At 64.5% G+C, this 229,945-nt stretch carries 205 protein-coding genes and 3 pseudogenes (1 of these 208 cut by a window edge); 141 read left to right on the top strand and 67 right to left on the bottom strand.

Features of this window, described 5'->3' with window-relative positions; all coding sequences use genetic code 11:
- The 6 genes from ACIPUB_RS01040 to ACIPUB_RS01015 form a co-directional block, all read left to right on the top strand.
- Positions 1 to 711: the 3' portion of an ABC transporter permease gene (locus ACIPUB_RS01040; RefSeq protein WP_264268593.1), read on the top strand. Its footprint begins 276 nt before the window's first position; 711 of the gene's 987 nt are visible here — the last part of the coding sequence; the start codon falls outside the window, past its left edge; its stop codon occupies positions 709 to 711.
- A gap of 4 nt (positions 712 to 715) precedes the next feature.
- On the top strand, positions 716 to 2,416 hold the full coding sequence (locus ACIPUB_RS01035; protein WP_407605724.1) for a dipeptide ABC transporter ATP-binding protein: 1,701 nt from the start codon (positions 716 to 718) through the stop codon (positions 2,414 to 2,416).
- Positions 2,417 to 2,866: 450 nt separating this feature from the next.
- Entirely contained in the window at positions 2,867 to 4,669 is a 1,803-nt protein-coding gene (locus ACIPUB_RS01030) for an ABC transporter family substrate-binding protein (RefSeq protein ID WP_407605723.1), read from the top strand.
- A 113-nt stretch (positions 4,670 to 4,782) separates the two neighbouring features.
- Positions 4,783 to 6,300: an ABC transporter permease gene (locus ACIPUB_RS01025; RefSeq protein ID WP_407605722.1), complete on the top strand. Its 1,518-nt coding sequence runs from the start codon at positions 4,783 to 4,785 to the stop codon at positions 6,298 to 6,300.
- Positions 6,301 to 6,340: 40 nt separating this feature from the next.
- The gene (locus ACIPUB_RS01020) at positions 6,341 to 7,381 is read left to right on the top strand and encodes an ABC transporter permease (RefSeq protein ID WP_407605721.1); all 1,041 of its coding nucleotides are present in this window, start codon (positions 6,341 to 6,343) and stop codon (positions 7,379 to 7,381) included.
- A complete protein-coding gene (locus ACIPUB_RS01015; RefSeq protein ID WP_407605720.1) occupies positions 7,378 to 9,081 on the top strand; it encodes an ABC transporter ATP-binding protein in 1,704 nt (567 codons plus the stop codon). Before ACIPUB_RS01020 ends, ACIPUB_RS01015 begins: the two co-directional genes overlap by 4 nt.
- Positions 9,082 to 9,179: 98 nt before the next feature.
- On the opposite strand, the gene ACIPUB_RS01010 is transcribed toward ACIPUB_RS01015, so the two are convergent.
- Together ACIPUB_RS01010 and ACIPUB_RS01005 are read right to left on the bottom strand one after the other, a co-directional pair.
- Complete coding sequence (locus ACIPUB_RS01010; RefSeq protein WP_264268091.1) at positions 9,180 to 9,644, bottom strand: GNAT family N-acetyltransferase; 465 nt, start codon at positions 9,642 to 9,644, stop codon at positions 9,180 to 9,182.
- Positions 9,645 to 9,681: 37 nt separating this feature from the next.
- Positions 9,682 to 10,296 carry a TetR/AcrR family transcriptional regulator gene (locus ACIPUB_RS01005; RefSeq protein WP_407605719.1) on the bottom strand — a complete coding sequence of 205 codons (615 nt, stop codon included), beginning with the start codon at positions 10,294 to 10,296 and terminating at the stop codon, positions 9,682 to 9,684.
- A 243-nt stretch (positions 10,297 to 10,539) separates the two neighbouring features.
- Here ACIPUB_RS01005 and ACIPUB_RS01000 point away from each other — a divergent pair, with 243 nt between their 5' ends.
- On the top strand, positions 10,540 to 11,703 hold the full coding sequence (locus ACIPUB_RS01000; protein ID WP_407605718.1) for an acyl-CoA dehydrogenase family protein: 1,164 nt from the start codon (positions 10,540 to 10,542) through the stop codon (positions 11,701 to 11,703).
- A gap of 109 nt (positions 11,704 to 11,812) precedes the next feature.
- Complete coding sequence (locus ACIPUB_RS00995; protein WP_264268088.1) at positions 11,813 to 12,343, top strand: MaoC family dehydratase; 531 nt, start codon at positions 11,813 to 11,815, stop codon at positions 12,341 to 12,343.
- Between the two features lie 6 nt (positions 12,344 to 12,349).
- On the opposite strand, the gene ACIPUB_RS00990 is transcribed toward ACIPUB_RS00995, so the two are convergent.
- Both ACIPUB_RS00990 and ACIPUB_RS00985 read right to left on the bottom strand, forming a co-directional pair.
- Complete coding sequence (locus ACIPUB_RS00990; RefSeq protein WP_407605717.1) at positions 12,350 to 13,021, bottom strand: response regulator; 672 nt, start codon at positions 13,019 to 13,021, stop codon at positions 12,350 to 12,352.
- The gene (locus ACIPUB_RS00985; protein ID WP_407605741.1) at positions 13,018 to 14,592 is read right to left on the bottom strand and encodes an ATP-binding protein; all 1,575 of its coding nucleotides are present in this window, start codon (positions 14,590 to 14,592) and stop codon (positions 13,018 to 13,020) included. Before ACIPUB_RS00985 ends, ACIPUB_RS00990 begins: the two co-directional genes overlap by 4 nt.
- Positions 14,593 to 14,850: 258 nt before the next feature.
- Between ACIPUB_RS00985 and ACIPUB_RS00980 the strand changes: the two genes are divergently transcribed.
- From ACIPUB_RS00980 to ACIPUB_RS00960, 5 genes are all read left to right on the top strand, one after another.
- Complete coding sequence (locus tag ACIPUB_RS00980; protein WP_407605716.1) at positions 14,851 to 15,858, top strand: Bug family tripartite tricarboxylate transporter substrate binding protein; 1,008 nt, start codon at positions 14,851 to 14,853, stop codon at positions 15,856 to 15,858.
- Entirely contained in the window at positions 15,855 to 16,358 is a 504-nt protein-coding gene (locus ACIPUB_RS00975) for a tripartite tricarboxylate transporter TctB family protein (protein ID WP_407605715.1), read from the top strand. The genes ACIPUB_RS00980 and ACIPUB_RS00975 overlap by 4 nt, the downstream gene beginning before the upstream one ends.
- 21 nt (positions 16,359 to 16,379) lie before the next feature.
- Positions 16,380 to 17,990 carry a tripartite tricarboxylate transporter permease gene (locus ACIPUB_RS00970; RefSeq protein WP_407605740.1) on the top strand — a complete coding sequence of 537 codons (1,611 nt, stop codon included), beginning with the start codon at positions 16,380 to 16,382 and terminating at the stop codon, positions 17,988 to 17,990.
- Positions 17,991 to 18,132: 142 nt separating this feature from the next.
- Positions 18,133 to 19,383, top strand: coding sequence for a 1-deoxy-D-xylulose-5-phosphate reductoisomerase (gene dxr, locus ACIPUB_RS00965; protein WP_407605714.1), 1,251 nt, complete (start codon positions 18,133 to 18,135; stop codon positions 19,381 to 19,383).
- On the top strand, positions 19,380 to 20,759 hold the full coding sequence (locus ACIPUB_RS00960; protein WP_407605713.1) for a M50 family metallopeptidase: 1,380 nt from the start codon (positions 19,380 to 19,382) through the stop codon (positions 20,757 to 20,759). The genes dxr and ACIPUB_RS00960 overlap by 4 nt, the downstream gene beginning before the upstream one ends.
- Before the next feature lie 346 nt (positions 20,760 to 21,105).
- On the opposite strand, the gene ACIPUB_RS00955 is transcribed toward ACIPUB_RS00960, so the two are convergent.
- Positions 21,106 to 22,500, bottom strand: a complete 1,395-nt coding sequence (locus tag ACIPUB_RS00955) for an NtaA/DmoA family FMN-dependent monooxygenase (protein ID WP_407605712.1) — start codon at positions 22,498 to 22,500, stop codon at positions 21,106 to 21,108.
- Positions 22,497 to 23,933, bottom strand: coding sequence for an amino acid permease (locus ACIPUB_RS00950; protein ID WP_407605739.1), 1,437 nt, complete (start codon positions 23,931 to 23,933; stop codon positions 22,497 to 22,499). Before ACIPUB_RS00950 ends, ACIPUB_RS00955 begins: the two co-directional genes overlap by 4 nt.
- 786 nt (positions 23,934 to 24,719) lie before the next feature.
- Between ACIPUB_RS00950 and ACIPUB_RS00945 the strand changes: the two genes are divergently transcribed.
- From ACIPUB_RS00945 to ACIPUB_RS00905, 9 genes are all read left to right on the top strand, one after another.
- Entirely contained in the window at positions 24,720 to 25,010 is a 291-nt protein-coding gene (locus tag ACIPUB_RS00945) for a YciI family protein (RefSeq protein WP_310288738.1), read from the top strand.
- Between the two features lie 164 nt (positions 25,011 to 25,174).
- On the top strand, positions 25,175 to 26,320 hold the full coding sequence (gene ispG / locus ACIPUB_RS00940; RefSeq protein WP_377700276.1) for a flavodoxin-dependent (E)-4-hydroxy-3-methylbut-2-enyl-diphosphate synthase: 1,146 nt from the start codon (positions 25,175 to 25,177) through the stop codon (positions 26,318 to 26,320).
- On the top strand, positions 26,274 to 27,182 hold the full coding sequence (locus ACIPUB_RS00935; RefSeq protein ID WP_407605711.1) for a GNAT family N-acetyltransferase: 909 nt from the start codon (positions 26,274 to 26,276) through the stop codon (positions 27,180 to 27,182). Before ispG ends, ACIPUB_RS00935 begins: the two co-directional genes overlap by 47 nt.
- A gap of 87 nt (positions 27,183 to 27,269) precedes the next feature.
- Entirely contained in the window at positions 27,270 to 28,070 is an 801-nt protein-coding gene (locus ACIPUB_RS00930) for a hypothetical protein (RefSeq protein WP_407605710.1), read from the top strand.
- 294 nt (positions 28,071 to 28,364) lie between these two features.
- The gene (locus ACIPUB_RS00925) at positions 28,365 to 30,164 is read left to right on the top strand and encodes a proline--tRNA ligase (protein WP_407605709.1); all 1,800 of its coding nucleotides are present in this window, start codon (positions 28,365 to 28,367) and stop codon (positions 30,162 to 30,164) included.
- A gap of 2 nt (positions 30,165 to 30,166) precedes the next feature.
- Positions 30,167 to 30,982 carry a sulfite exporter TauE/SafE family protein gene (locus tag ACIPUB_RS00920; protein ID WP_407605708.1) on the top strand — a complete coding sequence of 272 codons (816 nt, stop codon included), beginning with the start codon at positions 30,167 to 30,169 and terminating at the stop codon, positions 30,980 to 30,982.
- A gap of 649 nt (positions 30,983 to 31,631) precedes the next feature.
- Positions 31,632 to 32,996, top strand: a complete 1,365-nt coding sequence (locus ACIPUB_RS00915; RefSeq protein WP_407605707.1) for an aspartate kinase — start codon at positions 31,632 to 31,634, stop codon at positions 32,994 to 32,996.
- Positions 32,997 to 33,293: 297 nt separating this feature from the next.
- Positions 33,294 to 34,691 (top strand): diaminobutyrate--2-oxoglutarate transaminase family protein, encoded by a 1,398-nt coding sequence (locus ACIPUB_RS00910; protein WP_407605706.1) that lies wholly within the window; start codon positions 33,294 to 33,296, stop codon positions 34,689 to 34,691.
- 28 nt (positions 34,692 to 34,719) lie between these two features.
- Entirely contained in the window at positions 34,720 to 38,841 is a 4,122-nt protein-coding gene (locus ACIPUB_RS00905; protein WP_407605705.1) for a Pls/PosA family non-ribosomal peptide synthetase, read from the top strand.
- Positions 38,842 to 38,997: 156 nt separating this feature from the next.
- Here ACIPUB_RS00905 and ggt read toward each other — a convergent pair whose 3' ends face one another.
- From ggt to ACIPUB_RS00890, 3 genes are all read right to left on the bottom strand, one after another.
- Positions 38,998 to 40,821: a gamma-glutamyltransferase gene (ggt, locus tag ACIPUB_RS00900; RefSeq protein WP_407605704.1), complete on the bottom strand. Its 1,824-nt coding sequence runs from the start codon at positions 40,819 to 40,821 to the stop codon at positions 38,998 to 39,000.
- A gap of 407 nt (positions 40,822 to 41,228) precedes the next feature.
- Positions 41,229 to 41,873, bottom strand: a complete 645-nt coding sequence (locus ACIPUB_RS00895) for an Ltp family lipoprotein (protein WP_407605703.1) — start codon at positions 41,871 to 41,873, stop codon at positions 41,229 to 41,231.
- Between the two features lie 621 nt (positions 41,874 to 42,494).
- On the bottom strand, positions 42,495 to 43,706 hold the full coding sequence (locus tag ACIPUB_RS00890; RefSeq protein ID WP_407605702.1) for a hypothetical protein: 1,212 nt from the start codon (positions 43,704 to 43,706) through the stop codon (positions 42,495 to 42,497).
- 118 nt (positions 43,707 to 43,824) lie between these two features.
- On the opposite strand from ACIPUB_RS00890, the gene rimP reads away from it, so the two are divergent.
- The 5 genes from rimP (at position 43,825) to rbfA (ending at position 49,540) form a co-directional block, all read left to right on the top strand.
- A complete protein-coding gene (gene rimP / locus ACIPUB_RS00885) occupies positions 43,825 to 44,403 on the top strand; it encodes a ribosome maturation factor RimP (protein WP_407605701.1) in 579 nt (192 codons plus the stop codon).
- Position 44,404: 1 nt separating this feature from the next.
- The gene (gene nusA, locus ACIPUB_RS00880; protein WP_264268057.1) at positions 44,405 to 45,379 is read left to right on the top strand and encodes a transcription termination factor NusA; all 975 of its coding nucleotides are present in this window, start codon (positions 44,405 to 44,407) and stop codon (positions 45,377 to 45,379) included.
- Between the two features lie 230 nt (positions 45,380 to 45,609).
- On the top strand, positions 45,610 to 45,939 hold the full coding sequence (locus ACIPUB_RS00875; protein WP_264268056.1) for a YlxR family protein: 330 nt from the start codon (positions 45,610 to 45,612) through the stop codon (positions 45,937 to 45,939).
- A gap of 161 nt (positions 45,940 to 46,100) precedes the next feature.
- Positions 46,101 to 48,989, top strand: a complete 2,889-nt coding sequence (gene infB, locus ACIPUB_RS00870) for a translation initiation factor IF-2 (RefSeq protein ID WP_407605700.1) — start codon at positions 46,101 to 46,103, stop codon at positions 48,987 to 48,989.
- Positions 48,990 to 49,105: 116 nt separating this feature from the next.
- Positions 49,106 to 49,540 (top strand): 30S ribosome-binding factor RbfA, encoded by a 435-nt coding sequence (gene rbfA, locus ACIPUB_RS00865; RefSeq protein ID WP_264268054.1) that lies wholly within the window; start codon positions 49,106 to 49,108, stop codon positions 49,538 to 49,540.
- Positions 49,541 to 49,697: 157 nt separating this feature from the next.
- On the opposite strand, the gene ACIPUB_RS00860 is transcribed toward rbfA, so the two are convergent.
- On the bottom strand, positions 49,698 to 51,134 hold the full coding sequence (locus tag ACIPUB_RS00860) for an MFS transporter (protein WP_407605699.1): 1,437 nt from the start codon (positions 51,132 to 51,134) through the stop codon (positions 49,698 to 49,700).
- Positions 51,135 to 51,277: 143 nt separating this feature from the next.
- Between ACIPUB_RS00860 and ACIPUB_RS00855 the strand changes: the two genes are divergently transcribed.
- The 4 genes from ACIPUB_RS00855 (at position 51,278) to ACIPUB_RS00840 (ending at position 53,651) form a co-directional block, all read left to right on the top strand.
- Positions 51,278 to 51,712 (top strand): OsmC family protein, encoded by a 435-nt coding sequence (locus tag ACIPUB_RS00855; RefSeq protein WP_407605698.1) that lies wholly within the window; start codon positions 51,278 to 51,280, stop codon positions 51,710 to 51,712.
- Between the two features lie 117 nt (positions 51,713 to 51,829).
- Positions 51,830 to 52,708: a tRNA pseudouridine(55) synthase TruB gene (gene truB, locus ACIPUB_RS00850; protein WP_407605738.1), complete on the top strand. Its 879-nt coding sequence runs from the start codon at positions 51,830 to 51,832 to the stop codon at positions 52,706 to 52,708.
- 74 nt (positions 52,709 to 52,782) lie between these two features.
- The gene (locus ACIPUB_RS00845; RefSeq protein WP_407605697.1) at positions 52,783 to 53,157 is read left to right on the top strand and encodes a hypothetical protein; all 375 of its coding nucleotides are present in this window, start codon (positions 52,783 to 52,785) and stop codon (positions 53,155 to 53,157) included.
- Positions 53,154 to 53,651 (top strand): hypothetical protein, encoded by a 498-nt coding sequence (locus tag ACIPUB_RS00840; RefSeq protein WP_407605696.1) that lies wholly within the window; start codon positions 53,154 to 53,156, stop codon positions 53,649 to 53,651. Before ACIPUB_RS00845 ends, ACIPUB_RS00840 begins: the two co-directional genes overlap by 4 nt.
- Before the next feature lie 90 nt (positions 53,652 to 53,741).
- Here ACIPUB_RS00840 and ACIPUB_RS00835 read toward each other — a convergent pair whose 3' ends face one another.
- On the bottom strand, positions 53,742 to 54,356 hold the full coding sequence (locus tag ACIPUB_RS00835; protein ID WP_407605695.1) for a DUF937 domain-containing protein: 615 nt from the start codon (positions 54,354 to 54,356) through the stop codon (positions 53,742 to 53,744).
- 176 nt (positions 54,357 to 54,532) lie between these two features.
- On the opposite strand from ACIPUB_RS00835, the gene ACIPUB_RS00830 reads away from it, so the two are divergent.
- The 6 genes from ACIPUB_RS00830 to ACIPUB_RS00805 all read left to right on the top strand — a co-directional run bounded on the left by ACIPUB_RS00830 (position 54,533) and on the right by ACIPUB_RS00805 (position 59,559).
- On the top strand, positions 54,533 to 55,480 hold the full coding sequence (locus ACIPUB_RS00830) for a bifunctional riboflavin kinase/FAD synthetase (protein ID WP_407605694.1): 948 nt from the start codon (positions 54,533 to 54,535) through the stop codon (positions 55,478 to 55,480).
- Complete coding sequence (locus tag ACIPUB_RS00825) at positions 55,473 to 56,297, top strand: class I SAM-dependent methyltransferase (RefSeq protein ID WP_407605693.1); 825 nt, start codon at positions 55,473 to 55,475, stop codon at positions 56,295 to 56,297. Before ACIPUB_RS00830 ends, ACIPUB_RS00825 begins: the two co-directional genes overlap by 8 nt.
- Positions 56,298 to 56,467: 170 nt before the next feature.
- A complete protein-coding gene (rpsO, locus tag ACIPUB_RS00820; RefSeq protein WP_264268046.1) occupies positions 56,468 to 56,737 on the top strand; it encodes a 30S ribosomal protein S15 in 270 nt (89 codons plus the stop codon).
- 350 nt (positions 56,738 to 57,087) lie between these two features.
- A complete protein-coding gene (locus ACIPUB_RS00815) occupies positions 57,088 to 58,131 on the top strand; it encodes a fatty acid desaturase family protein (protein ID WP_407605692.1) in 1,044 nt (347 codons plus the stop codon).
- On the top strand, positions 58,097 to 58,408 hold the full coding sequence (locus ACIPUB_RS00810; RefSeq protein ID WP_407605691.1) for a ferredoxin: 312 nt from the start codon (positions 58,097 to 58,099) through the stop codon (positions 58,406 to 58,408). The genes ACIPUB_RS00815 and ACIPUB_RS00810 overlap by 35 nt, the downstream gene beginning before the upstream one ends.
- Before the next feature lie 413 nt (positions 58,409 to 58,821).
- Positions 58,822 to 59,559 (top strand): YceI family protein, encoded by a 738-nt coding sequence (locus ACIPUB_RS00805; protein WP_407605690.1) that lies wholly within the window; start codon positions 58,822 to 58,824, stop codon positions 59,557 to 59,559.
- Between the two features lie 266 nt (positions 59,560 to 59,825).
- Here the strand turns inward: ACIPUB_RS00805 and ACIPUB_RS00800 are convergent, their stop codons facing one another.
- Positions 59,826 to 60,560: a hypothetical protein gene (locus tag ACIPUB_RS00800; RefSeq protein ID WP_407605689.1), complete on the bottom strand. Its 735-nt coding sequence runs from the start codon at positions 60,558 to 60,560 to the stop codon at positions 59,826 to 59,828.
- A gap of 43 nt (positions 60,561 to 60,603) precedes the next feature.
- Between ACIPUB_RS00800 and ACIPUB_RS00795 the strand changes: the two genes are divergently transcribed.
- The 3 genes from ACIPUB_RS00795 to ACIPUB_RS00785 are packed head-to-tail and all read left to right on the top strand — an operon-like array spanning position 60,604 to position 63,874.
- Positions 60,604 to 60,885: a hypothetical protein gene (locus tag ACIPUB_RS00795; protein ID WP_407605688.1), complete on the top strand. Its 282-nt coding sequence runs from the start codon at positions 60,604 to 60,606 to the stop codon at positions 60,883 to 60,885.
- The gene (locus tag ACIPUB_RS00790) at positions 60,882 to 61,511 is read left to right on the top strand and encodes a hypothetical protein (protein WP_407605687.1); all 630 of its coding nucleotides are present in this window, start codon (positions 60,882 to 60,884) and stop codon (positions 61,509 to 61,511) included. The genes ACIPUB_RS00795 and ACIPUB_RS00790 overlap by 4 nt, the downstream gene beginning before the upstream one ends.
- Positions 61,508 to 63,874, top strand: a complete 2,367-nt coding sequence (locus ACIPUB_RS00785) for a multicopper oxidase domain-containing protein (RefSeq protein ID WP_407605686.1) — start codon at positions 61,508 to 61,510, stop codon at positions 63,872 to 63,874. Before ACIPUB_RS00790 ends, ACIPUB_RS00785 begins: the two co-directional genes overlap by 4 nt.
- A gap of 668 nt (positions 63,875 to 64,542) precedes the next feature.
- Here ACIPUB_RS00785 and ACIPUB_RS00780 read toward each other — a convergent pair.
- The 7 genes from ACIPUB_RS00780 to ACIPUB_RS00750 all read right to left on the bottom strand — a co-directional run bounded on the left by ACIPUB_RS00780 (position 64,543) and on the right by ACIPUB_RS00750 (position 72,580).
- Complete coding sequence (locus ACIPUB_RS00780; protein WP_407605685.1) at positions 64,543 to 65,322, bottom strand: type 1 glutamine amidotransferase domain-containing protein; 780 nt, start codon at positions 65,320 to 65,322, stop codon at positions 64,543 to 64,545.
- A 184-nt stretch (positions 65,323 to 65,506) separates the two neighbouring features.
- On the bottom strand, positions 65,507 to 66,970 hold the full coding sequence (locus ACIPUB_RS00775) for an amino acid permease (protein WP_407605684.1): 1,464 nt from the start codon (positions 66,968 to 66,970) through the stop codon (positions 65,507 to 65,509).
- A gap of 297 nt (positions 66,971 to 67,267) precedes the next feature.
- On the bottom strand, positions 67,268 to 67,996 hold the full coding sequence (locus ACIPUB_RS00770) for a GNAT family N-acetyltransferase (protein WP_407605683.1): 729 nt from the start codon (positions 67,994 to 67,996) through the stop codon (positions 67,268 to 67,270).
- A 44-nt stretch (positions 67,997 to 68,040) separates the two neighbouring features.
- On the bottom strand, positions 68,041 to 68,901 hold the full coding sequence (locus ACIPUB_RS00765) for a F510_1955 family glycosylhydrolase (protein ID WP_407605682.1): 861 nt from the start codon (positions 68,899 to 68,901) through the stop codon (positions 68,041 to 68,043).
- An 86-nt stretch (positions 68,902 to 68,987) separates the two neighbouring features.
- The gene (locus ACIPUB_RS00760) at positions 68,988 to 69,593 is read right to left on the bottom strand and encodes a DUF305 domain-containing protein (protein WP_407605681.1); all 606 of its coding nucleotides are present in this window, start codon (positions 69,591 to 69,593) and stop codon (positions 68,988 to 68,990) included.
- 784 nt (positions 69,594 to 70,377) lie between these two features.
- Positions 70,378 to 71,037, bottom strand: coding sequence for a cyclodeaminase/cyclohydrolase family protein (locus tag ACIPUB_RS00755; RefSeq protein ID WP_407605680.1), 660 nt, complete (start codon positions 71,035 to 71,037; stop codon positions 70,378 to 70,380).
- A gap of 244 nt (positions 71,038 to 71,281) precedes the next feature.
- Complete coding sequence (locus ACIPUB_RS00750; RefSeq protein WP_407605679.1) at positions 71,282 to 72,580, bottom strand: cation:proton antiporter; 1,299 nt, start codon at positions 72,578 to 72,580, stop codon at positions 71,282 to 71,284.
- A gap of 551 nt (positions 72,581 to 73,131) precedes the next feature.
- On the opposite strand from ACIPUB_RS00750, the gene ACIPUB_RS00745 reads away from it, so the two are divergent.
- Genes ACIPUB_RS00745 through ACIPUB_RS00735 form a run of 3 tightly spaced genes read left to right on the top strand, consistent with a single transcriptional unit; the run spans position 73,132 to position 76,764 of the window.
- Positions 73,132 to 73,695, top strand: a complete 564-nt coding sequence (locus ACIPUB_RS00745) for a 2Fe-2S iron-sulfur cluster-binding protein (protein WP_407605678.1) — start codon at positions 73,132 to 73,134, stop codon at positions 73,693 to 73,695.
- Entirely contained in the window at positions 73,692 to 74,687 is a 996-nt protein-coding gene (locus ACIPUB_RS00740) for an FAD binding domain-containing protein (RefSeq protein WP_407605677.1), read from the top strand. The genes ACIPUB_RS00745 and ACIPUB_RS00740 overlap by 4 nt, the downstream gene beginning before the upstream one ends.
- Positions 74,680 to 76,764: a xanthine dehydrogenase family protein molybdopterin-binding subunit gene (locus tag ACIPUB_RS00735; protein WP_407605676.1), complete on the top strand. Its 2,085-nt coding sequence runs from the start codon at positions 74,680 to 74,682 to the stop codon at positions 76,762 to 76,764. Before ACIPUB_RS00740 ends, ACIPUB_RS00735 begins: the two co-directional genes overlap by 8 nt.
- Positions 76,765 to 76,863: 99 nt before the next feature.
- Here ACIPUB_RS00735 and ACIPUB_RS00730 read toward each other — a convergent pair whose 3' ends face one another.
- The 5 genes from ACIPUB_RS00730 to ACIPUB_RS00710 form a co-directional block, all read right to left on the bottom strand.
- Positions 76,864 to 77,793, bottom strand: coding sequence for an NAD(P)H-hydrate dehydratase (locus tag ACIPUB_RS00730; protein WP_407605675.1), 930 nt, complete (start codon positions 77,791 to 77,793; stop codon positions 76,864 to 76,866).
- Complete coding sequence (locus ACIPUB_RS00725; protein WP_407605737.1) at positions 77,777 to 78,553, bottom strand: histidine phosphatase family protein; 777 nt, start codon at positions 78,551 to 78,553, stop codon at positions 77,777 to 77,779. The genes ACIPUB_RS00730 and ACIPUB_RS00725 overlap by 17 nt, the downstream gene beginning before the upstream one ends.
- Positions 78,554 to 78,885: 332 nt before the next feature.
- Positions 78,886 to 79,299 (bottom strand): hypothetical protein, encoded by a 414-nt coding sequence (locus tag ACIPUB_RS00720; RefSeq protein ID WP_407605674.1) that lies wholly within the window; start codon positions 79,297 to 79,299, stop codon positions 78,886 to 78,888.
- Between the two features lie 425 nt (positions 79,300 to 79,724).
- Positions 79,725 to 80,429 (bottom strand): alpha/beta fold hydrolase, encoded by a 705-nt coding sequence (locus tag ACIPUB_RS00715; protein ID WP_407605673.1) that lies wholly within the window; start codon positions 80,427 to 80,429, stop codon positions 79,725 to 79,727.
- 451 nt (positions 80,430 to 80,880) lie between these two features.
- Entirely contained in the window at positions 80,881 to 81,201 is a 321-nt protein-coding gene (locus ACIPUB_RS00710; RefSeq protein WP_407605672.1) for a MerR family transcriptional regulator, read from the bottom strand.
- Positions 81,202 to 81,351: 150 nt separating this feature from the next.
- Here ACIPUB_RS00710 and ACIPUB_RS00705 point away from each other — a divergent pair, with 150 nt between their 5' ends.
- Both ACIPUB_RS00705 and ACIPUB_RS00700 read left to right on the top strand, forming a co-directional pair.
- On the top strand, positions 81,352 to 81,774 hold the full coding sequence (locus ACIPUB_RS00705; protein ID WP_407605671.1) for an Hsp20/alpha crystallin family protein: 423 nt from the start codon (positions 81,352 to 81,354) through the stop codon (positions 81,772 to 81,774).
- Between the two features lie 345 nt (positions 81,775 to 82,119).
- Positions 82,120 to 82,491 (top strand): hypothetical protein, encoded by a 372-nt coding sequence (locus tag ACIPUB_RS00700; protein WP_407605670.1) that lies wholly within the window; start codon positions 82,120 to 82,122, stop codon positions 82,489 to 82,491.
- Positions 82,492 to 82,575: 84 nt separating this feature from the next.
- Here the strand turns inward: ACIPUB_RS00700 and ACIPUB_RS00695 are convergent, their stop codons facing one another.
- Together ACIPUB_RS00695 and ACIPUB_RS00690 are read right to left on the bottom strand one after the other, a co-directional pair.
- Positions 82,576 to 82,944 carry a hypothetical protein gene (locus tag ACIPUB_RS00695; RefSeq protein ID WP_407605669.1) on the bottom strand — a complete coding sequence of 123 codons (369 nt, stop codon included), beginning with the start codon at positions 82,942 to 82,944 and terminating at the stop codon, positions 82,576 to 82,578.
- A 14-nt stretch (positions 82,945 to 82,958) separates the two neighbouring features.
- Positions 82,959 to 83,444, bottom strand: coding sequence for a DUF4383 domain-containing protein (locus ACIPUB_RS00690; RefSeq protein ID WP_407605736.1), 486 nt, complete (start codon positions 83,442 to 83,444; stop codon positions 82,959 to 82,961).
- 267 nt (positions 83,445 to 83,711) lie between these two features.
- Here ACIPUB_RS00690 and ACIPUB_RS00685 point away from each other — a divergent pair, with 267 nt between their 5' ends.
- From ACIPUB_RS00685 to ACIPUB_RS00670, 4 genes are all read left to right on the top strand, one after another.
- On the top strand, positions 83,712 to 85,175 hold the full coding sequence (locus ACIPUB_RS00685) for a protein adenylyltransferase SelO (RefSeq protein ID WP_407605668.1): 1,464 nt from the start codon (positions 83,712 to 83,714) through the stop codon (positions 85,173 to 85,175).
- A gap of 106 nt (positions 85,176 to 85,281) precedes the next feature.
- On the top strand, positions 85,282 to 85,839 hold the full coding sequence (locus ACIPUB_RS00680; protein ID WP_407605667.1) for a DUF488 family protein: 558 nt from the start codon (positions 85,282 to 85,284) through the stop codon (positions 85,837 to 85,839).
- Positions 85,836 to 86,126 carry an MGMT family protein gene (locus tag ACIPUB_RS00675; protein WP_407605666.1) on the top strand — a complete coding sequence of 97 codons (291 nt, stop codon included), beginning with the start codon at positions 85,836 to 85,838 and terminating at the stop codon, positions 86,124 to 86,126. The genes ACIPUB_RS00680 and ACIPUB_RS00675 overlap by 4 nt, the downstream gene beginning before the upstream one ends.
- 174 nt (positions 86,127 to 86,300) lie before the next feature.
- A complete protein-coding gene (locus tag ACIPUB_RS00670; RefSeq protein WP_407605665.1) occupies positions 86,301 to 87,326 on the top strand; it encodes a DUF808 domain-containing protein in 1,026 nt (341 codons plus the stop codon).
- A 201-nt stretch (positions 87,327 to 87,527) separates the two neighbouring features.
- On the opposite strand, the gene ACIPUB_RS00665 is transcribed toward ACIPUB_RS00670, so the two are convergent.
- Both ACIPUB_RS00665 and ACIPUB_RS00660 read right to left on the bottom strand, forming a co-directional pair.
- Positions 87,528 to 88,982, bottom strand: coding sequence for a glucose/sorbosone family PQQ-dependent dehydrogenase (locus ACIPUB_RS00665; protein ID WP_407605664.1), 1,455 nt, complete (start codon positions 88,980 to 88,982; stop codon positions 87,528 to 87,530).
- Positions 88,983 to 89,479: 497 nt separating this feature from the next.
- Complete coding sequence (locus ACIPUB_RS00660) at positions 89,480 to 90,472, bottom strand: SMP-30/gluconolactonase/LRE family protein (RefSeq protein ID WP_407605663.1); 993 nt, start codon at positions 90,470 to 90,472, stop codon at positions 89,480 to 89,482.
- A gap of 749 nt (positions 90,473 to 91,221) precedes the next feature.
- Here ACIPUB_RS00660 and ACIPUB_RS00655 point away from each other — a divergent pair.
- On the top strand, positions 91,222 to 92,391 hold the full coding sequence (locus tag ACIPUB_RS00655; protein ID WP_407605662.1) for a glutamate--cysteine ligase: 1,170 nt from the start codon (positions 91,222 to 91,224) through the stop codon (positions 92,389 to 92,391).
- Between the two features lie 103 nt (positions 92,392 to 92,494).
- Here ACIPUB_RS00655 and ACIPUB_RS00650 read toward each other — a convergent pair.
- The 4 genes and pseudogenes from ACIPUB_RS00650 to ACIPUB_RS00635 form a co-directional block, all read right to left on the bottom strand.
- Positions 92,495 to 92,919 (bottom strand): annotated as a pseudogene (locus ACIPUB_RS00650) (amino acid permease); the annotation flags it as partial.
- Positions 92,920 to 92,950: 31 nt separating this feature from the next.
- Complete coding sequence (locus ACIPUB_RS00645) at positions 92,951 to 93,127, bottom strand: hypothetical protein (RefSeq protein ID WP_407605742.1); 177 nt, start codon at positions 93,125 to 93,127, stop codon at positions 92,951 to 92,953.
- Between the two features lie 54 nt (positions 93,128 to 93,181).
- Positions 93,182 to 93,976, bottom strand: coding sequence for a hypothetical protein (locus tag ACIPUB_RS00640; RefSeq protein WP_407605661.1), 795 nt, complete (start codon positions 93,974 to 93,976; stop codon positions 93,182 to 93,184).
- On the bottom strand, positions 93,976 to 95,202 hold the full coding sequence (locus tag ACIPUB_RS00635; RefSeq protein ID WP_407605660.1) for a toxic anion resistance protein: 1,227 nt from the start codon (positions 95,200 to 95,202) through the stop codon (positions 93,976 to 93,978). The genes ACIPUB_RS00640 and ACIPUB_RS00635 overlap by 1 nt, the downstream gene beginning before the upstream one ends.
- Positions 95,203 to 95,501: 299 nt before the next feature.
- Between ACIPUB_RS00635 and ACIPUB_RS00630 the strand changes: the two genes are divergently transcribed.
- Positions 95,502 to 95,813, top strand: a complete 312-nt coding sequence (locus ACIPUB_RS00630; protein WP_407605735.1) for a transposase family protein — start codon at positions 95,502 to 95,504, stop codon at positions 95,811 to 95,813.
- A gap of 49 nt (positions 95,814 to 95,862) precedes the next feature.
- Here ACIPUB_RS00630 and ACIPUB_RS00625 read toward each other — a convergent pair whose 3' ends face one another.
- Positions 95,863 to 96,705, bottom strand: coding sequence for a hypothetical protein (locus tag ACIPUB_RS00625; protein ID WP_407605659.1), 843 nt, complete (start codon positions 96,703 to 96,705; stop codon positions 95,863 to 95,865).
- A 183-nt stretch (positions 96,706 to 96,888) separates the two neighbouring features.
- Here ACIPUB_RS00625 and ACIPUB_RS00620 point away from each other — a divergent pair, with 183 nt between their 5' ends.
- Positions 96,889 to 97,368 carry a hypothetical protein gene (locus ACIPUB_RS00620; RefSeq protein WP_407605658.1) on the top strand — a complete coding sequence of 160 codons (480 nt, stop codon included), beginning with the start codon at positions 96,889 to 96,891 and terminating at the stop codon, positions 97,366 to 97,368.
- 296 nt (positions 97,369 to 97,664) lie between these two features.
- Positions 97,665 to 98,249 (top strand): hypothetical protein, encoded by a 585-nt coding sequence (locus tag ACIPUB_RS00615; RefSeq protein ID WP_407605657.1) that lies wholly within the window; start codon positions 97,665 to 97,667, stop codon positions 98,247 to 98,249.
- A gap of 109 nt (positions 98,250 to 98,358) precedes the next feature.
- On the opposite strand, the pseudogene ACIPUB_RS00610 reads toward ACIPUB_RS00615, so the two are convergent.
- Positions 98,359 to 99,120: pseudogene (locus tag ACIPUB_RS00610) on the bottom strand (APC family permease); the annotation flags it as partial.
- A 96-nt stretch (positions 99,121 to 99,216) separates the two neighbouring features.
- Between ACIPUB_RS00610 and ACIPUB_RS00605 the strand changes: the two are divergent.
- Positions 99,217 to 101,019 carry a hypothetical protein gene (locus ACIPUB_RS00605; RefSeq protein ID WP_407605656.1) on the top strand — a complete coding sequence of 601 codons (1,803 nt, stop codon included), beginning with the start codon at positions 99,217 to 99,219 and terminating at the stop codon, positions 101,017 to 101,019.
- 345 nt (positions 101,020 to 101,364) lie between these two features.
- Here the strand turns inward: ACIPUB_RS00605 and ACIPUB_RS00600 are convergent, their stop codons facing one another.
- Both ACIPUB_RS00600 and ACIPUB_RS00595 read right to left on the bottom strand, forming a co-directional pair.
- The gene (locus ACIPUB_RS00600; RefSeq protein WP_407605655.1) at positions 101,365 to 103,281 is read right to left on the bottom strand and encodes a DUF262 domain-containing protein; all 1,917 of its coding nucleotides are present in this window, start codon (positions 103,279 to 103,281) and stop codon (positions 101,365 to 101,367) included.
- Positions 103,282 to 104,030: 749 nt separating this feature from the next.
- Positions 104,031 to 104,768, bottom strand: a complete 738-nt coding sequence (locus tag ACIPUB_RS00595; protein WP_407605654.1) for a hypothetical protein — start codon at positions 104,766 to 104,768, stop codon at positions 104,031 to 104,033.
- 101 nt (positions 104,769 to 104,869) lie between these two features.
- Between ACIPUB_RS00595 and ACIPUB_RS00590 the strand changes: the two genes are divergently transcribed.
- Positions 104,870 to 105,706 (top strand): hypothetical protein, encoded by an 837-nt coding sequence (locus tag ACIPUB_RS00590; protein WP_407605653.1) that lies wholly within the window; start codon positions 104,870 to 104,872, stop codon positions 105,704 to 105,706.
- Between the two features lie 62 nt (positions 105,707 to 105,768).
- On the opposite strand, the pseudogene ACIPUB_RS00585 reads toward ACIPUB_RS00590, so the two are convergent.
- Positions 105,769 to 106,341 (bottom strand): annotated as a pseudogene (locus tag ACIPUB_RS00585) (recombinase family protein).
- A gap of 618 nt (positions 106,342 to 106,959) precedes the next feature.
- Between ACIPUB_RS00585 and ACIPUB_RS00580 the strand changes: the two are divergent.
- From ACIPUB_RS00580 to ACIPUB_RS00545, 8 genes are all read left to right on the top strand, one after another.
- Positions 106,960 to 109,188: a polyribonucleotide nucleotidyltransferase gene (locus ACIPUB_RS00580; protein WP_407605652.1), complete on the top strand. Its 2,229-nt coding sequence runs from the start codon at positions 106,960 to 106,962 to the stop codon at positions 109,186 to 109,188.
- A gap of 241 nt (positions 109,189 to 109,429) precedes the next feature.
- Entirely contained in the window at positions 109,430 to 110,833 is a 1,404-nt protein-coding gene (locus ACIPUB_RS00575; protein WP_407605651.1) for a M16 family metallopeptidase, read from the top strand.
- A gap of 431 nt (positions 110,834 to 111,264) precedes the next feature.
- Entirely contained in the window at positions 111,265 to 112,491 is a 1,227-nt protein-coding gene (locus ACIPUB_RS00570) for a toxic anion resistance protein (protein WP_407605650.1), read from the top strand.
- The gene (locus ACIPUB_RS00565) at positions 112,491 to 113,303 is read left to right on the top strand and encodes a hypothetical protein (protein WP_407605649.1); all 813 of its coding nucleotides are present in this window, start codon (positions 112,491 to 112,493) and stop codon (positions 113,301 to 113,303) included. Before ACIPUB_RS00570 ends, ACIPUB_RS00565 begins: the two co-directional genes overlap by 1 nt.
- Before the next feature lie 389 nt (positions 113,304 to 113,692).
- Positions 113,693 to 115,201, top strand: coding sequence for a sodium:alanine symporter family protein (locus ACIPUB_RS00560; protein ID WP_264270369.1), 1,509 nt, complete (start codon positions 113,693 to 113,695; stop codon positions 115,199 to 115,201).
- 251 nt (positions 115,202 to 115,452) lie between these two features.
- A complete protein-coding gene (locus tag ACIPUB_RS00555) occupies positions 115,453 to 115,995 on the top strand; it encodes a PadR family transcriptional regulator (protein ID WP_407605648.1) in 543 nt (180 codons plus the stop codon).
- Between the two features lie 36 nt (positions 115,996 to 116,031).
- Positions 116,032 to 117,711, top strand: coding sequence for an ABC1 kinase family protein (locus ACIPUB_RS00550; protein WP_407605734.1), 1,680 nt, complete (start codon positions 116,032 to 116,034; stop codon positions 117,709 to 117,711).
- Positions 117,712 to 117,955: 244 nt separating this feature from the next.
- Positions 117,956 to 119,764: a hypothetical protein gene (locus ACIPUB_RS00545; protein WP_407605647.1), complete on the top strand. Its 1,809-nt coding sequence runs from the start codon at positions 117,956 to 117,958 to the stop codon at positions 119,762 to 119,764.
- Positions 119,765 to 120,105: 341 nt separating this feature from the next.
- On the opposite strand, the gene ACIPUB_RS00540 is transcribed toward ACIPUB_RS00545, so the two are convergent.
- Entirely contained in the window at positions 120,106 to 120,396 is a 291-nt protein-coding gene (locus ACIPUB_RS00540; protein WP_407605646.1) for a MoaD/ThiS family protein, read from the bottom strand.
- Positions 120,397 to 121,455, bottom strand: a complete 1,059-nt coding sequence (moaA, locus tag ACIPUB_RS00535) for a GTP 3',8-cyclase MoaA (RefSeq protein ID WP_407605733.1) — start codon at positions 121,453 to 121,455, stop codon at positions 120,397 to 120,399.
- A gap of 263 nt (positions 121,456 to 121,718) precedes the next feature.
- Between moaA and ACIPUB_RS00530 the strand changes: the two genes are divergently transcribed.
- A complete protein-coding gene (locus tag ACIPUB_RS00530) occupies positions 121,719 to 122,192 on the top strand; it encodes a hypothetical protein (protein WP_407605645.1) in 474 nt (157 codons plus the stop codon).
- Between the two features lie 2 nt (positions 122,193 to 122,194).
- Positions 122,195 to 122,407: a helix-turn-helix transcriptional regulator gene (locus tag ACIPUB_RS00525; RefSeq protein WP_407605644.1), complete on the top strand. Its 213-nt coding sequence runs from the start codon at positions 122,195 to 122,197 to the stop codon at positions 122,405 to 122,407.
- Positions 122,408 to 122,750: 343 nt separating this feature from the next.
- Here the strand turns inward: ACIPUB_RS00525 and ACIPUB_RS00520 are convergent, their stop codons facing one another.
- Positions 122,751 to 123,089 (bottom strand): hypothetical protein, encoded by a 339-nt coding sequence (locus ACIPUB_RS00520; protein WP_407605643.1) that lies wholly within the window; start codon positions 123,087 to 123,089, stop codon positions 122,751 to 122,753.
- Positions 123,090 to 123,688: 599 nt separating this feature from the next.
- On the opposite strand from ACIPUB_RS00520, the gene glp reads away from it, so the two are divergent.
- The 7 genes from glp to ACIPUB_RS00485 all read left to right on the top strand — a co-directional run bounded on the left by glp (position 123,689) and on the right by ACIPUB_RS00485 (position 128,459).
- On the top strand, positions 123,689 to 124,945 hold the full coding sequence (gene glp, locus ACIPUB_RS00515) for a gephyrin-like molybdotransferase Glp (RefSeq protein ID WP_407605642.1): 1,257 nt from the start codon (positions 123,689 to 123,691) through the stop codon (positions 124,943 to 124,945).
- A complete protein-coding gene (moaC, locus tag ACIPUB_RS00510) occupies positions 124,942 to 125,496 on the top strand; it encodes a cyclic pyranopterin monophosphate synthase MoaC (protein WP_407605641.1) in 555 nt (184 codons plus the stop codon). The genes glp and moaC overlap by 4 nt, the downstream gene beginning before the upstream one ends.
- Positions 125,493 to 125,993 (top strand): MogA/MoaB family molybdenum cofactor biosynthesis protein, encoded by a 501-nt coding sequence (locus ACIPUB_RS00505; protein WP_407605640.1) that lies wholly within the window; start codon positions 125,493 to 125,495, stop codon positions 125,991 to 125,993. The genes moaC and ACIPUB_RS00505 overlap by 4 nt, the downstream gene beginning before the upstream one ends.
- Positions 125,983 to 126,429 carry a molybdenum cofactor biosynthesis protein MoaE gene (locus ACIPUB_RS00500; protein WP_407605639.1) on the top strand — a complete coding sequence of 149 codons (447 nt, stop codon included), beginning with the start codon at positions 125,983 to 125,985 and terminating at the stop codon, positions 126,427 to 126,429. Before ACIPUB_RS00505 ends, ACIPUB_RS00500 begins: the two co-directional genes overlap by 11 nt.
- A gap of 63 nt (positions 126,430 to 126,492) precedes the next feature.
- The gene (locus tag ACIPUB_RS00495; RefSeq protein WP_407605638.1) at positions 126,493 to 126,735 is read left to right on the top strand and encodes a DUF6953 family protein; all 243 of its coding nucleotides are present in this window, start codon (positions 126,493 to 126,495) and stop codon (positions 126,733 to 126,735) included.
- A 523-nt stretch (positions 126,736 to 127,258) separates the two neighbouring features.
- Entirely contained in the window at positions 127,259 to 127,675 is a 417-nt protein-coding gene (locus ACIPUB_RS00490; protein WP_407605637.1) for a hypothetical protein, read from the top strand.
- 91 nt (positions 127,676 to 127,766) lie between these two features.
- A complete protein-coding gene (locus ACIPUB_RS00485) occupies positions 127,767 to 128,459 on the top strand; it encodes a GntR family transcriptional regulator (protein ID WP_407605636.1) in 693 nt (230 codons plus the stop codon).
- Positions 128,460 to 128,486: 27 nt separating this feature from the next.
- Here ACIPUB_RS00485 and ACIPUB_RS00480 read toward each other — a convergent pair whose 3' ends face one another.
- From ACIPUB_RS00480 to ehuB, 5 genes are all read right to left on the bottom strand, one after another.
- Positions 128,487 to 129,983: a M24 family metallopeptidase gene (locus ACIPUB_RS00480; protein ID WP_407605635.1), complete on the bottom strand. Its 1,497-nt coding sequence runs from the start codon at positions 129,981 to 129,983 to the stop codon at positions 128,487 to 128,489.
- 213 nt (positions 129,984 to 130,196) lie between these two features.
- Positions 130,197 to 131,045, bottom strand: a complete 849-nt coding sequence (ehuA, locus tag ACIPUB_RS00475; protein WP_407605634.1) for an ectoine/hydroxyectoine ABC transporter ATP-binding protein EhuA — start codon at positions 131,043 to 131,045, stop codon at positions 130,197 to 130,199.
- Positions 131,029 to 131,697: an ectoine/hydroxyectoine ABC transporter permease subunit EhuD gene (gene ehuD / locus ACIPUB_RS00470; protein ID WP_264270342.1), complete on the bottom strand. Its 669-nt coding sequence runs from the start codon at positions 131,695 to 131,697 to the stop codon at positions 131,029 to 131,031. The genes ehuA and ehuD overlap by 17 nt, the downstream gene beginning before the upstream one ends.
- On the bottom strand, positions 131,694 to 132,422 hold the full coding sequence (ehuC, locus tag ACIPUB_RS00465) for an ectoine/hydroxyectoine ABC transporter permease subunit EhuC (RefSeq protein ID WP_407605633.1): 729 nt from the start codon (positions 132,420 to 132,422) through the stop codon (positions 131,694 to 131,696). Before ehuC ends, ehuD begins: the two co-directional genes overlap by 4 nt.
- Before the next feature lie 141 nt (positions 132,423 to 132,563).
- Positions 132,564 to 133,499, bottom strand: coding sequence for an ectoine/hydroxyectoine ABC transporter substrate-binding protein EhuB (ehuB, locus tag ACIPUB_RS00460; RefSeq protein WP_407605632.1), 936 nt, complete (start codon positions 133,497 to 133,499; stop codon positions 132,564 to 132,566).
- 451 nt (positions 133,500 to 133,950) lie between these two features.
- Between ehuB and ACIPUB_RS00455 the strand changes: the two genes are divergently transcribed.
- The 4 genes from ACIPUB_RS00455 to ACIPUB_RS00440 all read left to right on the top strand — a co-directional run bounded on the left by ACIPUB_RS00455 (position 133,951) and on the right by ACIPUB_RS00440 (position 137,560).
- On the top strand, positions 133,951 to 134,655 hold the full coding sequence (locus ACIPUB_RS00455) for a GntR family transcriptional regulator (RefSeq protein ID WP_407605631.1): 705 nt from the start codon (positions 133,951 to 133,953) through the stop codon (positions 134,653 to 134,655).
- An 88-nt stretch (positions 134,656 to 134,743) separates the two neighbouring features.
- Positions 134,744 to 135,502, top strand: a complete 759-nt coding sequence (dapB, locus tag ACIPUB_RS00450) for a 4-hydroxy-tetrahydrodipicolinate reductase (protein ID WP_407605630.1) — start codon at positions 134,744 to 134,746, stop codon at positions 135,500 to 135,502.
- Between the two features lie 6 nt (positions 135,503 to 135,508).
- Positions 135,509 to 135,955: a tetratricopeptide repeat protein gene (locus ACIPUB_RS00445; RefSeq protein ID WP_407605629.1), complete on the top strand. Its 447-nt coding sequence runs from the start codon at positions 135,509 to 135,511 to the stop codon at positions 135,953 to 135,955.
- 879 nt (positions 135,956 to 136,834) lie between these two features.
- Positions 136,835 to 137,560, top strand: coding sequence for a hypothetical protein (locus tag ACIPUB_RS00440; protein WP_407605628.1), 726 nt, complete (start codon positions 136,835 to 136,837; stop codon positions 137,558 to 137,560).
- Between the two features lie 106 nt (positions 137,561 to 137,666).
- On the opposite strand, the gene ACIPUB_RS00435 is transcribed toward ACIPUB_RS00440, so the two are convergent.
- Entirely contained in the window at positions 137,667 to 137,894 is a 228-nt protein-coding gene (locus ACIPUB_RS00435; protein WP_407605732.1) for a recombinase family protein, read from the bottom strand.
- Positions 137,895 to 138,255: 361 nt separating this feature from the next.
- Here ACIPUB_RS00435 and ACIPUB_RS00430 point away from each other — a divergent pair, with 361 nt between their 5' ends.
- The 4 genes from ACIPUB_RS00430 (at position 138,256) to ACIPUB_RS00415 (ending at position 141,505) form a co-directional block, all read left to right on the top strand.
- Positions 138,256 to 140,175, top strand: a complete 1,920-nt coding sequence (locus ACIPUB_RS00430; RefSeq protein WP_407605627.1) for an ExeM/NucH family extracellular endonuclease — start codon at positions 138,256 to 138,258, stop codon at positions 140,173 to 140,175.
- A gap of 100 nt (positions 140,176 to 140,275) precedes the next feature.
- Positions 140,276 to 140,656, top strand: a complete 381-nt coding sequence (locus ACIPUB_RS00425) for a DUF952 domain-containing protein (RefSeq protein ID WP_407605626.1) — start codon at positions 140,276 to 140,278, stop codon at positions 140,654 to 140,656.
- Entirely contained in the window at positions 140,653 to 140,946 is a 294-nt protein-coding gene (locus tag ACIPUB_RS00420; protein WP_407605625.1) for a hypothetical protein, read from the top strand. The genes ACIPUB_RS00425 and ACIPUB_RS00420 overlap by 4 nt, the downstream gene beginning before the upstream one ends.
- Positions 140,947 to 141,004: 58 nt before the next feature.
- On the top strand, positions 141,005 to 141,505 hold the full coding sequence (locus ACIPUB_RS00415; protein ID WP_310288507.1) for a GNAT family N-acetyltransferase: 501 nt from the start codon (positions 141,005 to 141,007) through the stop codon (positions 141,503 to 141,505).
- 125 nt (positions 141,506 to 141,630) lie between these two features.
- On the opposite strand, the gene ACIPUB_RS00410 is transcribed toward ACIPUB_RS00415, so the two are convergent.
- The 4 genes from ACIPUB_RS00410 to ACIPUB_RS00395 form a co-directional block, all read right to left on the bottom strand.
- A complete protein-coding gene (locus ACIPUB_RS00410) occupies positions 141,631 to 142,014 on the bottom strand; it encodes a hypothetical protein (RefSeq protein WP_407605624.1) in 384 nt (127 codons plus the stop codon).
- Positions 142,015 to 142,104: 90 nt separating this feature from the next.
- Positions 142,105 to 142,572, bottom strand: a complete 468-nt coding sequence (locus tag ACIPUB_RS00405) for a hypothetical protein (RefSeq protein WP_407605623.1) — start codon at positions 142,570 to 142,572, stop codon at positions 142,105 to 142,107.
- 115 nt (positions 142,573 to 142,687) lie between these two features.
- Positions 142,688 to 143,260 carry a GNAT family N-acetyltransferase gene (locus ACIPUB_RS00400; protein ID WP_407605622.1) on the bottom strand — a complete coding sequence of 191 codons (573 nt, stop codon included), beginning with the start codon at positions 143,258 to 143,260 and terminating at the stop codon, positions 142,688 to 142,690.
- Positions 143,261 to 143,350: 90 nt separating this feature from the next.
- Positions 143,351 to 144,595, bottom strand: coding sequence for a heparan-alpha-glucosaminide N-acetyltransferase domain-containing protein (locus tag ACIPUB_RS00395; protein ID WP_407605621.1), 1,245 nt, complete (start codon positions 144,593 to 144,595; stop codon positions 143,351 to 143,353).
- 64 nt (positions 144,596 to 144,659) lie between these two features.
- Between ACIPUB_RS00395 and dapA the strand changes: the two genes are divergently transcribed.
- The 11 genes from dapA (at position 144,660) to ACIPUB_RS00340 (ending at position 156,316) form a co-directional block, all read left to right on the top strand.
- Entirely contained in the window at positions 144,660 to 145,577 is a 918-nt protein-coding gene (dapA, locus tag ACIPUB_RS00390; RefSeq protein WP_407605620.1) for a 4-hydroxy-tetrahydrodipicolinate synthase, read from the top strand.
- A gap of 15 nt (positions 145,578 to 145,592) precedes the next feature.
- Positions 145,593 to 147,299: a ribonuclease J gene (locus tag ACIPUB_RS00385; protein WP_407605619.1), complete on the top strand. Its 1,707-nt coding sequence runs from the start codon at positions 145,593 to 145,595 to the stop codon at positions 147,297 to 147,299.
- A 588-nt stretch (positions 147,300 to 147,887) separates the two neighbouring features.
- Positions 147,888 to 148,910, top strand: a complete 1,023-nt coding sequence (locus ACIPUB_RS00380; protein WP_407605618.1) for an ABC transporter substrate-binding protein — start codon at positions 147,888 to 147,890, stop codon at positions 148,908 to 148,910.
- The gene (locus tag ACIPUB_RS00375; RefSeq protein WP_407605617.1) at positions 148,907 to 149,842 is read left to right on the top strand and encodes a hypothetical protein; all 936 of its coding nucleotides are present in this window, start codon (positions 148,907 to 148,909) and stop codon (positions 149,840 to 149,842) included. The genes ACIPUB_RS00380 and ACIPUB_RS00375 overlap by 4 nt, the downstream gene beginning before the upstream one ends.
- Positions 149,835 to 150,680, top strand: coding sequence for a class I SAM-dependent methyltransferase (locus tag ACIPUB_RS00370; RefSeq protein WP_407605616.1), 846 nt, complete (start codon positions 149,835 to 149,837; stop codon positions 150,678 to 150,680). Before ACIPUB_RS00375 ends, ACIPUB_RS00370 begins: the two co-directional genes overlap by 8 nt.
- Positions 150,681 to 150,683: 3 nt before the next feature.
- Positions 150,684 to 151,979, top strand: coding sequence for an opine metallophore biosynthesis dehydrogenase (locus ACIPUB_RS00365; protein WP_407605615.1), 1,296 nt, complete (start codon positions 150,684 to 150,686; stop codon positions 151,977 to 151,979).
- Positions 151,976 to 153,211, top strand: coding sequence for an MFS transporter (locus ACIPUB_RS00360; protein ID WP_407605614.1), 1,236 nt, complete (start codon positions 151,976 to 151,978; stop codon positions 153,209 to 153,211). Before ACIPUB_RS00365 ends, ACIPUB_RS00360 begins: the two co-directional genes overlap by 4 nt.
- The gene (locus ACIPUB_RS00355) at positions 153,208 to 154,350 is read left to right on the top strand and encodes a FecCD family ABC transporter permease (protein WP_407605613.1); all 1,143 of its coding nucleotides are present in this window, start codon (positions 153,208 to 153,210) and stop codon (positions 154,348 to 154,350) included. The genes ACIPUB_RS00360 and ACIPUB_RS00355 overlap by 4 nt, the downstream gene beginning before the upstream one ends.
- A 28-nt stretch (positions 154,351 to 154,378) precedes the next feature.
- The gene (locus ACIPUB_RS00350; protein WP_407605612.1) at positions 154,379 to 155,170 is read left to right on the top strand and encodes an ABC transporter ATP-binding protein; all 792 of its coding nucleotides are present in this window, start codon (positions 154,379 to 154,381) and stop codon (positions 155,168 to 155,170) included.
- 251 nt (positions 155,171 to 155,421) lie between these two features.
- Entirely contained in the window at positions 155,422 to 155,661 is a 240-nt protein-coding gene (locus ACIPUB_RS00345; RefSeq protein ID WP_407605611.1) for a hypothetical protein, read from the top strand.
- A 205-nt stretch (positions 155,662 to 155,866) separates the two neighbouring features.
- Positions 155,867 to 156,316, top strand: coding sequence for a hypothetical protein (locus tag ACIPUB_RS00340; RefSeq protein ID WP_407605610.1), 450 nt, complete (start codon positions 155,867 to 155,869; stop codon positions 156,314 to 156,316).
- 467 nt (positions 156,317 to 156,783) lie between these two features.
- Here ACIPUB_RS00340 and ACIPUB_RS00335 read toward each other — a convergent pair whose 3' ends face one another.
- Both ACIPUB_RS00335 and ACIPUB_RS00330 read right to left on the bottom strand, forming a co-directional pair.
- Positions 156,784 to 157,044, bottom strand: coding sequence for a type II toxin-antitoxin system RelE family toxin (locus ACIPUB_RS00335; RefSeq protein WP_407605609.1), 261 nt, complete (start codon positions 157,042 to 157,044; stop codon positions 156,784 to 156,786).
- Entirely contained in the window at positions 157,041 to 157,304 is a 264-nt protein-coding gene (locus ACIPUB_RS00330) for a type II toxin-antitoxin system Phd/YefM family antitoxin (protein WP_068734563.1), read from the bottom strand. Before ACIPUB_RS00330 ends, ACIPUB_RS00335 begins: the two co-directional genes overlap by 4 nt.
- Before the next feature lie 770 nt (positions 157,305 to 158,074).
- On the opposite strand from ACIPUB_RS00330, the gene ACIPUB_RS00325 reads away from it, so the two are divergent.
- Positions 158,075 to 158,500: a GNAT family N-acetyltransferase gene (locus ACIPUB_RS00325; protein WP_407605608.1), complete on the top strand. Its 426-nt coding sequence runs from the start codon at positions 158,075 to 158,077 to the stop codon at positions 158,498 to 158,500.
- A gap of 293 nt (positions 158,501 to 158,793) precedes the next feature.
- Positions 158,794 to 159,162, top strand: coding sequence for a hypothetical protein (locus ACIPUB_RS00320; RefSeq protein ID WP_407605607.1), 369 nt, complete (start codon positions 158,794 to 158,796; stop codon positions 159,160 to 159,162).
- Between the two features lie 64 nt (positions 159,163 to 159,226).
- Here ACIPUB_RS00320 and ACIPUB_RS00315 read toward each other — a convergent pair whose 3' ends face one another.
- Complete coding sequence (locus ACIPUB_RS00315) at positions 159,227 to 159,835, bottom strand: tetratricopeptide repeat protein (RefSeq protein ID WP_407605606.1); 609 nt, start codon at positions 159,833 to 159,835, stop codon at positions 159,227 to 159,229.
- A 264-nt stretch (positions 159,836 to 160,099) separates the two neighbouring features.
- Between ACIPUB_RS00315 and ACIPUB_RS00310 the strand changes: the two genes are divergently transcribed.
- Together ACIPUB_RS00310 and ACIPUB_RS00305 are read left to right on the top strand one after the other, a co-directional pair.
- Positions 160,100 to 160,540 carry an SRPBCC domain-containing protein gene (locus ACIPUB_RS00310; protein ID WP_407605605.1) on the top strand — a complete coding sequence of 147 codons (441 nt, stop codon included), beginning with the start codon at positions 160,100 to 160,102 and terminating at the stop codon, positions 160,538 to 160,540.
- A gap of 732 nt (positions 160,541 to 161,272) precedes the next feature.
- Complete coding sequence (locus tag ACIPUB_RS00305; RefSeq protein WP_407605604.1) at positions 161,273 to 161,494, top strand: helix-turn-helix domain-containing protein; 222 nt, start codon at positions 161,273 to 161,275, stop codon at positions 161,492 to 161,494.
- A gap of 173 nt (positions 161,495 to 161,667) precedes the next feature.
- Here ACIPUB_RS00305 and ACIPUB_RS00300 read toward each other — a convergent pair whose 3' ends face one another.
- Together ACIPUB_RS00300 and ACIPUB_RS00295 are read right to left on the bottom strand one after the other, a co-directional pair.
- Entirely contained in the window at positions 161,668 to 162,189 is a 522-nt protein-coding gene (locus ACIPUB_RS00300; protein WP_407605603.1) for a PGPGW domain-containing protein, read from the bottom strand.
- Between the two features lie 613 nt (positions 162,190 to 162,802).
- Complete coding sequence (locus ACIPUB_RS00295; RefSeq protein ID WP_407605602.1) at positions 162,803 to 164,026, bottom strand: FAD-dependent monooxygenase; 1,224 nt, start codon at positions 164,024 to 164,026, stop codon at positions 162,803 to 162,805.
- Positions 164,027 to 164,189: 163 nt separating this feature from the next.
- Here ACIPUB_RS00295 and ACIPUB_RS00290 point away from each other — a divergent pair, with 163 nt between their 5' ends.
- From ACIPUB_RS00290 to dapF, 17 genes are all read left to right on the top strand, one after another.
- Positions 164,190 to 165,368 (top strand): PucR family transcriptional regulator, encoded by a 1,179-nt coding sequence (locus tag ACIPUB_RS00290; RefSeq protein ID WP_407605601.1) that lies wholly within the window; start codon positions 164,190 to 164,192, stop codon positions 165,366 to 165,368.
- A 147-nt stretch (positions 165,369 to 165,515) separates the two neighbouring features.
- Entirely contained in the window at positions 165,516 to 165,857 is a 342-nt protein-coding gene (locus ACIPUB_RS00285) for a TM2 domain-containing protein (RefSeq protein WP_407605600.1), read from the top strand.
- 119 nt (positions 165,858 to 165,976) lie between these two features.
- Complete coding sequence (locus tag ACIPUB_RS00280) at positions 165,977 to 168,877, top strand: DNA translocase FtsK 4TM domain-containing protein (protein WP_407605599.1); 2,901 nt, start codon at positions 165,977 to 165,979, stop codon at positions 168,875 to 168,877.
- A gap of 9 nt (positions 168,878 to 168,886) precedes the next feature.
- Positions 168,887 to 169,486, top strand: a complete 600-nt coding sequence (gene pgsA / locus ACIPUB_RS00275) for a CDP-diacylglycerol--glycerol-3-phosphate 3-phosphatidyltransferase (RefSeq protein ID WP_407605598.1) — start codon at positions 168,887 to 168,889, stop codon at positions 169,484 to 169,486.
- Positions 169,487 to 169,517: 31 nt separating this feature from the next.
- Positions 169,518 to 170,018, top strand: coding sequence for a CinA family protein (locus ACIPUB_RS00270; protein ID WP_407605597.1), 501 nt, complete (start codon positions 169,518 to 169,520; stop codon positions 170,016 to 170,018).
- A gap of 219 nt (positions 170,019 to 170,237) precedes the next feature.
- The gene (locus ACIPUB_RS00265) at positions 170,238 to 170,663 is read left to right on the top strand and encodes a helix-turn-helix domain-containing protein (RefSeq protein WP_217390542.1); all 426 of its coding nucleotides are present in this window, start codon (positions 170,238 to 170,240) and stop codon (positions 170,661 to 170,663) included.
- Between the two features lie 138 nt (positions 170,664 to 170,801).
- Positions 170,802 to 171,026 carry a DUF3046 domain-containing protein gene (locus ACIPUB_RS00260; RefSeq protein ID WP_264270309.1) on the top strand — a complete coding sequence of 75 codons (225 nt, stop codon included), beginning with the start codon at positions 170,802 to 170,804 and terminating at the stop codon, positions 171,024 to 171,026.
- A 210-nt stretch (positions 171,027 to 171,236) separates the two neighbouring features.
- The gene (recA, locus tag ACIPUB_RS00255; protein ID WP_407605596.1) at positions 171,237 to 172,289 is read left to right on the top strand and encodes a recombinase RecA; all 1,053 of its coding nucleotides are present in this window, start codon (positions 171,237 to 171,239) and stop codon (positions 172,287 to 172,289) included.
- A 4-nt stretch (positions 172,290 to 172,293) separates the two neighbouring features.
- Positions 172,294 to 173,157: a regulatory protein RecX gene (locus ACIPUB_RS00250; protein ID WP_407605595.1), complete on the top strand. Its 864-nt coding sequence runs from the start codon at positions 172,294 to 172,296 to the stop codon at positions 173,155 to 173,157.
- A gap of 253 nt (positions 173,158 to 173,410) precedes the next feature.
- Positions 173,411 to 173,692 carry a pyrophosphorylase gene (locus ACIPUB_RS00245; RefSeq protein ID WP_407605594.1) on the top strand — a complete coding sequence of 94 codons (282 nt, stop codon included), beginning with the start codon at positions 173,411 to 173,413 and terminating at the stop codon, positions 173,690 to 173,692.
- A 145-nt stretch (positions 173,693 to 173,837) separates the two neighbouring features.
- The gene (locus tag ACIPUB_RS00240; protein WP_407605593.1) at positions 173,838 to 179,306 is read left to right on the top strand and encodes a DUF6531 domain-containing protein; all 5,469 of its coding nucleotides are present in this window, start codon (positions 173,838 to 173,840) and stop codon (positions 179,304 to 179,306) included.
- 23 nt (positions 179,307 to 179,329) lie between these two features.
- Positions 179,330 to 180,202 (top strand): hypothetical protein, encoded by an 873-nt coding sequence (locus ACIPUB_RS00235; protein WP_407605592.1) that lies wholly within the window; start codon positions 179,330 to 179,332, stop codon positions 180,200 to 180,202.
- Positions 180,203 to 180,388: 186 nt separating this feature from the next.
- The gene (locus ACIPUB_RS00230; RefSeq protein WP_407605591.1) at positions 180,389 to 182,455 is read left to right on the top strand and encodes a hypothetical protein; all 2,067 of its coding nucleotides are present in this window, start codon (positions 180,389 to 180,391) and stop codon (positions 182,453 to 182,455) included.
- A gap of 152 nt (positions 182,456 to 182,607) precedes the next feature.
- Entirely contained in the window at positions 182,608 to 182,931 is a 324-nt protein-coding gene (locus ACIPUB_RS00225) for a hypothetical protein (protein ID WP_407605590.1), read from the top strand.
- A gap of 27 nt (positions 182,932 to 182,958) precedes the next feature.
- A complete protein-coding gene (miaB, locus tag ACIPUB_RS00220) occupies positions 182,959 to 184,470 on the top strand; it encodes a tRNA (N6-isopentenyl adenosine(37)-C2)-methylthiotransferase MiaB (RefSeq protein ID WP_407605731.1) in 1,512 nt (503 codons plus the stop codon).
- Positions 184,471 to 184,474: 4 nt separating this feature from the next.
- Positions 184,475 to 185,383: a tRNA (adenosine(37)-N6)-dimethylallyltransferase MiaA gene (gene miaA, locus ACIPUB_RS00215; protein WP_407605589.1), complete on the top strand. Its 909-nt coding sequence runs from the start codon at positions 184,475 to 184,477 to the stop codon at positions 185,381 to 185,383.
- 67 nt (positions 185,384 to 185,450) lie between these two features.
- The gene (dapF, locus tag ACIPUB_RS00210) at positions 185,451 to 186,407 is read left to right on the top strand and encodes a diaminopimelate epimerase (RefSeq protein WP_407605588.1); all 957 of its coding nucleotides are present in this window, start codon (positions 185,451 to 185,453) and stop codon (positions 186,405 to 186,407) included.
- 54 nt (positions 186,408 to 186,461) lie between these two features.
- Here dapF and ACIPUB_RS00205 read toward each other — a convergent pair whose 3' ends face one another.
- The gene (locus ACIPUB_RS00205) at positions 186,462 to 187,079 is read right to left on the bottom strand and encodes a class I SAM-dependent methyltransferase (RefSeq protein ID WP_407605587.1); all 618 of its coding nucleotides are present in this window, start codon (positions 187,077 to 187,079) and stop codon (positions 186,462 to 186,464) included.
- 573 nt (positions 187,080 to 187,652) lie between these two features.
- Here ACIPUB_RS00205 and hflX point away from each other — a divergent pair.
- A complete protein-coding gene (gene hflX, locus ACIPUB_RS00200; protein ID WP_310288435.1) occupies positions 187,653 to 189,224 on the top strand; it encodes a GTPase HflX in 1,572 nt (523 codons plus the stop codon).
- Positions 189,217 to 191,223, top strand: coding sequence for an ATP-dependent DNA helicase (locus ACIPUB_RS00195; protein ID WP_264270298.1), 2,007 nt, complete (start codon positions 189,217 to 189,219; stop codon positions 191,221 to 191,223). The genes hflX and ACIPUB_RS00195 overlap by 8 nt, the downstream gene beginning before the upstream one ends.
- 117 nt (positions 191,224 to 191,340) lie before the next feature.
- Here the strand turns inward: ACIPUB_RS00195 and lexA are convergent, their stop codons facing one another.
- Positions 191,341 to 192,060 carry a transcriptional repressor LexA gene (gene lexA / locus ACIPUB_RS00190; RefSeq protein ID WP_264270297.1) on the bottom strand — a complete coding sequence of 240 codons (720 nt, stop codon included), beginning with the start codon at positions 192,058 to 192,060 and terminating at the stop codon, positions 191,341 to 191,343.
- A gap of 288 nt (positions 192,061 to 192,348) precedes the next feature.
- On the opposite strand from lexA, the gene ACIPUB_RS00185 reads away from it, so the two are divergent.
- From ACIPUB_RS00185 to ACIPUB_RS00150, 8 genes are all read left to right on the top strand, one after another.
- The gene (locus ACIPUB_RS00185; protein WP_407605586.1) at positions 192,349 to 192,735 is read left to right on the top strand and encodes a LysM peptidoglycan-binding domain-containing protein; all 387 of its coding nucleotides are present in this window, start codon (positions 192,349 to 192,351) and stop codon (positions 192,733 to 192,735) included.
- Between the two features lie 112 nt (positions 192,736 to 192,847).
- The gene (locus ACIPUB_RS00180) at positions 192,848 to 193,963 is read left to right on the top strand and encodes a histidinol-phosphate transaminase (protein WP_407605585.1); all 1,116 of its coding nucleotides are present in this window, start codon (positions 192,848 to 192,850) and stop codon (positions 193,961 to 193,963) included.
- A gap of 119 nt (positions 193,964 to 194,082) precedes the next feature.
- Positions 194,083 to 194,703 carry an imidazoleglycerol-phosphate dehydratase HisB gene (hisB, locus tag ACIPUB_RS00175; protein ID WP_264270294.1) on the top strand — a complete coding sequence of 207 codons (621 nt, stop codon included), beginning with the start codon at positions 194,083 to 194,085 and terminating at the stop codon, positions 194,701 to 194,703.
- The gene (gene hisH / locus ACIPUB_RS00170; protein WP_264270293.1) at positions 194,704 to 195,339 is read left to right on the top strand and encodes an imidazole glycerol phosphate synthase subunit HisH; all 636 of its coding nucleotides are present in this window, start codon (positions 194,704 to 194,706) and stop codon (positions 195,337 to 195,339) included.
- 3 nt (positions 195,340 to 195,342) lie between these two features.
- Positions 195,343 to 195,492, top strand: a complete 150-nt coding sequence (locus ACIPUB_RS00165; RefSeq protein ID WP_264270292.1) for a hypothetical protein — start codon at positions 195,343 to 195,345, stop codon at positions 195,490 to 195,492.
- Positions 195,493 to 195,584: 92 nt separating this feature from the next.
- Positions 195,585 to 196,328, top strand: coding sequence for a bifunctional 1-(5-phosphoribosyl)-5-((5-phosphoribosylamino)methylideneamino)imidazole-4-carboxamide isomerase/phosphoribosylanthranilate isomerase PriA (priA, locus tag ACIPUB_RS00160; RefSeq protein WP_407605584.1), 744 nt, complete (start codon positions 195,585 to 195,587; stop codon positions 196,326 to 196,328).
- 219 nt (positions 196,329 to 196,547) lie between these two features.
- Positions 196,548 to 197,462 (top strand): SseB family protein, encoded by a 915-nt coding sequence (locus tag ACIPUB_RS00155; RefSeq protein ID WP_407605583.1) that lies wholly within the window; start codon positions 196,548 to 196,550, stop codon positions 197,460 to 197,462.
- Positions 197,459 to 198,802, top strand: coding sequence for an MFS transporter (locus tag ACIPUB_RS00150; protein ID WP_407605582.1), 1,344 nt, complete (start codon positions 197,459 to 197,461; stop codon positions 198,800 to 198,802). Before ACIPUB_RS00155 ends, ACIPUB_RS00150 begins: the two co-directional genes overlap by 4 nt.
- 148 nt (positions 198,803 to 198,950) lie before the next feature.
- Here the strand turns inward: ACIPUB_RS00150 and ACIPUB_RS00145 are convergent, their stop codons facing one another.
- Complete coding sequence (locus tag ACIPUB_RS00145) at positions 198,951 to 199,316, bottom strand: DUF1844 domain-containing protein (protein ID WP_264270288.1); 366 nt, start codon at positions 199,314 to 199,316, stop codon at positions 198,951 to 198,953.
- 326 nt (positions 199,317 to 199,642) lie between these two features.
- Here ACIPUB_RS00145 and infC point away from each other — a divergent pair, with 326 nt between their 5' ends.
- From infC to ACIPUB_RS00115, 6 genes are all read left to right on the top strand, one after another.
- Positions 199,643 to 200,611: a translation initiation factor IF-3 gene (gene infC / locus ACIPUB_RS00140; protein WP_407605581.1), complete on the top strand. Its 969-nt coding sequence runs from the start codon at positions 199,643 to 199,645 to the stop codon at positions 200,609 to 200,611.
- Positions 200,612 to 200,734: 123 nt separating this feature from the next.
- Positions 200,735 to 200,929: a 50S ribosomal protein L35 gene (gene rpmI / locus ACIPUB_RS00135; RefSeq protein WP_217390565.1), complete on the top strand. Its 195-nt coding sequence runs from the start codon at positions 200,735 to 200,737 to the stop codon at positions 200,927 to 200,929.
- Positions 200,930 to 201,034: 105 nt separating this feature from the next.
- Entirely contained in the window at positions 201,035 to 201,724 is a 690-nt protein-coding gene (rplT, locus tag ACIPUB_RS00130; protein ID WP_407605580.1) for a 50S ribosomal protein L20, read from the top strand.
- Positions 201,725 to 201,810: 86 nt separating this feature from the next.
- Positions 201,811 to 202,719 (top strand): TrmH family RNA methyltransferase, encoded by a 909-nt coding sequence (locus tag ACIPUB_RS00125; protein ID WP_407605579.1) that lies wholly within the window; start codon positions 201,811 to 201,813, stop codon positions 202,717 to 202,719.
- A 162-nt stretch (positions 202,720 to 202,881) separates the two neighbouring features.
- Complete coding sequence (locus ACIPUB_RS00120; RefSeq protein ID WP_302262537.1) at positions 202,882 to 203,316, top strand: (deoxy)nucleoside triphosphate pyrophosphohydrolase; 435 nt, start codon at positions 202,882 to 202,884, stop codon at positions 203,314 to 203,316.
- Positions 203,313 to 203,945: a pyroglutamyl-peptidase I gene (locus ACIPUB_RS00115; protein WP_407605578.1), complete on the top strand. Its 633-nt coding sequence runs from the start codon at positions 203,313 to 203,315 to the stop codon at positions 203,943 to 203,945. Before ACIPUB_RS00120 ends, ACIPUB_RS00115 begins: the two co-directional genes overlap by 4 nt.
- Here the strand turns inward: ACIPUB_RS00115 and ACIPUB_RS00110 are convergent.
- Together ACIPUB_RS00110 and ACIPUB_RS00105 are read right to left on the bottom strand one after the other, a co-directional pair.
- Entirely contained in the window at positions 203,942 to 204,598 is a 657-nt protein-coding gene (locus ACIPUB_RS00110) for an SIMPL domain-containing protein (protein WP_407605577.1), read from the bottom strand. The genes ACIPUB_RS00115 and ACIPUB_RS00110 overlap by 4 nt on opposite strands.
- Positions 204,595 to 205,092, bottom strand: a complete 498-nt coding sequence (locus ACIPUB_RS00105) for a hypothetical protein (protein ID WP_407605576.1) — start codon at positions 205,090 to 205,092, stop codon at positions 204,595 to 204,597. Before ACIPUB_RS00105 ends, ACIPUB_RS00110 begins: the two co-directional genes overlap by 4 nt.
- 147 nt (positions 205,093 to 205,239) lie before the next feature.
- Between ACIPUB_RS00105 and ACIPUB_RS00100 the strand changes: the two genes are divergently transcribed.
- Positions 205,240 to 205,896, top strand: a complete 657-nt coding sequence (locus ACIPUB_RS00100) for an LppM family (lipo)protein (RefSeq protein WP_407605575.1) — start codon at positions 205,240 to 205,242, stop codon at positions 205,894 to 205,896.
- A gap of 119 nt (positions 205,897 to 206,015) precedes the next feature.
- Here the strand turns inward: ACIPUB_RS00100 and ACIPUB_RS00095 are convergent, their stop codons facing one another.
- Positions 206,016 to 207,920, bottom strand: a complete 1,905-nt coding sequence (locus ACIPUB_RS00095; protein WP_407605574.1) for a penicillin-binding transpeptidase domain-containing protein — start codon at positions 207,918 to 207,920, stop codon at positions 206,016 to 206,018.
- 154 nt (positions 207,921 to 208,074) lie between these two features.
- Here ACIPUB_RS00095 and pheS point away from each other — a divergent pair, with 154 nt between their 5' ends.
- Together pheS and pheT are read left to right on the top strand one after the other, a co-directional pair.
- Positions 208,075 to 209,163 carry a phenylalanine--tRNA ligase subunit alpha gene (gene pheS, locus ACIPUB_RS00090; protein ID WP_407605573.1) on the top strand — a complete coding sequence of 363 codons (1,089 nt, stop codon included), beginning with the start codon at positions 208,075 to 208,077 and terminating at the stop codon, positions 209,161 to 209,163.
- A gap of 3 nt (positions 209,164 to 209,166) precedes the next feature.
- Entirely contained in the window at positions 209,167 to 211,707 is a 2,541-nt protein-coding gene (pheT, locus tag ACIPUB_RS00085; RefSeq protein ID WP_407605572.1) for a phenylalanine--tRNA ligase subunit beta, read from the top strand.
- Positions 211,708 to 211,785: 78 nt separating this feature from the next.
- Here pheT and ACIPUB_RS00080 read toward each other — a convergent pair whose 3' ends face one another.
- Positions 211,786 to 212,202, bottom strand: a complete 417-nt coding sequence (locus ACIPUB_RS00080) for a hypothetical protein (protein WP_407605571.1) — start codon at positions 212,200 to 212,202, stop codon at positions 211,786 to 211,788.
- Positions 212,203 to 212,286: 84 nt separating this feature from the next.
- Between ACIPUB_RS00080 and ACIPUB_RS00075 the strand changes: the two genes are divergently transcribed.
- The 6 genes from ACIPUB_RS00075 (at position 212,287) to ACIPUB_RS00050 (ending at position 217,035) form a co-directional block, all read left to right on the top strand.
- Positions 212,287 to 212,919 carry a MerR family transcriptional regulator gene (locus tag ACIPUB_RS00075; RefSeq protein ID WP_407605570.1) on the top strand — a complete coding sequence of 211 codons (633 nt, stop codon included), beginning with the start codon at positions 212,287 to 212,289 and terminating at the stop codon, positions 212,917 to 212,919.
- A 58-nt stretch (positions 212,920 to 212,977) separates the two neighbouring features.
- Complete coding sequence (locus tag ACIPUB_RS00070) at positions 212,978 to 213,238, top strand: hypothetical protein (protein WP_407605569.1); 261 nt, start codon at positions 212,978 to 212,980, stop codon at positions 213,236 to 213,238.
- Positions 213,239 to 213,396: 158 nt separating this feature from the next.
- Positions 213,397 to 213,816 (top strand): VOC family protein, encoded by a 420-nt coding sequence (locus ACIPUB_RS00065; RefSeq protein ID WP_407605568.1) that lies wholly within the window; start codon positions 213,397 to 213,399, stop codon positions 213,814 to 213,816.
- A gap of 134 nt (positions 213,817 to 213,950) precedes the next feature.
- On the top strand, positions 213,951 to 214,589 hold the full coding sequence (locus tag ACIPUB_RS00060) for an alpha/beta fold hydrolase (RefSeq protein WP_407605567.1): 639 nt from the start codon (positions 213,951 to 213,953) through the stop codon (positions 214,587 to 214,589).
- A 225-nt stretch (positions 214,590 to 214,814) separates the two neighbouring features.
- On the top strand, positions 214,815 to 215,315 hold the full coding sequence (locus tag ACIPUB_RS00055; RefSeq protein WP_407605566.1) for a hypothetical protein: 501 nt from the start codon (positions 214,815 to 214,817) through the stop codon (positions 215,313 to 215,315).
- Between the two features lie 256 nt (positions 215,316 to 215,571).
- Positions 215,572 to 217,035 (top strand): FAD-dependent monooxygenase, encoded by a 1,464-nt coding sequence (locus tag ACIPUB_RS00050; RefSeq protein WP_407605565.1) that lies wholly within the window; start codon positions 215,572 to 215,574, stop codon positions 217,033 to 217,035.
- Positions 217,036 to 217,120: 85 nt separating this feature from the next.
- Here ACIPUB_RS00050 and ACIPUB_RS00045 read toward each other — a convergent pair whose 3' ends face one another.
- Positions 217,121 to 217,645, bottom strand: coding sequence for a tetratricopeptide repeat protein (locus tag ACIPUB_RS00045; protein WP_407605564.1), 525 nt, complete (start codon positions 217,643 to 217,645; stop codon positions 217,121 to 217,123).
- 582 nt (positions 217,646 to 218,227) lie between these two features.
- Between ACIPUB_RS00045 and ACIPUB_RS00040 the strand changes: the two genes are divergently transcribed.
- Positions 218,228 to 219,772: a hypothetical protein gene (locus ACIPUB_RS00040; protein WP_407605563.1), complete on the top strand. Its 1,545-nt coding sequence runs from the start codon at positions 218,228 to 218,230 to the stop codon at positions 219,770 to 219,772.
- A gap of 462 nt (positions 219,773 to 220,234) precedes the next feature.
- Here the strand turns inward: ACIPUB_RS00040 and ACIPUB_RS00035 are convergent, their stop codons facing one another.
- Positions 220,235 to 220,720 carry a hypothetical protein gene (locus ACIPUB_RS00035; protein ID WP_407605562.1) on the bottom strand — a complete coding sequence of 162 codons (486 nt, stop codon included), beginning with the start codon at positions 220,718 to 220,720 and terminating at the stop codon, positions 220,235 to 220,237.
- A 73-nt stretch (positions 220,721 to 220,793) separates the two neighbouring features.
- Here ACIPUB_RS00035 and ACIPUB_RS00030 point away from each other — a divergent pair, with 73 nt between their 5' ends.
- The gene (locus ACIPUB_RS00030) at positions 220,794 to 221,099 is read left to right on the top strand and encodes a DUF6966 domain-containing protein (protein ID WP_407605561.1); all 306 of its coding nucleotides are present in this window, start codon (positions 220,794 to 220,796) and stop codon (positions 221,097 to 221,099) included.
- Between the two features lie 344 nt (positions 221,100 to 221,443).
- Positions 221,444 to 222,145 carry a methyltransferase domain-containing protein gene (locus tag ACIPUB_RS00025; RefSeq protein WP_407605560.1) on the top strand — a complete coding sequence of 234 codons (702 nt, stop codon included), beginning with the start codon at positions 221,444 to 221,446 and terminating at the stop codon, positions 222,143 to 222,145.
- A 204-nt stretch (positions 222,146 to 222,349) separates the two neighbouring features.
- On the opposite strand, the gene ppk2 is transcribed toward ACIPUB_RS00025, so the two are convergent.
- The 3 genes from ppk2 to ACIPUB_RS00010 form a co-directional block, all read right to left on the bottom strand.
- A complete protein-coding gene (ppk2, locus tag ACIPUB_RS00020) occupies positions 222,350 to 223,234 on the bottom strand; it encodes a polyphosphate kinase 2 (RefSeq protein ID WP_302262517.1) in 885 nt (294 codons plus the stop codon).
- A gap of 125 nt (positions 223,235 to 223,359) precedes the next feature.
- On the bottom strand, positions 223,360 to 224,769 hold the full coding sequence (locus ACIPUB_RS00015) for a M1 family metallopeptidase (protein WP_407605559.1): 1,410 nt from the start codon (positions 224,767 to 224,769) through the stop codon (positions 223,360 to 223,362).
- Entirely contained in the window at positions 224,766 to 228,569 is a 3,804-nt protein-coding gene (locus tag ACIPUB_RS00010; protein ID WP_407605730.1) for a Pls/PosA family non-ribosomal peptide synthetase, read from the bottom strand. Before ACIPUB_RS00010 ends, ACIPUB_RS00015 begins: the two co-directional genes overlap by 4 nt.
- 578 nt (positions 228,570 to 229,147) lie before the next feature.
- On the opposite strand from ACIPUB_RS00010, the gene ACIPUB_RS00005 reads away from it, so the two are divergent.
- Positions 229,148 to 229,909: a 4'-phosphopantetheinyl transferase family protein gene (locus ACIPUB_RS00005; RefSeq protein ID WP_407605558.1), complete on the top strand. Its 762-nt coding sequence runs from the start codon at positions 229,148 to 229,150 to the stop codon at positions 229,907 to 229,909.
- The last annotated feature ends 36 nt before the right edge of the window (positions 229,910 to 229,945 follow it).

Below are 229,945 nucleotides of genomic sequence, written 5' to 3'. Positions count from 1 at the left end.
TTTGCCCGTCAGGGTCCCTCGGCCGGGCACCCGCTGGGCTTCACGTTCCAAGGCTGCGACATCTATGCGCGCATCATGTACGGCGCCCAAGCCTCGGTGCTGGTCGGGTTGTTCACAACCATTGCGGTGGTCGTCTTTGGCGGCATCCTCGGCGCCCTGGCCGGCTACTACGGCGGATGGCTCGACGCGGTACTGGCCCGACTGGCCGACATCTTCTTTGCCTTGCCGCTGATCCTTGGCGCCATCATCATCATGCAGCTGCCGGCATTCAGGGAGAACCGCAGCATCTGGACCGTCATCATCACCTTGGCGATCTTCGGCTGGCCGCAAATGGCCCGCATCACCCGCGGCGCTGTCATTGAGGCCAAGAGCTCGGACTACGTCATGGCCTCGCGCTCGCTGGGCCTTTCCAAGTTCAAGACCCTGGTCAAGCACGTGGTGCCGAACTCCCTGGCACCGGTCATCGTGGTTTCGACCATCTCGCTGGGCATCTACATCGTCGCCGAGGCGACGCTGTCGTTCCTGGGCCTGGGGTTGCCGCCGAGCATCATGAGCTGGGGCAATGACATCGCCTCCGCGCAGATCTCGGTGCGCAACAACCCGGAGATCCTCATGTGGCCGGCACTGGCCCTGTCCATCACGGTGTTGAGCTTCATCATGCTCGGTGACGCCGTGCGCGACGCACTCGATCCAAAGTCACGTAAGGGCTAGCACCATGAGCGAATTATTGAAGAAACCCAACATGTTCGACTCGGTGCGGGACGACCTTCCGCTGCTTGAAATCAGGGACCTGGCCATCACCTTCACCACCCCCGAGGGGCCGGTCAACGCCGTGCGCAAGGCCCACCTGACGGTGATGCCGGGCGAGACCGTGGCCATCGTGGGGGAGTCCGGTTCCGGAAAATCCACCACCGCGCTGTCGGCCATCGGGCTGTTGCCGGGCAATGGCAAGGTCACCGCCGGCCAGATTATCTTTGACGGCGAGGACATCACCCACGCCAGCGAGAAGCGCATCATTGAGCTGCGCGGCAGTTCGATCGGCATGGTTCCCCAGGACCCCATGTCCAACCTGAACCCGGTGTGGAAGATCGGCTTCCAGGTCCAGGAAACCCTGAAGGCCAACGGCTTGGCGGGAAGCAACTCCAAGGAACGCGTTGCCCAGGTGCTTTCGGATGCCGGGCTGCCCGATGCGGCAAAGCGAGCCGGGCAGTACCCGCACGAGTTCTCCGGCGGCATGCGCCAGCGCGCGTTGATTGCCATCGGCCTGGCCTGTCGTCCGCGGCTGCTGATCGCCGACGAACCAACCAGCGCCCTCGACGTGACGGTGCAGCAGCAGATCCTGGACCACCTGGACACCATGACCAGCGAGCTGGGCACCGCCGTGCTGCTGATCACCCACGACCTGGGCCTGGCGGCCGAGCGTGCCGAGAAGATCGTGGTGATGTACAAGGGGCAGGTCGTTGAATCAGGGCCAGCCCTGGAAATCCTGCGCAACCCGGTCCATCCCTACACGCAGCGACTCGTTGCCGCGGCTCCCTCGCTGGCCTCCAAGCGGCTGCAGTCGCAGCCGGCGGAGGTCGCCGAGGAAGTCAACGCGGTGGTCAAGGCCGAGCATGAGATGACCGACGACGACGTCCTGCAGATCAAGGACCTGACCAAGGTCTTCAAGATCCGCAAGGGCCTGGGCCGCAGCGAGGACTTCACCGCGGTGGACAATGTGTCCTTCTCCGTCAAGCGCGGCACCACCACGGCGATCGTGGGGGAGTCCGGCTCGGGCAAGTCCACCGTGGCCCAGATGGTGCTAAGCCTGTTGAAGCCCACCTCCGGATCCATCAGCTTTGACGGCCAGGACATGACCGACCGGTCCGAACGCGATCTTTTCAAGTTCCGTCGACGGGTGCAGCCCATCTTCCAGGACCCCTATGGTTCCCTGGATCCGATGTACAGCATCTATCGCACCATCGAGGAGCCGCTGAGGATCCACGGAATCGGTGACGCCAAGTCCCGGCAGAAACGGGTCAAGGAGCTGCTGGAACATGTATCGATGCCCTCGTCCACGATGCACCGGTTCCCCAACGAACTCTCCGGCGGGCAACGACAGCGCATTGCCATCGCGCGCGCCCTGGCGTTGAACCCGGAAGTGATCATCTGTGACGAGGCCGTCTCGGCCCTGGACGTGTTGGTGCAGGCGCAGATCCTGAACCTGTTGAACAAGCTGCAGGAAGAGCTGAACCTCACCTACTTGTTCATTACCCACGACCTGGCCGTGGTGCGGCAGATCGCCGACGATGTCTGCGTGATGCAGTACGGCAAGATCGTGGAGCACTCCACCACGGACGCGGTGTTCAACAACCCCCAGAGCGAGTACACCAGCAACCTGCTCCGCTCGATCCCGGGGTCCACCTTGAGCCTGTAGTTGAGTGGGGAATTGGTGAAAATTCGGCAGTAGGAGATACGGCGTGGAGGGGTGAACCGGAAGGTTCGCCCCTCCCTTCGCTTAACCCTTTTTGCCCATGCAACGAGCCGATCCGGACGGCGTGAAACGCCGTTTGCGGCCGTGTTTCCAAACTGTTATAAATCCAGGCGGACCACCGCCGCCTACTTGCCGGTAGTAATTGGCAAACCTCAATGTGAAGCGATTCCTTGATTTTTCGCGGTTGTAGCGCCCGTCACATCGGGGACCGGCGCGGAGAGCGGCACGATTGGCCAAGTGGCGGCACGGATGGGCGGCAAATATGAAGGGGTGTTTTTATATCCATCCGGCGAAATCGACGCTATGGTTCTAAATTGTGGGGCATCGCACACTGCATGGACCGCATCCGGGTAATTCCCGGCTTCATTTAGATCAAGCTAATTAGGAGGAGAAATGCGTTTCCAACGTATTTCCAAGGCTGTCGCGGTGGGTGCTGCGCTCGCACTCGCGCTAAGTGCATGTGCCCCCGGCGGCCCCAGTGAAACAGCCTCGTCCGCACCGGCGGCGGAGGCCAGCGGCAAGTTCAGCGTTGAACCGGCAGATACCGGCCTTGCCGACCTCGGTGACATCACCACCAAAGAAGACTCGGTCAGCTACTCGGTCGGCGCCGAAGACTTCATCAGCTACAACGGCCTGACTCCGCAGTCCTACAGCACCTACAACTCGGCCGTCACCGACAGGCTCTTCGCCAGCTTTACGTACTTCGGCACCGACGGAAAGGTCTACCCGAACGAGGACCTCGGCTCATACGAGGTCATCAGCGAAGACCCGATGACCGTCAAGTACACCATCAACCCCGAGGCCAAGTGGTCCGACGGCACTGACATCACCGTCGCCGACTCGGTGCTTGCCTGGGCCGTACAGAACACGAATCTCGCCGATGGCGACAAGCCGCTCTTCGACTCGGTGTCGCAGGACCTGGGCCAGACCATCCCCAAGGGTCCCGAGGGGGATCCGGCAGGCAAGGAATTCACCGTCACCTACGCAAACCCCGATCCGGACTTCGCCATCCAGACGATGATCTACAGCCCCGCACACATCGTGGCCAAGGAAGCCGGCATGAGCACGAGCGAAATGGTCGATGCCATTCGCGCGGGCGACTCCGATGCCCTGAAGGAGGCCGCAAAATTCTGGAACACGGGTTGGAACACCTCCCCGGGCACGCTTCCGGCCGCCGACCTCATTCCCGTTTCCGGCCCGTACAAGCTCGGCAGCTGGGAAGCCGGACAGTCCATCACCTTGGTGGCCAACGAGAACTACTACGGCACCCCGGCGGCAACCAAGGAACTGGTCATTCGCTTCGCCGCACCGGACACCATGGTCCAGGCCCTGCAGAACGGCGACATCGACGTCATCGAACCGCAGCCCACAGTCGACACGCTTGCACAGCTCACGGCCCTCGGTGACACGGTGCAGGTCCACCAGGGTGACACGCTCACCTGGGAGCACCTCGACTTCAACTTCACCAAGGATGCGCTCTTCGCCGACAACCTGGAGCTTCGCAAGGCCTTTGCCATGTGCGTCCCGCGCCAGCAAATCGTCGAGAACCTGATCAAGCCGCTGAACCCGGAGGCCCAGGTCATGAACACCCGAGAGGTCTTCCCGTTCCAGGAAAGCTACGGCGACGTCGTGTCCGCGTCCTACGCCGGACAGTACGACAACGTCGACATCGAGGGTGCCAAGAAGATCCTCGAGACCGAAGGCGTCGACAAGCCGGAGGTCCGCATCGGATACTCGGCCCCGAACCCGCGCCGCACCGAGGAAGTCGCCATGATCAAGTCCTCCTGCGACCAGGCGGGCTTCAACATCGTCGATGCAGGCGACCCGAAGTTCTTCGCACCGGGCGGCACCCAGGAGCGCGGAGACTACGAGGTGGCGCTGTTCGCCTGGGCCGGATCCGGCCAGATCACCTCCGGCGAGAACATCTACGGGACGGGCAAGCCGCAGAACTACGGCAAGTACTCCAACACCGAGGTCGACGCAGCCTGGGAGCGCCTTACCACCACCCTGGACACCAACGTCCACGCGGAGGAAACCAAGAAGATCGAGAAGCTGCTCTGGGATGATCTCTTCGGCATCCCGCTCTTCGCCCACCCGGGCCTGGGGGCATCCGCCGAGGACGTGCTGAACGTCCGCAAGACGGCCACCCAAAACGGACTGGTCTGGAACGCGGAACAGTGGGTCCGCGCCGAATAGCCGACTGACGGATAACGGCAACAACGTGGGGCCTGGCGCAACCAGCGTCGGGCCCCACGTGTCCGTCGGCCTACGGGCCGCGGACACATCGGCTAGAAAGGTAGCTACTTGCAGTGTTGAGATTTATTCTCCGCAGGCTGGGCGCGTCGATAGGGATCCTGTTTGCGGCCTCGCTCCTGCTCTACGTCCTCGTGATCAACTCCGGCGACCCGCTGGCGGAGCTCCGCGAAAGCAATGCGGAAAACCGCGAAACCCTGATGCAGCAACGCATCACCTTCATGAACCTGGACATGCCCTGGTACCAGCGATACTGGACATGGCTTGTGGGTGTCGGCAAGTGCTTCGCCCTCCAATGCGACCTGGGCACCAGCCGCCAAGGCGTGGAAGTCAGTGCGTTGCTTAGTCTGGCCGCCAGCTCCACGCTGCGCCTGGTGCTGCTGGCCACTGTGCTGGCAGCGATCCTCGGCATCGCCATCGGCGTGCTGACGGCGGTCCGCCAATACTCGGGCCTTGACTACGGCGTCACCTTCATGACCTTCCTCTTCTTCTCGCTTCCGGTCTTCTGGGCAGCCGTGCTGCTGAAGGAATACCTGGCCATCGGCTACAACGACTGGATGCGCGACCCTGCGTTCTCCCCGCTGCAGATAGCGGCGATCGCGCTGCTGGTCGGCTTCCTAATGCAGATCTTCCTGGCCGGCCCGCTCAAGCGGCGCATCATCACCTTCGCCGTGGCAGCCGCATTCGTCGCCATCGTCATCCCATACCTCACCTGGCTGAACTTCTTCCGCTTCCCGCAACTGGGCTTCGGAGGCGTGCTGGTGCTGGGACTCGGCGTGGCCCTGAGCGGGACCGCCATGACGGTGGGCCTGCGGAACACCAAGGTGCTCTACCCGGCGCTGGCCACCGTGGCCCTGGGCGCGGTCGTCTACTACGCGGCCTTCGGCGTACTGGAAAACCCGAACTGGTTCATCCTCGTCGGCGGCGGCATCCTGGCCGTGCTCATCCCTGCACTCCTGGGCAAGTACATGGGGGCGCACCTTCGCGGTCCCGCCATGGGCGTCTCGATTGCCACCGGCCTGGCCATGGCCGGATTGACCACCCTTGACCACATTTTCCGCGCCTGGCCCGGCTTCCTGCTCCTCAAGCCCCGGCCGATCGCCACCATCGGTTCGCAGACCCCGAACTTCGCCGGAACCTTCTGGGAGGACTTCCTGGACAAGGGGACCCAGCTGCTGCTGCCCACCATCCTGCTGGCCATCATCTCGCTGGCGAGCTACAGCCGCTACACCCGCTCCTCGATGCTGGAAGTCGGGCAGCAGGACTACATCCGCACCGCCCGATCCAAGGGACTGAGCGAACGCACGGTGATTTTCCGCCACGCCTTCCGCAACGCCATGATCCCCATCGCCACCATCGCCGCCTTCGACTTCGCCGGGCTGATCGGCGGAGCGGTGATCACCGAATCGGTCTTCGGCTGGAAGGGCATGGGCGAATTGTTCCGAACCGGCCTGATGCAAGTGGACCCGGCCCCGGTGATGGCCTTCTTCCTGGTGACGGGAACCGCCGCGGTCGTGTTCAACATGCTGGCCGACATCTTCTACGCAATTCTGGATCCGAGGATCAGGGTATGAACCAGCACACGAACCACCACAACGCACGGGAGGGCCGGCGATGACCATCGAGAAAGAACCGACCGAAACCCCGGCCGTCCTGCTGGCCGAGGCCGAAGACGCGGCGCTGGCGCGCAAGGACAGCGTCTCGCTCAGCCAGGGCCAACTGGTCCGCCGCCGCTTCTTCGCCCACCGGGCCGCCATGATATCGACACTGGTGCTGACCTTCATTGCCGTCATGGCCTTCACCTCCATCGGCTATGCGGGCATCCCGGGCTGGTGGGACAAGGACTACACGCTGGCCGGATCCGTCGTCGACGGGGGACGTCCCACGCTTTCACTGATCCCGGGCTGGCTCGGCGGGGAGGGGCTGCGCTGGGGCGAGAACCCGTTCGGCCAGGACTCCACGGGCAAGGACTACTTCGCGCTGGTGATGCGCGGAACCCAGCAGTCGATCATCATCGCCGTCATCGTCGGGTTCGTGGCCACCGTGATCGGCGCCGTCGTCGGCGCGGTGGCCGGATACTACCGCGGCTGGGTCGATGCGGTGCTGATGCGCATGACCGACCTGTTCATCGTGATTCCGCTCCTGGTCCTCGCCGCCGTGCTGGGCCAGATCGCTTCGCGCTCGGGCAACACCACCGTTGCCCTGGCGCTGGTGCTGGGGTTGGTGACCTGGACCGGCTTGGCCAGGCTGGTGCGCGGCGAGGTGCTTTCGCTGCGTGAACGCGAATACGTCGCGGCCGCCCAGTCCATGGGGGCCAAGACCAGCCGGGTGATCTTCAAGCACCTGCTGCCCAATACCATCGGCGTCATCGTCGTGAACGCGACGTTCGCCATCGCCGGGGCCATCCTGCTGGAGACCTCGCTGTCCTACCTCGGCTTCGGGGTGAAGGCCCCGGACTCCTCCCTGGGCCTGCTCATCAGCCAGTACCAGAACGCCTTCACCAACCGCCCGTGGCTGTTCTGGTGGCCGGGCATGATCATCCTGGCGATCGCGCTGAGCGTGAACTTCCTGGGCGACGGGCTGCGCGATGCCTTTGACCCGCGCCAGACCCGCAAGGCCAGGCGCCGCAAGCAGAAAGACGAGGTTTCCGAATGAGCATCTCCGCACCATCGGCAGGCGATCGGTCCACGGCGCTGAGCTTTGAGAACCTGTCCGTCTCCTTCGAGACGGAGTTCTCCGACGTGCACGCCGTCAAGGGACTTTCCCTGGAGGTATACCCCGGCGAGGTCGTGGCCCTGGTGGGTGAATCCGGCTCCGGCAAGTCGGTGACCTCCACTGCCGCCATCGGCCTGCTGCCCTCCAACGCCTACATCACCGGCAGGGCCCTGGTGGGCGGGGTCAACGTGGTGGGCCTGGCGGAGAACAAGATGCGCAAGATGCGCGCCACGGACATCGCCATGGTCTTCCAGGAACCGATGACCGCGCTGAACCCGGTGCTCACCATCGAGCGCCAGCTCACCGAATCCCTGGAACTGCACGGACTGGCCTATGGCAAGGATGCCACCCGTCGCGCCATCGAACTGCTGGAAATGGTCGGCATCCCCGACCCGCGCAAGCGCATCAAGCAGTACCCGCACCAGTTCTCCGGCGGCCAGCGCCAACGCATCGTGATCGCCATGGCGATCTCCTGCGACCCGAAGGTCATCATCGCCGACGAACCGACCACCGCCCTGGACGTGACGGTGCAGGCGGAGATCCTTGACCTGCTGCGCGAGCTCAAGGACAAGCTGAACACCGGCATCCTGCTGATCACCCACAACATGGGCGTGGTCGCGGACCTGGCCGACCGGGTCGCGGTGATGTTCCACGGCTCGCTGGTGGAAACCGGCACCGTGGACCAGGTGCTCAACCACCCGGAACACCCCTACACGCAGAAGCTGCTGGCCTCGGTGCCCAGGCTGGAGGCGGTGGACGTGACGGCGGAGTGGGTGCCCGAGCCGGAGGCACCCCTGGACGCGGACCGCGAGCTGGTCCTCGAGGCCAGGAACCTGGTGCTCGAATACGACATGCGCGGCACCAAGTTCCGGGCCGTGGACGACCTGTCCTTCGAGTTGGGGCGCGGGCAGATCCTGGGCATCGTGGGGGAGTCGGGCTCCGGAAAGTCGACGGTGGCCAAGGCCGTGCTGGGGTTGCTGCCCGTGGCATCGGGGGTGCTGGCCGTCCAGGGAACCAACCTCGCGACGCTTCCGCCCAAGGCAGCGCGGGCCATCCGCGCGAAGATCGGGGTCATCTTCCAGGACCCCGCGGCATCGCTGAACCCGCGTTTCCCGATCGGCGACTGCATCACCGAACCCATGGTGGTGCACAAGGTCGGCAACCGCGCCGAGCGCATCCGGCGCGCCTCCGAGCTGCTCGAGGCCGTGCACCTGCCGCGCACGGTGATCAACCGCTACCCGCACGAGCTCTCCGGCGGCCAGCGCCAGCGCGTGTGCATCGCCCGGGCGCTGACCCTTGACCCGGAGCTCCTGATCGCCGACGAGCCGACCAGCGCACTGGATGTCTCGGTGCAGGCGGCGGTGCTGGAGATGATCCAGGAACTGCAGGCCCGCTACGAGTTCGCCTGCCTCTTCGTCAGCCACGACCTGGCCGTGGTGGACCTGCTGGCGCACCGCGTGGTGGTCATGAAGGACGGCAAATCGGTGGAACAAGGCAGGGTGGCAGACGTGTTGCATGCACCGCAGCACGACTACACCCGCCGGCTGTTGGCCGCGGCCCCGGTTCCGGAGCCCGGCGAACAGGCCATCCGCCGCGAGGCGCGCCGCCTGCTGCTCGAAATGGAGACCCCGGGGAACTAGGGGGACATCCGCACATGCCAACGGCCGGGACCCCCGAAAGGGGGGGATTCCCGGCCGTTGCCGTGCCCCCGGTGGGGGGTGAAGACTGCGGGGAGGAGCTAGCTGAGCTCCATGATGAATTCCTTCACGACCGCGGCGCGGGCGTTGGAGAAATCGGCAGACTCCTCGATGACCTTGAAACCACGTCGTTCCAGGACCTTGATGGAGCCGATGTTGTCCTGCGGTACGCGGGCGCGCAGCGGACGTGCCGTGTATTCGGCCAGGAACGCGTCCACGGCCGAGGTGGTGATGCCCTGGCCCCAGTAGCGGCTGGCGGTCCAGAAGCTGATCTCCGGGATGGTGTCGTTTTCGAAGACCAGGATCGAACCGGCGACTTCTCCGTTGTGTTCGATGGTGCGCACAATGACCTTGGGGTCGTTGATGATCGAACCCCAGTGGTGGTCGAAGACCCCGCGGTCCGCCGGGTTGCGAGCCGTGAAGGCAGCCATGAGGTTGGCTTCGGGGTCCTGCTGGTGTTCGAAGAACTGATCCAGGTCTTCGGGCTGCAAAGGCCGTAGCTGCACGGTCACTGCCTCTCTAGTTGTGATGATCGTCTAGGTCCTAGCCTACCGGTGTGAACAGGGCGGATGCCGCCATCTGGTTCAGCAGCCTGCGCAATCCCGCCTTGGAGGTGCGCGGGGAGTGCGCGGAATGCGCGGTTGAGTTGAGCAATCCGAAGGCGGCGTGGGCCCGGAAGCGGATGACGGCGTTGGTCTCCTGCGGGTGGATCCGGTGCAGTTGCTCGGTCCACAGGGCGATGTATTCGCGCTGCAGTTTGCGCACCAATTGCAGTTCGGCGGCCGGCAGGGTCTCCAGGTTCCGGTCCTGGACCTGGATGATGTCCGGACGGGCCAACGCGAAATCCGTGTGGAAGGCAATCAGCCGCTTCAACGTCTCGGCGGCGGTGTCGCCGGTGGCGGCAACCTCCCGGCCGCCGTCCAGGAGGTCCTGGCTGACCCCCACCAACAAGGCAATGAGGACCGCCGGCTTTCCCGAAAAGTGGCGGTACACGGCGGGGCCGCTGATGCCGCAGGCGGCCCCGAGGTCCTCAAGCGAGACCCCCGCGTAGCCGTGGATGGCAAAGAGCCGGGTGGCCTCGGACAGCAGGTCCTCGCGTCGCTGCGCCTTGGCACGTTCGCGGTCGGTCGCCGTGACGTCCTTGGGATTTGAACTCACGCTCCACCGCTCCTTCGTGCTTCTGCCCGGAGCCCGGCAAAGGCCGCCGATACAACTTTTCCGGGAGGCTGGACAAGTGTGCCGTACGCCACTAGCCTCGGACTCAGTTAATGATCACTAACAATACGTGGTCAATGGACAAAGCCCAAGCGGCGCGCAACCGCGCACCGTTCGGCGGTGTGGCCCACCAGGCCACCGGCCACCGGGCATCCACGCCTACCAGCGAAAGGGGCACCGGGGACCATGATCAACCTGGAACTCAACGAGGACTACGCGGAACTCGCCAAGACGGTGCGCGAGTTCGCCAACGAGGTCGTGGCGCCGGTATCGGCCAAGCACGATGCTGCGCATTCCTTCCCCTACGACGTCATCTCACAGATGGGGCAGATGGGCCTGTTCGGGCTGCCCTTCGGCGAGGACGTGGGCGGCATGGGCGGGGACTACTTCGCGCTCTCCCTGGCCATCGAGGAACTGGCACGGGTCGACCAGTCGGTCGCCATCACCCTGGAAGCGGGAGTCAGCCTGGGCGCCATGCCCATCCACCGCTTCGGCACCCAAGCACAGAAGGAACGCTGGCTTCCGGCGCTGTGCTCGGGCCAGGAACTGGCCGGGTTCGGGCTCACCGAAGCCGGTGCGGGCTCCGATGCAGGGGGCACGGCCACCACCGCCGCCCTGGCGGACGGGTCATGGATCATCAACGGATCCAAGGAATTCATCACCAACTCCGGCACCGACATCTCCACCCTGGTGACGGTCACCGCCGTCACCGGCACCGTGAAAAAGGCCGACGGCTCCATCGCCAAGGAGATCTCCACGATCCTGGTGCCGCGCGACACCGCGGGGTACACCGTGGACCCGGCCTACGACAAGGTCGGCTGGCGCGCCTCCGACACCCACCCGCTGAGGTTCGAGAACGCCACGGTGCCCGAGGAAAACCTGCTGGGGGAGCGCGGGCGCGGCTACGCAAACTTCCTGTCCATCCTCGACGAGGGACGCATCGCCATCGCGGCGCTGGGCACCGGTGCGGCCCAGGGCTGCCTGGACGAGGCCACGGCCTACGCCAAGACCCGGACGACCTTCGGGCGTTCCATCGGTTCCAACCAGGGGATCTCCTTCAAGATCGCGCGGATGGCCGCCCGGGTGCACACCTCGCGCCTGGCCTATTATGCGGCGGCGGCCAAGATGCTGGCGGGCCAGGACTTCAAGACCGAGGCGGCGATCGCCAAGCTGGTTGCCGGCGAGGCCGCCATGGACAACGCGCGCGATGCCACGCAGATCTTCGGCGGCTACGGGTTCATGAACGAGTCCCTGGTGGCCAGGCACTACCGGGATTCAAAGATCCTGGAAATCGGCGAGGGAACCACCGAGGTCCAGTTGCTGCTCATCGCCCGCTCGCTGGGATTGTAGGGATCACGGCCGGCGGGCCGGGAAGTTTGTAGGATGGCAAGACAAGGGGGTTGACCGGTGCCCGCGGCGCCGGTCAACCGCACACAAGCACGAGGGGTGCGTGAGGTACATGTCGGAGCAGGACGAAGTACGCGAAATCCATGAGCGGGGCCTCTACTTCGAGGAACTGGATGCCGGGGCTGTCTACGTGCACTCACCCGGACGCACCATGACGGAGGCGGACAACGTCCTGTTCACCACGTTGAGCATGAACACCCAGGCGCTGCACCTGGATGCCGCATTCGCCGCGACCCAGCCCTTCGGGCGGCGGGTCATGAATTCGATGTTCACCCTGGCCACCATGGTCGGCCAGTCGGTGTCGCAGCTGACCCAGGGGACGCTGATGGGCCAACTGGGACTGACAGACGTGCGGTTCCCGCACCCGCTCTTCCCGGGGGACACGCTCTACACCCAGACGCACATCGTTGACCTGCGTCCCTCCAACTCCCGGCCGGGGCTCGGGGTCGCAACCTTCTCCCACGTGGGCAAGAACCAGGACGGCATCACCGTGGCCGAGGCCACGCGCGTGTGCCTGATGTTCACGCGCGAGGCGCACCAGAAGCTGCAGAACGGGTCCTTCGGCGAGGACGACTGGCTCTAGGCGCCTTCAGTTCCGCGGGCCGCGCCAGCTGTACCTGCGCTCGGGACGCCCGCCGCCATAGCGCAGGTGCACCTGCGCCTGGCCGACCTCGTTGAGGTACTCCAGGTAGCGCCGCGCGCTGACCCGGGACAGGCCCAGCATCTCGCCGACCTCCAGCGCGGAGAGGTCCGCCTCCGCCTCGCGCAGGATGCCCTGCACCCGCTCCATGGTCTCCGCCGCGCAGCCCTTGGGCAGCGGCTTGTCGGCCCCGGCCATGCCGAAGACAGCATCGACGTCGGACTGCTCGGCGGTGGCTGCCGAACCCAGCGAACGATAGGTGCGCCGGTAGTGCTCCAGGCGCTGGTGCAGGTCCTCCTGGGTAAACGGCTTCATCAGATAGTGCACGATGCCCCCGCGCAGCGCCCGGCGCACCGTCTCGGCCTCGCGGGCGGCGCTGATCACCAGCACGTCAAGCTCCGGGACCTCTGCGCGCAACTGGCCCAGCAGCTCCAGCCCGTAGATGTCGGGCAGGTGGATGTCCAGCAGTACCAAATCGGGCTGCAGGCGGCGGGCCTCGGCCAGGGCCTGGGCCCCGGTGCGGGCGACCCCCGCAACTTCGAAGCCGGGCATCTGCGCCACGAATCCCGAATGGATCCGCGCGACCATGAAGTCGTCGTCGACGATGAGCACCTTGATCATGGCTGAACCCTTTTTCCCAGGCGGGCGGTGAAGACCGCCCCCTCGTCGTTGGCGACCGTTACGTCGCCGCCGCGGCGCAGGCACACCAGGCGGGTCAGCGCCAGGCCGAAGCCGCGCCCCGCCTCGGAGGAGGAGGCCTTGGTGCTGTAGCCCTGCACGAAGATCTTAGCAACGTTCGACTCGTCGACCCCCTCGCCCGAGTCGTGCACCGTGACCACCACCGTCCCGTCCTCCTCGGCCAGCCGGACCTTGACCTGCGCGTCGGGGCGCCCCGCCACCGCGTCGATGGCGTTGTCCACCAGGTTGCCGACCACCGTGGTCAGGTCCCGCGACAGCGCCTCGTCCACCCGGCCCAGCTGCGAGGCCGGATCCAAGTCGATGCCCACGCCCCGCTCCGAGGCCAGCGCGGACTTGGCAATGAGCAGCGCGGCCACCGTGGGGTCTGCCACGCGGTGGGTGACGTCGTCCAGCAACCGGGTGCGGCTGAAGCTCACCCCGTTGACGTAGGAGAGCACCTCGTCGTATTCCTCCAGCTGGATCAGCCCGGAGATGGTGTGCAGCTGGTTGGCGAACTCGTGGGTCTGGGCGCGCAGCGTCTCAGTGGTCATGCGCGTGGCCCCCAGTTCCTTTTCCAGGGTCGTCAGTTCGGTGCGGTCGCGCAGCGTGGTCACAGAGCCGACCAGCCGGCCGCGTGCCTCCATGGGACGGCGGTTGAGCACCACCATGCGCTCGCCGACCAGCACCAGCCGGTCGGCCTCGGCCTGTTTCATGGTCAGCACCTCGCGCAGGGCCGCGTCGATGGAAAGGTCCGCCAGGGTCCGGCCCTCGCAGTCCTCGGGCCAGCCCAGCAGCCGGCGTGCCGCGTCGTTGGCCAGGGTGATGCGCTCGCGCAGGTCGATGGCCACCACGCCCTCCTTGACGCCGTGCAGGATGGCCTCGCGGTGTTCGACCAGCCCGGTGATTTCCGCCGGCTCCAGGCCCAGGGTCTGGCGCTTGACGCGGCGGGAAAGCAGGAGCGAGCCGAGGGTGCCCAGCGCCACCGAGACCCCCAGATAGACCAGCAGGTTGGGGGTGGCCTCCAGCAGGCGCTCCAGCAGCGAGGGATAGCTGCGCCCCATGGCGGCGAATCCCACGAGCCGTCCGCCGTCGTCGAGCACGGGGACGTGTGCCTCGAGCATCTTGATGCCGCCGCGCTGCGTGGACCCGGTCCATGCGCGGCCCTCCATGACCTCGGATTCGCCCAGCGGGAACTTCTCCCCGAGCAGGGCGGGATTTGAGGCTGTCACCACGGTCCCCTCGGCGTTGACCAGTACCGCCTCACTGCTGCCGGAGACCGAGCGCACCGACTCGGTGATCGAGGGCAGGGCCGAGCCGAAGCGGGGCCTGGCCTCGGGCAGCAGGGCGCGCACCAGCGGGGTCGCGGCGAGGTTTTCGGCAGCGGCCAGCGAGCGCCGGGACTCGACGCGTTCAAAGGTCTGGGTGGCCTGGGCCAGGGACATGGCCAGGACCCCGGCCATGACGGCGAGCAGGATCAGCAATTGCAGTCCCAGGAACTGGCCCGCGAGGCTCAGCCGGGCGGTGCGGCCCCAACGCGGGGCGGGGGAGTGGCCGGACACCGGCGGTCCTTTCCGTGCCATGACGCACCCGGCGCCAATCGCCCGGTCCGGCATGTGCCATCGGCGTGAACTCTACCGACATCGCGCACCCGCACCGAATGTGACCGTGAACACTATGTACACAACTTTCTTTGCGACCACAAGAATTGCCCGGCCTTGGCGGCGGCCTAGTGTGGTGCACATCATTCACTCGCATTTGAGATGGGAATCACCATGGGACGAACCAATATCTTGAAGCTGGCAGCGGTTGCCGCCGGCATCATGCTCGCCGCCACCGGCTGCGGGGTCACCGGCAATGATGCCGGCGCCTCCGGCAGCGCGGCCGAATCCGGCCCGGTGACGGGCCTGCGGATCATGGTCCCCAACAGCCCCGGCGGCGGCTACGACACCACGGCCCGCGTCGGCGCCAAGGTCATGGAGGAAGCGGAGATCGCCAAGTCGGTCGAGGTCTTCAACCTCGCCGGCGCCGGCGGCACCGTGGGCCTTTCGCGCATCGTCAACGAAAAGGGCAACAACGACCTCGGCATGCTCATGGGCCTGGGCGTGGTGGGCGCGAGTTACACCAACGACACCGACGCCCGGCTGACCGACACCACCCCGATCGCCCGGCTGATCCAGGAGCCGGGGGCCATCATGGTCTCGAAGGACTCCCCGTACAAGACCATCGAGGACCTTGTCGCGGCCTGGAAGAAGGACCCGTCCAAGCTGGCCGTGGGCGGCGGCTCCTCACCGGGCGGCCCCGACCACCTGTTGCCGATGCAGCTGGCCCAGGCCGTGGGCATCGACGCCAAAAAGGTCAACTACGTCTCCTACGACGGCGGCGGCGACCTGCTGCCGGCGATCCTGGGCAACAAGCTGGGCTTCGCGGCCTCCGGTGCAGGGGAATTCCTCAAGCAGATCCAGTCCGGCGACGTCCGCGTGCTGGCAACCTCCGGCGCCGAGCGCCTCGAGGGCGTCGACGCCCCGACCCTGAAGGAATCGGACATCGACCTGGAGTTCAGCAACTGGCGCGGCCTGGTGGCCCCTCCGGGCATCAGCGACGAGGCCAAGGCCCGCTGGATCGCCACGCTGGAGAAGATGCACGCCTCCGAGGAATGGAAGGCGGCACTGAAGACCAACGGCTGGACCGACGCCTTCATCACCGGCGATGAGTTCTCGACCTTCCTCACCGATCAGGACAAGCGGGTTTCCGACGTACTGGCCGCACTGGGATTGGCATGAAACCAGTAGCCGTTTGGCTCAAGGACCGCTCCGAGCTGGGCTTTGCGGCCCTGCTCGGGGCGGTCGGGGCCATGGTGGTGATCGATGCCATTGGCTTGAATGTGCCCTTCCAGCAGTCCGACGGGCTGGGTCCCAAGACAGTTCCCTACATCGTGGGGACCCTGCTTTTGGCCTGCGCCGTCCTGCTCGCCGTGAACATCCTGCGCGGGGGAGCGGCGGAGCCGGAGGACGGCGAGGACATCGAGCTCGGAACGCCCATCGACTGGAAGGTCGTCGTTCCCCTGATGCTGGTCTTCATCCTCAATATCGTCTTCATCGACCTGGTGGGCTGGCCCATCTCCGGAACCATCCTCTTCTGGGGCAGCGTCCTGGCCCTGGGCGGGCGCAACTACATCCGTGATGGACTGATTTCCGTGGCCCTGGCCGTGGGCACCTTCTACGGTTTCTATTTGGGGCTGGGCATCCACCTGCCGGCCGGCCTGCTCGAGGGAGTGCTCTAAGTGGATACATTCAACCTGCTGATGCAGGGGTTCGCCACCGCAGTGACCCCCATCAACCTGCTCTTCGCGGTGATCGGCGTGCTTCTGGGCACCGCCATCGGCGTGCTGCCGGGCATCGGCCCGGCCATGGCCATCGCGCTGTTGCTGCCGGTAACCTACGGGCTGGAACCCACCAGCGCCATGATCATGTTCGCCGGCATCTACTACGGCGGCATGTTCGGCGGCTCGACCACCTCCATCCTGCTGAACACCCCCGGCGAGTCGGCCACGGTCATCACCGCCATCGAGGGCCACAAGATGGCCAAGGCGGGGCGCGCCGCCCAGGCGCTGGCCACCGCGGCCATCGGATCGTTCGTCGCCGGCACCATCGGCACCGCGCTGCTGGCCACCATCGCCCCCTGGGTGGTGAAGTTTGCCGTGTCCCTGGGCAACCCGAGCTATTTGGCCATCATGCTGCTGGCGCTGGTCGCCGTGACCGCCGTGCTTGGTACCTCCAAACTGCGCGGCTTTGCCGCCCTCGGCCTGGGCCTGGCCATCGGCCTGGTCGGACTGGACCCGGTCAGCGGCCAGGGCCGGCTGGTCTTCGGGCAGCCGCTGCTCGCCGACGGGCTGGACATCGTGGTGGTGGCCGTGGCGATCTTCGCCATCGGCGAGGCACTGTGGATCGCCGCGCACCTGCGCAAGACCCGGAGCCAGACGATTCCCGTGGGGCGCCCCTGGATGGGCAAGTCCGACTGGAAGCGCTCCTGGAAGCCCTGGCTGCGCGGCACCGCGTACGGCTTCCCCTTCGGCGCCCTGCCCGCCGGCGGCGCGGAGATCCCGACGTTCCTGTCCTACATCACCGAGAAGAAGCTCTCGAAGCACCCGGAGGAATTCGGCCACGGCGCCATCGAGGGCGTCGCGGGTCCCGAGGCGGCCAACAACGCCTCGGCCGCCGGCACGCTGACCCCGATGCTGGCCCTGGGCCTGCCGACCAACGCGACCGCCGCGGTCATGCTCCTGGCACTCATGCAGCTGGGGGTCCAGCCCGGCCCGCTGCTCTTCGAGGAGGAACCGAAGCTGGTGTGGGCATTGATCGCCAGCCTGTTCATCGGCAACGCGCTGCTGCTGCTGGTCAACCTGCCCATGGCGCCATTGTGGGCCAAGCTGCTGCAGCTGCCGCGCCAGTACCTCTACGCCGGCATCCTGTTCTTTGCCACGCTGGGCGCCTACGCGGTGAACCTGCAGGCCTTTGACCTGGTCATCCTGCTGGTGCTGGGCGCGCTGGGCTTCGCGATGCGCCGCTTCGGCATCCCGGTGCTGCCGCTGATCATCGGCGTGATCCTTGGCCCCCGGGCCGAGGAGGAACTGCGCAAGTCCCTGCAGCTCAGTGGCGGGGACCCGGCCGGCCTGTTCAGCGAGCCGATCGCCGTGGTCGTCTACGTGATCATCGCCCTGGTGCTGCTCTGGCCGCTGCTGGCCAAGGCGCTGCGCCGCCTGTTCCCGAAGGCCGCGGCCGAGGTCGGGGAACTGGTGGAGCCGGTGGTGGTGGTGCCCGAGGCCGGGACCACAAACGGCGAGAGCGAAGAGCCCGCCGAGGTGCAGGTCCTGGACATCCACGGCCCGCGCCACAGCGGCAAGACGCGCCGCTAGCCGCGGCACGTGCCATCCGGCGTGGCCCTCGTTTCCCCCTCCGTTCCAGGGGAAACGAGGGCCACTCCCGGTTAAGGGCGACAGCGCTTACCGCGACGTTGCGCCCGCCGCCCATTGGGTAGGCACAGGAAGAGCGGACATAATGGGTCAGGTGAACATTGCGCAGTTTTCCGCCCCCCGCCCGGCCACGGCTTTCACGCCTCCGCTTCCCGGCACGATCCGCCGCATCACGCTGATCGGCTCCACCGGATCCATCGGCACCCAGGGCCTGGAGGTCATCGCCGCGGCTCCCGACAGATTTGCCGTGGCTGCGCTTTCGGGAGGCCACAACCTGCCCCTGCTGGCAGCCCAGGCCGTGGCCACCCGCGCCCAGGCGGTGGGCTGTGCCCACCCGGATATCGACGCGCTGGCCGCCGCCCTTGCGGCCGCCAAGGACGCAGCCGGGGTCCAGGACTACGACCCGCAACTCTTCGCCGGGCCCGAGGCAGCAACGCAGATCGCCTCCTTCCCGGACGCCGACGTGGTGCTCAACGGCATCACCGGCTCCATCGGCCTGGCCCCCACGCTCGCCGCGCTGAATGCGGGCCACCTGCTGGCCCTGGCCAACAAGGAATCGCTGATCGTCGGCGGTGCGCTGGTCAAGAACGCAGCGGCCCCCGGACAGCTGGTCCCGGTGGACTCAGAGCATTCCGCCCTGGCCCAGGCGCTGCGCGCCGGCTCCCCGGATGAAGTGCACAGGCTCATCGTCACCGCTTCCGGCGGACCCTTCCGCGGCTGGGGTCGTGAGCAGCTGCGCGACGTCACCCCCGAACAGGCATTGGCCCACCCGACCTGGGACATGGGCAAGGTGGTGACCACCAACTCGGCCACCATGGTCAACAAGGCCTTGGAGGTCATCGAGGCGCACCTGCTCTTCGACGTGCCGCTGGAGAGCATCGAGGCGGTGGTGCACCCTCAATCCATCGTGCACTCCATGGTGGAGTTCATCGACGGCTCGACCATCGCCCAGGCCTCACCGCCGGACATGGCCCTGCCCATCGCCCTGGGCATCGGCTGGCCGGCCCGCGTGCCCGGCGCCACCGCGCCCTGCGACTGGTCCGCCGCGTCCTCCTGGACCTTCGAGCCGCTGGATGCCACTGCCTTCCCGGCCATCGAGCTGGCCAAGGCCGCGGCCGCCGCCTCGCCCACGCACATGGCCGTGTACAACGCGGTGAACGAGGAAGCCGTCGAGGCGTTCCACGCCGGGGCCATCCGCTTCACCGACATCGTCGAAACGGTCGACGCCATCCTGCAGGGCTACGACCCCGAGCCCGGCACCCTGGACCTGGACTCCGTGCTTGCCGCAGAGTCCTGGGCACGAACAGAAGCCGCCAAGCGTTTGGAATCACTGTGAGCACCCTCCTTTTCATCCTCGGCGTCCTGGTCATGGTCGTCGCCATCGCCTTCTCCATCGGCCTGCACGAGGTCGGGCACCTGATCCCGGCCAAGCGCTTTGGCGTGCGCGTGCCCCAGTACATGATCGGCTTCGGCAAGACGCTGTGGTCCTTCAAGCGCGGGGAGACCGAATACGGCTTCAAGGCCATCCCGCTGGGTGGCTACATCGCCATGATCGGGATGTACCCGCCGGCCAAGAACAAGGGGGTCGTGGGCGCCACCGACGCCCCGATCCTGCGCAAGTCCTCCACCGGCATGTTCCAGCAGATGGCCGACGAGGCCAGGCACGCCGCCGCAGAGCAGCTGCAGCCGGGCGACGACAACCGGCTGTTCTACAAGTTGCCGGTCTACAAGCGCATCATCATCATGCTTGGCGGCCCGGTGATGAACCTGCTCATCGGCGTGGTCATGATCGGCATCGTCACCGTCGGGTTCGGCATGCCCTCCCAGACCAGCACCGTCGACGAGGTCTACCAGTGCGTGGTGCCCCTGGGCGAGGAATCCTCCCGCGACTCCTCGGTCAACAACGGCTGCCTGCCCTCCGACGCCCCGGGCCCCGCCTACGCCGCGGGCCTGCGCCCGGGCGACGTGGTCACCTCCTTCGACGGAGCCCCGGTGGGCACCACCGACTGGGTGGCACTGACCCAGGCCATTCGCGGCCACGCCGGCGAGTCCGTTCCGCTGACCTACGAGCGCGAGGGCGTGGAACACTCCACCACCATCACCCCCTACAAGACCGAACGTCCGGTGATCAACGACCAGGGGCAGCTCGTCACCGACGCCGCAGGGAACCCGCAGACCATTGAGGTCGGGTTCATCGGCATGGGCTCGGACGTGCGAAACATCCAGCAGCCGGTCTCGGCCGTCCTTCCTGCGGTGGGACAGCAGTTGTCGGGTGTCGCGGCGGTGGTGCTCGATCTGCCCGCCCGCGTTGCCGCGGTGGGCAAGGCGGCGTTCTCCGACACCCCGCGCGATCCCAACGGACCGATCTCCGTGGTGGGCGTGGGCCGCATCGCCGGCGAAATCAGCGCCATGGAGCAGATCGGGGTGGCCGACAAGGCAGCCAGCCTGATCTCGCTAATCGGCGGGCTGAACATCGCCCTGTTCGTCTTCAACCTGATCCCGCTGCTGCCGCTGGACGGCGGGCACATCGTTGGCGCGCTCTTCGAATCGGTGCGCCGATTCTTCTCCAAGGTCTTCCGCCGCCCCGATCCCGGGCCGGTGGACATCGCCAAGATGCTGCCGCTGACCTACGTGGTCGCGGTGGGCATGCTGGTGATGGGTGCGGTGCTGATCTACGCAGACATCGTCAAGCCGGTCAGCATCTTCGGCTGACCTTCGGGCCTGCAAGGGCAGGGGGGTGTTCGCGGCGAACCCAAGCTGCGGACCCCATTGCCTGGACGGGCTCGTTGGCGTCACCGGTCCGCGAGATTTCGGCGGGTCCTGCCGTGGTTGTGACCGGGGACCGGCAGAACGTGCCTGCTGTACCGGTACAAGACGTGAATCGGTCGGTGTAGCTTCACCAAAAGTGAAGGTGCACCGACCGATTTGTTTACCCTGAGGTTTTTACCACCCGAGGTGCCTCAGAGGTCTGGACATTGCAACGCGGTGGGATGAGCCATGTCCAGACCCTTGGGACCTCAACGAACACTCAACTCCGCGGCAAACCAGCCCGCGGGACTTAGCGGGATTGGCTCACCGTTTGCCGGAACGATGCCCCGTACGACGTTGACGACAGTCGATCTGTTTTGTCCTTGCGGAGCCTGGAGCGTAACGTCCCCGACTTCGGTTCGGAATCGTAGAGCCCGCGCTTGGTAAGCTCCGGAACCACAAATTCAGCGAAATCGTTGAGCGATCCCGGGCTCACCAAGGGATTGATCATGTATCCATCGAGACCAGAGGTTGCCGCATGCTCTTGAATCTGGCGTGCAACCTCCGCTGGCGTCCCAATGAATAGCAAATCTGTGCCGCGGGTGACGTTTTCGAACTTCCGGCGAACGTCTCCAGCTGTCAGAGGTTTATCCGTCGGGGCACCCTTAACGACGTAGGACGTCAGGCCGTTGGAATCCGTGGTGAGTGGTTCGTTATCGGCATATTTGCTCAGGTCGATGCCCGTGTCCCCGGCATAACTAACCAGCTGTGCCTCCAGATGGTAATTGCTTTGCAGATCGTCGTACTTCTTTTGTGCCTCGATAGCGGTGGGCGCAGTGATGATTCTGGCCAAGGCCATCGATCGAATCTCGCCCTCGGGTCGTCCTCTTCCGGCGGCACGCCGATTAATGTCTGCCAAACCGGTGGCGATTTCGTTCGGGTCTTTCTTGGGTAGCAGCACCATTTCGGCGTGTTTAGCGGCAAACTCTCGACCACGTGGTGACCAGCCGGCTTGGTAGAGGGCGGGTGTTCGCTGTGATGACGGGGAAGTTAGCGATGGCCCATCAACACGGAAATGTGAGCCCACATGATTGATGGGCTGAACAGAGCCCGGACGGGCATAAACCCGTTCCGTCTTATTTGCCACAACAGCGTCCGCCGCCCAGCTGCCTTCAAGAAGCTTGTAGATGACGTCCATGAATTCGTCGGCCCGCTCATACCTATCGGCGTGCTTTAGCATCTCGTCCATGCCGAAGTTGCGCGCGGCGCTAGAGAGATACGAGGTCACAATGTTCCAGCCGATACGGCCATTGCTGATGTGGTCCAAGGTGCCAAATCGCCGGGCGAGAGCGAACGGGTGTTCGTACGTCGTCGATGCGGTAATCACGAACGAAAGACGTTCGGTCAGCGCGGCCAAAGCGGGTACATAAACGAAGGGGTCATTCGCCGGAGCCTCCACTGCCCAGCTGAGCGCGGCATCGGCGGAACCGCCGTAGATGTCATAGAGGCCCAACACGTCGGCAAAGAAGAGCGCGTCGAGGTTTGCCTGTTCGGCGGTGATGGCGACGTTTTTCCATCGATCCAGGGAATTGAGCTGAAGACGGTCGTCCAACGGGTGAGTCCAAAGGCTTGGTGCGCCGCCGCAACCAACGCTGGCCTGCTCGTAGAGGGAAAAGAGAAGTGGGGATGGGGAGGAATCGCTCATCGAGTCGTGGCGCTTTCGTTCGAGCTGGCCGCGGAACGGCGACCATGGCGGAGGTAAAAGAAGAGGTAGCAAGCGGCCACAAACGGGACGCCGAAGTAGAGGGCAGCTACCTGATTTGGGTCAAAGGCAAGCCCGATGACCGAGATCAGGCACAGGGTGAAGGCAAGAATCGGCACGACTGGGTAGAGCGGTGACTTGTACACCAAGGCGGAGACGTCTCCGCCTGCGCGGACGAAGTTTCGGCGGTGGAAGAAGTGCGAAGCCGAAATAGACATCCACACACCCACCACAGCGAAACCTGCAATAGATACCAAGACCAGATATACAGATTCGGCCGCCATGACGCTGGAAAGAAGCGAAGCCAGTCCACCGAGCATGCTGATACCCAGCGCTACCATCGGAACACCACGCCGGGTGAGCTTTCGGAACGCTTTCGGCGCGTGACCTTCATCGGCTAACGAAAACAACATGCGAGCGCAGGAATAGAGCCCACTGTTGCCCGCGGACAACAACGCGGTGATGATGACGAAGTTCATGATGTCCGCCGCGTAGGGAACCCCCAGGCTGCCAAACACTGTTACGAACGGACTTTCATCCAGCCCCACCTTGTCATAGGGCACGGTGGCGGCGATAACGGTGATGGCACCAACGAAGAAGATCAACAACCTGAATACCGTGGCCCGCAACGCCTTGGGAATGGAGCGCGCCGGATCCTTCGTTTCGCCAGCGGCAACACCAATCAGTTCCGACCCTGAGAACGCATAAAACACTGCAAGGGTGGTGACCAGGACGCCGGAGAACCCTTGGGGGAACAGGCCTTCATTCGTAACGAAGTTGTTCAGCAACAGCGGCGTTCCACCGTCGGTTGCCAGGGGCCGGAACCCCAGAAGAGCGGCGCCACCGAAGATGATCAAAGCGATAATTGTTCCCACTTTGACCAAGGACAACCAGAATTCTGCTTCTCCAAAGAGGCGTGCGGAGAAAGCGTTAAGCCCGAATACCAGAACGGCGAACACCAAGCACCACACCCAAACCGCCACGTCCGGGAACCAACGTTGCATCAGCAGACCGCTGGCCGTGAACTCCGAGCCCAGCGCAACGGCCCAACACAGCCAGTAAAGCCACGCGGTCGTGAACCCGGTTGCCGGTCCAATGGACCTGGCTGCGTAAATGTGGAAGGCTCCGGCCACGGGGTAGGCAATTGCCAGCTCACCGAGGCACGACATCACCAAATAGACCACAAACGCGCCGACGAGGTACGCCAAAACGGCCCCCAGTGGACCGGCCTGGGCGATGGTGTAGCCCGAACTGAGAAATAGCCCCGAGCCAATGACTCCACCCATCGCGATCATGATGAGATGGCGGGGCCCCATGCTTCGGTGCAATCCGGGGGGTGGATCCAAAGCTTGAGCATTGGATTCTTGCGAACCCAAATCATAACCGGAAACCTCTCTTTGTCTAGAGGTAATGGTCGTTGAATCTGGCTGCATAGCTGGTGCTCCGAGCAAGTGGGTAATAATTGCGCATTTCACGCTAGGTGGGGCGGACAATCCACTCAGGATGCATGTCGTCATGTTTCTTTGCATGAACCATATGTTTCCTACCCAACACCTTTCGTGACCCGCCCGAAAAGTCATCTTTGGTTTGTTTAACAACACCGCGTCCAGATCGTGGGATAGTGCCTCTCTGCGTGATACCAAGACGAATTCAGAACGGCACAGTCCCCGCATTCAATCCGAGCGACATGCAGCAGAAATCTGACCATTGCGGCACGGAACAGTCTTATGATCATGGTTCCCGGTCACCACGATGGCCCGTCCAAATGCCGCCGGTTTGGCCGGGGGAATCCACCGCCAACTCGTCAGCGACCTGAACGTGCTGCGCAACAGCCCGTGCTCCTCAGCCAGGTTTCCTCAAGCGTGGCCTTGACCAGGTTCGTTGAACGGGCCGCGGACCAACCCGACACACTTGCCCACTGGTTCGCCACCCTCAACGCGTTTCCCTCGCTTCGTTGACCTCGCGACCCCGTGAGGACCCTGCAGCTCCATGGGCCAACCCATGGGCACCATTGGTCGTTCGCTGGAGATCTCCGCATGTCCAAGGCCAGTCCGGCCGCTGTTTTTGGAATCGCCACAGTGACGCCGTAGTTACGGCTCACCAGCGCCAGTGTGTCGCCTTAAGCATCAGAATTGCCCAACTCACCGGTTAGGCTGATGCGCATGAGTGTTTTCGCAGTTGAATATGTGTACGCCGCCGGTTCCGATGCCATCCGTGATGAGCACCGCCCCGGGCACCGCGAGTTCCTGTCCGGATTGGCCGGCGAAATCTCGCTGGTCGCCTCCGGACCCTACGTCGACGGATCCGGCGCCCTGTTGCTGTTGTCGGCGCCGAGCCAGGCGGCACTGGCCGAGACGCTGAAGAACGACCCGTTCGCGGTCAGCGGCTCCATTGCCGCCCTGCGGATCACCGAATGGAGCCCGGTCACGGGTGAGCTCAGTCACCACGCCTAGGTAGCAAACCCGCGTGATCACGGCACTTAGACGTCGCCGACGCGCATCCGGCTTCGCCCTGCGAGATTACGGCCCCGCGGGCCGGGTTGCGGGGGGATAATGGAAAAGCTTCCATTCTCTACACCTCGGAGGAAATCTTGACCTCGATCCCGGTCAGTCTCGGCATGCCATCGACGCCACCCCCGGTCCTCACCCCGCGGCGCAAGACCCGACAGATCAAGGTCGGTTCCGTCGGTGTGGGTTCCGACAGCCCCATCAGCATCCAGTCGATGACCACGACGCCGACCACCGACATCAACGCGACGCTGCAGCAGATTGCCGAACTCACGGCCACCGGCTGCGACATCGTGCGTGTTGCGTGCCCGTCGGCCGACGACGCGCTGGCGCTGCCGATCATCGCCAAGAAGTCGCAGATCCCCGTGATCGCCGACATCCACTTCCAGCCGAAGTACGTCTTTGCCGCCATCGACGCCGGTTGCGCCGCCGTCCGCGTGAACCCGGGCAACATCCGCAAGTTCGACGACCAGGTCAAGCAGATTGCCGAGGCCGCCAAGGCCGCCGGCACCTCCATCCGCATCGGAGTCAACGCCGGTTCGCTGGACCCGCGCCTGATGGAGAAGTACGGCAAGGCGACCCCCGAGGCGCTGGTCGAATCCGCCGTCTGGGAAGCCTCGCTCTTCGAGGAACATGACTTCCACGACTTCAAGATCTCGGTCAAGCACAACGACCCCGTCGTCATGGTCCGTGCCTACGAGCTGTTGGCCGAACGCGGCGACTGGCCGTTGCACCTGGGCGTCACCGAGGCAGGGCCGGCCTTCCAGGGCACCATCAAGTCAGCCACCGCCTTCGGCGCGCTGCTCTCCAAGGGCATCGGCGACACCATCCGCGTCTCGCTATCGGCCCCGCCGGTCGAGGAGGTCAAGGTCGGTGCGCAGATCCTGCAATCCCTGAATCTGCGCCCGCGCAAGCTGGAAATCGTCTCCTGCCCGTCCTGTGGACGCGCCCAGGTCGACGTCTACACGCTGGCCGACCAGGTCACCGCCGGGCTGGAGGGACTTGAGGTCCCGCTGCGCGTGGCAGTCATGGGCTGTGTCGTCAACGGCCCGGGCGAGGCGCGCGAAGCCGACCTCGGTGTTGCCTCGGGCAACGGCAAGGGGCAGATCTTTGTGAAGGGCGAAGTCATCAAGACGGTGCCCGAAGACCAAATTGTTGAGACACTGATTGAAGAGGCGATGCGCATCGCCGAGGAAATGGGGAACGTGGATGGAGAAAATCCTGTCCAAGGTGGCCCCGTGGTTACCGTCAGCTAGACGCAACCCGGGCGCCGGAGAGTCGCTCTCCGCAAGTATCCGTGTCCTCGACGACGCCGATACCGCGGCTCTCCGCGCCCTCGTTTCCACCGATCCGGTCGCCAACATCTTCATGGATGCGCAGCTTGCGGTCACCGGATCCGCCAGGCCGGGCCTGGGCGGATCGCTCATCGTGGGCCGGTTCGACGGGGCGCTGCTGGTCTCGGCCTGCTGGATCGGTGCAAATATCGTTCCGATCAATGTCACCGCCGAGGACGCCGAGGAATTCGGGCACGTGGTGAAATCGCTGAACCGGAGTTTTGCTTCCTGCTTCGGGCCGGCCGATGCCGTCATGGGGATGTGGAAAGTCCTCGCCGAGGGTCCGCAGCAGGCCTTCAGTGTGCGGCCCAACCAGCCCTTCATGACGCTCTCCAAGGCCCCCGCCATCGAGCCGGAGCCCTCCCTGCGGGCCAGCCACGCGGGGGAGTACGACCTGGTGCTGCCGGCCTGCGCACTGATGTTCGAGGAAGAGCTGGGTTACTCCCCGCTGGTCAACGGGGGATCGTTCTACCGTTCGAGGGTCCGCTCGCTGATCCATTCGGGACATTCGCTGATCGCCCTGGACACTGAAGGCGCGATCCGGTTCAAGGCCGAACTGGGAACCGTCACCACCCGGGCCACACAGATCCAGGGGGTCTGGATGAACCCCGAACACCGCGGCGGCGGGAAGGCGGCGGGCTACATGGCCGCGGTTTCCGACTACGCCCTGCGCCTTGCCCCCACCACCAGCCTCTATGTCAACGACTACAACGCACCGGCCCTTGCGACCTATCGCAAAGTCGGTTTCGAAGAAGTCGGCGAGTTCGCCACCATCCTCTTCTGACCTTCCGGCGGGTGCCGGAACCATCCACCACGGCCACAGCGTGCCCCTCGAGGACCGCCGACCTGAAAGCTGGACGTGACGTCCCATATGCCAAGGACCAACGAAACCATTCGCAGGACCTCCACCGCACTGGCGGCAGCAGGCCTGCTGCTGGCCCTTGCCGGTTGCACCGATGCCCCGGTGCCGGGCCCGAGCGCATCATTGCCGACCGCCGTCGAGGTGCCCGTCACCGAGTCAGGCTCCACCAGCCCGACCACCGGCCCGTCGAGCAGGGCCGAACTGGGTTACCTGGATGCCGCTGCACTGAACAGCGCTGTGCAGCAATGGGCGGCAGCGACCCCTGGAACCGTCGTCAATGACCAGGAAGCGCTGCGCAAGCAACTGCCGGAGGCTCAAAAGTGGCTGGAGGGCGTCACCGTGGTTCCTGCCGAGTGCGGACTCTATGGGGTGGGCAACCTGACCGACCAGCTGGACCAGGCGGCCATGGCGGCAGCCGTCCTGCCGCAGAACGCCGGCGGTGACCTGACAATTGCCTCCTACCGTGACCGTGCCGGCCTGGTGGCCAACGTGGCAGCGCAGCAGCACCTGGACCAGTCCTGCAGCACCTACACGGTCACCGCGGGCGGCCAAACGATCACCTCCAAGCTGACCCCGCTCGAGGTCACGAGTTCCGCTCCCTTCACCACGGCCACCATGTTGGAAAGCATGAACGGGAATGCGAAGAGCAAACAGGTGTCGGTCCGCCTCATTGACGGGAACCTCATGTTGACGGCAACCCGTGCCGTGAAGAGTACCCCCGAAGCAGCCACCGCCCAGGCGCTGAAGGATGCCGAAGGCCTGCTGGGGATCCTGCGCGCGGCACCGCCCGCGGTGACTCCCGCGTCCTAGGCACACCTCTTGCGCCGGAAGGCTGTACTCCTGGCCAACGCCGCAGCGGCCTGCCTGTGCCCCGCAGGAGGGCCCGGCGTCCAAGTGCCGCTGTGTCTTCGATGCCAAGGGGCACCGGGTCGGCAAAGTAGGATGGGACAAGTGCCGTGCGGCGCCATGCTTCTTCCACGGACCCCCGTGGGCGGACGCCGTGGCCCGGCTCCGCGACCCGGGGCAAACGCCACGGGCACCAAAGATTTGCACCCCACCACTATGTTGTGGCCTGGAAAAAGGCCGCGGAAATGGAAAGTTAGCGTGGTCCTAAAGCTCTCCACCCTGTTCCTGCGCACGCTGCGCGAAGATCCGGTCGATGCCGAGGTCGCCAGCCACAAGCTGCTGGTTCGCGCCGGGTACATCCGCCGCGCAGCACCCGGGATCTACACCTGGCTGCCGCTGGGCCTGCGCGTCCTGGCCAAGGTGGAAGCCATCATCCGCGAGGAGATGAACGCCATTGGCGCCCAGGAAGTCCACTTCCCGGCGCTGCTGCCGCGCGAACCCTATGAGACGACGGGCCGCTGGACCGAGTACGGCGACGGACTCTTCCGCCTCAAGGACCGCAAGGGTGCCGACTACCTGCTGGCCCCGACCCACGAGGAAATGTTCACCCTCCTGGTCAAGGACCTGTACAACTCCTACAAGGACCTGCCGGCCTACCTGTACCAGATCCAGAACAAGTACCGCGACGAGGCACGTCCCCGCGCGGGCCTGCTGCGCGGCCGCGAATTCATCATGAAGGACTCCTACTCCTTCAACATCGACGACGAGGGCCTGGAAGAGGCCTACCAGGCCCACCGCGCGGCGTACCTGAAGATCTTCGGCCGCCTGGGCCTGGAGATCCTTCCGGTCTTCGCCACGGCCGGCGCCATGGGCGGATCGAAGTCCGAGGAATTCCTGCACCCGACCCCTGTCGGCGAGGACACCTTCGTCCGCTCTCCCGGAGGCTACTACGCCAACGTCGAGGCGGTGACCACCGTGGTGCCCGAGGACATCGACTTCACCGATGCCCCGGCCTTCGAGGTCCTGGACACCCCGAACACCCCGACCATCGATACCCTGGTGGCCTGCGCCAACGAGATCGCCCCGCGCGCCAACGGCGCCTGGAGCGCCATTGACACCCTGAAGAACGTCGTGCTGGCCGCCACGCTGCCCACCGGCGAACGCCAGCTGGTGGCCATCGGCCTGCCCGGGGACCGCAACGTGGACCTCAAGCGCGTCGAGGCAAACATCTCCGCGCACCTGGAAACCGGCGGCGAGGTCGGCCTCGAGGCCGCGACCGAGGATGACCTGAAGAAGCACCCGACGCTCATCAAGGGCTACATCGGCCCGGCGCTGGGCACTGATGCGGCGGTCCTGGGCCTGGAAGGCGCTTCCAAGATCCTGTACCTGGTTGACCCGCGCGTGGTTGCCGGCACCAGCTGGGTCACCGGCGCCAACGAGGCCGGCAAGCATGTCTTCGGCCTGGTCGCCGGACGCGACTTCACCTGGGACGGCACCATCGAGTGCGTCGAGGTGCTCGCCGGGGACCCGGCCCCGGACGGATCCGGCCCGCTGGAAACCGCCCGCGGCATCGAAATGGGACACATCTTCCAGCTCGGCCGCAAGTACGCTGAGGCCCTGGACCTGAAGGTGCTGGACCAGAACGGCAAGCTCAAGATCGTCACCATGGGCTCCTACGGCGTGGGCGTCACCCGTGCAGTCGCCGCCCTGGCCGAGTCCAACCACGATGAGAACGGCCTGGTCTGGCCCCGCAACGTGGCCCCGGCCGACGTGCACCTGGTGGTCACCGGCAAGCAGGCAGAACTCTTCGAGGCGGCACAGAAGATCGCCGACGAGCTGCACGCAGCCGGCGTCGAGGTCATCTACGATGACCGTCCCAAGGTCTCGGCAGGCGTGAAGTTCTCCGACGCGGAGCTCATCGGCGTGCCCACGATCGTGGTCATCGGCCGCGGCCTGGCCGACGGGCTCGTTGAGGTCAAGGACCGCGCCACCGGGGAACGCACCGACGTCTCCGTCGACGAGGTTGTCGCGCAGCTGATCGCCCTCGCCAAGGGCTAGGGATGATCGAGGCGGCGACCCTGCTTGATGGTTCCGGGCTGCAGGGAATGGAGCCCGGAACCATCGCCTTGATCGTGCTCGCAGGATTCGCCGCGGGCTGGGTCGACGCGGTGGTCGGCGGCGGGGGACTGCTCCAGCTCCCCGCCCTGCTGCTGGTGCCGGGAATCTCCCCGGTGCAGGCACTTGCCACCAACAAGCTGGGTTCCGTTTTCGGCACCACCACCAGTGCGGTGACCTACTACCGCCGTGCCCATCCGGATCTGAGGACCGCGATCCCGATGGCCACGGTGGCGCTGGCGGGATCCTTCGGCGGGGCGATCCTGGCCACGCTGCTGCCCGAAGAAGTCATCAAACCCGTCATCATTGCCGCACTCATCGCGGTGGGCCTGTTCACGCTCTTCAAGCCCACGGCAGGCGAACTAACGGAACTGCGCCACACCGGCTCCCGCCACTATGCGGTGGCGGGAGTGATCGGGCTGGTCATCGGCGGCTACGACGGGCTGATCGGCCCGGGCACCGGATCGTTCCTCATCATCGCGATGGTCGCCTTCATGGGATACAACTTCCTGGCCGCCAGCGCCAAGGCCAAGATCGTGAACATGGCGACCAACCTGGGCGCACTGGCGTTCTTCCTGCCTTCCGGGCACCTGTTGTGGGGGATCGGCCTGCTGCTGGGGGCGGCGAACATGGTCGGTGGCTACCTCGGCGCGCGCATGGCTGTGTCCAAGGGCAGCAAGTTCATCCGCATTGTCTTCCTTGCCGTGGTGGGCGCGCTGATCCTCAAGCTGGGCTATGACGTGCTGTTCCCGGCCGCTTAGCAGGGTCCCCCGTTTTGCCCCGGGCAGCCACGTCTTTCCGGGGCTCAGACGAGGAATCGGCGAGCTCCACATGTCCGCCATGCTCCGGGCCGCCGCGGTGGGTCAGTCCCTCCCTTCAGGTTGTCCTCGGGTCAGAGCGCTTAAGGACAGTTTTGCTGACCCCGTGCTCCGCCCATTTCCGTGAATAGCCCTCGAAAATCAGCTGATCAATCAGCCCTGGAGGGGACCTCTCGGTAATGTCCTGGATTTCCAACGGGTGCGGCGCCCGTGGAGGCAGAGCCTGCCCCTGGCGATGGCCCTCCAATCGCGCCTGGTCATCGACTCGGCCCTTGCCTGACGGGTTTTCCGATTCCGCCCCAAACCGATTCGTCTGCTGCGATGTTCCCTTTTCTTGCGGAGATTTTCTTTCCGGGACTTGCCGTTGCCTTGCATCTCCCCGTACGCGGTGTAAGACTGGCCCAATGATGCGACTCCATATGGAGAAGTCGCGGTCGGTTCCGGGGGGACTACCGGCCAGTGATACCGTATTCGCTTGAATTGAATGTATCGTCTCATTCGGCTGGGGGGCCGAATCACGGCCATGACTTGTCATTTGCAAGAATCTTGGGGCCGGGAAAGAAGCTAGAAATTCTAGTGACAGGAAATTCCCATGCAATCGGACACTTGGCCTGCTTGGAGGCTTCGTGAAAGCCTGATCATCCAAAAATACAGTAATTCCTCTGTAGCAGACCACAGAGGAATTCAGCGGGTTGCGCGAAGGATCGTCGATACGCAACGCGCAGGATTTTCGGTGGTGGTGGTGCTACCCGAGATGGAAAGTGCCACGAACGAATTAGCGACCCACCCAGCTGGACTCGCCCCGTTGGGTGAACCAGGTGAGGTGGACCTTGCGGTGGGTCGGCGTGAGCAGATCTTCGTGCCTTCGCTGGAAATTGCCATTTCCAAGCTAGGTGCAGCCCCCCATGTGTTTACGGGCGGAGAAGCAGGGCTGATCACGGATGGCATCCACGGCAAAGCACACATAGTTGGCGTGGATCCACTGGCCGTGGTGGCTTCCCTTGCGCGCAGGGAGATCCCCATCGTGGCCGGCTTCCAGGGAACAAACCGTGAGGCCAATATGGTCACGACCATGGGGCGAGATGGATCGGACCTGATGGCGGTTGCTCTCGCCGCCTCCTTGAATGCATTGGTTTGTGAAATCTATTCCGACTTTGACGGCCTGTACACGGCAGATCCACGCGTCGTTCCGGCAGCTCGCAAGGTCCAAACGATTACAAGCGTGCAAATGATGGAACTGGCCGCTGCAGGAGCCAAAGTTCTGCCGCGGCGTTGCATTGAATATGCGCGCCGCCTTGGAGTAACGATCCATGTGCGTTCACCGTTTAATCCGGATGAAGGGACGGTGGTCGTTTCCGGGCTCGAGGACGAGCCCGGCGCCGGGCATTCGGCGACCTTGGAAGAACCGATGATCATGGGCGTCATCCAAGACCGGACCCAGATGCAAGTCACCGTGGCCGGTGTCCCCACGGGGCCAGGCCCGGCGCAGCTATTCGGTGTCACGGCGGCTTTAGGTGTTTGCCCGGACATGATCACTCATAGAAATGGCGTGGTGGCCAGGTCTACGGATAGAAATGGCGTGGTGGCCAGGTCTACGGACATTTCATTCATCCTGCCCGCTGCCCAAATCCCCACTGTGGTGGCTGCTGTCTCGAAGGCTCAGGAGACCATTGGCTTCCAGTGGTTGAAATGCGAAGAAGTGGGCAAACTTTCGCTGTCGGGTTTCGGCATGCGTCTGGAGCCCGATGTGCTCTGCCGGTTCTTGGGTGTGTTTTCTGATGCCGGCATCAAGATTCGGCTATTTTCCGACTCTTCGGTTTCCATATCCGCCGTAACGGACCTAGAGATGCTGGAGCTTGGGGCCCGCGCAATGCGCGAGGCGTTCCACCTATCCGATGACTTGGGGAAAGGGTATGCGGAAAAACATATGAACCAATCCGTTAATCACAAAGGCTAGGAATCTTGATTACGATCAAGCAATAGCCAATTAATTCCAGCTTGGGCAGACAGTTTATGTGAAGTAACGATGGAATCAGGGGACTTGGGACTTGGGGCACTTTGATCGGCCGCGGGTACATCTGTGCAATTTGCGAGCCAAACCGGAGACATCGGCCCGCGGGGGCAACCGTGCTGATGCCGGCGATTGCTTGGGAAAGCGCCGGATTTTGGCCAATGCACGCGGGAATTTTCGGTTCCGAATCTTCTTTAAACAATTGTCTTGATTCCAAATTGTCCGTCTTTATTTCTTTGATGAATGGAGATTGCAATGACAAATAAAACAGTACTCGCGGACTGGACGGGTCCGCTCGTGTCGGGCCCGATACCGGGACCACAGTCCGCCGCCTTCTTGGCGCGTCAAGACGCCCGGGAATCCAACGCCCGGACTTACCCACGCCACTTGCCGATTGCGATCGCCGATGCCGCAGGTAGTTTCGTTCAGGACGTCGATGGAAATGTGTTCATAGACTTCCTCGACGGGGCAGGGGTGCTCCCATTCGGGCACAACCATCCGGATCTGGTCCGCGTTGCCGCCGACCAAATGCTGGTTGAAACCCACGGCCTGGATTTCCCGACGCCGATCAAGGACGCCTTCATCGATGCCCAGCTCTCGATGCTTCCCGTGGATATGCAGGACCGGATGAAGATCCACTTCTGCGGACCCACTGGTGCCAATGCCGTCGAGGCTGCGATAAAGCTGTGCAAGACGGCCACCGGTCGCGGAGAGATCATCAGCTTCCAGGGAGGATTCCATGGGAGCACTGCCGCAGCAATGGCCCTCACCGGACTGGTGGCACCAAAAAGTCACGTGCAAAATGGCATGCCAGGGGTCCACTTCTTTCCCTATTCATACTGTTCGCAATGCCCTCTCGGCATGAGCCCCGCCACCTGTTCCACGAACTGCGCGACGTTCCTGGAGCATTCGCTGAAGGACGATCTCAGTGGAATTCCGCTGCCGGCCGCCGTAATTCTCGAGCTCGTTCAAGGCGAGGGCGGATCAATTCCCGCCACAATCGAGTTCGCCCAGCGAGTGCGTGCAGTGACCCGAGAACTGGGGATCCCGCTGATCGTCGATGAAGTGCAAACGGGCTGCGGACGTACCGGTACCTGGTTCTCGTTTGAGCAGTACGGAATCGAACCCGATGTCATCGTTGCCTCGAAGGCACTCAGCGGCATGGGTCTGCCCATCGCGCTGATCATGTACGACAAGGCGATGGATGTCTGGGAGCCCGGCGCACACATCGGTACCTTCCGTGGCAACCAACTCGCCTTCGCCACCGGTGTCGAAGCAGTGAAAATATTCCAACGCGACGACATCCTGGGCAACGTCCGCCGCCGCAGCGAACAATGTTTTGGCCTGCTGGCGCCGCTGCAGCGGCATCCGTGGGTTAGGGAAATCCGCGGGAAGGGACTGCTCGTGGGCGTCGAGCTCATGGATCCACGAACCGAAATGCCGGCAGGAGATTTAGCCGCCGAGGTGCAGTCCGAGGCCTTGAACCGGGGGCTGATCCTGGAACTTGGCGGCCGCGACAGCAGCGTCGTGCGCCTGCTGCCTCCGCTCAACGTCACCGCGGAAGTCATGGAGACCGCTTGTCACATCCTGGTCGATTGCATCGATCGGCTGGCATCGATGCTCGATGTGCCCGCACCGTAATCACCCGGCTCGATTGGTTGGAACACACATGACCAAGGAGGTCGCTTTGAGCAAGCAAGTTGATACGCGGGAAAACCTGGCCTATACGGGAAGACACAGGGCACTCAGCCTCATGCACGGACCTGTATTGCACTCCGTGGAGGTAGACCAGACAGCCGGATGGGTCCCGGGGGAACGCCTGGATCACCTCTTTGAAAGGCAGTGCGACCTGTTGCGCAAGACCGGGAAAGGGTTGCATCTGGCTGTGGACACGGGTGCGGTCAGGCTCACCTACGATCAGTTGGACGCCAAGGCCAACCAACTGGCCCGGTACTTGATCGCCCACGGGTGCAATCCCGGGGACAGGATCGCGTTGCTTTTCGACGAACCGGTGCGTTCGCTGGTGGGGATGCTCGCGGTGTTGAAGATCCACGCTGCGTATGTGCCCCTGGATGCCGGTTATCCCGCCGACCGGATCGCTTACATCATCGCCGATGCCGATGTCGCCCAGGTCTTGACGCTGTCGCATTTGAGGGATCGGCTCGTGGATGTCATGGCTTCGGTCCGCTGCCTGGATGAGGAGGACCCAAGGATCGAGTCGATGGATTCCACGCGACTTGCAGCGGAGGAAAAGGGATCCCCAAGCGACCAGCTGGCCTACATCATTTACACGTCCGGAACGACCGGCCGGCCCAAGGGCGTGGCCATTGAGCATGCCAGCATCTGCAATTTCGTGAGGGTGGCTGCGCTCTCCTATGGGTACAAGCAGCAGGACAGGGTTTATCAGGGCATGACCATAGCCTTTGACTTCTCCGTTGAAGAGATTTGGGTACCGTGGATGTCCGGGGCAACCCTGGTTCCCAAACCCAGCGGCACCGCGCTGCTTGGACTGGAGCTGGCAGAGTTTCTGGTTGCCCACAAGGTCACGGCCATTTGTTGTGTTCCAACGTTGTTGGCGACACTCGATGAGGATATTCCATCCCTCCGCTTTCTTCTGGTTTCCGGGGAAGCGTGTCCACGTGACTTGATGGTGCGGTGGCATCGGCCGGGCCGTCGCTTCTTGAATGTGTACGGCCCCACCGAGGCCACCGTCACGGCAACCTACGCGATTGCCGATCCCACACGTCCTGTCACCTTGGGAGTGCCTTTGCCAAGCTATGCCGTGGTCATCCTCGATCCCGACGAGCCCAAGGCCCTGCCGGCCGGCACCCAGGGCGAGATCGGCTTGGCAGGAATTGGGTTGGCCAAGGGCTACGTCAAGCGTGACGACCTCACAGGGAAGGCCTTCATCCCGGACTTTCTGGGGATAGACAACAACCCTTCGGGCAGGATCTACCGCACCGGCGACCTGGGGCGGATCAATGATATGGGTGAGATCGAATATTTTGGCCGTATCGACACCCAAGTGAAAATCCGCGGTTACCGGATCGAACTCACGGAGATCGAATCGGTGCTGTTGCAGGTGCCCGGAGTTGCCCAAGCGGTCGTTGACACCTACGAACGGGAACCCGGTTTTACCGAGCTGGTCGCGTACTACAGCCTGCGGAAAGACACCCCTGAAATCGATGCCTTGGATCTCAGGGAACGGCTGCAATCCCAGCTTCCCAGCTATATGGTGCCGGCCTACTTTGAGTGCCTGAAAGCCATCCCGATGCTACCCAGCGACAAGGCCGATCGAAAAAACCTGCCCCCGCCTTCAACCCCCAGCCCCAATGCCGGCGGCCAGGAATATGTGGCTCCGGCAAATGAGACCGAGGAACAGCTGTCGCTGGCCTTGGCACAGGTGCTCCACGTTGAGAAGGTATCGACGCGGGCGAATTTTTTTACGGATCTCGGGGCGAATTCCCTTTTACTTGCACACTTCTGTTCCCTGACCAGAAAGAACACCGACCTGCCCCCGCTGGCCATGAGGGATGCCTACCAAAACCCGACCATTGAAAAGCTGGCCGCGGTGCTCGAGATCAGCAGCGCCGCCACGCCGCCGGCCGAGTATCCCGAGACAATGAAAATCAACCTGGCCAGCACCCGCCAGTTCGTGACGACAGGCGTTCTGCAGGCCCTGATCTTCCTTGCGTATACCTACGGGTTAACGGTCCTGGCGGTCGCCGGATATCACTGGGCAGCTGCGGCAACGGACGCCATAAAGGTTTGGGAACGATCCCTCATTTTCACCGTCGTGCTGTTTGTCGCGTTGTCAGTGATACCCATTGCACTGAAATGGGTAATTGTCGGGCGGTGGAAGGAGATGGAAATTCCCGTCTGGTCGTTGGCGTATGTCCGCTTCTGGTTTGTGCGGGTACTCATCAGCAGCAATCCGCTTCGAATGTTTGCCGGGACGCCGTTGTTCAATGTCTATTTGCGGGCGCTGGGGGCCAAGATCGGGCACGACGTTGCGATCTTCTCCACCACAGTGCCAATGTGCAGCGATTTGCTCACCATTGGTGACGGCACCGTGATCCGAAAGGACTCCGTGTTCAAGGGCTATCGCGCCCAACGGGGAATCATTCAGGTGGGGCCAGTGACACTGGGCAAAAACGTCTGGGTGGGTGAGCAAACGGTCATAGACATCTTTACGGAGATGGGAGACAATTCCCAGCTAGGTCATTCATCGTCGCTGCATCGTGGGCAGACGGTGCCACCCAATGAAACGTGGCATGGCTCGCCCGGGCGGCGCTGCGATTCCAATTACAAGTCTGTCGACCCGGCGCGTGTCACCATGAGAAGGAAGATCACCTATAGTTTCTGGGTCGTGTGCGTCAGCATTGCCGGGTTCGGGTCCCTCGTTACCTTCCTGATCGCGTTGTTCTTGCCGGACTACCTCTCATCAGGTTTGCTTTGGAACGAGACCGGTGGGTTCTATGCCGATTTGATGATCATTTCCTTCGGCCTGACATTCGGCGGTATTGTTACCGGCCTGGTGGCAGTGGGCGTCGTACCGCGGCTGCTATATCTTTTCCTGACACCAGGCAAGGTCTATCCCCTTTACGGATTCCACTATGCCCTTCATCGGACGGTCACGCGGCTCACGAATATCCCGTTCTTCGCGAACCTCACAGGCGACAGCTCGCTGATTCTCTATTACCTGAGCTATCTCGGGTATCACCAGCCGAACCCGGTGCAAACGGGGTCCAACTTCGGACCTGCAGTCAAACACGACACACCCTATGCGGTTACCGTCGGCTCCGGAACGATGGTGTCGGATGGGCTGTCGATGATTACCGCAGAGGTATCAAACACCTCATTCCGCATCGCACCCAGCACCATCGGTGCCAAGAACTTTTTGGGCAACGCCATCACCTATCCACCTGCGGGGAAGACCGGCGAGAACTGTTTGTTCGGGACCATGACCATGGTCCCGATCGATGGTCCCATGCGTGAAGGAGTCGGACTCTTGGGGTCCCCGCCTTTCGAGATCCCCCGGTCGGTTCAGCGGGACAGCGCCTTCGATGAGATGAAAACGGCAGAGCAACTCAAACTGCGGCTTCCTGCCAAGAACCGCCACAACGGCCTCACCATTGCGCTGTTCCTTTTGCTCCGTTGGTTCGAGGTCTTCGTTTCCCTGTGGTTCGCATCAGTTGTCCTGACCCATTTTGAAGAAGTCGGCGCACTGGCCGTCATGATGGGCACACTGGCCCTGGGTGTGGCGTTGGAAGGACTCACCATTGCGATCGAACGCATCACCCAGATTCGCCACAAGCTTGTCCCGACCTTCTGCTCCATCTACGAGGTCTACTTTTGGGAGCACGAGCGTTTTTGGAAGTTCATCGGCGGTGCAGCACTTGGCTTGTTCAGCGGCACGCCCTTCAAATCGATCATTTTGCGACTGTTGGGTGTGCGCGTGGGCAAGAGGCTTTTCGATGACGGATGCGCAATCCCGGAGAAAACTATTGTCACCATAGGGGATGATGTGACCCTGAATTCGGGGAGCATCTTCCAATGCCACTCCATGGAAGACGGGGCCTTCAAGCTCGAGCCCATCTCGATCGGCTCCAGGACCACGATAGGAGTTGGCGCGTTTGTGCACTACGGCGTGACCATGCGGGACGGGTCGGAGCTCAAGGCCGATTCGTTCCTGATGAAGGGTTCGGACGTACCCGAGGACGGACTATTCGGCGGCAACCCGGCACAGGAATTGTCGACCCGTGGCCTGCGGAACGTGGTCGCCGGCTGAACGCTGCCGGGGGGGCGTTCCCTGCGTCATGGGCCTCGCAGTTGCCCCCGGCCTTGGCCGGTGGAATGGCGCTGCTCCGCCGAAAGCCGGACCTGGAAATCCAGTGTCGGCCTTCGACGGAGCAGCGCACCGTTGGGTTGGGCCCTGCCCGCGTGGCTAACGCTTCGGCTTGAGCACCATGGCCGAGCCGCCGCCGCGACGCGTCGGTTCTGCCGCCGCCGTCATCGTTCCATCAGGACCGAACTCGATTGCCTCGAGCGCGCCGATCTCCGCCTGCGGTGTAAACGAATCGCCCGAGGCGACGAACTCATGACCGAAGGCTTCCAACCCGGCCCCCTGGGATTCGATGAACTCCGGTTCGGCAGTGACCTTGGCCGAATTGCGCTGCGAGGCACGCGGTGCTGCAATCGCCTCGGGCAGGCTCATGCCAAGGTCCACGCGGTTGACCAGGGTCTGCAACACCGTGGTGATGATGGTCGAACCGCCCGGCGAACCCAGGGCCAACAGGGGCTCGCCGTCGGAGAGGACGATGGTCGGGGCCATCGACGAGCGCGGACGCTTGCCCGGTTCGATCCGGTTGGGGTCGGCCGGGTCGTAGACCGTGGAGAAATCGGTCAACTCGTTGTTCAGGAGGAAGCCGCGGTCCGGAACGACGATGCCCGATCCGCCGGTCTGCTCGATGGTCAGCGTGTAGGAAACCACATTGCCCTGGGCATCGGCCACGGACAGGTGGGTCGTGGAGATGTTCTCGGTGTCTGTTTCCTCCGCCGGTGCAGCGGTGGCAGCCGGGCAGAGACCGTCGTAGTCGGTGACATCGCCGGGGGTAACGGGCTTGGTGGCAGCCTGCTCCGGGTCCAGCGCGCAGGCGCGCTCGGCGCCGAAGAGCGCATCGGTCAAGGTGCTGGTGGGAACGTCCACGAACGCCGGGTCCCCGAGGTACTTTCCGCGGTCGGCATAGGCCAGCGCGCTGGCCTCGAGGTAGTGGTGGATGGCGGCGGGGCCTTCCATGGCGGAGAGGTCGTAGTTTTCCAGGATGTTCAGGGCTTCGCCGATGGTGGTTCCGCCGCTGCTGGAGGGAGCCATGCCGAAGACCTCCAGCCCGCGGTAGTCCACCTTGGTGGGAGCCTGGTCGATCACGACGTAGTCGGCAAGGTCCTGTGTGCTCAGGTGGCCAACCGGCACGGGAAGCTCGGTGTCATCGGAGATCGGCGGGGCCTGGACGGCCTCGGCGATGTCCTCGGCCAGCGTCCCGTTATAGAAGGCCTCGATACCGTCGCGGGCCAACAGTCGGTAGGTACGGGCGAGGTCCGGGTTCTTGATGATGCTGCCGACCTCAGGGGCATCGCCCCCGGGCAGGTAGAGCTCGCTGGTGGAATCGAACGCGGCGAAGCGCTCCTTGTTGTCCAGCGTTTGTTCGCGGAATGTCTCATCCACGACGAAGCCGCGGGTGGCTGCCTTGATGGCAGGCTGCAAGGCCTGCCCGAGGCTGAGGGACCCCCACTTTTCCAGTGCCCGCTGCCAGGTCGCTGCCGTGCCGGGAACTCCCACGGATACGCCGCTGGTCACCAGTTCGGGGGTGAACGGGTAGGGTTCGCCGGTCTCGGGATCGATGAACGCGTCCGTCGGCATGTTCGCCGGAGCGGTTTCGCGTCCGTCAATGGTGCTGACTTTTCCCGATGCGGCGTCGTAGTAGAGGAAATACCCGCCTCCGCCAATGCCGGCGCTGTAGGGTTCGGTGACGCCCAGGGTGGCCGCCGCGGCGACGGCGGCGTCCACCGCGTTGCCACCCTTGCGCAGCACGGCGACGGCGGCCGCCGAAGCCTCGGCATCGACGGTGCTCACCGCCCCTCCGGTGCCGGTGGCGGTGGCCTGTTTTTCGGTTTGCCGCGGTTCCGCGACGGCGGGGGCGGCAGTGATCGCTCCGGCGACCAGCGTGAGTGCCGCGGCGCAGGCCGAGGCATGAATGAATCTGCGTGACACAGGGGTTCTCCTTGATGGCTGTGCGAGTGGGACACTGCCAACGTATGGGCGCGGCAACCGTCAGGCCTTCCGTGACACGCCTCACATGGGGGTTTGGTTTGGGAAGTGCCCTCCTGCCCGTGGCATGGTCAGCGGAATCGGAAAGGCGCCAAGAGTCCCGCTGGCTTGGGGCGATTCCAAGTGTCGTCAGGCTGCTCATCGGCCACGGCCAAGAATTGCTGTTCCCGGCCGTCTATCCAACGCCGATAGCGATCGACGCTCCGAACCGGGCGGCTAGGCGAAGCCTGTCATGCCGGTTCCGGCATGACAGGCTTCAGGCAATTGCCGATTGGGACGGCGCAACCATGAGGAGTCCCGAGACAGCGGACTGCGACATTTGGCGTAGGAACCTACTGTCGGTCAGAGAGCTAGAGACCGGTCTTGCCCACGCCGTACTCTGCCTGCTTCTTCGTGTAACCCTCGTAAATGAGCTGTTCAATCAATCCCTTGCGCGAGAAGGCGGTGAATTCAAGGTATTGTTCGGCGGACTTGGCAGCCTGTTCATACCAGTCAACCGTCACACGGTCGACCGCCCACGTTGCATCTTTGGTTGAGTAATCCTCGAACTCCAATTGCGAAATCAGTCCGGTGCGCGAGAATGCCGAGAATCCGAGGTAGTTCTCCGCGGACCGAAGCGCGTTCTGCTGACTGAGCGTTCCAGCTTCGGCTTCTGCCTTCGCTCCGGCCTCCGCCTCGGCCTTGGCACTGGCTTCCGCCTCAGCGTCTGCTTCTGCCTTGGCGCTGGCTTCGGCCGCAGCCGCGGCTTTTACCTTGGCATCTGCTTCGGCCTTGGCGCTGGCCTCCGCCTCGACTTCCGCCTTGGCGCTGGCTGAGGCGTCGGCGGAGGACACTACGGGTGCCGCTGCGGCTGTCTCGCTGGGAGACGAGACTGCCGATTCCGTGGATGTCGGGGCGGAGGACGGTTGCTCGTCGCTGCCACCACAGGAGCCAATGATGATCGAGAGCACGACGAGACCGGCGACGCCGATCCCAATTTTCTTGCCCCGGCTCATTGGCCTCTTCGGTTCCTGGTTCCCGGGGACCGAAAATCCTGCGAGTGGTGGACGGCCGCCTGCGGATCCGGTGGAAGATGAGGCATGCGCTCCAGCCGCGATGAGTGCGGGCTCACCGGGCATCACTGACATGTACAGATACGGGTTGGCGGAGAACTCTTCCGGCGGCAAGGCCGGGTGGCCATTCTCCGAGTGAACCCACATGGGCCAGCCGGCTGGCGGGGCGCCCCACGAAGTTTCCGGCACCCACGACGGTGTGGGTTGGAAACCGGCAGGAAGGTGTTGCAGCCAAAGCGGTGGCGTATTGAAACGAACAGACATGATTCCCCCTAGTGACGATTGCGAATCGGAACTCCCAAACTTCCCCCGGCAGCCCCTACGCAGATCGTAGCCAGAGGCACAGACGATTTGAGATTTGAAGAATCAAAGCACTACTTTGGTGCTGAGGCGGACTTTTCAGCCCCCGTCCTACTCGGTGCCACGGATGGCCACGAACGTCATTGGTCAGCCCCGAATCTCTTCCGGCATCGCCGTTTCAGGCCCGATGAGATACAGATCCAAACGAGGCAGCCGGAGTCCCGTGCGGACCCCCTTGGGGGTAAAACGGTGTGCCCCTGGACGCTACCCGGCCGAAGGAGCGGGGGATGGGGACGTAGTGCCCTCGACCTGGGTGAAGTCCGGTGCGACGCCGGTGACCTGGCGGGCGTGTAGCGCTTGGGCCCAGGCGGCCTTCAACAGGTAGGCCCGGGAATCCCCTGCCTGGGTCGCGGCGGCGTCCCGTAACAGCAAGGCCAATTGTGCCTCGCCGCTGCGTGCCGCATCCATGGGGTTCTGCGCTGCGTCGGCCGGCAGCTGGTAGGCGGGCTGCCGCAGGGGTTCGCAGTCGAGCTCTTCGGCGAACTGGCCTTCCACGGCCTGCGCGAAGTCCACCAGCAACCCGGACCTGTCCCAGGCGGCGGTGCGCAGACCGGCGCTGGTCCGTGCCCCGGCAACGTCGTAGGCGTAGCCCATCCGATAGGCGGCGTCGGCTACCTTGCCCAGCAACTGGCCGGAGTCCGGTGCCTCGGGATTCGACGGTGCGGGGGAGGGGCAGGCGGAGACGGCGAATCCGGGCATCGTCGCCAAGGCGGCGCGACTGGTGGTGGCGCCGTCGGCGGCCGGCGCGGATTCGGTGGAAGAATCCTTCGTTGCCGTCGCAGCCGCTGCGGACTCTTCGGCGGCGCCGGGAGCGGGGAGGGCATCGAGGGCCGCCTGCGTTGCCCCGGAGGCTGCGAGCACGGTGCGGGCCTGGACCAACAGCTCAATGCCGGCCCCGGAAAGCCTGCGGGCTTCCTGTTCGGGCGCCCCCAGCGACTGGGTCAGCAGGGCGTTGCCCGTCTGCGCCAGGCGCCGGGAAAAATCGGCGGCATCCAGCGGGACAGCAGCCGGATCGGCCGCGGAGGCTTCCGTTGCGTCACCCTCGGCGCCGGCCTGCGAGGCCGCCGGGATCCCGGGTGTGAGTAAGTCGACATGCTCCGCCAGCATGGTGCGCGTGCCCTGCAGCGCGGTGGCCAACTTTGCGGTTCCGGAGGACGCCGGGATGGCCGTCATGTTCTCCAGCGCATCAAGCAGGACGGGCAGGTCCGCGGCCGGATCGGGGGCCGCCTCGATGACCGGCTCGGTGCCCAGGATCGCCTGCCATGTAGGGGAATCACGGTTCAGATAGACCGCCGTGCCGAGCGTTCCGGCGGCCACGGCAAGCATCGCCGCCAAGGCCACCAGGAGCCGCCGGGCGGCACCGCGGCGGGGTCGGCGGGAAACGCGATCACTGGGGTCAATTGGGTGCTGATCCATCACCTTGATCATCCCATGGACCCGGCCGTGGGCATGCCCGTGATGAATCGGGCAGACGGATGACCCCAAAAGTCGCTACCCTAGGATTCACAACATCGAATAATGTGGGAGGACTTTCATGACCGGCAAGCCGGCAGACATCCAGCTCGAGGCGGCCCGCCTCACCGAACTACTGGAGCCCACCGTTGCCTCCCACCAATTGGTGCTTGAAGAAGTCGAGGTCCGCCGTGCCGGGGACCAGCGCATCGTGCACGTGGTGGTCGACGTTACCGAAGGCACCGAGGGCATCCTGCTCGACCAGGTGGCCGAGGTCTCCCGCTCCATTTCCGAGGCCCTGGACAAGGACCCGCACGACACCGCCGACCCCTACGAGCTCGAGGTCTCCTCTCCGGGCACCTCCCGCCCGCTGACCCTGCCGCGCCACTGGCACCGCAATGTCGGGCGCATGGTGAAGGTCAACGTGATTGGCGAGGACAACCTGCTCGGACGCCTCACGGAGGTCACCGAAACGGGAATCACCATCGTCCCGGAGATCACCGTGAAGAAGGGCATGAAGCCCAAGGTCGGCGAACCACGCACCATTGAATTTGGATCGATCCGCCGCGGCAACGTCGAGGTGGAGTTTGCCCGTGCCGAGAGCGCGGACCTGACTGAATTAGAACTTGACGACGAAGACGACGAAAACGTGGAGGCCTGAGTTGGACATTGATATGAGCGCGCTGCGCATGCTCGAAAAAGAACGCGAAATCCCGCTCGAGGTGCTGATCCCCACCATTGAGCAGGCACTGCTCATTGCCTACCAGAAGTCCCCGGGCGCGATGCCGCAGGCACGCGCCGAGGTCGACCGCCGCAACGGCCACGTGACGATCTTCGCCACCGAGACCGAGGAAGACGGCACGGTCATCGGCGAGTTCGACGACACCCCCACCGGGTTCGGCCGCATTGCGGCCTCCACTGCACGCCAGATCATCCTGCAGCGCCTGCGCGATGCCGAGGACGACAACGTCGTGGGCGAGTTCAAGAACAAGATCGGCGAGATCGTCTCCGGACAGATCCAGCAGGGCAACAACCCGATCATGATCCAGGTGAATCTGGGCACCGTCGAGGCCCTGCTGCCGCCGCCGGAGCAGGTGCCGGGGGAGAAGTACACCCACGGCAACCGCATCCGCTGCTACGTGGTGGACGTCAACCGCGGCCCCAAGGGCCCGGCCGTCACGCTGTCGCGTTCGCACCCGAACCTGGTGCGCCGCCTCTTCGAGCTTGAGGTACCGGAGATCGCCGACGGAGCCGTGGAAATCATCGCCCTGGCCCGCGAAGCCGGACACCGCACCAAGATCGCCGTGCAGGGCAACATCCCGGGCGTCAACGCCAAGGGTGCCTGCATCGGCGAGATGGGTTCGCGCGTGCGGGCAGTCATGAACGAGTTGGGCGAGGAGAAGATCGACATCGTCGACTTCAACGAGGACCCGGCGAAGTTCATCGCCTCGGCCCTCTCCCCGTCGAAGGTCGTCTCGGTGACCATCACCGACGAGGCAACCCGTTCGGCGCGCGTCGTGGTTCCCGACTACCAGCTTTCGCTGGCCATCGGCAAGGAAGGGCAGAACGCCCGACTGGCTGCCAAGCTCACCGGCTGGCGCATCGACATCATCTCGGACGCGGTCGACGCCAAGTAGTCGCACCCCCCCGCAACAGGGCCGTCGCGCCCGTGGACTTTCGGCACCGCCTGGGTGTCAAAAGGCCGCGGGCCGACGGCCTTTTGCTTCCCGGTTCCCGGCCCCGCAGGCCCGACCCGGGAGCCGGTCCCTAGTGTTCCACGGCACGCTCCACGGATTGACGAAACGCGCTAGACTTGTCTGTGGTCCACTATGCATCGTGGTAAATCAATGTCGGAAGAAGAACCAACGTGTCATTGCAGCAACAGCCGCAGCGCACGTGCATTGGTTGCCGCGTGGTGGCGGACCAGAACCAGCTGGAGCGCTGGGTGTTGAGGGCAAGGGACGGAAAATTCGTTCCGGTTCCCGATCCCACCCGGAGCTTCCCCGGTCGGGGTGCTTGGCTGCACCCCCATCCGGAATGTGCCCAACGCGCCGTGCAACGCGGGGCATTCGCACGGTCCTTTCGGACCAACGTGGATGTTTCCGCACTTGTGGCGGAGCAGCGGGCCAAGGCAAGGGCCCAACCTGGGAAACCTGCCTGTATAAACGTCCAACCTGAAAGCGGGTCAGAAATCTGATGGAAACCCGATGAGTTCCAAGCGATGAGCGCCTAACGATGACAAATCGGTTATGCGTCGCAGCGCCTGTGGCATCCGTTTTGGATGCTGGGCTAGACAGCAAACGTTGGTTCGTGCCAAAAACTTTTTAGAAGTGGTGCGGACCTTCAGACAGGAGAAATGTGGCTAAGGTCCGCGTACACGAGCTCGCCAAAGAGCTCGGAATCACTTCAAAGGATGCAGTTGCCAAACTGCAGGAAATGGGCGAATTCGTCCGTTCCGCATCCTCAACCATCGAGGCACCGGTAGTGCGCAAGCTGCGCTCCGCGTTCCCCGACGCTGCCCCGGCAGCTCCAAAGGCAGCACCCAAGGCAGCACCGGCAGCGAAGGCTCCGGCCGCAGCGCCTGCAGCCCCTGCCGTTTCCGCACCCAAGCCGGCCGGCACCACGCCGAGCCCGGCCCCTGCCGCTCCCGAGGCACCTGCTGCTTCGGCCCCGGCGGAGCCGGCCGCTCCGGCAGCCTCGGCTCCGGCCGCACCGCGTCCGGGTGCCAAGCCCGGCGCACCGCGTCCCGGCAACAACCCGTTCTCCTCCCAGCAGGGCATGCGCCCGGCCGGTGAGAACGCACGTCCCGAGCGCACCGAGCGTACTGACCGCCCCGAGCGTTCCGATCGTTCAGCAGCCCCGCGTCCGGGTGCCAAGCCCGGCGGACCGCGTCCGGGCAACAACCCGTTCGCATCCCAGCAGGGCATGCGCGCTGCCGGTCCCGGCGCCGGAGGCCCCCGTCCGGGCGGTCCCCGTCCCGGTGGCCCGCGTCCCGCAGCGGGTGCCGGTGGACCCCGTCCCGCAGCAGGTGCCGGCGGTCCCCGCCCGGCAGGTGCCGGTGGATCACGTCCGGGCGCACCGCGTCCGGCCGGTGCCCCCGGTGCAGGCCCGCGCACCCCGGGAGGCGCTCGCGCTACTCCCGGCATGATGCCCAACCGCACCGAACGTCCGGCTCCGGCCGGTGGACGTCCGGCAGCGGGCGGCCGCGGCGGTCCGGCACGTCCGGGCGGCGCCCCGGGCGCAGCTCCCGGTGCAGCCGGTGGCGGCGGCGGTTACAAGGGCGGCGGCGGTCCCAACCGCGGTCGCGGTGGAACCCAGGGTGCCTTCGGCAAGGGCGGCGCAGGCCGCGGCAAGCAGCGCAAGTCGAAGCGCGCCAAGCGCCAGGAACTTGAGCAGATGAGCGCTCCGTCGCTGGGCGGCGTGAGCGTGCCCCGCGGCAACGGAACCACCGAGATCCGTCTGCGTCGTGGTGCCTCGATCACCGACTTCGCCGACAAGATCAACGCCAACCCGGCAGCATTGGTCACCGTGCTCTTCCACCTGGGCGAAATGGCTACCGCCACCCAGTCCCTGGATGAGGCGACCTTTGACGTCTTGGGTGCCGAGCTCGGCTACGTTGTCACCGTCGTGTCCCCCGAGGACGAAGAGCGCGAATTGCTCGCCTCGTTCTCGATCGACTTTGACGCCGAGCTTGATGCCGAAACCGAAGACATGCTTGAGGCACGTCCGCCGGTGGTCACCATCATGGGTCACGTCGACCATGGTAAGACCCGCCTGCTCGATGCGATCCGCAAGTCCAACGTCATCGAGGGCGAAGCCGGCGGCATCACCCAGCACATCGGTGCGTACCAGATCCACCACATCCACGAAGACATCGATCGCGCGATCACCTTCATTGACACCCCGGGCCACGAGGCGTTCACCGCCATGCGTGCCCGTGGTGCCAAGGTCACCGACATCGCCGTGCTCGTGGTTGCAGCGGATGACGGCGTCATGCCGCAGACGGTTGAGGCGTTGAACCACGCCAAGGCCGCCGGCGTGCCGATCGTCGTCGCAGTGAACAAGGTCGACAAGGACGCGGCGAACCCTGACAAGGTCAAGGGCCAGCTGGCCGAATACGGCCTGGTTCCGGAGGAATACGGTGGCGACACCATGTTCATCCACGTATCCGCCCTGCAGAAGATGGGCATCGACGAACTGCTTGACGCAGTGCTGCTGACCGCCGACGCCGCGTTGGACATGCGTGCCAACCCGGACAAGGACGCTCGCGGCATCGCCATCGAAGCGAACCTCGACAAGGGCCGCGGTGCGGTTGCGACCGTGCTGGTCCAGTCCGGTACCCTGGCCGTCGGCGACACCATCGTTGCCGGCACCGCACACGGCCGTGTGCGTGCCATGTTCGACGAGAACGGCGACAACCTCGACGTCGCACTGCCCTCGCGCCCGGTCCAGGTCCTCGGCCTGTCCTCGGTGCCGCGTGCAGGCGACACCTTCCTGGTGACCGACGACGAGCGCACCGCTCGCCAAATCGCCGAGAAGCGCGAAGCAGCGGACCGCAACGCGGCCCTGGCTAAGCGTCGCAAGCGCATCACCCTGGAAGACTTCGACCAGGCTGTTGCCGACGGCAAGATCGACACCCTCAACCTCATCCTCAAGGGTGACGTTTCCGGTGCCGTGGAAGCCCTGGAAGACTCGCTGCTCAAGATCGACGTGGGAGAAGGCGTGCAGCTGCGCGTCATCCACCGCGGCGTGGGTGCGATCACCCAGAACGACGTCAACCTGGCGACCGTTGACAATGCCATCATCATTGGCTTCAACGTCAAGCCTGCCGAGCGCGTTGCAGACATGGCCGACAAGGAAGGCGTCGACATGCGCTTCTACTCGGTCATCTACGGCGCCATCGATGACATCGAGCTGGCTCTCAAGGGCATGCTCAAGCCGGAATACGAAGAGGCCCAGCTGGGCACCGCGGAGGTCCGCGAGGTCTTCCGTTCCTCGAAGTTCGGCAACATTGCCGGCTCCATCGTCCGCTCGGGCACCATCCGCCGAAACACCAAGGCACGCGTCCTGCGCGATGGCAAGGTCATCGGCGAGGGCCTGACCGTGGATTCGCTGAAGCGGTTCAAGGACGACGCCACCGAGGTCCGCGAGGGCTTCGAATGTGGTATCGGCCTGGGCTCGTTCAACGACGTCAAGGACGGCGACACGATCGAGACCTACGAGATGCGCGAAAAGCCGCGCGCTTAGTCATTATCAAGCGCTGCTAATCGACGGTGGGGGCCGCAACCGCATAAGGTTGCGGCTCCCCGCCGTCGAAGCGCATTAAGCGGCACCCTTGGCGGGTGCCGAGAAAAGGAGTGAACGTGGCTGACTCAGCTCGCGCCGCAAAACTGGCCCAACGCATCAAGGTGGTCGTAGCCCAGGCCCTGGGCAAGGCCGTCAAGGATCCACGCGTGGAGGCCATCACGGTCACCGATGCGCGCGTGACCAACGACCTGCAGCACGCAACCATCTACTACACGGTCTTCGGCGACGACGAAGCCAAGTCCGACGCGGCAGCCGCCCTGGAGAAGTCCAAGGGCGTCCTGCGCAAGGAGGTCGGCAAGAACGTGACCGTTCGCCTGACCCCGACCCTGGAATTCGTTGCCGACGAGATCCCTGTCAACGCCTCGAACCTCGAGGCGCTGCTGCGGGTGGCCAAGGCCAAGGACGCAGAGGTTGCAGCACTGGCCGCAGGCAAGAACTTCGCCGGCGACGCAGATCCGTACAAGCACGACGAGGAAGACGAAGACGCCTAGGTCCTCCGTCTCTTCCGCCCGGAGTCCCGGGCACAAGGAAACCCCGTGGCGGGTCCCTGTTTCGACAGGGTTCCCGCTGCGGGGTTTCCTTGTTGTGGCTACTTGATCCGGGCGGTCACCAGCGTTCCGGAGGGCATCAGTGCCTCGAAGTGCGATTTCACGTGTGGTGGAGTCCCGGAAGTGGCCCGTCCGGCACCACACGGTCATGGCAGGCGGCGGTGGCCTCGGGCGGAACGGGTGGGGCGCCGGCGGGCCTGGCATTGCTGATGCCCAGGGCCGAGACAATGCCGGAACCGATCATGAGCCACGCGGCCACCAATACGACACGGTGGAAAGCCGTGTAGTCCAGCACCGGACCGGCGATCAGGCCCACGGCGGCAATGGCCAGCAGCCCCGCCACCCGGGACACCGCATTGTTGATGGCCGAACCGATGCCGCTCTGCGCCGGATCGATCGCACCGAGGATGGCGGCGGTCAGCGGGGCAACGGTCACCGCGAGGCCAAGCCCGAACACCACGACACCGGGCAGGATCTGCCGCCAGTAGTCCAACGGGTCCTCGGCGGCGAGCATCAGCAGGAAGCCGATTCCTCCGATCACCGGTCCCGCGGACATGAACAGCCGTGGCCCGTACTTGCCCGACAACGTCCCAAAGAACGCGGACAGGGCCAGCGACATGAGTGTCAGCGGGATGGTTGCCATCCCCGCGGCAAACGCGGTGAAGCCCGCAGCCTCCTGCAGGAAGACCGGAATGATGAATGTCCCCAGCGTGATGCCGGCATAAAACGCCGCGGTGGACAGGTTCCCGATGCCGAAGTTCCGTTCCCGGAACAGATACAACGGCATCATCGGATGCGGGATCCTGGCCTCGCGCCGGATGAAAGCGGCAAGGCACGCCAGGCCCGCGATGAACGGCAGATAGACCATCGGATCTCCCCAGCCCCGCTCGTGCTGGAAGATCAAGGCAAACACGGTTCCGGCAAGCCCGAAGGCCGCCAACAGGGCGCCGGGGATGTCGATCGGCCTCCGGGCGCCATCCCCGGCAGGGTCGTGAAGCCTGGCCAGCAGGAGCATGGTGAGGGTGATCGGCAGGACGTTGATGGCGAACACCAGGCGCCAGGAGACGGTGTCCACCAGCAGCCCGCCAAGTAGCGGACCGGCAACAAACGCGGTGCCCGTCCACCCGGTCCAGTTCCCGATGGCCCGCGCCCGGGGTCCCTCCTGAAAGGTGGAGGTGATCAGGGCCAGCGAGCTGGGGACCAGCAGCGCTGCGGCGGCTCCCTGCAGCAGACGCGCGGCAATCAACACGGCCCCGGTCGGTGCCGCGGCACACAGGAGCGAAGCGATTCCGAAAAGGATCAGCCCGATCCGCAGGATCCGCACCCGCCCGAAAATGTCTGACAGGCTTCCGGCGACCATGATCAGCGAACCGAGGGTGAGCAGGTATCCGTCGAGTACCCATTGCTGGGTGGTGATGCCTCCGCCTAGCTCCCCGGCAATGGCAGGCAGGGCCACATTGACGATCGAGCCGTCCAGGAAGGCGACAAAGGACGCAAGGACGGCAACCCACAGCACGGTGCGCTCGTGCCCACTCATGATCTTCATCCCCCTTTGATTCCCCGGCATCCCTTGCCCCGACGGTAGGAGCCGGACCCAAGGCAAGTCAATGCCCCCGCTGGATCGACGGCGAGGCCGGCCAGCGCGACATTGCGGGCGGACCTTCATGCGAGGATGGTTTCATGAGCGAAAACAGCAAGGAACTTCGACAGATCAGCCTCGAACGGCTCTCCTCCATGCACTACCGCGCGACGAACCCCGAGGGAGCCTCCGTCGAGTTCGGGCAGGGCGAGGGGCTGATGACCCCGGTGGAGCTGCTGTTGGCGGCCATTGCCGGCTGTTCCTCGATCGACGTGGACGCTGCCACGACGCGCCGCACCGAACCGGAGCGCTTCATAGTGACTGCCCAGGGGGACAAGATTGTCGAGGACGGCGCTGGCCGGATGAACGATATCCGCATGTCCTTCGATTTGGCGTTCCCGGATTCGGAGGAAGGCCGCAAGGCCGCCGGCATGGTCGAGCGGATCGTGAAGCTCTCCCACGACAAGTACTGCACCGTCTCACGCACCGTCGAATTGGGTGCGGCTGTCACCAGCACCGTCGTGCAGCAGGACTAAGTCCGGGCGCGACACCAGGTATTGGCAGTGGCGTGGAACAAGGCAAGGCAAAAGCCCCCAGGGAACCGGCCTATACTGGAGGGCGTGAAAACAGCCGCTCAGAACCCCACGGAACCCATTGGCTCAGGCCTGGTCATTGTCGACAAACCGCAGGGCTGGACGAGCCACGATGTGGTGGGCCGTACGCGCCGCCTGGCCGGCACCCGCAAGGTCGGGCACGCGGGCACGCTGGACCCGATGGCCACCGGCGTGCTGGTGCTGGGCATCAACAAGGCCACCCGCCTGCTGACCTACATCGTGGGCGCCAACAAGACCTACACCGCCACCATCCGCCTGGGCGAGTCGACAGTCACCGACGACGCCGAGGGCGAGATCGTGCAGGTGCGGATCGCCGCTGCCGTCACCGAGGCCGCGATCCGCGACTCCATTGCCAAGCTCACCGGCCCCATTGAGCAGGTGCCCTCCTCGGTCAGTGCCATCAAGGTCAATGGCGAGCGCGCCTATGCCCGGGTGCGCGCCGGGGAAGACGTGAAGCTGGCCTCCCGCCCGGTCACCATCCACCGCTTCGAGGTGCACGACATCCGCCGCGAACGCGGCGGCAAGGTGCTGGACATCGACGTGACCGTCGAATGCTCCTCGGGCACCTACATCCGGGCGCTGGCCCGCGACCTGGGCGAGGACCTGGCGGTGGGCGGACACCTGACCGCGCTGCGACGCACCGAGGTCGGGCCCTACACGCTGGAACGGGCGCGCACGCTGGAGCAGCTGGCCAAGGACTTCGAGTACCTGCCCCTGGAAAAGGCCGCCGATGCGCTCTTCACCCGGCGCGACCTCACCGAGCTCGAGCGCTCCGAGCTCTCCTTCGGCCGGAGGATCGGCCTGAACGAGACCGAGGACGTGACCGCGGCGTTTGCTCCGGACGGAACCCTGGTGGCCCTGCTGAAGAACAAGGGCGAGAACGCCAAGCCCGAACTGGTGTTTGCCACCGCATCCTAGGTGCCGACGCACCGGAATGCACCGGTGGCCAGGGTATTGGATGAACGAATATCTTCTAAGGAGTAACTTCCGCCGTGATCGTTGACGGATTCTTTATTGCCGGGGCCATCCTGTGTGCCGTGGCCGTGCTGCTCGGCGTGGTGGCAACCATCATCCGCACCTACCCGGACGACTTTGCCCTGGTGTCGGTGGCGCTGCTGGAGTTGTTCCTGGTGGTCTACGGGATCGCCGCGGCCATCCGACAGGCCGGGGGACAGCCGATCAGCGGGGAACCGTGGGAGTTCTGGGGCTACCTGCTCACGGCGCTGCTGATACCGGCGCTCGCGTTCATCTGGGCGGTGACCGACAAATCGCGGTACTCGAACACGGTGTTGGCAGTCTCCGGGGCGATCGTCTTTGTCATGCTGTACAGGATGGAACAAATTTGGGACGGAGCACTGCCGGCATGAGCGAGCAGGGAAAGAACACGGTGAAGCGTTCGCGCATCGCCGACGCCGCAACACGCGGCGGAAAAAAGGCCGGCCGGTCCAACGGCGGGCGCAGCTCGGGGCTGGGACGGATCATCATTGCCGTGTACGGGGTGCTGGCGCTTTCGGCCACGGTCCGGGCCGTTTACCAGATCATGCAGGACTTCTCCGCTGCTCCTCTGGCCTACCTGCTCAGCGCCCTGGCCGGGCTGGTCTACATCGTGGCGACCCTCGCGATGGCCTCGAAGAAGCCGGGCAGCTGGAGGCTGTCGTGGTACGCGGTGCTCTTTGAGCTCATCGGCGTGCTGGTGGTCGGGACGCTGAGCTTCGTCCTGCCGAGCCTCTTTGCCCACCCCGCCGTATGGTCCCACTTCGGTTCCGGCTACGGCTACGTGCCGCTGGGCCTGCCGCTGATCGGCCTGTGGTGGCTGGCGCGCCACCGCATGAACGGCGGGCAGGCGCAGCCCGCGGCCTAGTTCCACACCGACGCGAGGAGCCGGAGTTCCCGCGCCCCGCCCATGGGGCAGGGCGCGGGAACTCTGGCTCCCGTGTTTGTGGAGACCGGGCTACTTTTTGCCGAAGAGCCCGCCGAGGATTCCACCGAGGTCCAGGCCTCCGGCAGCCTGGCCCTGCTGGGGCTGCTGTTGCTGCGAGTTTCCGCCGCCGATCAGTCCGCCCAGGATCCCGCCGAGGTCAAGTCCGCCGGGCTGTTGTCCTGCGGCCCCGCCTTGGCCGCCCAGTAGCCCTCCGAGCATGCCGCCCAGCCCGCCCTGCGAGGAGGACAGCTTCTTGGCCAGATACGACATGACGATCGGGGCCAGGATCGGCAACGCCTTTTGCACCAGCGATCCCAGGTCGACTCCGCCCGGTGCTGCGCCGTTGAGCTGTGCGGCAAGAGCCGGCTGGTTCTCTCCCAGAGCGTGCTGCACGATCTTTTGGCCGTCCGCGGTGTCAACGGCGTCGATGTCGACCCCGCCGTCCAGGAATGTCGCGTCGTGCTGCTTGATGGCCGAAGCCAATGCATCCTCGCCCTCGGGGGAGGCGGCATTGTTTTGCAGCCCGGCCAGCAGCGAGGGAAGTGCCGTGGCTGCCGTGGCGCGGGCGGTGTCGCGATCGACGCCCAGCTTCGCGCCGAGCTGGTCAAGGGGGATCATGTCAAGCAGTTCATTCAAGTCGGCCATCAGGGCTCCTTTGCCAAACGGGCCGGTCGGATTTGCGGCCACGCGCCCATCCTATGGCCCACGCCACGTCAATGGGCGCATGGGGGACACAGGAATCGGCACTTGGCGTATTTGTCGTTCATAATGGTTATGGCCGGTCTCAACGCGGCCGCCCGGATGACCAGCGAAGGAGCAACGTGCACTATTGGAAAGGCCTCGAAGCCGTACCGCCCGGCATCGGCCCCTCGGTAGTGACCATCGGCAACTTCGACGGCGTCCACCGCGGGCACCGCGAGGTACTCGCCGCCGTCGTGGCCACCGCCCGGGATCGCAAGGCCAAGGCCGTTGCCATCAGTTTTGACCCGCACCCGTCCCAGGTGCACCGCCCCGACGACGCCCCCGAACTCATCATGGGACTCGAGGATCGCATCGAGACCCTCGCCGAGGAGGGCCTCGACGGACTGCTCATGATCCGCTACACCCTGGACTTTGCCCGCGCCACCGCCGAGGAATTCGTCGCCAAGGTCATTGTTGGCGCGCTTAATGCCTGCACCGTGGTGGTTGGCCACGACGTGCGCTTCGGCCGCGACAACACCGGGGACTTCGACACCATGGTCGAACTCGGCAAGCAGTACGCCTTTGACGTCGTCGGCGTCGAGGACGTGGGGGAGCACCGCCGGTGGTCTTCGACCTGGGTGCGCGAGGCGCTGAACCGCGGGGAAGTTGCCACCGCCGCCCAGATCCTTGGCCGCCCGCACCGGATGCGCGGCGAGGTCGTGCACGGGGCCGCGCGCGGCCGCGAACTCGGATTCCCCACCGCAAACCTTGACCCCTCGGCCTCGGGCATCATCCCCGCCGACGGCGTGTACGCCGGATGGCTGGTCGATGAGGCCCAGGTGCGCTGGCCCGCCGCCATCTCCGTGGGATCGAACCCGACCTTCGAGGGCGTCAGCCGCCAGGTGGAGGCCCACGTGATCGACCGCCCGGCCGAGGGCGTGGAGGACTTTGACCTGTACGGGCAGCAGGTCGCGGTGGAGTTCGTCGAGCACCTGCGACCGATGGTGGCCTACCGCGGCATCGAGGCACTGATCGAACAGATGCGTGAGGACGTGGCACGCACCCGTACCGTCCTGCTTGATGCCTGATTCGGGCCCCGGGCCAACCGGGCCAACCGGGGCAACCCCGCGGCCGGTCCCCGGGTTGCCGGCCCGCGCCTTCACGATGGATGCCAAGCGGCGCCGGGAACTGGCCAGGGCGTTCAAGGCCGGCGGAGCGCACTACGACGCCGTGCGCCCGTCCTACCCGGATGCCGCCTTGGACTTCATGGTGCCGCCGGCCGCGCGCGATGCCGTGGACGTGGGGGCCGGCACCGGGATCTTCACCGCGCAGCTGCTGGGCCGCGGCCTGAAGGTCGGCGCGGTGGAACCCTCCGAGGACATGCTTGCCGTGCTGCGCGAACGGCTGCCCGAGGTTGACGCCGTCCCCGGCACCGGGGAAGAGACGGGGCTGGATGAATCCAGTGCGGATGTCATCACCTATGCCCAGGCCTGGCACTGGGTTGACCCGAAGGCCGCCAGCGCCGAGGCCTCCCGGTTGCTGCGCCCCAACGGCCAGCTCGCCTTGGTCTGGAACCAACTCGATGTCTCGGTGCCCTGGGTCCACCGATTGGCACGGATCATGCATGCCGGGGATGTGCACCGCCCCGACTTCGTACCTCCTCTGGGTCCCGAGTTCCATGCACCCGAATCCGGGGCCTGGACCTGGGAACAGGCATTGACCCCGGAGCAGGTCATTGCGTTGGCCAAGTCCCGCAGCTACTACCTGCGCGCCGGGGCGGCGACGCGGGCCCGCGTGGAACACAACCTGACGTGGTATCTCTTCGACCACCTCGGGCATGTCTCCGGTGTGCCCTTTGGCCTGCCGTACCTGACCCACGCGTGGCGAGCCCGCCTTCGCGCCTGAGGTTCAAGCACGAAGACGGACACCAGCACTCATGTGGCTTGGGTCGCAAGGGTGCCGAGGGCGGGCATCCGTTTGCTAGACTTATCTGCGGTGCCCGCTGCAGTCCGCGGTTGCGAGTGCACCTGCCGGCAACGGTGTATTTGAAACGCGGTACAACTCTAGGAGTTATTGTGGCATTAGACGCCGCTATCAAGCAGGAAATCATGAAGGCCTACGCCACCAGCGAAGGCGACACCGGTTCCCCCGAGGTCCAGATCGCCGTGATGTCGCGCCGCATCCTGGATCTGACGGAGCACCTGAAGATGCACAAGCATGACCACCACACCCGCCGCGGCCTGATGGCCCTGGTTGGTCGTCGTCGTCGTATGCTTGCGTACCTCAAGGGTGCCGACATCGAGCGTTACCGTGCGCTGATCGAGCGCCTCGGCCTGCGTCGCTAGGTTTGATTGAAATTCCCCGGTTCCCGTCAAAGGGAACCGGGGAATTTTTTTGCCCGAATCCAGGACTCCAAGGGGCTCTGGTCATCGACGCGCAACGAGGAGCGACTCTCGCAGCATCGTCCAGGACAGCCGGTGTTCCGCTGATGCTGAGCCGCTAAACGAGGGCATGCCCTGCCCTCGATATTCGGTCCGACTTCAGTGTTTGCCCGTTGGTGCAGACTGGTCCACGGCAAACGGCCTCTTGTTGACGAAATCGAAACGTGCTTAAAGTTGGTTCATGTTCTTCAGTTCAGCCGTGTCTGAGGCGCTCGTCGACAGGACTCAAGGAAATTGGCACACAAGGATCCGCCGTGGCCGCTAACCAATATGTGGAAACCTACCGCCAGCTGAGTCAAGCAGTGCACGATGCAGGGCTGATACGTCGCTGCTACGGATTCTATGGGGCCATGATCATCGGCTGGTTGTTGGCCTTGGCGGCGCTGTTGGTGGCAGTTGTCCTGTTGTCAGATGCTTGGTATCAGTTGATCATCGCGGCCTTGATCGGTCTGGTGCTGACGCAACTCGCTTTTCTGTCGCATGAAGCGGCTCATCAGCAGATTTTTTCATCCCGTGGATGGAATGAGTGGACGGCCCGCATACTTTCCGGGTTGTTCGTCGGTGTGAGCTATGGCTGGTGGATGGCCAAGCACAATACTCATCATGCGCACCCGAATCAGGAAGGTGCGGACCCGGACGTAAAGTCCACTGTTCTGGCCTTCACTCCAGATGCAAGTGACCAGCGCCGTGGACTACGCGCCAAACTCGCCAAACACCAAGGGACGTATTTCGTTCCGCTGCTGCTCTTTGAAGGGCTGAACTTGCACTACGCCTCGGTGAAGATGCTCTTCACCGAGCCGCATGTGGCGTTCCGCTTCACTGAGATCGCGCTGATCGCCACACGACACACTGCATTCCTCACGCTCTTGTTTTCCGTGTTGCCGGCAGGCCTGGCATTCGGCTTTGTCGGAATCCAAGTCAGCGTCTTCGGATTCTTGCTCGGCGGTGCGTTCGCCCTCAACCACATCGGCATGCCCACCGTGCCGGAGGGCATACGCGTGGATTTCCTGCGTCGGCAGGTGAACATGTCCCGGAACATCCAGAACGGGCCAATGGTGCGCTTGCTGATGGGTGGGCTCCAATATCAGATCGAACATCATCTTTTCCCGGTGGCTCCTCGCCCCCGCCTGCGGACTTTGCGCAAGTTTGTCCGTGAGCACTGCTCACGACACGAGATCGGATACACCGAGAGATCCATGACCGAGGCATTCTTCACCGTGGTCAAATACCTGAATCAGGTCGGCATGAAAAATCGGGACCCATATGTTTGCCCGCTGGTGCAGCGCTACCGAGGGTGACGAATCAACGGCAAGGGCATTCCTGAGATGTGATCAGGCTGCCTTGAAGGAGGAACCAAGCATGAAAGTCACCACACACCAAGCAGTATGCGTGGCCTCGGGCAACTGTGGTTTTGTCGCTCCCGCTGTTTTTCGGAATCGCGAGGAGCACGGTGGCTTCGTGGAACTTCTGGACCGGAACCCGTCCGAGACCGAATGGAATTCCGTGAAGACGGCGGAGTATCTGTGTCCGTCAGGGGCAATCCAAATCGATGATCAACCGATTCCACCCCGATAATGCGTCCTGCGCGGGAGTTGGAACTGGCGTCACGACCGAGAACCACCGGACTAACGATGGTCATCAATCGTTCCAGCTGCTCGGCATGATTGTGCCGCACCCCGGTGCCAGCCGTGCACCGTCTCGAGTGCTCGGAGGAAGACCGCGCAGATGAAAGCAGCGCCGGACGCAGATCCAGAGTAGCCCGATCCCTCGACCGTCTCGGTGGCCCCGTAGGCAGATGGGACGACCGCGCACCGCACGCCGGAAACCATTGCGTCGGAGCTTCTGCATCTTCCCTGTTTGTGGCCTGTGCGTTTTTAGTGAAGATGGCGGGGAAGCGCCCAATTCGGGAAGAGGTCCTGCAAGCGATGGAATACTTTTAGGGTCAAGTAAAGTTCGCCGCCGGACGGCGCGATCGATCAGGAGATCTCATGACCGACCAGCAAGCACCATCCCGCCCCAGGAACAAGCGACTCTTATGGATCATCGCCATTGCGGTGGTGGTGGGCATCGCCGGTGCCTTCATTGGCAGCCGCATCTATGCCTCCAACGTCTCGGCACAGGCCGAAGCTGTGCCAACGCTGACGGGGGCGCCGAGCGCTGCGGCGACAAGTGGTTCGCCGGACGCCGGCGAAGCAACGGCATCCGCTGACCAAGACGGCACCTGGACCGTCGGTTCCGGGTCCTACGCAGGATACCGACTCGACGAGGTCCTCAATGGTGCAGACGTGACAGTCACCGGCCGCACCGAGGATGTCAGTGGTTCCTTGACTGTCGCCGACGACCAGCTCACGGCCGCGGATCTCACGCTTCAGGTGGATACCATCACCACCGACTCAAACCGACGCGACCAGTACTTCCGCACCTCGGCCATTGATACGTCGCAATTCCCCGAGGCGAGCTTCACGCTCACGGAGCCCGTTGACGTGTCCGCGACACTCGAGGGTGGTAACCAGACCTTCCCCATCAAGGGTGACTTGACGCTCAACGGCCAGACAGTGTCAGTCAAGGCCAACGTGCAGGGTGCATTCAGCGATGGTGAAGCACAGCTGGTTGGCCAGATCCCCATGACCTGGGCGGAATTCGGTGTCGAAGCACCGAACCTGGGGTTCGTTGCCGTCGAGGACACCGGCTTCATCGAATTCTCACTGAACGTCACGCAGGACTAAGAACCGCATGCAGGGTGGGGCCATGAATTTGCATTAGTGGATTGGCCAATAGCAGTTCTCGGACCCGCGCATGGTCGGGGGTGCCGATCCGTCACCTTGTTGGAGAGCCTGGGCCTGCCTCCCTTGATCTGACCGGGATTCCCCCGGTTCCCGATTCGTTGGGAGCCGGGGACTCTACTTGTGCAGAGTCGGTCTACAGAGTCGGAACCGTGCGGGCAGATGCCGCGGGCCCGGGAACCGAGGTTCCCGGGCCGCGAAGGAACAAACTACTTCGAGACGCTCTTCGTGGTCGTCGACGCTGCCCAGGTGGCCGTCGGGACGTGCAAACGGTAGGTCTTCTTCTTCGACTGCTTGACGGTGACGGTGGCCTTGCCCTTGGACAGGTTAACCGTCTTGATGGTCTTCCACGTCTTGCCGGACTTCACCTGAAGCTTGGCACCCTTGGCGTTGTACTGCGCGTAGCGGTAATTCTCCGGCGAGTAGACGTGGGCCTTGGCCGTCAGGGTGACCTTGGAACCCGACCGCTTTGCGGTCAGCGTGCTCTTGGTCTTTCCGCGGACGTAGAAGGTCTTGATGGTGTTGTCCGTGTAGTCGCTGTAATCGCTCCAGTATTCCCCGAAGTACGAGTCGTAGTAGTCGAACTCCGCGAAGATTTCGGCAGGACCAACTTTGTATGTGCCCAGTCCGCTGAAGGACGGACAAATCATGGCGCGATCGGTGATCTTGCGTCCTTCAAACCCGAGCATGCTGACCAATCCACCGTTTCGGGTGACGTCAATTGACCCGAATGAATCGACAAAGTCCGACTTCACCTTGGTGGAAGCAGTGACGGTGAGGTTCCGGCAGTTTGAATCCGAAACGGTGATGTTTGAAACCTTGTAGCCGGTGATGTCGATGGGCCGTTCGCTGGCCTGGGCCGGTGTCGCCGTAGCGAGCAGGCCGACGGCCAATGCGACGGCGAAGCCGAGGCCGGTGCCACGGCTCAGTAATGACTTGAACATGCTGGTTCCCCCTGGAAAGTGCGAGTGACATGCCGCGGACGACATGCCTGACACACAAAGCGTACTCAGTGGCCGCGACGAATTGGGAGTGATGGGCACCGCCGCGTCACGAATCCCTTTTTTCCTGAGGCGCTGGGAGGTTCCGGACGTGCGCCGGGGCGATGACCGCGATCCGGCACGCGGTGACTTCGCGCCGGCAAACGACCTGTCCCGGATGCCTTTACAACCTTTTTCCAAGGTGCAGCGGGAAAGCTTAATCATCGACAAGGCTTTTTGGGGGAGTCTATGTATCAATATGGTGATGGAGCGGCGGAAAGGGGATTGAGCCGGCGCCAGTTTGGCCTGTTGCTCGGTTGGGGTGCCGTCCTGGTGGCCGCACCGGGCGTTTACGGCATCGTGGCAAAGAGCTCCGCGAGCCTGGCAACACGAGTCTCCACGGCCTTCGGTTCAATAGCCGTGGTGCGCTCGGGACGACTGGCCCGTTTGGACGGCCTGGGAAAACCGGCATACAGCGGACTGGCAGCCGCCGTTTCCATCATCGAACACGGCGGCGGCGTGCTGCCGGTGAAGATGGCCCAGGCCGCCGGGGGTGGACACGGCCACGGCGGGGGCTCGGCGGTTCCCTCACTACCGGGATCGACCGAACCGATGAACCTGACGTGGCCAGACGTGGTCGTGTTGGAAGTCAACATCCGAAACGACGGGCAGGAACCCGTGTTGTTCAGCCCCGGGCAGCTGCGCCTGAGATTGGCCGGAACCGAAACCACGATCACGCCGCAGGATTCCGACCACACGACGGGAACAGTCGCGGTTGGTGCCTCCGAGAGCATATATGTCAGCTACCTCGCTCCGCGCACGGGCGTCGGCCTGCAACTCGAATTCAACGACGTGCAACGTGATGAGCGATTGGCGCTGGATCTGCCGGTCATGATGATCGGAGGCGCAACATGAGTACCCTGGATGTACACATCAACGAGGGCTTTCTTCCCATGGTGGATGGAGCACTGGTCTACCACAGGGGCTTCGGAGACCGGCGGACGGCTCGGGGGGATGCACGGCCCGCGCTGGCCATCAGCCCCCGTGTCTTCACGGCCCAAGGCACCCTCGTCGCGAGCAGGACCTACCCCGTGAACGCGGCCAAGCCACCGCGTGGCAGGCCCGCCCCGCTGCGCCCCGATCCCGAGAATCCGCGGCAGTACCTGATGCGGCGGGCCCACTGGGCGAGCTTCTTCCCGGACAGGACCCTGATCGCGGAGACCGGAAGCACGATTTCGGTGCGGGTCCGCAACAATCTTCCGCAGACGCACGAGCTTCGTTTCCATAATGCTGGTGCCGCCGGTGCCCCCGGGACCGCAAGGCCGCACGTCGGGACCGGTCCAATAGCGCCCGGAGCCTCAAGACTCCTGCAGTTCCCAGCTCCCGCGCCGGGGACGTACCTCTATTCGGACCCGGGGAATGCCTCGGTGGAGCGGACGCTGGGTCTCTACGGCGTACTGTTGGTCATCGATCCCCGGGACGCGTGGCGGCTAAGTGCGCGCGGTCCCGAGTTCGAACGCCAGTGGCTCTGGATCTGCCACGACGTGGATGCCAACTGGGCCCGAATCGCTTCGCAGGGACAGATCGTGGACCCGGCCCGGGTGCAGGCGCAGCCGCGGTATTTCACCCTCAACGGCTACTCGGGATTCCAGGGGCTTGGGATCACGATTGACGGGGAATTCAACAAACGCCGGGAGGAAGACTCCCTGCCCTCGGGGCTGCCACGTGAAACTGACGTGCGCAACTTCAGCGCCTCCCCGTCCGCCGGCGCCGTCCGCACCGGCCACCTGATGAGAATGGTCAACGCGGGGATCGTGGACCACCAGCTGCACTATCACGGGAACCACGTCTGGACCGTCCGTTCCAATGGCGAGGACTTTCCTCGCAGCGGCGGGCGCGTCACGCCCGGAGGGCGGGTGGTCCTGCAGCACTGGGAGGACACTATCCACCTGAACCCGCTGGAAAGCACCGAGGCCATGCTCCCGGTACGCCGTCCGCCCGACTCGGTGGATGAAGTGTGGAATGCGAGGAGCGGGGATTGGAAGTACCCGATGCATTGCCACGCGGAACCTTCACAGACGGCGGCGGGAGGCCTCTACCCGGGTGGCCTGATGAGCGACTGGACGCTCGGCGCGCAGACCACGCCGGAGTCCGGATTGCCGGCAACCGTCGAAGACGATGCCCACCATGAGTTCCGCAGCCAGGTGGATTTCTCCTCGGACCAGCCCCACGAAGGCAGCCCGGAAACGGAATTCAAGCTCCGGCCCGACGTGAAGATGGAATTCGATTTCTTCAGCCGTGAACTCGATTTCCCCGATGGGTCCGAGCACGACGTCTGGAGCTTCGAGAACGGGAAGTCCGGCCGCGCGCTTCCCGGCCCGCTGGTGCGGCTCATTGAGGGCCAACTGTTCCACGGGACGATCAAGCCCAGCAAGAAGGTGCACACCATCCATTGGCACGGCATCGAACCGGACCCGCGCAACGATGGGGTGGGCCATACCTCCTACGAGGTCACTGGCGACTACACCTACCAGTGGCGGCCGGATGTTGCAGAGCGGGGAAATCCCAACCGCGGGTCTTCCGGAACCTACTTCTACCACTGCCACGTCAACACGCCGCTGCACGTCCAGATGGGCATGTTCGGGCCCATCATCGTTGACCCCCGCCTCGATCCAGCGTCGCCGGCACCGGCGGGGACGCGCCGCTACTCGGCCGAGGGACCGTACTACGACATCGCAACCGAGACGCTGCTCGCTCCCTACTCCCTCGATCCGCGCTGGCATGAAATGAACCATGCCGCAGGGCTCTCCGGTGAGGACGCGGGCCTCAACCGGTACCTTCCCAAACACTTCTACCTGCTCGGCGGTGCGGTCGCGTCCCGTCCAAGGGGCGACAGGGTCTGGTCCATCAAGACGATGCGGGCCAATGTTGCGGGAGGGACGAAGCGGCCCTCCTTGGTGCGGATGATCAATGTCGACTACTTTCCCACACGCACAAGAATCCTGGACGCTGCCGGCCGGCCTGTGCCCATCGCCGAATTGCTCGGACACGACGGGCGGCCATTCTGGAATACACCGACGACCAACGGGCCGGCCGTGCACCCGAGCACGGCCGGCCAACCCCTGCTAACGAGCACCATTCTCTCCGGGGCGGCCGAGAAATTCGACTTTCTACTGCATCCGCCAGCCGCGGGGAAGTACACCATCACTGTCGATTTCCTGCACTGGGTCACCGGAGCGGTGCAGGCCACCCGCACAGTGGACGTCACCGCGTCCTAAAAGGGGGAGTGCCCGCTCCCAGCTGTGTGAACACGCAGGAGGGGGGATCTGAGGTCAGTCGACACCACGACGCAGTGTCTTGGCGTGGGCTGTCGCGAATTTTCGGTCTGCTCCATGGAGGCGGCGCACTCACGTTCCAGATTCGCGATGGCAAGATTGATGCTGTCTGAGAGTTCTTTGACGACGCAGCGCAGGGCGACGAATTCTGGGCGTAGGACCCGTCGACATGCCAAATGCAGCTCATGCTTAACCGAACCAATTCCTCGACGTGTGTCGGGAAGCCTCTGCCAAGAAGCTGTTGTCCATTTTCGTGGCAGCGACAGACTTTCGCCTGTCCCTCCGAAGACAGGAAGCCAGCCGAGATCCTTCCTTTTCGGATCAAGGACTGGCTTCTTGGGAGTCCGTTCTAGTGCAGCTTGCAGCCAGCGTGCCTTCTTGGGAATGAGCGGCACAGCAAGGTTCCTTTATTGGCGACGCTGCTAAATGATGCCGGAACCCTGGCACCATTGATGACTGGCGCAGTGACATTTAGCTCCGCGAAGAGGACGACGACAACACTGGAAACCGCAGTCAAATCCTCGACCTGGCCATGCGCGGAGCTGTCGGAGAAGACGGCTGGCGGCCGCCCCGTTGTCCGGGGCAGCCGCCAGCTTTGGTGCGTCCTGAGGTCAGTGCTCGGTGGCCGCGTCGGACGCCTTCTTGGCGGCCTTTTCGGCGTCATGCTCGGCGCGAAGGGCCTCAGCTTCATGTTGTTCCTCGGCCTTTTCCTGGTGGATGACCTGTGCCAGAAGCTTTTCCATTTCCTTGGCCACGCCTGCAGCGGAAGCCGGGTTCTGGCCGGTCACCAGGCGTTCGTCCACCACGACGTTTTCCGCCCAGACGTCCGCGGACACGTGGGTGGCACCCTGTTCCTCCAGCCGGTCTGCCAGGAAGAATGGGATGACCTTGTCCTTCTCCGCGGCAACTTCCTCGTCGTTGGTGAAGGCGGCCACCCTTCGGCCTTCGACGAGGCGAAGCCCGTTCTGCAATTCCACGTTCACCAAGCCTGCCGGTCCGTGGCAGACCGCGCCCACCACGCCCCCGGTGTTGTAGACGCTGGCCACCAGGTTCTGCAGGCCTTCGCTGTCCGGGAAGTCCCACATGGTGCCGTGGCCTCCCACGAGGTACACCGCGTCGTACTGGTCGGGATCAACGACGTCGACCCGGGCCGTGTTGTAGAGGCCGGCGCGGGTAGTCTCGTCTTCCGTGAAGGCAACCTGGATGGGATCTTCGGAGTCCACCGTGTCGCGCGGAGGCTGTCCGCCCTGGATGGACGCGAAGTCGACGAAATGCCCGGAGTCCTTGAAGACCTTCCAGGGATGTGCAGCCTCGGCCACGTTGTAGCCGGTCTTCTCTCCTGTATTGCCGATCTCGGAAACGCTGGTAAGTACCATGAGGATTTTCTTCATGAAGTGCTCCTTTCGTCCACTTCCCACCCTAGGCGAGTGCCCGACAACATGGCTAGCCGAATGCAGGGCCGCCCGTGGGATCTGCGCCGCCGCGAACTTTGAATACAGCACATATTCAACTGTCGGATGCGTGATGCCCCGGTAGTTCGGTGGGGGATGGGTCGGCGAAATGCTGCTCCGTGGCCTAGGTGTCCGCGTGCGGCACCTCCACGCGTTCGTCGTGCCGCGGGCTGTTCGGGTTCATGAGTGAGTGCTTGCGGCCGTAGAAGAAGTAGATGGCCAGGCCGACCACGAGCCAGACGCCGAACCTCAGCCAGGTTTCCCAGTGCAGCTGCAGCATCAGGAATCCGGAGGCCAGCACGCCGAAGGCCGGAACCACCGGCATGAAGGGGAGCCGGAAGGTGCGGTGGGCGTCGGGCTTCTTATAGCGGAAAATGATGACGGCGAGACAGACCACCACGAAGGCGGCGAGGATGCCGATGTTGGTCAGGTCCGCTACTGCCTTGATGGGGAAGACGCCGGCCAGGAAAGCGGAGGCGATGCCGGCGATCCAAGTGACGCGCTGGGGTGTGCCGTGGCGGTCGGTCTTGGAGAACCAGCCCGGAAGGAGACCGTCGCGGCTCATGGAGAACCAGACGCGGGTCACACCCAGAAGGAACGTGAGCATCACGGTGAGGATGGACAGGACCGCGAACACGGAGATGATCGTGGCGATGACCGGGAGCCCCACGCCGTTGAATGCCGAGGCGAATCCAGCGGTCGGGTCGATGTCCTGGTAGTTCTGCATGCCGGTGAGCACCAGCGTTGCGGCGACGTAGAGGAGCATGGCGATGATGAGGGAGAAGATGATGGCCTTGGGCATGTGTTTCTTGCCGTCGGTGGATTCCTCGGCGGCGGTGCTCATGGCGTCGTAGCCGAAGACTGCGAAGAACACGGTCGCTGCTCCCGCCACGACGGGCCCGAATCCGCTGGGCATGAAGGGGTCGTAGTTCTGGGTGTTGATGTAGAAGATGCCCAGGCCGATGATGAACAGGATCAACACGACCTTGATCGCGACCGCCACCAGTTCGAAGCGCCCGAAGGTCCGGGTGCCGCGGGAGAGGATCCAGGTCACCAGGACGCAGACGACGATGGCGGGTATGTTCACGATGCCGCCGCGGCCCTCGTCGGCTGTGGATGCCGCCCAGTCGGGCAAATCTATGCCGATCCCGGCGAGGAAGGCATCGAAGTAACCGGAGATGCCGATGGCCACCACCGCCACGATGGCGATGTATTCCAGCAGCAGGTCCCAGCCGATGAACCAGCCGATGATTTCCCCGAGGGCCACATACCCATAGGTGTAGGCCGAGCCGGCGCGGGGGATCATGCCGGCGAATTCCGCATAGGACAGGGCCGCAGCCGCCGATGCCAGGCCAGCGATGAGGAAGGAGATCAGCACGGCTGGGCCGACACCGGGCTCGGTATCGCTGCCGTGGGCCACCAGGCCGGCCAAGGAGAAGATACCGACGCCGATGATGCCGCCGACACCGATTGCGGTCAATTGCCACAGTCCGAGGGACTTGTGCAGGCCGCTGTGTTTATTCTCCTCCTCGATCTCGTCGATCGGCTTGCGCCGCATGATTGACTGCGATCTGTTCTTGGAATTCATGAGGGACTCCTGCTCTGACGTGTCCAGCATTTCGGCCGCCCCGCATCGGGGACGGTCCCGTCAAATCAGTATGTGAGCCTATCGGCCATTTATGAAGACTTCGCCGGAACTCATCGAGAGCACTCGCACATTCGATCGGTGCCTCATGTAGCAGATGCTCGCCAAACCCTACCCAGCTGTTGGACACGTTGGTGTTCTTGGGCGGGGGGATACCAGTGGACGATGGGCGCTCGCACCGAGATCACGAAGGACGGGGTCCGGGCACAAACCAAGGTTCGGTCAAGGACTGCTCGGTGACTACTCCTGCGGCAACTCCTGCGCTGGAGGGCGATCCCCCTCGGGGTTCCTTTGGGACAAATCGACGCGATAGGTCTTGGCTGTTTCCCCGTCCTTGGTTGTATGTGCATGCACGGGCGCCCATCCGAGTCGTTCGTAGAAGCGCCCGGCTCCGCCCGGACCTGCCTTGGTCACCAGTTCGGCCAACGGTGCCCCCGCGTCCGAAGCCTGGGAGAGGAAATGTTTCACCAGCCGTTCGCCCACGCCGTGGCCCCGGGATTCCGGGTGCACCACAAGAGCGGTGATGACAGCGACACGAGGCACGGACACAGGCACACGGACGGCCGCAGGAGCCACCTCGGTGACCGGTCGCTTGAGCAGTCGTCTGAGGTAGGACCTGCCGCGGGTGCGCAAGAATCCCAGGAACAGCTTGGGCCGTATCACCAGAGCGAGGCCTCCCTGGACGGCCAGCCGCGTCCGGTGCACTCGGAGCACGTCATCGACGTGACGGAGCTGGTCGCTGGAGCCGAACAGGAAGCCCAACGGTACCTGGCCGTCCGGGCCCTGGGCTTCGGCGATGAATGCGAACCCGCGCGGTGCGTCCAGGAAGGTCGCATGCCAGTGCCGGACGAACCTGGGACCCAGCCGGGGAAACAGCCCGTCGCGGAGGTACCGGCATTGCCAGTGGCCCGTCAGGGAAAGATCGGAGGATGAGGCGCGGCGAATCGTGACGCCTGCAGGAAGGGGCATTGGCTTGGTGTTCCTCCGGCTTTTGGGGCGGTAACCGAACGGGATCACTTGATCTCCGTGCTGAAGGTTGCTCCGCCGTCGACGGAATGCTCGATGCCGGTGGGCGTGGCAACCCAAATTTGCGGGTGCTCATCCGGGCCAGCGGCGGCCAGTGCCGAGGGGTGGCCGGTGACGGCCCCGGTGGTCCGCCAGGTCCGGCCCGCGTCCGAGCTGACATGCACTGCCCCGTCCGGTGCCACCCCGATGACCGTTGAAGCGGTGGCAAAGGCCGTCAGCAGCAGTACCGGCCCGGTCGAGTGTGCCGCCCAGGTTTTACCGCCGTCGGTGGAACGGTGCACGCCAGCAGCCGTGGTGGCCAGGACGACATCGCCGGTCGGTGTCCCAGACAGGTGATAGGGGTCGAACCCGACCTCGCGGGTGGTCCAGGTTTCCAGGTCCGCGGTGGTCTTCAGGGTTCCGTCAAAACCGATGATTCCGCTGCGGGTGACCGCCAGGGCGTGGAAATCAGAGACGCCGCCCAGGGAGACCTGTTGCCAGGTTTCCCCGCCATCCTGGGAGCGGAGCAGTCCTGCCGGTTCGGGCAGACCGGTGTCCGGTGCCGGGTGTCCGGAGGCGTAGTAGTGGTCATTGCCGGCTGGTGCAAAGCCCATCAGGTCGATGGCGGGGCCAATCTTTTCCGGGGTTCCGGAGCCGAAGCCGAAGAGCCCGTCGTGGGTGGCCAGCACGACTTTTTCGGTCTCGGAATCGACAGCCATGCCATGGATGTGGGCGAAGGGTTGGGTCGGCTCTTTGGGTTGCGGGCCTTGGGGGGACGCCGGGGTGCAGGAGGTCAGCAGGAGGAGAAGGGCGGCGGCAGCAGCCGCACGGCCCCTAGTGCGGGCAGCAGAAAAGGAAGGGCGGATCATGAATGGAGTCTCCAGAACAGAAAAACGGAAATGACGAGGATGCTGCGGGACGCATCATGCGCCCCGCAGCCAAACGGCATGTTGCCTTAGAGGCCGGCCAGCAGTTCCTTCATCTTTTCGATTTCCCCGCTCTGGTCCTTCGCCATCTTTTCCGCCTGGGCGACGGCGTCCGGGTTGGACCCGTTGGCGGTTTCTTCCTGGGCCATCTTGACGGCGCCCTCGTGGTGCTTGACCATCTGGGTCAGGAAGAGCCTGGCTGCCTCGGTTCCCTGGGCTGCTTCAAGGGCGGCCATGTCGTCCTCGGTCATCATGCCCTCCATCCCGTGGTCCCCGGACATGGCGACCGGTTCACCCCAGGCGCTGAGCCAGCCGGTCATGGTCTTGATTTCCGGGCCTTGGGCTGACTTGATATCTTCGGCCAGCTCGGTGACAGCCGGGTCGATGCCGTCCTTGGCCAACACCATGTCGCTCATTTCCACGGCCTGCTCGTGGTGCGGGATCATCATTTGGGCGAACATCGCATCGGCGCTGTTGTGCTCCGCGGCTGCGGATGATTCGGCGGACGGGGATGCGGAAGCGGTGCCGTGGTCCATGCCCGGCATGGTGGATTCCGATTCGGTGTCCGAGGCACACCCGGCAAGTGCCAAGGTGGCTGCAAGGGCCGTCGCTGAAATAAGGGTAAGGCGTTTCATGGGAGAGTTTTCCTTCAAAAATCGATTGGATGCTGTCTATCGGCCCGTTGGTGCGGGCATGCGCAAGCTGGCCCGCCCGCTGTGGCGGGGGGCCGGTGTCTTACGTACGGCTGATGGACAGTTCGATCAGTGAAGGAGGAGGTGGGACGTGATTTGTGGCTCCGGTGACCAATGGCGGGCCGCGCAATCCCAGGCCGCCGGGCATGACCATGAGTACCGGGAGGAAAAGCCACGACAGGCCGCTGGCCACCGGCACCAGGTCGCACGCCGAGGCCTGCGACATGTCGCCGCAGCAGCTGAGGCAAGGCAAATCCGCCCATGCTGACGCGGGGGAAGACGCCGACGGAACGTGGGCGTGGTCCGCGGGACCGGAATGGTGATGTCCCTCGCCAACCGTGGAAGCCGACACCGAAGAGGTGGGTTTGGATGTTTCGGCGTGGCTGCCGGAAATGGTGTGCATCCCCATGAGACCGAGGATGAGCAGGACCATTCCCAAAAGGGCAGGTAAAGGGAGGAAAGCCGCAATGGGATGGCGGCGCGGTGCTCTGCCGGTGCCCATGTGTACCGCCTTTCCATCGTTAGTCTGCCCTCCCAGCCTACCGGGATGTTTTGGGCGGTGGTCGCAGGGTTGGCGGCTGGTGGTCGGGCCAACTCCGATCCGACACAGCAGCCAAGCGTTCAGGACGGATCCAAGGGCGGCCACGGATATCCGGATAAGGCAGACGAGGCCAAGGGCACTGGGCCTATTGGCGATCCGGCATGGCGGTTTCCGACGCGGCCCGGATTAGACGGCATCGGTTGGAGCGGCATGGTGATCGATCTCGGTCGTAAGAGCGTCGATCCGTTCGATGGCGTCGTTGAGATCGCCGACCATCGCCCAGAGGGCGGGATGTTCCTCGCGGATCTGCTCCATGGTGCTGCCGCCGGAGGTAAGCGAAGCGAGGTCGAAACTGACGTTGGTGCGCGCGCCGGCCACCGTTGCCCTCAGGGCGCCGAACGCGACGACGACATCGGCAACGAGTGAGGGGTTGCCGTTGGCCGCGAGCCACGCCAAATCGTTGATGGCGTCCATGGCTCGTTTGCCGAGGACGGCGGATGCCTTGGCAGCATCGACGGATGCCCGGGATATGGCGGCTTCCCGTTCCGGTCCGGGTTCCAGGCGAAATGCGGCTCCAAAGGCGCGGGACGCAGTCGCATCCTCATCGGCCAATTCAAGCGCGTCCTTCCGGAGGGACCGGGCCCGTGCCCGAATGCGGTCGAGTTCCCCGCGCTCGTGCTCTTCGGCTTCGGTGTAGCCGGCCACCATGGAAGTCAGCGAAGCGGCGATGGCGAGCATAAGTCCCGTCCCGGCGCCCCCGCCAGGCGAGCCGGTGGATTGCGCCAAGGCCCGCGTCCAGTCCTCGACCGTTGATCCTTGGGTGGTAACTTCGTCGCTGATGTCCATGACACCTAGTCTGCCCAAAAGCGTGGGCTGTCGCATCATTCTGCGCCGTAGTTGGATGACCTGCTCGCTTCCGGACGAACAGTGCCGCCGTGTCATCCTGGTTCCCGCCGCGGCGCCACTTGGTCGATCGCCGGGAATCTGCCCTTCGGCAGGATCGGCACGTCCACCCGCGTGCCCACCGCAACCCTTGGACCCAACGGCCATGCCCGGCGGGGTCTGGTCCTCCCCGGTGAATGGGCTGCAGTCAGACCGTCGGGGCCTGTCCTTCGTCCCCGAACTGCTGCTGGGCACGCCGTTCGCGGAGCCGGTCCAGCGAGGTCATGACCGGTCCGGCGGAAACCCCGTGCAGGACAATGGACAGTGTCACAACCAACCCGACGATCGCCCACAGCCTCTCGGCCTGGCCCTCGAAGTTCCCTTCCCCCAGCGCGTAGCCCAAGTAGTACAACGAACCGATGCCACGAACGCCGAAAAACGAGAGCGCGATGCGGTCCCGCGGACCGGTCCTGCCTCCGGCAAGACCAATCCAGCCCGCCACCGGCCGGATAAGAAGAAGAAAAGCGAGGGCCACCAGCACTTCCGCCCACCCGATGCCGTGCAACAGCCCCCGCGCGATGGCACCACCGAGCAGGACCAGGATAATGACTGTCATCAGTCGTTCCAACTGCTCGACGTAGCTATGCAACACCCGGTGGTAGCCGTGGGTGTGCTCGGCGGCCCGGATGGTGACCGCGCAGATGAAGACGGCGACGAAGCCATAGCCTTCGACCATCTCGGTCAGCCCATAGGCCAGGAACGTTGCCGCCAGGGCCACGAACCCCTCGGAATGCTCAGCCAGACGGATACTGCCATGCCTTGCCGTAAAGAAAATCCGCCCCAGCAGCTTTCCGGTTCCAAAGCCCGCCAGGATTCCGATACCGATCCGCCACAGCACATCCACGGCGAACCACTGCGGAAACCATTCCGCCGGGGATGCCCCAGCCATGCTGAGTGCAATGGCCAGATACACGAAAGGGAAGGCCAGTCCGTCATTCATTCCGGCCTCGGACGTGAGTCCGAAACGGACTTCGTCCTCCTGATCGGTTTCTGACTCTTCATCCGCTGGTTCCCCGACCTGGACCTCGGACGCCAGTACCGGGTCCGTGGGCGCAAGAGCGGCGGCGACCAGCACGGCAGCCGCCAGCCCGAGCCCCAATACCCACAACCCCAGCAGTGCCAAACCCACGATGCACAACGGCATCGCCACACCCAGCAGCCGCCAGGTAGTGGACCACCGCCGCCAGCCCACGGGACGGTCGAGGGCCAGACCGGCACCCATCAGCGAGACAATGACGCAGATTTCGGTCAAGTGGGTGGTGAATTCCCCGTACTTGACCGGATCGGGGTCCGGCAGGGTTCCGATCGCGGTAAAGGCCAGCAGCCCGGCCCCCAGGAAGACCATCGGCATGGATACCGGGACTTTCCGCAGCATCCGCGGCAGCACAGCGGCGGCGAATACGGCAACGCCCGCCGCGGCGAAGACAATGCTGGGAGGTTCGAACACCGGCGGCTCCTTGCTTGGTCACGCACTTCCTGGACTGAAAGAGCAATGCATCATTTACTTCCCGCCCGGGTGGCGGGGATCTGACAAGGTTCCCTCCGGCGAATCGCGGAACGGAACTCGGACCCATCCCTTTTTCGCTGCTGTCCTTTCGGAGTATACGTACCGGGGCCCGTCGCACAAGGGCGGGGGTGCGTCATCGACAGCGAACACTGTCCGGGCACCAATCCCGTGGACGTGAAGGTGGTTGCCGCGATGTTCCAGACATCGTCCCTTCGGATTCGACCGGACCCCCCACGGAGGATCGGCGGGCAGGTTTTGTCGCGTTGCCTATGAATGCCCACCGGCGAGCGCAGCGACCCTGGAACCCGGGAAACAAGGAGCTTTCCGCCGCGCATTCCGCACTGCAGGCGCAGGGTCGGGGCCAACCGGGTCCATGCACAAAGGGTTGTCCGCCCCGGAGCGCTGGGATAAGTTCGGGACAAGCACGTTTGGCATTCGGCGCGAGTCCGAATGGCCGAAAAATCCGCTCGGAACAACGGAGTTGCTCATCTATGGACGTACAGATCACCCTGCTGGTGGACGGTGCCAAGCGGTCGTTGACCGTTGACACCCGCACGACCCTCCTGGACGCCTTGCGGGACAGATTGGCGGTCACGTCTCCCAAGAAGGGCTGCGACCACGGCCAGTGCGGCTCCTGCACGGTGCTGCTCGAGGGACGGCGCGTGACCTCCTGCCTGGTGCTCGCCGTGGCCCAGGACGGAGCGGACGTCACCACGGCCCAGGGGCTGGGCGAGGGAGAGCAGCTACATCCCATGCAAGAGGCCTTCCTGGACAAGGACGGTTTCCAGTGCGGGTTCTGCACCCCTGGCCAGGTGTGTTCCGCCGTGGGAATGCTGCGGGAAGCAGCCCAGGGCCACCCAAGCCATGTCACCGCAGATCCCGGCACCCCGGTGGAACTCACCGATGAGGAGATCCGTGAACGCATGAGCGGGAACCTTTGCCGCTGCGGCGCCTACGTGAACATCGTTGCCGCCATCAGGGACGTGGCGGCGAGGGAAGCGGCGTCCACAGCCGACGTTGCAGACCCGGCACCGACGGGCGGTGCAGGATCATGAAGCCCTTCGATTACCGGCGTGCCGAGGACCCGGCCGATGCGGTGGCCGCTGTGGCCGGAGAACCCGGCGCCATGTTCCTGGCAGGCGGCACCAACCTCGTGGACCACCTGAAGCTCGGCATCGCCAACCCGGACCTGCTGGTCGATGTCAGCAGACTCCCGCTGGATGTCATGGAAGAGCTGCCCGATGGCCGCGTGCGGATCGGCGCGACGGTGCGCAACAGCGACCTTGCCGCCCATCCACTCATCCGGGAACGCTACCGGGTGCTTTCCCAGGCACTGCTGGCCGGGGCCTCCGGCCAATTGCGCAACATGGCCACCACCGGAGGGAACCTGCTCCAGCGCACCCGGTGCCTCTACTTCCAGGACGTGGGCACCCCGTGCAACAAGCGCGAGCCCGGTACCGGCTGCTCGGCCATTGGGGGTTACACCCGCAACCACGCCATCCTCGGTGCCTCGGAAGCCTGCGTCGCCGTCCATCCCTCGGATATGGCGGTCGCGATGGCGGTTCTGGATGCCGAGGTCGTGGTCCGGGGACCAAACGGGGAACGCAACATCCCGCTGGCGGGGTTCCACCGGCTTCCCGGCGACGAACCGGAACGCGACACCGTCCTGGAACATGGGGAGCTGGTCACCGCGGTGCTCCTGCCGCCGGCCACGCACAGTCACTCGGCATACCGGAAGGTGCGGGACCGCGCCTCCTACGCCTTCGCCCTGGTGTCCGTGGCTGCAGTGGTTTCCATGAACGGGGACGGAACCATCCGTGAGGTCCGCATGGCACTGGGGGGAGTGGCCCACAAGCCGTGGCGGGCGGAACGCGCCGAGGAGATCCTGCGCGGGGCGCAGGCCTCGGAGGAGAATTTTCGCTTGGCAGCCGAGGCGGAACTTGAATCGGCCTCGGCGTTGGATGACAACGCCTTCAAGATACCCATGGCCCGCAACACCATGGTTGCCGTGCTGCGCGAGGTCACCGGAGGGACGAGCAATGTCTGAATTGATTGAATCCAGGGCCATCGGCACCGACCTGCGTCGCCTTGACGGCCTGGCCAAGGTGCGCGGCACCGCGCCCTACGCCTTCGACCAGCCGGTGGAGAACCCTGCCTACCTCTACCCGGTGCAGGCGACCATCGCGCTGGGCAAGGTCAGCCGGATCGACACGGGTGATGCCGAGGCCCTTGACGGCGTGATCGCCGTCATCACCCATCTCAACGCTCCGAAGCTGGCCCAAACCGACGATGCCGAATACACCGTGCTGCAGGGCCCCGAGGTGGGGTTCCGCGGCCAGTTCGTGGGCGCGGTGATTGCCGAGAGCTTGGAAACCGCGCGTCACGCGGCCGGGTTGGTGACTGTGGAATACGAAGCGGACGAGCACGACGCCCTGCTGACATCCGACCATCCGGGCCTCTATGCACCCGAAGAGGTCAACGGGGGGTTTGACACCGATACCGCCGAAGGCGACGTCGAGGCCGCGCTCTCCGAGGCCGCAGTGGTCATTGACCACGTCTACACGACCCCGGCCGAGCACAACAACCCGATGGAGCCGCACGCCACCGTGGCGGTGTGGGAGGGCGGTGCGCTGACGCTGTACGACTCGACCCAGGGTGTGCATCCGGTGCGGAAGACCATTGCGCCGATCTTCGGATTGGAACCCGAAAACGTCCGTGTCATTGCACCTCATGTGGGCGGCGGCTTCGGATCCAAGGGCCTGCCGCACGCACACGTGATTCTGGCAGCACTGGCCGCCCAATGCAGCAACGGCCGGCCAGTGAAGTTCGCCCTGACTCGCCAGCAGATGTTTTCCCTCGCCGGCTACCGGACCCCCACCATCCAGCATGTGCGCCTGGGCGCCACCGAGGACGGCCACCTCACCGCGGTCTGCCAGGACGTGGTGGAGCCGACTTCCCGGATCAAGGAGTTCGCCGAGCAAACGGGCGTGCCGGCACGGATGATGTACGCGTCGCCGAACCGCAAGACCACCCACCGCCTGGCCAAGTTGGATATCCCCGTCCCGTCGTGGATGCGCGGGCCAGGGGAATGTCCTGGCATGTTCGGCCCAGAAGTTGCCATGGATGAATTGGCCGAGGCCTGCGGGCTGGACCCCATCGAGCTGCGGGTCCGCAACGAACCGCAGATCGATCCGGATTCCGGGAAGCCGTTTTCCAGCCGCCATCTGCTGGAGTGCCTGGCCAAGGGCGCCGAGCGCTTCGGTTGGGACCGGCGCAATGCCCGTCCGGGCAGCCGGGAAGAAGACGGTTGGCTCGTGGGGTTGGGCGTGGCCAGTTCGACCTACCCGTTCTCCCGCGTTCCCGAGAACACCGCGCGGATTCGCTTCAATGCCGACGGCAACTACGCGGTGCAAATCGGTGCGGCGGATCTGGGCACCGGGACCTGGACCACGTTGACCCAGATCGCGGCTGACGCGCTGGATTGCCCGGTGGAGCGAATACGACTTGAAATCGGCGACACCTCCCTGCCCGTTGCCTCGGTGGCCGGCGGGTCCTCGGGCACCGCGAGCTGGGGAGGTGCGATCATCGCCGCAGCCGCGGCCTTCCGCACTCAGCATGGCGACAATCCGGAGGCCTGGGCGCAGGCGCAGGCCCAGGGGATGAAGGACCCTGACACCGAGCGCTACGCGATGCACTCCTTTGGCGCGCAATTCGCCGAAACCCGCGTGCACGCGGACACCGGGGAAGTGCGGGTCTCGAGGATGCTCGGGGTGTTCTCCGCCGGACGGATCATCAACCCCCGCACGGCGCGCTCCCAGTTCATCGGCGGCATGACCATGGGTATCGGCATGGCGCTGCACGAGGACGGGGTCATGGATGCCCGGTTCGGGAAAGTGATGAACCACGACCTGGCCGAATACCACATACCCGCCAACGCGGACATTGAGGACGTGGATGCCATCTGGCTCGAGGAAACCGACCACCGCGCCGGTCCCCTCGGGGCCCGGGGGATTGGTGAAATCGGCATCGTGGGTGCGGCCGCGGCCATAGCCAACGCCACCTACAACGCCACCGGAATCCGGGTTCGCGGGTTGCCGCTGACCCCGGACAAGTTCCTTTCCTGACCGGTGGGCCCGGTGGCGAACAGGCCGAATGCCCGGCATCCGGAATCGGGTGCGGCAGCACGAGGTGAGCCGGGTGTCTCGTCCCCATCGGGGGCGGTGTCAGGTGTTTAGTTCCAGCATCAGCGCGGGGAGTTCATCGGCCAGTTCGCGCGCCAGGAATCCAAGAGGCCCGAGTTTGCTGGCCAAGCGGTCGGCTGCGGCGGCATGAAGGTGGGTTCCCCAGCAGGCGGCTTGGGGGCCGCTGGTTCCGCGTGCCCGGACCCCGGCGATGGCACCTGCCAAAACGTCTCCGCTTCCTGAAGTCCCCAGCCCCCCGTATCCCGTCGTGATCTTCCACAGTTCGGCGTTCCCGGACCCATCGCCGGGGGAGCCTGCGATCACGCCTTGACAGCTCACCACGGCGTCGAAACGGCGGGCTATGGACATCACATCGGATTCCAGGTCCTTCAGTCCCCGGCCCAACAGGATTTCCGCCTCGGGCATGTTGGGCGTCAGGATGAGCCGGCCCCGCCACGGGTCCAGTCTCTCTTCGAGTTTGAGCAGCCCAGCCAACGCGTAGGCGTCGATGACAATGGCGGGCCGGTGTGCGTCTTCCGACCTACCGACCGAATTCTCTCGCTCGAGCAGCCTGCGCAACAACTCCTCGGCCAGGTCCAGATCGTCCAAACCGGGACCGACCAGGATGGTGTCGGCCCGATCCAGGACCGAGGAAATCCGGTCCAGCCCTTCTCCGGAGACGGACCCGTTGGCGTTTTCCGGCAAGCCCATGGCCCCGCATTCCGGCAGCGCCACTCCCACCTGCACTGCCACGGACTCGGCGACTGCCAGCGTCAGCTTTCCGGCACCTGCACGAAGTGCCGCGGTTCCGGCAAGCACCGCAGCCCCGGGCGTCGTTCGTCCACCGCCGATGACCAGGACCGTGCCGCGGGAGTACTTGTCTTCCCCGGGTGCCGGCAGCGGCCAATCGCGCAGCAGGGACGGTGTCACTGGCGTGGGATCCCCGCCTTTGCGATCAATGCGGGTGGACATTGGTGTCTCCTGCGTGCTCGGTAACCGTCACGCCCTGCTCGATGAGATGGTCGGCTACGTTGAAGCTCTCCAATGTCCACGGTCCGGAGCCGGAGGGACGCACGTAGCGTGTGCTCGAGGCATTGAGTATGGACGTACTTGCGGCAAGGTCCAGAAGCTCTTCCTCCGTCATGCCCTCCAGGATGTATCGGAACAGCATGATCACTGCGTCGTGGCATACCAGCACCACCCTGCGTCCATTTCCGAGCCTGTTCAGCTCTTCCAGGACGGATCTCAGCCGGAGCGCCACATCGGCCCACGACTCACCGCCTGGAGGACGGTAGTACAGCTTGCCCAACCAGCGCCGCCTCTCGGCTTCCTCCGGGAACCGATTCTCCACACCCAGGCTCGTCAGCCGGTCCAGGATGCCCAGCTCGCGGTCCCGCAGCCGTTCATCGGTGCGGACCGCCAGCGGCCACTTGGCTGTCTGGACAGCGATTTCCGCTGTCTGCTTGGCTCGTGTGTAGGGCGATGACACCACCGTATCGGGCCGGAAATCGTCATGGACCCGGGCCAGGGCAGTACCCAACGCCTTGGCCTGTTCCTGCCCGGTGCTGGACAAATACACGTCGGCATCCCGCGCGGGGACCTCGATGACCTCCGCACCGGCCAGGCGCGCCGCGGTGGCAGCAACGTTGCCTTCGCTCTCTCCGTGCCGGATCAGGAGCAACTCCACCGCCCCCGCTTCCTGTACGGCGTCTGTCAGCCCACCTTCATTCAAGGAAACCACCCCTCATTCTGCGGTCTTTGCCATTGCAGGAAGACTACCAACGGTGCACCTACGGGAGAAGCAAAACGTACGCGACCGCGCAACAGGGTGGAGGATTGGCCCGTAAACCCACGCCGACTCGCTGCGCGCCTCGGCGGGCATTCCGCAGCGCGTCGGCGCGGACCGATTTGGCTCCTCGGGCTTGGCCTTCGACGGGATACATGTGGGGATCGAACCCACCCCCTCGACGTTGTGCCGTATTTTCATGCAGGTATCGGGCGTCACTCGCCCGCGCAGACAGAAACGGCACACGCCGAGGGAGATGGGTTGTTGCGATCCGCTGTTTAGGAGGCGAGGGCTGCAGATTGCGCAGCCGATGATTTCCGCCAAGGGCTCCCGGTGAAGCGGATGTACTTCAATACCGCCCGATCGGGCTCGTCCTGCTCGCCATTGATCGCACCGCCGACGCGTTCGTGCCATTCTTCCGGCACCAACGCGGGATTGACCGGGTTCTGGCACATGAACACCCGAAAGGCGGGACAGAACGGAACCACCTCGATACGGCTGCGCTGCGCATCTTCCAGGATGAAACCCATCGCCCTATTCGCCCGAGCAGCGCTCTTGAACTTGCGCCGCATTTGGGTGTAAAGCACCCACATCTGCTTCTCGTGCATTTCGTACTGCACAAATCCAATACGACTTCCGGCCTCATAAAATTCGTACCTCTGAGCCTCGGTATTGTTCTGGATCACAAACACACCACTACACCTCCATGGCCATCCCGAGTACACCTCCATGGCCATCCCGAGCCCCAAGGCGAACGTTTCATCGCCTTGGTCCAGGTAAGGCGTTGTAAATGAACAGGACAGTCATCTGCGAGTGTGGCGCCGGAGCGCTTATCCATATTCTTACCGTGATGAGAACTTATGGGTTTTGAATTTTCGCTGTCCGCCGAAAACCCGACACGCGCAGACCAGTACCTTTGAAACCATCAGTTGATGCCCTATTGGTGAACTTCACCTGACAAGCCCATCCGCGAGTTGGACGTCTCTGCGCCCTTCGTACAGGGGAGGAGCAGAGCGGCTGTGCGGCCTCCAGACACCGGGCACTGGCGACACTCATTGGACGGTTCTGGACGTTCAGGCACACGAGGCATTGGACCGCACTGGAAACGGCTGGAAACTCAAATTGCGGCACCCGCTTTTCCCCGTGCATCGCCTAGTCGGGAGCTACAGTGCGAAGCCGGCGCACGACACAGCGCTGCAACCTCGGCTGCGGAGCGGTACATCATGACGTGGCTCTCGTCGTCGATCTGCGCCATCGAGCCATGCGGCGCCAGGTGCGCGAGGGCGGAGGTCCATGCTGCCGGGACGATTGGATCCTGTGTCCCGCGGATAACCAACACGGGCACCTGAATATTGGCGATTCCGTTTTCGATGTGATTCGAAAGCATTGCTGGAACTGTCCTGAAGTACCAGGGCGGGCGGCAACGGAAAATGTAGTCGCTGAGTACGATGGCGTTGATCCGCCATGGCTCGCGGAGGGTGTCCTGCCCCAGCCGCAGGGTCTGGAGCCAGAATCCGCGCTCGGGAGGGTAATTGGTGGGCCCCAACAACACGAGGCGGGGTGACGCAGCCGCGCGCATGTTCGCCATCTCCACGGCTATCTGGGACCCCATGGAGTGCCCGACCAGGATGGGCCGATGTGCCCCCAATTCGTCAAGGGCGTCCCACACGGCGCGTGCGTAATCCGGCACGCTCAAAGTTCGACGTGGTTTCGGCGTGCTTCCGTGGCCTGGCAATTCGATGTTGTGGACCGTGGCGGTGCGTGCCAATTCCTTGGCGAGTGGGCGAAAATAGCGCGACGAGACGCCTATGCCGTGAATCAAGACATATGTGTCCGGGCCGGTTCCAACGCTATGCACGTGCACCTGGGTGCCGGGCCGTCCCGCCACATGGAACCTCGGACCACTGGCGCGGCCAGTCCCTCGGTGTGCCCCCGAGTCCGTCCGTCGGTGCAACAAGATTCCGCCGACGATCAAGCCGAGCCCCACACCCAAGAGGACACCGGGAACGATGTCGGGCCCGATGAATGTCTTGGACGTGGTTCCCCGGTTGCCGGCGTTCGTTGCAGCAATAGTTGACATGCCAGCCCCTTGTTTCTCGCCCTTGACCGGTCCTCTTCGGGAAAACAGTAGCCTTGCATGCTCCTGTAGTCCATGATCTGCGTGGGGGGCTGCGCTGTGAGGTTGGTGGAGGTGCCTGCCAGTGTCCCATGGCATCGATGCCTGGATGACGGCCGTTGGCCTTCTGGATGAGGGGCGGTGGGTGAGGCTAGCCCTAGGGTTGGGGTGCAGGTTCCGCGTCGTCGGGACCGTCGCTATGCCGCGAGAGTTCCAGGCGCAAGGCCGTGTTTTCCGCCTCGAGGGCCAAGGCCAGACGGATGCCGGAAAGGTTGAGGCCGAGGGCGAGGAGTTCGGCGATCCTTCGCAGGATCACTATGTCGTTGTCGCTATAGCGGCGGGTTCCTCCTTCGGTGCGTCCCGGCTCCAACAATCCGGCCCGTTCGTACAGGCGCAGGTTTTGCTGCCCCATCCCCACCAGCTCGGCCGCGACCGAGATGGCATAGACCCCGCGCGACCCTGGATCCCTGCTTACCATGGTCGATCCCCTTCCAGACTTAATTCCAGATAATCCTCTTGCACCAGACTGTCACGCGTGCTATAAAAAATCTATCCCCACCGATATAGGTTCCGGTGGGGATCCATCACCCAAAATTGCATCAATTGACACCACAAAGGAGAGAAAGCCATGTTGATGCGAACAGATCCTTTCCGTGAAATCGACCGGCTCGCCCAGCAGGTTTTGGGGACCTCAGCCCGACCGACCACCATGACCATGGACGCCTGGCGTGACGGTGACACCTTCGAGGTTCAGTTTGACTTGCCCGGGGTCAGCCCGGACTCGATCAACCTGGACGTGGAACGAAATGTGGTGACCATCCGGGCCGAACGCCCGGATGTGGAAGAGAACGTGGAGATGCTTGCCGCCGAGCGGCCCCGGGGCGTGTTCAGCCGCCAGCTGGTCCTGGGAGAAAACCTGGATACGGAGAACATCGAAGCCAGTTACGACTCCGGCGTGCTGAGCTTGCGCATCCCGGTGGCCGAGCAGGCCAAGCCGCGCAAGATTGCCATCACCAGCAAGGGCGGGGAGCGCCAGGCCATCAGAAGCTAAGCCAGGATACCCCCGGTTCCACGTTCCGCAGCTGGAAGGCATGCCAACGGCTAGCCGTGCCTGGGCAAAGGCGCTTTCCATAGGACACGCCACCTCGCAGCAAGGGCCACCGGTTTTCCGTTGGAATCGCTTTCCGTGACTTGGTCCCCGGCCCACGGCCGGGGACCAACACACATTCAAACACAGCAAATAGGGGGGGGTGCGGCTCCGCCGGGAACCGGAGGGTTCCCGGCGGAGAAGTAGCCCGATGTCCCTTTTGTGCCGCGGGCCGCCCGGCCCGCGCGCTCACGGCCAGTCAATGATCACCGGTCCCGTTGTCGGACCGCCGCCAGGAGGTGTTTTTAGATGAGCGCATGGCGTCGCTACGATTCGCCGTTACTGCCGGCCTTCCATGAACGGTTCGAGAAACGTTGGGGCGAGGGCACCGCCCCTTTCTTGGACCCGGAAGTCCATGAACAGCCCATGCCGCGTGCCCAGTGGATCAACATTGACACGGGTGCCGCGCTGGCGGTCGTCCCCGTATGGACAGACGACGAACATCGCAGGTCCTTCGCCATGTTTTACCTGCCGCCGGCCGGCGACATTTGGCTGCTGCGCCCGGGGATCCCTGATTACATCGAATCGGAGAACCTGCGAAGCATTACCTTGCGCAACGACGCCTTCAAGAAAGCAGTCGACCACGCCAAGGCCTTCATTGAGGGATCCGGAAACCTCTGAACGTCGATCCGGCGAACACCCGGCACCGCGCCGGATCCGGTATGCCGTCCGGGTCGCGGTGCTCGGGGAGGGCAGTACGCCTGATCACGGGACAGCGCTGCGTCTGGCCGTGAGACCAACATAGACGCCGCGGCGGACTGGACGGATGCGCCCCAAGGGTGCCGGATTCCGATGAACCGGGGCAGGGTCCGGGGCAGGGCGTGCCTCGGGCGCCTGGGCGGTGTCGTCCATCGTCCCCGAGGCCAAGGCTTCCATGGCCTCGACCAATGTCCTGTGCACCCCGGCGAAGCTTCCTGTCCCGGTCGTGGCCTCGAAGCGCTGGTCGTCGCAGAGGCGGACAGCTCCCAGCTCCCTTCCGCTGCGGACTATGCGGACGGAGTACTGGAAAGGCCCGGTTGGGCGGGCTTCGAGTCTGCCGATGCGCAGTGGCTCGAGTTCTTCGTGTCTGCTCACCTTGGTGCCCCCGTTCACAGGTTCTTGTTGAGATTTCCGTGTCCGGGCCGGCGGGTGCCCGCGTCCGCGGTGCGGGTCAGCAGCAGGGCGAGGGCAACCATGCCCAGACCCAAGACCAGATGCAGCCAGTTGTCCGCGTCGTTCACCGGCACGAAATTGGCCTCGGTGTCGTGGTCGATGAGCAGCCCGTAGATCCACAGCACGAGGTAAACCACCCCGCCCCACAGCAAGTAGTTCTTGGCTGTGCCGGGGGTCCGGGCCAATGCGATGCCTCCGATGCCGAAGAGCAGGTGTACGACGTTGTGCAGGATGGAAACCTGGAACACGCCCATCAGCATCGCGTCCGAGTCGTGGCCCGCGAAGGAAAGCTGGTCGTAGTTGGAGGTGATCCCTGGAACAAATCCCAGGATCCCGACGAGTAGAAAGACTGCGCCGACGGCCAATGCCGCCTTCTGGACATTGGTGCGCTCTGTGCCTGTACGTGCAGTGTGGCTGGTCATGGTGTGGCCCTTTCCGAAGATCGTGGCTGCAGCGACCTGCTGCGTTCTCACATGTTGCATCATCCGACCCGATGAGGGAACTCTTTTGCAATGCGGTCCGCGAATTGGGTTCACCGACCTGCGACCGGCGCCCGGGCATGAGCGAGTCGACGGCCATGTGAGCGTTCAATGCCGTGAGCGTTCAATGCCGTGAGCGTTCGGTGCCGCGAACGTTGCCTGGCTACGTCGTCCCCACCGACCGCACCACCTCGACGGTATCCTTGGAAGATGAGCGTCGAAGCACAAGCCGCCGTCACATTTGACGGCCAATTTGCCCGTGAACTTCCCGAGCTGGCCATTCCCTGGCAGGCGGAGCAGGCTCCGGATCCGCGGCTGCTGGTGCTCAACGAGCCGCTGGCCGCCCAGCTGGGCTTCGATCCCGCGTCCCTGCGCAATGCCGAGGGCCTGGGGCTGCTGATCGGCAACGCGCTACCCCATGGTGCCACTCCAGTTGCGCAGGGATATGCCGGCCATCAGTTCGGCTCCTACTCGCCGCGTCTGGGCGACGGACGGGCGCTGCTGCTCGGCGAGGTTCTGGATGCCGACGGCCGTCTTCGGGACATCCACCTCAAGGGTTCCGGACGCACCCCGTTTGCCCGCGGCGGTGACGGGTTCGCCGCAGTCGGTCCGATGCTGCGCGAATACGTGATCAGTGAGGCGATGCACGCCTTGGGCATTCCCACCACACGCTCCCTGGCCGTGGTGGCGACAGGACAGCAAATTCGCCGCGAGACCATGCTTCCCGGGGCCGTGCTGACCCGGGTGGCGAGCAGCCATCTGCGGGTAGGGAGCTTCCAGTATGCCCGGGCCATGGACAATCAGGACCTGCTGCGTCGTCTCGCAGACCATGCGATCGCGCGCCATTATCCGGGAGCAGCCCAGGCGCAGAACCCCTACCTCGCGCTCTTCGAAGCCGTGGTCGAGGCCCAGGCATCGCTGCTGGCCCGGTGGATGCTGGTGGGTTTCATCCACGGCGTCATGAATACGGACAACATGACCATCTCGGGGGAGAGCATCGACTACGGGCCGTGCGCCTTCATGGACGTATTCGATCCGGCCACGGTCTACAGCTCGATCGACGAAGCCGGCCGCTATGCCTATGGCCACCAGCCCATCGTGGCGCAGTGGAACCTCGCCCGTCTCGCGGAGGCCCTCCTTCCCCTCTTCCACGAGGACCAGGAGCAGGCCGTTGCCTTGGCACAGGAATCGCTCGGCGCCTTCCACAGCAAGTACAGCGCCGAGTGGTTGGCCGGAATGAAAACCAAGCTCGGCCTGGCCGACGGCCTCGCGGATCAAGCAGCCACATCACTCACCGAGGAACTGTTCACCCTCCTGCAGGAAGACCGCGTCGATTACACGTCCTTCTTCCGGAGCCTGGGCACGGCCGCGCGCGGGAATGCCGAACCCGCGCGCTCCATGTTCTCGAACCCGGCCGCATTCGTTGCCTGGGTTCAGCGCTGGCGGGCACTTCATCCGGATGCGGAGCTGATGGACCAGGCCAACCCCGTCTACATCCCGCGGAACCACCTCGTCGAAGAGGCGCTCGCTGCCGCCGTCGACGGCGACCTGGAGCCGTTCTCGAAGCTCCTGGCTGCGGTCACCGCACCATTCGAGGAGCGTCCCGGCTTCGAGCGGTACGCCACCGCGGCCCCGGAAGACTTCGGCCCCTACCGGACCTTCTGCGGAACCTGAGCCGTTGCGTAGCGCCATGCCAGACTGAAGGGGAACGTTGGTACAGGGCGGAAGAAAGGGCCACCCGGTACGGAATCGACAGACTCTGGTGAGGGGGAGTTCGACGATGGAAAATCGGGCAGCCGACCACGCGAAGCCGCACGTCTTCACGATTGGCCATTCCACCCGTGGCTTTGACGAGGTGCTGGAGATGTTGCGCACCAACGGGGTGAGTAAATTGGTGGACGTCCGTTCGTTTCCGGCGTCACGGAAATTTCCGCAGTGGAACCAAGACGCGATCAAGGAAGCGTTGCCCGTGGATATCGGGTACCGGTGGATCCGGAATCTGGGCGGTCGCAGGCACACGCCGGCCGGCGTGGCCAGTCCGAACACGGGGTGGAGGGTCAAGGCCTTCCGTGACTACGCCGATTACATGTCGAGTGCAGAGTTCGGGTCCGGGCTCGCCGAGCTGTTGAAGGTCGCGGATGAATCCGTGCCGGCCATCATGTGCAGCGAGGCCGTGCCGTGGAGATGCCACCGGAGGTTGGTCACCGATGCGCTTCTTGTCGCCGGGGTGGAGGTCTCCGACATCATGTCAACCTCCTTGACCCGGCCGGCGAACATGACAGCGTTCGCCAAGGTGAAGGGCGGGAAAATCACCTATCCCGCGTCCGAAGAAGGATGAGCATGGACGTGGGCGAGGAGGTCCGGGCAGCGGTGGTGGCGATCCCTGCCGGTTGCGTCGCGACCTATGGCGAGATCGGGCGGGCGGTGGGAATCGGCCCCCGGCAGGCAGGTCGCGCGGTGTCGGCCCTGGACGACGACGTGCCGTGGTGGCGGATCGTCTATGCCGACGGCACGCCGGCGACATGCCACGGCGGGGAAGCCCGGGCGTTGCTTGAGGCCGAGGGCGTTCCGTTCCTCAACGGCCACGTCGACATGGCCAGGATCCGCCGTACCGGCAACCGCTAACGGCCTCGGTGCGCTGGGGAAAGTCCGGCCGGGTCAGCCTTTCCTGTACCGCCGACCCCCGTTTCCCTCGTCTCCGGTCTGCTCGCCACCATATACTCGGAGCATGCCAATTATGCGCCTTGACAGAGGCTTCCTCGCTCAGCCGTCCGCCCTCGAGCAGCACCGGGGCGCCCTGTGAGCGGCGGTCTCGTCGCCCTGCTGGACGATGTCGCGGCCTTGGCCCGCATTGCGGCCGCCTCGGTGGACGACGTCGCCGCCGGAGCCGCGAAGGCGGGGGCCAAGGCCGCCGGCGTGGTCATCGACGACGCCGCCGTCACCCCGCAGTACGTCTCCGGGGCCGACCCGTCCCGCGAACTGCCGATGATCAAGAAGATCTTTTGGGGCTCGTTGCGCAACAAGCTGTTGATCATCCTGCCGGCGCTGCTGCTGGTCAGCGCGTTCCTTCCGGGGGCCATTCCGTTCATCCTCATGCTGGGCGGCACCTATCTCTGCTACGAGGGTGCCGAGAAGGTCTGGCACAAGCTCCGCGGCCACCACGAGGCCGAGAAGTCCCCAGCGGTCGAACGTGGTCCGGCAGCGGAGGCCAAGGTCATCAAGGGCGCCATCACCACCGACTTCATCCTGTCCTGCGAAATCATGGTCATCTCCATGAACGAGGTGGCCACCGAGTCCCTGCTGTCGCGGGCCATCATCCTTATCGTCGTGGCGCTCGCGATCACGGTGCTCGTGTACGGCGCCGTCGGACTCATTGTGAAGATGGACGACATCGGCCTGCACCTGGCCACCAAGGACTCCGCAGGGACAAAGCGCTTCGGCGAGATGCTGGTCAAGGGCATGCCCGCCGTGCTGGCAGCTATCACCTTTGTCGGGACGATCGCCATGCTCTGGGTCGGTGGCCACATCATGTTGCAGGGGGCCCACGATCTGGGGTGGCACGCTCCCTATGACTTGGTCCATGCCCTCGAGACACCTTTCGCCGGGATCCCCGTAGTGGGCGGCTTCCTGGCCTGGCTCGTGAACACTCTGTGCTCGGCCATCCTCGGAATCATCTGGGGTAGTGCCATCATGGCCATCCTCCACCCGCTGCTCAAGGTGCTGCCGTTCGGCAAGAAGAAGGGCGGGCACCACGAGGAGGGCGACGTCCGTGCCGCAATCGCCGGGTTCCGGCCGGGCAAAGACAACGTCGATCCCGCGCCTTAGCCGGTAACAGCTGCGGCTGCCGGGGGAGCGGCACCGCGCCAAAACCCTGGGCGTTCACACCCGACCCCTCTCTTTCCCCTTAGCCGACATCACGCCCGCCGAGGTGTTCCTCCAACGCCGAATGCCGGTGTCCTCCCATGTTGGGAGGACACCGGCATTCGGCATTTGAAATCGTTGGCGTGGTTTGGGCCAGTCCCTTCCCTAATCGTCGTCCTCGTGGGTGAAGACCAGGATGGCGCCGGGGTCTTCCAGCTCGGTGGTGGCGTCGCCGTTGGTGCCGCGGGCCAGTCCGTCCTTGTCCGTGGCCACGTAGATCGTTTTGCCGTCCTCGTTGATGGCGGTGTCCCGGTAGCGGTTCACCGAATTCCACAGCTGTTGGGACTCGTCGAGTTCGCCGTCGTCGGTGAGCTCGACCCTGAAGACAGCGCCGGTCTTGAGGGTGGTCATCAGCAGTGAGTCTTCCCAGCCGGGAATCTCGTCATCTCCGTAGAAGTCCAGGTTGGACGGGGCGATGGTCGGGTAGCAGATGAAGAACAGGCCCGAAGGTTCGCAGGCGTCGCCCTGGAAGTCGTGCGTATCCGGGACCGTGTAGTAGGTGCGCAGCGGCTGGACCATGTCCATGCGGAATTCATGCTCGGCGAACTGCGGGACCGCATCCGGGATGACGAATGCGTCGTAGGGCACTTCGTCCCCGCATCCCTCTGCGGCCGACCAGTCGCCAAAGACGTAAGCGGAGTCGTCCTTGAATCCAGCTACGTTGGGCCATCCGTAGTTGCCGCCGGCGACCAGCTCGTTGATCTCGTCATCGCTCTTGGGGCCCTGCTCGGAGGAGTAGAGGTTCCCGTCATCGGCAAAGACAAGACCCTGGGCATTGCGGTGGCCGTAGGTGTAGACGTGGCTCCGGACCCCGTTGATGCGCGGGTTGTCCTTCGGGATGTCCCCGTCCAGTTCCATGCGCAGCGACTTGCCCTGGTAGTTGAACCAGTCTTCGTCGCGGACCTCGCCTCGCGTCGGTAGTACCTGGGCGAGGTTGGGGCGGCAGGCGTTGAGGTCCTGGTTGTTCCCGCGGTCCCCGAGGGTGTAGTGGAGCGTCCCGTCCGGGGCGATGGCCAGCCGGCCGGAGTTGTGGTCGTCGCTGGCCGGCAGCGCGGTGAGCAGCTCGAAGGGGTTCTCCAGGGTCTCGTCGCGGCGGTCGTAGGTGTAGCGGACGATCTTCTGCTGGCGGCCCAGGGCATCCGTCTCGTCGTCGCCGGCGTAGGTGTAGGAGAGGTAGACGTACTGGTTTTTGTTCTTGCCGCGCTTGAGCAGGTCGGGGTGCAGGGCCATGCCCAGCAGGCCGTCTTGTTCTCCGGGGGTTGAGAGGGATTCATCGATGGTCAGGATGGTGGTCTTGGTTCCGTCTTCGGGGTCGATCTTGGTGACCCGTCCGGCGCCGCGTTCGGTGACCCAGAGCTGGTCGTCCGGGCCGTAGATGACCTCGAAGGGATTGTCGAGGCCGGTGGCGAGAACGGAGCGTGAGAAGCCGTCGCTGAGCGCCGGCGCTTCGCCTCCGTCGTCGCGTTGGACGGTGCCCGTGCCTGCGGGGGCGGAGGCAGCCATGGCCAAGACCAAGGGGATGCTGGCCAACCCGGCCAGCAAGGTGCGTGCGATTTTCATGGGGGATGTCTTTCGACGTGGGACCCTGAAGGGCCCCTACGGGTACGTTCCGTCGGAGCGGCCGGACGCGCGTCATTGCGCTGGGCGGGGGATCCGAGGGCGTCACTCCATGGGAGGATTCCGCGGCGAGCTAATGCCGGGGGCGCATATGCGGCAACTCTAACCACGCCCCTTGGCATGGTCAACGGTTGGTCGGGACGGATGTGGAACCTTCGATGTCGCCCATGCGGGAGGCCCTGCGCCTCACGTTGCCCAGTCGCAACGGCATCGACTTCGCCGAGGATCGACGGCTGCGGGCCGTGACCCAAGCCGGCAACGAATTGTTTTGGGAGACCGTTTTTTTGGCCTCGGCGAGCTCGCTGCGGCGCCCAACGAAGTTCGCAGAACGCAGCTATGACAGATTGATAGTGAGAGTCGTGATCACGTCGTCCACCTGGGCATGCTGGCACCTGGACATCAGTCGCCAGCATGCCCACGGAGGCGCTGGACAGGGGGGATCAGTCTTCGCCGAACGCGTCGACGATGACAGCTTCATAGGTGTCGGCCGTCGGCGGGAACCCGGTGTTGAACTTGGCGTTGATCACCGCCAGATTGTCCCCGATGAGGGCCGCCGTTGTCGGTGTTTCGAAGAGTTCGTCGGTGATGATCTCCTTGACCTTGCCGCGGCGCAGGTCATCGGAGACCCTAATCCGGCTCACTTGGTTGATCGTGTTCTGAACGGCCCACACATTCCGGCCATCGATCTCGATGCCATCCACGAAGGGGAGGTCCAGGTTGCTGATCAGCCTGCTTTCTCCGCTCCTGGCGTTCACGGTGAAGAGGGAGGCCTTGGCCGAGTGGGCGACCACGAGTGTGCGGCCGTCCTCGGCTACGGCAATGCCGTTGAGGTTGAAGTCCCCGGGTGTTTCGCTCGCCGGGCCTTTCAAGTCGAGCGTTCTGGCCTTCCCCGGCTCGCCGTTGTGGCGGTCGATCGGGACGAAGTACAACTCGCCCTTGAGCGAGTTGGTGAACCAGGCACCGCGGCGCGTCAGAGTCACATCGTTGATAAACGACGTCCCCGCTTGCGCCAGTTGGTACTTGGCGACGGTTTCGCCGGTGTCCGTGTCGTAGAAGTAGGCCTGGCCGGTATCGCCGCCGGCCACAGCCAGCAGATCATGCCGTTTGTTGAATTCCATGCCGACTGCCTTGCGGCCGTCGGGGGCATCGATGATCTCCTTGGCCGTTCCCCTGTTCAGGCTGCCGCGGTAGATGTCGCCTTCGAAGAGGTCTCCCGCGTAAAACGAGCTGCCGCCGCCGGCGGCAATGCCCTCGGCCGAGGAGGCGTTGGGAAGCTCGATGCTCTCCGGCGGATTGTCCCCGGGTCCGTGGTGACCCGGGGAGGCCGAGACGGGGCCGGCCGCGGCGATCAGGGCGACAATGCCGAGAAGTCCTGCGGCAGTTCTGCTGATCCGTGGATGGCGGGTGGGAATTTGGGCTGGAATTTTGTGCATGGGTTTCTCCGTGCGGAAAGGTCCGGGAGTCACCGGAGCGGGCTCCCAGCGTCTTGGCCATTCTACGCGGAAACGAGTGCCCGGAGCATTGTAGAAGGGTGATTTTCAGGGTGCTTTTCTCGAACCGGCGAGAGATTGCATGGCCGGCATCCTGTGGCTACCAGCGGCCGCTGACGCGTGACTCCAGCGGGGTTTCGTACTCCTCGTGAAGCACCCCGTGTAGCTATCAACAGGAGCCGGACCTTCTCGGGTTTCCACCGCTCCCGGAGCACTTGACACCAATTGTCTTCAAGGGTCAGGAGACCGTCGCGGCTCATGGAGAACCAGACGCGGGTGACGCCCAGCAGGAAGGTGAGCATCACGGTGAGGTTGGACAGGACCGCGAACGCGGACATGATCGTGGCGATGACAGCGGTCGCGCCGCCAAGGAACGGCTGCGTGGACCATTCAGGCGTGAAGCATGCGCTCGCAGGAACCCCGGTCGTCGAAATCCGCCCCGCTGGGCGCAGGAGGGATAAAAAGTGGATGCCCTTTAACTGTCGCCCGCACCGATGCGGCTGTTGACGTTTTCGACGTCAATTACCGGAACGGACCGCCCGCTTTCGAGCTCGCCCGCAGAGGTGGCGAGGAGCCCGTTTACTTTTATGTCTTGGCCCGTTTAGGCCAAGATCCTTCCGGTGAACCGGGCCTGCGACGGCCTGTCGTTAGGCGTGGATTCAGTTGTCGCTTTCATAGTCCACACTTAGGAGGTGCGTACCTTTGGTGTTGAAGAAGAATTCCTGATCGTGGACCCCGTCAACGGGGTCCCCGTGCCCCTGTCCGCGGAGGTGATGGGCCTCCACGATGCAAGTTCGCGGACGACCGGCTCATCCGCCCGGCAGATGCTGTCCGCAGAGCTGCATCAGGAACAGCTCGAAGTCATCACGCACCCGCACAGCAGCCTGGCCGGGCTCGCCACGGAGATACTGGAGGGGCGCGCCTACGCCGACTCGCTGGCCCGAAAAGCGGGTGCGAGGATCGTCGCGCTGGCCACCTCTCCGCTGGCGGTTTCGCCCCATCCCACTCGGAACGAACGCTATGACGCCCTGGTGGAAAAGTATGCCCTGACGGCGCGCGAGCAGCTGACTTGCGGACTCCATGTCCACGTGTCCGTCGGCTCGGATGAGGAGGGCGTAGCTGTCTTGGATCGCATCCGGTCCTGGTTGCCGTCGCTCATGGCGTTGAGCTCAAATTCCCCGTTCTGGAACGGCCAGGACAGCGGCTACGCCAGTTACCGCACGCAGGCCTGGAACCGGTGGTCCTCGGCCGGTCCTATGGAGGTCTTCGGGTCGGCGTGGGCCTACCACTCGCTGGTGGCGGACATATCAGCCACCGGAGTGGTCATCAACCCGGATTTTGACGCCCGTCTGTCCGCCCGGCACCCCACCGTCGAGATCAGGGTGTCCGACGTTTGCCTTGATCCCAGGGATACCGTCCTGCTTGCAGCCCTGGTGCGGGCCCTGGTGGAGACTGCCGCCCGGGAATGGGAGGCCGGAATGGAACCTGACATGGTTCCGGCCATCGTCCTGCGCCAGGGGGTCTGGATGGCCAGCCGGTGGGGCATCCGCGGTGAACTGCTCCACCCCGTAACGCACAGGCCGGACACCGCACGAAACGTCTTTTCGGCACTCCATGACCATGTGCGGGATGCGTTGATTGAGTCCGGGGACGCGGCCTACGTCGAGGAAGCCCTTGACCGGGTCCTCAGCAACGGAACAGGTGCCACCCGGCAGCGGCAAGCATACGAGCGAAACGGGCTACTGGCAGACGTCGTCACCCACGCCATCGGCATGACCCACCAGGATCCCGCCGATGGGCACACATCGGGGAACGGCTCACCGAGTTGGACATTGAAGCCATTGGCCGAGGCAGTGGTTTAGCCGCAAACTGAGTTCGCGGTCGCGCCAACCGAACACGGGCCCAGTACTACGGACGCCTTGCGGCATCGCCGAGCCAGGGGGGCAAAGTGTTTTGTGCGTCAGTAGCCAGGAAGGCGGAGGCGATGCCGGCGATCCAGGTGACGCGCTGCGGGGTGCCCTGGCGGTCGGTCTTGGAGAACCAGACGTGGGTGACGCCGAGCAGGAAGGAGAGCATCACGGTGAGGATGGACAGGACGGCGAACACGGAGATGATCGTGGCAATGACCGGAAGCCCACGCGGTTGAACGCAGAGTCGATTCCCACGGTCGGGTCGATATCCCGGTAGTTCTGCATACCGGTGAGGACCAGTGCGGCGGCGACGTATTGCAGCATGGCGATGACGAGGGAGATGATGATGGCCGTGGGCATGTGCTTCTTGCCGCCGGTGGACTCCTCGGCCGCGGTACTCATGGCGTCTTAGCCGAAGACCGCGAAGAACACTGACGGGGCGCCGGGCATCACGGGGCCGAATCCGGTGGGTATAAACGGCGCGGCGGGGCTCTCCGATGTTCGATATGCCTTAGTCCTTGCGGGGCTCCCACCACCCGGGCGTGCCGTTGGCCTCGGGGCAGCTGACGGGTACCGCCGTGCCGTCGCCATCGTTCCAGATGGTGTCCAGCTCGTCGCCGGTGAGGACGCGGTTCCACAGCGCGGCGTCGTCCAGCGCGCCCTGGAAGAACCTGCCGCTGATGTGCACGCATGCGGAGTGCTCATTGCCAGCTACGACCCGAGCATCTTCGGACCTGATCTCCTACTTGATCCCGAAGTCGAAGCCACCTGGTTGGTGGTGCCCGAACCGCTCCCTGAGGAAGTTGCCCGTACTGGTCAAATCCGCCGACGTTTGGTTGTGCCGGGTGGAGTGCAACGTCTCGGCCTGTCCCAGAAGGAGGCGAAGTTGCTCAACCAATTCCTCATTGGGTGTTCGCCCGTTTGGTTGCCGGTTGTCCACCATGCTCGGCGGTACGGCCAGGAATCCCTGAAGAACATTTGGTAGGTACTCCCGCACCATGGCTTCGAGTTCATACTCAAAGCGCGCATCGCCAGAGGGCTGCCGGGTTTCCGCGTCGATAACCGAGTCCAGCATCTGGCAGGTTTCCAGGATGGTTACATAGGTGTCAGCAGGGAGTCGGTGCTGGTTCTGCTTGGCCTGCGAGCTCACCCATGTCAGAGCGGTCGACAATTCGTCCGACGACCCGGGGAGCGAAGCTGCAGCCTGGGACGGCGGGACGGGAGGGCGCATAGGTGCGTGCTCCTGGACCGTGTTGCCAAGTCGCGGTTTCCGTACCCTTTTGGGGAGCCAGAGATCGCGAAGCATGTAGGACCGCACGGCCGAAACGCCCATTGCCGCTATCCCGGGAACAGCAGCAATGTCGCCAGGAAGGGAAACGGCAACAATGAAGATGGCGGCATAGATCCCGCCCTCAAGAAGCACCTTCTTGTTCTTGGCACCCATCCCGATGACGAGCACGAGAAAGGCGATGAGAGGAAAAAATAGAACGGCAAGCGCTACCTTGAAGACGTTCCCTGCAGTGAGGCGCGAGATCACTACGCCCTCCGTGTGTGCGTAGTGGCTGCGTCAGAGGCGTGACTGCGCTCGAGCTGACCTCGCGCTCGGCTAACTTGACCCTCAAGAACCTGCACTGTCTGTTTCATCGATTGTGCTGCTTCGGCCTTGAACCTGTCGATTTCGTCCATGGCCTGGAATACATTGTCGAATGCCTGTTGCAACTTGGCGGGGTCGATCGTGGCTTGGGCAGCATTCTGGTGGATGGCCGTGCCTTGGGAGCGGAGGAGCTCGGAGGTCGAGACAATCAAGTCCGACGTGGTCGAATTGAGGGCATCGATTTGCGCCAGAACGATCTTTTGCTGGGCCAAGGCTTGCGCAACTATCACCGCGACCCGCAGCGCCGCGAGAGTGGTGTCCAGCGCGCGATCCACGCCCTTGATCAGCTCCGAGTTGTTCTTCTTGACCACGTCAAGAGCCAAGTACCCTTGGATGGACACCGCCATCTGGGTCAACAGGTCTTGGTGGCGTTGACGGACGTAAAAGAGGGCATCTGCTTCCAGCGTTGTGGCGTCATCCGTTTTGCCCATGTTGCGCAGCTCTTCAATCCGCCGTTCCAAACCGTCACCCAGGTGGCTCGCGAGCACGGCGTAGTTTGCCAACTGCCCCATCGCCGCCCAAAGGGCATCGCGTTCGGTCTGGATGGCGGCATTGTCCTGCCGGAGGTCGTCCTGCCCACCCTTGAGTGCCTTGGTAATGGCATCAAGTTGCTGTTGCGCCGACTCGTACTTCATGAAGTATCGCTGGATGGCGCTGCCGCCGGGCAGGAACCTGAAAATCCGCTTCGTGCCCGTCAAGTCGTGGCGCTTGGGATCCAGGTCGGTGACGATCTGTCGCAGTTCCACCAAGGAGTTTCCGGTACGGGACGCAGGGTCCGCGCCATCCGCTGCGAGTGCGGCTGCGGGCCTCTTCAACATGCGGTTGGACGCGCCGCTTGCCTGCTGCATCGTCCCCTCACCCAGCCGGGTCAATTGAGCCAGCTTGGTCTGAAACTCCGGGCTCTGGAGAGGTGTGGCCAGCAGGTCATCAAGAAAGCTCTTGGCGTTCTCAGCGTGCTTCTGCTGCGCCTCGGCATCCACCAGGATCATGCCGCCGACCTTCTCCGGAACATGAACCACCACCTCAACTATGGGCTTCGGCGGATCCAACTCCAGTGGGTTTCCTGCCTGCGGGGACGAGGTCGAGCCGAGGTCGAGCGGGTTCAACACTATGTACTCCTTGGGGTGGTTCTGAGGCAAGTTGCAGTCTACAAGGGTTTACTTGTAGATAAATTTAAATGTCCTGAATTGACCGCGGCACTGGAATCCAAAACTACCTCATCCGCTGGGCCGGGGTGGTGGTGGATGGAAACGACATACCAACACGGAAATTCAGGGCGGGAATCACGAAAAACTATTCAGGCAAGAAACGCCGCCACGGACTACTGGGCCAGGTCGCTTCCAACGACCAGGGACACCTGCTGAGCGTTTCGATCCCGGTCCCGTGACGCCGCCACGACAGCTGGGCGCTGAGAGAAGTCGGCTGGGAAGAGATCCTCAAGGAGCACACATGGCTGGCGGATCCCGCCTACATCGGCACCAACGCGATCATCCCGTTGAAGAAGCCTGCCGGCGGGGAACCCAACGACCACGACAAGGCGTATTGCAAGCAGATCAGCCTGATTCGCTCCGCCGTGGAACGGGCCATGGCGCACCTGAAAACTGGAAGATCCTTGCCACCGGATACCGCGCCAGACTTACCGAATTGCCGAAGGTCATTCGCACCGTCACACGGCTGGAATACTATCGGCTCGGCTGGTGATCAATACGGTTCTGAATAATGCGCACAAAGCCGTCTTCCTACCGGAAAGACGGGTCTTGAGTTGTGGGTTACTTCAGGGGCTGATCAAAAGTGATTGTGGTGTATTCGGTTTCGGCTTGGATGTCTAGATTCCGGAATTTGAAGCTGGTGGCGTCGGCATCTTCCGGAAGCAGGTAAACATAGCTCATGTCAGCTTTGAATCCAGGCTGCAATCCGTCGTTGCATCCGGGATTGTTCTCCAGGTAATCAAGGCCATCAATACTGTCGAACTCGCGCTTCTGGGAGTCGAGGGTCTTGGCTTCGATCACCCAACCGCAAGTCAAATCCATGGAGACATTACTGGTGTTCTCAACCAAGGTGTCAACCCGCAAAAACTTGCCGCCCTTTTCGGGCCTCTCGTGGGTAATCTTGCCTAACTCGGTGCCGGTTTCGTAACCCGTACGGTTCATCGGGATGGTCTCGGCGATTTCGACTTTGGTAACGGTCAATGTAACCCCACCGTTGACGAGCTTTTGGCCGACTTTTCCGTCGCTGCTGCTCCCCGCGTCGGCTACGTCCCCGGTGGCTTGCGCTACGTCGGCGGAAGCTTGAGTTGACTCGCTTGCCGGGGTCTCTTCCGCCCCCGAAACAGTCTCCGTGGCCGTGACCGTAACAGGCGCCGGTGACTCACCAGATTCGCACGACGTCAGTGCAAAAAGTGTCGCAAAATCCAAGATGGTGCAAGCCACCACGGCGACTCCGCCCACGGGGGCTTGCACTGCTTCGGCGGAAGCCTGAGTCGACTCGCTTGCTGGGGTCTCTGAGACCCCCGAAACCGTGACAGGCGCCGATACCTCACCGGATGCGCACGACGTCAGTGCCAAGAGTGCCGCAAGACTCAAAATAGTGCTTGCCAATACGTTGTTTTTCAAAAATTCCCCCTGATTGTGTGCGAGATTCCGGTGCAGATTCGCCAAGACTTAACGTGGGTACGCAAAACCCGATTTACTCCCGAATGATTATTCAATCGTACTATCGGATACCGACAAGATAATATTCAGGAACTCAAAACTTCAGGGCACCGTGGCGAGCAGTTCATGTAGGGCTAATCATTTGTGAGCGATGTTTGCCTTGATCCCAGGGATACCGTCCTGCTTGCAGCCCTGGTGCGGGCCTTGGTGGGGACCGCCGTCCGGGAGTGGGCGGCCGGAGCGGAACCTGACAGGGTTCCGGCGATCGTCCTGCGCCAGGGGGTCTGGATGGCCAGCCGGTGGGGCATCCGCGGCGAACTGCTCCACCCCGTAACCCACAGGCCGGACACCGCGCGAAACGTCATTTCGGCACTCCATGTCCACGTGCGGGATGCACTGAACGAGTCAGGGGACGCGGACTACGTCGAGGAAGCCCTCGAAAGGATCCTCAGCATCGGAACAGGGGCCAGTTGGCAACGGCAAGCCTACGAACGAAACAGGCGACTGGCAGACGTCGTCACCCAGGCCATCGCACTGACCCACCCGGAACCCGCCGATGACAACCCCTCGGGGAACGGTTCACCGCGTTGGACATGGAAGCCGTTGGCCGAGGCCGTGGCTTAGCCGCCAAACGAAGGTGGCGGTCGTGTAAGTCGCTGGCGACGCCCGGTGCCACGAATTGGCGACCTGCTGCCGATCTTGGATCAGCTCCGAGCCGGAATTCCGCCGTCCCGGGAACGCATTAGTGTGTATGCCATATTGGCGAGAAATACGCATCGCTGACACCTGCCGACGTCAGAGCTCTGCGCCAGTAACCTCCGCGGCATTCCGAGGATGGCCGGGATAAGATCGCTTCGGTCTGGAGCAAACATTGACTCCAACGGCAAGGGGCGGGGAATTTGATGGAACTACTGGGCCGCTTGAGCCTCGAACAATTACACAGCTATTCGTGGGGCATCGCCGCCGGAGTTTTGCTTGTGCTAGGCGTCTTTCGCTGGCGTAGCCTTCACTGGACCGTGGTCGGTTCCGTCACGCTTTTTGCGGCACTCAATGCTGGTTCCGGGATCTACGTCCTGAGCACTGTTGGTGATTCGCGTTGGTCTGCCGGGGAAGAATCATCGCTGAGCGCTCCGTCGTTAGCTGGGACTCCGGTTGTGGGGGAGTATCTGGTCCCGCTGGATTCCGCCCTGCATGCAGTGGTTGGCGGGGTGAACGAGTTCATGGCGTTCAAGCAGGCGCTTCCCATAGCACTTGAATTCCTAGCCATGTCCGGCATAGCCCTACTGGTGTCGTTTCCGTTGGCAATTATCGCCGTCATCATCAGTTTCATCGTAGCTAGGCGTCGTAAGGCGAACTTTGAAAAGTACCGTGCCACCGTTGATCAGCTCAAAGTTGAACTTGAACAAGTCAAGTTTCAGATCGCCGCCGGCAATTTCGCTGTCCCTGCATTCCAATCAGTGGACGACGCCACCGAAGTGCTGCCCAGACTGACGCGCGGAGAGTGATTCAGGTGGGTGCTGGGGGTGGCGTCAGTCGCCTCGCATACCCTCTACCGAGCGATGCCAAGCGATCACAGAACGCTGCTGAAAACCTATGATTGCGCATGGATACGGACTAGGTTTCGCCGCGTGGCAGCACCACGCGTTCGTCGTGCCGGGGGCTGTCCGGGTTCATGAGCGAGTGCTTGCGTCCGTAGGTGAAGTAGATGGTCAGGCCGATCACCAGCCAGACGACGAACCTGAGCGAGGTTTCCCAGTGCAGCTGCAGCATCAGGAACCCGGAGGCCAGCATGCCGAATGCGGGGACCACGGGCATGAAGGGGAGCCGGAAGGTGCGCGGGGCCTCGGGCCGCTTGTAGCGGAAGATGATCACCGACAGGCAGACCACCACGAATGCGGCCAGGATGCCGATGTTGGTCACGTCCGCGACCGCCTTGATCGAGAAGACGCCCGCCAGCAGGGCGGAGGCGATGCCCGCGATCCAGTTGACGCGCTGCGGGGTTCCGTGGCGGTCGGTCTTGGAGAACCACCCAGGGAGCAGCCCGTCGCGGCTCATGGAGAACCAGACCCGGGTCACTCCCAGCAGGAAGATGAGCATCACGGTGAGGATGGACAGGACCGCGAACACGGAAATGATCGTGGCGATGACCGAAAGTCCCACGCCGTTGAACGCGGAGGCGAATCCGGCGGTCGGATCGATGTCCCGGTAATTCTGCATGCCGGTGAGCACCAGGGTGGCAGCGACGTAGAGGAGCATGGCGATGACCAGCGAGAAGACGATGGCCTTGGGCATGTGCTTCTTGCCGTCGGTGGACTCCTCGGCGGCGGTGCTCATGGCGTCGTAGCCGAAGACTGCGAAGAACACCGTTACGGCGCCCTCCGCAAGCGATTCTTATTTGAATATATATACTTGCCCGGAAGCCTTTTGCTTTCTGACTGGAACGCCTATGGGGCGGCGACGAATGGAGTTTTCTTGTCTAACGAAGCGACTTTGCTGTTCTTGCACGGTGTTGGTGACGGTGATCCAGAGGATACTTGGATGAACAGACTCACAAAGTCTCTGATCCCTCTTGGCTACCCTGGTCTGGAAATAGAGCGAGTGATCGCACCCAAGTACTCACACGCGCTGAAGGATTGGGACGAAAAAGAGGCACTGCCAGGTCTGACAATCAAGCCGCTTTCCCGCGAGTCGGCACAAAAGAACCGCCGCGCCTTTGAGCACCGAATGGGAGCAGTCGAGTTCAGCCTAGGACGGCAAGATCGCGGCAATGGCTTTCTAGGTGCTGAAGCTGCCGCCAACGTGGCCGTCGGGCTGCCTTTTTTCAGACAAGCGCACAACTACATGAATAATCCTCAAGTTCGTGCTCAAGTCCTAAATCGCATCCTCAAGAAGATCCCTGAATCGGGGCGGCTCGTGATCGTTGGCCACAGCCTCGGTTCGGTGATCGCCGCCGACCTCGTGCGTCGATTGCCGATAGGTGTTGATGTCGCTGGAATGGTCACCATTGGCAGCCCACTAGCGAGCGGTAGCTTTGACTTCGGCAAACTACGGGAGACGTTGAAGGAACCACCGACCAACCTAGCTTGGTGGGTGAACTTCTGGAACGAGGCCGATCCCGTAGCCGCCCGCCGAGGCGTGTCATCTGCAATTCCTTGGATGGTCGATTTTCGGGTTGAGACCAAAAAGGTGTTGAGGCAGGCACACGCAGCGGAGGAGTATCTCGCAAATGACGCCGTAGCCAAGGCCATCGGCGTTGCGATGTTCGGGTCCAGGTCGAAAGAAGTTGCGAGAATTGAGAAGGGACTCGAAATCCCCCTGGATGCCGTCGAACAATTCGCTCTTCTGGCGTTGCGTTACGCTCATCTTATCAAGATACAGCTGAAGGGTGACATTCAAGATCGCTATGCTGGCGCGCTCCGACGCGTGCAAGCTACCAATATTGAAGACATCAGGCGGCGAAATAGCCGTGAGAACCGAGCCATGCCGTCCGCTGTTGCACGCTTGGCATTCGACTTCTCTGATCCGCGATCGATTGTGCCGGAGCCGCGCCCGAGTAACCATATGGCGAAGGACTTGGCCGTAGTCCTGCTGACGGTCTTGGCTGCGGAAAACGTGATCAGGCCGTTTGAGATCGCGGTCTCGAGGGACAAACTGCAAGCTGCCATGGAAGACCTCACTGCCGAGATGGGACTAGGAAGTCGGTACGGTACCGATGTGTTCGTTGCCGCTAAGCTTGCGCAGGAGGCGCTCAGTGGCCGCGGAGTGAACTGGGTCAAATTGGGAGCCATGGGTGCAGGAACGGCGGCGCTTATCGTGGCTACCGGTGGACTAGTGCTCGCCGCGGGTGCCGGACTTGTAGGGGCCGCGGTCATCACCAGTGCACTTGCGAGTTTTGGCCCAGGTGGCATGATTGGTGGGTTGCTTACGGCGGGTGCGCTCGTCGGTGCGGGTGGTGGCGGAATTGCATTTGGCCTCGCCAGTCCTGGAACCACCGCTGAAACACTCGAGGCGGTTGTTACGCGCCAATTGTCAGCAGCGATTCTGCGAAAAGAGCAACATCTCGAGCAGGACGACACCTTGTGGCGAACTCTCGTTGAGACCGAAATTGAAGTGCGGCGTGAATATGAACGCCTCGATGAGTTCTCCGACGATTCGGCACTTGCGCTTAAGGAACTGAAACGGAAGATCGACGCCATTGAACGGGCACTGAAGTATTTGAGTGACAACGATCTTGAGCCTGGAGTCTCCGCCGGAGGAGAAGAGTACGAGGCATGAAACGGTGGTCGGAATGGCTTTACCACTACCGGCCCGACGTCGAACTGAATATTCGTCCCAGTGAAGCAGTAGTAATTGTGCATAGGGCCCGCACACGGTACGCAGGAACTCCGGGCTTAGAGGACGGAACTACAAGGGCTATCGGAGGGCTAGACGTCTTGTAGCGGAAAATGCTGCCGCGAGGATGCACCGGACCGGCAACCCGAAGATGAAAGATGCCGACGCCACTGGCTGTAAATGCTGGATTGACGTTCGCCGCGAGGCACGCCAGCCCGTCGATAGTTTTATTCAGCTACGTGATAGCCGAGGCAAGTCTCGATGGCCTAGTTTGCTCTCGACCTGCGGCTATAAGCTTGCGGCCTGAAGTGTCAGGTCTTCGGCGTATTTACGTACGGCTCCTACGTCGGTGAAGACGAGGTAACCGAGAGCGGCTAGTTCGTTGAGCTCATTGGCATTACCGTCGAGTTCTAAGACTGCAGGAGAGCTCATTCCTGGTTGAAGTCCGTCAGCCCAATAAGCTTCCGCGACGCAGATGAGGTCTCCTGACTCCCGGTTTCGAACTTCAATATTTGTTTCTGCCCGCGCCAGTCCTAGTTCCGCAAGCTCCTTTACGAGATCGTCGACCATATTTGCCTCGCTGGTCAATTCCGGAGGTGCCTGCGCGGTGCGTTCCAAATCGGACGTTTTCGTTCCGTGCCAGAGATCATCCAACACGTCGTTCATGGCGTCAGCGAGGAGTTGGCGGCGGGCAGCAAGGAATTCGCGGTACCTACCGATGGACCAAAGGTCTTCGTCCATCGGAATCCATTGACTTGCGATAGCTCCGGGATAATCGCGTTCTAAAGTCCGGAAATATTCTGCGGGGTCGCGGTCAGTGATGTCTAGGTTTGCGTCTTGGGTCAGGAAACAATAATTGGCTATCGAATTCACTTCCTCTTTGGAATAACCGGCTTCATACAGGCGGGCTTTGGGGAAGATATGATGGACCTGAAGGGATGAGTTCCGGCCGAGCATGTGTGCCGAGAGAGGAATCCCTGTTGTGAAGTCCTTGGCACCATGAATGCGGGTCAGCATGTAAAGCATGGGATAAAAGCGGGCGCCGATGGTGTTTCCGCCGAAGTCAGCTTCCCTGACGATGAGGTCCCCGCGGGTCCGGAGCATTTGTTCCATCAATCCGTCGATGCCTGCCTCCTCGACGGCTTTGAGGTCAACGTTGAGGAAAGACTCGGTGGAGCCGGCGAACCGTCCCCACATGGCTGCGTGTATATACCAAGTCAAGATTCGGTCGCGTTCGATTGCGTTCGGGAAACGTCCGCCGTTATTTGCCAAGTACTTGACGATGACCGGGACGGCAAAACGGGCAGGGAAGACGCGGTCATAGTCAAGTCCCAGGCGTGCGGCGATTACGTCGAGTACGATCGAGACCAGGCCGGCTGCTTCCTTGAGTCCTGTGCGGATTTTTTCTGCTTCCACTGACGACAGGGCTGAGAACAGTGCTTCCCCGGTGAGCAGTGCGTTCACATTGCGGAGCAGCCAATCCAAGGTGAATTTGTATCCGGCAGATTCCCACTTGGTGCGGTAAGTGTTCATTTCGGCTCGTGCTTCGGGCCAAGCGGCACAGATTTTGGCTAGAGCCAAGTCACCTTTGGAAAGTTTGGTTCCCCCTGAATTTACGCGGTTGAAGATGTCAACTACGACGTCGATTGTCTTGTCGTGACCGCTGACCTCTTCGATGTGAACCTCCCGGTTCTGGATTTCCACGAGCTTGGTCATCCTGGCCATAAACTTTACAAGTTCACCCGAACCGAGACCTGAGATATCAGGGTGCGCCTCCAGGTATTTTTCTACGCCGTCAACCATCAGGGCGGAAACATCTATCCAGCCTGGGTTGTCTTTCATCTTCACCGGGGCGTAGAACTCGAAAATTTCGTCTTGAACGTTGAAGAAAAGATCAGTGAAGGCTTGGGCGTTTCCTTCAAAAAATTTCGGTGGCACACCACGGATAACGCCGTACAATGTGGTGGCGCGTTGCTGACCGTCCAGGAGTAGCTTGACGCTGCCGTCACGTTCAATTTTTTCACCGCGGGCGGAGGCTGTCAGCACCGAGGTGTTCCAAGTCATGAAACCGCCAATGGGGTACCCCTTGTACAGGGATGTGAAGAGTCCGCGCACCTGCTGCCTGTTCCATACATAGCCCCGCTGAAACTCGGGCAAGGCTACGTCCTGGCTGTCAATCTGGTCTAAAACGGTGGACAGCCTCATGGTGAACTCCTTAGATGGCACACTTATCCCTGACGATATTTCGATGCTACCTCGTCCAGGCATACAGAGACCGGCTAGTGCCGACGTTGAGGCACGGGGGTTCCCAAATTCGTGTCCACATGACACTTCGTCCTGGTCAATTCAAACATGGGTGGGCCCACCGGCTCAGGCATCCCCGGCCCGCAAACCGGCCGCTCACAATTTGACACGACGATTCACTGTTCGGTCAGTTCCTGTTCGGGCCGAATCCTCGCTTCATCAGTGCTTCCTTTTAGTGCGACTCGGCGGCGTTCATCTCCGAGGAGGGAGTGCTGGGCCCGAACATGCGCAGGAGGCCGAAAACGAAGTACCGGGCATGGTCTGTCTTCGTCCTTGCAGCTTTCCCGGCTGCACTGTGATGGGCAAGCTCGCGGAGGACGACGTTCCCGGCGTGGCCGTCGCGCGTGTAGACCGCCCAACGGCCGAGAATGCGCTCGGCGCCGTCGGCCTTGCCGACGTACTGTCTCCCAAGGAGCTCCTCTCCGGGCCGAGGGAACCTCGACGAAAGAGCTGTTATCGGCGATTGATCAGAGGTGTTCTGGTAGCGAGCCTTTCGTGAAGCGGCGGCTTGGTTACCGGGATGCTCCGTCAGCGATCTTTTGCGTTTGGAGTCGAGAGCCCCTTGCCGATGGTGGCGTGCAGCCGGTGTGGTTCGTGCCCGCCCTCGACGCGCTCGAGCTTGATGTCGCTGGGGGCGGTTGGGCCGGATTTCAGTAGCGAGTGCCGTGTGAGGGGAGTCCGCCCGACAAGACTGAACCACTGTTGCCCTTGCGTGGAGGTCGCCATCGGCATTGTGCGAAGAGACGTTGCAACTCAATGTAGTTTTTGCGGTTTTCCGGAGAACCGCCGTTAGCAACGTGTTTGGCACGGAATCTGGCAATATCGTTCTTGAGTAACTCTGCGCGTTCTTTCAAGATTTGTCTTGCGTGATATTCACTTGCCGTATGTTTCAGCTGGGCGCGGAGATCCATCAGCTTGCGTTTGACGTTCTCGAAGTCTGCAACCGCTTGGGCATACGGAGTCGTGGAGCCTGCATATGTAACTCTTGCAGGTCGGCTTCTCGTAACCGGCATGAATGGATTGTTTCCAACGGACGTTGGCGGCTCAACGACTGGTGTGGAAACGGTTCGAGTCGTGCCCCGACCTTGGATCTGAACCTTGGAAATGGTTTCGCCGGTTTGTGGTGCTTTGACTTTTGGTTTGGCTTTTCCAATCGCGATTTTGCCTTGTACAACGCTTTTTCGTTGTTCTTTGGCAGGCTGTGATGGCTGGTTCTGGGCCGACTTCCGTGAGTTGGAAGGCTCAGCATTGCTCCTATTCTGTTGGCCGACGACAGTTGTTTCAGGAGTGGAGACGTCAGAAACGAGGAAGGTTTGGCTGCCCTGTAGCCTGACCCAGGCAATGATGTCTCGTTTGATCTCTGCCGACGCGCCTCCAACGGACAGCAACGTTTCTCGAGCTCGGTCGATTGCTCCGTGGGCCGTTGCGGCCTTTGTTGCGCGGTCTCGTTGGCTTGCTTCATAGAACGCCTTAATGGCTTTCGAAGCTATTGCATGCGCAGAATTCGGGCGGGACGGGTGAGCACGTGATTCCGCTGTGGCTCTGGAAGGACGTTATGGGTGATGGACCCTATGGGCGTGAAAAGAACGGAGTGCCAGCGAAAAACAAAGCCGGAAAGAAAGCCCTACGTCCCTTACCCACCCCTGAACATATCAAATTGGACTGTTGTGGGCCGTGCAATACCAAGCTGAACGTGCGATTCGAGGTTGCCCTGAACGCGTCCGTCAAAAAAGCCTTCAGCGGCGTAGACCTGAGCGCTGGGGAGGCTGAGTCCGCTGCCCTCTGGCTGCTGAAAACATGCCTTCTTCTGGTTCATCCCAGCACGAAGACTGGCTGGGAGATCGATCAGATTGCTTGGGAAAATAATCCCGATCAATATGAACCATACTCATGGATGATTAATGAAAACGACTCCCCAAGCGACTTGAGTCTATTTATCCACCGCTTCTCGCCGTCCAGACAAGACGGCGCCTTTACGTCAATGGCACTGCCGCACTTGATAGGGACTAAGAACGAAGTTCGCTGCCAAGGTGCCCTGATTGGTCTGAAAGAATGGGGGTTTACTCTCGTGCACCATCCTGGCTGGAGCTTTCAACACCCATTCGACACTGACCCAACTATTGTCCGTATTTGGCCCCCCCAGGGAACTCTGAATTTCACTAAGATCCAAGCGAGACCTAATTGGCCGCTGTCATTTCATGAGGGTTCCGTCTTTCTCAATGTTGAGCAAATGGCGGATGCGATTCTTCCGCCGCTCACCGTCGAGACGCGATTCGATGAGATTCCGGGCTATGTCGGAATGGCAGGTATGCCCCCAGTCGTCTGACCAAGCTGATTCGTCCATAAGTGGACCGCTGGTTGTACTCTCCACTAGCTTGTGGCCCGTTCTCAATGATTTCGCTGGACGATCCGGTACACCGTGCTGCGGGCGACGCCGAAGAGTTCGGCGATTTCGGCACTGGTGTGCTTGCCGCCGTGGTGCAGGGCCACGAGGTGTTTTTCCTGGGCGGGGGAGAGCTTGGGTTGCTTGCCGCGGAGCCTGCCCTTGGCCTTGGCGATCTGCATGCCTTCGCGGGTGCGGGCGCGGATGAGGTCGGATTCGAATTAGGCGACCATGGCCAGGACGTTGAACAGGAGCCGGCCGACGGGGTCGGTGGGGTCGTGGACGTTCCCGCCGAGGCTGAGCTTGATGTTCCTTTTGGTGAGGTCCTCGACGATGTCGCGGGCGTCGGGCAGGGAGCGGGCGAGGCGGTCGAGCTTGGTGACCACCAGGGTGTCCCCGGCCCGGCACGCGGCCAAAGCCTGGTTGAGCCCGGGGCGTTCGCGGTTCCGTCCGGTGAGCCCGTGGTCGACGTACACCAAATCATCCGGCACGCCGAGGGCCTTCAGGCCGGCCTGCTGGGAGGCGAGGTCTTGTTGGTTGGTGGAGACGCGGGCGTACCCGACCAAGTGCGGTGACATGGCATACGTGTAGCGTTTGTGCCACCTTCACCGGGCTTTATTGCGGGCGGGGCATGCGCGAATCTGAATTCCTTGAATTTTCAACCTTTTTTGAGTGCCGGATTTTCGATGCTCGGGTGTCGCGGTGGGGGATCCGTCACTGCAAAACACACTTCAACATCGACGCGATCATCGTGACCAGTTTCGGTCATTGCGTGGCTAGCGGGCGCACAAGAAGGGGCACAATTGACGACCTCCAATCGTGCCGTTTGCAGGAAATCCACGACGATCCGCTTTGTGGTTCGCTCGACGGCGAACGGCGCGAGAGCGTCGCCGGTGCTGCATGGGCACACACACCGAGATCCCGGCCAGCAACGAGATTGCGCCCCCACTGCGCCGAATCCGTTAACCCGGTAGGCTGGTGTATGTATGGTTTGCAATTTCGCATGACCAGCACAGAAACAAGACGAAATATCCGCGCACTTCGCGCACTTGACACACCGGAAGACATTCGCGGTCCTCGGTAGTGGCTTTCGCTCTTTCTCAAGGAAGAGCGCGAGTCTCGATCGAAGACCAGATTGCACCGATGTGTGGCCTGTTCGCAGTGTGCTGCGGATATTGATCGAAAGGACACGCCCCATGGAGGGTCCCGAAATTCAATTCGCAGAGGCCGTGATCGACAACGGTCGGTACGGCAAGCGCGTTATCCGCTTCGAAACCGGCCGTCTGGCCCAGCAGGCCGCAGGCGCGGCCATGGTCTACATCGACGAAGAGACCGCACTGCTCTCGGCAACCACTGCCGGCAAGCACCCGCGCGAGGGCTTCGACTTCTTCCCGCTGACCGTGGACGTCGAGGAGCGCATGTACGCTGCCGGCCGTATCCCGGGCAGCTTCTTCCGCCGCGAAGGTCGTCCGTCGACCGAAGCCATCCTGGCTTGCCGCCTGATGGACCGCCCGCTGCGCCCGGCCTTCGTCAAGGGCCTGCGCAACGAGGTCCAGATCGTGGTCACCGTTCTGGCGATCAACCCGGACGAGCTCTACGACGTGGTGGCCATCAACGCATCCTCGATGTCGACCCAGCTCTCGGGCCTTCCGTTCTCCGGCCCGATCGGTGGCGTCCGCGTTGCACTGGTTGACGACGGAAACGGTGCCCAGTGGGTAGCCTTCCCGAAGCACAGCCAGCTGGAAAACGCCGTGTTCAACATGGTTGTTGCCGGCCGCATCGCCGGCGACGACGTCGCCATCATGATGGTCGAGGCCGAGGCCACCGACAACTCCTGGAACCTCATCAAGGAACAGGGCGCCACCGCCCCGACCGAAGAGGTTGTTGCCCAGGGCCTTGAGGCTGCAAAGCCGTTCATCAAGGCACTGTGCGAGGCACAGGCAGACCTGGCAGCACGCGCCGCCAAGCCGACCGTCGAGTTCCCGGTCTTCCGCGACTTCGAAGACGACGTCTTCGCAGCCGTCGAGGCCAAGGCCTCCGCCAAGCTGACCGAGATCTACCAGATCGCCGGCAAGCAGGAGCGCGACAACGCTTCCTCCGCCTTCAAGGACGAGGTCGTTGCCGAGCTCGCCGCCGAGGGCACCGAGTTCGCTGCCCGCGCCGGCGAGGTCTCCAAGGCCTTCGGTGCGGTCACCAAGCAGGTCGTGCGCCAGCGCATCCTGACCGACCAGGTCCGCATGGACGGCCGCGGCCTGTCCGACATCCGCAAGCTCACCGCCGAGGTCGAGGTTCTTCCCCGCGTCCACGGTTCGGCGATCTTCGAGCGTGGCGAAACCCAGATCATGGGCGTCACCACCTTGAACATGCTCAAGATGGAACAGCAGATCGACTCGTTGAGCCCGGTAACGCGCAAGCGCTACATGCACAACTACAACTTCCCGCCGTACTCCACCGGTGAGACCGGCCGCGTGGGTTCGCCCAAGCGCCGCGAAATCGGCCACGGTGCCCTGGCAGAGCGCGCCATCATGCCGGTGCTGCCGTCCCGCGAGGAATTCCCGTACGCCATCCGCCAGGTCTCCGAGGCATTGAGCTCCAACGGCTCGACCTCGATGGGCTCGGTCTGTGCATCGACCCTGTCGCTGCTGAACGCCGGTGTGCCGTTGCGCGCAGCCGTCGCCGGCATCGCCATGGGCCTGGTGTCCGATGAAGTTGACGGCCAGACCCGCTACGCGGCCCTGACCGACATCCTCGGCGCCGAAGACGCCATGGGCGACATGGACTTCAAGGTTGCAGGTACCTCCGAGTTCATCACCGCCATCCAGCTTGACACCAAGCTCGACGGCATCCCGGCATCGGTCCTGGCAGCTGCGCTGACCCAGGCCCGCGAAGCCCGTCTGCACATCCTCAATGTCCTGAACCAGGCCATTGACACCCCGGACGAGCTCTCCACCTACGCTCCGCGGATCATCTCCGTGAAGATCCCCGTAGACAAGATCGGCGAGGTCATCGGCCCGAAGGGCAAGATGATCAACCAGATCCAGGAGGATACCGGAGCGGATATCTCCATCGAGGACGACGGAACCGTCCTCATCGGCGCCACCAACGGGGAAGCTGCCGACGCAGCACGCTCCGCGATCAACGCCATTGCCAACCCGATGGTTCCCGAGGTTGGCGAACGCTACATGGGCACCATCGTGAAGCTGACCACCTTCGGTGCGTTCGTTTCTCTGACCCCGGGCAAGGATGGGCTGCTGCACATCTCCGAGCTGCGCAAGCTCGCCGGTGGCAAGCGCGTGGACGACGTCGAAGACGTCGTCTCCGTGGGCCAGAAGCTGCAGGTTGAGATCACCAAGGTCGACGATCGTGGAAAGCTCTCGCTTGCCCCGGTTGTTGCCGAGGAAGAGCTCGTCGAAGCTGCTGAGTAATCCTAGTTTTCTAGGCTAGAAAATCCCGGTCCACCATTTGGTGGGCCGGGATTTTTCTGTCTCCGCACGGCTCCGACCCGTCGGTCTCATGGCGCAGGGGAGCGAGCGGTGAGAGACCGCTCATGAACTGGCAATGAATGGTATGCCCTGTGGAAGAATGGAGTAATGCCTTTCGCGTGTCACTGCGCGCGAATAACCCAATGCTCCGCGGTCAGACAGGCGGACAGTAAGGATGTTTTCTGTGGTCATGATTCCCCTGCCGCTCAACGGCTTTGGAATGTCTCCCGCCCCGGCGGGGGAGCGTGGCGCCACCGGCGCCACGGCCCCGATCGAGGCGGGGGACCCCACCATCGTCCACGGCGAGGCCGGTGGGGCGCTGGTACGCCGCTCGGTCCTGCCCGGTGGCGTTCGCGTGCTGACCGAGGCCATGCCCGGGCAGCGTTCGGCCACCATTGGTTTCTGGGTGGCCGTCGGTTCCCGCGATGAGCAGGACGGTCAACACGGTTCCACGCACTTCCTGGAACACCTGCTGTTCAAGGGCACCAAGCGCCGCACGGCGCTTGAAATTGCCTCCGCCTTTGACGAGGTCGGCGGCGAGTCCAACGCCGCCACCGCGAAGGAAAGCACCTGCTACTTCGCCCGCGTGCTGGACTCCGACCTGCCCATGGCCATCGACGTCATTGCCGACATGGTCACCTCCGCGGTGATCGATCCCAATGAACTCGAACAGGAACGCGACGTCATCCTCGAGGAAATCGCGATGGACGCTGACGATCCCGGGGACGTGGCGCACGAGCGCTTCGTCGAGGCCGTCATGGGCCACCACTCCCTGGGCCGTCCCATCGGCGGCACCCCGGAGGCCATCACCGGCATCGGCCGCGACGCCGTCTGGCAGCACTACCAGCGCTTCTACACACCCAACGAACTGGTCATCACCGCCGCGGGCTCGCTGGACCATGACGAGGTCTGCGACCTGGTGCTCAAGGCCCTGCGCACCGCGGGCTGGGAACTCGAGGAGGGCGCCTCGCCGGTGCCCCGCCGTGACACAACGCCGGTGGAAATCACCGGTTCACAGCGCATCGACGTGATCCGCAGGCCGGTCGAACAGGTCAACATCATCATGGGTTGCCCCGGCATCGTGGCCACCGACGAGCGCCGTCACGTGATGAGCGTGCTGAACGCGATCCTCGGTGGAGGCATGTCCTCGCGCCTCTTCCAGGAGATCCGCGAGAAGCGCGGGCTGGTGTACTCCACGTACTCGTTCTCCGCCGCGTACTCCGATGCCGGCTACTTCGGCATGTACGCCGGGTGCGCACCGGCCAAGACCGAACGCGTGATCAAGTTGCTGGGCGAAGAACTGGAAAAGCTGGCTGCCGAGGGCATCACCGACGAGGAGCTGCGCAAGGCCGTTGGCCAGCTCTCCGGCGGCATGGTGCTGGCACTGGAGGATCCGGGATCGCGCATGTCGCGCCTGGGCCGCGCCGAGCTTGTCACCGGCGTCTTCCACGACATCGACGAGTCGCTCGAACGTGTGAAGGCAGTCACCCCTGCACAGGTGCAGGAACTGGCGGCGCTGCTGGCATCCCGTCCGCGCACCATCACCGTGGTGGGACCGTTTGATAAGCCTTCGGACTTCGGAATGTAGGCCTTCCGGCCTTTGGTCAAAAGGACCGTTTTTGCTTCTTTGGAAGAAAAAACGGTCCTTTTCTCAATTTCCAGAAACTTTCGGTGTTTTTCCAAAATTTCTAGAATGAAAGATTCTGACCATGGCTTCGTAGTCTGATTCAGGAAGTGGCACTCTGGGCGTCATGGATGCTGTTGTCGCCGATCATCGCGAACAAGACATGCGATGACAGCGCGGATGTTTGAGAGCAAGGAGGCCAACGATTTCTCGAGTCTCAATCCCGCAAAGAGCCCGCAAAAAGGAACAGGTTTGTTTTTGCCCCAAAGATTGTGGCCCGGCTGATGAGATATATTTAAATGTGATTGCCGCGGCTAAAACAGGCCATTTACTGTTACCTACAAGTAATCCCTAGTAGACTGCAAGTTGTCCCAGAGCCTTCCAAGGAGTACATCATGCTGAACCCACTCGACCTCGGCGCGACCTCGTCCCCGCAGGTAGGAAATCCACTTGAGTTGGAGCCGCCGAAGCCAATAGTTGAGGTAGTAGTCCACGCTCCAGAGAAGGTCGGCGGCATGATCCTGGTGGATGCCGAAGCACAGCAGAAGCACGCCGAAAATGCCAAAACCTTTCTTGATGACCTGCTGGCCACACCGCTCCAGAGCCCGGAGTTTCAGACCAAGTTAGCGCAGCTGACCCGGCTGGGCGAAGGAACGATGCAGCAGGCAAGCTCCGCATCCAACCGCATGTTGAAGAGGCCGGCAGCCGCCCTCGCAGCCACCGGAGCGGACCCTGCATCGCGTACCGGCAACACCCTGGCGGAACTGCGACAGATCGTCACCGAGCTAGACCCCAAGCGCCATGATTTGACTGGGGCGAAGCGCATTCTGCGGTTCCTTCCCGGAGGCAACGCTATCCAGCGATACTTCATGAGGTACGAATCGGCACAAGAACAACTTGACGCCATCACCAAGGCTCTAAAGGGCGGGCAGGACGATCTCCGTCAGGACAACGCCGCCATCCAGACCGAACGCGATGCTCTCTGGGCGGCGATGGGGCAGTTGGCGAACTACGCCGTGCTCGCGAGCCACCTTGGAAACGGTTTGGAGCAGCGGATTGTAGAGCTGCGTAATGTAGGAAAAGCGGACGACGCCACAACACTTGAAGCAGACGCCCTCTTCTACGTCCGCCAACGCCACCAAGATCTAATGACCCAGATGGCGGTATCCATCCAAGGGTACCTAGCTCTTGATGTGGTCAAGAAGAACAACTCCGAGCTGATCAAGGGTGTGGATCGGGCGCTGGACACTACACTCGCGGCGCTTCGGGTAGCGGTGATCGTTGCGCAGGCTCTGGCTCAGCAAAAGATCGTGCTGGCGCAAATTGATGCCCTCAACTCAACTACCTCGGACTTGATCGTTTCGACCTCGGAACTCCTTCGCTCCCAGGGCGCAGCCATTCATAAGACTTCCGCCCAAGCCTCGATCGACTCCGCCAAGTTGCAGCAAGCATTCGATAATGTTTTCCAGGCCATGGACGAGATCGATAGGTTCAAGGTCGAAGCAGCACAATCGATGAAACAGACAGTGCAGGTTCTTGAAGGCCAAGTTGGTCAAGCTCGACTTCAGCTGGAGCGTAGTCATGCCTTTGACGCCGCCACTACGCACCCACGGGGCGCATAATGCTGTCGCGCTTCACTCGAGGGAACATCTTCAAAGTGGTTCTCGCCTTCGTATTTTGGCTTTTCGCCGCTTTTTACGTGCTCATCATCGGCATGGGCGCCAAGAACAAAAAGGTCATGCTTGAAGGTGGGCTCTACGCTGTCCTCTTTATTGGTGCTTTTTCTCTCCCTAATGGCAGCGGCGCTATGCTCGGTCTCGGATCCATGGTCTTGTCGGCCGTGCGGTCCTACATGCTTCGCGATCTCTGGCTCCCCAGGCGGGTTCGGAGACTGCCCAGTGGCGAGGCGGTCCAGATACCGGCGCCAGTGGCCGCACCAGCGCCGCCGATCCAGTTCTACCAACCGTCGCCGGCCGCAACTCCGGTCGCCGGGGCGTCGGACGAACTGTCGACCGCTCTGACATGGGTGAGCGCGCAAGCCAAACAGAACAAGCACCGTCTTCCCGCTGATACGTACGTAACCATTCTGGAAACGTGCCAGATGCTTGACTCGGTCATCGACGCGGAAACCCGGCAGCCCTCTGGCGATGCGCGCTTTGAGTATGAACTCGAAGCCATGGTGCGGGAGTACCTACCCAATGTTCTTCAGGGATTTCTGGCCGTACCGCCGAGCATGGTGGACAACCGGCAACCAAACGGGCGAACACCCAATGAGGAATTGGTTGAGCAACTTCGCCTCCTTATGGGACAGGCCGAGACGTTGCACTCCACCCGGCACAACCAAACTTCGGCGGATTTGACCAGTACGGGCAACTTCCTCAGGGAGCGGTTCGGGCACCACCAACCAGGTGGCTTCGACTTCGGGATCAAGTAAGAAAACACGGACCGAAGTCTCCGGTGTTTCGCTGCGAGAACGCCGTGTCAGGTGTCTTTGATTACGGGCGGTGCTGCTGGCATCCCCTGCGCGCAGCGTCACCGTGGTTGCCCCTTCGAGAGGCCTTCCGATTTAGGCATGTAAGGCGTTTCTACACCTCGTCCAAAGGACCGCTCCTTTCCCGCTTCGGGAAGGGAACGGTCCTTTTTCGTGTTTTGGGAGATGATTCAGACCGCTCGCCGCTGAATCGTTACCGTTTGTCTTGGTTAATCGGGATGTCACGTGCAATTGGTCACCGGACGTGGGATGTACCGTAGGATAAGTGCTTTGTGACAGCTGTCACGCTCGCACTTTCACCACTCGCACGAGAAGATATGGGACCCATAACTATGGACGACCTCGCAACTCTCCTCGGTGACATCAGTAGCGTCATCTGGGGACCCTTCCTGCTGATCCCGTTGCTTTTGGGCACCGGGCTTTACCTGACCTTCCGCCTGGGCGGACTCCAATTCCTCAAACTGGGCGCAGCGCTGCGCCTGGGCCTGCTCAAGCGCAAGGACGCCGGATCAGAGGGAGACATCTCCCAGTTCCAGGCATTGACCACCGCACTTGCCGCCACCGTCGGCACCGGTAACATCGTCGGCGTGGCCACGGCCATCGGCATCGGCGGCCCGGGCGCGCTGTTCTGGATGTGGGTCACCGGTCTGCTCGGCATGGCCTCAAAGTACTCGGAGGCCTACCTGGGTGTCCGTTACCGCGGCACCGACGCGGCGGGGGAGAAGTCCGGCGGTCCGCAGTACTACCTGGAGCGCGGCATCCGCGGTCCCCTCGGCAAGTTCCTTGCCCTCTTCTTCGCCATTGCCGCCACCATTGCCTGCTTCGGCATCGGCAACATGACCCAGGGCAACTCGATCTCGGCTAACCTGGAGAACTCCTTCAACGTCCCGACCTGGACCACCGGCCTGGTGCTGACCATCATGGCCATGGTCGTGCTCGTGGGCGGCATCAAGTCCATCGGCAAGGTCACCGCCGGCTTCGTGCCGATCATGATCGTCTTCTACGTCGCCGCGGCCATCTACATCCTGATCGCCAACGTGGGCCAGATCCCCGCTGCCCTCGGGCAGATCTTCACCGAGGCCTTCACCGGCACCTCGGCCGTCGGCGGCTTCGCCGGCTCGGCCATCATCATCGCCGTGCAGTTCGGCGTGGCCCGCGGCATCTTCTCGAACGAATCGGGCATGGGCTCGGCGGCCATCGCGGCCGCCGCGGCGCAGACCACCCACCCGGTCCGCCAGGGATTGGTCTCCATGACCCAGACCTTCATCGACACCATCATCGTTGTCACCTGCACCGGCCTGGTCATCATCACCACCGGCGCCTGGAACTACGTCGACCCGGAAACCGGCGAGCAGATCTCCGCATCGCTGATGACCGGGCACGCCTTCACCTTCGGGCTGCCGGGGGAGTGGGGGCACTGGATCGTGACCATCGGCCTGGTCATGTTCGCCTTCTCCACCATCCTGGGCTGGTCCTATTACGGTGAGCGCAACATCGAGCGACTCCTCGGGCGCAAGGCGGTCATGCCCTTCCGCGTGATCTTCTCGCTCGTCGTATACGTGGGTTGCACCACCCAGCTGACAGCCGTGTGGAACTTCTCCGACATGATGAACGGCCTGATGGCCATCCCGAACCTGATCGGCCTACTGATCCTCTCGGGCATGATTGCCCGCGAGACCCGGTGGTACCTCAAGCACGACCCGAAGCTCGAGGCCACCAAGGACGAGATCGAGGCCTTCATGAAGGAACGTCCGGGATGGGCGGACTGGAAGGCCGGGGACGTCCTGGGCTCCAGCCGCATGTCCAGCTCGGAACGCGACGCCGTGGGTGACCGCTCCTAGCGCCACCCTTTCCGCAGTCGCGGACACCACGGGCGATCCCCGCCACCAAGGCCCCTCGGGCTGCAGTGGCGGGGATCGCCTTTTGGGTTTCAGCGAAAGATATAGTCTGACCGATTGTCGCCCGGCGGGCGACATGGGCGGAAGGTCCTTGGATTTTAGGCAATTCAAGGCCCAAACCCATGGATTTCTCAGCATCGAGCGACGTATCTTTAAGTATCGTTCATACATCGTTAGTGATAGAGGAGAGCATCATGCACCACTCAAATCCAACGGGCGGTTTCTCCGCCAACAACTTGGACGGCGTGTGGCAGGCCGTTGAGGAGCTGCGTTCACGGTTCGAAAGGCGCGCGGGCACCCGCGCGGGACGCGGCGAGGTGCGCTCGGCGGTTCTTGCCCTGCTCGCCGAGCGGCCCATGCACGGATACCAAATCATCCGGGAGATCGAGGAGCGCAGCGGAGGGGCCTGGAAGCCCAGCGCCGGCTCCGTCTACCCCACGCTGCAGCTGCTGGCTGACGAGGGGTCCGTCAACGCCGAGGAATCCAACGGCCGCAAGATCTACTCGCTGACCGAGGCCGGCCGCGAGGAGGTTGCCGACTCGAAGCTCTCGGTGCCGTGGGAGCCAGCCGGGGGAACGGCGGGATCCGGCGGCGGATCGCTGCCCAAGGCAGGCGTCGAGCTCGCCCAGGCCGCCGCTCAGGTAGGCCGCACCGGCACCCCGGAGCAGGTCCAGGAGGCCGTGGCGGTGCTTGAGGAGGCACGCCGCAAGCTGTACTCGATCCTCGCCCAGGGCTAGCGGGTGGCCTCCGGTCCCGGGGATCGCGTGGATGTGATGGCGGGCGCGGGCAACACCCGCGCCCGCTACCGGCGAATCCTGCGCTTCGCCGCCTGGAACTTGGCCGTGACGTGGTTTTTCGAATTGCTCCTGCCCCGCTTCGGGCTTGCCCGGGTCGCCGAGCGCTCCCGTGCCCGGCGAATGCGGCGCTTCGCGCAACGCTTCCATGTGCTCGCAGTGGACCTGGGTGGCCTGATGATCAAGGTCGGCCAGTTCATGTCTTCGCGCCTCGACGTGCTGCCACCGGAAATCACCGCCGAGCTCGAGGGGCTGCAGGACGAGGTCCCGCCCGTTCCATTCCCCGCCATCCGCGCGCTGGCAGAGGCCGAGCTGGGCACGACGCTGGAGACGGTGTTTGCCTCGGTCGAGCAGGTGCCGATCGCCGCCGCCTCGCTCGGGCAGGTGCACCGGGCGCGGCTGATGCCGGAGGATGCCGCGGCGGCCGGTTTCGACACCGTGGTGGTGAAGGTGCAGCGGCCCGGCATCGACGGGATCGTCGCCACCGACCTGGCGGCGCTGCGCAAGGTGGCCGGCTGGCTCAGCCACGTGCGCGTGGTGTCCAGGCGCGCTGACGCCCCGGCACTGGTCGAGGAGTTTGCCACCACCAGCCTGCAGGAGATCGACTACCTCAACGAGGCGGCCAACGCCGAGCGCTTCGGCGCCGACTTCGAAGACGACCACCGCGTGGCGGTGCCCGGGGTCGTGTGGGAGCGCTGCACCCGCCGCGTGCTCACCCTGGAGGATGTCACCGCCATCAAGATCACCGACCTGTCCGGGCTGCGGGCCGCAGGCATCGATCCGGGCGAGGTGGCCCCGGTGTTCGCCTCGGTGATGTTCGACCAGCTGTTCACCAGCGGCTTCTTCCATGCCGACCCGCACCCCGGCAACATCTTCGTCACCCCGGCCACCGACCCACAGGCTCCGCATCCCTGGAAGCTGACCTTCATCGACTTCGGCATGATGGGCGAGGTCCCGCCCAACACCCGCAGCGGGTTGCGCAAGCTGCTGATCTCCGCCGCGGGGCGCGACGGTAAGGGACTGGTCGCCGCGATCGGGGAGCTGGGCGTGCTGGTTTCAACGGCCGACACCGCCGAGCTGGAGCGCGCCCTGACGCAGCTCTTCGCCAGGTTCGGCGGCATGGGCTTTGCCGAGCTGCGCGAGGTGGACCCGCGGGAGTTCCGCGAGTTCGCCGAGGAGTTCGGGCACGTCATCCGTTCGCTGCCGTTTCAGGTGCCGGAGAACTTCCTGCTCATCATCCGCGCGATGTCGCTGACCTCCGGGGTGTGCAGTTCGCTGGATCCGGCATTCAACCTCTGGGACTCGGTCGAACCCTACGCCGCACAACTGCTGCGCGAGCAGCGCGGCAACATCGTCCAGGACGTGGCGGGGCAGCTGCTGGAGGCCGCGACGCTGGGCCTGGGCCTGCCGCGGCGGATCGACGCGCTGTTCACCGAACTTCAGGACGGCTCGCTCGCCGTGTCCAACCCTAAGCTGGAACACCGCCTGGCGCGCGTCGAGGCCACCGGGACGCGGACCGCCTCGGCACTGGTGTTCGCCGCCCTGCTGCTCGCCGGCGCGGTGCTGCGCGGGGACGATGCGGTGCTGGGCACCGCGCTGATGTGGCTTTCGGCGCTGCCGCTGCTGCACGGGCTGTGGGCGGGGCGCCGCGGGCGCTGAGCTGCCGACCGAGCGAAGAATCGCCATTGACCGGAAGCGGTGTATTGGGCTCCCGATGACTAAGAAAACATCGCCGGGTACTTGTGCGGCCGGGAGCGCCAGCAAAACTGAAAGCCTTGGTCCGAAGCCTGGTCGGTTCTATGCTGGAGTTTCGGCAGGTCCGTCGGTATTTGGGGGCATCGTGAACCACCTGGCTGCAGTTCCATCATCTGGACTGAGGATGCGCGTTTCGACCAACGTTCGCATGGGCTCCGCCGAGCTCGGCGCCCTGCTCTTTCGTCCCGAGATGCTTGGGAAGTGGATCGGAGCCGGGGTGATACTGCCCTTCAGGAAGGGTGCATTGGCTACGGTTCCCGCTCCGGGAGGGTCTTTGGCCCAGCACATGGTGACCCACGCGACCGTCGGCGAGGGTGTATTCACGCTGACTGCCGAGTGCGAGACCAGCGGAACGAGCCTGACGATCCGCGTAGGCCCCGTGCCCGGCCCCGCCACGGATGACGGAAGGAGCGTCGTGAGGGTGACGGTGGGGAACATCCTCGAGTCCATGGGCGTCCGGACGAGTCTGGCCTTCTGGCAGGCGGCCTTGAACAGGCTCAGCGTGATCGTCCAGGCCATCCGGCGCCGGCGCAACTCGCCCAAGCAGGCCCTGATCGTCGTTCACGGCATTGGCGAGCAGCAACCCGGACAGACACTCATGGAATTTGTGCAGGCGGTATTCGGCACCGACTCGAGTCAGACGCTGCGCTGGGTGAAGCCCGATAACCTGTCGGACTCCTTCGAAACGCGAAAGGTCACGATCAAGGCGGCAGCCTCACCTCCCGGTGCACCCGGCGAGGGACGGCCGACGACTGATGTCTATGAGCTCTACTGGGCACACCTTGTCCGCGACAGCACCACTGGGCAAGTTATGGGGTGGATGAAGAACTTGTTGTTGCGCAAGAGCTCGGACATGCCAGCGTCCCTCAGGCCCCACGTACGCATTGTCCGAATACTGCTGGTCGTAGTCTTGCTGGCCGTCGTTGGGGCCACCGGCTACGCCGCGTTCAAGCCCGCGAGCTCCGGCGGGATGCTGGCTGGTGGCGGACTGATTGCAGTGGTCATCGCGTTGCTTGGACTGGTCTGGAAGCTCCTGAAGCAACGCGGCACGAAGCTCCTCACCGGGCATTTGGGTGATGCCGCAAGATACTTCGAGCCCAAGCCGGACAATATCGCCCGCCGGCAAGAAATCCGCGAAGCCGGTGTTCGACTGCTCGAAGGAATGCATGAATCGGGCGAATACCAGCGGATCGTCGTGGCGGCGCACAGCCTCGGCAGCGCCATCGCCTACGACATGCTCACTTTCACTTGGAACCGCCTCCGTCAACAGCACGCCGATCCAGACCACGCGAGCTTTGGCGCGCTGGGTGCCGTGGAGTCGGCCTTGATGCCAAGGGACCCCGAAGCGGCGGAAACCCCTGCGGCTCGGGACCTCCAGTATGCGGCGTGGCAGGAACACAGGCTGAACAGCCAGCCATGGCTTGTGACCGATCTGGTGACGATGGGCTCGCCGCTGACCCACGCGCATCTCCTCATGGCGGGCAGCAATGAAGCTTTTTCGTCCATGAAGGAAAACCGGATACTTCCCAGCTGCCCACCGCAGGCAGAATTCACAGCGATCGGGCAACCCCGCATCAGCTATGCCCTTTCAGACCGCTCGATGGACGGGTCCTTCAGGGGAGGGTTTCTGGTCCCGAACCATGGTGCCCTCTTCGCACTGACCCGCTGGACGAACTTGTACTTCCCCTTCCACGGCATTATTGGCGGGGATCCGGTGGGCGGGCCGCTGAAGGGGAACTTTGGCGACTGGATCTGGGACCGTCCTGTCCGGACGCGAAAAGCCGGCTTCATGGGCTTTGCGCACACACGTTATTGGGCCCTGGATGGTGGCGACGGAGCATACGTCGGGCAACCCGGCGAAGATCATCTGGACTGCCTGCGCGAGGCACTGGATCTCTACTCGGCCAGCCGGTTGAGGGATCTCGCGGCAGCGCGGCCGGCGTACACCTATCTCTGATGCGGGACAGTTGCGGCAATGTAGTAGACCAGTTGGACGGACGGAGTGTGCGTCAAATGAATCCCCCCAAAAAATTAATTTTGGGTTAGGGCTCTCGCCCTGACTACACACCCCGTCCGGGCCTCATCTTATTCCCTTTGGTGGGTGTGCGGTAGCTCTCGAGCCGATCTCCAGGTGCACCAAACCATCTACCAACCCAGGTATGGTGCCAGGCAGGACGCTCGGGCAAGAATTCCCGGGGATCCGCCACGCCGCTCCCTTCGCAGCGAACGGCGGCAACTGATGGCACCCTTGTCGCCGCCAGTAAGAGAGGCACCCGACAATCGGAGGCCGAAGGCCCCTTAGCCGCCGGCAAAGGGCGGAAGCACGTCCAGCTGGTCGCCGGGGCGGAGTTCGCGGGCATGGTCCTGGACGCTGACGCCGTTGACCAGGAAGCTGCAGCGCGCCAGCACCGTGCCCAGCGAGGTGGTGCGGCGCAGCAGCGGACCGTCGGCCAGCGCGGCGGCTGGGGTACGTGCTGCGAGGTGCTCGAGCACTGTGCCCAGCGTGGCCCCGGGCAGCTGAAGCAGGTCGAGTCGTTCCTCTGTCGTGCCGGCGGCCTGGGCCGCGGCGGCAAAGTATCGAATGCGCAATTATCCTCCGATGGCGCTCATGGAGCGGTCCGATTGTACAAAGTCCTTGGAGCCCAGTCCGGTGTGGTCCATGCCGTGGGCGCGGGGCTTGCCCCACATGGCCGCCCGCCAGCGTTCGGCAATGGCCACGTCGTCCGAGCCGTCGCGCAGCAGCGCGGAGAGGTCGGTTTCCTCGCGCGAGAACAGGCAGCTCATGACCTTGCCCTCGGCGGTGATGCGGGTGCGCTTGCAATCGGCGCAGAACGGCTCGGAGACCGACGCGATGATGCCCACCGCGCCCAGGATGGTGTCGGGGTCCCCGGGGGTGGAGACCAGGAAGCGTTCGGCCGGGGCGCCGTCGCGCGGCTTGGTGTCGGGTGAGAGGCGGAAGCGGGTCTCGAGGTAGGCGCGCAAATCCGCGGCGGTGACCATGTTGTCCTTGCGCCACACATGGTCGGCATCCAGCGGCATCTGCTCGATGAAGCGCAGCTCCAGGCCGCGCTCCAGCGCCCAGGCCAAAAGCTCGGGTGCCTGCTCGTCGTTGATGCCGCGCATCAACACCGCATTGATCTTCACCGGCGCCAGGTCGGCAGCCAGGGCAGCGTCGATCCCGGCGAACACCGAGTCGATGTGGTCGCGCCGGGTGAGCTTGGCGAAGGTCTCGGCATGCAGGGTGTCGAGGGAGACGTTGATGCGGGTTAGCCCGGACTCCTTGAGCGCGGCTGCCTTCTTTGCCAGTCCCACCCCGTTGGTGGTCAGGGAGATGGGAAGGTCCGGGTGCTCGCTGCGCACCGCGGCGATGATCTGGGGCAGGTCCACGCGCACCAGCGGTTCGCCGCCGGTGAGGCGCAGTTCGCGCACTCCCAGGTCGCGCACGCCGATGCGCACGATCCGGGATATTTCCTCCAGCGTCAGCAGCTTGGACTTGGGCAGCCAGGCCAACCCGTCGGCGGGCATGCAGTAGGTGCAGCGTAGGTTGCACTTGTCGATCAGGGAGATGCGCAGGTCGGTGGCCTGTCGGCCGAACTTGTCGCTGAGCCCGGGGGAGTCTGCGGGTGCCGGCGTCAGGATGGTGGGCATGGGCAGGCTGACGGTGCTGCGCGGTGTTTCTGTGTTCGTCGCCATATATCGAGGGTAGTCCACCGGGCTGGACATTGCCTGCTCTGTGGCGCCGTCCTTCGCGGACAGCGCACCCCCGTCCGGGGCGGCATGCCGGGAGATGTACGGCATCGGGCCGTTTGCCGCGAAAAGAACTCATCGATCCGGCGAGGTACTTGCGTAAAGCGGGCTTTACATGTCAAGTTAGTTTTACACGACAAGCACGCTTTACATGAGGAGTGGTTATGAGTACAGGCACCGAAACCGACCCGCGCACGCGCTGGGGCCGCATCCGTTTCGCCGGCCGCCGCCTTCCCGCCATGGCCCTCGCCATTCCGACCGGGCTCCTGCTCGCCGTCGGTGCCGGTGCGCTGACGCTCTGGACGGGAGTGGCCGCGGGCGAGCAGGCGCTCTTCATTGCCGGAGTGTTCGCGCTGGTGATGTCTTGGGGTTTCGTGGGCCTGGTCTGGGCGCTCGTCGTTGACAGGACGAGCCTGCGCGGGGCCATCGACAAGCCGGACGATTCGATCGAATCGATCTGGATGGATGCCGCCATGGCCGGGGCCTTCCGCGACACCATTATGCTGACCGGCCTGGGCCTGGCGATCCTGTCCATCACAGGCTACGAGTTCGACACGGTCTGGGCACTCACCGGCGTCATCATGCTCGGGTTCTTCAGCACCTGGGTGCGGTACCTCATGGCCAAGAAGCGGGGCTGAGGGTGAAGAACTCCCTGCACGAACGCCGGCAGGAGCGCGGCTGGTCCCAGCAGCGCCTTGCCGATGAGCTCGGCGTTTCCCGACAGACGGTCATCTCCATCGAACGCGGCCGGTTCGACCCGTCACTGCCGCTGGCCTTCCGTTTGGCCGCGGTCTTCGGGTGCAGGATCGACGATCTCTTTGACCCTCAGGGGGAAAGCCTTCAGCCAGGCTGAGGCTCGGCGCCTGGCTATGCGCGACTGTCGGCCATCGATCCGGCGATGCAAGCCGGAGCACGGACGCGATCCCACTGCACAATGAAGCGGAACACCGTGGAATTCCGATTCAACGTGTAGTCTCGCTCGAATGGCTTGTGAAATGCCCGGGATGCTTTACGCATCTCGGGCATTTTCGATTCAATGGGATTTGGATTGGATCAAGCTGTTTCGGATAGCTATTGCTCGGAGCCTAGGTCTTGGCTGCTTGGATTCATGACGTTAACATGTGGCAACAATTATTGGGCGCGACGGGTAGTAGCTGCATAAAGAATTGCTGAGATCGGTTCTAGAGCTATTAATTTCAGTTCCCGAAGTCTAAATTCTTGCCCATTTGATTTAATACGTGTCTGGTCCAACCGCTCTCGTCCACGAAGGCGCGGAGGCGTTCTTCGCATCCGTCCGCAAGGGACTTTCGGTGGGATGTCCATGCGATGAAGTCACGCACGATCATATTGTGAGAGTCCGACACTCCAGAACTGTAATCAAGGCTAATTCCAGGCGAAGCCCAGCCCAACTGGGCCACCGTCGTCACAGATGTCAAAAGAGCCGCACCTATCAAAGCTAAATCACCGTATGTCACATCTGTTTGTCCGGAGACTTGATCGAGGAGTGTGGGGAGCGGTTCATTTGGTTGGCTCATGTGGTTAGTATGCATCTCGTAGATTGACGAACGGATGCGTCATGCCCGGCACGCCGTCAATCCTCGCGCCTTTCTGCTTCGAGGCGATTAGTCGGCGCAATGCGAGGTCGAGGACGGCGCGCCTGGATTTCTTGCCTGCGGTGCCCTTGCTCGCTCGAGATCGGCCTTTGCGACTGCCGTGGAGGGTCGCCTCCCATCGGCAGTCGATTGTATGAAATTGTTCACGAGCGTAAATGCCGGAGCACATGCCCAATGCCCCGGGCAGTGGTCGGTGCCGTGTCCCGCAAACGGTGCGACTACGCAGGACGATGGATCCCCAATGACCGCAATCGGGTCCCAGCGACCCCCGAATGCAACATCAAATGGGCGCTGCCGAACGAATTCGTGTGGAAATGTCCGAAGACAGCGGGCAAGGGAAAAAGTCGCTTTCCTGCCGGAACCGAAGCTCGAGTCCTCGCGTGGGAGGAACAGCCGAGCAAGCCTGGAAATAAAGAGCATGGCAGTTTGCCGCGGTGCCCATGGTCCCGCTACCCGTCGGAGCTTGGCATTCACAGGCCTCGGGCACCCGCCGTTGCCGGTTGCGACCTAGGATGGAAGGCATGAGACCACCATTTCGCCGCAGCGTCCGCGGGCACCTGGAAGCCATTGAGGATTTGTTGGCTCCCGCGCTGCGGGAGGCGGGCAGCGAACCGTTGGGGCTGGTCCAGGCGTTGGGCCGCACGCTGGCCCACGACCTGCTGGCCCCGCGTGCGTTGCCGCCCTGGGACAACTCCCAGATGGACGGGTATGCGGTGCACACCGAGGACCTGGGCTCCGGTGCCTTGCGGGTGGTTCCCCCGATCGCCGCCGGTCAGGCTGCCACTGCCCTGGTGCGCGGCACCGCCGCGCCCATCATGACAGGTGCCCCGATGCCGGAAGGGGCCAACACCGTCATCCCCGTCGAGGCAGCAAACCCCGATCGCTTTCCCACCACCGCCGAAGTTGCAGGCGGATTCACCGTCGTGCTGCCGGATTCCAGCCCGGTGGGCAACTACGTGCGCGCCCGCGGCAGCGACATCGCCGAAGGTGCGTTGGTCCTGGAATCAGGGACAAGGCTTGGCCCTACGGCATTGGGCATCGTGGCCGGGCTCGGCCTGGCTGAGGTGCAGGTCCTTTGCCGGCCGAGGGTGCTGTTGCTGTCCACCGGGGACGAACTGGTCGCCCCGGGCGGGGAGCTGGGACCCGGGCAGATCCATGACGCCAACACCACGTTGCTGCACGCCGCGCTGACGGGTGCCGGCTGCCAGGTGGCCGTCGCGGGCGTGCTCGATGACTCTCCCGAACAGTTCACCACTTCCCTGCGGGCGGCGCTGAAGGCCAGTGACAGGGACTACCACCTGGTGCTCAGCAGCGGGGGGATCTCCAAGGGCGCCTTCGACGTGGTCAAGGCGGTGCTCGGCGAGCACGGTATCGAATTTGGCTCCGTGGCCATGCAGCCCGGCGGGCCCCAGGGCTCCGGAACCCTCGCCCTGCCCGGCTGTGCGCCGGTGGCCTTCATTGCGTTGCCGGGAAACCCGGTCAGCGCCTATGTCAGCTTTGAGATGTTCATCCGCCCGGTCCTGGCCATGGCCTTGGGCCTGCCCGAACGCGTCTTGGCCACTGCCACGCTCACCGAGGACATGGAATCGGTTCCCGGCAAGCTGCAGGTGCGCCGCGGCATCCATGCCAACGGCACCGTCGCGCCCGTCGGCGGGGCCTCCTCCCACCTCCTGGCCGCCCTGGCTGCCAGCAACGCCTTCATCCTCCTCGACGAGGAGACCACCACCCTGTCCGCGGGAAGCCGCGCGGACATCATGATCATTGGAGACGGCTCATGAAAAGTGAAACCACACCCGAACCGAACGCCGAACCTTCCGGCGGGAAGCTCTCTCACGTTCGCGCCGACGGCACCGCCCACATGGTGGATGTCAGCGACAAGGCCGAAACCAGCCGCCAGGCCACCGCCGAGGCCTTCGTTCACACCACCCCAGAGGTCCTCGGACTGATCTCCGGTGCCGGGATGCCCAAGGGCGACGCGCTCGCCGTGGCCCGCATTGCCGGGATCATGGGGGCCAAGAAAACCTCCGAGCTCATCCCGCTGTGCCACCCGCTGCCGATCTCCAAGGTGGTCATCGACTTCGACCTGGACGCCGAAGACTCCGTGCGGATCATTGCCACGGTGAAGACCCGCGGCGTGACCGGCGTCGAGATGGAGGCGCTGACCGCCGTGTCCACCGCGGCACTGGCCCTGTATGACATGATCAAGGCCGTCGACAAGCACGCGAGCATCACCGACATGCGCGTGCTGGCGAAGTCCGGCGGAAAGTCCGGATCCTGGGACATTGCTCCCCAACAACTTCCCAACCCCGAAGGAGAACTGCGCGCATGAGTGCCTGTGAACCACTGGGCCCCCCTCGCAAGGCGGCCATCCTCATTTCATCCACCCGTGCGGCCATGGGCATCTACGAGGATGCCAGCGCCCCGGTCATTGCCGACTGGCTCCAGGAACAAAATTTCGATGTCATCCCGGCCATCGTGGTGCCGGACGGCCCCTCCGTCGGTGCGGCGCTGCAGGGACTGCTGCTGTCCAAGCCGAGCGTCATCATCACTTCCGGCGGCACCGGGCTCAGCGCCGATGACTTGACGCCGGAGGAAACCGAACCGCTGCTGGACCGGATGGTCCCCGGCATCATGGAGGCGCTGCGCGCAGCCGGGCGGGAAAAGACCCCGATGTCCGCGCTGAGCCGCGGGCATGCGGGGGTCTCGGGGGAGACCTTCATCGTGAACCTGCCGGGTTCCCCCTCCGGGGTCATGGACGGGCTCACGGTGCTCACTCCCTTGCTCACGCACATCTGCGACCAGCTGGAGGGGCGCCATGCCCACTAGCGGACAGCAAGCCGCCGGCGAAGCGGTCTTTGCGGGCATCAGCGACACCCCCATCGACGCGGACACCGCCTGGGACGCGGTGGAGTCCGAGCACACCGGCGCCGTGGTCACATTCGGCGGCATCGTGCGCAACCACGACGGCGGCCGCGAGGTGCTGAAACTGACCTACAGCGCCCACCCCAGCGCCCCGGCGCGGATGGTCGAGCTGGTGGACGAGGTCGCCTCCCGGCACCCCGGGACCCGGCTCTGGGCCGCACACCGGGTGGGGGAGCTGCACATCGGCGACGCCGCCCTGGTCGCGGCCGCAGCCGCGGCCCACCGCGGGGCCGCCTTCGACGCCTGCCGCGACCTGGTGGAGACTGTCAAGGCGCACGTGCCGGTCTGGAAGGAGCAGTTCTTCGCCGACGGCGAGGTCGAATGGGTGGGCAGTGCCTGAACCTCAGGCGTTCCAACAGGCGCGCGTTGTGTGCTCCGTCCCGCGCGCCGGTACCCTGAATAGATGACCAATGCACCAGAAATTGCCCAGTGGATCCTTGACGCGATCCACAAAGAAAAGACCGTCCACCAGGAAGCCCTGGTGCCCCGCATCGCGGAGGCCTTCGGCGACGAGTGGGTCTACACGAATGAAAACGGGCACCCGGCCATCAACCGCGACGTCCTGAAGTCCCTGCGCAAGTTGCGCGACGCCTCGGTGGCCTGGAACCGCGAGGACCGCAGCTGGAACGTCGTCGACGCCAGCTAGCACCACAGACACGAACGAGGGGGTTACCGGAACCGTATGCTCCGGTGACCCCCTCTGCCGTTGGCCATTTGTTTGGCCCGCGTAAACCTGCATGCCAGACGGGGGGTCACCAGCGGGGGAGGAGATGGGGGTGCCGCCCGGCGCGGGGCGGTGTCGCAGACTCGAGGAGAGTTCCCCCATGGATTTTGATCGCAGACGAATGCTCACCGGCTCGGCCGGGGTAGGAGCCACAGAACCGGCCAACCCGGCCACCCTGGCGGTGGGAAGACAGTGTGCGGGGAGCGTGGACGGACCGGGAGAAGCCAGGAACCACGAGCGCCAAGGGCCCAGGGCCGTCCCGTTGTCGGGCGCACTTTTCTCCGAGGCGGTCCGGGAACAACCACGACGCTGCCTGCGAGCCGCTGCAAGATTCCCCGAGCGCATCCCCGCTACGCCCACCCAGTCGAGCAGGAATCAAGAAGCGCCCATCCGTGGTTCCGCCTAGAGTGGGTCTGGTAAAGCAGGTCAATGAAAGGAAATCCCCATGAGCACGGCTTTCAGCAAAGAGGAAAAGGCTGCCATGAAGGCAGCGGTAGCCGAGGAAAAGGCCTCCAAGAAAAGTGCCGACCTGGAGGCGGCCTGCCTCGCAGCCATCGGCGAGATGACCGGCTCCGACAAGGAATTGGCCGAAACCCTGCACGGGTTGGTCAAGAAGCACACGTCCCTGGGGGCAAAGACCTGGTACGGCATGCCGGCGTACACCAATGCCGAGGGCAAGGTCGTGGTGTTCTTCCAGAGCGCCGCCAAGTTCAAGGTGCGGTATGCAACGATCGGCTTCCAGGAAGACGCGAACCTCGACGAGGGCAATTTCTGGCCAAGCTCCTACGCGGTGACCAAGCTGACCGCCGAGGACCAGAAGCGACTGGTGGAATTGCTGAAGAAGGCAGTCAGCGAGGCATAGCCCCGGGCCGATCGTGGCCCCGCCGATGGCGCCCACCGGTTGTAGGATTGTCTGCATCTAGACAATTCGGCCCAAGCGAGGAACCACCGGCATGACCGCATCGAGCATCGAACCGCTGAAACAGGAATCCACGCCGGCCATCATTGCGCGCCAGATCCGCTTGGCGATCGAGAACGGCGAGTTCGGGCCGGGCGCACAGCTGGCCGAAGCCGACCTGGCCGGGCGCCTGGGTGTCAGCCGTGGCCCCTTGCGGGAGGCCATGCAGCGCCTGACCCAGGAGGGGCTGCTGGTGAGCATCCGCAATCGGGGCCTGTTCGTCGCGCAGTTCACGCAGGCCGACATCACCGACATCTATCGGGCGCGAACCGCGGTCGAGCGGGGTGCCGCGCTGAAGATCATCGAGGTCGACCACACGAACGGCCAGGTCGGTGAGGAACTGCTCGGGATCGTGGCAGAGATGGAGGCCCAAGGGACCGATCCCGCGGCCTTGAGCCGAAGCGATATCTCCTTCCATGAGGCCATGGTCCGGCTGGCGGGCAGTCCGCGGCTCAGCCGCATCCACGGCACGCTAGTGACGGAGACCCGGATGTGCCTCTCGGCCCTGGAAAAATCCGAATACCCCGTCGCGGAGCGCATCGCCGGGCACCGCCGCATTGCCCAGGCGATCCTCGACGCCGACGTGCCGGAATTGCACCGGGCGCTCGCCGACCACATGGACAGCGCCGTAGACCACCTCGTGGGCCCCGCAGCCGCGAAGGGCCGCCGGGACGACGCGGCCTCCTGATTCGTCGGCGGCAAGCCCCTGGGGTGCTCAGGGAGTCTGCCCCGGGGAAGCATCGCCGTTCTCCGCTTTGGGCTCGGCCTCCGGCTCCGGTGCGACGGGCCAGACGGGGTCCCTGTCGGCCCGCTCGGCGTTGCGCGCAACGATGCCGATCGGCCCGGTCATGGGTTCCTCCGTCGGGGTGGTGAAGCCAAAGCGCGGAGTGGCCGGGCGGCGCGTTTCGGTGAGCGGCTGCGGGAGGCCCGCGAGCCCGGGACCACTTGAAACCGCCCGCTCGCCGGGGTTGCCCAGCAGGGTGATGGATTCGGCCGCTGTAAGGCGGGCATCGCCGGCGGGCACCAGCCCGCGCGGGAAGGCGGTGAAGGTCTCCACGCCGGTGTCGGTGACCCGGATGGCCTCGGAAACCTCATAGCCGTAGCCCTCCATCCACATGCCGCACATCAGGTGGAAGGTCATGTTCTCCTGCAACACCGTCAACTCCTCGCTGCGCAGGGAGATGGTGCGCTCGCCCCAGTCCGGCGGGTAGCCCACGCCGATCGAGTAGCCGATCCGCGAAGCCTTCTCATAGCCGTATTCAAACAAGGTCCGGTTGAAGACCTGCGAGAGTTCCTGCACGGGGGTGCCCGGGGCCACGGACTCCAGCACGGCGGCCAGCGCGTGGTCGGTGGCCCGGGCCAGGTGCGCCAGCTGGGGGGAGGGCTTGCCGGGCATGAAGGTTCGGGCCATCGGCACGTGGTAGCGGTGGTAGGCGCCGGCCAGCTCCACGATCATCGCCTCATTCGGCTTCAGCGGTTCGTCGCTCCAGGTCAGGTGCGGGGTGTCGGCTGATTGACCGGTGGGGAGCATCGGAACGATCGCCGGGTAGTCGCCGCCGGCCTCCGCGGTGCCCGTCAGCTGCGCCTGGCTGATGGCGGCGGCGATATCGCACTGGCGGGCGCCGACGTCGATGGCGTCATGGGCGGCCTGCATCGCCAGGTTGGTGAACACCGCGGCCTGGCGCATCAGCTGGATCTCCGCCGGGGACTTGACGGCCCGGACCCAGTTGACCAACTCAAAGCAGTCCACCAAGGTCCATTCCGGCAGGGCGTTGACCAGCGAGCGATATCCCTTGGGGGAGAAGAAGTGTGCGTCCATTTCCAGGCCCACGCAACCCTTGGCTGCGGGGGCGATCAGGTAGCGGGCGCGCAGGGCATAGGCCACCCAATCGAAGGGGTGCAGGTGCGGGCGGTGTACGTAGCGCTCGGGATAGCCCACGATGTTTTCCGGCGGCAGCCAGCTGGTCCGGAAGGCCCCGTTGGCGTCCATTTCCCGGGAGAACAGGATCATGTCCCCTTCCATGGGGACGAAGACCAGTTGCGGGGTGTAGAAAGACCATGCGTTGTAGCCGGTCAGATAGTAGATGTTTGCCGGATCGGTGACCAACAGGGCGCTCAAGCCCTGCTCCTGCATGCGCACCCTCGCCGCGGCCAGACGCGCGGCATACTCCTCGGTGGTGAAGAGCATTGGTGCGACGCCCACATGTTCCATAGTGACCCCTTAAACGCAGTTGGTAGATTGTTGACAACGATAGGGGGTGGCGCGGACCACTGACAAGGGGTTCGGGGTTCGGGGTGCGGGGTCGGCAGGGCGGCCTGATGGGAGGCTGTCTCGGAGAGGCAAGGGACCGTCCGGCTAATGCTCGCCGGACGGTCACTGCCTTGTGGGGCGGATTGCCCCGGGTACTTCGGTGGGCACACCCCCCTAGTGGGTGCCGATGGTGCCCTCCTCGCCGCCGAGCACGGCATGCAGGAAGTCCTTGGTGCGCTGGTGCTTAGGGTCGCTGAACATGACCGCCGGCGGGGCTTCCTCGACGATCTTGCCGCCGTCGAACATCAGCACGCGGTTGGAGACGTCGCGGGCAAATTGCATCTCGTGGGTGACGATCAGCATCGTGATGTTGGTGGTCTCGGCGATGTTGCGCAGGATGCCCAGCACCTCGCCGACGATCTCGGGGTCCAGCGCGCTGGTGACCTCGTCCAGCAGCAGGATTTCCGGGTCCAGGGCCAGGGCCCGGGCGATGGCCACGCGCTGCTGCTGCCCGCCGGAGAGCGAGGTCGGATGCTGGTCGGCCTTGTCGGCCAGGCCGACCTTCTCCAGCAGCTCCTTGGCCCGGGCCGTTGCCTCGGCCTTGGACTGGCCCAGCACGTGGACCGGCGCCTCGATGATGTTCTCCAACACCGACATGTTCGGGAAGAGGTTGAACTGCTGGAAGACCATGCCGATCCGCTGGCGGATCCGTTTCTGGTCCTTCTTGCTGCGGGCCACCCGCTTGCCGCCGCGCTCCTCGTGGGTCAGCGGTTCGCCGTCGATGAAGATGTAGCCGTCGGTGGCCTCCTCCAACGTCATGACCAGGCGCAGGATGGTGGTCTTGCCGGACCCGGAGGGGCCGATCAGGGTGACGCGGTCGCCCTTGGCGACGGAAAAGTTCAGCTCGTGCAGCACCACGTTGCTGCCGTAGGACTTCTCGACGTCGCGGAACTCGATCACGGGTGCCGACGGTGCGGAACCGGCGGCCGCCGGACTGGTTGCGGAATCAGGTGTTGAAGGCAAGGCGCTTTTCCAATCTGCCAATCAGGAGTGAGGTCGGGTAGCTGGCCAGGAGGAAGATGATTCCCACCAGGGTGAGCGGTTCGACGTAGCGGAAGGCGTTGCCGCCGAAGATCAACCCGGCGTTCACGAGTTCGACCACGCCGATGACCAGAAGGAACGGGGTGTCCTTGAACATCGAGACCGCGTAGTTGCCAAGGGCCGGGATGGTGGCGCGCAGCGCCTGCGGAATGACGACGGCGGTCCAGGTGCGTCGCGAGGACATCGATAGCGCGGTGGTGGCCTCCCACTGGCCCTTGGGCACCGAGTCGATCCCGGCCCGGTAGACCTCCGACATATAGGTGGAATAGTGGATGCCGAAGACGATGATGCCGATGGTCACCCCCTCCAGCGACAGGAACGCGTAGTAGGCGAACAGCAGCTGGACCACGATGGGCGTCATCCGGATGAAGTTGGCGATCCACTTGATGGTGGAGGCGACCGGCCGCGGGGCCATCCGCATGGCCATTGCTATGAACAGGCCTAGGACCGCGGCAATCAGCGTGCTGAGGACAGTGACCAGCAAGGTGACCTTGAGGAACGCCATGAGCAGCGTCGGAAGCACCTCCCAGGTGCTGTCCCAGTGCCATTCCAGGGCGGTGTTGACGGCAATCATATGGCTCCTCCGGCCGGAGTGCCGACAGTGGGTGCCGGACTCAGTATGGACTTGACCGTGATGCCCTGGCCGAGCTTGCGCTTCGCGCGGCGTTCCAGTGTGTTCATCAGGAAGGTCAGGACCAGCGCGATGATGAAGTAGCTCAGCAGCCCGACCACGCCGTAGGCAAACACGGTATCGGTGACGCGCTTGAGTTGGTCAAGGTGGTAGGTGAAGTCGGCAATCGTGATGAAGCTGACGATTGCCGTTCCCTTCATCAGGTGGATGAGCAGGTTGTTCAGGGACGGGATCATCAGGGCCCAGGCCTGGGGGAAGATCACGCGGTACATCCGCTGCGCGGCGCCCATGCTCAGCGCCGTGGTGGCTTCCCACTGGCCGGTGGAGACCGAATTGATGGAACCGCGAACGACTTCTGCCCCGTAGGCGCCGTAGTTCAGGCCCAGGCCGATCACGCCGACCAGCAGCGGGTGCAGGTCCATGCCGAGCAAGGGAAGCACGTAGAACAGCCAGAAGAGCTGCACCACCAGCGAGGTGCCGCGGAAGAACTCAATGACGATGCGCGCGGGGATGCGCGCGGCTTTTGATGGATGGGTGGCAGCGAGGCCCAGCGCCACGGACAGGGCGAAGGCCGCCAACCCGCCCAGGACGGTGAGCTGGATAGTGACCAGGATGCCGTCCAGCAGCCGCGGCATGGCCTCCCCTAGCGCCGCAAATTTTTCGTCCACAGGTGATGGACTCCTTTGGGTCATTGATCTCGTCGGTGTCTCCGGCCGGAGACGGGCAGTCGTTCCGCCATCGCCGCAGGGTGCCGGCGGTTCCCGTCGGGGGCACCGGCCTCACGGCCGGCGCCACCGGTCACGGTGGGGCTACGGGGTCGGTGTGCCTTCGCAGAGCTCTTCGGTGGTCAGGTCCTTGGGCGGAAGGTTCTCGGCCGTGAAGCCGTATTCGCCCACGACGGCGAGGTAGGTTTCCTCGGACTCGGTGATCTTGGCCAGGCCCTCGTTGTAGGCCTCGCGCAGTTCGTCGTCGCCTTGGGCGAAGACGGTGGCTCCCGCGCCGATCTGCGGAACCCCGTCGATCTCCTGCACGAAGGCCTCCGTGACCTCGACATTGGCGTCCGGGTTCTCGTCGGCCATGAAGTTCAGCGAGATCGCGGTCATGGCGAACGCATCGGCGCGGCCGTTGTCCACGGTGTCCATGCCCGTCTGGGCATCCGGAACCGACTGCACGTCGAGGCCGAGGGAATCGGCATAGCCGGCCTCGATGCCGCCTGCCAGCACCGCGAGCTTGATGTCTTCCCCGGCATCCATCTTCGCCTTGACGGAGTCGAGGTCGCTCAGGCCCTTAGGGTTGCCCTTTTGGGTCATCAGGGCGGTGGTGTACATGATCTCTGGGTCCGCGAAGTCGGCGTTGGCGCAACGCTCCGGGAGAATAGACATCCCCGCACTGACCGCATCGGAGCGGTTGGCAGTCAGGCCGGGAATCAGCCCGTTCCAGTCGACCAAGACGGTGTTGACTTCCTTGATTCCCATGTCTCCGAAGATCTTCTTGGCGAGGGCGATCGTGGCGCCGGTGGGCTCGCCGTTCTCCTCGTAGGAATAGGGTGCCTCGCCGGCGATGGCGACGGTGATGGAGCCCTTGTCCTTCAGTGCCTGCAATTTTCCTTCGCCTGCGGGGGCGGCGGCGGAGCCGCCGGGTTGTTCGGTGGTGGTTGATCCGGCACAGCCGCTGAGGGCCAGTGACAGGGAGGCGAGGACGACGCCTGTGGCCAGCAACGGCCTGCGAGTGATGCTGCGCTTCATGAGAAACCTCTTTCGGGGTGCGATGGCCAAGCCGCCCCGTGCGCCGGATCCTGTCAGGGGTCGCGGCACCCGTGTGAGGCAGACCCGACCCGATCGTGGTGGGTGGTGACGCTCAGTATGGTGTTGATCACGTTAGCCAGAAAAGGATCGATTGACAATCCGATGTTCGGGGCGTTGGATTGTTGACAAAAGGTGGCAGCGTGCAAGCGGTGAGCTCGAATACCGGTATATGGCAGTGAATCAGGCGGCAGTAGGGCTTGTTTCGCCGTGAATCCGGCAACTACAGGCATAAATCACGATTAAGTTACGATTGGGTTCGCTGGCGGGGCAAAGGGGGCTGAGGGAGCCGACACAGCAACAACGGCGAAGAAAGAACGGAGTACCCGTGGACATGGGTCAACAGCCATCGGCGACAAGCATGGTTCGGGTGCAGCGATCATCGACTATCGACTTGATAACCAACCAGTTGCGCAACGCCATTTACGAAGGCCTGCTCATGCCCGGAACCCCCATCCAGGAAGCCCAGGCGGCCAAGCAACTCGGGGTGAGCCGGGGTTCGCTGCGTGAGTCCACCCAGCGGCTCATCCAGGACGGCCTGCTGGTTTCCATTCCGGGGCAGGGACTGAGTGTGGCCGTCGTTCGCCCGGCCGACCTGGAGGAACTCTACGCAACGCGCCTGGTGGTGGAGAGCGCCGCCATCCGTGTCATCGCAGGGCTGCCGGACGCAGGGGAGCGGGCGATTCGCCTCCATGCCGCATCGGCGGTGCTGACCCGCCTTGAGGGTCTTGACGCCAGCCCCCAAGCCCTCGAATCCCCTCGAGCCATCGGCGACGCGGACCTGGACTTCCACTTCGAGATGGTGAAAGCGTCCGGGAACCTTCGCCTGGTCAAGTACATGGCCAACCTGGTCGTGGAGACGCGACTGGCCAGCCTCGGCAACCCCGGCGGCTACGTCATTCGCACGGACCTGCACCGGGCCCACCGGGAACGGCTGGAACTGGTGCTCGCGGGCGACGGCGAGGGCGCCGTGGACCTGCTCCAACGTCATTTCCGTGACGCCGTCGATCGACTGACCGGGGTGCTGCGCAAGCCCGTCACCACGGCGCGGGTCTCCTTCGATGAGTCCGGGCACGAACTGGGACGCATCGGGTCCTGACGCCGGAGGAACCTCAACCTCAACCTCGTCCGGTCCGTGCCCGTCACCGACGCGAGAGCGGCACCGAATTCCCGATACCCTAGAAGTCATGAGTGCACCACTGAAAGTCGCCGTCCTCGGCGCATCGGGACGAATGGGGGCCGAGGCCGTCAAGGCCGTCGACGCCGCCACGGACATGGAACTTGTTGCAGCGCTGGGTCGCGGAGACAAGCTGGAAGCCATCCTGGAGGCGGGGGCCACGCACGTGGTCGACTTGTCGGTCCCGGCCAGTACCGAGGAAAACGTGCGCTTCGCGGTCTCCCATGGCCTGCATGCCGTGGTCGGAACCACCGGCTGGGACGACGCCAAGCGCGAATCCCTCACCAGCCTGCTGGCCGAAAACCCCGGCACCGGTGTGCTCATCGCCCCGAACTTCGCCCTGGGATCGGTGCTGGCTTCGGCCTTCGCCGCCACGGCGGCACGCTACTTCGAATCGGTGGAAATCATCGAGCTGCACCACCCCAACAAGGTCGATGCCCCCTCGGGCACCGCGGTGCGCACCGCGGAACTGATCGCCGCCGAGCGTGCGGCCGCGGGAGTGGCAACAAGCCCGGATGCCACCGAAACCCAGCTCGACGGTGCCCGCGGTGCCGTGGTGGACGGCATCCACGTGCACTCGGTGCGCCTACGCGGACTGGTCGCCCACCAGGAGGTCCTGCTGGGCGGGGAAGGTGAGCAGCTGACGCTGCGCCACGACTCCTATGACCGCGCCTCCTTCATGCCCGGCGTGCTGCTGGGTCTGCGCACCGTCGCCTCGCGCCCGGGGCTGACCTACGGCCTTGACGGCTACCTCGAGTTGGGACGCTAGAAAACCATGAAAACCAAGATCTGGGTCGGCGCCATCCTGCTGCTCTTCGTGTTCTACCTGGTCGCCGCGTTCGGCTCGGCCGTGCGCTTCATCGCCGCCGACGAACCGGTCGCCAAGGTCATCGGCGTCGCCGCCCTGGTGGTGCCGCTGGTCGGGGTGTGGATCCTGGTCCGCGAGGTGCTCTTCGGCTCCCGCACGCAGAAGATGGCCTCAATCCTGGCCAGCGAGGGCCTGCTGCCCGAGGACACCCTGCCGCGCACCCCCTCGGGACGCATCGTCAAGGCCGCCGCCGACGAGGACTTCGTGCAGTACAAGGAAGAGGCCGAGGCCAACCCCGACTCCTGGAAGTCCTGGCACCGCCTGGCCTTGGCCTACGACGCCGCGGGGGACCGGCGCCGCGCCCGCGAGTCGATGCGCACGGCCATCGGCTTCTACCTGGCCGAGGGCAAGTAAACAGCCCGAGGCACGATCGATGCCCCCTGATGCGGTTCTTCCGGAACCGCTCCAGGGCGCTTTTTTCGTGGACTCAAGGTATTGCCCCCGTACCGGCAAGGAATGGAAAGAGGCGGTGCTCAGGGGACCAGCCGTTCGTGGAATTGCGGTCTCGGTGGGAGCTGACCCATCAGACCGGACGCTCTGGGAAAAGCGCCACCGTGCGATCTTCACGCTGGTCACTTCCACCATCGAACCCCGATGCCAACGCCACGCCGGCTGAGGGACCCTGAGATGAAGCAGACCTTCGCTATGCGGACCTTCAACTACCAGTTTTTCCAAGTTGAGCCGCACTTCCGGCCTCTGAAAACAGGGGTTTCGTTTCAGAAGCTTGCGTGTGCCGATTAGGAGCCAATTTCGCGTCGACTGGAAGGTCCAAGGGGCTGCCAGACAGCTTGGACACCACTGCTAGGGCAATTCGACGGAGGATGCAGCTGAGAAATCTTCGCTTGCAGACCACATACGGCAGATCCTGGCAGCGCGTGGCAGAGAATGCCATACCGGCAGGCCTTGAGCCGCCATTGAGCCGTCCCCTCAGCTAGGCGTTGAACGTCTCCGCCTTCAGCGACGAACCGGTTTTGCTGAGGATAGCGTCTCGCAGAATGTGCTTGAGGCAAGGCGGGCGGTAGTCGCGGCGCTCTTCCTTTTGCCCACCCCTAAGCCCACACTGAAGCCATGCAAAGACAAGTGGTCTTAGTTGTCGCACTAGCCCTCATGCTCAGCGCTTGCGGGGATGATGAAACTCCCCCTGGACCCAGCACCATCCCGAGCCCCACTGCGTACAAGCAGGCATCCTCCCAAGAGGTGTGCACCGCGGTTGGTGAGGGGTCGGCATTGGATATGAGCACCACCAACGAAGATGAGGCGGCCTACCTAAAACAATGGGACGCATGCGCCAGCTATGATTCCACAGGAAAAGCTCAGACGTGGCTCCGCAACCGTTCCAAGGCAGTGTGGGTGCTACCGGGAATCACCTGGAATCAGGCACTACATCACACGCCCAGCAGCGACCCCGATCTAGAGCTGCAGGTCGACACTTTCCATGCGGTGGTTTCTCAGAAGACCAAGCTGGGAAATACCATCTACCTCAGCCCCGGGACGGCCGTGCGAATCGCCAGTCCCCCTGAAAATGTGGAGTGGAAATTGAACTTGCCGCTGACGATCACCTGGGAAGGACAAGGTGCCATTCTTGGCAAGTTCAAGGAGCTCGGCCGGGAGGCAGCCATAGCGTCGACCAGCCCGAAGCATAGTGCCCATCGGGCTGTCATGGAGTGCACCGCCAGTATTCTTGATTTTGCCGAGGAGAGCTCCAGCCTCAACACGGAGGATGGTGCCGAAGTCGTTCTCGCGGGCATTTCCGCGGTCAATACCGCGCACGACTGCCAGGGGGAATCCCGCAAGGCGACCGTGACCCTCCCGGACGGCCAGGTCGACACGGTCCATGGGCGCGTGATGACACAACTTCGCCAGTCCGACCGCTTGATGGGCAAAGTCACCAGCAACGTCAAGCCCTTCCAGGGCTCCCTCCAGGGAGCCCTTATCAAGTTGCTCAACATTGTGCGCTGAGCCTTGATCGCATTGCCTGCCCGCAGTTCAAAGTCGAGGGTTGATACCTGTTGCGGGGGCGAGGCGGTCACTCAATCCGACGGAGAATTCGTAGGCGACGAGTGCTTTACAGTCCGTCACCGTTGCAGGGCCACCGACGAGTGGGGCGGCGTGAGGACTTGTCTCGAGTGCGCGAGGTGACTCGCAAGGCCTTTCCGGCGCGTGTCCGTTCCGCCAGCTGGTCGCGCTCGAGCTGGGCGAATGCCGAGATCACTGTCAGCCTCGCCTTGCTCATGAGACCGGTGGTGACGATCCTCTCGGTGTGCGAGCGGAAATAGTTCTTCCGGTATTCCAGGTCGTCGTTGAGTCATTTACAACATCGACCCGCATCAATCCTCATTCGTTCGACCCACACGTGATTCTTTCCAGAACCAAATTGCTGGCGTGGTCCCGTTGCGCACTGCGGTTGAGTAATCCTCATTAGCGACGGCATGGCAACAGTGCTGAATCCATCCGATTCCACTGGTTTGGGGTAGCCAATACGCTGGACGCGGTGCCACGCATCGTCTTGGATGGTTCAATGGCCACCCGGTGAAGGTCATCGGCGCGGTTCAAGTGCCATTCATGCCGAATTCATTTCCCGGTGATCGAATCTGATCGGGCTATACATACCGTGCGCCACCGCGTCACGGAGCGACAGACGACCGAGGGAAATCATGAAGAAGAGCGCAACGGCGGCTTTCGCCACCGTCACCTTGGCGGCCGCGATGGCCGTGGGGGCAATCGCCCCGGCCACGGCAGCAGTCACCGAAACGACCTCCATCGAGAAAATCCAGGGCACGGGTGCCGCGAGCGGCATGGTTGGCCAGCAGGTCACCGTGCGTGCGGTGGTCACCGGCGCCTATGCCGAGGGCGGCATTCGCGGCTTCTACGTCCAAAGTGCGGGCAGCGGAAGCGAGGTTTCCGCCGAGGGCAGCTCGGGTATCTTCGTCTACTCGCCAAGCGGGGTGGCCAAGGTTGCCGTGGGCGACCATGTCCAGGTCACCGGAACGGTCGGGGAATACTTCGGGCTGACCCAGATCAGCGCCTCGGCCTCCGACATCGAGGTGCTCACCGAGCCAGCCGATGCCGTCAAGCCCCTGGCCATCGACATCCCCTCCGCGGACAACGAACGTGAGCGCTTCGAATCCATGCTCGTCGATCCGCAGGGTGAATGGACTGTGGCCGACAACTATTCGCTGAACCAGTTCGGCGAGATGACCCTCGCCGAAGGCACCAGCGAGATCCTTCCCGGCGAGCGCACCCTGCGCCAGGCCACCGATGCCTTTGCCCCGGGCAGTGCCCAAGCCCAAGCCCTGGAAGCCGAGAATGAACGTCGTGCCCTGGTGCTGGATGACGGCGCCACCTTGAACTTCCTCGGTGCAAGATCCAACAAGTCCGTTCCGCTTCCGTATCTTTCGGCAGGGCATCGTGTCAGCGTCGGTGCCCAGGCCACCTTCACCTCTCCGGTGATCATGGACTACCGCTACGACCTGTGGCGGATGCAGCCGCAGGGGCAGGTCGTCGGGTCAGAGGATGCCGATATCCCGGCAGCCTTTGCACAAATCAAGCCGGAGGGACCGGCCGATGTTGGCGGAAACGTCACCGTGGGCAGCTTCAATGTCCTGAACTACTTCACCACCACCGGGGACCAGCTCTCGGGCTGCACCTACTACACCGATCGGGAAGGCCAGCCGGTCACCGTGCGCGGCGGCTGCGACGCACGCGGTGCGGCCAATGGCGAGAGCCTCGAGCGTCAGCAGGCCAAGATCGTCTCGGCGCTGAACACGTTCGACGCCGACGTGCTGGTCTTGGAGGAGATCGAGAACTCCGCCCGTTTTGGGCTCGAGCGCGATGAAGCGCTGGCCACCTTGGTGGATGCGTTGAACCAGGCCGCGGGCAAGCAGCAGTGGAAGTTCGTGCCAAGCCCCGAGTCGGTTCCGGCCGACGAGGATGTCATTCGTACCGCGATGATCTACAAGGGCGCCGCGGTGAAGCCCATCGACGAGTCGGTCATCCTGGACGACGCGGCATTCGACAACGCCCGCGACCCGCTGGCGCAGGCATTCCAGGCCGTCGGCGGGAATTCCAAGAGCCGCTTCCTGGTTCTGGCGAACCACTTCAAGTCCAAGGGCTCGGATCCCAAGGACGGCTCGGAGAACGCCGACAAGGGCGACGGCGCCGGGGCCTGGAACGCCGCGCGCGTCGAGCAGGCCGAGGCCCTGGTGGACTTCGCCGAAGGATTGAAGAAGGAACGCAACACCAACAAGGTGCTGCTGGCCGGGGACTTCAACGCATACTCCGCCGAGGAACCGATCCAGGTGCTGGCCGAGGCCGGATACGTGGATCTTGGTGCAGCGGCGGATACCCGCAGCTACCTCTTCGCGGGCCGCACCGGCTCCTTGGACCATATTCTCGGTTCGCCCGAGGTTGCGCAGCAGGTCACCGGGGAAACGATCTGGAACATCAACGCCACCGAGTCGGTGGCGTACGAGTACAGCCGCTACAACTACAACGTGGCGCAGCTGTTCTCCCCGGACCAGTTCCGCTCCTCGGACCATGATCCGGTGCTTGTTGGGCTGCAGCTGGACAAGTAGCGGGAACCCGGGAAGCGCCCGGTGGACAATAACCGTCCGCCGGGCGCTTTTCCGTTGAGGGGTGCACCGGCAAACTCGCGCCTCTGCCTATGCTGGGAGCATGGAAGCCGTCCTGCACCTGACCGAATTTAGTTCATGGGAACGCGCCCAGACCGCTGGCGAGTATCGACAATCGACCCGGGGCGCAACGCTGGCCGAGGTCGGTTTCATCCACTGCTCGTCTCCGGGGCAGCTCCCGGTGGTCGCCGGCCACATCTACCCCGATTTCTCCGGCGAGCTGGTGGTGCTGGAGCTCGACGCCGCAGCGATTGCCGCCGCGGGAGTAGAGATCCGCCTGGAGGACGGCGGCGACGGGGAATTGTTTCCGCATCTCTATGGCGCGTTGAAGACAGAGTGGGTGCGGAAGACGCACCGGGCGGCGATGGTCGCCGGGGAATTGTCGGTCCCGGGCTTCGAAAGCCGGACCGGGAGCATCACATGACCACGCCATCACCGCGGGCAAATAGCGTTCCGCCCCGCGGCCGGAAGCTGCTTGCCACTTGGATCCTCATGGCACTTGCCGTGGCCATCACATTGCTGCTGCCCGACTGGGGCGGAAGCGGAGCTCTGCTGCCCGCGTGGTTCATGGTCGCGCCCGTGCTTCTGGGACTCGTCGGCGCCTGGCTGGCCTGGCGCGCGGGGTCGCTGGGTTGGGCCATCGCCTCGGGCCTGCTGGGGCTGGTGCTGGTGCCGGGCCTGTTGCAGACCGTCACCCTCGTCTCCGGCCCATAGGCCGACGTGGGCCGACATATCGTGGAAGCGGCAGGCCCGAATCTGTAGGGTGGCAGACATGAGGAACTTTGGGGGAGAAACGTCCACGCTTCGCGTGCTCCGGTTTAGTGAGGAGGAATTGCTGGCGCGGGCCACCTTGGGAAATATGAACTGGCCGGGGCCACGGTTCACGCTTGAGCAAATCGAGCAGATTCCTGCCATCGCCCACTATTTCACGCGGTGGCCCGGGAAGGACGACTTCGGCCTGGTGGCCGAAGACCCGGACGGAAAAGCCGTTGGCGTCGTTTGGCTGCGCTATTTCGACCCGACGGACCCGGGCTACGGCTTTGTCGCCGAGTCGATCCCCGAACTCTGCGTCTGGGTTGCCGAGGGGCAACGCGGCCGGGGGCTCGGAACCCGACTCATTGCCGGAATCCTCGAACAGGCACGTTCCCAGGCACTGCCCGCGATCAGCCTCAGCGTCGAAGCGGGAAACCCCGCACGATCGGTCTATGAGCGTCTGGGGTTCGTTCCCGCCGGACCGTATTTCGACGAGGGCACCCTCCTCCTTCGCCTCTGAGCCTGCACCCGCTCCGTGCCCGGTACAGGTGCGGCCGCGGCTCCGGGCCTCGACGACCCGACCCGCACCACATGTGCGGGGAGCGGCTCCAGGATCGGAACCGGGCGCGATCTTGGACGGACCCCTCAGCTAAACGGTCCGTCGCCGAGCTGTTCCATGGCGGGGAGCCGCTCATCCGGAACGTCGAACGTCATGTACTCCACCGAGTGCAGGAGCCCGTCCACGGCCCATAGGTTCAGGTGCCCCAGCGCAACGTCTCCATCATGGACGTCCACGGTCGCGAATGGCCCGCCCGAACGCTTCGGAATCCTGGGAAGATTCAGGTGCCCTGGAATATCGACCAGAAAGCATTCGCACTCGTCAAAATCCCGCCCGCCCCAGCGAGCATGGGCCGCCTGTTCGCGTGCCTCCGTTGTTCCGGGCCATTTCCCCGAGCACAGGATCTCCAGCAGGGCGCGCTCGTGGGGACTCAGCGGGTCGCCCGGCATTCGCCGCGGGTCGTTCTTCATCGCACCTAGGTTTCGGTCGTGGATTGCGTCATGCCGCCTCAACCGGCGGCGTTCGGGGGCATACACCGCCGTCAAACCATCCTGACAGGTCTAGGTGGCCGGCGGGGCACCTTCGGCCGGTGCCCGTTTCTCGAGCAGCTTCACCAGCGGAATGCATGCGAGCAGCAGAATGCTGGCGAAGACGGCGGCCACCAGTGCTGGCACCGCTTCGGTGAACACGATGCCGTACAGCGCGGCCAGGATCACGACACCAATCAGCGTGGACACCGCCTCCCTGAGGACCGCGTGCCGTTGCGCCATGGTCCTGCGCAGGATCAGGTCGACAATATGGCTGATGACCAGCCACGCAACCAGGATCCCCACCATGATCAATGCCGCCCAAGGTGCTACCCCGGGGCGGACGGCGTCGAATCCGTAGATCAGGCAGGCGCCTGCGTAGCCGCCGAACAGGGGCGCGGCAACGAGTGCCACGTTGGAGAACACCCAGAGCCCAAGCAGGAACTTCTCGCCGACGTTCAGGGGCGGCAGGCGTTCTTCTGGCCGGGGTGTGGTCTCCATGTTCTTCACGGTTTCACATCGCTACACGCCGAGGAAGGCGACACACCACACCGCAACGGTCTGGGCGATCGTGGAGGATTCCGAGCCGTTGGAAGGCGACGGCGCCGCTGCCTCCTCAGCGCAGGTCCAGACGCATCAGGACGCGCCGGAAGCCGCCCATGATCGAGTCGGTGTCGGCGGCCTTCGTGAATCCCGCCCGTTCGAAGAGGGCGCGGGTGCCAACATATGCCATGGTGGAATCGGTCTTTCTGCCCTGGTTGTCCAACGGGTACCCCTCGATGGCCGGCGCCCCGTAGCCCCGGGCAAATTCCACCGCGCCTGCCAGCAGCGCGTGGGAAATACCCTGGCCGCGATGTCCTGCCCGTACCCGGATGCACCACACCGACCACACCTCAAGATCATCCACGTGTGGAATCGTGCGGCTGCGCGCAAGTGCCGTGTCTGCCCGCGGGTGCACCCCCGCCCAGCCGACCACTTCGTCGCCTTCGTACGCGAGGACCCCGGGCGGCGGATCCTCGGCGCACAGCACGCGCACGAGTTCGGCGCTCTGCTTCTGGCTTTCGTGGTTCCTTGCCGAGCCGAGGCGGTGGCCCAAACACCAGCAAGCCTTCGCCTCGGGGTTCCTTTTCGGTCCGAGCATCGTCTTGACGTCGTTGAATTCCGTTGCCGCCCGCACCGAGATCGCCATGCGTCCACAGTGCCACCGGCCAACGGGACCGGCAATAGCCGCTCCGGACTGGGGGCTTTCCCCTTGGCACTTGCCCTTGGTCCTTGCCCCTTAGCCGCTGCGTCCCAGCGTCCGCGACACGGTGTGCACCAGCGCCTCAAGCGGCCCGCGTCGTCCCAGGAACTTGAACACCAGCCCGGCCAGCAGACAGCCCACCGCGTAAATGATGAACAATCCGGTGCGCGGCAGCGGTGCCGAGATGTCGCTGAAGAGATCCAGTGCCACCAGGTGCGTGGCATAGAGCGTGAGCGTTGCGGCGCCTGCGCCGGTCAGCGGCCAGATCAGTATCTCGCCGACCTGCCCGAAGAGCGCGGACAGGGCCATGCACACCAATTGCGCCGCTCCCAGCACCGCCAGCGCGCAACCGACGACGTGCAGCACATCCAGCGGGGCGCCCGAATGCGGGGCCGAGATCGCCAGGAACCAGCCGCTGTCCGCCGCATTGCCCAGGCGCTGTCCCGTCACCAACGCCACCGACAGCTCCCTGGACTCCTGGTTCGCGGCATTGGCCAGTGCGGCCAACGCACCTGGCTGGGCCAACAGCCAGGCCGAGAGGGCCTTGGCTCCCACCGCCAGGCCCGCGCCGAAAACCCCAATTGACAGGGCCACCGGCGGCCGCTCCAGAGCCAGGCGTCCGACGCAGAGACCCGCCAGGATGAAGCCGAACCAGACCAGCAGCGGGTAGTAGCCGGTGAGCAGCAGGTCGGCCAGAAACACCGCGGGGGAGAACATGTCCTCGGGCAGCGGGGAGGCACCCAGCCGGTGCGGGTCGAGCCATTCCATGGCCCAGGGGCGGGCCAGGTACAGGGCGAAGGGGGAGATGGCCAGCCAACCGGCGGCCCAGAACCCCAGGGTGCGGGCGCGCATCCCCAGGAACGGGATCGCGCACAGGAACAGCACCGCGTAGTGGACCAGGATCACTGCCACATTGGTGTCCAGCATGCCCAGCCCCAGGCCCAGGACGAAGACCAGCAGCGCCCGCACCGCCACCGAGCGGCGCACCCCGGCCAGCTTGGGCGCTCCGATGTTTCCGGAGCCGCCGGAGAGCAAGGCGAGCCCCACCCCGGCGAGCACCACGAAGAGCGCCGAGGCCCGTCCGGAGAACAGCGTGGCGGCCCAGGTGGCTTCGGGGGAGCCGCCGGCATCAAGCACGCGCAGCGGCATGATGTGCACCGCGACCATCCCCAGCAGTGCCAGTCCGCGGGCGGCGTCGACTCCCGCGATGCGGGCGCGTGTTCCGGCCGCGCCGGAGCCCGGGGCCCGGTGGCGGGTGCTGCGGGAGGAGAATTGCGTCATGTTTACAGCCTAAACGCATGCGCCGAATCAAGGCTTGGTGCGTGCAAAGTGTAACCTTGGAGTCATGGCTGAAACTGCGTTGCATACCCCGGGCAAGAACCACACCTTCGGAACGGTGCTCACCGCCATGGTGACACCTTTCAAGGACAACGGGGAGGTCGACTACGATGCGACCGCCAAGCTGGCCATCAAGCTCGTCGACGAGGGCTGCGACGGCCTGGTCGTCACCGGCACCACCGGGGAAACCTCGACGCTTCGCGATGAGGAAAACGTTGCCATGTTCGCTGCCGTGGTCAAGGCCGTGGGGCACCGAGCCAAGGTCCTGGCCGGCTCCACCACCAATGACACCGCGCACTCGATCAAGCTCTCGCTTGCGGCGAAGGACGCCGGGGTGCACGGCATCCTGGTGACCGCCCCGTACTACAACAAGCCTTCCCAGGCCGGCGTCATTGCCCACGTCGAGGCCATCGTCGCAGCGACGCAGCTGCCGGTGATGCTTTATGACATCCCGGGACGCGCCGGCATTGCCATGGCCCCGGAGACCATCATCGAGCTGGCGAAGAACCCGCTGGTCGTGGCCCTGAAAGACGCAAAGGCCGACTACCAGTCCACCACCACGGTGCTGGCGAACACCGACCTCGATGTCTACGCCGGCGACGACGGACTGACCCTGCCGCTGATGGCAGCAGGCGCCGTCGGCGTCGTCTCGGTCACCGCCCACATTGCCGCGGCCAAGTACCGCATCCTGGTTGACGCGATGCTCGCCGGTGACCTGGCGACCGCCCGCAAAGCCCACTTCGAGCTGGACCCGATCCAGCGCGCGGTGATGAGCCACGTCCAGGGCGCCGTTGCGGCAAAACACATTCTTAACTGGCAGGGAGTCCTGCCGAACACCGTGGTCCGGCTGCCGCTTGTGGCACCGTCGGAAACGGAACTCGAAACCATCCGCACCGATTTGCGCGAGGGCGGATGGGAGATCTAGAAAGGTAAGTTATTCATGACCGATTCCTCATCCGTGGTCACCGATACGGTGCTCCACAACCTTCCTCCCAAGCTCAAGCCGGGCACCCTGCGCATTGTGCCGCTCGGTGGCCTGGGTGAGATCGGGCGGAACATGGCCGTCTTCGAAATTGACGGCAAACTGCTGATCGTCGACTGCGGACTGCTCTTCCCCGAGGAGCACCAGCCGGGCGTGGACGTCATCCTGCCCGATTTCAGCTACATCAAGGACCGCCTCGACGACGTCGTCGGCGTCGTGCTCACCCACGGCCACGAAGACCACATCGGTGCAGTCCCGTACCTGTTGCGCCTGCGCGCGGACATCCCGCTGATCGGCTCGCGCCTCACCCTCGCGCTGATCTCGGCCAAGCTGGAGGAGCACCGCATCAAGCCGGTGCTGCGCCAGGTTGCCGAGGGCGACGTGGAGACCTTCGGCCCGTTCGAGACCGAATACGTCGCGGTCAACCACTCGATCCCGGACGCCTTGGCCGTGTTCATCCGCACCGAGGGCGGCTCTGTGCTGCACACCGGCGACTTCAAGATGGACCAGCTGCCGCTCGATGGCCGCATCACCGACCTGCGCCACTTTGCCCGCCTGGCCGACGAGGGCGTGGACCTGTTCATGACCGACTCCACCAACGCGGACGTCCCCGGCTTCACCACCGCGGAAAAGGAAATCGGCCCGGTGCTCGAGGCCCTCTTCGGTCGTGCCCGCAAGCGCATCATCGTCGCCTCGTTCTCCTCGCACATGCACCGCGTGCAGCAGGTCATCGACGCCGCCGCCGTCCACGGACGCAAGGTCGCCTTCATCGGCCGCTCCATGGTGCGCAACATGACCATCGCCGAGAAGCTGGGCTACCTGCACATCCCCGCCGGGATCCTGGTGGACATGAAGAACGTGGACAAGCTGCCGGACAACAAGGTCGTGCTGATGTCCACCGGTTCGCAGGGCGAGCCGATGGCCGCGCTCTCACGCATGGCCACCGGCGACCACCGGATCCAGGTCGGCCCGGGCGACACCGTCATCCTGGCTTCCTCGCTGATCCCGGGCAACGAGAACTCGGTGTTCCGCGTGATCAACGGGCTGATGCGCCTGGGCGCAGACGTGATCCACAAGGGCATGGCCAAGATCCACGTCTCGGGCCACGCCTCGGCCGGCGAGCTGCTCTACTGCTACAACATCGTTCAGCCGCTGAACGTGATGCCGGTGCACGGCGAGACCCGGCACCTGATCGCCAACGCCCGCCTGGCCGCCCAGTCCGGGGTGCCGGCGGAGAACGTGCTGCTCACCGAGGACGGCTCGGTCGTCGACCTCAAGGACGGCGTGGCCAAGCTCGTCGGCCAGGTCGACTGCGGGTTCGTCTACGTGGACGGCTCCAAGGTCGGCACCATCACCGATGAGGACCTCAAGGACCGCGTCACGCTGGCCGAGGAGGGCTTCATCTCGATCATCTCGGTGATCAACCGCCAGACCGGCAAGCTGATCTCCGGACCCGAGATCCACGCCCGCGGCGTGGCCGAGGACGACAATGTGTTTGACGAGATCAAGCCGAAGATCGCCGAGGCTCTTGAGGATGCGGTGCGCAACAACCCGACGCACACCACGCAGCAGCTGCAGCAGATCGTCCGCCGCGTCATCGGCTCGTGGGTGTCGCGCAAGCTGCGCCGCAAGCCCATGATCGTACCGGTCGTGCTCGAGGCCTAAGTCCTGAGCAAGGAATCCCCAACCACTTTGCGGTGGTTGGGGATTCCTTGGTTTAAGCGGTGTTTAGCGGCCTGCCCTTGAGTTCGCCCGGGCTCCAGGCTTGCCTGCCTGGCGTCAGCCACGTCCAGGGCTTCGCTGACCTACAATTTTCACCCGACCACCCGACCGGCGACACGTCCGCCGCCCGCGTGCCCAGGGCCGCTACCGGACACCGGCTCCTGGAAAATCACGAGACCGGCCGCCTGCTGGCGTCCCATGAAATATCCGGCCAACTGGCCGTATGGTCGCCTCGTCAAGGATGGAGTCCTTTTCCTCCTTTGACCCCTTTTCGAATGGGACTTGGCGTGTTACGTGGTGTCTCCGATTGTGTCGCCATTGCCAGTACGATGCCCAGGCCCGATGAGGATCCGCGCTAAGCGGGCAAGTCATCTCGGCAACCGAGGGTGACCTGCGGGAACCTGGGGAGAGACCTCGCCTTCGTTTTGACAAATGATAATGATTCTCATTAGTGTTTACGAGGTGCTGGCCAGATGTGTCCCCGGCGACTGAGCGTCGCAGCCTTGGCCACCGAAAATGGAGTGCTAATCGATGAAAAGAATCAATCCCTGGATGGTTGTCATGCCCGCCGTCATATTGGCGGTCGCGACTGCGTGCGGTGCCCCGGCCGGCTCCGTGTCCAGCGCCGCAAATGGCGCGACGGCCGGTCCGATCAGCCTGGACAGCTGCGGTCGGGAAGTCGTGTTCGACTCACCACCGCAGCGGGTGCTCGCGGTCGGATCGGAGGCGCCGGCATTGCTGGTTGCCGCCGGTGCGGGCGACAAGCTGACGCACTACGCGGGCAGCCTGGAAGTGCCCTTCGACGCAGCGACGAAGGCCGCGGTCGAAGGGGCCGAACGGGTTACCGAAGACTCGCACGACGTTTCCTACGAGATGATCCTCGGTTCGGGGGCCGACGTTGTCATCGGCACCGACATCGCGGCGGGGGTCGACCTCGATTCCCTCGCGGATCGCCTCAAGCAGGCCGGTGTTCAGATGCTGACGGTGAGCGGTTACTGCGCCGGTTTCGAAGGTCGCTCCACCGGCGGCTTGAGCGGGTTCGACCAGATCTACCGGGACGTCGAGTCCTACGGCCGTCTATTCGGGACCCAGCAGGTGGCAGCCGGAGCCGTCCAGGACATGCGGGACCGCGTCTCGGCTGCCGCGCAGCGCATCGACGAAGGGGCAGGGCAAAGCGCGCTCTCCCTGTACGTGCCGGCCGCTGGCACCCTTGGGTCCTACGGGCACGAGTCGCTGGTCTCGGAGCAGATGTCACTGCTGGGCCTGGAGAACGTGTTCAGCGATGTGCCCAAGCGCTACTTCGAACCGTCAACCGAGGAGCTGGTCGCCAGCGCTGCCGACAAGGTCTTCGCGATGTACCTTCCCACCGGATCCTCGGCGATGGAAACCGACCAGGACGTGCTCGAAGAGCTACGCGCCAGGCCCGAGCTCGATGGACTTGAGGCGGTCAACGTCGACACGGCCGTGGTGCCGCTGAACTACTACTATTCCTCGCCCGGCCCGCTGGCCGTTGACGGGGTCGAGCTGCTCGCCGAACGGCTGGCCACCCCATGAGCCAGCCGGCACAGCTGCGCCGGCCTGCGCACACTGCCGCACGCCGGCGCGCACCCGGGGTGCCCGCACGGAGCAGGCCGCGCCACGCCATGTCCCGGGGCACCACCGAGGTCGACTTCGTCAAGCTGAGCCCGACCTGCAACACCACCCTGCTGGTCACCAGCAGGCACCCGGTGCGGCACTACCGCGCCATCGCCGACCAACTGCTGCGCGCCGAGCATGTGCACGCCGAGCAGGTCGGGTTCGTCCTGCCGGCGGAATCGCCCGAGGCACAGCTGCGCCTGCACATGGCGGGGGACGAGTTCTGCGCCAACGCCACCATGGCATTGGCCGCGCTCCACGCCGCGACGCAGGGCCTGGATGGCCCCGTCGAGCTCCGCCTGGAGGCTTCGGGGGCAGCGGACCTGCTGGACTGCCGTGTCGAACGCCAGGACTCGGGATACCGCTGCCAGCTGGCCAGTCCACTGCCGATCCGGATCGATCCGTACCCGTTCCCGGGCGCCCCCTCGGGCGCCCCCTCGAGGGCCGCCATGGTGCGGTATGCCGATGCGGTGCACCTGGTCATCGAGTGCTCCGGGCACGATGCGGTGCTGCGCGAGCGGGCCGAGCAGACGGCCGCGCAGCTGGGGAACAGCGAAGGCGTCTCCGTGGTCGGGGTGATGCTCTACGACCCGGTGCGCGGCGAGCTGGCCCCGCTGATCAACGTCCCGGCACTGGACAGCCTGGTGTGGGAGGGAAGCTGCGGCTCGGGAACCGCCTCGCTCGGCGCCTACCTGGCCGCGAAGGCCCTGGCACCGGTGTCCGCCGCCGTGCGGCAGCCCGGCGGCACCATGCACGTCCACGCCGACTACGGCTCCGGAAAGGTGACCGGTCTGCGGGTCACCGGGCAGGTCGACCTCGTGGCAGAAGGAACGGCATATATCCATGACTGAATCAGCAATCGACATTTCGCCGGTGCCCGGCGGAACCGCTGCGGGCCTGCCGGGCACGCTGCGCGACTACCTGCGCCGCTTCAACTCGGCCGCCAACGGGTACGACGGCTCGACCCGGCACGCCGGCGAGCTCGAAGAGCTGCTGGCGGACTACTCGCGCTTCGTCACCGAGCCGGGCAACGAGGCCCCCTTTGCGCTTTTCGCCGCGGCTGCCGGCACGGCCGACCTGGTGGAGGAGCTGCGCACGCAGTCGGCGCGCTGCGTGGCGGTCATCGAGAAGTACCGCGCGCTGCGTCTGCTGGAGGGGAAGTCGGGAGCGGAAGGCTACTTCGCCAACATCGAATCCTGCATCGCCGAGGAATTCGGGGCCGTGGCACCGACCAAGGATTCGAAGCTGCTGCTCGTCGGCTCCGGGTCCTTCCCGATGACGCTGCTGAACGTCGCCTCGCTCACCGGCGCATCCACGCTCGGGATCGACATCGATGCCGAGTCCATTGCGCTCGGGCGCCGGGTCGTGGCCCTGCTGGGAGAAGGCCTGGACATCACGCTGGAGGGACGCGAGATCCACGAGCTGGACTTCATTTCCGCGGCCACCCACATCGTGATCAGCTCCACGGTGCCCGTGAAATACGAGGTGTTGCACCAGATGCACTCCCTGACCCGCGAGGACGTCGTGGTGGCCATGCGCTTCGGGGACGGTCTGAAATCGCTGTTCAACTACCCGATGCAGGAGGTCGACCCCGCGCTCTGGCGCCTGGCCGACACCATCCGCCGGCCTGACCAGGTATTCGATATCGCGCTGTACGTAAAGCAGTGCTCGAGCAGAAAAGACGTTTAGCAGATGGACGAATTGGGAAACATCCTCATCGCCGGGACCGGCCCGGTTGCGGTGCAAAGCGCCGTGCTGCTCGGGCGGCTGCCCGGGGCACTGGGCATCGCGGGCCGTGAGTCCGGGCGTTCGGCGGCGTTCTTCGCCGCGCTAGGTGCCAACGCGGGCACCGTCCGGGCCGAGGTGCAGAACGCCACCCACGCCGCGCTGGCGGGGGAGTGCCGGATCGAGCAGCGGTTCCGCGGATACGGGTCCGTGTCCGGGACATGGAATACGCTGGTCCTGGCGGTCACCGCGGACGCCTACCTCCCGGTGCTGCGCCAACTGGCACCTGGTGTGCTGGCCGGATTCGAACGCATCGTGCTGCTCTCGCCCACCCTGGGATCCGGGTCCCTAGTGCGCGAGTACGCCAGGGCCCAGGGCGCCGATCCGGAGGTCATCAGCTTCTCCAGCTACCTGGGCGACACCCGCTGGCTTCAGGGCAACCCGGGCGCCTCGGTGCTGACCGCCGGGGCCAAGGCCCGCATCTACGCCGGATCCAGCCGCGGCGCTTCGCCCGCAGTGCAGCGGCTGCGCGCGGTGCACGAAGCGGCGGGCACCGACATGACGGTTCTCGGCCTGCCGGCGGAGGCCGAGGCACGGAACATCTCCCTGTACGTGCATCCGGCGCTGTTCATGAACGAGGTCACGCTGCGCGCCGTGTTCGCCGCGGCGCAGCCGACGCAATACGTCTACAAGCTCTACCCCGAGGGACCGGTCACCCCGTCGATGATCCACGCCATGGTCCAGCAGTGGCGGGAGCTTTCGGCCATCGTCGCCGCGCTGGGCGGGAAGGGAGTCAACCTGCTGGCCTTCATGCTCCGGGACGGCTACCCGGTGCACCCGCAGAGCATCGACCCGGAGCAGGTGGCCGCATTCGAGCAGCTGCCGGCCATCCACCAGGAGTACCTCGTCTACGTGCGCTACGCCTCGCTGCTGGTGGACCCCTTCTCCGAACCAAGCGCGGACGGGAGGTACTTCGACTTCTCCGCCATCCCCATCCGGCCGATCTTCCGCAACGACGCGGGCCACTGGGACGTGCCGCGGATGCCGAAGGAAGACTACTACCGCACCAAGGTCATCCAGGGCCTTGCCCGGCACCTGGCGGTTCCCTGCCCGACGATCGATGGCCTGCTGGCCGCCTACGAGGGCGCGCTGACGCAGGCGGCGCAGGCACTGGGCGGCCAGCCGCGCTCCGCGGCCTTCGCCGTGCAGGACTTCGGCGAGGACCTGGGCATGATCCGCGCCGGGATCGGAAGTGCGGCATGAGCGAGACCGAACTGGAAACCACCGAAAAGCTGCCCAGTGAACGGCGGATCATCGCCGAGATCTGGCCGGCCCTGCTGGCCTCGGCCGTGGGCCTGCTGCCTTTCACCGTGCTCTCCACCTTCTTGGTGCCGATCGCCGACTGGGCCGGGGCCGGCTTTGCAGAAGTCGGCTCCCTGCGCGGGTTGGCCGGGGTCGGCGCGGTGCTCACCGGCGTCGCGCTGGCCCCGCTGATCGGGCGCATCGCCCCGGGCCGCGTGGCCGCCGCCGCCCTGACGCTGCTGGGCATCGCCGCGGTGCTCGGGACCTTCTCCGGGCTGGCCGCGCTGGCGGCCTTCTGCCTGGCCACCGGGGTGTCCAACGCGCTGCTCTACCCGGCGTTGTCCACCGCCGCCGCGGACCGCTTCGGGACCACTCCCGCCGCGGGCCGTGCCGCCACCCTGGTGATGACCGCCCAGACCCTGGCCTCCACCGTGGGGGCGCCGCTGCTGGTGCTGCCGGCACTGTGGTGGGGTTGGCAGGGCAATCTCATCGCGATCGCCGTGCTCTCCCTCGCGCTGGCGCCCGCATTGGTGCGCTACGGCCGCGCAAACCCCGGCGCGGGAGAGCCGGCCCCGCGGCTGGGATATGTGGCCGCATTCCGCACGCTGGCGGCCATCCCGGGGGCACGGGCCCTGTTGCTGGTTTCCTTCGGGCGGTCCGGCGCGCTGATGGGGCACCTGGCCTTCCTCGCACCGCTGTATGCGGACAGGTTCCAGCTCACAGCCGGCTGGTTCGCCTTCGTCTGGTCCCTGAGCGGAGGATCCTTCTTCCTCGGGCACCTGCTCGCCGGGCGGATGCTGAACTCGCAGGACTCCGAGGTTCGCACCCGGGCCGTGATGGCCATCGCCCTGGGCACCGGCCTGCTGGCCCTGCTCGGGGTGTACCTTTCCCCGGTGCTGCCGCTGGCGATGCTGGGCACCGCGGTGCTCTCGGCCAGCCATGCGGTGGTTTCCGCAGCGGTGATGACCCTGCTGGTGCGCCGCTGCGGGCAGGTGCGCGGCACCGCGTTGAGCCTGAACGCCGCGGGCATGTCCCTGGGGTTGTTCCTCGGCGCGGGCGCCGCCGGGGCGGCGCTGGGCACGGCGGGCTACCTGGCTGCGGCCGCGGTGCTCGGCGGATTCACCCTGCTTGCCCTCGGTGCCGCGCTCACCCTGCGCACCGCAACCGACGTCCCATCGATGAAGAGGCCATGATGACCCAGCTGGACCCCGCGCCCCGCGAACCGCGCAGCGCACCACCACCACCACCACCACGGCCCCCGGCGCCGCTGGTCTTCTCCGGCGACGACCTGGAACACGATCAGCGCACCCGGCACACCGCACTGTGGCTCGCCGCTCTGCTGGCCGCGCTGCTGATCACCCTGCCGGTGGCCGTGGGCCTCGGTCCGGTTGCCATCGAAGCGGGCACGGTGCTCCAGATCCTCCGTCAGCACCTGTTCGGCGGCGAGCTGATGGGCAGCTGGACCGACTCCGAGGAATCCATCGTGCTGCTGCTGCGGGTGCCCCGGGTGCTGCTGGGCGCCGCCGTCGGCGCCGGGCTGGCACTGGCCGGGGTGGCCCTGCAGGCCTTGACGCGCAACATCCTGGCCGAGCCCTACTTGCTGGGCGTGACCTCCGGGGCCTCGACCCTGTCGGCGGCCTCGATCCTCTTCGGGGCCTCGGCCGGCATCGGCTCGGCCTCGCTGGCCGGCAGCGCCTTCGCCGGGGCGCTGGCCGCCGGGATCGCGGTCTTCCTGCTGGCCCGGGTCGGCTCGCAGATGACCTCCACCCGGCTGGTGCTCGCAGGGGTGTCCGTGGGCTACGTGTTGCACGCGCTCACCTCGCTGCTGATCTTCGCCTCCGACGACCCGAACGCGAGCCGCTCGGTGCTCTTCTGGACGCTCGGCTCGCTGACCCAGGCCACCGGCCAGTCCGCGCTGGTTACCTGGGCGGTGGTGCTGGGCACCACCGCGCTGCTGCTGATCTGGTCCCGCCCGCTGGACGCGCTGGCCATCGGCGACAGCACGGCACAGACGATGGGGATCTCCCCGGCGAAGCTGCGCGCGGCGGTGATGGTGGTGACCGCGCTGTGCGTGGGCGCGCTGGTCGCGGCCTCCGGCGGCATCGGATTCGTCGGGCTGATCATCCCGCACATCGCGCGGCTCTGCGTGGGCTCCACGCACCGCAAGCTGTTGCCGGTGGCGGCGCTCCTCGGTGCGATCTTCCTGGTCTGGGCAGACGTGCTCGCCCGGACGGCACTGGCCCCGCAGGAGCTGCCTTTGGGCATCGTCACCGCACTGCTCGGCGCCCCGCTGCTCTTCGTGCTGGTGCGCAAGCTGAACCCGACCCAATGACAACCAATCGCCCAAGGGGGCCCAAAGCATGATCACAGCCACCGATGTTTCCGTCGGCTACGGCGGGAAACTGGTAGTGAAATCCGTCGGGCTGCACGCCGGACCGGGGGAGGTCGTCGGGCTGATCGGCCCGAACGGCAGCGGCAAATCCACCTTCCTGCGCACCCTGTACGCGGCCCTGCGCCCGCGGGCCGGGCTCGTCACCCTCGACGAGCAACCCATCACGGCGCTGCGCGGCACCGAGCTGGCCCGGCGGGTGGCCGTCGTCGCCCAGGAAACTCCCACCGACCTGCCGGTAAGCGTCGCGGACATGGTGCTGCTCGGCCGCGCGCCGCACCGCAAGGCGTTGGCCGCCTTCACCCGCGAGGACCACCAGGCGGTGGCCGCCGCGCTGAGCCGGGTCGGCGCCCGTGATCTGGCCGACCGCCGCTACTCCACGCTCTCGGGAGGGGAGAAGCAGCGCGTGCTGGTGGCCCGCACGCTGGCCCAGCAGGCGGACCACCTGCTGCTGGATGAACCGACCAACCACCTGGACATCCGCTACCAGCACGAGCTGCTGCGCATGGTCGGGCAGCTGGGGGTCACCACCGTGGTCGTGCTGCACGACCTGAACCTGGCAGCCCGCTACTGCAAGAAGCTGGTCATGCTCGAGGATGGCCAGGCGGTGGCCAGCGGAACGCCCGAGGAGGTGCTGACCCCCGAGATGCTGCTGCGGGTGTACGGGATCCACGTCGAAACGGTTTCCGTGCGCGGCTGCCTGCAGCTGGTCTTCAGCATGGCCGACGAGCCGGCCATGGCGCAGGCAGGGGCTGCCAGCTAACCGACCGTAGTGCCCGGCGCCTTGATGGCTGGGCACCGGGCTGATCGCACGTGCAAGACTGTCCCTGTGACCATCGACCTCAACGCCATGCTCCATCGGGTCGCCGCGGAGGTGTTCGATCGGGACTTCGCCGTGGAAGATGCGACCTCCCGTGACGATCCTTCGCGGCCCGCGGCCCGCGGCCCGCGGTCCTGGTGGCTAGCCGACTCGCACAGGACCGCACGGCAATCATCTGTGCCTCCAACGTGTGGATGGATGCTTTCATCCCCGAATTGAACGTGCAGACCAGCGTCCTTGACGAAGACGACGTGGAGCAGGAGAAGGAAGATGAGCTTCGAGAGCTCTGCCTTATCATGCGTGCCTATCTTCGGGGCGAAGGGCGTATCGAACAACGTCGACGGCTATTCCGCCGGGGCACTGTCCCGGTTCTGAACGTCGAGGTGGACGGCCGCGAGTGGCGTCTTGGTCGGAACCATTGGTCGGTGCGCTAGGGAATGGCTATTCCGGTGCCCCGCAAAACGAACCTCTACCGGTCGTCGCCCAGCGGATGAACTACAGATAAGGCATCATCACCGCGTGCCGCCATGGGCTCTCGGCCTGCCTGCCCCTCATCTCGGTGTTTCGCATTGGTTTGTGAGTTCACCCCAGTAGGCTCGGCTATGACGCGAATTTCACGACGGACACCGGGAGCAGCTGATGAGTCTCACACGAGCCAATAATGGAGAATCCGTCTGGAAGTCCAGTGCACGGGTGGACGACGACAGACCCCTGGTGAGTCTCGGCATGGCGGCGGGTCTCACCCTTCTGATTTCCGCTGCGATTCTGCTGGCAGGATACGTCGTGCATGCGCTGTTTTTGGCGGTTGTTGTCTTCACCTTTTTCCTGGTCGCCTTCGTTTCGGCGCCATTGTTTGCACGGCTACGTATCATTTGGCCGACCCGCGCTGCCGTCCTTGGTGCATTGCTTGCCTGGGCGGTTTCGGGTCCGCTTGGAGCACTCGTCAACGGTGCAGGCAGTGCCATCTGGGGACTGGACGAACCGCTCGAGGTACTTCCCGTCACGTGGTTGTGGGCCTTAGTTCCGTTGGTTGTCGTTCTCGTTGTGGCAGGGGTGCGTCAAGGCCTCGCAAATCACGATCGTCGTTGACCTCTGGGGAGCGATGGAAGAAGCGTATGAGGGTGGGGAGGACTCCGTTCCGCCCGCCATTAATCGCATATTCCGACGGCACCACCGGACTTTGGGGGATCTTGGCCCGCGATCAATCGTGATCTTCAATCTTCGAATATCGAGCTCAGAAGGGCTCCGTATAAAAACCCGTGAGAGCACTTCGTGACCTCTTGAAAAGTCGCATCGTCCCGATAGGGGTGTGTCCGGTTATGCGTTCGGCAGCGTTCCGTTAGGGGGTCGGGGAACGGACAGCGAATATTGGGGAGCGAAGTTGTCCCACAACCGACCTTCTGTGGGACTGTCGATTGCGATTTGGGGAACATCAAGACGGAGGTCCTCAGGATTAAGGACGCGATCCATCCTGCCGGGGGTGGTTTATCCGATGCCGTGCGTTGAGAATTGCCGAAACTGAGGACTTCAAAGTGTTCATCACGCTAGGCGGATGGCTATTTGTAGACCTCGCGGCGGTGCGCCACTCGGACCACGGTCACGACGAGAATATTGTCGATAACGTCATAGAGTACCCGGTAGTCACCCACGCGAATCCGCCAGGCATTAGTTTCACCGGCCAGTTTCTTGCACCCGGCAGGGCGGGGGTCCCGCTCAAGCTCGGCAATGCCAGACAGAATGCGCCGTCGGATACCCGGGTCAAGCTTTCTGAGTTCTTTGGCGGCCGCGGTTGTAAATTCAACGCGGTAAGAACTCACGCGTCTAGCTCAGCACGCAGTTCGTTCAGGCTGATACGCCCGCCGTCATCAACGGACTTGGCTGCTCGGTATTCGGCAACGTCCCGGAGCATTTCCAGTTGCTCCAGCAGCTCAAAATCCTCGGGTCCAATGAGTACAGCTGCTGGCTTGCCATTCTTAGTGATCTGCACTCGCTCATGTCCATAGCTGGCGCGGCCCACGGCATCGGCGAGACCATCGCGAAGTGCTCGAATCGTGACGGATGAGGTGATCGAGTTCATGCAATCATAGTAGCACTTGTGTACACATTTTACAGAGTAGGCTTTTCGTAGAAAATGGCCACCATCGCGAGGTGCTGGCATTTCGCAAGGGGAACCTTTACCGAACAGGAGTTCGTCGGCCGCGTTCCACGCTCCGCACGTATCAGCCTGCAGCGGCCAAGCCGGCGCCCCCAACTGCGGCAGCCACAACAAAGAACCATGGCTTGGGCTCAATGGCACGACGTTGGAAAAGGAACAATAAGCATCGTGTGCTGAGGGCAACAACCGCGGCAGCTAAGAGAAGTGACAGCCAACCACTGGCATTCCCAGCCCCTACCGCCACTGCAAAAGCACCAATGGCAGCCGCTGCCAGCAAACCTAATGCTGTGGGATCCATCGGTGAGAGTTCCGCCGGTCGTTCCGTTCCGAGGTTCCGAAACCGTTTCCAGTCCCAAACCCAGACTATTCCGCCGACCGCTATCGTCATGGCGCTGATGGCGTACAGGACGCTTCCCGATATCTGCATCATCTTAGGCTAGCTGGCTGGCTGCGCACACGTTGCCGGCCGGGTGCCGGTACCTAACCACGCCCACCACCGCATAAACGGCTATAAAGGAGTGCCCAATAACAACGTGCGGCATTCGCTACGGTGCCTGCACTGGAAGTATCCGCAGGGGGAACGCTCTGCGGGACAGCTATCGGCTTGGGTCACGTGAGTAGGAACTGAAAATGGACAAGGTCAATAGTGGCTTCCGTGCCCGGCAGATGATTCTTCGTGCCAGACTGGCCCAATGCCACCATTCACGTTGTCTACATTCGCAGCCATCGCCGATGCCGAGGTCCTTTCGCTCTACAACTCGGTTGGCTGGACGGCCTACACCAACAGTCCGGATGTGCTCTTCCAAGCGATCAAAAGTTCTTCTTTTGTCGTATCCGCCTGGAATGAAGGCGGCAAACTAGTCGGACTTGCCCGGACGATTTCCGACGATGCAACGATCTGCTATCTCCAAGACATTCTGGTTCATCCGGACCTTCAAGGAACAGGCATAGGGCGTGCCCTCTTCGAACGGATCAAAGAGAGATACCACCACGTACGCCAGACGGTGCTCATCACGGATGACGAGCCGCAGCAGCGTGCTTTCTACCAGTCCATGGGACTTACCGAGGGATCTGACTTCAGCAGCGGACCGGTGCGTGTCTTCGCTGCATTTCGGTAGCGCCGGACCAACGCCGGGTGGACCCAACACTGCATCATCCGCTATCCGAGGTGGGAGCGGAGATGTGCGACCGGACCGATTAGGGAACCTTCACCGGACATTTCGTTGGACGGCCATCCCCACCGATAACGGGACTCGAAGGATCTTCTTCTAAGACGGTCCTGCGGGGTGGGTAGACTCTCCTTCAACTGATCCAGGATGGCTTGTTGCAGGCTGCGGTGATCGAAGTGACCAGGCAAAGGGGAACACGAATGAGAAGGCCTATCTATCTCCCCAGGAATCGGTGAGATTCCATGACTGATCCGCTGAACGACATCGAACTTGAAATCATAGAAAACGGTGAAGACGACTGGGTCCTGTTCCTCCACATCATGGGGATTATCAACGAAGCCAAGGGCAGTGTTCTGACCGAGGACGAGGCCATTGCAGAGGCCACAGGATCTGTCTTGGCCCTGTGCGCCAAGGGGTATGCCCAGCTCGGGAGATACACCGGACCTACAAGCTTTGTGCCGTGGCCCGAGACCGGAGATGCGCTCCGGACTCGGCTGGAGCGCGAGCTGAAGAATCCGCCTCCCGGGGAAGGCCACGAGGGCAATCTGATGTACATCATGCTCGATATCTTGCCTGACGGGCAGTATGCCAAAGACGAGCAGTCGCAGTAAGCCAACCTTGGCCGGGGAGATCTTAGAATTAGTTTGGCCCCTGATGACGCAAGAATGATTTCCTTTAGGAAGTCGCGCCGTTTTTAGCGATGCATGCTTTTGTCGTTGAGATGGCTTGTAGCGTTGACTCGATTTGGTCCTCGGGGCTCTTCATTTCTTGACGTAGGTTCAAAGCGCTCTGAAAACTTTCGAGTGCTTCCTCGAACCGGCCTTGATCAAAGTACATCTTTCCGAGGTGTTGCCGTGCGAAGGCCACCAAAGTCAACGCGATGCTTTGAGACTTATCGGGATCTGAGACTGCGGACTCTGCGGTTCCTAGTGCTGCTGAGAATAATTGAATGGCGTGACTGTACCTTTGTTGCCAGTGCAGAACATGAGCCAGACGTAAGGCCGCCGTCACCGCGTTGTATGGAAGCGGATCGGTGATTTGTCGAGTGTCGCTCGCACCGCCGGACTTGACCAGCATGTACCAACTCAGATCTTCCGCTTCTTGTAACCTTCCGAGAATTCGAAGCCAAGAGATTCGTTCGGCGTCGCCTGATTCGCCAAGGTCTTCAAGCTCCACAATTCGAGCTTCGACTACCGCTTTGTTAGTGACGACTTCACGGAGTGTGATGGGATCTATGGTGTAGCGAGCTTGTTGTAAACTCTCACCCACTGATTTTGTCGGCATGATCAAAATCCTATCCGTAGACGGTAAGAGCCAGTTGATTGTTCCGGTCCGAAGACGTCCGATAGCCGAACGGCTAGCGGGACAGTTTTACTGCACAGAACATTCTTGACGCACTTAATTTATCGGCTGCAACTCGGGGGGTTGCTGCCGGCGAAACTTATTGACCAGTAAGAGGCTGGGTCTGGACCCCGGAAGGTTGCGTGTAGACGAACCGGCTCTGGAGGCGGTCTTGAGCCGCCAGGGTGCCTCGGTCTACAATCGCGCATGGAAAATCTTCGATTCAGCGTCGATGTCGACGCTCCCGCGCAGCACGTCTGGAACGTCATGCTCGACCTCGACACCTACCGCGAATGGACAGGCGCCTTCAATGAGGGATCGACCTACGAGGGCGGCTGGAACGAGGGCGAGGAGATCCGTTTCCTCGGTCCGAACGACGACGGCACAGCAAGCGGTCTCCTCGGCACCATCGTCGAGAACCGACCCCACGAGTTCGTCTCGATCCTCTATCTCGGCGAAATCGAGAACGACGTCGAGAACCGTGAAGGACCCGCCGTCGGGCTGCACGAGAGCTACTCGTTCAGCGAGACCGACGGTGTGACGACTCTCGTCGTCGAGCTCGAGGTGCCCGACGAGTGGGCCGACGACATGCGCGGCATGTGGCCGGAGGCGATCACCACGATCAAACAGATGGCAGAGCGAGCCTAAGTAGCGGAGCGCCAGGGATGTCTGTGACTGTTGGAGCCGCTGGGCCAAGATCCGCGAAGCTGTGTTTGGATGAACTATGAAATTTTCCAGAAAGACCATGTACGCGACATGGGGACCCCTGCTGACTCTCGCAGGAGTAGTAGGTGGTTTCGTGATGTTTTTACAACCATGGAGGAGCTGCCCTGAGATTGATGACAGTTCTGCGGGCTGCCCAGCAACATCAGGTGATACGGCCCTATTTGGCCTTGCCATTGCTGTGCTGCTCGCGGGGATAGCGTTCTTGATCATGTCCCGAACGCCAGAGCGGATTCCACTCGACGCTGCCGGCCCCTTTGGAAAACTCAACTAGCGTCTGATTCCGAGCCGCCTCAGCGATGGGGTGGCGCTCTTCATCTACCTTTACTGTCCCGCAAGCCGTTCCGCTTGCGGACCGACCCGACGTTGAAATTCATGTGTCCAGACAGCAAGAATCCGGCCACCGGTCATCGACCGACTTAGCTGGACCAGCCCGCCCGTCGGGCCGGAAAACGAGCCCCGGAACGAAAAGCCGACAGGCGTCCCAAATTTCGGTTCCATGTGGTCGGAAGTCTTCACCCGCACCCGTGAAGATGTGATCCATGGCACAAGGCACGGTTTGCCTCTACGATGGAGATAACGTTGCACCAGTGGTTGAAGCTGCGCGTGAAATCCGCTGGTCCGCCTGAGAATGACGGACACATTGATGGGGATAACATGGTTGACCTGAAAAGCTTCGAGGACGCCCACTATCTGACGGTCGCAGAGGTCGCCCTGGCGATGCGCGTCTCAAAGATGACCGTCTACCGGCTGGTGCACGCAAAGGAACTGCCGGCGGTGAGCTTCGGCAAGTCCTACCGGGTTCCCGCACAGGCTGTGAAGGAGTACCTGATCGCCGAACGGCACGCGGCGGCGTCGCACCTTCCCACATCGACCTAGCCGAGATGGCGCTGCATCTAGGCGGACTCAGTGGTCCGATAAGGCCGGTGATAGTGGTTCTACCGCGGCGCTGGTACGTTCGGAAAACGGGTCGGATCGAGAATCCCCGGCAAAAAACTTGCGCGCACGTAGCAACCCGCTTTTCGGGACACTACTTCAGATCACCAAGCGTGCTAACGAGGCGGAACCGTGGCGAGGGGCTTGGCTGCGGACGCCAGAGGCGCATTGCCTGGGGTCGCCATGGGATGTCCACGGAATCGACGAAAACTGTAGACGATCATTCCCCAGGTGAAACCGCCCGAGGCGATGAGCGTGATGCCGGTTCCCCACCCGCCAAGCAACCACCAGCGAGCTTCCACCGGCCACCACCCTGGCGCCGGGCTGCCCACACCCCAAACAATTCCGATTCCCACCAAGACCAGCCCGCCCAGCATGCTGGAGATAATCCGTGGCCACGTCTGCACGCCCTTGGAAGCGAGCAGAAAGGCCCTGGCCCTCACCGGACGGAGCAGACGCTTGGCCCACGCATACCGCAGTGACAGGAGCGCGAGACCGCCCACTAAGCACAACAGGCCAGGGCCCGGAAGGACAAGGGCCGCCACCCCCGCGACGATCAGCAACCAGCCGGCCGCTTCGATGGCTCTGCGCTTCACCCACGGCGGAAAGAACTTTCGCGGTTCACCAGCATCAGTCATTGTGCTTCCCATCCGTTGGCCCAAGATCCCAAGCACCCAAGACATTGTTCACGACTCACGCCAGCCATTTGCCAACCTGGGGCAAGTCGGTCCCCTTCACCCAGTATGGGCACGAACAATCCACCGCGTCCACTCGTCCAAGGCCCCAGAGAACCATTAGTAGCTCGTCGTGAGGGCATTGTTGCATCCTTGAATCGCGGCTTCTCATCTGTGGCAAGGACAGTTATCCCGGGGAAGCTCGTGCGATCGAAACATCCTGGCACCTAGAAGTGGTTCCCAGACTTGCCACTGGCAAACACCGGGAGGGCCCGCGTGTCGTCCCATTAGGGGTTTGTCCGGATTGGCATCCCGGACCGTTCCGTAAGGGGGTGGGCTACCGGAACGCACCAGGGCCTGACCTGAATGTTCGAAGTTTCTCGGATTCACAGGAAAGTCACGTGTTCCGTAAGACCTGTCCGGTGAAACGTCCGGTGACGGGACGCGAAACGGAACACCAGCACGCGCCCGATTTACCCTCGGGGAAGCGGGGCAAGCGCTGCCGAGCACAGACGCGTCTGGTCGATCACGGCTTCCCGCTGCCGATGCGTATGGTGCCACACCGCGCGGGAACCCGCTAGGCCGAGGCGGGCTGAAGGGAACGTGCTGCCTGGAATTCATGGATCCAGCCCAAGTGGCGTTCCCACGCATCTGGTGCTGCGAGCCGGGCGTTCCGCGCATCGGCGCGTTCCCCGTCAGGCAGGTGCAGGACGTCGGCGGTCGTCGCCGAGGCGATCTGCACCTTGCGGGTGCGCTCGATCCGCACGTCCTGGTAGCGCTGGCGTGCCGCGTCCCAGCCGGAGCCGTCTTCCAGTGACTGGATGAGGCAGTCCGCCAAAACGATGGCGTCCTCGATGGACTGGTTCGCGCCCTGCCCGTGGTGGGGTACCAGGGCGTGGGCGGCATCTCCCACGAGGGTCACCCGCCCGCGGCTCCACTGGTGCAGCGGCGGACGCTGGAACAGTGCCCAGCGGTCTCCGGTCGGCGCGGCGCCGATCATCTGCTGCACCGCCGGATGCCAGCCCTCGAAGGCCTTCAGATGGGCTCCCTCTTCATCTGCGGTGGCCCAGGCAGGGCCCTCCCACGGCCCGTCGTGCCGGCGGACCAACAGGTAGTTCTGCTCTCCGCTGCCGATCGGGTAGTGCAGCAGGTGGCCGCCGGGGCCCATCCAGAACTGGATGGCCTCGGGATCCGGCAGGTCCGCCAGGGCCTCGGGGGAGACGATCCCGCGCCAGCCGGAACAGCCGGAGAACTGGGCGTCGTCGTATCCGACGACGTGGCGGCGCAGCGTCGAGCGGGCGCCGTCCGCGCCGATCACGAGGTCGGCCTCGACGACGTCGCCGTCGGTGAAGTGCAGGCGCACGGCGTCGGCGGTTTCCTCGATCCGCTCGCAGGCCTTGGATAGGTGTAGGCCTTCACCGCCCAGGCGGTCCACCAGCAGCTTCTGCAGGTCCGCCCGGTGGATGCCGTAGTACGGTGCGCCGCACGTGGCTTGGTATTCCTCGCGTGAGGAAACCCTGCCGATGACCCGGCCGTCGCGGCCGTCGCGGAACACCAGGCCGTCCACGCTGGCAGCCGCTGTGGCCAGGCCGGCGCCGATGCCGGTTCGCTCAATCAGGTAGCGGGTCGCATTGGCGGAGAGGGCAACGGCCGCGCCCACCTCCCGCAACTCCGCCACCCGGTCGAAGACCAGTGGTTCCAGGCCGCGGCGGCGCAGTTCGATGGCGAGGGTCAGCCCGCTGATGCCGGCTCCGATGATGGCAATGCGGCGCCCGCGTGGCTGGTTGATGGTGGTGTGCATGGAAAAATCCTTCAGGTGGAAACGGTGCTTGTGCGTCCCGTCCACCCTACGTAGGGGGTGACGCCGACCACATCGGCATGCGGTTGGAGTTCGGGTTCGGCATTTGCGACACAGTGTCGCAATTGATTGGTTTTGGCCGCAGTCTGCGGCCTACCATGGGCGGATGAACCGCATGCCGGAACTCCACGACGCCATCCAGGACCTCTCCGAGGCAATGGGCCGGCGACTGGTCGTGCTGGATCGCACCATGCGGGTCATCGCCTATTCAATCCACGAGTCCGCCCAGGACCGCCTGAGCCTCTCCCGCATCCTGGCCCACAGCGATTCGTGGGAGGCGCCGGCCACAACGAACCAGGGGAGCGCTGTCCACGACCTGGAAGGCATCGGGTCCGTCGTGATGCACCGGCTGCTGGGCGCCGACCGGCACATTGTCGGGCACCTGCTGCTGACTCCTGCCGAGGGCACTGGTGCCGGCCCTTTGGCGGACGTCGTCGCCGGGCACTCGCTCGATCGCATCAGCCGGCTTCTGGAGTTGCGGGACGCCGGTCTTCGGGCACTGCTGGACCGCTCGGGTTCACTGGCCCTGGACCTGGTCTCCCACGAGGACGAACGGCGCGAGAGCGCGGCGGCAACCCTGCTCGGCGAGGGGATCTTCGGGGCCTCCGAGCACTATTGCGCGGTCGCGGTCGGGCCCGGGACAGTGGATGCCGACGCGGCTGCCAAGGGCCGGGTGGAACAGGCCGTCGCGCAGACCATCCGCTTCGTCAACGACACCTCGACGGCCAGCGTGATTGGCGGCGTTGTCGAGGACGGCCACGGTGTGCTGATTTTTCCCCGCCCGGTGGTTGCCCCTCGCCTGGCACGCATTCTCACCCGTCCCCAACTCGCCCCGGCCCGGGCGGGCATCGGTCCGTTGGCGCCCCTGGACGGACTGCATTTGTCCTATCGGCGGGCGGGCTGGGCCCTTCGTGCCACCAGCCTGGCGCCGGCCGACCACCCGGTGGCGGTGCACTGGGCCGACACCGGTGCCGACGGCATACTGGCCACCTTGCCGTTGGACGGCCTTGGGGTGGCGGACCTGCCCTCCCCGGTGCGGCGCATCCTGCAGGAGCGCAAGACCCGGCACTGGGCGAAAACGCTGGAGGCCTTCCTCGAGAACGCGGGAGATATCCAGGCCACCGCACAGGTGCTCAACGTGCACCGCTCCACCATCTACTACCGGCTGGAGAGACTCACCGAAGTCGCCGGCGTTGACCTGCGGCTGGGCACCGTCCAGCGCGACCTGCACCTCGGCCTCAGGCTTGCCCGGCTGGCAGGGTTCCTCGAACAACCAGCCGGTTAGGAGCCATGACGGGTCACGGGAACCGGCATGGTCCATGTCAGGTAGCCATCGAGCCAGGGGAACCGTCCCCGGGCTCGGGTAGATTGGGAGGTTCCACACCACGCCCACCTCGCGTCCTGGACGCGCTGGCACCTTCAGGGGGACCCCATGACCGAGGAAAACATCACACCGGGTACAACACCGCCGCAGCATTCCGGGCAGCCGGTCCACATCACCAACCATGTCGTCATCGTCCAACAGAAGAGCATGGCGGTGGCCTACTTGCTCTGGTTCTTCCTGGGACAACTGGGCATCCACAAGTTCTACCTGAACAAGACCGGCATGGGCATCACCTACCTGCTGTTGGGCATCGTCGGCTGGGCCACCACCGTCTTGTTCATCGGCTGGGCGATCCTGGCGGTCCTTTGGATCATGCTGGTCATCGATTTGTTCACGATTCCCGGGGCCGTCGCCTCGGCCAACCATCGGACAGCCGCCATCCGTTACTGATCTGCTCCCGGTTTTCCTGCCTTTGCCCGCACTGGCTGTGATGATTCTCCACGGCACCGGTTACCCGACGGACCGTGTACATACGGGGTCCGGGCGCCCTTGGGCGATACCCTAGAGCCATGGCCCCACGTACCTCTTCGCAAGGCGAGGGGAAAACGACCACGCGCAAACCGCGTGCGTCGAGCTCCTCTGCCAAGACGACCAGAAGCTCCAAGAGCACACCCGCACCGGTCGAACACGACTTCCCGCTGCCGGTGCGCATGGTGCGCTCCTTCTGGATGGGCATCGCGCGCGTCACCGGCGGCGCCTTCCGCAAGATCGGCCGCGACGTGCACCCGCCCTACGAGGTGCGCCGCGACGGCACCGGCCTTTTCCTGGTGATCATCGCCATCGTCGTTGCCTCGGTGGAGTGGTGGGGGCTGCGCGGGGTCGGCGGCTACGGCGGGTTCGTGCATGCGGTGGCCGGCGGAACCTTCGGGTTCATGGCAGTGCTCATGCCCCCGATCCTGCTCATCGGGGCCATCAGGCTCTTCCGCTGGCCCGAGGAACACCGCGCCAACAACCGCGTGGGCATCGGCCTGGCCCTGCTGTCGCTGGCCGGATCCGGAATCTCCCACGTTGTCGGGGGACTGCCCCCGGTCTCCGCGCCCTTCGACGAGCTCTGGACGGCCGGCGGCATGCTCGGCGCCCTGGTTTCGGTCCCGCTGGCGGGGCTCATTTCCGGTCCCGGCGCCATGGCCGTGATGATCGCGCTCGGGCTGCTGAGCCTGATGATCCTCACCGCCACCCCCTTCAGGCACATCCCTGCGCGCTTCCGCGAGGGCTACGAAAAGCTCATGGGCCAGCACCCCGAATCCGCCCACCGCGCAGGCCACACGGAACTGACGGGCGACGAGCACGACCAGTCCTACCTCTACGACGAGCAGCAGGAGAAGAAGCCGCGCAAGAAGATGCGGCTCTTCGGCAAGGACAAGGACGCCGAGGCGATTGCCGCCGAAGACCTGCTGGGCAACTCCGGCGAGGGCGCCTACGACCAGGCGGTGATCACCGACGCCTACGACCACACCACTGCACCCGGGTCCAACCCGGTGGACCTCTACGACGAGGCGGTTGACGCGGCCCACGAGGAACCCGCCATCCGCCCGGGCGTGCGCCGCCCCACCAAGGACGAACGCGAGCGTGCAGCCATCATGGACGCCGTCGGACTGGGCAGGGAACCCGAGGCCGACACCCAGGCCATGAGCGCCATCGACCTCACCTCCTACGACACCGAGGACACCGCCACCTCCGCGATTCCGCAGGTCCCCTCGCGGCCCTCCGCGGCCCCGCTGCCGCCGATCCCTGCACGCACCGAACAGCTCCAGCTCTCCGGGGACGTGGCCTACACGCTGCCGTCCTCCGACTTCCTGCCCGCCGGCCCGCCGTCCAAGGAACGCTCCGAGGCCAACGACGCGGTGGTCGCGGCGCTGACCAACACCCTGCAGCAGTTCAAGGTCGACGCGAAGGTCACCGGCTTCTCCCGCGGCCCCACGGTCACCCGCTACGAGATCGAGCTGGCCCCGGGCACCAAGGTGGAGAAGGTCACCGCCCTGTCCAAGAACATCTCCTACGCCGTGGCCTCCTCGGACGTACGCATCCTCTCACCGATCCCGGGCAAGTCCGCGATCGGCATCGAGATCCCCAATGCCGACAAGGAAATCGTCGTGCTGGGCGACGTGTTGCGCAGCCACAACGCCCGCAAGACCGAGCACCCCATGGTCATGGGCGTGGGCAAGGACGTCGAGGGCGGCTTCGTCGTGGCGAACCTCGCCAAGATGCCGCACCTGCTGGTGGCCGGTGCCACGGGAGCGGGCAAGTCCTCGTTCGTGAACTCGATGATCACCTCCATCCTGATGCGCGCCACCCCGGACGAGGTCCGCATGGTCATGGTCGACCCCAAGCGCGTGGAACTCACCGCCTATGAGGGCGTACCCCACCTGATCACCCCCATCATCACCAACCCGAAGAAGGCGGCCGAGGCGCTGCAGTGGGTGGTGAAGGAGATGGACACCCGCTACGACGACCTCGCGAACTTCGGCTTCAAGCACGTGGACGACTTCAACAAGGCGGTGCGCAACGGCAAGATCGTGGTGCCGGAGGGCTCCAAGCGCATCCTGAAGCCCTACCCGTACCTGCTGGTCATCGTCGATGAGCTCGCGGACCTGATGATGGTCGCCCCGCGCGACGTCGAGGACTCGATCGTGCGCATCACCCAGCTGGCCCGTGCCGCCGGTATCCACCTGGTGCTGGCCACCCAGCGCCCGTCGGTTGACGTCGTCACCGGCCTGATCAAGGCCAACGTGCCCTCGCGCATGGCGTTCGCGACCTCATCGGTCACCGACTCCCGCGTGGTCCTGGACCAGCCGGGCGCCGAGAAACTGCTGGGCCAGGGCGACGCGCTCTTCCTGCCGATGGGCACCTCCAAGCCCATGCGCGTGCAGGGTGCCTGGGTCACCGAGTCCGAGATCCACTCGGTCGTCGAGCACGTCAAGGGCCAACTGAAGGCCGAATACCGCAACGACGTCGCCGTCGAGGCGCCCAAGAAGCAGATCGACGACGACATCGGGGACGACCTGGAGCTGTTGCTGCAGGCCACCGAGTTGGTCGTCACCACGCAGTTCGGTTCCACCTCGATGCTGCAGCGCAAGCTGCGCGTGGGCTTCGCCAAGGCAGGCCGGCTCATGGACCTGCTGGAGTCCCGCGGCGTGGTCGGCCCCTCCGAGGGCTCCAAGGCCCGCGACGTGCTGGTCAAGCCCGACGACCTGCCCGAGGTGCTGGCCGCGATGCGCGGGGACGAGGGCTCCGCCCAGGACGTGATTCCCACCGCGACCGAGGCTGCGCTGGCGGAGAATGCCAACGCCAACCACTACGGCACGGACCTGGTCGCCGAGGACCTCGACGGCTTCGAACAGGCCGTTGACTACCACGACGGCGCTGACGACGAGGGCTCGGAAGACGCCTGGAACCTGACCGGACGGTAGCCTAGAAGAGTGACTGAAACCCCAGCGAACCCGCAACCGGCCCACGTGCCGACCCTGAACATCGCCAATGTGCTCACCACCCTGCGCATCCTCATGGTCCCGTTCTTCATCTGGGCCCTGGTGGCCGACGAGAAGGAATACGGGCTCATGCGCTGGGTGGCGGTGGCCATCTTCGCCGTGGCCATGTACACCGACAAGCTCGACGGGGACTTGGCCCGCAGCCGCGGGTTGATCACCAACTTCGGCAAGATCGCCGACCCGATCGCCGACAAGCTGCTCACCGGTTCCGCCCTGGTGATGTTCTCGATCCTCGCCGAACTGCCCTGGTGGATCACCATCGTGATCCTGGTGCGCGAATGGGGCATCACGCTCATCCGCTTCGTGGTGATCCGCTACGGGGTGATGGCCGCCTCGCGTGGCGGCAAGCTCAAGACCGTGATGCAGGCGGTGGCCATCGTGCTGTACCTCCTGCCCTGGACCCACACGCTTGAATGGCTGGGAGTCGTGGCGTTCATCGTGATGCTGCTGACCCTGGCCGTCACTGTGGTGACGGGCCTTGACTACCTCCTGAAGGCCTGGCAGCTGCGCGCAGCAGCCACCCGCGACTAACCGCAACACCAACCTCCGAGGACCGACGGACATGACAATGCCCCTGGATGCAAGCCCCGGCTCCGAGCTGGCCGGTCGGGTGATCGCCGCGGCCACCGCGTCAGGGACCACCCTGGCCACCGCCGAGTCGCTGACCGCCGGCATGATTGCGGCAACGCTTGCCGAGGTGCCGGGCGCCTCGGCGGTGCTGCAGGGCGGAGTGGTGAGCTACTCCGGCGGCGTCAAGGCCAAGGTGCTGGGGGTCGATCCCCGGCTACTTGCCGAGCGCGGATCCGTCGACGGGGACGTTGCCAGGCAAATGGCCGAGGGCGCCAGGCGCGCCTGCGATGCCGACCTGGCGGTCTCCGCCACGGGCGTGGCCGGTCCGGACGCCCACGACGGCAAGGGCGTGGGCACAGTCTTCCTTGGCTATGCCACGGCGTCGGGCAGCGGTTTTGTCGAGCACCATTTTGCCGGTGACAGGGCACGGATCCGACTCTCAAGCACCCTGGCGGCACTCGAATTGTTTTCCGCCCACCTGCCGCCCAGCTAGCGCACAGCTTAATGGGGCAAGGTGGCTATGAATCGTTTTGTGACAGCAATGCGGAATGATTTGCGGGTGTTGTGGATAATCACACACAGCAGTCGCTAAGGTGGGTGGCGGGGAACAAAAACCGACTCCCGGCAGTTATTACCCATGACGGGCACAAAAAAGTGACCCGCACCGATCGCCCCACAAGGCAATAGGACCGGAGAACAAAGGGCAATGCACATGGTCAAGCAACCAGTATCGGTAAACGGTGTGGTCCGTTGGCGTGATGTGGGCCTACAGAGCGAGGTCCGCCGCGACAAAGAGGAGCGCAAAATGGTAGTCCTTCGACACGAAATCGGCGACGTCCTCCGCGATGTCCGCCAACGCCAAGGTCGCACCTTGCGCGAAGTCTCCCACAGCGCCCGCGTCTCCTTGGGATACCTTTCCGAGGTCGAGCGTGGACAGAAGGAAGCCTCATCCGAGCTTCTCTCCTCAATCTGTGGCGCCCTCGAGGTTCCGCTTTCACTGATGCTCCGCGAGGTCAGCGACCGCGTTGCCATCGCAGAGGGCATCACCATTCCGGATACGGTCCCCGTGGACCTCACCAGCGAATTCGCCGGCGAATATCCGGTTGAACTCGGCAAGCGACTGGCCCCGAGCCACTAATCATCCAGACGCGGTCCCGGTGGTGTACCCGGTTCCGTGACCATGACCCCCGTGCGGGTGTCCGTTCATCATGAACAGGACTCCGGTGCGGGGGTTTTTTTGCTTAAGTGCCAAGCATCCCGTGGCACAATTGCGAGGGTGCGATTGAGTGATTTTTGGCGTCTGATGGACGACGAGTTCGGTGCGGGCTATTCCCGCACATTGGCTTCTTCCCTGGTGCTGGCTGCCGTGGGCGGGGTGACTGCGCAAGAAGCGCTGGCCAAGGGGGTCGCTCCGCGGGAGGTGTGGCTGGCGGTATGCGAGATGCAGGACGTGCCGCCCGAGCGCCGGTTGGGCAGGGACCAACCGATCAAGGAGAAGTAGAATATTCGAGGGACACACCCACCGTCTTCGAATATCTGTTCGGAAGAGTGTAGAGTTCTCAATGAGAGTTCGTCGAGGTGAACGTGGCTGGTTTTTCCACAGCAACCACACCTCGAAACCAAAGTGTCGGCCAACCGTCGTACGCTCGTGGATAGACAAAGAGTACCGGCCAGACCCCTCATCGGATGGCCCTAACAACCGAGGTGAACAATGGCCGTTGGTAAAGATCGCGAGAAGGCACTCGAAGCTGCACTTGCACAGATCGACAAGCAATACGGCAAGGGTTCGGTCATGCGACTGGGCGACAAGACCGTTGCGCCGATTGCCGCCATCCCCACCGGGTCGGTGGCGCTGGACATCGCCCTGGGCATTGGCGGCCTGCCGCGCGGCCGCGTAGTGGAAATCTACGGTCCGGAATCCTCCGGCAAGACCACGGTTGCACTTCACGCCGTGGCCAGTGCACAGCGCATGGGCGGCATTGCCGCCTTCATCGACGCAGAGCACGCGCTGGATCCCGAATACGCCAAGAAGCTGGGCGTCGACACCGACGCACTTCTGGTTTCCCAGCCGGACACCGGCGAGCAAGCCCTGGAAATCATGGACATGCTCGTGGGCTCCGGATCCGTCGACATCGTCGTGATCGACTCCGTGGCGGCACTCGTGCCCCGAGCCGAAATCGAAGGCGAGATGGGCGACAGCCATGTCGGCCTGCAGGCCCGCCTGATGAGCCAGGCGCTGCGCAAGATCACCGGGCGTCTCAGCCAGACACGCACCACGGCCATTTTCATCAACCAGCTGCGTGAAAAGATCGGCGTGATGTTCGGCAGCCCGGAAACCACCACCGGTGGCAAGGCGCTGAAGTTCTATGCGTCCATCCGCATCGATGTGCGCCGCATCGAAACGCTCAAGGAAGGCACCGTCCCGGTCGGCAACCGCACGCGTGCCAAGATCGTGAAGAACAAGATGGCCCCGCCGTTCAAGCAGGCCGAGTTCGACATCATCTACGGCCAGGGCATCTCCCGCGAAGGCAGCCTCATCGACATCGGCGTGGACCAGGGCTTCGTGAAGAAGTCAGGCGCCTGGTTCACCTACGACGGGGACCAGCTGGGCCAGGGCAAGGAAAACGCGCGCAAGTTCCTGCGCGACAACCCGGACCTTGCCAACGAGCTCGAACGCCAGATCCTCGAGAAGCTTGGCATTGGCCAGGCCGCCGAGGACAAGGACGGCGACGGCGACAAGTTGCGTGTGGTCAAGGAGTCCTAGACCCGTGGGCACCACCAAAAACCAAGGCGGTTCGTCCGGCACCCCGCAGGGGGCCGAACGGCCGCTTTGGTCGTTCCCGGCGGACGGCAACTCGGACTGGGGCGACCCCACGGAGATTCCCGCCTGGGCGCACAGTGTGGCGGCATCGGCGGCACCGCCGCCCGAGGACGCACCCGGGCCGCCCGAGGCGAAGCCGGCCTTCGGAGAGCGCTCCGGATACGCCGGTCGCAGTTCGGCGCGTACGGCGAAGCGCGGCGCAGCAGGTGCCAATTCGTGGGGCGGCGGGCGCTCTTCGCAAGCCGGGTCGAAGCGCACCTCTGCGCGGACTCCGCGGACCCGGGAGAAGCGGCCAGCGGATGCAGCGGAACCCGTCGAGCTCTCGGACGAGCAGTATGCCACCAAGGGGCGGGCGATCCTGCTGCGGCAGCTCACCGCCTCGGCCAAGAGCCGCGCCCAGCTGAAAACCAAGCTGCTGGAGAAGGAGATCCCGGAACGCATAGCCGAGGAAATCCTGGACCGGTTCGAGGAAATCCAGCTCGTGGACGACGAGGCTTTTGCCGAAGGCTGGGTGCGCTCCCGGGCGCGCAGCCGCGGTCTTGCCCGCGGAGCGATCAAACGCGAGCTGCGGGAAAAGGGCGTGGATGACGAGACCGCGCAGCAAGCCCTGGAGCAGATCGACGACACGGACGAGGAAGAGCGCGCCCGCGAATTGGTGCGCACCAAGCTGCGACCCGAATCGATGGGCGCCGACCGCGACCGTGCCCTTCGCCGACTCGTGGGGATGCTTGCGCGCAAGGGCTACGGCGGTTCGATGGCATTCCGCATCGCGCGTGAGGAATGGGAAGTCCGCTTCGGAGAGCAGTACTAGCGCCGGAAACCTGTTCGGTGCGGAGCCGCCGGACGCCGCTTGCCGCCCGATCCGTTCCGGGAATCTGGGCCATCGATGAGTGGGGATCCGGCTGGATACCAAGTCAACCCCGTGCAAAGCGGTGTACTTAATGTGGTGCCGCAGGTCATGACATCCTTGGTAAATTCCATATCATCTTGTTAGGCTTATTCCCGTTCAAGTCTCCCGCAATCGTGCAGGAGCTGCTGACCCCCACGAATCCTTGGAGGATTTCATGTCGCGTGTCCTATCAACAGAGCAGGCAAAAACCGCCATTCAGCAGATCCAGGCGATCATCAACGGCGGATTTACCGACCAGATCAGCCAGCTGGACGCCCAGGGACGCCTCCTCTCGGATCCAAACGTGTGGGATGGCCCGCTGGCAGCCCAATTCCGAGGTGCCACGTGGCCGGAGACCAAGGCCGCGCTGGACAAGGCCCGGACCGAACTCGAGCAGCTGCGTGGCCAGCTGAACCAGATCTCGACGAACATCTTCACCGCAGGTGGCGGCAACTAGCCAGGTTTTCCTTCGCCCCCGTTGTCACCGGCAGTGCCGCATAGACGACGGGGGCGTATTCAATATTTTTCCGGGGTATCGACGGTGCCTCGGGTAGTGTTTTCGGGGGACTGGCTGGTCCCGCGGGCTGATGAGGGAGTTTTACGTGGCCGATCTGGGGGCCTTTGAGCATGACGTTGCATTTGATTTCGGTACCGCCGATGCGTTGATTGGCGCGTTCCGAGCCGCGGCGTCGAAGATCGAGGGGCAGGCCGGATCGCGGTCATCGCTGGTGGCCACGGCACGCACGGACTTCAAGGGCCATTTCTCCCAGTTGTTTGCGGACAATGCCAGCATTGCCTCATCCGACGCGACCGAACTGGCTGCTCGGCTCCGCGAGGCCGCCGATGGCGCGAAGCAGCTGAAAGAGCAGGCAAGCAGCGAAAACGAGCGTCGGCGCCTGGCCAGGGAATGGAAAGCGCGGAAGGACGAACGCGACGCGAATATCTTCTTCAACGCCGTGGACGCGGTCTTCGGGGAGGAAGATCCTCCGGTCGGCCCGCCGTCCGCCCCGGTCTCGGTACGGGCATCCGAGCCGCATACGGGAGTGCGCCATAACCCGAATCCGGGCAACGGCGGCGGAGGCGGCGGCGGAACCTCGGCAGCCCGTCCCAGCGACCTGCGGACATTCGCCACCGGCTCAGCGAAGCTGAACTCGAACCTGGCCGGGGTGCCCGGCTCCCTGCGCGGGCACCTGGCCGACTTCTCGGCCCGCTGCTCCTACGGCCGGCTCAGCGCCGGTCCGGTGGTTCGCGGATTCGAAAAGTGGCTTGACGCCAACGAGCAGGACGTGTTGTGGGCGCGCACCATCGCCAACGCGTTTGCCGCCGCGGGCGGGGAAGGCAACGTCTCGCGGCTGTCGGACGCCTCGCTGTTGGCGGCGCTGGCCTCCCAAGGGGTCGGCGCGTCCCGCCAGGACCTGACCATCACTCCGGCGCAGGCCTACGGCGGCCCGCCGACGACCGGCTATTCGAACGACCCGGTCAACACCTCGACCGGCAACTTCCTGGAACCCGAGGTGGACCTCGGTTTCGCCGGGGCGGCGGCAAGCCTGGCCGCGTCCCGGATGTACAACTCCCTGTCCGAGGCCACCGGTGTGTTCGGCCCGGGATGGTCCTCGATCTTCGAGGTGCGCCTTGGCCTGGACGATGCGGGGGCCTCGATGGTCCTGCCCGACGGGCGCGAGGTGCGTTTTCCGCGGCTGGGCGAGGGCTGGGACCGGGCCGAGGGGGAGAACTGGTGGCTCCAACGCCAAGCTTTGGCCACCTCCGGCGCTCCGGCCCATGAGGGCACCGAAACCCAACACGCGGAGCCGGCCGAAGTACTGGTTGCCTCGGACAATGCAGGGGGCCGATGGGTATTCAGCGCCTCCGGCACCTGGCTGTCCACGGACCGCGGTCCGGGCACCGGCATCACCGCACACCACGACGCCCACGGACGCGTCACGGGGCTTGAGCATGAACGCGGCCGCTGGGTCCATGCCGAATACTTCGGCGAGCCGGATGACGGCGGGCGGATCATGTGGCTGGAGGCCTCGGACGGACGCCGTGTGGACTTCGCCTACGACGCCTCCGGGAAATTGGTCGCCGCCGCCGGTCCCGGCGGTACCCGTACCTACCGGTGGAACGAGGACGGGCTGATCGAATCCGTCATCGATGCCGCCGGGGTAGCCGAGGCCGTGAACACCTACGACGCCCGGCGCCGGGTGCTCACCCAGGTCTCGGCATTCGGGCGCACCACCCGCTTTGCCTACTTGCCCGGCCGGCTGACAGTGGTCTCGGACCAAGACGGAAGCCGCTCCAACACCTGGATTGCCGATGCCAAGGGCCGGCTCGTCGGGGTCATCGACGGGCAGGACAAACGCCAGTCGATGGCTTATGACCGGTGGGGCAACCTGGTTTCCGCCACCGAACGCGACGGCAGCCTGAGCGTGCACGCCTATGACGAGCGCGGCCGGCGCATCCGCACCCTGACCCCGACCGGGGCGGAATTCAACTTTGGCTACGATGCTGCGGACAGGCCCCTGACCGTGGTCAGCGGCACCGGCGCGGTCGTGACGTACGAATATGCGGATGACTCCGCGCGCAACCCGAACGTGGTCATCGACCCGGAGGGCGGGCGCACCGAGCTCGACTGGCGCGACGGGCTGCTGGTGCGCATCACCGACCCGACCGGGGTCATGTTGGACTTCGCCCACGACCGATTCGGGGACCTGAAGGGCATCACCAACGCCTTCGGAAACACCGCACGGCTGCACCGCGATGAGGCCGGCCGGGTCACCGAGGCCATCTCCCCGGGCGGTGCCCGCACCTCCTACCTCTATGACGGCTCCGGGCGGCTGACGTCGCGTCGCGACGCGGACGGTGCGCTGTGGCGATTCGAATACGCGCCCGGCGGCGCCCTGGCCGTCATCACCGACCCGCTGGGGGGACGCACGGTGCTGGAGCACGGTGCCCACGGCGCGCTGGAACGCACCGTGGACCCGCTGGGCCGGGCGGTCACCCGCCGGTTCGACGACCTGGGCCGGGTGGCCTCCCTGGCGCTTTCCGACGGCGCCGAATGGCAGTTCGCCCACGACACGCTCTCCCGGCTGACCGGGATCACCGACCCGGAGGGCAACACCTGGGCACGCGAGTACGGGGTGAACGGGGAGCTGTCCGCGGTTCTTGATCCCACCGGGGTGCGCCAGGAGTTCTCCGCGGACCCGGCCGCCGGCGCGTTCAGCGTCGCCGACGAATTTGAGCGCGGCACGCTGCGCTGCGACGAATACGGCCGCCCGGTCGCCTCCGAGCAAGCCGACGGCAGCAGCGAGCTGGCCACCTATGACATGTGCGGACGCGTGGTCGAGCTCGTCGACGGCGAGGGCGGGCTCACCCGGCTCGAACGCGACGCAGCCGGCCGGGTGACGGCACAGGTGTCCCCGACCGGGGCAGTGACCCGCATCGAATACGACGCTGCCGGACGCGCGTGCGCGAACATCGACGCTTCCGGGGCGCGCACCACCCTGGCCTACGACGCGGATTCCCGCATCATCGCCCGCACCTTTCCCGACGGGCAGGCCGAGCGGATCCGCTACGACGCGATGGGCCGGGTCATCTCCCGCAGCCTGCCCTCGCGCGGCACCGCCCGTTACGACTACGACAAGGCAGGCCGGCTCATCGTGGCCGCCGACGCGGTGTTCGGTCTCCGCCGCTTCCGCTACGACGCCGCGGGCCAGCTCACCGAGGCCGTGAACGGGCTCGGCGGGGTGACCAGGTACGACTACGACGAACGCGGCCGTCTGGTGTCCACCACCGACCCGCTGGGATCGGTGGTGCGCCGCGCCTACGACCAGGGGGACCGGGTCGTGTCGGAAACCGACCCGCTGGGCCGCACCACGACGGCCGGCTACGACGCGGCCGGCCGGCCGCTCTGGCAGCAGGCCCCCGACGGGCAGCGCATCGGGTGGGGCTACGACGCGGCGGGGCGGCTTGCCACCACTTCCGTGGACGGGCGAACCCTGGTCCGGATCGAGCGCGATGCGCGCGACCGCAGCGTGCGCATCATCGACGGCACCCGCCCCAACGGAACGGCCGCCCTGCACGAGTTGCGCTTCAACCGGCGCGGCCAGCTGGTCTCCCGCACCCGCGACGGTGCCGGCGTGGCCTGGGAATACGACGCTGACGGGCGGCGCACCGCACTGCTGGATCCGCAGGGCGCACGCACCGGGTACCGGCACGACGCCGCGGGCCGCCTGGCGGCCGTCGACCACCCGGTTTTCGGCACCATCACCTACGCGTACGACGCGGCCGGGAAGCTCCTGGGCGCCAGCGCCGGGGACCTCCTGCAGGGCTGGGACTACGAGGCCGGCGCGCTGGTGCGCCACACGGTGACCACCCCCGACGGGGTCGAGGCAACCGAGCTGCTGCGCGATGCGGACGGGCGCATCGCCGCGATCCGCACCGGCGGGACCGAGACCCGCTACGCCTATGACGGCGCCTGCCAGCTAGAACGCATGCAGGGCACCGACGGAACCGTGACCACCTGGCGCTACGACGCGGCGGGCCGGCTTGCCGCCGAGACCGCCAACGGGCGCACCACCGCCTCCACCTACGACGCGGCCGGCCAGCTGTTGGCCACCGCCATCGGCGCTGCGACGACCGAATACACCTATGACGCCTCGGGCCGGCGCACCGCCAAGACGGGACCGGAGGGCACCACCCGCTATGGGTGGTCCGGCTTGGGCACCCTGCGCACGGTGGAGCATACCGATCCGCAGGGCCCCGGAGCGCTGCACACGCTGTGGGTGGATGCACTGGGCGAACTGGCCGAGGTGGATGGCACCGCGCTTTGGTGGGATACCGCGGAATACGCCCCGCGCGTGGTCTCCGTCGGCGACCGCTCGGTCACCGCCCTGCCCGGCGGCCTGGCCGCGGTGGACGGCACCCTGCTGGGTGCCGGGTGGCGCGGCGCGCACCCGACCGAGGCGACAAACCCCTGGGCCATGGCCGCCGGCACCGTTCCGGGCCTGCCAGAGGGCCTGGGCATCGGGGCCAACGGCGGGGTGCAGGTGGCGGGCCTTGACTGGCTCGGCGCCCGCGCCTACGACCCATCCACGCGCGGGTTCCTCTCCGTGGATCCGCTGGATCCGGTGGCCGGCGCAGGCTGGGCATCCAACCCTTACTCCTACGCGGGCAACGACCCGCTGCACGCCATCGACCCCTTGGGCCTGCGCCCGGTGACCGAGGCCGAGCTGACGGCCTACCGGGAATCGAACAACGGTGCCCTGGCCGCGGCCGGGGACTGGATGAGCGAGAACTGGGAATACGTTGCCGGCGGGGCCATGGTCGTGGCCGGCGGCGTGCTGATGGCCACCGGCGTGGGCGGTCCCGTCGGCATGGCGCTTATCGGTGCCGGTGCCGACGTCATCATCCAGAAAGCGACCACGGGCGACGTGAACTGGGGGCAGACCGCGGTCATGGCTGTCACCGGCGGCCTGGGCGGTGCCATGGCGGTTGGACGCCTCGGTGCTGCCGGCGTAACCGGCATGAGGGCGGCGGTCGCAGAGGGGGTTGCCTCCGGTGCGGCGTCCGGCGGTGCCGGAAGCGCGTACACCTATGCAAGCGGGCCGGGCCCGCACACGCCGGGAGGCTTCCTGCAATCCACCACGCTGGGTACCCTCGGCGGCGGAATCATGGGCGGGGCCGGTGGCGGCGTTGGCCAGAAGATCACCGGGCGGCTCCTTGCACCGCTGACCACCCGTCCACAGGCCGACACCATCGTGATGGGCCGTTGGATGGAGGGGCGTGTCAAGCCCTTCGCAAATGCAAACGAATACGGTTACTACAATGCGACGCCCGAACGCCTCCACAATTATTTGCTGGAGCATGGTTCCAAGGAATTTACCGATAGCGTCGACTTGCAGTTCAATAAACTATGGATCGCGCACCAGATGAAACAGGGCAAGCGGATTGTGGATATCGGTCAACCGAGTACTGACAGCGACTTCTACAATCTCGAGACCCAAATGGTTTCGGGATATCCAAGGTATGAAGAGAACTATCTTCCGGCGGTTGACCTGAGGGGCGGAAATTGAGTCAGCTGCGGGCGGACCATGGCGTGGCCTATGCACTGCGGGAGATCGTGCTTCCGCGAAGGCTGTTCAGGTCGATCAGGTTATTTGAAATTGCCGGAGTGCCGCATGGGGCCGAAGTTGCGGCCTTCAGCGTTCGCACGCCCTTCCCTGTGGCATTCATGACCGGAAACAGCTGGCCGGCTGTTTTGCTGGGAAAGGGCAACCGGCTGGACGAGCAAGCCGCCCAGGACCTGCTTCGTCGAGGGCAGGCAGCGTCTGTTCCATCAAGCCACCTCTTGCCCAGGAGTGAACGCACCTCACCCTGGGTGGCCACTCATGACAGGGCACCGTCCGTGGTGTCGCCAGTGCCTGAAGGGCCGGAGCGGAGCCTACTCATGGCGGCGCAATGGGTTGCCGAGTGGTTCAGCCATATAGTCTCGGCACCAGTCACGCAACGGGTTTACGCCTTGGTTGCCGAAGGGCGGCCACAGGATGCGATTCGGGCGCTGGCCACGGCGGCTGTCGATGAAGAAATCGCGGTTCCACGCAGGTATCTCGAGGCAATGAGGCGTTTGGCCGACCGGGCGGGCGTGAATAAGGACTTTCTTGGGCCAGTCGAGGGGCTGGTTCCAAGCGATGACCGGGTCTGGTCGTGGGCGGAACTCGTGGATGTTCCCCGCGTACGGGTTCGCTGGGTGGGTGCGCCCCAGACCGTAAAGCAACGCTTGTGTGAAATTGAGTTCACCCCCCGAGGAACGTCCGTTCCGGAGTGGACGAGGACGGTGGACAAAAGCAGTGCCCTTATCGAGTCGTTGCTCGGCCGGGAATTCGGCAGTGAAGTAAATATTCAAATGGCTGATGACCGGTTTAACGAGGAACCCAGATGGATCTCCCTATTTCCCCAGGACAATATCTGACGGTCTGCTGGTATGCATGACAGCAGGCACTAGCTCAAGGGGGCTCGTTGAGCCTGAGGGCACATCCGGGTAGTTTCTGCAGTCCACCATCTCACCCCCGCCGGTCTCAGTCCCGGAGTCAGGCAAGCACCGAGCGGTCCCGTTCTCATCGAGAATGAATCCAGCCGGTCACACGTTAGGAGCAGCATGCCCGTTTGGAGTGGATGCAATTGGCAACTGGTCAATGGCGAGGACACCCAGGCGTGCCTTGGCGTGAGCTTCGGGATGGGGCTGCTCGATGAGCAGGTCGAGGCGGCGGGGACGCTGTCCGCAGCGCTGGCGGCACTGCGCACCGAACTGGCCCGACCCGTCGAATTGAGCCCGGGGCAGGTGGCGCTTCCCGAAGTCACGGCACTGCTGGGGAGTGATACCGCGACCGTGACCGTCCGCGGGACGACCGCGGCAGTGGCCGCGTCCTGGAACCGGCTCCCGGCACTGTTCAGGTCCGGGAGCATCCCCGGGAACACCGACCCCATCCATGTCGAGGAATCGTTCTGGCCCGCCGACCTGGTGCAACGCACCGGTTCGAATGCGGCCGCGTTCACGTCCTTCTACGTGTATCCCGAAAATCTGCATGATCGGGCCCGAACCGTCCTCGCGCAGCTGGATCCTTCCGCCGGTCGAACCCGCGCGGTGTTCTTCACCAACGACCAGTCGCTGATCGGGCACGTGTACCCGGTGAAGCAGAACGACAGCGCACCCTTGGCCGGGACATGGGCCGACGGCACCCCCAAACGCTCTGCGACGCACGGTTTCCACACCGGGCCGGCAGCCACGGATCCGTTGTCCACGACTGCAGTGGGCAACGCCCCGGGCGTGGTGCTGGGGAACAACATCCCGGTGTTGCTTTCGGTCATGGTGCCGCGCTCCTCGGCGGGATTCCTGGCCGCGCAGTTGCTCAATCGCCAGCTGGCGCACCGACGCGGCGGCATCGTCAGCGGAACCTTCAAATCCGGGGTGGAATTCATCGGTGCAGGCACCGAATTTTGTGCCGTCTTCCTGAGCGAGGAGATGCTGCCGGAGCGGGAACGGCGGCTCCTGCTCGAAGACTTCGCCACGTCGATGACGCAGATTCCCGACGCCTGGATTGGCGACATCTTGGCGTACGCCGGCACCGGGGGATCCGATCGGCTGCAACGCGAGCGTGCCCTCGTAGGGCTCGGTGCCGACCCCGCACCCGATGTCGCCGACATCCGGGCCGCCGTGGCGCGCTCATCCTCCAGCCTGCACCTGGCCGTCGATCCGGTGGCTCCGGGTGCCAGAGGCAGGCAGCGGGCCAACGATCGGTCGGCAGGGACCAACACGGTGGCCATCAACGAACTCAGGCTGCCCATCGGAGGCTACAGCCGCAGATACAAGTCCTGGGCGCCCCGAGGTTTTCAAGGCGCTCCGCTGCCCGTCATCCCGGCACTGGTCATTGGCCGGGAATCCATTTTCATCGAGCAGTGGCAGCAGTTGCGGATGCCGGGGGCCACTGCCGGAAACGCTGCCGATGCGAACAACCTGCTGGCGGTCCTCGAAGACGGCGTGGGTAACCTCTTTGTGCTGGACGACAAGCTGCGCATGGCCATGATCTACCCGGACCTGTACTTCAGGTCCAAGGCCCTGCGCAGGGCGTTGGACCAGCGCCTGGCCGGAGCGCCGCGACTGAGGATGAAGTCCAAGCGCACGGCATCCGATGTGGCCGAGTGGCGTCGGCGTCGACGCCGCTCGGTCGGCATCGCGACGGGCCTCGTGGCGGCGCTCTTGGGAGGCCTGGTCGCGATGGCGGTGGTGCAGGGCGATAGGGCGGAGCCAATTCGCGACTGGATCAACATTTCCGAAACGGCCACGCTGGACAACGGGACCACGATCACGGCCACGCGGTTCGACATCCAGCACCCGACGATCGACCAAAGCGAATACGTGGTCAACGTGGAAGTGAATTTCTGTGCCGGCGGGGACACCCGGATCGGCGACCTGGCACCCGATGCCCAGCGCCGGGTATCCCCGAAGGACTTCGCGATGCTCAACGACGACTACCTCGAGGCACGTCTGGTCGACAGCGCGAACCAGCTGCGTGAACAGGCCCTGCAACCCGGCGAATGCGCCATCGGCAACCTGGTCTACCAGGGCCAGTCGCTCGACGTGCCCCGCCTGGCTTACGACAACGCGGCCGGGGACGCAGTGGTCTGGTACAGCTATGGGAAGGTGCCCGAACAGTATCGGGACTGACTCGACCGGGGGCGCCCGCGCTCCCAGGTGCCGTTGTCGGTGCCGAACCGGATATTTCTTGGATCTTTTCAATGATTATGAGGCCTGAATCGGCCTAGCAGTATGCGCCATTGAGCCGTTCGGATGTCATGGCTCGCTGCATTCTGCTTCCCATGGTGCTGGTGATCGCAGTCGTCGGCCTCCTCTTGGGAGGGCAACAGGACATGGTGCAACTGTTCGGAACGATACTTGCTGCCTTGGTCCTTGACGGCACCTTGGCGTTCGTGGCGTTCGGCGCCCCGCCGATCGAAGCGCTGCAGGGTTCGGGTGGACGACGGGAGCCGGCACCGTTGGGCCTCGTTTTTTCCGGCACCGTCCGGGAACTCGCCGTTCCGCCACCGAAGGTACACCGGCGAATGAGGGGGCAGAGCGCGGGAACCCGCCATTCCCAGGAGCTGCCCATGACCCAAGATGTTGCTCCCCGAAACTTTGGGTAACCTTGAACGGTGACTGAGCGCGAACCGATGACCCAGATTGACGGCGAAGAGCTGCCCCGCACCTACGAGGTGCGCACCTTCGGCTGCCAGATGAACGTCCATGATTCCGAACGCCTCTCCGGCCTGCTGGAGGACGCCGGGCTGGAACGCAAGGACGAAGCCCTGACCGGCGAGGTCGCCGACGTGGTCGTGTTCAACACCTGCGCCGTGCGCGAGAACGCGGACAACAAGCTCTACGGCAACCTGGGCATGCTCGCACCGCTCAAGCGCGAACGCCCGAACATGCAGATCGCCGTCGGCGGATGCCTGGCCCAGAAGGACCGCGACACCATCCTGAAGAAGGCCCCCTGGGTCGACGTGGTCTTCGGCACCCACAACATCGGTTCCCTGCCGACCCTGCTCGCCCGCTCGCGCCACAACAAACAGGCCGAGCTGGAGATCCTCGAGTCCCTGGACGTCTTCCCCTCGACCCTGCCCACGCGCCGCGAGTCGGTGTACGCCGGCTGGGTGTCGATCTCCGTGGGCTGCAACAACACCTGCACCTTCTGCATCGTGCCCTCGCTGCGCGGCAACGAACGGGACCGCCGGCCCGGGGAGATCCTCGCCGAGATCGAGGCGCTGGTCGCCGACGGCGCGATCGAGGTCACCCTGCTGGGCCAGAACGTGAACTCCTACGGCGTCGAATTCGGCGACAAGCTCGCCTTCGGGAAACTGCTGCGCGCCTGCGGACAGATCGAGGGCCTGGAGCGCGTCCGCTTCACCAGCCCGCACCCGGCCGCCTTCACCGACGACGTCATCGACGCCATGGCCGAAACCCCCAACGTGATGCCGCAGTTGCACATGCCGCTGCAGTCCGGCTCGGACAAGGTCCTGAAGGACATGCGCCGTTCCTACCGCTCGAAGAAGTTCCTGGGCATCCTGGACAAGGTGCGCGAGCGCATCCCGCACGCCGCCATCACCACGGACATCATTGTCGGCTTCCCGGGCGAGACCGAAGAGGACTTCCAAGGGACCTTGGACGTGGTCGAGGCCTCCCGCTTCTCCACCGCCTTCACCTTCCAGTACTCCAAGCGCCCCGGCACCCCGGCCGCCGACCTGCCGGACCAGCTGCCCAAGGCCGTGGTGCAGGAACGCTACGAACGGCTCACTGCGTTGCAGGACCGCATCGCCAAGGAAGAGAACGCCAAGCAGGTCGGGCGCACCGTCGAGGTGTTGGTGACCGAGCAGTCCGGCCGCAAGGCCGGGGAAACCCACCGTCTCTCCGGCAGGACCACCGACCAGCGCCTGGTGCACTTCTCCGTGCCGGCCGGCGCCCAGGCGCCGCGCCCGGGCGACCTGGTCACCGTGCCGGTCACCGGGGCCGCAGCCTTCCACCTGGTCTCCGACCCGACCACCGACCAGTACTCGCTGCGCCGCTCGCGCGCCGGCGACGCGTGGGACCGTGCACAGGCGGAAAGCTGCGGGGTTCCCACCCCCGGTTCGGGCCCGACCGGGAACAAGACCAACCTGGGCATGCCCTCCCTGATGGTCCGCGGCTAGGGGCATGGCCTCCGAGCAGCTGCCGGTCCTGGCGGTCGTTGGCCCCACCGGGACGGGAAAGTCCGATCTGGCGATCGCCCTTGCCAGGGATCTGGGCGGGGAAATAGTCAACGCCGATGCCCTGCAGTTCTACCGCGGGATGGACATCGGCACCGCCAAGCTCCCGCCGGCCGAACGCGGCGGGGTACCGCACCACCTGCTCGACATCATGGATGTCCGCCAAGAGGCCAGCGTGGCACGTTTCCAGGCCGAGGCACGCCGGGCCTTCGGCGAGATCCGCGCCCGCGGGTTGGTGCCCATCCTGGTCGGCGGGTCCGGCCTGTATGTGCGTGCTGCCCTGGACGAGATTGATTTCCCGCCGACCGACCCGGACGTTCGCCGGCGGCTGGAAGCCGAGGCGGCGCAGGCGGGCATTGCCCCGTTGGCAGCACGCCTGGCTGAGGTCGATCCCGAGTCGGCCGCCAGGAACCTTGATGACCGGCGACTGATCCGGGCCCTGGAAGTCCAAGAAATCAGCGGCAAGCCGTTCAGCTCCTTCATGCCCCGGCGGCAGTACCACGTCCCTGCGCTCCAGATCGGACTGAACCTCGACCGTGCCCTGCTGCACGATCGGTTGGCGGCACGGGTGGGCAAGATGGTCGAGCTCGGTCTGCTGGAGGAGGTGCGCCGGCTTGATGCCCAGGGGCTTCGGGATGGGAAGACCGCCTCGCGGGCCATCGGCTATGCCCAGTTCCTGGCGGTGCTCGACGGCACCATGTCGGTGAAGGAAGCCACGGAAAAGACGGTGATTGCCACGCGGCAATTTGCGCGCCGGCAGGTCACCTGGTTCGGGGCCGATGACCGGGTGAATTGGTTTGACCCGACGGATCCCCACATGCTGCCGAGGGTCCTGGAGATTATCCGGAAACCCTGAACCGGGGCCTTGGCGGGGGCCGGCCGGAAATAGGTGCCGCTGCCTGGCTCCCCGTATCCTTGGAGGCATGAGTGCGAGCAAACCCGCCATGACGACCACGCCAACCCTGCAGTCCATCGTGGGTGGCCTGAGCTATGCCAAGGGACACGGAACCGGAAACGATTTCGTCCTCATTTCCGACCCGGCGGATGAACACCGGCTCGAGGCCGAACAGGTCGCCGCGCTTTGTGACAGGCACCGCGGCATCGGCGCCGACGGCTTGATCCGCGCGGTTCCCTCCAGCTCGCTGGCGGAGGGCAGGGAAGTCCTGGAAACGAGCCCCGAGGCCTATTGGTTCATGGACTACCGCAACGGCGACGGGTCCGTGTCGGAGATGTGCGGCAATGGCGTGCGCGTGTTCGTCCATTTCCTGCTGAGCGAAAAGCTGGTGGAGCTTCCGGTGGGCGCGCAGCTGGCCATTGGCACTCGGGCCGGTGTGAAGCTGGTGACCCGCCTTGAGGACGGATATGCCGTGGACATGGGCCCCTGGGAGTTCATTTTCGAACAGGCAGCCAAGCAAAACGGGCTGGATTCGAAGGTTTCCACTGCCGGCCTGGAGAATGCCCGCGGTGCCCTGAGCATCTCCATGGGCAACCCCCACACCGTCGTGGCACTGGCCAACGCCGGCGAATTGGAAAACCTGGAGCTCTTTGCGATCCCCGAGGTGCAGCCGCTGCCCCCGCACGGAACCAACGTCGAATACGTCCTTGCCGCAGACCCAGTGGTCCAAGACGGTGTCGGGTCCTTGCGCATGCGTGTGCACGAACGCGGTGTGGGGGAGACCCTGTCGTGCGGCACCGGGGCCTGCGCTGCCGCCGCTGCCACCCGCCACTGGGCCCAGGCCCAGGCCACCCGAAACTGGAAGGTCCAGGTGCCCGGAGGCGAGGTGGGCATCGAGTTCACCCAGGGAGCCACGGGACGCGAACACGTGGTACTCAGCGGGCCCGCAGTCCTGGTCTCCCGCGGCCGGATCACCGAGATCTGAGACAGCGATGGCCGGATTCCCGCAAGGGGAATCCGGCCATCGGCGTAGAGAGGGCTAGGAGGCCTCGGGGCGGGCCACGCGCAGAATGCGGAAGGCCTTGTCCGTCGAGACCCGCTCGATGTCCCAGTCCTGGGGCAGGACAGTGCCCAGCCACTTCTGTAGGGAATCGGCACCCAGGTTCTTCTGGACCACCAGCCAGGCGATCCCGCCCGGAGCCAGTCGCGGAAGCCACAGCAGCAAAAGCTCGTGCAGGGCCTCTTTGCCGATCCGGATCGGGGGATTCGACCATATTGTGTCGAATGTCAGCTCCGGGTCGATTGCTTCGGGAAGCGCCACGACCACGTTCTTCAATCCCAGGGCCGCAGCATTGTCACGGGTCAGGCCGAGGCTTCGCTCATTCACATCGACCCCGTACACCGTCGCCTCCGGGGAGGCCATGGCCATCGAGAGCGCAATCGGTCCCCAGCCGCAGCCGATGTCCAAGAGGTTTCCGCTGACCGAGGGATCGGGAACGCCGTCCAGGAGAATGGCGGTTCCCTTGTCGATCCTGTCCGGGCTGAAGATGCCGCCGGAGGTTTGCACCTTGTGCACGGCGCCGCGCAACTCGACGCTGATGTGGCGCCGCTTCTCTGGGGTGGAAGGCTGGGCGCTGAAATAATGTTCCGGGCTCATCTTGGCAGGTTAACCGCCCGGGGGCGGCAAACCCAAACCCGAGGCACGAATTCGGGCGCTGGAAGTATGTGAGATGCCTCAATGCGCCAAGCCGGGGCAAGTGATAGAGTTTTCCCTATGACTTTCCTGTAAGACGCATCAAGCACACCACCGACCCCGGGTCCTTCCCCCACTAGAGCTGCTGGCTCATTGGCTGGAAGGCGGCCCCTGACGGGCGAGTGGCTGTCGCGCCGAAAAGTCATTCCGCCGAGGCGAACTTTCGAAACCACATCGTTTCCAAGATCAAGTTCGCGCGAGGGCGCATCACTTTTCGTGATCGACATGGCCCCCGCCGCGTATGCAGGCGCCGGCCCCACGCAATCGCCATCCCCAGCACGAGCGAGACTCCGACTCGATCGTGCCACTGACACTGACACCAAATTCGGCGCTTGCCGACCCACGCGCGGCACCCAGCCCAGGGAGCAAACCATGCATCCATTCACCGAACCCGGACATCCAAGCAACCAATCCACGCACAACGCCGCTTCTGTGGGTGCGGGGCACTATTCTGGAATACAGCAAACTAAGGGGAACATGACCAATCCACAAACTTCCGGCCCGCAGGACAACGAGATGGACGAGGCCAAGCTCCAAGCCGCCATCGAACGGATCCTAGCCAGCGACAAGGCCGCAGCCAGCAAGAGCAGCCACTTCGGCGCACCCGAAGACGAGGGCGTGCTTTCCGGACGGGCCCAGGCCCTGAGCAAGTTCACCGGCGAGCATTCCTCCTCCGACGGCGACCAGCAGGAGTTGGCCGAACGCCGAGCCCTGAGGCGCGGCGCCAGCCTTTCAACCGAACTCGAGGACGTCACCGAGGTCGAATACCGCCAGCTGCGCCTCGAGCGCGTCGTGCTCGCCGGCATTTGGAACGAGGGGACCGCCCAGGATGCGGAAAACTCGCTGCGCGAGTTGGCGGCACTGGCCGAGACCGCGGGTTCGGAAGTACTCGACGGAATGGTGCAGCGCCGTGCAAAGCCGGATCCCGGCACGTACCTGGGATCGGGCAAGGCCTTGGAATTGCGCGAAATCGTGGCGGCCACCGGTGCCGACACCGTCATCATCGACACCGAACTCGCCCCGTCGCAGCGCCGTGCCCTGGAAGACGTTGTCAAGGTCAAGGTCATTGACCGCACCGCCTTGATCCTGGACATCTTTGCCCAGCACGCCAAAAGCCACGAGGGCCGCGCCCAGGTCGAACTCGCCCAGCTCGAATACCTCCTGCCGCGCCTGCGCGGCTGGGGCGACTCGATGTCCCGCCAGGCCGGTGGCCGCGTGGGTGCTGCAGGCGGCGGCATCGGATCCCGCGGCCCGGGTGAAACCAAGATCGAACTGGACCGCCGGCGCATCCGCGACCGCATGGCAAAGCTCCGCAAGGAGATCAAGGGAATGCTGCCGGCCCGCGAGTCCAAGCGCGCGAACCGCAAGCGCAATGCGGTGCCGTCGGTGGCTATTGCCGGGTACACCAATGCCGGCAAGTCCTCGTTGCTCAACCGGCTCACGGATGCCGGGGCACTGGTCGAAAACGCCCTGTTCGCAACGCTGGATCCCACGGTCCGCCAGGCCGAAACCAGCGACGGGCTGACCTATACACTCGCTGACACCGTCGGCTTCGTGAAGTCGTTGCCCACCCAGCTGATCGAGGCCTTCCGCTCCACCTTGGAGGAAGTGGCCGACGCCGATTTGATCCTGCACGTTGTGGATGCGTCGCACCCGGACCCGGAAGGCCAGATCCAGGCCGTGCGCGAGGTGCTCAACGACGTCGACGCACGCAACATCCCGGAGATCATCGTCTTGAACAAGGCGGATGTCGCTGACCCGTTCGTGGTCGAGCGCCTGCGCCAGCGCGAGCCGAACCACGTCATCGTCTCGGCGCGCACCGGCGAAGGCATCGACGAATTGCAGGCCCGGATCAGCGCCGCAATCCCGAGGCCCAATGTCCAACTAGAATTGATGATTCCCTATGATCGAGGCGACGTGGTCAACAAGCTCCACGGCGCCGAGGCCGAGATCCTGGCCGTCGAACACACCGAAACGGGAACCCGCATGATGGTCAAGGTCCGCGAAAGCATGGCCGCAGAAGTGGAGCAATTTAGTATTCATGGCTGAGGAATCAGAGGTCATCGCCCTGTTGGACGAAGCAGTGTCCAGCATGGGCGGGCAAAGCCGTCCGGGCCAGCACGAGATGACACGCCAGGTCGTGCGCGCCATGGAAACCGGTGAACACCTGCTGGTGCAGGCGGGAACCGGAACCGGCAAGTCCATGGCCTATCTGGTTCCGGCGCTGGCGCACGCGCTGGGATCCGAAAAACCTGTGGTGATTTCCACCGCAACCCTCGCCCTGCAGGCACAGATCGTCGGGCGCGATGTGCCGCGCCTGTTGACGTCCCTGAAGGACAAGCTGCCACGCGAGATGGAAGTGGCCTTGGTCAAGGGCCGCTCCAACTACGTGTGCCAGTACAAGCTCAGCGGCGGATACCCGGACGACGACGAGGGCGCCCTGTTTTCCATGGAATCCGGCACCCCCGTTCTCGGAGGTTCCTCCGAGGGCCCCGGCTCTGCCCTGGGCCAGGAAGTGGTGCGCCTGCGGCAGTGGGCCGAGCGAACCGACAGCGGTGACCGCGACGACCTGACCCCGGGAGTCAGCGACAAGGCCTGGCGCCAGGTTTCGGTCAGCGCGATGGACTGCCTGGGCGCGCAAAAGTGCCCCATGGCCGCCGAATGCTTTAGCGAACTGGCACGTGCCCGCGCGGCCGACGCCGACGTGGTGATCACCAACCACGCCATGCTGGCCGTCTCGGCCTTCGAGGGCCTGGCCGTGTTGCCGGACTTCGACACCGTCATCATTGACGAGGCCCACGAACTGCAGGACCGCGTGACCAGCTCGGTGACGCGGCCGCTGTCGGTCAACATGGTCCAGACCGCCGCTTCGGCTGCCCGCAAGCACTGCTCGGTGAGCGTGGACGCGCTGAACCAGGGCGCCAAGGCCCTGCAGCGTGCCCTGGAGGGCGTCCCCACCGGGCTCATGGCCCGCGGACTGAACGAGGACCAGGAAGCGGCGATCAACCAGATCGCCGAGGCCGCGCGCGTGGTGCTCTCCGACTCCAAGCCCGAGGCCAACGCACCGGCCGACGGAGGACGCCAGATGGCCCGCTCGCAGGTCATGTACCTGGTGGAGCAATGCACCAAGATGCTTGAAATGACCGAGGAGCGCGAGGTGATCTGGGCCTCGCGGCCCGGCCATTTCAGCCCGGGGGAGGGCTATGTCCAACCGGACGAGTCAAGCCAGCCCACCTTGATGGTTGCACCGCTCTCGGTGGCGGGAAAACTCAGGGAAGGCCTCTTCGACGGCCGGACCGTCATCCTCACGAGCGCAACCCTGGCCATCGGTGCAGCGTTCGAGCCGGTGGCAGGATCCCTGGGGCTCGTGGGCGACGGGGCGCCGACTTGGAACGGCGTCGACGTCGGCAGTCCCTTCGACTATCCCAAGCAGGGCATCCTCTACGTTGCCAAGCACCTGCCCAAGCCCGGGCGCCAAATGTCCCAGGAGACGCTTGCAGAGATCGAGGATCTCATCAAGGCCTCCAACGGCGGGGCGCTGGCACTGTTTACCTCCCGCCGCGCGGCCGAGGACGCTGCGGAGATCCTGCGCGCACGCCTGGACATCCCCATCCTGTGCCAGGGCGAGTCCAGCATGAAGGCGTTGGTCGACCAGTTCTCGGCGGAGCCCGATACCTGCCTCTTTGGGACGATGACGCTGTGGCAGGGCGTCGATGTGCCGGGCAACGCCTGCCGGTTGGTCATCATCGACAAGATCCCGTTCCCGCGCCCGGATGATCCGCTCTCCTCGGCACGCAGCCGCGATGTCGCCAAGCACGGCGGAAACGGTTTCATGGCCGTGGCCGCAAGCCATGCAGCGGTGCGTCTGGCACAGGGAGCGGGCCGCCTGATCCGCTCGGTCAACGACAAGGGCGTGGTCGCGGTGCTCGATTCGCGCCTGGCCACCGAACGCTACGGAACGTTCCTGCGGGCTTCCCTGCCACCGCTGTGGGCAACACCGAACAAGGCCACCGTCATTTCCGCGCTCGAAAGGCTCAGCGAGGGCTGAGCACGTTGCCTTGTCGGCATCCCGGTCGCGGGAGATGTGCAGGGTGCGCAAACAACAGCGAGGGCCGATCCGATGATCGGCCCTCGCTGTGTTGCGGGATGAGTTGTGGCTGCGGACCTAGACGGAGCGCATGACCGATACGACCTTGCCCATGACGGTTGCGGCGTCACCAAGGATCGGTTCGTATCGGGAGTTCTGCGGCAAAAGCCAGGTGTGGCCATCGCGCTGGCGGAAGGTCTTCACCGTGGCTTCGTCCTCGAGCAACGCGGCGACGATGTCGCCGTTGTTCGCCGTCGGCTGGCGCCTCACGACAACCCAGTCGCCGTCGCAGATGGCGGCATCGATCATGGAGTCGCCGCTGACCTTGAGCATGAAGAGCTCGCCATGCCCCACCAGCTGGCGCGGCAAGGCGAAAACGTCCTCGATCGCCTGGTCGGCCAGGATCGGTCCGCCGGCGGCAATGCGCCCCACCAGGGGGACCATGGCGGTGTCCGCGGAGGTTGTCAGTTCCGAGACGTTCATGCCGTTGGCGGCCCTGAGATCCGACTGGCCCTCCACCACCTCGAGCTTTGCCTCGCTCTTGAGCTGCAACGGCAGCAGGATCTCCATGGCCCGCGGGCGGCGCGGATCGCGCCTGATGTAGCCAAGTTTCTCGAGTTGGCTGAGCTGGTGGGTCACGCTCGATAGGCTGGCAAGTCCCACGGCGTCCCCGATTTCACGCATCGACGGCGGGTAGCCGTTGCTGCTCACGGAGCGCTGGATGGTCTCCAGGACCTTCTTCTGGCGAATGGTCAGGCTCTTCGCGTCGCGTCGAGGGGTTCGTTGTTCGGTCGTCATTGTCAATGCCTCATCCCGATCGTCGCCGGTTGCCCGCGCGTGCCGCAAATTGTCGGTGTGGGTTGATGTAGTAAATACATCGCTTCACAACCAACATCCTAGTAGACAAAGTCACTGCTTTCAAAGATTTGTTCGAACAGATCTGGACACGTGTCGTCGAAAAGTGCTAGAAATAAGATACGCACTACGAACACATGTTCGAAAGATGCGTTCGAATAATCGTCACGTGTTCGACTAGGCGCCCCAGGGTCCCGGCCGGCCAAGTGAATTCAGAGGAAAGGCAAAGACGTGGCAAACACTGCTTTCTCGGCCCCGCTCCACCTTGTACCATCCAACGACTACCTGCCCGAATCCCAGCCAACGCTGGCACCCCTGCGGCTCACCCGTCGCGGAAAGTTCGTGCTGATCGGACTGCCCATCTTCGTGGTGAGTGCCGCAGCACTGATGCTCCTGGGCCTGTTCCTTTCCCCGGCCAACGCATCGGCGGAAGTGCCCCTGGGCGTTGACGCGGTCAGCGTCACCGTCATCGAAGGCGACACGCTGTGGGGGATTGCCCGCGAGTTCGCTCCGCAGCTCGAACCCCGCGATGCGGTTCAACAGATCGGCGACCTCAACAACCTCAACAGCTCGGTGCTGCACCCCGGTGCCGAACTCTTCGTTCCCACCGGAAGCTAGCCCCCGCACCGGCGCTCCCATGGGCGCCGATACAAGGCATTGCGAACCGATTATTACCCTCCGCGCCGGCGAAGATTCTTGGCCCCACCTGCCACCGCCGTAGACTTGGCCCGTGAATGAACGGCTAAATCGCCTGGCAAATCTGCCCCTGCGAGAAAATCTTCAAGGTCTCGAACCCTACGGTGCTCCCCAAATTGACGTACCGATTCAGTTGAACGTCAACGAAAACACCCACCCGCTACCCGCGGAAGTGCATCGCGCCATCGTCGAAGAAGTCTCCGCGGCCGCCGTGGGATTGAACCGTTATCCCGACCGTGAATTCACCGAATTGCGTGAACGTCTTGCCGCGTTCCTGGGCCACGGGCTCGAAGCGGACAACATCTGGGCAGCCAACGGATCCAACGAAGTGCTCCAGCAAATCCTGCAGGCCTTTGGCGGGCCGGGCCGCACCGTCCTGAGTTTCCCTCCCACCTACTCCATGTATCCGCTGCTGGCAGCCGGGACCGACACCACCTACGTTGCGGGAATCCGTTCCGAGGACTATGGACTTTCGGCGGAGGATGCGGCGGCACAGGTTCGTGAGGCCGCGCCGAACATCGTCATCCTGTGTTCGCCCAACAATCCCACCGGTACCGCGTTGGGACTCGACGTCGTCGAAGCCGTCTACGAAGCCGGCCGGGCCAGCAACGCCATCGTGATCGTTGACGAGGCCTACGCGGAGTTTGCCCACACCGGGACGCCTTCGGCGTTGTCCCTGCTGCCCGGTCGCGAGCGGCTCATTGTCTCGCGCACCATGTCCAAGGCCTTCGCCCTGGCCGGAGCACGCCTCGGCTACCTTGCCGCGGCCCCGGAGGTCACCGACGCGATCCGCCTGGTGCGCCTGCCGTACCACCTTTCGGCAGTCACCCAGGCGACCGCGAATGCGGCGCTGAAGCACTCAGACATCCTGCTGGCCAACGTCGAGGCCATCAAGGTCCAGCGGGACCGGATCGTCAACGAGCTCACGCGCATGGGGCTGCGCCCTGCCTCCAGCGATTCAAACTTCGTGTTCTTCGGGGGAGTCAAGGACACCAAGGCCATCTGGGAGGGCCTGCTGGAGGCCGGCGTGATCATCAGGGATGTCGGGATTCCCGGCCACCTTCGGGTCACCGCGGGCACCGAGGACGAAACCACCGCATTCCTTGTCCGTCTCGAGGAACTGCTCGATCAGGGTCCTCACACGCACTAACGCTAAACTTGGTGGGGTGGCGCTGGACGCGGCGGGCGAATTTCACGAAATGCCCGGTCGCGCACCAGCCAGCCGCCGCACCACATCCTCGTCTCAACGCCTGATCTAAAGGAATGTGCATGTCTGCCGAAAAACTCACGGGTCGTCGCGCTCGCCTCGAACGCATCACCAGCGAGTCCTCCGTCTTTGTCGAACTTGATCTGGACGGCACCGGCCGCTCGGAAATCAGCACCGGCGTCCCGTTCTACGACCACATGCTGACCGCGCTTTCGAAGCATTCGCTGATCGACCTGACGGTGCGCGCCACCGGAGACATCCACATCGACGTGCACCACACCGTCGAAGACACCGCCATCACCATTGGCGAGGTGCTGCGCACCGCCCTGGGAAACAAGGCGGGCATCACCCGCTTCGGCACCGCCTATGCCCCGCTGGACGAGGCACTGGCACGCGCCGTTGTCGACATCTCCGGGCGCCCCTACCTGGTCCACGGCGGCGAGCCCGCAGGCCAGGAATACCACCTGATCGGCGGCCACTTCACCGGGTCGATGACCCGGCACGTCTTCGAGGCGCTGACCTTCCACGCCCAGATCTGCGCCCACATCGAGGTGCTTTCCGGACGCGACCCGCACCACATCGTCGAGGCCCAGTTCAAGGCATTTGCCCGCGCCCTGCGCGAAGCCGTGCAACCCGATGCCCGCATCGGCGACGCCATCCCGTCCACGAAGGGTGCGCTGTAGATGGCGGCCAAGACAGTCACCGTCCTTGACTACGGTTCCGGCAACGTCCGCTCGGCCGTCAGGGCCCTTGAGGCAGCCGGCGCCGAGGTCAAGCTCTCGGCCAAGCCCGAGGATATCCTGGAATGCGACGGGCTCTTCGTTCCCGGCGTCGGTGCCTTTGCCGCCGTCATGCAGGCACTGAAGGATGTCGGTGCCATCCGCTGGATCGGACGCCGCATCGCCGGCGGTCGCCCGGTGCTCGGCGTCTGTGTCGGACACCAGGTCTTCTTCGACGAGGGCGTGGAACACGGGATCCGCACCCCGGGACTGGCCGAATGGCCCGGCACCGTGGAGCTGCTCAAGGCCCCGGTCGTTCCGCACATGGGATGGAACACCGTTACCCCGCCGGCCGGAAGCAAGCTCTTTGCCGGTATCGAGGACGAGCGCTTCTACTTCGTGCACTCCTACGCGGTGCAGGAATGGAACTTCGACGTCGCCCAGCCCAAGATGGTCCCGCCGCAAGTCACCTGGGCCGAACACGGCGTTCCCTTCATTGCCGGGATCGAGAACGGGCCCCTGTGCGCCCTGCAATTCCACCCGGAGAAGTCCGGCGAGGCCGGGGCCAAATTGCTGCGCAACTGGTTGGGGACCCTCTAGGCCATGTGGTCCATCATCCTCATGGCAGTCGCCGGCCTGCTGGCCGGCGGAGCGCTCTCGCTGCGCCAGCAACGCGCCCATATCTCCTGGATCATCGCCGCCTGGGTGCTGGCCGGGATGGCGCTCTTCGCCGCCTACGCCCTGACGCTTTAACCGGCACCCCCACCGGTCGGCACGATCGTTGCCGGCCCCGCCTCGCATCACCCGGCCCCAATGCGCCGGCCCGGAAAAACCAAGGAATGATCATGACCGAGAACCAAAACAACATCCTGGAATTGCTGCCCGCCGTGGACGTGGCCGACGGCCAGGCCGTGCGCCTGGTCCAGGGCGAGGCCGGATCCGAAACCGGATACGGCGACCCGCTTGAGGCAGCACTTGCGTGGCAGAACGCAGGGGCCGAATGGGTGCACCTGGTGGACCTGGACGCTGCCTTCGGCCGCGGCCACAACACCGAGATCCTGGGCCGCATTGCCAAGGAACTGACCATCAAGGTCGAGCTCTCCGGCGGCATCCGCGACGACGAGTCCCTCGACCGCGCCCTGGAATTCGGCGCCACCCGAGTCAATCTGGGCACCGCCGCCCTGGAAGACCCGGAGTGGACCGCACGGGCCATCGCCCGCCACGGCGACAAGATCGCCGTGGGCCTGGACGTGCGCGGAACCACGCTGTCCGGCCGCGGCTGGACCAAGGAGGGCGGGGACATCTGGGAGGTCCTGGCCCGCCTGGAAGACGCCGGATGCGCCCGCTACGTGGTCACCGACGTGACCAAGGACGGAACGCTGCGCGGACCCAACGTCGAACTGCTCGCCGAAATGTGCAAGCGCACCGCCAAGCCGGTCATCGCCTCCGGCGGCATCTCCAGCCTTGAGGACCTGCGCGTTTTGCGCGAACTGGTCCCCAACGGCGTTGAAGGCGCGATCGTGGGCAAGGCGCTTTACGCCGGCAAGTTCACCATGGCCGAAGCACTGGACGTGGCAGGCCGCCGCTAGCATCCAGCGGCCGCCGCTTTCGGGCGGCAACAGGTAGGCATCGATCGGATGGGGGCAGTGCCGCGTTGCGGCACTGCCCCCATCTGTGTCTCCGAGCGAGCTTCACCACACCGCCGGGGCGCCGGCACCCAACGAATCGGCCCTGTACATGGGCGCCCGGGCCACAGGCACCGAATCCCGCGATCCACCCCTGATGCGGGCGCAAGATAGCATGTGCATATGAGCACGAATTCTCCTTCTTCCCCCACCGGACAAGGCGCAGAGCGCCACCTGCCCGGACATATCGCCGCCGCCCTGGCGCGCGCCGGCGGGCCCGGAGATTCCGCGGGGCAAAGCTGGGAAGGCCGGGACCTCGGCGGCGAGGGAAACCCGCTGCACAACTTCGACAACGACAACGGCCTGATCGACGCGCAACTCAAGGCGGCACTCGAGGGCCTCATCGCCGGAACCGGCACCGAACAACAGGTCCATGCCGCCCTTGCAGGGGCCCGCGTCTACATTGCCGTCGTGGCCCAGCTGGCCGAAGGCGGCATGGGGGAACACGGCTTTGCCGCGGACAAGGAAGCCGACATGGCTCTGGTCACCCTCTCGGCTCCCGACGGCCGGAAGGCCCTGCCGGTGTTCAGCAGTGTCGAGAACCTCCAGGCCTGGCATGCCGAGGCGCGCCCCGTGGCCGTCTACGCCCCGCGGGCTGCACTTTCGGCCGTGAGCGAGGAAGCCCAAATGCTGGTCCTGGACCCCGGCGCCGACTTCACCTTCGTGCTGCGCCGTCCGGGCATGTGGGCGCTTGCCCGGCAAGAGGACTGGACCCCCAGCTACCTCAGCGAGGAGCTGGCAGCCGTGGTTGCCGAACAGGCCGCGAGCGAAGCGGCGCTCGCCGCGATCCACATGGCACCGGGACACGGGGTGGGGTCGCGCACCTCGGCCGGCACGTCCGTGCCCGGTGGGGGTTCCGGACCGGAACTGCGCCTTGAATTCACCTTCCGCCCGGGTATCGACGAGGCAGGGGCCCGCGAGTGCGTCTCGCGTATCCACGCGCGGTTGTCGGCCAACTCGGACTTTGCCCACAACGTCGACTCGCTCGAGGTGGCCCTGAAGGCAGGACCAACCTCGGATCCCGGCACGCCGGCATGAAATTCGGTCGCTACGGCCAGCTGCTGCGGCAACCGGGTGTGGCTCCGCTGCTGCTGATCGGCATGGTGGCCCGGCTTCCGCACGCCACGGTCGGCCTGCTCCTGTTGCTGCACCTGGTCAACGAACTGGGACTTGACTGGGGCCCGGCCGGTCTCGTGGTCGGGCTGATGACCATTGGCATCGCCCTGGGTGCGCCTTGGCGCGGGCACGTGGTGGACATGTACGGGCTGCGTCGGGCGCTGATTCCCTCCATCATCGCCGAAGCCGTGGTGTGGAGCATCGTGCCCCAGGTCTCCTTCACCTGGGTGCTTCCGCTGGTGTTCGCCGGCGGGCTCTTTTCCCTGCCGGTCTTCTCCGTGGTCCGCACCGCCCTGGGCGTGATGACCACGGGGGAGACCCGGCGTTCGGCCTTCGCCCTGGATGCGATGGGCACCGAACTGGTTTTCATCGTCGGACCGGCGACAGCGGGGATCGTGGCCACATCACTGGACACCACCGTCGGGATGATCGGGATCGCCGCCGCGGCATCGCTCAGCGGCGTGGCGCTGATGATCCTGAATCCGCCCACCAGGTCCGGCCAGCCCGGAGCCGTGGCCACCCAGGCCAACCCGCACGAGGAACGCCTCGGGGCGGAGGCCTCGCTGATCGCCGCCGGACCCGGCGGCCTGGCAGAGGTCGAGGGCGAGTTGATCCTGGCCGGGGCCAAGTCGACGCGGGCGCGCATCTCCGCCCGCGGACGCGGCTTCCGTCACAAGTTCGGCTGGGTCAGCGCCTCGGTGATCGCGGTGTTCATTGCAGCCTCCGGCGCGGGGCTGCTGCTCTCGGGCACCGAGGTCGGCATCATTTCGCTGCTCGACGCGCAGCACAGCGAAGGCCAGCTGGGAATCGTCTTCCTGTTCTGGTGCGGCGCCTCGCTGGTGGGCGGGCTCATCTACGGCAGCCAGAACCGGCGCATCTCGCCGATTGTGCTGTTGCTGGCCATGGCGGTGCTCACCGTCCCGATGGCGTTCGCCACCGGCACCTGGTCGCTCGCCCTGCTCTCGATCCTGCCCGGCATGCTGTGCGCGCCGGTGCTCTCGGCGGCCTCGGAATGGTTGACCGACCTGGTGGCGGAAAAGCGGCGCGGGGAGGCCATGGGCTGGTACGGCTCGGCATTGACCACCGGCACGGCACTGGGTTCGCCGATCACCGGTGCCACCGTGGACTCGTTCGGTGCAAACGCGGGATTCATCGTGGTCGGTGCCATTGCCGCCGTGGTGTGCGCAGTGGCGTTGGTGGCACAGCAGGTGCGCCGGCGCCGGGCCACGACCCGGGCACGCACACTCATCCAGGACGCGTAAGCCGGGGGACAAAAAATGCCCCGCCGTGAAGCGGGGCATTTTTCGGCACTGCGGCCAAGAGGAACAAGTCGGTGCCGGCTGCCCGGAACCGCCCTGTGATCAACCTCTCGACCGCAAGCCGCCAAAATCTTGCAGTGTTACGCGGGTGTTAGTTCACCGGGCCGGTGAGCTTTTCGCCCGGGCCCTTGCCCGGCTCGTCCGGGAAGGTCGAGGCTTCGCGGAAGGCAAGCTGCAGCGAACGCAGGCCGTCGCGCAACGGACCGGCGTGCTGGGAGCCGATTTCCGGGGATGCGGAGACGACCAAACCTGCAAGGGCGGTGATGAGCTTGCGGGCCTCGTCAAGGTCCTTCAGCTCTTCGGCGTCGTTGCCCTCGGCCAGTCCGCATTTGACTGCGGCGGCGCTCATGAGGTGGACGGCGGCGGTGGTGATGATTTCAACGGCTGCCACCTCGGCGATGTCGCGGATCTCGTTGGTGGCGTTGTTGGAGTCCGGATTGGTTTCAGGGGTGCTCATACTGCTAAGCTTTCCATAGACCGACTGAATCCGTGTACTTGGATGCGCCGCCCACCGGGTGGATGTGACCAAGGAGCCATGGAACCAGTACGCAAGTGGAGGCCACTCCCACCCGCAGCAGCCGAATCAGGCGGCCGGGTAAGTTCGGTGCCGATGACCCCGCGGGGTTCGTTGGCTGGATGAATTTTCATCGATCGAATCTGGGGCCTTCGCCTGCACATGCAGCCGAGGGCCTTTCCTTTTGCTGCGGTGGCCTCGAACTTCGAACTACTCAGGAGCAACACATTAGCGATCCACGCATTAATGATCGAATCCGCGTCCCAGAGGTGCGGCTTGTCGGCCCTGCCGGTGAACAGGTTGGCATTGTCCGTATTGAGGATGCACTTCGTCTTGCCGTCGAGTCCGACCTTGATCTCGTGGAGGTGGCGCCCACCGCCAAGCCTCCCGTGTGCAAGTTGATGGACTTCGGAAAGTACAAGTACGAGGCTGCAGTCAAGGCACGTGAAACGCGCAAGAACCAGACGAACACCGTGCTGAAGGAAATTCGTTTCCGTCTGAAGATCGACACGCACGACTACGAAACCAAGGTCGGACACGCACTTCGCTTCCTGGGAGCCGGTGACAAGGTCAAGGCCATGATCCAGTTCCGTGGCCGCGAACAGCAGCGTCCGGAAATGGGCATTCGTCTGCTGAACAAGTTTGCCGAGGCAGTTGCCGAGGTTGGCTTGGTTGAGTCGACGCCACGTATCGATGGCCGAAACATGGTCATGGTTGTCGGGCCTCTCAAGAACAAGGCAGAGGCCAAGGCCGAAGCCCGTCGCTTGGAACAGCGCGATGCCGACAAGGCCAAGGCAGCTAACCCGAAGGCCAAGATGGACACCTCGGAGCCTCAGGGCGACATCGGCGGCTCCGTTGCCGATGTCATCGAGTCGGACATCATGGAAAAGCTTGCCAAGGTACGTGCGGAGGCAGCGGCTGAAGAGGCCGCAGCAGCCGCGGCACCAAAGGTCGCCCCGGTCAGGACAGCCCCAGCAGCGGCCAAGGCCCCTGTCAGGTCGGCACCCGCCCGCGAGGCTTCAAGCCGTCCGGCAGCCTCAAAGGCACCGGCAGCAGCACGTCCGGCGGCCAGCAGGCCGGCAGCGGCAGCGGCCCCCAAGCCAGCCGTCGCAGCCAAGCCGGCAGCGGCACCGAAGCCAATGGCCGTTCCCAAGCCGATGGCCATGCCACCAAAGCCTGCGGGCAAGCCGGGTCCGAAGCCCGCAACCCGCGCGCCCAAGCCCGGGACGACCAAGTAAGGTCGCCCCGAGCAGGGCAGCTCGCAAGAGCAACACCAGAACCACGGATTCCCCCAAACGCGGGAGTCCGCACGATCCCCCGGTCCGAAAGGATCCCGGGAGCAAGTAAGGAGAACGGCGGATATGCCGAAGTTCAAGACCCACAGTGGCGCCAAGAAGCGCTTCAAGCTCACCGGTAGCGGCAAGCTCGTGCGCCAGCAGGCCAACCGCCGCCACTACCTGGAGCACAAGTCCTCCCGCATCACCCGTCGCCTGGCATCTGACCAGTTGGTCGCCAAGGCGGACGTCAAGACCATCAAGCGGATGCTCGGTCTCTAACACCAGTCCGTCTTGGGAATCCTGTCCTGGATTCCCGACCACATAAAGATTTTTTGCCGGCCCAATATTTGAGGCCAGGCGGAACAGAAACAAAGGAGTACACACGTGGCACGTGTGAAGCGGGCAGTAAACGCCCATAAGAAGCGTCGCGTCATTCTTGAACGCGCCAAGGGCTACCGCGGTCAGCGTTCGCGCTTGTACCGCAAGGCCAAGGAGCAGCTGCTCCACTCGTTCGTTTACAGCTACGGCGACCGCCGCAAGCGCAAGGGTGACTTCCGTCGCCTCTGGATCCAGCGCATCAACGCTGCATCCCGCGCCAACGACCTGACGTACAACCGCCTGATCCAGGGCCTGAAGGCTGCGTCGGTCGAGGTTGACCGCCGCATGCTGGCCGAGCTGGCCGTTTCGGATGCCAAGGCTTTCGCCGTACTGGTTGCAGTTGCCAAGCAGGCCCTCCCGGCCGATGTCAACGCCCCCAAGGCCGCCGCCGCAGCTCCGGTTGCACCGGCCAAGAAGGCTCCGGCCAAGAAGGCTGCCGTTGCAGCCCCGGCAGCAGAGGGTACCCCGGCCGAAAAGGCCGAGGCCGCCGGTGCAGTCAAGGGTGTCGAGGGTGAAGAGGCTCCGGCCGGATTCATCATCAAGGGCAACGCCGGTTCCAACAAGTACCACGTCCCGGGTTCGACCTGGTACGACCAGACTGTTGCCGAATACTGGTTCAACAGCATTGAGTCTGCCAAGGCAGCCGGCTTCGAGCCTGCAGGCGGAGAATCCCGCCAGCAGATCAAGGACGCCTAGTCCTTGAGCTCATAAAGCTCTAGTCCAAAGGGACGGAATCGTTTGCGATTCCGTCCCTTTGGCGTATCCCCGGTAAAGTCATTCCCATGAATCTTGCCGGAGACAACGAAGTGACCATGACCAATGTTCGTGCCGAAAAGGTTCGCGAAGTGGCCCGACTGGCCACCCGCACGGGACGCGCCCGCAGCGGCGAGTTCCTGACCGAAGGCCCACAGGCCGTCCGCGAGGCCTTGCGCCTTCACCTTGAAAATGCCGAACAGGGCCGGGCCCCCGTGGTTCGGGCCGTCTATGCCACCGAAGACTGCCTGGACCGTTATCCGGAACTCGAGGTCATGGCCAACAAGGCCGACGGCATCCATACGCGACTGGTCAGCCAGGAAGTCTTGGCGGCGATGGCCGACACCGTGACACCACAGGGGATCGTGGCCGTGTGCATCATCCCCGAAACCAACCTGCAGGAGGTGGCTGCCGGCAAGCCCCGCCTCGTGGCCGTATTGTGCCGCGTGCAGGATCCGGGCAACGCCGGCACGATCATCAGGGCAGCGGACGCAGCGGGCGCCGACGCAGTGGTGCTGACCTCGGGAAGCGTAGACATCTACAACCCCAAGGCCGTGCGTTCCACCGTCGGTTCCGTCTTCCACCTGCCTATCGTCACCAATGTCGATTTGGGTGAAGTCCTTGCCGCGTTCAAGGGCCAGGGCAGCACCGTTCTTGCAGCCGACGGCTACGCTGCCGCTGATTTGGATGCGCTCCAGGATGCCAGCGCCGCACGGCGCGCCGGGGCCGGGGCAGCAGCGCCCGAAGGGGAACCGGCGCTGGAAGACCAGACGGTGTGGCTTTTCGGAAACGAGGGCCAGGGCCTGGACGAAGCCGAACTTGCAGGTGCCGACCACCGCGTGGCTGTGCCGCTGTACGGGATCGCCGAATCGCTCAACGTGGGAACCGCTGCGACGATGTGCCTCTATGCCTCGGCACGGGCGCAACGACGCGGCTAGGTCGCCGGCCGCGCAACTGCGCGACGGCGAAAAGCCGGTTGATTCCGCCATCGACGACGCCGAAACACGCATCCGAGCCGCCGTTCCGCTCACGTGCGTGATCTACATCGAACCCGATATCCTCGGGGCTTCCGCGACGCTTCCCAACAAAGGACAAAGACCATGGCCTACAAACAGATAGTCGCCGCCGCGATCCTGGACTCGCTCGTGTCCCCGAGCCGGCTGCTGGCCGCGCGACGCACCGCGCCGCCGGAGCTGGCGGGAATGTGGGAATTTCCCGGAGGCAAGCTCGAACCCGATGAGACCTGTGAAGACGGCGTGAAACGCGAACTGGCCGAGGAGCTCGGCATCGAAGTTGCCCTGGGCAGCGAGGTCTTCGGTCCTGTCCCCGAGGGATGGGTGCTCAACGAACGTGCAGCGATGCGCGTGTGGTTTGCCGAGGTCACCGCCGGAACCCCGGACACGCTCGAGGACCACGACCAGCTGGCTTGGGTCGCTTTGGAACACGAGGCACTCGAGGCCTTGGAATGGATACCTGCAGACCTTCCCATCGTCCGCGCGGTGCTAGCCGACACCCTGGCAGGTGCCACCCGGTGATCCTGTTCACCGGTTTTGAACCCTTCGGCGGCAGGGACTCAAACCCCTCGATGTCCATCGCACGCCAAGCCGCAAGCATCTTGGAGCAGCAGGGGATTGCGACCCGGGTCGCGGAACTGCCCTGCGTGTTTGCCACGGCCCCGGCGGTGCTCGAAGAGCTGTTGGCCACCTGGCAGCCGCGCGTGGTGATCAGCCTCGGGCTGGCCGAGGGCCGCGGAGCACTGGGGCTGGAAAAGGTCGCCATCAACCACCTGGACGCCCGGATCGCAGACAACGCCGGGGACCAACCCATCGACCTGCCGGTATTGGCGGGAGGACCGGCCGCGTACTTCTCGGGCCTTCCGCTGAAAGCCGCCCTGCAGGCACTGCGGGACCCGTCCGCCGAACTCGGCGACGTCGAGGCCGAGATCTCCTATTCCGCCGGGACCTTTGTCTGCAACCAGGTGTTCTATTCCCTGATGCACCACGCCGGAAGGGCGCCGGGGCTCCGCGCAGGGTTCATCCATGTTCCCTGGATGGATCCCGCCGCCCCCCGGATCGCGATCCATGCCCGGGCTGTGGCATGTGTGGCACAGCTGGCCTTGGCCGGTGCCACCGAACCAAGGCTTGGCGCCGGCACGGAGTATTAGGCACCCGCCTCCGGCGATGGGTCATCGGCGCTGAGTTCCCAGCGGACCTCGAGCGTCACCGACAGCTGCCGCCGGCCGGCAACCACCGGCATGGACTGCGCCGCAAATTGGGTGGACTTGGTGCGTTGCAGCGGCAGCACTGGTTCGCCGGCGACCTCGCGGACCAGTAGCACGGGCCCGAGCCGTGCTCCGGCGAGCGAGGCCAGATGCTCTGCCTTGGAACGTGCATGGGCGAAAGCCGATTCCCGGGCGTTCCGCAGGGCGTCGGCGGCGTCGGAAACCTCGGCATTCATCGAGTGGATCCGCAACGCGTCCCCGCCGGCGGCCACGGCGGCCGCCAACACCCAGGTCACGTTGTCCGTCGTCAGGTCGGAGGCCTCGATGTTGGTTTCGGCATCGTAGCCATCCAGCACGGATTCCTCGTTGCGCCAGGCGTTGCGGGCGGCCAGTGCGATTCCCGTGGTTGCCAGGTTTGCTCCCGGGGCGGCAACCAACACCGCCTCGATGACTTCCCTGGCACGCTCCGAGGCAAGCCCGAAGGCCTCCGCAGCTTGCGCATGGTGAACCTGGACGGTGAAAGAGATGCCCATGACGTCGGGTACTGCAGTCGCGGAGGCTGTCCCGCGCACCGTGATGGCCGGTGTGCGCTTCATGCCGGAGTGCCCTTGGTTGTGCGTGCGGTTGCCGTTGCGAGGCGAAGACCCCGTCGCAGGCCGGCTGCCACCACGGGGAGCAGCTTGCGTACCGGCCGTTCACGGTAGCCGCCGGCCTGCAGATCGGCGGCGCGTTCAAAGATGTTCCGCGATGCCGGATCCGAGGTGCGCAGCCAGGAATAGCCGGCCGCCGCAAAGTACAGGGGGATGAAGGGGAGTCCCAGGCACAAGGCGTATTGGGTGGCATGTGTTTCCTCGTGGGACAGCAGCGCGGGGCGCTGGGCCGGCGTGCCCAGGGAAGGGCGGAAAAAAACCACGTTGCCCACGGTGAAGGCTCCCGCCTTGGGAAGCACCGGAGTGTAGTTGCGCGCATAGAGGATTCCCCGCGCACCGCCTTCGATGTTGCATCCGGTGACGGCGGCCAGCAGCAGGCCGCTGATCGTGCTCAGGTTCAGCCAGTTGGCGACCTCGCGTGTGCGCTCCCAGGTGTCCATGGTTCCCCAGTGTAATCCCGGAGCCTACGCAAAGGCGGGTGGGGAGCCCATGAGGCAATTCTCGGCCAAGGCAATCCAACCATTAGTGTTGACTATTGAACCGGGAGCATCGTTGCAGATCAATGCCCCGAACGTGGAGGAGAATACATGAAGAAGATCGTATCCGTCATTGGAATCATGGTGGCGCTGATGTTGAGCCTGACCGGGTGCATAAAGATGGATGTGGATCTGGTCGTCTCGAGTCCGGAAGAGGCTAGCCTCGACATGGTGGTGGCATTCGACAAGCGCGTTGCCGGCGACATCTCGGTCGAGGAGCTCATGACCCAGATGGGTACCACCGAGGAGGAATTCTTCCTGGGCATCCCCGCGGAGGCACAGAAGGCGCCGTACGACGAGGAAAACTTCAAGGGCTACGTCTTTAGCATCGAGAACCAATCGCTGACCAAGTTGGGCGACCTTTCCGGCAGGCTTGGCCCGAAGGTCAATATCGAATACCGCGACGACCTGTACCACTTCTCCGCCCGGGGACTTGCCGGGACCGACACCTCGAGCCTGAGCGAGTCCACGATGACCGTCACCTTCCCGGGCGAGGTCACCTCGGCCAGCGCCGGGGCACACATCGAGGGCAACACCGTGAGCTTCGACATGCGCGAAGCCACCGGCGAGATGACCGCCGTGGCCAAGCCCAAGGACAACACTCCGATCTACCTGTCCCTCGGTTTCGGGGTCCTGGCCTTGCTGGGCGCCGTCGTTGCCGTCGGCACGATGCGCCGCCCCGAGCGCACCGAAGACGTGCACGCCTAACACCGCGCAACGCCGAACTTCCGGGTTCGGCCGCTGAACGCCAAAAAAGGGACCGACAATCCGGAAAACCGGGCTTGTCGGTCCCTTTGGCATGCCGGGGGTGTGCGGCGGAGCGGCGCCTATTGGGCGTCGGTCAGGAATTCGGCAAGGATCGGGCCGGCCGTCTGCGCCCCGCCGCTGCCGTCGCCCACAAACACCGCCACCGCGAGATCACCCTGCGCGGCGATGGACCATGCGTGGGCATTGCGTTCGGCATCGTATTCCGCCGTCCCGCTCTTGCCGATGATCGCGGGGCCGGGGACGGACTTGAGGTCCTTCAGCGTGCCGTGGTCGACGACCTGGGCCATCATGCCCGAAAGCGCCTTGGCCTCGGCAGCCGTCAACGGATTCTTGGGCTTGGCGGCGGCATCCGGCTTGGGGTCCGTCACCAGGTGGGGGCTGACGGTGGCGCCGTTTTGGACCGAGGCTGCCACCGTGGCCATGCCCAGCGCCGAGGCCTGGACCACTCCCTGGCCGATGCCGTTGGCCGCCAGCTCGGTGCCCGTGGAGTCCTCCGGCACCGACCCCAGGAAGGATGCCGCGCCCGTGGCGGGGCTCAAGTTCAGGCCCAGGGAGGCCGCAGCGTTGGCGAGGGCAGGTGCCTTGACCTTGGAGGCGCCCTCCAGGAAGACGGTGTTGCACGATTGCGCCACTGCCTCGGAGAGCGGGATGCTTCCCAGCGCACTGGAGGGGTAGCCGTCGTAGTTCTTGAACGCCTTGCCGTCCACGCTCATGGTCGCCGGGCAATCCAGCATTGTCTTCGGTGTGTCCCCGGAGCGGAGCATGGCCAGTGCTGTGATGACCTTGAAGGTGGAGCCCGGGGCGTACTTGCCCAGCAACGCGGTGTTCTGCGCGTTGTCGGTGGGCCCGGCGGCGGCGGCAAGGATGGCCCCGTCGGAGGGACGCACCGCGACCAGCGCGGCGTCGCTGTCCGAGTCGGCGATCAGCGACTCGGCAAGTTCCTGCAGGTTCCGGTCCAGCGTGGTTTTCAGATCCTTGCCGTCCACCGCTTCCCGCGTCACCAGGGTTGAGACCTCGGCCTTGTCCTGGTTGTAGATGTTGATGCTGTAGCCCCGGGTGCCCGCCAACTCGTCCTGGTAGGCCTTTTGCAGGCCCGACAGCCCGACCCGGTCCCCGGAGGCAACGCTGCCCTTGGAATCTGCGACGATTTCCGCCGTGGCTTCGCCCACCGACCCGAGGATGGACCGGGCAAAACTCCGGCTCGGGGCCAGCGGCTGGGTATCGGGCTGCGCCAGCACGCCGGGGATCGCCTTCAATTGCTTATCGGTGACGGTGCGGTCGGCATCGTCGCGCAGGGTGATGGCCTGGACGAACGCCCGCGGGCCGGAAGCGGCAACCCTCTTGGCATACGGTTCGGCATCGATGTCCAATACCTTGGCGAGCTTGGTGGCCGAGTCCTCCCAGTCCGTCTCCCCGATTGCTTCCTTGTTGATCCCGATGCGGAGCACCGGGCGGTCCGTCACCAGGGTTTGGGCGTTGTTGCCCAGGATCTCCCCGCGCTTGGCCGGGGAGTTGCGCTTGGCGACGTACTGACCGGATTCCAGCCCGGGCACGGCAATCGAGGGGGAGTAGCGCACCCCCCAGGTCTTGGTTTCGTCATCGAGTTCCAGCGTTGCCTGCGTCTGGTAGGTCCAGTCGGTGTCGGAGGCATCGACGTCCCACACGGTGTTGTACACGGCCGTGGCGGTCTTGGGTGCATCAGATCCCTCGTCCTCGGTGACAGAGGCCAGGGTGACTGTGCGGGGGATCGATTCCAGCGGCTTGAGCGACTCCGCCAGTTCGGCGCTCGCGGTGGCGGCGTCGGTGCCCGCCAGCGGGACGGAGGCGAGGTCCAGGCCCGCCAGCGAACCGGCCAGGAGTTCGGCGGTGGCATTGGGCGCGGGTGGCGCGGAGCAGGCCCCGAGGGAGCCGATCATCAGCAGGGCGGCGGCAGGCAGGGCAAGGGATCGAATTACTCGGGACATGGGACTAACTATTGCCCAACCTTCCCTTGGATGTCCACAACCGCGCGCCCGGAAGGGGGGATCGAGTTGCGATTCCAGACCCATCGGGGCTAGCACCTAGAATGGGATGCAGAACCAGAGACACCATCAACAGTGAAAAGGGCCGTAGAACCCCATGTCTGAACCCACGAGCCCGGAAGTGGATGTCATTGACAGCCACGCGCCGGTTGTCCCGCATCCCACCGACGAGGCCGGCATCGACATTGCTGTGCAAGCCGCGCTGGCCGCCTTTGCCGCCGCGAAGAACCTGGACGAGCTGAAGGCGGCACGCCTGGCACACACCGGGGAGAAGTCCCCGCTGTCCTTGGCCAACCGGGAAATCGGCCGCCTCGACAAGAGCGAAAAGGCCGTCGCCGGCAAGCTCCTGGGCGCTTCCCGCGGCCGCGTCAACAAGGCCCTGGCCGGACGCACCGCCGTGCTGGAAGCCGAGGACGCCGCCCGCATCCTCGTCGAGGAGACGGTTGACGTCACCGCTGCCCCGCGCCGCCGCCGTGCAGGTGCCCGCCACCCGCTCTCCACGCTGCAGGACCGCGTGTCCGACATCTTCGTGGGCATGGGCTGGGAAATCGCCGAGGGCCCGGAGATCGAATCCGAGTGGTTCAACTTCGACGCGCTGAACTTCGCCCCGGACCACCCGGCCCGCGAAATGCAGGACACCTTCTTCATCGAGCCCGCCGATTCGCACCTCCTGCTGCGCACCCACACCTCACCGGTCCAGGTGCGTTCGATGCTCGAGCGCGAGCTGCCGATCTACGTGCTGTGCCCGGGACGGGTCTACCGCACCGACGAGCTGGATGCCACGCACACCCCGGTCTTCCACCAGTTCGAGGGCCTGGCCATCGACAAGGACTTGACCATGGCCGATCTGCGCGGCACCCTGGAGCACTTCGCCCGGCAGATGTTCGGTGACGACGCCTCCATCCGCCTGCGCCCGAACTTCTTCCCGTTCACCGAACCCTCGGCCGAGTTGGATATCTGGCACCCGGGCGCCAAGGGCGGCCCGCGCTGGATCGAATGGGGCGGCTGCGGCATGGTCAACCCCAACGTGCTGCGTGCAGCTGGCATCGACCCGGAGGAATACTCCGGGTTCGCCTTCGGCATGGGCGTGGAGCGGACCCTGATGTTCCGCAACGAGGTCCCCGACATGCACGACATGATCGAGGGCGACATTCGGTTCAGCGAGCACTTCGGGATGGAGATCTAAGACATGCGTATTCCACTTTCATGGCTGCGCGAATACGCGCAGGTACCGGCCGATGCCTCGGCCGAAGACGTCATGGCCGAGCTGGTCAAGGTAGGCCTCGAGGAAGAGGACGTGCACCGTCCCACCGACGAGATCTCCGGCCCCATCGTGGTGGGCCAGGTCCTGTCCATCGTCAAGGAGGAGCAGACCAACGGCAAGACCATCAACTGGTGCCAGGTCCGCGTGGTGCCCGAGGGTGCCGCGCAGACCCTGGCGAACGAGGGCATCGACCCGAGCGGGGTGCAGGGCATCATCTGCGGCGCCCACAACTTCGTCGAGGGCGACAAGGTCGTGGTGACCCTGCCCGGCGCCGTGCTTCCGGGCGACTTCCGGATCACCCCGCGCAAGACCTACGGCCACGTCTCGGCCGGGATGATCGCCTCCTCCCGCGAGCTGGGCATCGGGGACGACCACGACGGCATCATCGTGCTCTCTCGCCTTGGCCTTGACCCGGAGATCGGCACCGACGCGATGGAACTGCTGGGTCTCTACGACCAGGCGGCGGAAATCAACGTCACCCCGGACCGCTCCTACGCGTTCTCCATCCGCGGGGTGGCCCGCGAATACGCACATGCCACGGGCACCCCCTACACCGACCCTGCCTCGCTGGTCACGGTGGATGCTGCAACTGCACCGGGCCACCCGGTCAAGCTTGCCGATGCCGCCGGCATCTACGGCAAGGACGGCTGCGACAGGTTCCTTACCCGCAAGGTCACCGGCGTGAACCCGGCACTGCCCACCCCGCCGTGGATGGCCAGCCGGCTGAACCTGGCAGGGATGCGCTCGATCTCGCTGGTCGTCGACATTTCCAACTACGTGATGCTGGAGCTTGGCCAGCCGCTGCACTTCTACGACGCGGACAAGCTCACCGGCACCATCACCGTGCGCCGCGCGAACCCGGATGAGACGCTGAGGACCCTGGACGGCAAGGAGCGCAAGCTGCACGCCGAGGACCTGTTGATCACCGACGAATCCGGGGCCATCGGCGTTGCCGGGGTCATGGGTGGGTCGGCCACCGAGGTCTCCGACGCGACATCCACGGTGCTCATCGAGGCGGCGCACTTCGAGCCGATCTCGATTGCGCGTTCGCGCCGCCGCCACAAGCTGCCCTCCGAGGCCTCGAAGCGCTTCGAGCGCGGCGTGGACTGGAACATCGCCGACGTGGCCGCCCAGCGCGCCGTGGACCTGCTGGTCCAGCTGGCCGGCGGCACCGCCACCACCGAGATCACCGACGAGGGCACCGCGCCCGAAGCCGTGGTCATCGACCTGCCCGCCGGGTTTGCCTCGGCATTGATCGGCATCGACTACACCGAGGAGCAGATCACCTGGGCGCTGGGCGAGATCGGCGCGGAGATCCAGAATGTCGAGGCAGGCTACCGCGTCACCGCGCCGTCATGGCGCCCCGACCTGGCCACCAAGCAGGACCTGGTGGAGGAAATCGCCCGCCTGGTCGGCTACCACCTGATCCCGGCGACGCTGCCCACGGCCCCTCCGGGCCGCGGCTTCTCCCGCGTGCAGGGCCAGCGCCGCCGCGTCGTGGCGGCATTGGCCGACGCGGGCCTGACCGAGGTGCTTTCCTACCCGTTCGTCACCAAGGTGCAGAACAACACCTTCGGTGCCCCCGAAGCCGGGGAAGTTGCGGCCGTGAAGCTGAACAACCCGATGTCCAGCGAGTTCGGGTTCATGCGCACCTCGATCCTGCCGGGCCTGCTGGGCATTGCCCGCCGCAACCACGGCCGCGGCTTCCGCGACCTGGCGCTGTACGAGGCCGGCCAGGTCTTCCTGCCCGGCCAGACCCTGGGCACCGCCACGATCCCGCCGCTGGGGGAGCGCCCCTCCGAGGAGGAACTCGAGGCGCTGTACAACGGCCTGCCGCACCAGCCGACGCACATTGCCGCGGTGCTCACCGGGCACGATTCGCCGGTTGCCGCCGCACACGTCCCGCGCGTCTACGACTGGGCCGATGCGCTGGACACCGCCAAGCTGGTCGGTGACGTGCTGGGCGTCGAGGTCGTCGTCTCGCAGGGTTCGCACCAGGCATTCCACCCGGGACGCACCGCGGCCCTGGCGCTTCGCAACGGCACGCACGTCGGCTACGCCGGCGAACTGCACCCGAAGCTGTTGGCCGAGCTGGACTTGCCCGAGCGCACCGTCGCGATGGAAATCAACGCGGACGAGCTCTTCGAGGCCGCTGCCGACGTGATCGTGGCCAAGGAGATCTCCACCTTCCCGATCTCCACCCAGGACGTGGCCCTGGTGGTTGACGAGCACGTGGTGGCGGCCGAGGTGCTCGAGACCCTGCGCGAAGGCGCCGGGGAACTGCTCGAGGACCTTGCCCTCTTCGACGTGTACTCGGGCACCGGGATTCCGGAAGGCAAGAAGTCGCTGGCCTTCGGCCTGCGCTTCCGTGCCGCGGACCGCACGCTGACAGCCGACGAGGCTTCCGAGGCGCGTGCCGCCGCGGTGGCACTTGCCGCCGAGCGGTTCGGAGCCGTGCAGCGCTAGCAAGCCCAGGCAACACCGGCACCGAAGGCCGGCCGCTCCCCGCAAATCCGCGGAGAGCGGCCGGCCTTCGGCGTTCCCTCAGGCGTTCCCGGCGCCGGTGGCGATCGCCCCGATCCCCGCGGCCAGCAGGCCCGCGGTGAGCGATGCGGCGCCGAGGCCGATCAGCAGCGAGAGCCGGTTGGGCTTCTCGGGGTTTTTCCCGAGCACCGAAAGGAAGAAGCCCGCGGGCATGAGGATGGCTGCCACGGGGACTCCGGAGCGGGCGATCCAGTCGACCCAGGTCGGGACGTCGAGCTGGTCGGCGAAGGCGAGGATCGCCAAGGACAGGACCAGCAGGACCGCGGCATGGGCGTGGCCCGCCCGGTACCAGGATTTCTGCAGGCCGTTGGCGGGAACCCCGCCGCCGGCGACGCGGACGAGGAAGGCGCCGCCTGATTCGACGGTGATGAGGGCCAGAAGCAGGATTCCGGCGAGGACCAGCGTGCTCGGTTCCATGGGGGGTGTTTCCTTTCGAACCCGATTGGATAGCTGTACTATCCAACATAGATACCTTAACTATCCAACACAAGGGGTTGCCGCATGCGGATGTCCGAACTTCTCAAGCGCTCCGGGATGCCGCTGGCGACCGTGAAGTACTACCTGCGCGAGGGCCTGCTGGCCCCCGGGGAGTCGATCGGTGCAACAATGGCCGACTACGGCGAAGAGCATGTGCGCCGGCTGGCGCTGATCCGCGCGCTCACCGAGGTTGTGGGGCTGCCGCTGGCAGGCGTGCGCACCATCGTCGGACTCATCGACGAACCGGAGGCCGACCGCTACAGTACTTTGGGACGCGCGATCGCCGTGCTGCCGCCGGCCGTGGGTGCAGACCCACACGGCGACTATCCGCGGGCCCGGGCGGCGTTGGCGGAGATTGGCCAGCTCTGCGACCCCGGCTACGCGGCCGTGGCCCAGCTCGAACGTGCCTTGGCCGCCGCCGAAGCGGCCGGCCTGCCCATGGGGCGCGAACGGCTGCACGGCTACGCACGGCACATCATGGCGATCGCCGAGATCGACCTGGCGGAACTGCCCGGAGCCGACACGTCGCGGGCCGTGGAGTACTCGGTGCTCGGAACGGCGCTCTACGATCCGATCTTTGCCGCGATGCGGCGCCTGGCCCACCAGGATCTGGCAAGCCGGATGCTCGGCGGAAGCGCGGGGGACCAGGCCCGGTAGGCATCGGTGGCCGGGATCGAAAGCTCCGGCGCACATTCGTTCGTGCCAAGATGGGGGAATGAGCGCAGAAATCCCGGTTGCCGCCCGTGCCACGTCCGTGTGGACCAAGTCCCGCTGGCTGAAGATTCCATATCGCTACTTTCGATTCGACGTCAGATACGCCGACGGGCGTGAGGAACGTGTCGAGAGTTTGGACAAGGTGCTCCAGGGTTCAAGCTACCCAGCGGATGCGTGGAGCACCCGGAATGGCGCCGAAAAGGCATGTCCGAAGGAGGGCATCGGAGCCTGGGTTGATTATCCCTACGGGCGGCCGCTGTGAGAGCGACTGCCTGGGCGCGGTTCGGCGTGCCAACCCCGACGCCGGCCACGATCGGTCGGTTCAACGGCACCGATCTTGGGCCGGGGCGGGGGGCCGCTCGCGCCCCTTGCTTCGATCGACCTGTAGCGGCAGGGGAACAGTTTTCGTAGGCTATGTCCATGGCTGCTCCCCAGATCTATGTCAGTTTCCCCGGCACGGCGCGTGAAGCGCTCGGCTTCTATGCGGACGTTTTCGGCGGAAAACTCTCCTTGTACACCTATGAAGAATTTGGCCGAAAGGACGGACCCCCGGAATCCATCGCCCATGGAGTTCTCGACGGCGTAGTGGCGTTGGCGGGATCGGATGCTGCCACGGGAGGAAAGAGCGTCAGGTTCGAAGGACTCATGCTCTCGTTGCTGGGGGCCGCCGAACCAGCCACCCTCCATGAGTGGTTCGACAAACTCGCAGTTGGCGGCACGGTGATGGACCCGCTTTCCCCCAAACCATGGGGAGCATCCGATGGCCAGGTCATTGATCGTCATGGGCTGCACTGGCTCATCGGATACGAACCGGAGACGTGCGAGAACAATATTCAATGAGCGATCGTTCTCCGAGGAACCCCGAAGATTCGATCCGACGAGGCCGAGGTTTACAGATGGAAAAGAGGTTGGTGGAGCTTGGCAGCGGAGTGCGGATCGGCTGTCACCTTTCGGGCGCTGCGACTGGACCGACAATGGTCTTGTTGCACGCGCTCGGGGAACAATCAGCGAGCTGGTCCGGGGTCGAGGCGCGGTTCGCTTCGCTGTTTCGAGTAGTCAATCTGGATTTGCGCGGGCATGGCGACAGCGATCGGCCGGGCGCCTACTCGTTCGAGCTCATGCGCGAGGACGTCATCGACGTCCTTGACATCATGGATCTGCGCGACGTGGTGCTGATCGGCCACTCGATGGGCGGCGCTGTCGCATATATGGTTGCCCAGGCGCAGACGGGTCGCATCGCACGGCTCGTGGTCGAGGATGTCCCGCCGCCGTTCCCCCGCACACGGCCGGTTCCCGAACGCCCCGAGGGAGCCCTGGGGTTCGATTGGGCGGTCGTGCCGGCCATCGTTGAGCAGGTTAACGACCCCACCCGCCGCTGGTGGAGGCGACTGCCCGATATCACATCTCCCACGTTGCTCATCGGAGGCGGTCCCACCAGCCCTGTGCCGCAGGACCTACTCGTGGAGGTCGCAGGTCTCATCCCCGAATGCACTCTCGTCACCATACCCACTGGTCACAACGTTCACGAGACGCGTCCGAGCGAATTTGCCGACACTGTCCTACGGTGGTTGGACGGCACCGGCATTTTCCCGAACCATGGGCCGGCCGTGTAGGTTGCTATCCCACGGCTGCCCCTCCACCGACATCCAGCGGATGTGCAAACCATTTTCCGCGGGGAGGGTCCCGGACGCGGCGCATAGCGAGATCGGGGCAACCACCTCCCGCATGGGATCGGGGAACGCGTTCATTGCCCGGCCGGGTAGCATCGGAGGTGCGAATCATCGCACCTCCGGGAGAGTGCCCTGCAACATTCCCGCCGCCAAGATCCAAGGAATCCGATGCCGTTCAACAAAAAAACGCTCAAAGACGACGGATTCACCGGATTCCGGCCCCTCACGGCCCTTGAAATCAACCGGATTCCGCAGCGTCAGGGGATATTCGTTGTGTTGCGGCCCGAGGGGTTTGAGCCGCGGTTCCTCACCAAAACCACGGCCGGGATTTTCAAGAAGAAGAATCCATCCCTGCCCATGTCCGGGCTCACCGCTGAATGGGTTGAGGACGCAGATGTCCTCTTCATTGGCAAGGCCAGCCCCGGCAGCAAGGGCAACCGCGGGCTTCGTCGCCAGATCCAAGAATTTGTGGACTTTGGGAATGGAAAGCCGCCGGGACACTGGGACGGCCGGCTGATCTGGCAGTTGGCGGATGCAGGGGCCCTTCTCATGGCTTGGAAGGAGCTACCTGCGGAGGAGCTCAATGCGGCCCAGGCGAACTATCATGCCGAGTTCCGCCAATTGCACGGTAGGTTGCCCTTCGCCAATCTCGTCCAGGCCCGCGCCTAGAGCGCGTCTCCGCTGAATGCCGCGCACGGCAAAACGACCGCACCCGCATTGGTCTGCCCGCAAGGGAAGACACTGCCCGGCTCGGCGAGGATGTGCAAGGGCGAGTTTGGAAATGCGACGACAGCTTTTTTAGGAGGGGTAGCAACTCCTGCCGCTTTCAGAATAGCGTCGCAAGGGGGTCTTGCAGCAAGACCCATGCCCTGCAATACACTGCTCGGGCGTGCCCGTCAGTGCAGCATCGCGAGAAGAGGATGAGATGGCAGACGTAATCATCGTGGGAAGTGGACCGGCCGGAATGATGCTCGCCGGTGAGTTGGCCCTGGCTGGTGTTGACGTGGCGGTCATGGAGCGGCTCCCGACAGGGGCCTTGACGGAATCCCGTGCAGGCGGCTTTCACTGTCGCACCATCGAGATCCTTGACCAGCGGGGGATCGCCGGTCGATTCCTGGACGAGGGCACGACCGTGCAAACGGCCCGATTCGGCAAATCGCTCCTTGATATCAGTGACTTTCCAACGCGGCACCCTTACGGGCTCGGCCTGTGGCAGAGCCGCATCCAACCGATCCTCGAAGACTGGATCAAGGAGCTCGGGGTGCCCGTCCACCGCCGTCATGAGGTGGTTGGCTTCATCCAGGACGAGACCGGTGTCGAAGTCGAGACCGCCGACGGCGGAAAGGTCCGGGCCGCGTTTCTTGTCGGTGCGGACGGAGGCCGCAGCATGGTCCGCAAGTGCGCCGGTATCGACTTCCCCGGCTGGGACGCGACCCGAAGCAACCTGATCGCCGAAGTGGAAGTAACCGATGAAGCACCCTCCGGTACGCACCTGGATGAGTCCGGGGTCCACGGCTTCAGCCTGATGCCGGACGGGCGTACCTATCGTGTCATCACGACGGAGCGACAGGTCGGTTCGCGGCAGGATCCAACCCTGGGTGACCTGAGCGATTCCCTGAGCTCGGCGTATGGAACAGACTTCGGAGTGCATACACCGACCTCTATCTCCAGATTCACCGACGCCACCCGGCAGGCCGCGACCTATCGCAAGGACCGAGTGCTGCTGGTCGGGGACGCCGCTCACGTTCACTATCCCGCAGGCGGCCAGGGGATCGGCCTGGGCCTGCAGGACGCAGTCAACCTTGGGTGGAAGCTCGCACAGGTGGTCAATGGCCGCTCACCCGAGTCCCTTCTGGACACTTACCACGCGGAACGGCATCCCGTCGGCGTTCGCGCGCTCAAGCATTCGATGGCGCAAACAGCCCTCCAGCGCGCTGATGCCCGGACCGCGGCGCTCGCCGAGACCGTCGAGGAACTCATGTCGATGGATGAGCCTCGGCGGCACGTTGCCGCACTGATCCACGGACTCGACATCACCTACGACTTAGGGGAGGGTCACCCGCTTCTCGGACGCCGCATGCCGGATCTTGATCTCGATACGGCAAACGGTCCGACCCGTTTCTACACGCTGCTCCACGACGCAAAGCCGGTCCTGCTAACACTCGACGGTCTGAGCCACTTTGAGATCAATCCCTGGGCCGATCATGTTCGACAGGTCGGGGCCCGGTATACCGGGCCGTGGCGACTGCCCCTCCTGGGTGACGTGACGCCTCCTACCGCCGTGCTAATCCGTCCGGACGGATATGTTGCCTGGGTGGGACAAGGAACTGCCCAGGACCTGACGAACGCGCTATGCCGCTGGTTCGGCCCAGGGCTGCCAGCGCGATAACGATCGTCAGTTTCTCACGGACCAGCTAGCGCGAGTTTGTCATTGAATCCAAGTTGACGCGTGTTTCGTGCCGCCTCGGGACCCTTCAGCAGGACTCAGCTACTGGGGGGGGTGTACCTCGTCCATCCAGCGAGCGGAGATAGGCCGCATTCCCGCTGATCGCCGACTTGTATCTATCGATGTCCGGAGAGCGAACGAAGTCCACCACCAAATCAAGCAGCGAAGCAACGGCTTCATTTGGTCGGCCTGCTGCGTGGAGGGTGATTGCTTCGAACACCCCCAGCGATGGGGACCCGGGAAATTCAGTGCGAGCTGTCGCGAAGACCGCGCTGGATTTTGCGTACTGTCCCACGTTTCGCAAGGTTGACCCGTATTGGACATAGCAACGGCGGAGCAGATCGCCCTTGAGGCCAGCAGCGAGGGCGTTCTCGTAAAATCCCAGCGCGGTTTCTTCCCTGCCAGCGGTGTCATATGCCCCTCCGACTTCGTAGAGCACCCGCGCATTCCCGGGATTCGAATCAAGCAGGGGAAGCAACGCATCGATGGTCGGCTGCATGTTCGCCCGGTCTCGGGCAGCGAAGATCCTGTCCAACTCCTCGTCTAAAGTCATGCCGCTCAGTCTTGCACATGCAGCATCCGGTGGTCTGTGGGCGACCGAATCACCCCTTGGCGATCGGGAGACGCCGGGATCTATAGACTGTGGAATTCCGCTAGCGGAACCTTCCGCGGGACAAGACTCGCAGCGTGACGTGAGCCTCAAGTCGAAAGCATCTCGGGGGAGCGGGACAGAGCCGCCATGCCACTCGGTGCGGTAGCGGGATGCCTGCTGGCCCATTGGCCGGGCCTTCAGTCCATGTTCGCCAATATGGAAGTGCTTGTCCCCTTGTTACACGGGACGTTCCCCATCCTCAGGACAAGGCCTTTGACGCGGCGGACGCCGAGTCCTGCCCGGGCGCAAGAGCATCGCCAAGGTTTCGTATCCAACGGCTCAAGTTCACCGGCTCTTGTGCCAGCCAGCTCGTTGGGGTAACAACGGGAAGTTGTTGCTAGTGTCGTTCATGGTGATCGTTCTCTTTTAGTGGTTGCCGTCCTTGAAGCCTCTCCAACGGTTTCGAGGCGCTTTCTGTTGAAGGAACCATAAAACGATGCCGGTGAAAATCTTTTGCTGATGATCGACGCGGGGGTAAAGAGTATGACGATTCGTGCAAGGGGACGTCTCGCTGCGGTTGCTTCCGGGCTGGTTCTTGTCCTGGTCGTGGCCGGGTGCACCGCCGCGGATCCGGGGGACGACGCCGGAGCAGCCGGTGCCCAGTCGCAGGAGAACCAAGACAGCGTGGTGTTGGCCGGAGCCGAGGCTGGCATCGGACAGATCGGCGGCAACCCCGCGGAGATGGCGCTGAAAGCCAGTGAGGCGTTTTTCGAAAAGGCACCCGCAGTCGTCGTGCTGGGCCATGAAGGCGGACAGGAAGCCGCCGCCGGTCAGGCCCGCGCACTCGGCATCCCGCTGCTCGTGGCACCTGGCGATGCACCGGACGAAACAACGGAGCAGCAGGACTTTGCCGCCGAGCTGGAGCGTCTGGGCGCACGTACCCTCCTCGCCCACGGAACCGTGCCGGATTCACTGGCGGGGGGTCTGGAAGTTGTCGACGGGGCGGCACCCGATGCCGATCTGCCAGACATTGACCCGATCGAGGGAACCACGGATTCCGGCTTCGCCGTCGTCGTTCGCTCGGGGGAAGAAGCCGCGGAAGCGGCAGGCCCGGCACTGACGACGGCCCAAGCCGCAGGGGCTGACCTCCACACCATGGCCTCGCCTGACCCACGGGCTGCGAAGAACCAGAAATTCTTCCAGGAACACGCGGACGCGGAGCTGTACGCGATCGGCGGCGGGTTCGGGAAAGCCGCGGATTTCTCTGCCCTGGCGGCAACGGCTGCCGAAGGAATGCAACTTCCAGGCGGCGGGCAGATCGTTTTTCCGGACCGGCGCATGGTCGCGCTGTACGGCACGCCGGGGACGGCTTCACTGGGTTTGCTTGGCGAACAGGACGTCGATGGGGCCATCAAGCTCGCCAAGAAGTACGCCGCGGAGTACCAGCCCTTTAGCAAGGAGAAGGTCGTGCCGGCCTTCGAGATCATCTCGACCGTCGCCGCGGCGTCCGCCGGCAAGGACGGGAAGTACTCCAGCTACGTTCCCGTGGAACGCCTCGAGTCCTGGGTGAAGGCGGCCGAGAAAGCAGGGGTGTACGTGGTTCTGGACCTGCAGCCGGGGCGCAACGACTTCCTGACCCAGGCCAAGCACTATGAAAAATTGTTGGTCTACCCCAACGTCGGCATCGCCTACGACCCCGAGTGGCGGCTCAAGCCCGGCCAGCGTCACATGGTCCAGATCGGATCTGTGGATGCCGCTGAGCTCAACCGCACCAACGATTGGTTGGCTGCGCTGACGCGCAAGCACAACCTGCCGCAGAAGGTCGTCATCCTTCACCAGTTCAAGTTGAGCATGATCCGCAACCGCTCCACGCTGGACACTTCGCACCCCGAACTTGCGATGCTCTTGCACGCAGACGGCAACGGCACACCGGGGATGAAGATGGAGACGTGGAAGAGCCTGCGCCGCGACCTGCCCGACGGCATCAGGATGGCGTGGAAGAACTTCATCGACGAGGACTCCCCGACGTTCACACCGAAGCAGACCTTCGACATCGATCCGAAACCGTGGTTCGTTTCCTACCAGTAGGCCGTATGACCACGCCCGGAGGGGGAGCCTCCCAGCGAATGGTTAAGGATGACGATTCGACGTTATGCTGACGCGACTCGTTGATGAAGATGCAAATAGCTGGATAGCTGGCTGGTTGGCGGAAGGGCTCGTGCCTTCATTCCGGATGTACGGACTGAATTTTGCAGTCCCTGCCCGCCAGCTTCGAATGTATTCGGGGGGGGCGAACCAACAAGCAGTGAGACCCACAACGGCGACCGCCAAACCCGAAATCACCAGGGCCGCTTCGGCTGGATTAGCCGGGCATCCCATCGCAGAGTCCACCTGCGCGCATTTAGCCCATGGCTTGAACACACCTAAGGGGAACAGGGCCGCACCAAGGCAGAATGCTGCGAGAAAGAACCCCGCAGGCACTGCGAATCCTATCTGACGGGTTGTCTATGGCATCGACGCCAGGAACGCTGGTCGGACGATTTTTGGACGCTATCCAAGTTGCACCTTGCATGTTTTGCCCGTTGGTTCTCCATCGAGAGTGAAATCAATACGTAGGAATCGAGCAGCAGCAGGAGGTTCCGGAAGATACACCCAGGTCGCCTCCCAGTTGGTCCCGCTTCCTGCGACTTGTCCGGCAGACCATCGATAAATGGTTCCTAAATCATCCGAGATGTCCGCTCCAACAGGGCCAAGAACTAGCTGACCGGGCATCGCCGGTGCGTCTCCGGCTGCTTCCGCCCCATCACGCTCCCTCAGATTTGCCCACTGCGATATTTCCTTGATGTGGTGTTCATCGCGGCGCTGGGTTTCGGGACTGCGGATCCCTTCGAGGTGGAGTCTTATTCCCTGTTTTCCCAACCATTCAGTTGCGGAAAACGGAGCGTCGACAATCGACTCAACCCCGGCGAACCGCACGTCCACACCATCCTTGGTTGCCACGATGAGATCCCCTGGGGCTGAAATGATTGTCATCATGTGACCACCCTAGCGTGTGGTTTTCGACGCCAAATGTCGCAGCCCAGCTCGGTGTGATCCGTAAGATTGTTCCATGAGTAGCAAACGATGGGCTGTTGAAGCTGTCCGTGACGACATCCTCTCCGCAATCGCAGAAGTCCGCACCGTTGCACGCTCCGAAAGCGACAAGCAGCGGAGCCACGCTGCCGACTGGCTCCACGACCTGTTCATCGGTGTCTCGGACAGGCGCGGCCTCCGTTCGAGCGCTGCAAAAGCCCTCAGCTTGTATGGCGGGACGGGGTCGTTTTCCGACGTCGGAACGACCGAGTCGGCTCACGCGGTCGACAGGTTGGCCAAGGGCCTTCGGCGCGGGCGTTCCTGGTTTCTGCGCAACTCTTGACGAGATGGTGAGACTCTTCGCAAAGTGAATTAACGACTAGCACAGGGATGGTCCGGCGGAATCGGGTTTCACCGACCACGCCGGCACGCAGCGACAGCGACCGCTGTCATGTCGGGGTCCATCCGCCGAATCACGGTGTCGCAAGGAACCCAGTCATGCGCCATGGCCGTCCTGTAACGGGAACCCGGTGGGGAATTGGAGTATCAGAATATGTCAAGAGGATCGTCCCGAAAGCTTAATTTCGGGTGAGGGTGTCTATTTTATTTTTATCCGGGAGAATGCGGGAAGGCTGTTAGCCTCATATAAATGAGCGCCCCCATTCTGAGGTCCGGAGGAATTGGTTTATGACGCAGGACACCGATTACGACAGCTTTGCCGAAGCATACTCGACTGAAAATGAAACCAGTCTGATTAACGGATTCTACGAACGGCCGGCGATGATAAAACTCGCGGGGGATGTCCGTAATCGTCAAATTCTTGATGCTGGTTGCGGTTCCGGGCCGCTGGCGAAGGCGCTCCGTGATCGCGGCGCCAGCGTGACAGGATTTGACTCCAGTGAAGCAATGATCAGCCTTGCCCGAAAGAGACTTGGCGCGGAAGCAGATCTGCTTACAGCCGACCTCGGCCAGCCGCTGCCATTCGCCGAGGACGCCTTTGATGACGTGGTTGCCTCGCTGGTTTTTCACTATTTGCAAGACTGGCTGAGTCCGCTACAGGAGATACGGCGAGTACTGCGACCCGGGGGCCGACTCATCATGTCTGTCAACCATCCGATCCTCTATCCATGGACCAACCCCGGTTCCGACTACTTCAAGCTCACGAAGTATTCAGATGAGCACACGTTCAATGGCCAACCGGCGATCCTCACATATTGGCATCGACCCTTGCACGAAATGACGGACGCATTTGCCAAAGCCGGATTCCAGATCGAGGTAGTCAGTGAACCACCTTTCTCTGCCGATGCGCCCCCGGAACTCATCCCGCCTCAATTCGAAGGCAGGGAATCGTTCTTGAGCTTTATTTTCTTCGTGCTGCGTGCGAAATGACGGTGATTCTCTCAAGCTTCGGCAAGTGAGAACCAGGAAGTCCTTTGGGATTCGGATAACGAAACGGAACCCTCGAGGACCTGATACCTAAGAAATTCTGATTCGCAGGAAAATAGGGTGTCACGCGGGACCGGTCCAGCGAGTGCGCTTCCTACCGCACACGAATTGCAGGTCAACCCCGCATCCCAGCGGGAAAACCGAACCCTAGAATTCCTCACCGTCGGCGACGACTGCCGAGGCAGGTCCGACGATGTGCGGGTCGGGGGTCCCGACCAGCTCGTGGTCCTTGCCCTCGTAGTCGAAGAGGCTCAGCACGTGGCGCATTGCCTCGAGCCTGGCGCGCTTCTTGTCATTGGACTTCACCACGGTCCACGGTGCCCAATCGGTATCGGTGCTGCGGAAGGTCTCTTCCTTGGCCTCGGTGTAGGCGTCCCACTTGTCCAGCGAGGCGAGGTCGGTGGGGGAAAGCTTCCACTGCCGAACCGGGTCGATCTGGCGGATGGTGAAGCGGGTGAGCTGTTCGCGGCGGGAAACCGAGAACCAGAACTTCACCAGAACGATCCCGTCATCAACCAGCTGCCGCTCGAAGGCAGGCGCCTGGTGCATGAACCTGTCGAATTGCTCCCGGGTGCAGAAGCGCATCACGCGTTCGACGCCGGAACGGTTGTACCAGGAGCGGTCGAAGAGGACCATTTCCCCGGCGGCCGGCAGGTGGGCGATGTAGCGCTGGAAGAACCACTGGGTGGATTCGCGTTCACTGGGCTTTTCCAGCGCCACGACGCGGGCACCGCGTGGATTCAAATGCTCGGTGAACCTCTTGATGGTCCCGCCCTTGCCGGCGGCGTCGCGGCCCTCGAAGAGCACCACGAGTCGGCGCCCGGTGGCCTTGACCCAGACCTGCAGCTTGAGCAGCTCGATCTGCAACAACCGCTTTTCCAGGTCGTACTGGGCGCGGTCCATGCGCGAGGAGTACGGGTAGCCCTCCCGCCAGGTGTCCACGACTTCGCCGGTGGAGGTCAACAGGACCGGATCGTCGTCATCGTCGTCGCGGACGGAGTAGCCGTGGGCGGCTAAATCAAGCAATTGCATGGGGTGACCGTATCGGCGGGCGATGAACGGAAGATGAACATTGGGTGCCCGGAAGGGGGTTTGTGACCAGGCTCTACACGGTGAAAAGACCAGCGGGACGGCGGTGGGGCCGAGCCCCCCCGCCGTCAGTTTGCCGCCGGGGCAGGCAGTGCCGGCAACGCCTTTTCAAAGAGCCAGGGTTCCAGGAACGCCTCGGCGGAGAGTGCGGTGGGCAGGTGCGCGTCCACGTGGTCCCGGAAAAGCCGGTAGGTGACCGTCCCGTGGCGCCGGGCCCCGGTCCAGGCCCGCAACATCGCGAAGAACGCGCGATCGCCCGATGCCAGCCGCAGGGCATGCAGCGTCAGCGCGCCGCGCTTGTAGACCCGGTCGTCGAACATGTCCTTGGGCCCGGGGGCCCCGATGGTGATGTCCTGCTCCAGGGATTCGAGCATCGCCCAGGCGTCCCTGGCGCGTGAATCGGCGCTCGGGCCGCCGGCGGCCTCGGACCAGATCCATTCGGCATAGCAGGCGAAGCCCTCATGCAGCCAGATGTCCTCCCACGACCCGACGGTCAGCGAGTTCCCGAACCACTGGTGGGACAGCTCGTGGGCGATCAATCGCTGCTGCTCCCACCCCGGCGCCAGGTGGTTGTTGCCCAGGATGGAGATACCGTGCGCCTCCAGCGGGATTTCCAGGTCGTCCTCCGTGACCACCACGGTGTAGTCCTCGAACGGGTAGGGGCCGAAGGCCTCGATGAAGGTTTCCATCATCCGCGGCTGGTCGGCCAACGCGGAGGAGACACGGCGCAGCTGGGAGGTGTTCGAGGCAACCAGCTGGGGCACCGGGGCCGGGGCACCGGCATGCCGTCCGCCCAGCGGTGCGGCGCCGGCTTCGGTGCCGGCGAGGGAGCGCAGCTCGTAGCGGCCGATCTGCAGGGTCGCCAGGTAGGTGGCCATGGGCTCGTTGACCTCGTAGGTCCAACGTTCGCGGCTGGAGCGCCGCTGGCGGTCAACGAGTTTTCCGTTGCAGACCGGGCGGTACCCGGCGTCGGTGTTGACGGAGATCCTGTAGCTTGCCTTTTGGCTGGGGTGGTCGTTGCAGGGGAACCAGGTGGGGGCCCCGTTGGGCTGTCCGGCCACGAGCACCCCGTCGGTGAGTTCCTCCCAGCCGACCTCGCCCCAGATGCCGTCGCGCACGTTCGGGACCCCGCCGTAGCGGATCTCCACGGTGAACTGCTCCCCGGCGGGCACCGGGGTCACCAGGTGGAGCTCCAGCTTGCCGGCCTTCTGCGTGGACCGGGCGACCTTGGCACCGTTGACCTGGCAGCGGGAGGCGCGCAATCCGGACAGGTCAAGGCTGATGCGGTTCAGCTCGGCCTGGGCCACGGCGGTGATGGTGGCGCGCCCGTCGAGCCGGTTGCCCCCGAGCTTGCAGTCCAGGTCCAGGTCGTAGTGCGTGACGCGGTAGCCAGCGCTGCCGGAGCGGGGCACGTAGGCATCCGGGATGAAGGAAGCCTCGGTGGCGGTGGTGGTGTCGGTCTGTTGGGTGTGGCTCATGCGCGCGGCTGGCTCCAGGGTTGGACGGGGTTGCCCATCCAGTAGCTTGAAGGGGGAACGGATTCTCCGCGCATCACCAGCGAACCGGGGCCCACGGTCGCGCCTTCCGACAGGGAAGCTGCCGGCAGGATGACCCCGTGCGGGCCCATCGTGGATCCAGCGGAGAGTTCCACCGTATCAATTGCCATGACCCGGTCGTGGAAGAGGTGGGTCTGGACCACCGTGCCGCGGTTGACGGTCGAGGAGTCCCCAAGGGTAACCAGGTCGGCCTCGGGCAGCCAGTAGCTTTCGCACCAGACGCCGTGGCCGATCTTGGCGCCCAGGGCGCGCAGCCACCAGACCAGGGCGGGGGAACCGGCGGCGGAGTGGGCGAACCACGGGGCGCAGACCATTTCGATGAACGTGTCGACGACCTCGTTGCGCCAGATGAAGGAGCTCCACAGGGCGTGTTCGCCCGGGCGGATGGGGCCGACCAGCAGCCACTTGGCGAGAACCGCGGAGGCGGCCGCGACGGCTCCGGCGGCAAGCATGACCGCGCCGCTGAGCAGTGCCGCAGCCAGGTAGCCGTATTCGGCGGCCAGGAAGTCCAACAGCGCCAGCACCAGGGCGGCAACGCCGACGGTGACCACGACCGGCACGATCCGGCAGATTTCCCACAGGGCGCGGGCAAACTTCAGGCGCAGCGGAGGGGCATAGGTGAGCGAATCATCCGAGGCCACCGCGGTGCGGCGCAGGCGCACCGGCGGGCTGCCCAGCCAGGAGGTCCCGGCCTTGGCCTTGGCGGGGGTGGCCGAGAGCACCGCGACCAGGCCGTTGCGCGGCACGCGGCGTCCGGCCCCGGCGATGCCGGAGTTGCCCAGGAAGGCGCGCTTGCCGATCTTGGCCCGGCCCACCTTCATCCAGCCGCCGCCGAGTTCGTAGGTGGCGACCATGGTGTCGTCGGCCAGGAAGGCCCCGGCACCGATGGTGGTCATCTTGGGGATCAGCAGCACCGTGGAGGCCTCGACGTTGCGTCCGACCTTGGCGCCGAGCAGGCGCAGCCACACGGGCGTGAAGAGCGAGGCGTAAATGGGGAAGAGGAGGTCGCGGGCCATGTCCAGTAGGCGTTCGGTGGCCCAGACCTGCCAGCCGATCCGGCTGTCGACCCGGTGCCAGCCCTCGCGCAGGCCGATGCCCAGCAGGCGCGTTGCCACCAACACCAACAGCATGTTCAGGCCGAACCACACCAGTGCCGCCACCGGGACGGCCAGCGTGAGCTGGAGCAGGGATTCGTGCAGCGAGGCCTGGCCGCGCAGCAGCAGGGCAGCCACGATGATGGCTCCCAGGATGGAGAGCAGGGGAATTGCGCCGAGGGCCGAGGAGGCCACGGCGAACATGGCGTTGCGCACCCGGCGGGTACGCAGCGGCTCCTGCGGCCAGGAGGGCTTGGACTTGCCGCTGCGTTCTGCGGGGGAGCCGGAGTAGGAGGAGAAGGCCTTGGTGCTACCGGCAAGGGCGGAGCCGGCTGCCAGCTCCACCCCGTCGGCTACCACGGAGCCGGGCATCAGCGTGCTGCGTGCCCCGACCGTGGCCTCGGCACCGACCTCGACGGTGCCCACATGGACACGGTCCCCGTCGATCCAATAGCCGGTGAGATCGACCTCGGGTTCGATGCTGGCGCCGCGGCCCACGGTGAGCAGGCCGGTGACCGGCGGGATCGAGTGCAGCTGGACGTCGGCGCCGATCTTCGCGCCCAGGGCGCGGGCGTAGAACTGGATCCAGTGCGCGCTGCCGAGCGAGACGGGGTCAACCAGGTCGGCGATCTGCTGGGCCATCCACAGCCGCAGGTGCACCTTGCCCGAGCGCGGGTAGTTCCCGGGCTTGAGGTTGCGCAGCAACGTGCGGGCCGCGATGACCGAAAGCGCCATGCGCCCGGGGGAGGAAACGAAGACGAGCCAGAGTGCGGCCACCGCCCACCAGGAGAGCCGGGGTGCATCGGTGAAGACCCCCAGGGTGCCGAGCACGTTGTTGCCGGCGGCCAGGTACACGAGCCAGCGCATGCCCACCAGGATGAAGGTGGGGATGCCCATCAGTGTCTGGAAGACCTGGGCGCGCCGGGTGGTGCGCTCGACGATTCGGGTCTCGGGTTCGGCGCCGGAGCTGGTGCCCAGGGCCTCGAGCAGGGACCCGATGCGCGGGTGGGAATAGATCTCGGCCACCGTGACGGTGCGGTAGCGCACGCGCAGGGCGGAAACCAGCTGGGCGGCGGAGAGCGAACCGCCGCCGGAGGCGAAGAAATCGGTGTCAAGGCTGCCGACCGAGGTCCCCAGCACGCGGGTCCACTGCTCGATGACCCACGCAGCGTCCTCGCCGAGGTCCGGCAGCACCCCTTCGGGCCCGGTAGCGGTGGCACCGGGCAGCGGCCAGGGCAGCGCGTTGCGGTCGACCTTGCCGCTGGTCTTGGTGGGCAGGGTGTCGACGACCGCCAGCAGCGGGATCAGCGGCGCCGGAAGCATGTCCGCCAGCCGCCCGCGCGCAGCCGAGGTGTCGTAGGCGGGATCGGCGGCCAGGTAGCCGACGAGGATCTGGTTTCCGGCCGCGGTGGTCTTCACCGCGGCAGCGGCCCCGGAGACCTCGGGCAGTGACTGTAGCGCGGCATCGATTTCGCCCAATTCGATGCGTCGGCCGCCGAGCTTGACCTGTTCGTCCATCCGGCCCAGGAAGACCAGGCCCTCGGGGTCGGCCTGCACCAGGTCACCCGAGCGGTAGGCACGCTCCCAGCCCAGGGTTTCGAAGGGCGCGTATTTCTCCTTGTCCTTGGCCGGGTCCAGGTAGCGACCGAGTCCGACGCCGCCGATGATCAGTTCCCCGCTCTGCCCCGGGGCCACGGGGAAGCCCGAGGCGTCGACGACGGCAAGGTCCCAGCCCTCCAGCGGCAAGCCGATGCGCACCGGATCGCTGCCGTCCATCTGCGCGGCACAGGCCACGACGGTGGCCTCGGTCGGACCATAGGTGTTCCAGACCTCGCGCCCGGGAACGGCAAGGCGGGCTGCAAGCTCGGGCGGGCAGGCCTCGCCGCCGAAGATCAGCAGGCGCACGTTTTCCAGGGCCTCGGCGGGCCAGAGGGCGGCGAGCGTGGGGACGGTGGAGACCACCGTGACCCCGCGGGTCACCAGCCAGGGACCCAGATCCATGCCGGAACGAACCAGGGCACGCGGGGCCGGCACCAGGCAGGCGGCATGGCGCCAGGCCAGCCACATTTCCTCGCAGGAGGCATCGAAGGCCACGGAGAGGCCGGCAAGCACGCGGTCCTCGGCGCCCAGGGGCTCACTTGTCAGGAAGATCCTGGCCTCGGCGTCCACGAAGGCGGCCGCCGAGCGCTGCGTGATGGCAACGCCCTTGGGAGTCCCGGTGGATCCGGAGGTGAAGATGATCCAGGCGTCGTCGCCCAGCGCGGCGTCCCGGGCCGGCGCCGGGTTTGCCGTCTCGCGCAGGGAGGTGATCTTGCCCTTCTCGCCCACGACGGCGGCGACCTTGGCCTCGGAAAAGACCAGTTGGGCGCGTTCCTCCGGATCGTCGGCATCGACGGGGACGTAGGCTGCGCCGATCTTCATCGTGGCCAGGATGCCGATGTAGAGTTCGCGCGTTCCCGAGGGGATGCGGATGCCGATGTGGTCCCCGGCACCGAGTCCGGCTGCCCGCAGGCGCCCGGCCATCTCGTCGACGGCCACGAGCAGTTCTGCGTAGGTCAGCGAGCGCTCGCCGTCATCAAGTGCGGGGGCTTCGGGGTGGGCCGCCGCGCTGGCCTCAAGGATGTCCATGAGGGTGCGGGGCTCCGGTGCCAATTCGCTGCCCGGGTACTGCGGCAGGAACAAGGGGGCGGTGGATCCATTGTCGGTAATGCTGGGAGTCGTTTCCACTGTGGCTTTCTGGAAGTGGCGCTCGGCCCAGCCCCCTGTAAGGGGACGGACCAGGACGATGGAGCCCAACCATGCTCCGGCGGCACGCCGACAAGGCGTCCGCCGCCGCCCGGCCGGCACGTACGCGCCCACCGTAGTCACGGCAGGTGAACGGCAGGTGGACCGGAAGGTTAACGGAAGGTGTCTTGGGGCGGGAATCACAGGGCCGTGCGATGCCTCACCAACTTTTTTGGGGGGAGATGTGGTCCACCCGCTTGGGAATCCGGTGATCCCTGCCAAAGGGGCCAATGCCCGGACCTGGGCAGGAGCGCCGTCGGGCTGAAGCCGGCTGCGGCAGCCCAAACCAATATGTGGGGCAGTGCCCACTGTGTGTATCGGAATTGGTTCCGGCTTCCGGCGCTGATGCGAGATACTCGATGCAGTCGAAACCGGCCATGCATCCGTGGCTAGTGACCCGCAGAACAAGGAGCGCAATCCGAATGCACGACGTACCGGCTAAGGGTCTCGAAGCGGGACTCTCGGCCCCCTTGTGGGCGACCGCCCCCTTGGCCGAGGCCGCGACGCATCCCGAGGTCCGATTGCTGCCCGACGAACTTGCCCGTGCCGGCGGGTACGTCCCCGGGCGTCCGCGCGAGGACTTTGTGGCAGGGCGGATCATGGCCAGGGTACTGGGGGCCGGGTTGTTGAACCATGCCGTGCCCCCGGGCCGCGGGATCCTTCCCGGCGACCTCGAACTCACACAGTACTGTCCGCAATGCGCGTCGGAGGCCCACGGGACCCCGAAGCTCCGGATTCCGGGGACCGGGGAGGTCTTCTCCCTGTCCTATGCGCGGACCGCCGGCTGGCTGCTGCTTGGGCTGGCCCCCGGGAACGGTCGGCTGGGCGTTGACCTGGCCGACCTGGAGGACCAGGCGTTTTCCCTCGGGGAGGGCGGCATGCTGGAGGAGTATGCCTACGCACCGGAGGAACGTGAACGCCTGGAACTGTTGCCGGAAGCCGAACGGCAGCGGCTTCGGGCCAGATGGTGGGCCCTGAAGGAAGCCGTGGCCAAGGCCAGCGGGGAGGGCCTGGCCGGTGAGGCCGGCATTCCCGTGGTTGCCGGGAAAAACCTCCACCCGTTGTTGCACAGCCCCGGACTCCGCGTGCTGGATCTTGATCCCGAAAGCCTCGACTCCCTAGGTGCCATGCTTCCTCCCCATTTGGTGGGCAGCCTCGTCTGGGCACCTGGCCCGGAGGCCTGAGAAAAGCGGGGGGGGGGGGGGGGGGGGGGGGGGGGG

The sequence above is a fragment of the Paeniglutamicibacter sp. ORCA_105 genome, assembly GCF_045798545.1.
Classification (GTDB): Bacteria; Actinomycetota; Actinomycetes; order Actinomycetales; family Micrococcaceae; genus Paeniglutamicibacter; species Paeniglutamicibacter sulfureus.
Note: the sequence above shows the minus strand (reverse complement) of the source record. Positions and strands in the feature narration are given on the sequence as shown.

Excerpts from the sequence above, each read along its gene's own strand:
- ACIPUB_RS00105 (WP_407605576.1), bottom strand. The coding sequence starts at position 205,092 with ATGGACACCTGGGAGCGCACACGCGAGGTCGCCAACTGGCTGAACCTG.
- ACIPUB_RS00005 (WP_407605558.1), top strand. The coding sequence starts at position 229,148 with ATGCACGACGTACCGGCTAAGGGTCTCGAAGCGGGACTCTCGGCCCCC.
- ACIPUB_RS00905 (WP_407605705.1), top strand. The coding sequence starts at position 34,720 with ATGACCAAGGAGGTCGCTTTGAGCAAGCAAGTTGATACGCGGGAAAAC.
- ACIPUB_RS00425 (WP_407605626.1), top strand. The coding sequence starts at position 140,276 with ATGGAAGCCGTCCTGCACCTGACCGAATTTAGTTCATGGGAACGCGCC.
- ACIPUB_RS00330 (WP_068734563.1), bottom strand. The coding sequence starts at position 157,304 with ATGAACTCGATCACCTCATCCGTCACGATTCGAGCACTTCGCGATGGT.
- ACIPUB_RS00545 (WP_407605647.1), top strand. The coding sequence starts at position 117,956 with ATGGGCTCCGCCGAGCTCGGCGCCCTGCTCTTTCGTCCCGAGATGCTT.
- ACIPUB_RS00045 (WP_407605564.1), bottom strand. The coding sequence starts at position 217,645 with ATGACTTTAGACGAGGAGTTGGACAGGATCTTCGCTGCCCGAGACCGG.
- ACIPUB_RS00795 (WP_407605688.1), top strand. The coding sequence starts at position 60,604 with ATGCCTGACACACAAAGCGTACTCAGTGGCCGCGACGAATTGGGAGTG.
- pheS (WP_407605573.1), top strand. The coding sequence starts at position 208,075 with ATGTCTGAACCCACGAGCCCGGAAGTGGATGTCATTGACAGCCACGCG.
- ACIPUB_RS00110 (WP_407605577.1), bottom strand. The coding sequence starts at position 204,598 with ATGAAGCGCACACCGGCCATCACGGTGCGCGGGACAGCCTCCGCGACT.
- ACIPUB_RS00380 (WP_407605618.1), top strand. The coding sequence starts at position 147,888 with ATGAAAAGAATCAATCCCTGGATGGTTGTCATGCCCGCCGTCATATTG.
- ACIPUB_RS00660 (WP_407605663.1), bottom strand. The coding sequence starts at position 90,472 with ATGCACAAAATTCCAGCCCAAATTCCCACCCGCCATCCACGGATCAGC.
- ACIPUB_RS00370 (WP_407605616.1), top strand. The coding sequence starts at position 149,835 with ATGACTGAATCAGCAATCGACATTTCGCCGGTGCCCGGCGGAACCGCT.
- ACIPUB_RS00365 (WP_407605615.1), top strand. The coding sequence starts at position 150,684 with ATGGACGAATTGGGAAACATCCTCATCGCCGGGACCGGCCCGGTTGCG.
- ACIPUB_RS00740 (WP_407605677.1), top strand. The coding sequence starts at position 73,692 with ATGAAGCCCTTCGATTACCGGCGTGCCGAGGACCCGGCCGATGCGGTG.
- ACIPUB_RS00935 (WP_407605711.1), top strand. The coding sequence starts at position 26,274 with ATGGAGAAAATCCTGTCCAAGGTGGCCCCGTGGTTACCGTCAGCTAGA.
- ACIPUB_RS00430 (WP_407605627.1), top strand. The coding sequence starts at position 138,256 with ATGAAGAAGAGCGCAACGGCGGCTTTCGCCACCGTCACCTTGGCGGCC.
- ACIPUB_RS00945 (WP_310288738.1), top strand. The coding sequence starts at position 24,720 with ATGAGTGTTTTCGCAGTTGAATATGTGTACGCCGCCGGTTCCGATGCC.
- ACIPUB_RS00760 (WP_407605681.1), bottom strand. The coding sequence starts at position 69,593 with ATGAAACGCCTTACCCTTATTTCAGCGACGGCCCTTGCAGCCACCTTG.
- ACIPUB_RS00355 (WP_407605613.1), top strand. The coding sequence starts at position 153,208 with ATGATGACCCAGCTGGACCCCGCGCCCCGCGAACCGCGCAGCGCACCA.
- ACIPUB_RS00835 (WP_407605695.1), bottom strand. The coding sequence starts at position 54,356 with ATGGCCGACTTGAATGAACTGCTTGACATGATCCCCCTTGACCAGCTC.
- ACIPUB_RS00060 (WP_407605567.1), top strand. The coding sequence starts at position 213,951 with ATGGTCTTGTTGCACGCGCTCGGGGAACAATCAGCGAGCTGGTCCGGG.
- moaC (WP_407605641.1), top strand. The coding sequence starts at position 124,942 with ATGAAAAGTGAAACCACACCCGAACCGAACGCCGAACCTTCCGGCGGG.
- ACIPUB_RS00710 (WP_407605672.1), bottom strand. The coding sequence starts at position 81,201 with ATGGTAAGCAGGGATCCAGGGTCGCGCGGGGTCTATGCCATCTCGGTC.
- dapB (WP_407605630.1), top strand. The coding sequence starts at position 134,744 with ATGAGTGCACCACTGAAAGTCGCCGTCCTCGGCGCATCGGGACGAATG.
- ACIPUB_RS00295 (WP_407605602.1), bottom strand. The coding sequence starts at position 164,026 with ATGCACACCACCATCAACCAGCCACGCGGGCGCCGCATTGCCATCATC.
- ACIPUB_RS00440 (WP_407605628.1), top strand. The coding sequence starts at position 136,835 with ATGAGCACCACCAACGAAGATGAGGCGGCCTACCTAAAACAATGGGAC.
- ACIPUB_RS00070 (WP_407605569.1), top strand. The coding sequence starts at position 212,978 with ATGAGCGCAGAAATCCCGGTTGCCGCCCGTGCCACGTCCGTGTGGACC.
- dapF (WP_407605588.1), top strand. The coding sequence starts at position 185,451 with ATGAGTGCGAGCAAACCCGCCATGACGACCACGCCAACCCTGCAGTCC.
- ACIPUB_RS00420 (WP_407605625.1), top strand. The coding sequence starts at position 140,653 with ATGACCACGCCATCACCGCGGGCAAATAGCGTTCCGCCCCGCGGCCGG.
- ACIPUB_RS00040 (WP_407605563.1), top strand. The coding sequence starts at position 218,228 with ATGACGATTCGTGCAAGGGGACGTCTCGCTGCGGTTGCTTCCGGGCTG.
- ACIPUB_RS00745 (WP_407605678.1), top strand. The coding sequence starts at position 73,132 with ATGGACGTACAGATCACCCTGCTGGTGGACGGTGCCAAGCGGTCGTTG.
- ACIPUB_RS00490 (WP_407605637.1), top strand. The coding sequence starts at position 127,259 with ATGAGCACGGCTTTCAGCAAAGAGGAAAAGGCTGCCATGAAGGCAGCG.
- ACIPUB_RS00395 (WP_407605621.1), bottom strand. The coding sequence starts at position 144,595 with ATGACGCAATTCTCCTCCCGCAGCACCCGCCACCGGGCCCCGGGCTCC.
- ACIPUB_RS00915 (WP_407605707.1), top strand. The coding sequence starts at position 31,632 with ATGCAATCGGACACTTGGCCTGCTTGGAGGCTTCGTGAAAGCCTGATC.
- ACIPUB_RS00345 (WP_407605611.1), top strand. The coding sequence starts at position 155,422 with ATGGATGCTTTCATCCCCGAATTGAACGTGCAGACCAGCGTCCTTGAC.
- pheT (WP_407605572.1), top strand. The coding sequence starts at position 209,167 with ATGCGTATTCCACTTTCATGGCTGCGCGAATACGCGCAGGTACCGGCC.
- hisB (WP_264270294.1), top strand. The coding sequence starts at position 194,083 with ATGTCTGCCGAAAAACTCACGGGTCGTCGCGCTCGCCTCGAACGCATC.
- ACIPUB_RS00265 (WP_217390542.1), top strand. The coding sequence starts at position 170,238 with ATGGTCAAGCAACCAGTATCGGTAAACGGTGTGGTCCGTTGGCGTGAT.
- ACIPUB_RS00685 (WP_407605668.1), top strand. The coding sequence starts at position 83,712 with ATGAGCGTCGAAGCACAAGCCGCCGTCACATTTGACGGCCAATTTGCC.
- ACIPUB_RS00495 (WP_407605638.1), top strand. The coding sequence starts at position 126,493 with ATGACCAATGCACCAGAAATTGCCCAGTGGATCCTTGACGCGATCCAC.
- ACIPUB_RS01035 (WP_407605724.1), top strand. The coding sequence starts at position 716 with ATGAGCGAATTATTGAAGAAACCCAACATGTTCGACTCGGTGCGGGAC.
- ACIPUB_RS00120 (WP_302262537.1), top strand. The coding sequence starts at position 202,882 with ATGGCCTACAAACAGATAGTCGCCGCCGCGATCCTGGACTCGCTCGTG.
- ACIPUB_RS00555 (WP_407605648.1), top strand. The coding sequence starts at position 115,453 with ATGCACCACTCAAATCCAACGGGCGGTTTCTCCGCCAACAACTTGGAC.
- ACIPUB_RS00970 (WP_407605740.1), top strand. The coding sequence starts at position 16,380 with ATGCAGGGGTTCGCCACCGCAGTGACCCCCATCAACCTGCTCTTCGCG.
- ACIPUB_RS00805 (WP_407605690.1), top strand. The coding sequence starts at position 58,822 with ATGACCGACCAGCAAGCACCATCCCGCCCCAGGAACAAGCGACTCTTA.
- ACIPUB_RS00065 (WP_407605568.1), top strand. The coding sequence starts at position 213,397 with ATGGCTGCTCCCCAGATCTATGTCAGTTTCCCCGGCACGGCGCGTGAA.
- ACIPUB_RS01000 (WP_407605718.1), top strand. The coding sequence starts at position 10,540 with ATGATCAACCTGGAACTCAACGAGGACTACGCGGAACTCGCCAAGACG.
- ACIPUB_RS00755 (WP_407605680.1), bottom strand. The coding sequence starts at position 71,037 with ATGGACATCAGCGACGAAGTTACCACCCAAGGATCAACGGTCGAGGAC.
- ACIPUB_RS00030 (WP_407605561.1), top strand. The coding sequence starts at position 220,794 with ATGAGTAGCAAACGATGGGCTGTTGAAGCTGTCCGTGACGACATCCTC.
- ACIPUB_RS00785 (WP_407605686.1), top strand. The coding sequence starts at position 61,508 with ATGAGTACCCTGGATGTACACATCAACGAGGGCTTTCTTCCCATGGTG.
- ACIPUB_RS00150 (WP_407605582.1), top strand. The coding sequence starts at position 197,459 with ATGAAATTCGGTCGCTACGGCCAGCTGCTGCGGCAACCGGGTGTGGCT.
- ACIPUB_RS00560 (WP_264270369.1), top strand. The coding sequence starts at position 113,693 with ATGGACGACCTCGCAACTCTCCTCGGTGACATCAGTAGCGTCATCTGG.
- ACIPUB_RS00165 (WP_264270292.1), top strand. The coding sequence starts at position 195,343 with ATGTGGTCCATCATCCTCATGGCAGTCGCCGGCCTGCTGGCCGGCGGA.
- glp (WP_407605642.1), top strand. The coding sequence starts at position 123,689 with ATGAGACCACCATTTCGCCGCAGCGTCCGCGGGCACCTGGAAGCCATT.
- ACIPUB_RS00230 (WP_407605591.1), top strand. The coding sequence starts at position 180,389 with ATGCCCGTTTGGAGTGGATGCAATTGGCAACTGGTCAATGGCGAGGAC.
- ehuB (WP_407605632.1), bottom strand. The coding sequence starts at position 133,499 with ATGAAGCGCAGCATCACTCGCAGGCCGTTGCTGGCCACAGGCGTCGTC.
- ehuD (WP_264270342.1), bottom strand. The coding sequence starts at position 131,697 with ATGATTGCCGTCAACACCGCCCTGGAATGGCACTGGGACAGCACCTGG.
- ACIPUB_RS00310 (WP_407605605.1), top strand. The coding sequence starts at position 160,100 with ATGGAAAATCTTCGATTCAGCGTCGATGTCGACGCTCCCGCGCAGCAC.
- ACIPUB_RS00145 (WP_264270288.1), bottom strand. The coding sequence starts at position 199,316 with ATGAGCACCCCTGAAACCAATCCGGACTCCAACAACGCCACCAACGAG.
- ACIPUB_RS00890 (WP_407605702.1), bottom strand. The coding sequence starts at position 43,706 with ATGGATCAGCACCCAATTGACCCCAGTGATCGCGTTTCCCGCCGACCC.
- ACIPUB_RS00825 (WP_407605693.1), top strand. The coding sequence starts at position 55,473 with ATGCCTGATTCGGGCCCCGGGCCAACCGGGCCAACCGGGGCAACCCCG.
- ACIPUB_RS00015 (WP_407605559.1), bottom strand. The coding sequence starts at position 224,769 with ATGAGCCACACCCAACAGACCGACACCACCACCGCCACCGAGGCTTCC.
- ACIPUB_RS00245 (WP_407605594.1), top strand. The coding sequence starts at position 173,411 with ATGTCGCGTGTCCTATCAACAGAGCAGGCAAAAACCGCCATTCAGCAG.
- miaB (WP_407605731.1), top strand. The coding sequence starts at position 182,959 with ATGACCCAGATTGACGGCGAAGAGCTGCCCCGCACCTACGAGGTGCGC.
- recA (WP_407605596.1), top strand. The coding sequence starts at position 171,237 with ATGGCCGTTGGTAAAGATCGCGAGAAGGCACTCGAAGCTGCACTTGCA.
- ACIPUB_RS00025 (WP_407605560.1), top strand. The coding sequence starts at position 221,444 with ATGACGCAGGACACCGATTACGACAGCTTTGCCGAAGCATACTCGACT.
- ACIPUB_RS00410 (WP_407605624.1), bottom strand. The coding sequence starts at position 142,014 with ATGAAGAACGACCCGCGGCGAATGCCGGGCGACCCGCTGAGTCCCCAC.
- ACIPUB_RS00705 (WP_407605671.1), top strand. The coding sequence starts at position 81,352 with ATGTTGATGCGAACAGATCCTTTCCGTGAAATCGACCGGCTCGCCCAG.
- ACIPUB_RS00400 (WP_407605622.1), bottom strand. The coding sequence starts at position 143,260 with ATGGCGATCTCGGTGCGGGCGGCAACGGAATTCAACGACGTCAAGACG.
- ACIPUB_RS00770 (WP_407605683.1), bottom strand. The coding sequence starts at position 67,996 with ATGCCCCTTCCTGCAGGCGTCACGATTCGCCGCGCCTCATCCTCCGAT.
- ACIPUB_RS00975 (WP_407605715.1), top strand. The coding sequence starts at position 15,855 with ATGAAACCAGTAGCCGTTTGGCTCAAGGACCGCTCCGAGCTGGGCTTT.
- ACIPUB_RS00665 (WP_407605664.1), bottom strand. The coding sequence starts at position 88,982 with ATGAAAATCGCACGCACCTTGCTGGCCGGGTTGGCCAGCATCCCCTTG.
- rpmI (WP_217390565.1), top strand. The coding sequence starts at position 200,735 with ATGCCGAAGTTCAAGACCCACAGTGGCGCCAAGAAGCGCTTCAAGCTC.
- ACIPUB_RS00100 (WP_407605575.1), top strand. The coding sequence starts at position 205,240 with ATGAAGAAGATCGTATCCGTCATTGGAATCATGGTGGCGCTGATGTTG.
- ACIPUB_RS00565 (WP_407605649.1), top strand. The coding sequence starts at position 112,491 with ATGCTGTCGCGCTTCACTCGAGGGAACATCTTCAAAGTGGTTCTCGCC.
- ACIPUB_RS00840 (WP_407605696.1), top strand. The coding sequence starts at position 53,154 with ATGAGCGAGCAGGGAAAGAACACGGTGAAGCGTTCGCGCATCGCCGAC.
- ACIPUB_RS00285 (WP_407605600.1), top strand. The coding sequence starts at position 165,516 with ATGACCGAGGAAAACATCACACCGGGTACAACACCGCCGCAGCATTCC.
- ACIPUB_RS00315 (WP_407605606.1), bottom strand. The coding sequence starts at position 159,835 with ATGCCGACAAAATCAGTGGGTGAGAGTTTACAACAAGCTCGCTACACC.
- ACIPUB_RS00480 (WP_407605635.1), bottom strand. The coding sequence starts at position 129,983 with ATGGAACATGTGGGCGTCGCACCAATGCTCTTCACCACCGAGGAGTAT.
- ACIPUB_RS00765 (WP_407605682.1), bottom strand. The coding sequence starts at position 68,901 with ATGATCCGCCCTTCCTTTTCTGCTGCCCGCACTAGGGGCCGTGCGGCT.
- hisH (WP_264270293.1), top strand. The coding sequence starts at position 194,704 with ATGGCGGCCAAGACAGTCACCGTCCTTGACTACGGTTCCGGCAACGTC.
- ACIPUB_RS00280 (WP_407605599.1), top strand. The coding sequence starts at position 165,977 with ATGGCCCCACGTACCTCTTCGCAAGGCGAGGGGAAAACGACCACGCGC.
- ACIPUB_RS00050 (WP_407605565.1), top strand. The coding sequence starts at position 215,572 with ATGGCAGACGTAATCATCGTGGGAAGTGGACCGGCCGGAATGATGCTC.
- ACIPUB_RS01020 (WP_407605721.1), top strand. The coding sequence starts at position 6,341 with ATGACCATCGAGAAAGAACCGACCGAAACCCCGGCCGTCCTGCTGGCC.
- ACIPUB_RS00930 (WP_407605710.1), top strand. The coding sequence starts at position 27,270 with ATGCCAAGGACCAACGAAACCATTCGCAGGACCTCCACCGCACTGGCG.
- ACIPUB_RS00225 (WP_407605590.1), top strand. The coding sequence starts at position 182,608 with ATGGTGCTGGTGATCGCAGTCGTCGGCCTCCTCTTGGGAGGGCAACAG.
- ACIPUB_RS00690 (WP_407605736.1), bottom strand. The coding sequence starts at position 83,444 with ATGACCAGCCACACTGCACGTACAGGCACAGAGCGCACCAATGTCCAG.
- ACIPUB_RS00570 (WP_407605650.1), top strand. The coding sequence starts at position 111,265 with ATGCTGAACCCACTCGACCTCGGCGCGACCTCGTCCCCGCAGGTAGGA.
- ACIPUB_RS00325 (WP_407605608.1), top strand. The coding sequence starts at position 158,075 with ATGCCACCATTCACGTTGTCTACATTCGCAGCCATCGCCGATGCCGAG.
- ACIPUB_RS00445 (WP_407605629.1), top strand. The coding sequence starts at position 135,509 with ATGAAAACCAAGATCTGGGTCGGCGCCATCCTGCTGCTCTTCGTGTTC.
- ACIPUB_RS00990 (WP_407605717.1), bottom strand. The coding sequence starts at position 13,021 with ATGATCAAGGTGCTCATCGTCGACGACGACTTCATGGTCGCGCGGATC.
- ACIPUB_RS00055 (WP_407605566.1), top strand. The coding sequence starts at position 214,815 with ATGCCGTTCAACAAAAAAACGCTCAAAGACGACGGATTCACCGGATTC.
- ACIPUB_RS00350 (WP_407605612.1), top strand. The coding sequence starts at position 154,379 with ATGATCACAGCCACCGATGTTTCCGTCGGCTACGGCGGGAAACTGGTA.
- ACIPUB_RS00895 (WP_407605703.1), bottom strand. The coding sequence starts at position 41,873 with ATGAGCCGGGGCAAGAAAATTGGGATCGGCGTCGCCGGTCTCGTCGTG.
- ACIPUB_RS00580 (WP_407605652.1), top strand. The coding sequence starts at position 106,960 with ATGGAGGGTCCCGAAATTCAATTCGCAGAGGCCGTGATCGACAACGGT.
- ACIPUB_RS00955 (WP_407605712.1), bottom strand. The coding sequence starts at position 22,500 with ATGAGCGATTCCTCCCCATCCCCACTTCTCTTTTCCCTCTACGAGCAG.
- dxr (WP_407605714.1), top strand. The coding sequence starts at position 18,133 with ATGGGTCAGGTGAACATTGCGCAGTTTTCCGCCCCCCGCCCGGCCACG.
- ACIPUB_RS00775 (WP_407605684.1), bottom strand. The coding sequence starts at position 66,970 with ATGAATTCCAAGAACAGATCGCAGTCAATCATGCGGCGCAAGCCGATC.
- ACIPUB_RS01030 (WP_407605723.1), top strand. The coding sequence starts at position 2,867 with ATGCGTTTCCAACGTATTTCCAAGGCTGTCGCGGTGGGTGCTGCGCTC.
- ACIPUB_RS00415 (WP_310288507.1), top strand. The coding sequence starts at position 141,005 with ATGAGGAACTTTGGGGGAGAAACGTCCACGCTTCGCGTGCTCCGGTTT.
- ACIPUB_RS00080 (WP_407605571.1), bottom strand. The coding sequence starts at position 212,202 with ATGGAACCGAGCACGCTGGTCCTCGCCGGAATCCTGCTTCTGGCCCTC.
- ACIPUB_RS00035 (WP_407605562.1), bottom strand. The coding sequence starts at position 220,720 with ATGATGACAATCATTTCAGCCCCAGGGGATCTCATCGTGGCAACCAAG.
- ACIPUB_RS00305 (WP_407605604.1), top strand. The coding sequence starts at position 161,273 with ATGGTTGACCTGAAAAGCTTCGAGGACGCCCACTATCTGACGGTCGCA.
- ACIPUB_RS00195 (WP_264270298.1), top strand. The coding sequence starts at position 189,217 with ATGGCTGAGGAATCAGAGGTCATCGCCCTGTTGGACGAAGCAGTGTCC.
- ACIPUB_RS00530 (WP_407605645.1), top strand. The coding sequence starts at position 121,719 with ATGAGTACAGGCACCGAAACCGACCCGCGCACGCGCTGGGGCCGCATC.
- lexA (WP_264270297.1), bottom strand. The coding sequence starts at position 192,060 with ATGACGACCGAACAACGAACCCCTCGACGCGACGCGAAGAGCCTGACC.
- dapA (WP_407605620.1), top strand. The coding sequence starts at position 144,660 with ATGGCTGAAACTGCGTTGCATACCCCGGGCAAGAACCACACCTTCGGA.
- ACIPUB_RS00995 (WP_264268088.1), top strand. The coding sequence starts at position 11,813 with ATGTCGGAGCAGGACGAAGTACGCGAAATCCATGAGCGGGGCCTCTAC.
- ACIPUB_RS00270 (WP_407605597.1), top strand. The coding sequence starts at position 169,518 with ATGACAATGCCCCTGGATGCAAGCCCCGGCTCCGAGCTGGCCGGTCGG.
- ACIPUB_RS00075 (WP_407605570.1), top strand. The coding sequence starts at position 212,287 with ATGCGGATGTCCGAACTTCTCAAGCGCTCCGGGATGCCGCTGGCGACC.
- rimP (WP_407605701.1), top strand. The coding sequence starts at position 43,825 with ATGACCGGCAAGCCGGCAGACATCCAGCTCGAGGCGGCCCGCCTCACC.
- ACIPUB_RS00730 (WP_407605675.1), bottom strand. The coding sequence starts at position 77,793 with ATGTCCACCCGCATTGATCGCAAAGGCGGGGATCCCACGCCAGTGACA.
- ACIPUB_RS00385 (WP_407605619.1), top strand. The coding sequence starts at position 145,593 with ATGACCGATTCCTCATCCGTGGTCACCGATACGGTGCTCCACAACCTT.
- ACIPUB_RS00375 (WP_407605617.1), top strand. The coding sequence starts at position 148,907 with ATGAGCCAGCCGGCACAGCTGCGCCGGCCTGCGCACACTGCCGCACGC.
- ACIPUB_RS01015 (WP_407605720.1), top strand. The coding sequence starts at position 7,378 with ATGAGCATCTCCGCACCATCGGCAGGCGATCGGTCCACGGCGCTGAGC.
- ACIPUB_RS00780 (WP_407605685.1), bottom strand. The coding sequence starts at position 65,322 with ATGAAGAAAATCCTCATGGTACTTACCAGCGTTTCCGAGATCGGCAAT.
- miaA (WP_407605589.1), top strand. The coding sequence starts at position 184,475 with ATGGCCTCCGAGCAGCTGCCGGTCCTGGCGGTCGTTGGCCCCACCGGG.
- ACIPUB_RS00405 (WP_407605623.1), bottom strand. The coding sequence starts at position 142,572 with ATGGAGACCACACCCCGGCCAGAAGAACGCCTGCCGCCCCTGAACGTC.
- ACIPUB_RS00920 (WP_407605708.1), top strand. The coding sequence starts at position 30,167 with ATGATCGAGGCGGCGACCCTGCTTGATGGTTCCGGGCTGCAGGGAATG.
- ACIPUB_RS00340 (WP_407605610.1), top strand. The coding sequence starts at position 155,867 with ATGAGTCTCACACGAGCCAATAATGGAGAATCCGTCTGGAAGTCCAGT.
- ACIPUB_RS00735 (WP_407605676.1), top strand. The coding sequence starts at position 74,680 with ATGTCTGAATTGATTGAATCCAGGGCCATCGGCACCGACCTGCGTCGC.
- ACIPUB_RS00675 (WP_407605666.1), top strand. The coding sequence starts at position 85,836 with ATGAGCATGGACGTGGGCGAGGAGGTCCGGGCAGCGGTGGTGGCGATC.
- ACIPUB_RS00700 (WP_407605670.1), top strand. The coding sequence starts at position 82,120 with ATGAGCGCATGGCGTCGCTACGATTCGCCGTTACTGCCGGCCTTCCAT.
- ACIPUB_RS00860 (WP_407605699.1), bottom strand. The coding sequence starts at position 51,134 with ATGAGTGGGCACGAGCGCACCGTGCTGTGGGTTGCCGTCCTTGCGTCC.
- ACIPUB_RS00600 (WP_407605655.1), bottom strand. The coding sequence starts at position 103,281 with ATGAGGCTGTCCACCGTTTTAGACCAGATTGACAGCCAGGACGTAGCC.
- ACIPUB_RS00320 (WP_407605607.1), top strand. The coding sequence starts at position 158,794 with ATGACTGATCCGCTGAACGACATCGAACTTGAAATCATAGAAAACGGT.
- ACIPUB_RS00980 (WP_407605716.1), top strand. The coding sequence starts at position 14,851 with ATGGGACGAACCAATATCTTGAAGCTGGCAGCGGTTGCCGCCGGCATC.
- ppk2 (WP_302262517.1), bottom strand. The coding sequence starts at position 223,234 with ATGCAATTGCTTGATTTAGCCGCCCACGGCTACTCCGTCCGCGACGAC.
- ACIPUB_RS00300 (WP_407605603.1), bottom strand. The coding sequence starts at position 162,189 with ATGACTGATGCTGGTGAACCGCGAAAGTTCTTTCCGCCGTGGGTGAAG.
- ACIPUB_RS00810 (WP_407605691.1), top strand. The coding sequence starts at position 58,097 with ATGTTTGCCCGCTGGTGCAGCGCTACCGAGGGTGACGAATCAACGGCA.
- ACIPUB_RS00800 (WP_407605689.1), bottom strand. The coding sequence starts at position 60,560 with ATGTTCAAGTCATTACTGAGCCGTGGCACCGGCCTCGGCTTCGCCGTC.
- ACIPUB_RS00505 (WP_407605640.1), top strand. The coding sequence starts at position 125,493 with ATGAGTGCCTGTGAACCACTGGGCCCCCCTCGCAAGGCGGCCATCCTC.
- ACIPUB_RS00680 (WP_407605667.1), top strand. The coding sequence starts at position 85,282 with ATGGAAAATCGGGCAGCCGACCACGCGAAGCCGCACGTCTTCACGATT.
- priA (WP_407605584.1), top strand. The coding sequence starts at position 195,585 with ATGACCGAGAACCAAAACAACATCCTGGAATTGCTGCCCGCCGTGGAC.
- ACIPUB_RS00855 (WP_407605698.1), top strand. The coding sequence starts at position 51,278 with ATGAGCGAAAACAGCAAGGAACTTCGACAGATCAGCCTCGAACGGCTC.
- ACIPUB_RS00500 (WP_407605639.1), top strand. The coding sequence starts at position 125,983 with ATGCCCACTAGCGGACAGCAAGCCGCCGGCGAAGCGGTCTTTGCGGGC.
- ACIPUB_RS00010 (WP_407605730.1), bottom strand. The coding sequence starts at position 228,569 with ATGGACATCCTTGAGGCCAGCGCGGCGGCCCACCCCGAAGCCCCCGCA.
- ACIPUB_RS00910 (WP_407605706.1), top strand. The coding sequence starts at position 33,294 with ATGGAGATTGCAATGACAAATAAAACAGTACTCGCGGACTGGACGGGT.
- ACIPUB_RS00125 (WP_407605579.1), top strand. The coding sequence starts at position 201,811 with ATGAATCTTGCCGGAGACAACGAAGTGACCATGACCAATGTTCGTGCC.
- ACIPUB_RS00155 (WP_407605583.1), top strand. The coding sequence starts at position 196,548 with ATGAGCACGAATTCTCCTTCTTCCCCCACCGGACAAGGCGCAGAGCGC.
- ACIPUB_RS00205 (WP_407605587.1), bottom strand. The coding sequence starts at position 187,079 with ATGAGCCCGGAACATTATTTCAGCGCCCAGCCTTCCACCCCAGAGAAG.
- moaA (WP_407605733.1), bottom strand. The coding sequence starts at position 121,455 with ATGCCCACCATCCTGACGCCGGCACCCGCAGACTCCCCCGGGCTCAGC.
- ACIPUB_RS00290 (WP_407605601.1), top strand. The coding sequence starts at position 164,190 with ATGAACCGCATGCCGGAACTCCACGACGCCATCCAGGACCTCTCCGAG.
- hflX (WP_310288435.1), top strand. The coding sequence starts at position 187,653 with ATGACCAATCCACAAACTTCCGGCCCGCAGGACAACGAGATGGACGAG.
- ACIPUB_RS00550 (WP_407605734.1), top strand. The coding sequence starts at position 116,032 with ATGGCGGGCGCGGGCAACACCCGCGCCCGCTACCGGCGAATCCTGCGC.
- ACIPUB_RS00520 (WP_407605643.1), bottom strand. The coding sequence starts at position 123,089 with ATGAGCCAACCAAATGAACCGCTCCCCACACTCCTCGATCAAGTCTCC.
- ACIPUB_RS00360 (WP_407605614.1), top strand. The coding sequence starts at position 151,976 with ATGAGCGAGACCGAACTGGAAACCACCGAAAAGCTGCCCAGTGAACGG.
- ACIPUB_RS00095 (WP_407605574.1), bottom strand. The coding sequence starts at position 207,920 with ATGTCCCGAGTAATTCGATCCCTTGCCCTGCCTGCCGCCGCCCTGCTG.
- ACIPUB_RS00485 (WP_407605636.1), top strand. The coding sequence starts at position 127,767 with ATGACCGCATCGAGCATCGAACCGCTGAAACAGGAATCCACGCCGGCC.
- ispG (WP_377700276.1), top strand. The coding sequence starts at position 25,175 with ATGCCATCGACGCCACCCCCGGTCCTCACCCCGCGGCGCAAGACCCGA.